Raw genomic sequence first — 230,686 nt, 5'->3', positions numbered from 1 at the left:
TCCATAGAGTTTCTCATTGCCTTAGGGCTCATTGGTGTTTTCTTGGTACTGACCGCCTGCATTAATTTTATTAACCTGGCCACGGCCCAGGCTGCCAACAGAGCAAAGGAGATTGGGATTAGAAAAGCCATTGGTAGCATGAGCAGCCAGCTGGTCTTTCAGTTTCTGGCAGAAATAGCCCTGATTACGGGTTTTGCCCTCATGTTGGCGTTGGCTGTTGCTGAGATTATGTTTAACCTCCTCCGAGAAATCATTGGCCAGGAGCTAACTGTAGGCCTCTTGCAGTCTCCCGACTCCCTGCTTTTCCTTTTAGTTCTTTTTGTAGTTGTCACTTTTCTGTCGGGGCTCTATCCATCCATGCTCCTTTCCAGAATGAACACTGTGGATGCCCTCAAGAAAAAAATCACGAATGGCCAGCATTCGGGGGGGCTCTCCCTCAGAAAAGGCCTGGTAACGCTTCAGTTTGCCATTTCGCAATTCCTGATTATCGGTACGCTCATTGTATCCTCACAAACGGATTTTTTCCTCAACAAAGACCTGGGTTTTCAAACCAAAACCATCCTCTCCTCTTATGTTCCTGAGCGCGATGCGGTGAAGCTGGAGCGTTTCAGACAAATGATGCTAAGCTCCCCCGCCATCGAATCAGTCACTTTTTCACTGAGTGAGCCCACAGGAAATTCCAATTCGAAAAGCAGCTTCAACTATGCCCCTTTGGAGTCTCCCAAGGCTTATCACGGCAATTTCAAAGCAGTAGACCCTTATTATATTTCATTGTTTGAAATAGAGCTTTTGGCGGGTAGGGATATTCGGGAAGGGGACAGCACCAATGTGGTCATCAACCAGAAGGTGGCAGATCTGATGGGCTTCAAGGACCGATATGATCAGGCCGTGGGGGAGACCCTGAGTACCGGCTGGAACGGCGATAAAAAAGTGGTCGGGGTGGTGAAAGACTTCCATGCTTACTCACTGGCAGAGGACCTGGACTACATTCTATTTATCCATGCCCCACGTTTGTTTTACACGCTTTCTTTTAAAACCACCTCCCCAGCTGCCATCACAGAGGCAAAAGCTCATTTTGAACAAACCTGGGAGCAGATTTTTCCAAAGTATGTAATGGAGTATGATTTTTATGACAAAACTCTGGCCCAAGAGTATGAAGATGTGATGAAAATCACTGCGTTGATGAAAGTATTTGCCGTGATCTCCATCCTCATAGGATGTCTGGGACTTTATGGCCTCATCTCCTTTATCGCCATGAATAAAACCAAGGAAATAGGCGTTCGGAAAGTTTTGGGAGCATCGATCTTCAGTATCCTCAGCATGTTTTCCAGAGAAGTGATCATCCTGATGACCATTGCTTTTTCCATCACCACGCCATTGGCGTTCTATTTTCTCAGTCAGTGGCTGGATACCTTTGCGTTTAGCATTAGCATTGGCCCGGAATTCTTTCTCCTCTCATTTGGGGTGACCATGCTCATCGCCATTGTGACCATCAGTCACAAAACCATTAGCACAGCACTCATCAACCCGGCCGAGACCCTTAAGGATGATTAATCGTGTAAAATTTCTGAAACGTTTCGCTTGATCTTGAGGGCGATCTCATTCAGTGGCAGGTCATTGATGTCTGTGCCAAAGGGATCTTCTATTTCTTCTGAGATAAGCTCTATGCTCACCAGAAAGTAGAAGGCCAGCATGACGATGAATACTGTCCAATAGCCAAAGTCCCACATAAAACTCACTGGCAATGTAATGGCATAAATGAACAGAAATTTCTTGATGAACATGCTGTAAGAATAAGGGATAGGGGTTGACTTGATTCGCTCACAGGCCCCTACAATATCTGTAAATCCTTTGAGTTCTTTATCCAGTATGAAGAGCTGCTCGGCGGTGATCGTCCCTTCCTTCATGCATTTCATCACCCGATCATAGAGCAGTCGGTTGACCATGTTGGGGCGGTGTTTACTCTTGATGATCCTGTTCTTGATTTCATCATTGATGGTGTCCATCTCCCCAATGAGAATACTGTCTCTCAGGTGCTCTTTGATGGCAAAAGCCGCATTAGGGATCATTCTCCTGAAATACTCCCGATCCTCAGTAGCTTCCTTAGGCAAAAATGCATCTACCTTAATCGCTATTTGACGACTGTCGTTCACCAGCTGTCCCCAGAGCTTACGCCCCTCCCACCATCGGTCATAGGCGGTGTTGGTACGGAGTACCAGAAAAAGGCCCAAAATCACCCCCAGAATGGAGTGAAAGGCAATAGTGCCGCCATAATGAAGATTGAACACATCGATGACCAGAAAGCACAGCAACAGGGTGAAAACGCCCACGAAAAGGAGCAGGGGAAATAATAACTTAATGACATATCGGCTGTAAACATCAAAGATGAGAGAGAACCAGGACCTTGGATTGTATTGAATCATTTACCTATTTGACTTGATGTTTATATCTGTTTTAGTGCTTACTAAGCCCCATTTCTGCTTTCAAAATCATAATTCGCTTGTATGATTTGGCAATTTGCTCCTCACTAATATCTCCATTTTTAACGAATTTCTTAATAATAGCGTGAATTTGCTCTGCTGTCACCAGGTCATAATCGGGGACATTATTGGCGAATAAGAGTATGTCCACACCTGCATTGATAGCCATTTTGATGGCTTCTTCCAGTCCGTACTGAGCACTGATGGCACGCATCTGCATGTCGTCTGAGATGACCACACCTTCATATTCCAAAAATCCCCTGAGCACATCCGATATCACTTTGTCAGACAGGGTGGCTGGAAGTTTTCGGTCGTCCAGGACCTCATTCACAATGTGGGCGGTCATCACCGCGCGTACTTTCCCGGAGTCCAATAAGGCTTTATAGGGCAATAATTCCTCAAACCGCCAGGTATCCGAGACATCCGCCAGACCGAGGTGTGAATCGTCTCGTGAGCTGCCATGGCCGGGGAAATGCTTAAGCACTGTAGCTATTCCAAAAAGATCATGTGCTTCCACCACCAGCTGTGCATGTCTGGCCACCAGTGCCGGATCCTGAGAATAAGACCGGCCAATTTTGCCAATAACCGGATTAGAGGGGTTAACATTCACATCAACAGATGGCGCGAAATTCATGTTGATACCCAATTGATACAAAATAGAAGCGGTTTGTCTGGCATAGAAACTTGTGGAATCCGGATGGTCAAGATTACCCAGGTACTGGGCCGTCACCGTCCTCGGAAAACCATATTTGGTTTTGAGCCTGTTTACCCTTCCTCCTTCCTCATCTATGCTCACCAACAAAGGTATCTCTGTCTGGGCCTGCGCATAGCTGAGGATTTCCTGTATATTCTCCTCCGTATTTATACTGTTCAGGTTTTTTTCAAAAAGAATCACTCCCCCCACTTTTCCTGTTCTGATCGCCTCAAAAACCGGTGCTCGCTTGTCCAGCTTGTTAAAATCGCCCAATCCCGTCAGAATCATCTGCCCGATCATCAGGTCCAGAGAGTCTGTAACAGGTAAATTCTCTTGCGCACTGAGGTTTTGGGATGCGCCAAAGAGGAGCATTCCGACAATCAACGCTTTTCTCATAAAGTAGCTTTGTTTAATTTTTCTATTCGCTGGCCGGCCAAAGATACATAGTAACCCTGAAGGTCAGCGGCCATACAGCTGTGTACAGGCAAAATCCCTACCAGATCCCCAATTCTGACCGAATTAATAAAATCAGACGACCCCCGAATGATCCCATGCTCCTGCGAAAGCCGATCCACGGTAGCCAGCGGCGTGGTTTCCCAACCCATGCCATCCGTAGAAACCACGGTACCAAATACCCTCCGATCACTCACTTGAATGAAATCCTTGGAAAAATGAACACCTCCTCCATACACGACCACCTCCCCCCGGTCTGGATGAATGGATACTACCGGGCAGGCCATACATACAGCTATGTCCTCCAATGCGCAGGATCCAAAATGATGCTGCATGACATCATAAAATGCGAAATTGCCCGGACGAAGCTCCTGCACTGCGGAGAAGTCATCCACGAGCGAGCAAGATGGAGTATCTCCATACGAATAAATCAAATCTTTCCTGCCGATGGCCCGGCTCACCTGGTCAAAAGCAGCCAATGATTGATGGTAGATCTTACTGGCTTCCTCCCGGGTCAATGGTTGATAGGTATGTCCCGCATGAGCCAGCAACCCTTTCAGTACATGGTGTGGTTGATTGCTTTTTGCCATGGCCTGGATCTCCGTAAAATTATCCGGCATCACCCCTGTCCGATGGGTACCCACATCCAGTTTGATGAAATACCCCACAGGAGCATCCACATGATTGTTCAGGTGCTCCAGAGCCTCTTTCGATACGATCAAAACATTCAGCCGAATTTCACTGGCCAGCTTTTGTATGGCTTCTGCCTCCAACGGGTTATAAGGGAAAGCAATGGTGAGGTCTTTCCACCCTGCATCCGCAAAATACCTGGCCATATCCACCGAAGAAACGGTAGCGCATGTGATCCCCTCCTCAGCAAACCAGCGGCCTATGGTGGCTGATTGATGTGTTTTAAAATGAGGGCGCAGGATCGCATCACTTTTACGGGCCTTTTCGGCCATTATCCGGATGTTCTTCCTGACTTTGGTCTCATCTATCAGGAGTGTTGGTTTGGTTATTTTCATCTATGGTACTAATTATTCGATTGATTATCTCCGTAAAGTACTGACCGGCATACGGGCCATACCAGCTCATGGTACGGGCTTCATATTTGGGAAGATCATACCATTCATCTTTGATTACATAGCCGGCATAGTCGCCGTTGAATGAGGTAATAACAAGCTGGTAACCCAGGGCCCTCGCTTTCTCATAAAGGGGCACCGCCAGCTCGCCAGAAAAATCACAAGGCATTCCGATAAGGAGCGTTTCACCCAAAACCATCACCGACACATAATGGGGGTAGTTGCCAAAGGCCCATTTGAACAAGTAAGGCCTCAAGGCCAGGTGTTTTGATATTTTGAAGGCCGGATCCGGTAAGGGTACGCTCAGTCGAAACGACGTGAGGGCAGACACCTGCCTGTGCCCCGCGCCAAGAAGGCTGAAGAGTACGGCCTGCTGCCTCAGTTCTTCAGCTATTTTTTCAACATTGCCTGCTGGGTGGGCTCCAGGCACATCCGGACCCATACTCCCCACGGCACTGGCGCCATATGCAGAGAAGGTGATGGCACTGTCAGCCTCCATCAGGAGGTTGAACCTGGCCGGAAAATCTCCAGACAGCTGGTTGAAATCCGAACCAAAGCAGGTGGCATGAGCGCTATAAAAGACGAGAAACCCTTTGGCCACCCCTTTGCGAAGCTGTATCACTTTCATCCAGGGATCCTCAATTCCTTTGTCTTTGGCCAGCCTGTTCTTCACCAGATCATCTACTGCCAGCTCACCCACCGCTATTTCACCAGGCTCAAGAGCATCACTCGCTTCCTGAATGGATTGGAGGATTTTGGAAGTGAGAAAATCCACCCGGGAGGCATCAAAATCTCCGGCAAATAAACGCCCCACCGTCCCGGGAGCCCACCCGCCCTGACCAGAATGGGTGTGTGATGCCGTGAAATAGATTTGATCAGATGACCAGCCCGCGGGTAGGCCTCTCCACACAGCTCTCGATAGTTCCGGATGAATAATGAGCAGATCAGCCGTGACCACTGCTACTTTTTGAGACCCCTTCTGAAAGACCACCGTACGGACAAAACTCGAATCATGAATTCCCGTCATTTCCTTGGGGTCGCGAGCTCCATATCCCGCTAGGGGGACTTTTTCTGTTGGGGTGATATTTACCCTGGACCAACCAATGTGCAAAGAATCCTGATTTGGCTGAAGGGCAAAAGCCTCGGCGAGAGAGTCCAGCCTGAGGTCCATTTCCCGATAAAAAGGCCTCTTCTCATAATGGTTTCTATCCACCACAGTCAGGGTGGCAATGGCCAAAGCGCCAATCAGCACGAGTAAAATTGCGAATAGTTTGAGGGTCATCCGGATCATGAACCAATATTAGCTTCAGGAAGTAATGGCCAATTTAAGGAATATCTTAGGACTAACTTATTTAGTTTCGCCTCTCCAAACGTTTTAACCAATTTCTCACCAACAATAAAAGCTATTGGAAAAGGTCACATTTGAGCTCTTTGGTCTCACGCTCCTGGAGCCGCTCAGCACGCTAATGAATTGGGTTCTGGCTTCCCTTTGCGGAATACTTTATACCCGCCTCAAGGGATCAGAAGAGCCCTTCAAAAAATACTGGTCGTGGTTTTTCCTGGCCTATTCGATTTCGCTTGTTTTCGGTGGGTTTTCTCACCTGCTCTTTGAATATGTGGACATGCCCGGTAAAATCCCAGGATGGTCAATCGCCATTTTGGGAGGGGTAGCGGCGGAGTATGCCATGACTTTGGATGTCTCTGATAGCAAAAAAAGGCAAATGCTCATCAACGTTATCCGTAGCAAGTTTTTCGCCACATTGATCCTGCTGATCCTGGACTTTTCATTCAAATGGGTAATGGTGCATACCGCCGGATTTTTTGTCTTTGTGGGAGTACTTTCCTATCAGCGCATGAAAGCCGGTGCAACGAACTATAAGTATTTTCTACAGGGAATGGCCTTTCTTTTTGTGATGGCAGGTGTGAAAGTGGCTGGCCTGGATATCCACCCATCGTGGTTTACGCGCGATGATATTGCCCACTTTTTGATGCTGGCGATGTACTGGCTGTTTTACAAAGGGGTGAAAAACTATCAGACGCAGAGTTAAAACAGTCCACGGGATCAATGCCATGGACTGTTTTCTGGTTGTTTACATAGCCATTGCTTCGTGGAGCTCAATGTCGCAACCACTCTGCAGGTGCGGGTGTCCCGCCAAAAGCAATTGAGCCGCCGCCAGGTCCTTTGCCTGAATCATGGAATAGCCCGTCACTTCCTTTTTTGAAGCCTCTGTTGATCCATTAGGCTTGATTTTCACTCCCCCTGAAAGGGGTGCCCCCAGGTCGAGCATTTTATCTCCCAGGGCTTCTTTCCAGGCCATCCAGGGTTTCATCGCTTCCCCTCTTTGCTCGGGTGTCGCCTGTGACATTGCAGCCATTGCTTCAGCCGATGCGTGATAGATTACTAAGAACTTTTTCATGTCATTCAAATTTTAAGGTTTCTATGATTTCTGACCTTAAGACGAATGAGGAAGTGAGGAATGGACAAGCTCCATAAAAAATAACCTGCTCTACCCGGCCCAACCCTCCCGGTCCAGGCTGCGGTACTGAATGGCTTCTGCCAGGTGCTCTATCTTGATGTCTTCGCTGGCTGCCAGGTCGGCAATGGTTCGGGACACTTTCAGAATCCGGTCATAGGCCCGGGCGGAGAGCCCGAGTTTCTCCATCGCCGTTTTCAGCAGCACTTTTCCGCCCTCATTGATTTTGCAAAGCTCCTTGGTGGTGCTGGAGCCCATCATGGCATTGTTGAAAACTTCTGGCGAGTCCTTAAATCTGTCTTTTTGAATCTCTCGAGCCCTGATCACCCGGGCCCTGATCTCCAGGCTGGATTCCGCTTTTCGGTCGGCGGTCATTTGATCAAAAGAAACCGGAGTGACCTCCACATGCAGGTCGATGCGATCCAGCAGGGGTCCGCTTACCTTATTGAGATAGCGCTGCACCACACCTGGTCCACACACACATTCTTTTTCCGGATGATTATAATACCCGCATGGGCATGGATTCATACTGGCCACCAGCATGAAGTTGGCCGGGTAGTCAATGGAAATCTTGGCTCTGGAAATGGTCACCCGTCGCTCTTCCAGCGGCTGACGCATCACCTCGAGTGCGGTTCTTTTAAATTCGGGAAGTTCATCGAGAAAAAGTACGCCATTATTGGCCAGAGAAATCTCCCCTGGCTGCGGAATACCTCCACCGCCTACCAGTGCCACATCAGAAATGGTGTGGTGAGGTGAGCGAAAGGGTCGATTGGCAATCAGCTTGCCATTGCCACCCAGCTTTCCGGCTACAGAATGAATCTTGGTGGTCTCCAGGGCTTCATGTAGCGACAAAGGCGGCAAAATGGAGGAGAGTCTTTTCGCCAGCATGGTCTTGCCTGCGCCGGGAGGCCCGATCATGATGACATTGTGTCCTCCGGCAGCCGCTATTTCCATGGCCCGCTTGATGTTTTCCTGACCTTGCACGTCTGCAAAGTCTGCATCCACCTGATCCAGGTCATAAAAGAAAACGTCGCGGGTGTCATGATGCAGTGGCTCTATTGGCGCGGTGCCATCCAGGTGCTCAATGGCTTCCTTGATGGTCTCAACACCTATTACCTCTATGTCGTCCACGATGGCCGCCTCAGAAGCATTTTCTTTGGGTAAAATAAATCCCTTGAATCCTTTTTTTCGAGCCTCAATGGCAATGGGAAGCGCCCCTTTGATGGGACGAAGCATACCATCCAGTGATAGCTCTCCCATGATCACGTACTTTTCCAGATCGGGGAAGGTGACCTGCTCCGAACCCTGTAAAATTCCCAGCGCAATAGGCAGATCATAAGCGGAACCCTCTTTTTTGATATCCGCAGGAGCCAGGTTCACCACCACCTTTTGACGGGGCATGCGATAGCCATGGTATTTGATGGAGGATTCTACACGTTGTTCACTCTCCTTCACGGCAGAGTCCGGGAGACCCACCATATAAAATCGGGTTCCCTGTCCAACGTTCACTTCTATAGTAATGGTGTAGGCATTGACGCCATATACGGCACTTCCATACGTCTTTGCGAGCATGGTTCTAATATACCGTATTCTCGATTAACTGTGCAAGAGGCACTTTCCTTTTTAATGATTCAAATCAGACATCATCATCATCGTCATCACCCAGGTCTATTTTGAATGACTCACTTTCTTCTTCGTCATCACCCGCTTCCTGTGATTGATCATACAGTTTAGCCTTGTATTTCAACACCTCTTCTTCGGCTTTTTTCACCCTGCTTTTCAGGTCTAGTATCTGCACATTTTCAGCAATCAGTTCCACAAGCATCAATACCCCCAGTAGGATAAATGCGCTCATCAGGTAGACCGGAAGTTTTCTAAGGGCAAAAGTCATATCAATCTTTTCCTTATAATTATCCATATGGGCCAGGATGTCCATACTGAAGTAAAGCACCAAAAAAATGGCGATCAAATAGACGGGGTAAAAAAACAACTTGAACTTTCTCATCTGGTTTCTTAGAGTGTACCTGAAAATTAGATAAATAATCCGTTACCCCCCACGGTCAATTCGTTGAAATGGGTCAAAAAGACTGCAGTTGGGTGAGTTGTTGGTATAGACCGGATGTCGCCCTCAACTGATCATGAGTTCCTCGTTCCGTGATCCGCCCTTTGTTAATAACGAGAATCTCGTCAGCATGTTGAATGGTGCTTAGTCTATGAGCAATCACCAGCGTGGTACGATCTTTCATCAACGTAAACAAAGCTTGCTGCACCTGCTCTTCAGATTGGGCATCCAATGATGAGGTGGCTTCATCCAAAATAAGTATCGGTGGGTCTTGCAGGATGGCCCGGGCTATGGTCAGCCGCTGTCTTTCTCCACCCGAGAGCTTATTGCCCATTTCTCCTATGATGGTCTCATACCCCTGTGGGAGTTTTTCAATAAATGCATCTGCGTTGGCAGCTTTCGCAGCTTTTTGGATTTGGGCGAAGGAGACTTCCTTCCGACCAAACGTGATGTTATTGGCAATGGTGTCATGGAAAAGAAGCGGCTGTTGTGAAACCAGCCCGATTAATCCTCTCCACTGGTTCAGTGCAAGTGATCTCAGGTCCACGCCATCTACTGTGATACTGCCATGAGTAGGGTCATAAAACCGGCACAAAAGATCCGCTATGGTGGATTTACCTCCGCCTGAAGGGCCCACCAATGCAACGATTTTGCCTTTTGGGATGGTCATGTTTAGCTGTGTAATGACTTCTTGCTCTTCATAAGCAAAACTCACGCCCTCAAAAACAATGTCACGATCGAGCGTGAGGATCGGGCGGGTGTCATTGGATTCTATAATCTCCGGACGACTATCCACCAGATCAAAGACACGGCTTGCTGAAATAATGCCTCTGTTGATCTCACTGAAAACAACCGAAATGGCTTTTGCAGGAACAAGCACTTGTGAGAAAATAACCAAAAACCCAATGAACTCTGCAGGGCTCAACTCCGGTACAGGTGAAAGCACCATCTTTCCCCCGATGATCAACACCACACTGAGCACTGCTACGCCCATCACCTCTGATATGGGAGAGGCCAGGTTAGCCTTCTTAGAGATATTGAAAGACTGGGCTGCATATGCTTTCACTTCTTTGACAAATCGTTGGCGGATGTATGACTGGACAGCAAGCGCCTTAATAATTCTAATTCCGGTGATGGTTTCGTCCAGCGTACTATTCATCTGACCCAAAGACTCCTGCGTTTGCCTGGCCCATTTGCGAATTCTACGGGCGACTACCGATACGGCCATTCCGGCCAGAGGCACCAGTGTGAGGGTATATAGGGTAAGTTCGGCTGAAATAGTAAAAAGTACTGCGAAATAGCCAATGATGAGGAAGGGCTCTTTGACCATGATTTTGAGTGCGCTGACCGCAGACTGCTCCACCTCCTGCACATCCGAACTAACCCTTGAAATAAGATCTCCTTTTTTTCGTGACGAGAAAAAGCCCACATCCGAATTGGTGATGGCCAAAAAGGCTGCATTTCTCAGGTTTTGAATCACCCTTACTCTCACCCTGGCCAGAATAAGTTGGGACAGGTACCGAAAAAGGTTGGCCAGCAATACCGAAGCCACCATGAGTAAACAAATGTAATAAAGAGCTGAAAACCTGCCACTGGTGGCTACAGTTTCATGGAGGTGATAATAGAATAGATTTTTGAGGTAACCAATGGTCCAGGAAAACGATGGCTGGACCACCATCTGGCCGCTCTCCACTTCGTTAAAAAGAACCTGCAATAAAGGAATGAGCGCGGTGAGGTTGATCACACTGAATACCGTAGCCAGTGAGATCAGCACCAGATATTGCGGTACCACCAGCCCCAACGGACGCGCATAACCCAGTATTCTCCAGAAAATACGCATTAGAAAAGGTAACTTCTAGACGGGAAATTCCACCTAAAGGTGGTGGCCACTATGGTAGTCTCCTGCTTATCCATATCTGAAGTCTCTCTGCGCCAGATAAGGTCCAGGTCCAACAGCATGTTGTGATAGATCTGGTACGAAACTTTGGCCTGCCCCATTAATAGTCTGGTATCTACGCCCTGGTACATCTGGTTGTCATAATCACCCGGTCTGCTGGCAGGGAGGTAAGTCTTCAGGACATCTCTTCCATAATTCAGGTTTCCCTGATCATCGCCATACCGCGCAGTGAGCAGGTCTCCCTGCACTTTAAGTTTTGGCAAAGGGCGAAAGTTCAGAGAGAATAACACCTCCTGAAAATTGGCGCCCAAGGGATGCGCCAGAGCCATGTTATAATGACTGTACGAAGTAAAGTTGGTCTCGTGACCATATACATACGGCCTCACACGGTTGAGCTCCACCTGCCCATTGAGGTCTTCTATCCCAAAAACATCAAAATACTTGGCCCCAAGTTGAAAACCCTGCTTGTTGCCCCACCAGCCACTTTTGCTGAAAGCTTCACCAAGGATGAGTTCGTCCACCACAAGCTGGCCATACAATGAGATGCACTGCCAAAGGTTCCATTTAAAATCCAGCCCCAATAGCACATTGTCTGAGCTACCATCCTGCTGTTCCAGAGCCCTGTAGAATATGAGCGGGTTTAGATAGTCTAATTTTAGTGTGCCGGATGAGTCCCCATAAATGACCGACTCGAAAAGTCCCACCGTGAGGTTGGGTGCGGCATTGATGCTCAGATGGTGGCTGGCCAGGTGTTTTTTCGAAAAAGAGCCAATCCCATCCAGCCCATAAGTACCGCCAGTGGTCTCCCCTATGAGCTGCGCAAAAATATTGGTGTATTGGACCTTCCACACTCGGGTGTTAATTCTCAGGTATGGATAGTTGTTGCCCACATCTGAGAGAATGAGCGATCTGCGACCATCCCCTATGAAGTGCTTTCCGTATCCAAACTGGGCGCTTATGTGCTTCGATACATTAAAGTCTATATAAGCCTGAGCCCTCAAAAAATCCACTCCTGTATTGTTATATGCCTTCCAAAACCCTTCATAGGGTACCGCCAGCGTAGAGTCAGTCACCTGCTGTACATAGTTTGGATACCGGGCCTGGTTTTCTGTGAGCAAAGTGTAAAAGCTTACTTTGTTGTCGACTCTCCCTCTGAGTTCCAGTCCACGATAGTTCTCAAAAATCGGCTTATCAAAGCGAGAATCGGTCTCTCTCCCCAATCCCAAGACTATCACGGGGTTTACATGCAGATCAAAATCCTCCTGACCAACCGAGAAGACATCCGCCGGGTATTGGAAAAAGCGACCAAAAAGGGGCTTTTCGTTTTCTTCAACACTGTCTTGATATGCTCTGGTCTCCCGCTCCAGATATGCTTTATCCCAAACATCCGCACGGGAACTCCCCGCGGCTCCTGCTTCAATGCTCTCCGCAAAATATCTCCTCGAAATGGGCTTTAATGTGGTGAAAACGCTCTTTTCAGCCTTCACATCCCACTCGTCCAATATGTGATAGGCAGGTGCATTTAAGGGGATATCGGTACTCTGGGCACCTAAGTAACTGATGCTCAGGGTTAGTAAAACAGAAATGGTATATCTCACGTGGTAAAAATATTAAAAAAGTAGCTTTTGATTCTCGTGGAATTTACTCTATCTTTGCAATCCTTTTTAAGAAAAGCATCAGAAAAGAATTATGAAAAAGGACATCCATCCAGAATACAAAGAAGTAGTCTTTTTAGATACCACTAGTGAATTCAAATTCATCACAAGGTCTACAATGACTAGTAACGAAACCATCAAATGGGAAGACGGAAACGAATACCCATTGGTGAAGATAGAGGTTAGTTCTGCTTCTCACCCGTTTTACACAGGTAAGAAAATCTTCTTGGATACTGCCGGTAGAGTTGAGAAATTCAATAAGAAGTACAAGAAAAGCAAGTAATTTCTTATAGACATAAGTAATTGAAGTCTTCGGGCATTTGTCCTGAAGACTTTTTTATTTTTGCCCCTATGAGCATACTTTTTGCTGAGCACCCGGAAGCCCATCAGCAGCTTCTTCCTCTTACCTATACCCGACCCATCGCTGATTTGCGCGTGGGAATCCTTACCATCGCTGAAAAATGGGCCAGAAGACTCGATGCTGCACCCTTTGGGTTTGAAACCCTCCCCTATCTTCAAGAGAAATTTACCACGCTGACCGCTGAGGAGAATACCCTCTGGATTGTTAACGGCCTTTTGCCCGATGACTCCCTCATACAAGCCGTCAAAACATTGAAACCTGGCCAGGTGCTCCGGCACGGAGAGCACCCCCTTGCAGCTCGGGGCAAACACAATCCCCTTTTACATACCGACTATCAGCCGGTTTCCTTTGAGGAATCTTATGACCAGATTTCCTATACCTGGCACATCTTTCAGCTCAATGGAGCAGAGATCAGAAAAGATTTTGAACTCATCACCAAAGGAAGAACGAGCCAGCCCATCACAGATGCGCATACCATGACTTACGGGTCAGATATCTTTCTGGAGGAAGGTGCCCAGGTCCGAGCGGCTATTCTCAATGCAGAAAATGGCCCTATTTACCTGGGTCGAAACAGTGAGGTACAGGAAGGGGCTATCATTCGGGGACCTTTTGGAATGGGGGAAGGCAGCATAGTGGCCATGGGCAGCAAACTGCGGGGGGATACCTCCGCCGGACCCCAGTGCAAAATGGGCGGTGAAATTTCCAACAGCGTCTTCTGGGGCCGAAGCAATAAAGGGCATGACGGCTTTCTTGGCAACTCCGTGCTGGGTGAGTGGTGTAATCTGGGAGCTGCCACCAACAACTCCAACCTCAAAAATAACTATGATCCTGTGCGCATGTGGGACTTTGCCTCCGGGCGGTTCGTTCACACTGACCTCCAGTTTTGTGGGTTGATCATGGGTGACCACAGTAAAACGGCCATTGGCACCCTATTCAACACCGGCACTACAGTAGGTGTAGCGGCCAACATTTTTGGTGAGGGGTTCCCGCGTAACATCATCCCTTCTTTCTCCTGGGGCGGAGCAAAAGGTTTTGTGACCCACCAGCCACGCAAAGCTTTCATCACTGCGCAAGTGGTAATGAAAAGAAGAAATTTAGAACTAACCGAACAGGATAAAAACATCCTAAATCATATCTTTGAGGCCTCTGCTCAGTATCGGGTTTGGGAAAAAAATTAATTGCATATGCGGTTTGCGGATATCCCGGGTTTGGAAAGTTTGAAAGAGTCACTCGTGGCCTCCTACAAAAACAATCACATTGCGCACGCCCAGCTTTTCAATGGTCCGGTGGGCGGCGGTGGCCTCTCCATGGCATTGGCCTTTGCTTCCTACCTCCTATGTGAAAATAAGCAGGAGCAGGATGCCTGTGGGGCATGTCCCAACTGCCACAAAATGGAGCGGCTGATTCACCCGGATGTTCATTATATCTACCCCAAACCTTCGGCATCCAAGGCCACAGAATATGACAAACTGCAAAGCGACACCCTGAAAAAATGGCGAACCTTTGCACACGAGCAACCCTACGGGGACATTGAGGACTGGGTCACCTATAATGGGTATGAGAATAAAAACGTCCTCATTTCTAAAGAAGACAGCCGCAATATCATCAAGACAGTGAGCATGAAGTCTTTTGAGGGGGACTTTAAGATCCTGATCATCTGGTATCCGGAATACATGCACCCGGCAGCTGCCAATGGCATCCTGAAGGTACTGGAAGAGCCTCCCACCCAAACGATCTATCTACTGGTGAGCTACGCTTACGATACATTGCTCGCCACCATCAAATCCCGAACGCAGATTTTTAATGTAGCCCCTTTTCAGGAGTCAGTCATTGCTGAGCACCTCATCAGCCAGCGTGGAGCAGACCCGCAGGTGGCCGAGAAGATCGCCCGCCTGGCATCCGGCAGTATGGGCAAGGCTTTCTATGAGCTGGAGCACGCCGGCTCCATCGCCTACGAATCATTCAGAAACTGGATGCAAATCTGTCTGAAAGGAGACTACACAGCCATGGTCCAAAATACGGAATCGTTTCTGCAAAGCTCCAAGCCTCAGCAGCGAAATCAGCTGGAGTTTGCCATCGCGCTGATCAGAGATGCCATCCTATCCAAAGCCGACAATGACCAGCTCCTCCAGCGCGAGGGAGCCGAAGGGGAGTTCATTAAAAAATTTGGAGGCTTTGCCACGCTAGAAGTTTTAGAAAACATCTATATAAACATTAGCAACAGCCTCAACCATTTGCAGAGAAACGCAAGTCCGCGCATTACGTATATGAACCTTTCATTGCAATGCAGTAAACTGCTTAGGTCCTAGTGAAAACAAAAAAAACCATTGGAAGAGCGGATATAGTGGATTTTCCTGATCTTGGAATTGAAGGGGTAAAAGCCAAAATTGATACCGGAGCATTTACTTCCTCTATTCATTGTAAAAAAATTTCGGTGAAAGAGGGTGTGCTTAGTTTTCATGTATCCATTGATCAGGATGGCACCACCATCAGCAAGCGGTTCGAAACCACAGACTATACACAAAAGAAGATCAGAAGCTCCAACGGAGTAGCTCAGCTGAGATATGTAATCAAAACAAAAATTGTTCTTTTCGGCAAGGCCTATCCTGCGCAGTTTTCACTCACCGACAGGAGCCGCATGAAAAACCCCGTACTACTCGGAAGAAAGCTTTTGAAAGGTCGCTTTCTCGTAGATGTATCCGAAAAAAACCTTTCCTTTGACTTAAAGAAAACTCAAAAATGAAATTAGCGATACTTTCCAGAAAATCGGATCTGTATTCCACCCGCAGACTGAAGGAAGCTGGAGAAGAAAGAGGTCACGAAGTACACGTCATCGACCATTTGCAGTGTGACATCATGATCGAGCAAAATGCACTGGCCATGTATTATCAGGGGCAGAAGCTCACCGATTATGATGCCGTCATCCCCCGAATTGGAGCGTCAGTCACCTTTTACGGAACCGCCGTGCTCCGTCAGTTCGAAATGATGGATGTCTTCAGTGCGAACCGGTCGATAGCGATCACGCGCTCTAGAGACAAACTCCGGAGCCTGCAAATGCTCGCTGCGGCGGGGTTAGATCTGCCAAAGACCGCCTTTACCAACTACTCCAAAGAAGAGAAACAAATCATCCAAAACCTGGGAGGAGCGCCTCTCATCGTCAAGTTGCTGGAAGGCACGCAGGGTCTTGGTGTGGTACTGGCCGAAACCATCAAAGCCGCCAAGTCAGTGATTGAGGCCTTTCATGGTCTCAAAGCTCGTATTATCGTTCAGGAATTTATCAAAGAAGCCAAAGCTTCGGATATCCGGGCATTTATCGTAGATGGGGAGGTTGTAGGGGCCATGAAGCGCACCGGCAAAGAAGGAGAATTCAGGTCCAACCTCCACAGAGGTGGGTCAGCCGAGCTCATCCGACTGAAAAGGTCTGAAAAAGCCGCCGCCATCAAAGCTGCGGCTGCTATGGGGCTTCACATAGCCGGAGTAGATATGCTCCAGTCTGATAGAGGACCGCTTATTCTGGAAGTGAATAGCTCTCCCGGTCTGGAAGGAATTGAAACCGCCACAGAAAAGGACATTGCCGGCAAAATCATAGAGTTTGTGGAGCGCAACTATCAAAACAAACGCGGAAGAAAGAAAAACGCCTAGTGGAAATCATCAGGATAGGAACCCGAAAAAGTAAGCTTGCCCTCTGGCAGGCAGAATATGTGGCCCGACAACTACAGCAGGCCGGGCACCCCACAGAGCTGGTACTTCGAGAAACCAAAGGTGACAAAGTACTGGATGTCTCCATTGCCAAAATAGGGAGCAAGGGTGTTTTTACAGAAGAGCTGGAAGAGCAGCTCGCATCAGGAGAAGTGGACATAGCTGTACACAGTGCGAAGGACATGCAGTCCCGATTGCCGGCAGGATTTGAGATCATCGCGTTCAGTGAGCGCGAAAAGATCAACGACGTGATTGTCTCCGAAAAACCCATTGACCTAAAGAACGAGCAACTCATTTTGGGTACCTCCTCCACCCGCAGGGTAGCCCTTTTCAGGCATTTTTATCCAAATGTGCAAACTGTGGATGTCCGGGGAAATCTCCAGACCCGACTGGAAAAAATGAGAGCAGGGCTCTGTGATGGACTTGTGCTGGCCTATGCCGGAGTGCACAGAATGGGTTACGACCCTATGATCAGGCATGAACTGTCTCAGGATGAATTTATACCGGCAGTGGGTCAGGGCAGCATTGCCATAGAGGCCCATTCATCTCTTTCGGCGGAGAAAAAGGAAGCCATCCGATCTGTCCTCAACCATCAGCCAACTGAAAGCCGGTTGTTGGCAGAACGAGCTTATCTGGCACGACTGGAGGGCGGGTGTAGCATCCCCGTATTTGCTCTGGCCAACTGGGCAGGTGACGAACTGGTCATCTCAGGGGGCATTGTAAGTCTGGATGGCGGTCAGAGAATTGTGAAAACCCTCCGCGGGGCCAACCCCATGACTCTGGGCAATCAGCTCGCCGAAGAAATCCTAAAAGCCGGAGGAGATAAAATTCTCGCGGAAATACGTAAACAACTTTGATTTTTTATCTTTGAAACTGATCTAAACTCCCGATTATGAAAAAATTACTTCTGGCGTTCGTTGTTCTGGCCATAGCACTTTCTGCCTGTGACAAAAACAAAGATTACCTGATTACCATTCATACAGAATATGGCGATATGAAGGCCATTCTCTACGACGAGACACCCTTGCACAAGAAAAACTTTATTGAACTCGCCAAAGCCGGAAGGTATGACAGCACCATTTGGCACCGGGTCATCGAAGGTTTTATGATTCAGGGAGGAGACGTACAAACCAAAGAGGGCATCAGAGAAACCGAAGACCAGCGGATTCCTGCTGAAATAGTGAAAGGCTTCCAACATACCAAAGGGGCCATAGCAGCGGCTCGCCAAGGAGACCAGGTGAACCCAAAGAAAATGTCCTCCAGCTCGCAGTTTTACATCGTGGATGGTCGTAAATACTCTGAGGCGGAGCTCACCACCGATCAGATGAAACTCAACCAGGGTGTGAGCCAAATGCTTCGCGACGATCAATATGATAGCCTCCGACAGCTATTTACAGAGCTGCAGCTAAAAGGTGATTTCGAAGGAATGAATCAACTTGCGCTGGACTGCAAAGACTATGTGTCCAAAGAATTGGGGATCAGTATGGACAGAGATGTAGACCCTGAAACAGTCGCCACCTATACGGTCACAGATGGTGCACCACACCTGGACAACGAATACACCATTTTCGGTCGGGTGGTAGAAGGCCTGGAAGTAATAGACAAAATAGCCGCAGTGAAAACCGCCCGTGGCGACAAACCCGAAAAAGACACCTATCTGACCATAGAACTGGAGATGGTGCCCAAAAAAGAGATCACCAAAAAATACGGGTACGAATACCCGAAAGAAAAATAACATGCGCGTGCTCATCACCGGTGCCAATGGACTCCTGGGCCAGAAACTCGTGAGTCTATTATCCGGCATGCATGAAATCACCACGATAGCTACCGGGCGGGGACCAAATAGAAACCCCGCCGGTAGCTATTCTTATTTATCAGCAGACCTCACCCACCCAGAGGAAGTCAATCAACTCATCAGAGACTCCCGGCCAGATGTCCTCATTCATTGTGGAGCCATGACCCAGGTGGATGAATGTGAGCTCCACCCAGACCAGTGCTGGCAAGCCAACGTGAACGCCACAGAATACCTGCTGGCCGCTGCCAAAACTGTCAACGCCTATTTCCTATACGTTTCTACGGATTTCGTCTTTGATGGTGAAAATGGCCCTTACGAGGAAAATGACCTTCCCAACCCCATCAGCCACTATGGCCGTAGTAAGCTGGAAGCTGAATCGCTGGTTTTGAACAGTGGTTTGAAGGCTTCAATCGTGCGGACGGTTCTGGTCTATGGTGTGGCACATGACCCGAGCAGGTCCAATATTGTGTTGTGGGTCAAAAACAGCCTTGAACAGCATAAACCCATCCAGGTTGTGAATGACCAGTGGCGCACGCCCACGCTGGCCGAGGATTTGGCTTTCGGTTGCTGGTTAGTAGCCAAAAACCGACATCAGGGAATCTTTCACCTTTCCGGAGAAGAGATGGTCTCTCCCTATTCTCTGGCCATCATGGTGGCTGATTGCTTTCAGCTGGACCGATCGCTGATCAGTGCAGTGGATGCCTCTACTTTTACCCAGCCCGGCAAGCGCCCACCCAGAACAGGCTTTATCATTGAAAAGGCAAAAGGCATGGGCTTTCGTCCCAAATCAATTGCTGAAGGTCTGGCCATTGTCGAAAGTCAGCTTTCCTGACTGCTGATAATACTCACTTTTCGATTCAAAATTCTTACCTTTTGTCCAGTTTAAGCAACGCCACTCGTCTAAACCGAAAACGCTCATGAAAAACCTACTCTTTTCTTCCCTTTTCTTTCTCTCCTTTCTGGCCTATGGCCAAAGCACTCCGAATTTCTCCTGGCTCACCGGTACCTGGACGGGCCCGGGATTTGGTGGCACCTTCGAAGAAGTATGGTCAGACCCAGCCGAGGATGGAACCATAATGGGTATGTTTCGCCATTTTGGGGAGGACGGCACAGTCAGCTTTTATGAGTTTTGGGTACTGGATAGCACCGGCATGAAACTCCGACATTTCAATGAAGATTTTACCGGGTGGGAGACCCGTGAAGAATATGTTTCTTTCGAAAAGGTGGAATTCTCCCCTGGTAAAGTGATCTTGAAGGGGCTGACTTACGAACAAACCGGGCCCGATAAAATGGTCATTTCTCTGAAACTCACGCATGAGGGCGTGACCAGAACGGAAGTTTTCAATATGACGAGAAATCAATAAGATCCGGCGCGGGTAGCGGCGATTGCTGAGAAAGTGCGCAAAGACCGTGAAGGTATTGCGAACTTTCTTAAATTTGATAGACGCCATAATCAATCGCCAGTGAAATATTTGAAATTCAGCAATGGAGATGAAATGCCCATGATCGGGCTTGGAACTGCCGGTATCCCTGCCGATCAGGCTTACGATGTAATTCGGAAAGCCATCCAAATCGGGTATCGACATTTTGATTGCGCTCCTATCTATAAAAATCAGGCTGAAATAGGTCAGGCACTCCATGATGCCATGGCAGATGGAGAAGTGACCCGCGAAGAGCTCTGGGTTACCTCCAAACTCTGGAATTCGGACCATCGGTACAACGACGTGGAGCCCGCCTGTGAAAAAACACTGGCAGAATTACAACTGGACTATCTGGACCTATACCTGATCCACTGGCCGGTGGCCAGCGAAAGAGGGGTGGAGTACCCACAAGCCGAGGAAGATTATCTGGCTGAAGAAGAAGCCCCCCTGGAAGATACCTGGACAGGGATGGAAGACTGCCAGGATTCTGAGCTCGCCAAACACATCGGCGTAAGTAATTTCAACATTGAAAAACTCAAGCTGGTACTGGAGGACTGTATGATGCCTCCGGAGGTTAATCAATGCGAACTGCACCCGTACCTCCCCCAGCAGACACTTTATGACTATTGCAGGAGTAATAAAATCCATATGGTGGCCTATGCCCCGCTGGGTTCTCCGGGCAGGCCTGAAAATCAGACCCTGGACAATGAGCCCTTTCTCCTTACTGAGCCTGCCATTACAGAAATTGCGCAAAAACAGGGCTGCACGGAAGCACAAGCACTCCTCGCTTATGGCATTAAGCGCAAGACAGCCGTAATCCCGCGATCCACCAACCCAGACAGACTCAAAGAAAACCTTGAGTCCATCAATTTCTCTGTGGACCGGGAAGACCTTCGATCACTCATCGTACTCACCAAATACCGGTATTTCAAAGGGGAAGAATATACCATCCACGGCTCGCCATACAAGCTCACGGACATCTGGGAATACTAACAAGCGATGACTGTTAACCCCCATGCATAATACGGTAAAGATTCCAACTGAAGAAAAAGCATTCAGGGACCTCTTTGAGGAATATTATGCCCCCTTGGTGCTATTCGCCTTCAATTATGTAAAAGATCAGGATGAAGCCGAAGAAATGGTGCAAGAAGTAATGACCAATGTGTGGATCAAAGCCGAAACCATAACAATCACCAGTTCTGTGAAGTCCTACCTGTATGGCTGTGTCCGAAATGCCTGCCTGAATCATCTCAAACATCAAAAAATAGTTAACCAGTATCAAACTCATCAACTGGCGACTGCACCGGCATCCTTCGATGAGACCCCGCTCGAGCTGGAAGAATTGCAGGAGAAGCTCAGGACAGCACTGGACAAAATCCCAGCCAGGTGTCGTGAGGTCTTCGAGCTCAACCGGTTTGAGGGCCTCCGGTATAAAGAAATCGCAGCTCAACTGAACCTCTCCCTCAAGACGGTGGAGAATCAAATGGGAAAAGCTCTCAAAATCCTACGCGAAGAGCTGGGCGATTATCTGTATTTGATCATTTGGAGTAGCAGTGGCATGGGGGTAATTTTTGAATTAATTGTCAGATAAGCAGACATGGAGAAAAAACAACCATATCATCCCGATCACGAAGCGCTGGCCCGGTACTTCTCTGAGGAAATCAGTGCCGAAGAGCGGCGGACCATTGAGGAATGGCGTGACTCCTCTCCTGAACATTTAGACTCCTTTGTGACCTACCAAACCATTTGGGCAGATCTGGGAACACTCTCAGGCGCCAGGGATCTTACCATCGATACCAGCATGGCCTGGCAGAAAGTGAAAGCCAAAAAAGTGGAACACGACAACCATAACAATGTTACCATACAATGGTGGTGGAAGGTGGCCGCTGCACTGGTCCTCATCTCGAGTATGGCATTTCTCTACCAGAGCCTCTTCTCGCAAACCGAAGAAATCACTTACTCTGCCAAACAGATAGAGACCCTTCGACTTCCTGACGGATCGGACATTACCCTAAATGCCAACGCCACACTCACCTATCCTGAGCACATGGATAAGTCACGAGTATTGACTCTGGAGGGAGAGGCGTTTTTTGAGGTAACTCATAACCCCAAAAACCCATTTGTGATTACCACCGGTGGTGCCACGATCACGGTATTGGGTACCTCTTTCAATGTAAAATCGATGAGTGATCGGGTAGAAGTGCAGGTAGAGACCGGTCGGGTATCCTTAGCGAGTCCGGGACAGGAGGCCCTCCTCATAGCTGGAATGAAAGGTGTTTACCTGACCAAGGATCAACAAATCTCCAGTGACACCTCTGATCCAACCGGGCAGGGGCTCTTTTGGAAAACCAGGAAACTCACGTTTGAGGGAGAAGCACTCGAAAGTGTGATTCAAACCTTGAAGACGGCTTATGGCATCACCATCACCCTGGAAAATGACTACCTCAACACATGTCGGCTAAATGCCGTTTTTGAAGAGGAAGACCTCCATACCGTCTTACAGGTCATCTCGTTGAGCCTGAATCTGGAGGTGATCGAAACAGAAGATGGATACTTAATCAAAGGAGCCGGGTGCGACATGTAATTTTTCTGCTTGCCTTCATGCTGGTGTTTTCAGCCAGTGGTCAGTCAAACGATGCTGTGTCATTGAATTTGGAAAATGCCTCCTATCAAAGTGTTTTCCAGACATTGACCACCCTTACCGGGAAAAAATTTGCCTACAACAGCGACTTGATCCCAGACAAGCCAGTGAACGTGAAAGCAGAGCAGGAACCTTTGGCCCTGGTTTTAAAAAAAATCCTGGGCAGTGAACTCTCTTATGTGGAGCGGGGCCACTATATCATCATCGTTTCGGCAGAAAAGCCTAAAAAACAGGTTTCCGTTACTACTCAGGGAGAAATTCTGGACGCCGATACACATGAGGAGCTCGCAGAAGTAAGTGTCTATGAAGTGAACCGCCTCACTTCAGCCATGACTGACCATTTTGGCAAGTACACGCTGACAGCCACTGTACCCGACGAAGTGGCATTCATCGCCATCAGCAAAGCCAATTATCAGGACACCGTGATCCAGGTGAGTGCAAAAGATCGTTTCTTCACCGTATTGCTCAAGCCCATAAAAGAAATCCAGCAGCAGAACCCAACTGACACCTTGAAATTGGTACAGTTCTTTGCGCGCAATAAAGTAAGAAAACACGCCAATAACGTAAGCCTGACAGAACGCAGACTAGCACAGGTGTCTCTGACCCCAGGGCTGAGTACCAATGGTTTTATCTCAGGCAAAATCTCAAATGTGGTTTCGTTCAATATCATTGCCGGATATGCGCACTCGCTGCACGGAGTGGAGCTGGGTGGGTTTATCAACATGGAGCGTATGGAAGGTTCCGGTCTCCAGATGGCGGGAGCTATCAACATTGTGGGGAGCCACTTCCACGGCAATCAATGGGCTGGGGCTTCCAACATCACCTTGCAAGACATGGCGGGGTTCCAGGCTGCGGGGTTCTCCAACCATACGAAGAAGGTCGTCGGCTTTCAGATGGCGGGAGTTCTCAATACAGCATCTGAAACTCGTGGGTTACAGATGTCCGGCTTTGCCAACCATACATCGGGCACTTTAAAGGGCATCCAATTAGCTGGTTTTATCAACCGCACCGGCACTTTGAAAGGCATGCAAATCGGGATTGTCAACCTGGTCAAAGAAGTGGAAAGTGGGTTTTCTATCGGGCTGATCAACCTTTTTAAGGACGAACTCCATCAGCTGGAAGCGAGTGCAAACGACATTACGCCGTATAATCTCTCTTTCAAATCAGGGCTTCATCATTTCTACAGCATCATTTCTGCGGGCATAGACCCTCACGCCGGGCAGCTATGGAGCTATGGGTTGGGTTTTGGCACTCAGCGGGCACTCAATCAAGTGCTGCTAGCCTCCACAGAATTGTCCATAAATACACTACAGCCGCTAAACAGTGCCTTTATGGATGGGTTCAACAGTGACCTCCGTTGGGCTCTACGCATCGGAGGCCAGCTCACTAAGAAGATCTCAATCCACGGAGGGCCAGTCCTGCATTACTATTTCTTTGGCAGGCATGGCCAAAACCCGGAGTTCTCCGATCGATTTGGGACCAATACCCTCTATCAAAAAACGGATGGAAATGCCCTTACCAAGGCTTGGGTAGGCTATGAAGCTGCCATTCGGTTTTAATTTTTACACCACGTGGGGGTAAAATCCACTTTGGTTTTCATCAGTGTGTAATCGTCAAAAAACGCACTTATGAAAACTAAATTTTTAATGCTCACTATCCTTTTTCTCATTGTCTCCAATGCCTATAGCCAAACACAGGTGATCCGGGGTAAACTGATTGACACAGATTCCAAGAGCCCGCTGATCGGGGCCACCATCAGAGTACTGGGAAGTGATCCTGTTTTGGGAAATGTAACCGACATCAATGGAGAGTTCAGAATAGACCGGGTGCCGCTCGGAAGAGTAAACCTGATGGTGACCTACATTGGCTACGAAGACCGGGTGATCCCAAACGTGCTGGTAACGGCAGCCAAGGAAGTCATTGTCAATGTATCAATGATCGAGTCGGTGGAAAAGCTGGCAGAAGTAGTGGTCACTGCAGACCGCAACAAGGGAGAAGTCCGCAATGAAATGGCACTGGTAAGCGCACGTTCCTTTTCTGTAGAAGAAACGCAGCGGTATGCAGGGGCCTTTAGTGATCCTGCCCGCATGGTCTCCACCTTCGCTGGTGTGGCCGGTGACGCAGAGGGAGACAATAACATTGTGGTGAGAGGAAACTCCCCAAAAGGGCTACTGTGGAAACTGGAAGGGGTAGAAATCCCAAACCCCAATCATTTTGCAAGCGAAGGCTCTACTGGGGGGCCAGTAAATGCTCTGAATAGCAATATGCTGGACAATTCGGACTTTTACTCCGGAGCATTTGCGCCTGAATATGGCAACGCCCTATCTGGCATAATGGACATTCGCTTCAAAAAGGGTAATAACCAAACAAGAGAATACACGGCAGGAGCCAGCACGCTCGGCCTGGAATTCACAGCTGAGGGCCCCTTCAAAAAAGGCTACAATGGTTCGTACATCGCCAATTATCGATATAGCTCCCTCCAGCTACTTTCAGACCTGGGTATTCTCGATTTTGGGGGAATCCCAAAATACCAGGATGCCTCCTTCAATGTGAACCTGCCCATCAACCGGAAACATACACTGGCGCTATTTGGGCTGGGTGGTAAAAGTAAAATTCAAAGCGAAGAAGAACTGGACAATGGTGATCCGGCATACAAAGGAGAATTCAATTCTGACCTGGGCATTTTGGGTCTCTCCCATGTCTATTTCATATCTGATAAAGCCTACCTGAAAAATATAGCTACCCTCTCCGCTACTAGTCTCTACTCCGTGGATGACCTGGTGGATGATAACAAGGAGTTTTACAATGCTTACAACTCGGATATCTCTAAAACCACTCTAAGAACGGTATCAACCTTCAATTACAAAATCAGTGCTCAGCATAAGGTAGAAACAGGAGTAATATTTAGTGATCTGAGCTATGACGCCACGGCCAATGAATATAACTATGATCATCAGACCCTTGAAAATGTGCTCTCTGACCAGGGAGGGTCGCAAACCATTCAGGCCTTTACCAGCTGGAAATACAGAGTGAATGAAGACTGGACCATCACCTCGGGCATTCATTATCTTTATTTTGACCTCAGCAATGCCCACTCTGTAGAACCACGGGCAGCACTCAAATGGCAAATGACTCCTCGCCAATCATTAAATGCGGGCTACGGTCTTCACAGCAAGGTGGAGAGCATTTCCACCTATCTGGCCAAAACCTCCAATGACCAGGGACAACTGATACAGCCTAATAAAAACCTGACACCCTCCAAAGCACACCATTGGGTGCTGGGCTATGACCTCACCCTCAGCCCGCAAGCGCACCTCAAAGCGGAAGTCTATTATCAGCATCTGTTTGACATTCCAATCGAAAATCTCCCTGCCAGCACTTTTTCATTGCTAAATGCGTCCGACTCCTATATCAACCGCCCGTTGGTCAACGATGGGACAGGAAGGAATTATGGTCTGGAACTCACCTATGAGCGATTCTTTCACCAGGGCCTCTACTACATGGGTACCTTGTCACTGTTCCAGTCGCTCTACACTGCCATGGATGGTGCAGAGCGGTCTACCGCCTACAATGGCAACTACATGGCCAATTTTATTGGAGGAAAAGAGTTCAACATCGGTGGGCCGGAAAAGAACAAAGTATTTTTTGTGAATGCAAAAGTGGCCTTACTGGGAGGTGGCAGATATACTCCTTTGGATCTGGAGCGCTCCCGCGAACAAGGGCATGCGGTGTATCACGAAGACAAACCCTTCTCACAAAAAGGAGATGATGTGTTTTTTGTGAATCTGACCGTGGGAACGAGAAAAAACAAGAAAAACACCACCCGTGAATTCAAAATAGATGTGCAAAACGTGACCAACAACCAGGCGGTGATCAGGGAATACTACCTGGAGCCCACCGGAGAGATAGAACGAGGCACGCAGCTATCACTGATTCCCAACATTGTCTATTCGATCAAGTTCTAACAAAAAAGGGGCTGTGTTGCACAGCCCCTTTAAGTTTCTCCTGGTTTCAGGGATTACCTGCCCCCATCTCCTTTTTTCTTCTTACCAAAAATATCCTTCACTGCATCTTTGGCTTTATCTTTTACCTCCTCCTTGGTCTCTTCGACTTCTTTCTTTACCTCCTCTTTGGCCGCATCCACTTTTTCCTTTACTTCGGTGGTTACCGAATCCTTTTTGGCCTCAAGCTCCTGCTTGATTTCTTCTTTCTTAGCGTCCACCTTTTCTTTGGCCTGCGCCTGCAATGCCGCCTTCACACTGGAGCTGCCTCCACTGGTTCCTGGCTGTGCGCTGAGCAGGTTCACCTTAGGGTCATCATAAGTCCCCTTAATTCCCAGGTTCAGGGTGATGTCTTTTCCAATGGCATTATCCAAGCCGGCGAAAGAAGAAATCGCACTATTAAGCGCCTGACCTACCTGCCCCGAAGGCACATCCATGGACATCAGGTAATCCAGACTTCCGTCCACACCTGTACTACCTCCAACAGTCGCCTTTCTGCCACCAATGGTCAGGTCAAATGGTTCAACATATAAGCGCCCATTTTTTATTTCTGTTGCCAGCAAAACATCTTTCAGTGACACTTCTCCGTCCTGCTGATTCAGCTTGCTCACATTGGACACGGCAGACAATAGCTTCACATCTTTCAGCGTGGCCTGAGCTATTTCCATGAGCCCAGCTCCTTGCATCTCTTCATAAATTGGCATCATATCAGCGCCCAGGCTTCCCCCAATTTTGAAGTCTGTTGAAAACTTACCCGTCATTTTTTCAGCGACCGGAGCCAGTTTCTGCACCGTCACAAACGACTCGAAAGCAGAAGCAATGGACAAGTCTTTGATTTTGAAGTCAAAATCATACAGTGGTTTGTCAAGCGCCATTGCAGATTCGTATGCACCATTCAACTCAAAATAACCATCCAGGAGGTTGAATCCGGCTTTTTCCAGTCGAAGCGCACCGTCTCGTATAATCACCTTTCCACCAAAATCCTTTAGTTCCAGGTTGTCATACTTAATCAGGTCAATTTTTGAAGTCAGCACAAAATCAATATTTTCAGGAATACGCACCATTTCCATAGCCGCCGTATCCACAGTCTCTTCGGTGGTGGTCTCTTCGGTCATCCACTCGTTGGCATCCACCAGCGCTGAGCTAAAGTTCAGTTTGCCATAAAGTTTGGCACTATCGGCAAGGGCATATTGCAAATAGTTGGTAATCTCACCATCCATATTGAGGTCTGTTTTTCCGGCGTTCCCTTTGAAATTGGTCAGGGCAATACGAGCGGGATCAAAGGTCATTCGGGTATTGGCAATGCCAAAGCCCTGTGGCAAATCAGGACTTTCAAAATAAAAGTTATCCATTCCCAAACTGCCCGAAGTAGGCAAGGAAGCATACCGTCCGGCATCCAGATCAGACATCCGTCCCTTGGTACTCAGGTCTGCACTCACGAGTCCTTTCAGGGTCATATCCTCCAGCTTCACTACTTTGGTTAATTTCTCCAGATCCAGGTTGCCTTTCATGTTAAAATCCCAGAAATAATCCTCCAGGTCCTTAAAATACAGATAGGCTGAAACTTCCTCTCCATCCAGCTTCATGTGAAACTTGTCCATGACAAAACTGGTCTCCCGCAAATCCGCTGACGGATAATCAAATTTGGCACTGACCACAATCTCCTCCATTGGGATGGGATACTCCGCATAAGATATTTTACCCTCTGCGATTGCAAAACTGGCAGTAACCTTGGGCATTGACTCCTCATTGTAGACACCCGTAACCGCTCCATTAAAGTTAACAGAGCCGGTTGCAGTTACTCCATCCATATACTCCTGATAAACCCCCGGGATCAGGGATAAGACGCTCAGCAGATTGATGTCCTTCCCTCCATAGGTGATATCCATCTCAATGTCATCACCAGGCATACTCACATAGCCATCAAAACCAAACCCAAAGTCATTCAGACTGGCTTTATTTTCCTTGAAGGTAAACTTCATGTTAGCCAGATCCATCGCCATCACGATATCCGCCACCAATTGTTTGTTGCTAATGTACTCTACCCCATCATAAGTGAGTGAAAATGATTCAACAGTTGTGGAGGTAGACATGTCAAAAACATCCTGAGAAAAATCACCCGAACCACTGTGCTTTAAGCCGCCAATACTGGCCACCATAGGAAGTGTGGCATCATCATAAATCAACTCGGCGTTGGTAATCTCCCAGCCCTGAATCTGAATACTGATGGGTTCAGATGCTATCGACTCCTCCTCGGTGGTCTCATCGGATGGCTTGGCTATGTCATAGTTGGCCGTGCCATCTTCCAGCACAATCACCTTGATGTTAGGATCCACCAGTGACACATTCACAATTTTGATTTGATCCCCACTAATCACGGACATGATGTCCAGGGTAATCCCAAACTCCCCTACAGATACCAGCGTATCCTGCTCGAACGGGGCTAATCCTACGATTCCGAAGTTTCCGACAGTAACGGAAAGGTCCGGAAAACTCTTGAAAAGGGAGAGGCTGAAAGCCTCGGTATCATAAAATATTTTAGCATTTAAGCTATTGTCTAGCTCCTTGTCAATGGCCGCCCGAATGTCATCCTTAAAAATGATGGGAACGGCGATAGCCGTAATCAAAACAAGGCCGATAAGCACGGCAAGAATGATGAGAACTTTTTTCATAATCCGAAAATTTAAATATCACTACCAAATTACGGATTAAACCAATAGATGCCATAGCTGTTCAGAGAATTAACTAATCCTTCACCTGAAGCTGTGAATCGGTATTGGAAAGGCTTACTTCTCGAGCGTAAGGAAAATGTCCTCCATCAACTGAAGGCGGATGAGATCCGTCGTTTTTTCCTTGATCTGATAGACCATGCCGGGGGTGTCTTCATCATTGATCAGAATAAGGGAATCATTACTCACTCTCCATCTCAAAGAATGATCGAGGGTGTCTTTGCTAAAAACGCAACCCTCAAACCCATAGGCCTTGATATTGACCATCTCCGGTCCAAAAATGACCATGCCAGGCATGGTGTAATCCGAAATACCCTCTATCCCTTCGAAAGATGCCGGGTCTGTTTCCCAGGTAGCTGTCCATTCTCCCTCCCATCCAGAAGGTTTTTCACCTCCACCGGAACAAGCTACCAAAAATCCTAAAAGTGTAATTGCCAAAACTCTTTTCATAACGCGCTAAAATAATGCTAAAAATACTTAAGCATCAATTCTATGAGTTTCTTTTTGAAAGAAGTATAGGGTGGGTACACGGTACGTGCCACTGTAAAGCCTACTCTTTGCTTCAATACAGCCTTGCCATGGCTGAAAGCTAAAAATCCGGCCTTGCCATGAGATTTGCCCAGTCCGCTGTTGTTCACCCCACCCATAGGAAGATGCGGATGCCCAAATTGCAACACACTGTCATTGATCACCACCGACCCTGAGCTGGTCTGCTTCAAAACCTTCTCCTTATTGGCCCGGCTCCCACTGTAATGGTAAAGGGCAAGAGGCTTAGGCCGATCGTTGATGTACCGGATCACTTCATCCAGGTCATCATAGGCCATCACGGGTAGTATGGGGCCAAAAATCTCCTCTTGCATCAGGTGCATCTGGTCTGTGACCTGAGTCACTATCGTTGGCTGAATGTACAGGCCACCGGCATCCACATTTCCACCAAACTCAAGGAGGGCACCTTGCTCCAAAGCATCTTTTAAAGCACCGGATAATCGTTCGTGATGTCGTGTATTAATAATGGAAGCATAGTTCTGCTTATCCCGATAGCGCTTTTCCGCCTCTGATCGTAACCCCGCCAACAAGGCCTCCAGTCGGGACCTGTGAACAAAAACATAATCCGGAGCCACGCAGGTCTGGCCAGCATTGGTCCATTTACCCCAGGTGATTTTTCTTGCAGCATCAGCAATGTCAGCGGTTTCATCTACGATGGTTGGTGACTTCCCTCCCAGCTCCAGTGTCACCGAGGTTAGATTTTTTGCCGCGGCAGTCATTACCACCTTTCCTACAGCGGGGCTTCCTGTAAAGAAAATGTGGTCATAGGGAAGGCTTAGTAGCTCAGAAGCCACCGCAGCATCCCCCTCCAGCGTGGCCACCTGATCACTGGGAAAAAGCGATTCGATCATCTCCCTGATTACCCGGTTAGTTGCCGGAGTAAACTCTGACGGCTTGAGCACTACGGTATTACCAGCCGCAATGGACGAAACAACAGGGCCGATGGCCAATAGAATCGGGTAGTTCCAGGGTGAAATGATCAATGAGGTTCCTTTAGGCTCATACTGAACGTAAGCTGAAGTCCCCAGAAAAGAAAGACTTCCATTTATGGGCTCAGGAGACATCCATTTCCGGAGGTTACTTATGGCGTGACGACACTCTGACAGGACCGGGTATACCTCGGTAATGTCCACTTCGGAGGCGGGTTTCGCAAGGTCCTTAAACACTGCATGGTGTATTTGATCACGGTGCTCAAGTATCCATTTTTCCAACTGGTGGAGTTTCCTACGTCGATCTTTCCAATGTCCTGCTCGGTTGAGCAGAGCCGCTTTCTTTTGACTTTCAAAAAGGGCTGTTGCATTCAGGTCACCTGTATTGGGGTTCATGGGCTGTGTCGTTTATTAATAATTTGTTAACCTGTTATCATTTTGTTAACTTTCACGTAACATTAAGGTAAACCTAGGCTAACAACTCCAACCACAGGTGCGACATCATAAGGTTACGAATGAAAAGTTTTATCGGCATATTGTTCATCTTATTTCTGGCATCGGGCATGGCCCATGGTCAGGAAGCGCCGCTGTTTCATTCCTCTTTTGAAGAACAAGCATTCGCCTCAGGTGATCCCATCCAGATTCTGCTTGCCTCCGACGATCAGGTTGATCACAATAAATATAGCGCTTATAGGGATGAAATAGAGCAGCTGGTGCTCAAGCTGAAGAATAAACATCGGGGTGACAAAAGTATCGCCCTGATAGAAAAGGCCTTCTACTACACACACCGAAAAAGTTTAGACTGGTACGAAAACTATGTGACTTTGAGTGACCTGCTCCAGGATGGAAAATACGATTGTCTCACTGGCACGGCTCTTTATGCCATTATTTTATCCGAATTGGGCGTAGACTACTCCATTTATGAGTTTGACTTCCACGTTTTTCTGGTTGCGAGTGTCAATGGGGACAGTGTGCTATTGGAATCCACCGACCCTTACTATGGTTTTGTGAACCGCTCTGACGAAATATCCGAACACATCAACCAGTACCTTACCGGAGAGGTGTCTCCACAAAACTCAAACGTGCCGGTGGGAAGCAATGGCCATCAATATTCCAGTCATATCAATAACAGAATTACCTTGAATGAACTTGCCGGCCTACAATATTTCAACCTGGCCATCAATGCATTCAACCAGGGTGAGGTTGAGTTGGCTTCCAGCCTCCTGAATAAAGCAAATCTCCTCTACCCAAGTCAAAGGATAAAGGAGATTCAAAAAGTCTTTGCAAATCGTTAAGGCTTATTCTGCAATCTTAAATTCCACCCTTCTGTTCTTTTGCCTTCCCGCGCTCGTGTCATTAGTATCTATAGGTTGTGCTTCACCATATCCCATTGTCACGATTCGATCAGCCGTGATCCCATTTTGTCTGAGGTAGTTTGTAACCGCCTGCGCCCTTCGCTGTGACAATCTCTGGTTATAGTCTGCGTCTCCTCTGGAGTCAGTATGCCCAGATACCTCCACCTTCTTGATCTCACCGCTCTGCATATATTCCAGCAATCTGCTTAGCTCCGGATAAGATGAAGTTTTAAGTACAGCCTGGTCAAAGTCGAAGAAAATGTTCTTAAGCACGATGCTCGCTCCCTTTTTAATCTGCGACAGATAGATATCCACCACGATGGAGTCATTGGAGGCCAGTTTATTCAGATCAAAGTTTTCATTAGTAGAGATATAACCCGGATGCTTGGCCAACAGGCCATAGCGGGCTCCACCACGCACAGTCATCTCAAAAATTCCATTTTCATCAGACCTCACCTGACCAATATCAACACCATCTGGTAAGCGCTCCAACACCATGTGCACGCCCGGCATCAGCATGTTCGTGCCTTGCTCCATCACACGTCCTTTGATGGTGGCAAAATAAGCATCTGGCTTGTCTGTGGTGAGGTGTCCCACGGTTTCCATAAGAGGACTGCCTTTATCCAAAAAAATATCATCGGCCTTAAACCTGAAGATATCCGTATCATCATCTATGGTTCCTCTTGAGAAATAGATGTGCTTTCCAGAAGAAGGAATACTAAAATACTGATCATCTCCTTTGGAGTTGACACTGGATCCAAGATTTTCCGGGTCAGACCAGCGTTCCCAGGTCTTATCCAAGCGAATGGTTACATAGATATCAGACCCTCCATATCCGCTCAGTCCTGAAGTAGAATAATAGAGCGTCTTCTCATCAATGCCCAAAAATGGTGAAAAATCATCCGCTGCTGTATTGATCTCATCTCCAAGGTTCTTGGGTTCCGACCAGGTGCCGCCCTGATCGAAAGAAACGTATAGATCACGTCCACCATAAGAATCATCTCTTTCTGCCGCTATGACCATCGCCTTACCCGAAGCAGAGAGAAAATAGTCCACCTTTGGCGAATAGTTGTAATCATTGGTGACCTCCACTGCAACTGGGTCGTCGAATTTGTCTCCCTTTCGCCTGGACACGGACACTCCCGTGTACATCCGGCCCTTTTTTCCGTATCTGTTGCCCAATACCAGCACCTCTTCTCCATCCACCATGGTAATAGAGGAAATAAAATTTGGCCCTTCCGTATTCAGCGGTGGCCCAATATTCTTTGCTGGTAACCATTCGCCCGTTTTCGGGTCAAGATCCGAAACCCAGATATCCTCCACATCATCCACTCCGCCTACATTGTCGGGGTGGTACCTTCTACTAAAATAAAGGTGCTTCCCATCTGGGGAAATGATAGGGCTGTGCTCGATGTACGGACTATTTACGTTTGTCGAGAGTTTATCTGCCTCTTTATTCTGGGCCATGCCCGGGACCAAATTAATAAGTACCGAAATCGGCAAATTGGACGCTGAGATACCTATCGCATCGATGGCATTGTAGCCTGGTACCGCTTCTCCATCTATAAATACCTTGATGGCATAGATTTCGTAGGGGGTATCGTCAAAGAAAAGGTTCAGCAACCGGCTGTCTATAGGAATAGCACGGGGAGTAAGTTCAAACAGCGTGTACTCATTGTATTCATTGTCATAAGCGTAGACCCTCGTCACTGCACCCGGATTTTCTGATTCAGCAATGGCCACCTGCTTGGCTCTGATGGGCTTGTCGAATGAAACCATGATGAATTCCTCCCCATTCTCAGACTTTGGTCTCCAGGCGTTAGGGTTGTCCCCACCTGATGGCATCACATTCGGCTTGTGTAGCGCCTGAATAGCAGAATATTCCAATGGCGAATACTCACTTGAGACATCCACCACTTGCGATCCCCAAACCACAGTTTCCTGCGCGAAGGTTGAAAGTGTAACAAAATAGGCAAAAAGGTAAACGGCGACTGATTTTTTCATAAGGCTTGGTATTATCTACTGATGACACGAACTTCTACCCGGCGATTCTTGGTTTTCGCTTCATCGGTCCTTTCAGTATAAAGTGGTTGGCTACCACCAAAGGCTTTGGTTAAAACCCTGTTCTTTTTTACACCCTTGCTCACAAGGTATTCTTTTACAGCCACAACCCTGGCTTCCGAGAGTGACATATTGGCCTCTGGGTTTCCTGCAAAATCGGTATGCCCTTCCAGCTGGATAATGAGGGAAGGTCTACTATCGAGGTACTCTACCAGGTTGTCCAGTTCTTCAAAAGAACTCTCGGTGATCACGTCACTCCCCCTGGCAAAGATCAGGTTATTCAGGGTGATCAGCTCAGGCTCTTCTTCTGGCTCTAGATAAAAATCGAAATTCATAGACCCGTCGCCATTTGCGTTGGTGACTGTTAATTCACGGGTCAGTTCTAAAAACCCATTGAGCGTAATTCGAAAATTATACTTGTCTCCATTGATCAAATAGAATTCATAGTTGCCCTGAGGACCACTCTTTGCAGTACCCATATCATCATAGTACGGCAGCTTTTCATAGTAAATGGATGCTGAGATGCCTGAGGAATCCTTTTGGCTGAGTACTTTCCCATTAAACCTTACATATTTATCTATGGCCTGACCTTGGGATATGAGTGCGGCAGTGATCAAAATCAGACTCAGTAAAGTTCTGTACATGATTTTAGGTTTGGTTTTGAACCAAATTAACGGAAATAAATCTAAATATTAAAATCCTGTACCTGTATTGCTTACTTCTGAGAAAGCGGTATCTGAGCAAGCATTGGCTTTGCAGAGTCTTCCTTGATCTTCATTAATTTGTTGATCATCACATTTTTTACGTGCAGGAAGTCCTTCAATTTTTTAGGGTCAATAGGCTCTGAGGGTGGTAAATCTACTTTCAAGGCATCTACCTGAATCCCATTTTTCCAGAACCTGAAACACAAGTGAGGCCCATTGGCTAGCCCAGTACTACCCACATATCCGATGGTTTGACCCTGTTTTACAGTCACTCCGGGCCGTATCCCTTTGGCTATTTTGGACATGTGCAGGTACTGTGTAGTATAGTTACTGTTATGCTTCACTTTGACATAGTTTCCGTTGTACTGACCGTACTTGGCCTCCAAAATCACCCCATCTCCAACACTTCGAATTTCTGTCCCCACAGGTGCAGCATAATCTGTTCCCAGATGTGCCTTGTAGCGCTTCTGCACAGGGTGGTACCTGCGTGGGCTGTATCGTGAGCTGATCCTGGAGTAATTGAGTGGCGCTCTTAGAAAAGTCTTTCTGAGGCTGTTACCGTCTTCATCAAAATAGTCCTCCTGTCCTTCTTGATTATAGTATACCGCGAAGTACTCTTTATCAAAATGCTTAAAGTAAGCACCCAATATTCTATCAACGCTCACCACTTCACCATCTACACTTCTCTGGTCATAAATGACCCTGAACTCATCTCCCTTCTGGATTCGGAAAAAATCCACCTGCCAGGCAAAAATATCTACCAGCTTATTCACCAAAAGAGGAGAAGCACCTTCAGCCAACACGGCTTCATAAACACTCGATTCGATTTTTGCCGTGAGTACGCGCTCCTCGCGGACCACGGGCTTGGCCACACTCTGCACATAGATGGAGTCTGAGAGATTAAAAATGACGTACTGGGTCGGATCCGGCTCAAAGATGAACTGACGTGCTGTTTTCAGCTCATCCCGCTCATGAATAATGGTAAATGGATATCCGGCTTTGAGCTTTCGCACATCAAAAACTCCTTTTGAGGCATTTGCCAGGGCGTAGATATCTTCCCTGGATATATTAAAGCTGGAAAGAATTTCAGAAATGTTCTGGCTCCATTTTACTTTCCCTTCAAACACATCAAAAGAGTCGATGGCGATCCCGTATAGGAGGGTTGGCTCTGGCAGGATTTCCTGAAATAAAGAATCGGGCTCCTCTATGGAAATAGTTTCAATCTCAAGGCCTTCATTTGTACTTCCGTAGAAGTAAACCAACATGACGGCCAACACCACACCAATTCCAAATACAATTTTCTTCGACATATCCGCTCAAACGCTCAGTTTCACATTGCAGTCTTTCCCTGCTCCAAAAACAATACAAAGTTATCAACATTTAAATCATAAGCCTTGGGTTCCGTAAGAATCGTCCCGTCAGGCGAAAGAATGAGATAATAGGGCTGGGCATTGTTGCCATACCTGGTGATCTGAAAATCCGCATTCTGCTTACCAATGGTTTTCTTGATCTTGCCATCATACTCAGACGTATACCACTGGTCTTCTGAAAGCTCTGTCTTGTCATCTACATAAAGGGCCAACAAGACAAAATCCTCTCTGAGTCGATTCAGCACCGCCGGTTCTGACCAGACCCGTGCCTCCATTTCACGGCAGTTCACGCACCCATGACCAGTGAAGTCTACGAATACGGGTTTATTCACTTTCTGCGCACAGGCCAGTGCCTGATCGTAATCAAAATACCCTCTGAGACCATGAGGCCAATGTAGAAAATCAGCGTATAGTGGTTCCTCGCACCCTTTTGGGGTATCCAGGGGCAAACCAGAATCCCTGATCTCGCTAACCAAATCAAAATCGTGCGTGGACACCGGAGGCAGATAACCTGCAAGCGCTTTCAGGGGTGCGCCAAACATGCCCGGGATAAGATAGGCCACAAACGCAAAAGTGGCCATGCTCAGCATGAGTCTGGACACTGATACGGTCTTTAACTCACTGTCTCCTGGGAGCTTTATTTTTCCTAACAGATAAAACGCCAGCATCGTGAAGATGACAATCCAGATGGCCAGGTAGATCTCTCTGTCCAAAATCCCCCAGTGGTACGCCTGGTCGGCAATGCTCAAAAACTTAAAGGCCAATGCCAGCTCCAGAAATCCCAGCACCACCTTTACAGAATTCAGCCAGCCACCCGACTTGGGGAGCGACTTCAGCCAATTGGGGAAAAGGGCAAATAGTGAAAAAGGAATCGCAAAGGCGGCGGAAAAGGCAAACATCCCAAGTATTGGCTTGAGCGAAAGGCCTCCGGCCGACTCCACCAAAATGCTCCCTACAATAGGGCCCGTACAGGAGAAGGAAACCAAAACGAGCGTGAGTGCCATAAAGAATATGCCTATTAACCCTCCTTTGTCTCCCAGTTGATCCACGTTATTCACCCACCGGTGTGGCAGGGTGATTTCGAACAATCCAAAAAAGGAAAGCGCAAAAACCACAAACACGATAAAAAACAACACATTGGGTAGCCAACCTGTGGCCAGGTCGTTGGCGGTTTCCGGTCCCATAAAGGGAGACAGCACCGCCCCAATGAGGGAATAAATCAAAATAATGCAGAATCCATAAAAGAAGCTATTGATGAGACGCCCCTTTTTGTGATTGTCCTTGCCGGTGAAGTACGTGACCGTCATGGGAATCATGGGAAAGACGCAGGGTGTGAGCAATGCCGCCAACCCGGCCAAAAAGGCCACCAGCATAAACGAAAGCAGCGAATAGGGATCCGTAGAGTCACGCTTCTGGAGCAACCCCGTAGATTCTTTCGCTCCTGCTGTCCCCGCTTTCCTTCCTCGGAATTCAAACTCACCATCGCCGGGAATACATTTGCCAGTAGCATCGGTACACACCTGAAACTCATAGGTACCCTTGATCACATAATCGGGATCAAGGATTTTGACCTTTTGCGTGAAGCGCGCTTTCTCATAAAAGATGCTCACTTCGCCCTCCCAAAGAGAGTCATATTTACGCTTCGGATTGATAGGGAGTGTTTCCCCCACCAACTCATAGCCGACATGAGGTTCAAAAACAAACTCCGCCAACATCGGCCCCAGATCAGGGTCGAAATCATTAGAATAGAGGTACCATTTTTCATCAATTTTCACATCGAAAGAAATGATCACTTCCTCTCCTGCATTGGGTGTTGATGGTGAAACTGAGACCTTCCAGGTAGCTGGGTGGAGCACCTGTGCCTGAGAAAAACTCCCCCAGAGCACAGCTGTCAAAAACAATATTTTCCTCATTGAGTAGTCATTTTACAAACCGCTTGGGCCTGTCCTATTTTTCTAGTTCACTGAAAAACCGATAAAAATGCGAAATCGTTTCTATGCCCTTGTAAAAATTGAACAAGCCATAGCTTTCGTTGGGTGAATGGATGGCATCTGAATCCAGTCCAAAACCCATTAATATAGGATCGAGTGCCAGTTCTTTTTGAAATAACGCCACAATCGGGATGCTTCCGCCTTCCCGCGTTGGGATTGGCTTTTTACCCCATGCCTCCTCAAAGGCCCTGCTGGCCGCCTGATAGGCTGGAGAGGTAGTAGAAATGACGGCTGGTTCTCCACCGTGGTGTGGTGTCACTTTCACCTTCACGGATTTTGGTGCAATGGATTCAAAGTGTTTGGTGAAAATTTCGGTGATCTCATCACTGTCCTGATGCGGTACCAGCCTCATAGAAATCTTGGCATTGGCCTTGGATGGCAATACTGTCTTTGCGCCTTCACCTATGTATCCTCCCCAAATGCCGTTCACATCCAAAGTAGGTCTGATTCCGGTTCTTTCTATGGTAGAATAGCCCTTTTCTCCTTTCACATCATTGATCTTCAGGTCTTTCTTATAGGCCTCCAGGTCGAAGGGCGCTTTGGCCATTTCGGATCTTTGTTCGGTGCTCAGGTCTTCCACCTTATCATAAAAACCAGGAATGGTGATGTGTCCCTCCTTATCCTGCAAGCTGGCGATCATATCACACAGCACATTGATCGGGTTGGCGACTGCTCCGCCATATACACCGGAGTGCAAATCTCTGTTGGGGCCTGTCACTTCCACTTCCAGATAGCTGAGTCCACGCAGGCCTACGGTAATGGACGGAGTATCATTGCTAATAATAGAGGTGTCGGAGATCAAAATCACATCTGCAGCCAGCTTCTTTTTATTCTCTTTGACGAAAGTCTCCAGATGCGACGAGCCCACTTCCTCCTCTCCTTCTATCATAAACTTGGCATTGCAGGGCAAGGACCCGGACTTCACCAAAGATTCAAACGCCTTCACATGCATGTACATCTGGCCTTTGTCATCACAAGCGCCACGTGCATAAATGCGCTCATTTTTGATCACCGGCTCAAAAGGGGGGGAATCCCAAAGCTCATAGGGGTCTGCGGGCTGCACGTCGTAGTGGCCATATACCAATACCGTGGGTAGCTTTGGATCAATGATTTTTTCGGCGTACACAATGGGGTGGCCCGGGGTTTCCACCAGCTCCACTGTATCTGCGCCAGCTTCTTCAAATTTTGCTTTGATAAATTCCGCGGCCTTTCGTACATCGCCCTTAAACTTGGAGTCTGCACTCACAGAGGGGATCCTGAGGAGGTCGAGCAGTTCTTCTAGGTATCTTTCTTTATTAGATTGAAAATGTTGGATTGCGTCCATTAGGGTTATCTATTTTGTTGATTATTTGAGCTGCAAATATAGGCCTTGTATCAAAAGCCAAAACCATCGTCATCAGACTCTTCTATGGTATCAAAGGTTTCATCGTCCAGATTTACTTCGTCTGGAGATACCAGGTCATAAGGATCGGTGATACCGAAGTATTTTTCACGGAAATCATTAATGAATGATAGGGTCTCATTTTCATCTCCCAGCACCAGCACCAACTCTCCAGGTTTTGATTTTCCATAGTTCGATTTGGCAGTTACCTCATCATTAAACTTACTGTTGGAAGAGTACATCAGCAGGTTGTTGGAAGCGTAGCTGATAAAATACCAGGTACCAGGTGCCGCCTGAATGAAAATGTTCATCGCATCATTGTTAGAATCATCCTTTTTGATCTCAATAAACCCATCCAGTTTGGCGTTCACGTCATTGTCGTAAATATTGGAGATGGCCAACTTGGTGGTATTATAAAAGGACTTGTGCGCCTGAGACCATTTCATTTTCACTCCTGAAATGACCAATGATTTTTCAAGGTTTTCTGCGGAGGTATACAAGGGTTTGTAGTCCTTCAAACTGGCTTTTTCATAAGCCTTCGCCACTTTGTCAGAAGTAAAATTGGCGAGCTTGTAAAGCAACTCCAGGGAAATATCATTGGCCAGCGGAGGACCCAGCCTTTCTATGATGTCCAGAAGGTCTTCAGACATCAGTTCCATAAAAGTCTGGGAATTTTGTAGCGTAATCGCCAGAAATGCATCAATGTTATACTCGTTGGAGGTTGCATTCCCATTTCCCAAAACACTGGCTTCAATCGTCACTTTTTGAGCATATGGACTAAAGAAACTTACCGGTCCTTCAAAAATGATGTTCTTGGTCTTGTCATCATAAATCAGCGTGTGACCATCATAACTTTCTCCCAGGGTCTTGGAGGGTTTCTCAATGCGATAGCTCAACGATGCGGTATCGTAGGTAAGGATTCCCTTCGCCTTGAAGAAGTCTTCATCCGAGTCGTTCTTCTTATCAGCTAAAAAAGTAGAGTACAAACTACCCCTGAGGTCATACTGAAGGCCGGCAACAACCGGGTCTTCATTGTCGTACAGTGCTGTTTCTACGTCTATGGCTATTTCCGGATTGTTATCCTTGCGCTCAAACAGGATCCAATAGTCATACGCTGGATCAGAAAGCATCAGCTTCACTGCGCCATTGAGTTCGAGGGCTTTTTTGTAAGCAAACATCTTTGCAGCCCCCTTATAATAGAAACCCGGGGCAATGATCAGGTTCTCCTTTGCAAGCACTTCTCCGCCAGATGTTGTCATCAGTTTTGGTTTGCCATCCACAAAAACCTCACTCAGCACAAACTGATCAAACTTGATGGCGAAAGTGTCTGCTCCTGACACCAGGCGGTACATGGCTGACCCTATAAATTTATTTCTCGAGATAATCTTTACCTCTCCATTATAGAGATAGTGATACGCATTCAGGGTGTCAATAATCAACTCCGCATTATTGAAGGATTGCAGCTCAAAATTTTCGAGAATCGTTGTTTCATTATTCTCAGGAATGATTTTGGCATCAGCCACGATGATATATGGGATTCCTTTCACGTTCAGCTCCCTGCTGTTGAAATCATAGGTAGCCTGCTCGGCATTGAATGCCAGTGAATCCAGATCCTTTCTGGTTGTATAGAAGTAAGAGCTTGCTATGGGCACATTCTTAGGCTTGGTCATCGTCACGGTAGAATCATCCAGGTTCCAAACGGCATTGGTAATGGAGGTTCTCATTTGGGCATAAGGAAAAGAGAGTGCTGCCACCCCGGCCTTTTCCGGTTGAATAAGGGCAGTGCCGTTTTTCAGATCAAAGTTGAGGCGGATGTCATCTCCCGCCATGGCGGGCTTGTCTGGGTTGTTGGTCAGAATGGCAAACTTGGCATGTCTGGCACTATAGGAAAATTCCTTGAAGGTGAGTTCCTGAGACACGGCTCTGGATCCCCGGGTCAGCATAGTACCCACACCATATACACCCCTTGAAGTGATGTTTACCGCTCCATCCAGTTCTGCTGTTGCATTGTAAAACTTGAAGGGCTTACGGATATTTCTCAGAAACATACTGTCAATACGGGGCTCCCAGTGCATGCGGTAGGGACCTAGTACAGCTTCAGGATAGCTGGAGCCGTTGGCCTCTCCCGGACGGATAACCCCTCCTGTGCCATATGCCGCCACAGAATCGGGATAATAGACAAAGTCCTTGGAATAAATGGTGGAGGTAATGAAATCAATCTTTCCCTTCCCTCGCATCCCCTGATTACTCAGCCGGATATTCTCATAGGTACGCGCTGTGGTCCCATAAAGGGTATATCCCTCTGGTGGGATTTGATGGATAAAGCCTAAGGATTGATCCGGTTGCAGGCTCAGTGTCTCTTCAAAGTTGGGAAAAATCCCACCTGAATTGAATGTTCCATCAAATCGAATGGCCTCCTGGCTACTGAGGCTATCAGAATCAAATGGTGGGATAATAAACTTCACCGACTTGTCATAAGCTCCATTGAGCACCTCGGGCCCATCAAAATATACGATGGCATCTGACTCTGACACAAAATCAGGAAAGGCCGCTGAGGATTTCAATCCTGATTTATTTCTCGGATCATCCAGGTACAGCGTGCCAGAGGTCTCGTTGAGGTGGTTTTGTAAAGACACCTTCTCCTGGCCTGCCTGCTTCAGTGAGTCCGGCAGCTCTACCTGAATCCGAATGGAATCCACCTGCTGGAGGTTGATCAAAAACTGATCATAGTCAAAGAGATAATGTTTTCCTTTGTATTGAAAATCCCCGGCGTTCACCATGCCGTCCATTTCGATATTGCGCCCCTTCAAGAGGGTCATTACCTGATCCTTTGGTTCGGCATATACCTTAAAATCTGAGGTGTAGTAAAAACGACTGACTCCCGTTACTTTCATATCCCCAGAGTCCAGTCTCCAGGTAGCATTGGGTAAGTTCGGCGATAGAGATGGGATCAGCAGGTTATCGTAGTCCACCTTCTGACCTGAGGCATCGTGGTAATGAAAAGCCTTATCGTTCAATTGCACCAGACCTGTCTCAGGATTGTACTTAGCAAAACCAAATTGCTTCAGAAGCTTCATCGCTCCCCTTACCTGCTTGAGGGGCACATTGAAATGATTGGCGATCTCCCGATCCGCAAATTCACGGGTATTAAATTTATTGGCATAAAATACGCTGGTAATCACCGGGTGAAACTGAAAACCAGCACTCAGTCGACTGAAACGCTCCTGACTGAAAAAGTCCCTGGACTCTATGGTGACGGGAATCAGATCTTTCCCATTGAGAATAGAAAAGTTGATGGAATCGGTTTTCATATCCCAATTGATGATCTGAGCATTCACATTCACCTGAAAATAGCTGCTCACGAAAGGAGTAACGTTGTATTCCTTGGTTCGGAGCAAAGCCAGTTTCCTTGTTTTGGTATCGTAGAAAACCTCTACAGAAGGGTGAATAAGGGAATCGCTTCCGTGCTTGATGGTGAGTCTGGCACTGGCAGAAGTGATCACACTGTCGGCTCTAAATTCGAACCGCTCACTGCGGAGTATAGCCTGATTACCCTTGCCATCCAATAGGGTCAGTTTCCCGAGTCTTCTGGAAACGGAAGCTCCGGACAATCTGTTTCCGCTGATTTCGATGCCTCCTCTGTACCTGACATTTGTCATGGGCAGGATCAGGTCAATATTGGATTCATTCGAGGTGAACTTTGGGAAATTACTGAGCTGGTTGGGCTTTCGGGTTTGGCTTTTGAATTCATAAGCCCCACTTACACTACCCTGAAACAGTTTTGGGAACGTTAGTGTGGCGTTGGGCGACCAGAAATCAGCCCGATCGGCACGGATGTAAAATTTACCTAGGTTTACCACGGCTCCCTTGAAATTTTTATTGTCTGCTGGCCAGTTAATCACTGCATTCTCTCCAGCGTATACGCGATTCTTCAATAAAAACGTGCCGTCTGTTTCTTTAATCCTCATAGAATCATAAGGTGTAACGATGAGCATACTATTGTTTTCCAGTTGAATGGCAGGACCTTCCAGAGCAGGATGTCTGTATTTCGCCTGAAGCCCTGCCACATAATCCTGAGCAATGGTTTCCACAAATTGCCGGTCTGCCTTTTCTTCAAATACCTCTCCCGAGTCGTCATAGCCCCAGACATTTTCGCTATCCACCCAGTTGTCATCATAAGAGGACTTCCCATCATCTGCCCAGGGGTCAGCATCATCCGCCCAGGGGTCATCCTTTTGGTCACCCCACGGATCAGCATCATCTGCCCAGGGATCATTCTGTCCGGAATTCCAGTCATCATTCTGTGGTCCACTCCACAGACTTCCTTTATTGTCCGGAGGGTTTAGGGGTTCCTTTTCCTCTATCGGCTCTTCGATCTGCTCCACCGGCTCTATGTATTCGTCCAATAACTTGAACTGGAACGTGCCATTGTCCGTGAGTGCTAAAACATTTTTGGATTTGCCGATAATTCTCCTTGCCATAAACATGTTCAGGCCCAGAAGAAAGTTGCGATATTCCTCCCTGTTCATGGTCTTCACCATCTGGTCATTGATCTTGAGAACCTGAGCAATGTCGCTGGAAGGAAGGTTGGCCTGAGCATTGGCGAACGCCAGGTAACTAAAATAGTACCAGAAAAAAGGATCAAATCCATAGCCCTTTTTGTCCATTTGAAGGGCAATGGAGTGGATCATGTCCTGATTGGCAGAAGTGAAGGCGCCAGTCCAGGCGTTGTTAAAATCGAACGCCACCTTTCGGGCTGGCTCTGTATCCAAAGCCCTTAATCGGGTCATTACCTGATTAAAAAATGTGGCCTTATCATCCGAAAACGATCGCTGTGCCTGAACCTCCGACAGGAGGGCCATTCCAATTAAAACAAACAGGCCTAGGCGCTTCATGATGATAAATTTAGAGAAATGCTTAGAGAATTATTCTTTTTTCAATGCCAACATGGCCCATCTGTTTCGCTCCGTCTGCTCCTGATGCACCAATCCAAATTTTCCGGCCTCCGCCATCAGGTCAGCAATGTCTTCTGTGTAAAAACCACTCAACACCAAAGTGCCCTTGCTTTTCAAGCGCCGACTATATGCCCCAATCTGATCGAGAAGTACATTTTTGTTAATGTTTGCCAGAATGATGTCAAAAGGGTCTTTCTCCTGAACCGTTTCTATTCCCCCCAGTGAGAGCTTCACATGATCGCATCCATTTAACGAGAAATTCTCCTCACTATTTTCAATGCACCACTCATCTATGTCCACCGCGGTAATGTCTGTGGCACCACGTTTATGGGCCATGATGGCCAGAGCTCCCGTACCACAGCCCACATCCAATACCTTTTTTCCCTTGTGATCCAGCTGCAGCTGGTGTTTCAGTACCTGATAAGTCGTGGCATGATGGCCCGTGCCGAAAGACATTTTGGGTGTGATGATTATCTCATATGGAAAGTCCGGTCGTGGCTCATGAAATGTGGCGCGAACGATGCACTGATCTTCAACGATGACGGGATCATAATTTTTTTCCCACTCCTCATTCCAGTTTACCTTCTCCACACGCTCCACCCTGCATTCCACCTCATACCTCGCTAGTACAGCAAAAACAGGCTCCTCCTCCCAGTCGGCCTCCTCGCAGGAAATCAATAACCCGGTCTCGGTCTCTTCGAAAGCATCAAAAGGAAAAAGAGAGAGCTCTGCAATCAGAAGCTCTCTCTTTTCTTCACTACATGTGATATTGAGTGTAATAAAACTCATTAAAATGATTTAATAATGTCAGTAAAATCTCGCGACTTCAAACTGGCCCCGCCTACAAGTCCTCCATCCACATCTGGCTGAGAGAATAGTTCTTTGGCATTGTCCGGCTTCACACTTCCACCATAGAGAATGGAAATACCATCCGCAGTTTCCTGGTCATACTTTTCAGCAATAAGTCCTCGGATGAACTGGTGCATTTCCTGCGCCTGATCGGATGATGCCGTAACTCCAGTGCCAATGGCCCACACAGGCTCATAAGCGATCACCACTTTCCGGATGTCTGCTTTAGACAGGTCAAATAAACCCTCTTCTATTTGCGCTTTGTTGAGGTCAAAATGCTGATTGGCCTCTCTGGTTTCGAGCTTCTCTCCACAGCAATAAATGGGCTTCAGACCCTGCGCCAAAACCGCTTTGGTTTTTGCGGCCAACAGAGCATTGTCTTCTCCAAAGATCTCTCTGCGCTCGCTATGACCTACCACAACATATTCCACTCCCACTGACTGAAGCATTTCGGTAGAGATTTCGCCTGTAAAAGCGCCCCCTTTTTGATCGCTACAGTTCTGTGCTCCCAGGTGCACGCTGGTCGATGACCCAATCAGTTGCTTCACCACCGTGAGGTGGGTAAATGGCGGGATCAAAATCACCTCCGCATCATTCTGAACCTCATCATTGACCATGTTGATGACTTCTGAGGCCAGTTTCTTTCCACTGGCAAGGTCCAAATTCATTTTCCAGTTTCCCGCTGCAATGTTCTTTCTCATTTCAGTTTTAATCTTTTGTTTTTAAATGCTTAAAAAAGTCATCTCTGGGCTGGGGTGCATTTAAGATGTTAGTTTCTCTTTCAGATACCTCGCGGTATGATTTTCGGCTAATTTAACCATATCCTCCGGCAAACCAGCAAAACAGAGGTTTCCTCCGTTTTCACCACCTTCCGGCCCCAGATCTATAATCCAATCAGCATTCTTCACAATTTCCATATTGTGCTCTATGATCAAAACAGAGTTACCATCATTGACCAGGGCATTCAGGGCATCGAGTAGCTTCTTGATATCATGAAAATGCAGACCAGTAGTAGGCTCATCGAAGATGAACATCACATGGTCTTTTTTGATGTTCCCTCCTTTGCCCAGAAAGGAGGCCAGTTTTACCCGCTGAGCTTCCCCGCCGCTGAGGGAGCTGGAGGACTGTCCAAGTTTCACATAACCCAGCCCCACATCAAAAAGGGGCTTGATTTTATTAACAATCCCTGCTTTGTCATCAAAAAATTCAATGGCCTCCTCCACGGTCAGGTCGAGTATTTCTGAGATGTCTTTCTCCTTGTACTTTACTTCGAGGATCTCTTTTTTGAATCGCTTTCCTTTACAGTTTTCACATTCCAGGTTGAGGTCCGCCATAAACTGCATTTCTATTTTCACGGTGCCTTCTCCCTCACAGACCTCACATCGGCCACCATCCACATTAAAGGAAAAGTGCGCCGGCTTGAAGCCATTGTTTTTGGACTGTGGCAGTTCGCTAAACAGCTGACGGATGGCGTCATATGCCTTCACATAAGTGACAGGATTGGATCGGGAGCTCTTCCCTATCGGGTTTTGATCTACAAATTCTATCTGATCTATACGCTTGTAGTCACCCGAGATTTTATCATGCTTGCCTGTTGCTTCGCCGGTCACACCGAGCATTTTGCCAATCGCAGGGTATAAAATTTTCTTAACCAGGGTAGACTTTCCTGAACCACTCACCCCGGTGACCACCGTCATCACTCCGAGCGGAATTTCCACATTTATATTGCGGAGGTTGTTTTCTCGAGCTTTCTCTATGGTCAGTGACTGATTCCATTTTCTCCTTCTGGTCGGCAGCTCTATTTTCTCATCACCTCGCAGATACTTGGCTGTGTACGAATCAGTCTCCCCATTCATCTGATCTATCCGACCCTGATAGACCAGCTCGCCTCCATGTACACCGGCCGCAGGGCCGATATCGATGATTTGGTCTGCCGCCTCCATCACCTTCTCCTCATGCTCCACCACTATGACAGAGTTGCCCAGTTTTTTGAGAGAAAGTAAGACCTCTATAAGTCTGTCTGTATCTCTCGGGTGAAGCCCAATGCTTGGTTCATCCAAAATGTACATGGAGCCAACAAGCGCACTACCCAGTGAAGTAGCCAGTTTGATCCGCTGAAACTCGCCACCCGATAATGTATTGGTAAGTCTGTTGAGCGAGAGGTAACCCAGCCCCACTTTCTCCAGGTAGGAAAGGCGGTTGGTAATCTCACTCAGGATTCTTTTGGCCACCGCTTGTTGATGATCCGTCAGTTGAAGGTTTTGAAAAAAGCCAGACAGTTGGTCTACTGGCTTCAGCACCAGGTCTGTGAGGGAAGCACCATTGATTTTCACATAGCCTGCATCTTTGCGCAGGCGTGTACCCCTGCAATCCGGACACACGGTTCTTCCACGGTATCGGGAAAGCATGACACGATACTGAATTTTATGGGTTTTGGATTCCAGGTGTTTGAAAAACTCATTGAGCCCGTCGAAATATTCATTGCCCGTCCATAGTAACTCATATTCGGCCTCCGTCAGCTCATTGACTGCCCTGTGAATAGGAAAATCAAAACGAATGCCGTTCTTCACCAGGGGCTCGTTCCATTTTTGCATGGTCTCTCCACGCCAGGGAGCGATGGCTCCTTCATAAACAGAAAGGTTCGGATCCGGAATCACCATCTCCGGATCGATACCCAGAATTTTCCCAAACCCTTCGCACCTTCGGCACGCTCCATACGGGTTGTTAAAGGAAAAAAGATTGATCGTGGGCTCTTCAAACCGAATGCCGTCCAGCTCGAAAATATCAGAAAACTCCCTGGTTTCTTTCCCTACAATGTTCACTTTGCAGCGTCCCTCTCCCTCAAAAAAAGCAGTTTGTACAGAATCAGCCAGTCTAAACTGGTTTTCCTCGTCATTCTTCACCACCGCCCGGTCTATCAAGATCTCAAAAGCATGTTTCTTAGTGACCTTGGTCTGGAGTAGGTCCTCAATGAAGGCCGTTTCGTCATCCAGCAAAATCCTGGTGTAGCCTTTGCTGAGCAAAATTTTCAGCTCCTCCTCTACCGTGCGGCCTTTCTTAATATTCATCGGAGCAGAAATGATCAGTTTTTCACCCTCCTCATGGCGGAGCATAAAATCCACCACATCTGTGACACTATCTTTTCTTACTGCCTTACCGCTTACCGGAGAGTAGGTGATCCCGATCCGGGCGAATAGCAGCTTCATGTAGTCATAAATCTCCGTGGTAGTACCCACTGTAGACCTTGGGTTCCGGCTGGACACTTTCTGTTCGATAGCTATGGCCGGAGCCACACCTTTTATGTAATCCACCTCGGGTTTCTCCATACGACCCAGAAACTGGCGGGCATAGGAGCTGAGGCTTTCCACATACTTTCGCTGACCCTCGGCAAAAAGCGTGTCGAAAGCCAGGGAAGATTTGCCTGATCCGGACAGACCGGTAATAACCACCAACTGATCTCTGGGGATGGCCACATCCAGATTTTTAAGGTTGTTTACCCGGGCGCCTTTGATAATGATAAATTTCTTGGGATCGTACTGATCTATAGATTTGGCCATGCTCAATGCTTCGTGTTCGCAGATACAACTAATGTATTTGCGCTTTGATTATAAAAGAATGCAAAATTAGAAATTCGAATGGAGATTTGTTTGTAAAATAATATTCATATAGTTTTGATTGTACACGAGTAAAAAATTTAACCTACACATCAAACCCTGACAATATGTAATAGACCTCTACGTTAACTAAACAGGTGACTTAATGCACAAGACTAAATTGACCGACGGCCAATTGCTGTCTCAGTACAAAAACGGTAACGAAGAGGCGTTTGCAGTTTTACTCGAACGACACAAGGACAGGGTGTTTACCACTATTTATTTGATTGTAAAAGATCGCTATCAGGCAGAAGACCTGATGCAGGATGCTTTTATCAAAGCGATCAAGACGATCAAAGCTGGCAAATACAACGAGGAGGGGAAGTTTCTTCCGTGGATGTTGCGCATTGCTCACAATCTCGCGATTGATCATTTCAGAAAAGCTAAGCGCAATCCTGAAATCGTGATGGAGGATGGTAGCAATGTGTTCAATACGCTGGATTTTTCTGAGGCATCAATCGAGGACGAACATATTAAACGAGATACTTACAATCTGCTAAAGCAGTATATACAGGAGCTCCCTGACGCTCAGAAGGAGGTATTGGTGATGAGGCATTATATGCAAATGAGTTTTCAGGAAATCGCCGATACCACCGGCGTGAGCATCAATACCGCTCTAGGCAGAATGAGGTATGCTTTAATCAATTTGAGGAAAAAGCTACAACATACAAATATTGCCTATGATCAAAACTTTTACAGAAAATGACCTGGTAAGGTTTCTTTATGACGAACTCAATGAAAACGAACGAGAGGTGCTAGAAAAAGCACTTTTGACTGACAGCCACTTGCGCTCCGAACTGGACAAGTTGCAGGCAGTAAAGAAAGATCTTGGTAAGGTGTCTTTCTCTCCTTCGAAAAGCTCCGTTGATAAAATCCTTAATTTCTCTAAGGGATATCACAAACAGTCTGTATAGTTTTAGGTTCGGTTTTTGACTTGCCCGAACTTTAAAATCAAACATGACCAAAAAGGAGCGCTTCGAAGCGTTTGTATCATACTTCAAGGAAGCATTTCCCGAGCCTCAAACAGAGCTCAACTACAACAGCCCTTTCGAATTGGTGGTGGCTGTAGTACTGAGTGCGCAGTGCACGGACGTGCGAATCAATAAAGTAACTCCCGCCCTATTCAAAGCATTTCCCACGCCGGAGCACATGGCCGCTGGCACTTTTGACGAAATCTTTGAGCTCATCAGAAGTGTGTCTTATCCAAATAACAAAAGCAAGCACCTCATGGGGCTGAGTAAGATGATCATGGAGGACTTTGGGGGAGAAGTGCCACACAGACACGAAGACCTTCAAAAACTGCCCGGCGTTGGGCGGAAAACGGCCAATGTCGTGGTGTCGGTGCTTTATAACCAGCCAGCCATGGCCGTAGACACCCATGTGTTTCGTGTTTCGAAACGTTTGGGACTGGTTACTCAAACGGCAAAGACTCCACTGGAAGTAGAGAAGCAGCTGGTCAGGCATATACCCAACGAATATGTACATAAAGCCCACCATTGGTTGATTCTACACGGACGATATGTCTGCCTGGCACGTAAGCCCAAGTGCGAGGAATGCAAAATCACTCACTTTTGTAAGTACTGGGAGAAGAAATCCAACCCAACATAGTTTGACCATAACGGATCGCTGAAAGAAGAAAATAGCCGCTTCAGGCATCATTTGCCCAGACTCGTCGAAGAATTGGCTGGTTTCTCCGAATAATACTATTGTATAACAGATCCATTATATACTGTTGTCTAACCAAACAGCAAAAGTCTATGACAGCATTAGACACATTGATACAAGAAGCGAAGCACTTACCCCTAGACCAAAAGAGCTCGCTCATCAAATATCTCTCACATGCGCTGATCGAAGAGCAAATTTTAGATTTGCAGAAAAGACGCGGAATGGAGCAAATCCGAACAGCGCTGAGACGAGGATATTCTTTCTAATTTCAAGATTTCTTATAAGTGGTTCATTAAGTATTCCCGACAGATTCTCGTCGGGAATACTTTTTTAAGGGCCTTACCAAAAGCTCTTTGCGGAATCACCGTATCCGAACGAAGCCTGCAGGCTCCCGCTTGTAGCTAACCCCTTCTATTCTTAGCATTTCCTTTTGCAGATCCACAATATCTGTTTGGAGGGTGTGGAGGGTAAACCCATGTTTTCTGGCGAGATCAAGGTACTGGGTATTTATGCCTTTCTCCGTATGGCACAATATGATTTTCAGCTGGCCAGTGTGTCTGGCGAGCAACTGCGAATCTCTGGGAAAAGAATAATTGTCCGCAATCATGACCACCTCACCGCCGGGTTTGGCTACTTTTTCCCCGTACACCAGCGCTTCAAAATTATTTTCAGGAAGATCACCTCCTCCTCCCGCCCGCATGGCCTCAAACATTTTCTCTTTCGCCACACTAAAATCATTCGTTTTGACGTGGTAAAGCCCACCGGTTTTCCCTATCACTTTCTGATTGGTCGGCAAATCATTACCATCATTGAAAAAAACAAAGTCCGTCTCCTTTTGGAGTGATGAAAGCTTGATCCACTTCAGCAAGTCAGCCGTGTAAGGATACATGCTACCGGTCACATCCACGATCACCAGATCTGGACTCCAGTGATTTCTGAACAGCGCCTTTGAAACGACTTTCTGATCCACTTTAGGAAAGATATCCACATAGCTGGTGTCGGTTTCATAAGCCACACACTGAGCATACTGCTGTAGCATTTTATATTTCTCCATCAGGTTTTTTGAAATTTCAAAACTGGTAATGTTGACACTTTCCTTTTTGATGGGAAAGCTCACATAGCCTTTAGCACGCACATTATACTGTCTTCGCCCGATCACCAACCCCCGCTTCCATTTCAAAATGTATTTGAGGGCGAATGCCAGCCGCTCCTTACAAGGAAACAAGTTTCCACTCACGGTTACCTCCTGCGGACGCCCATTATAGTCCAGCTCTACCTCAAAAAAGACCCTCCCTTTGTAGGTCTCCGCACAGTCATAGATTTTCTCCAGCTGCTCCCCGAGGTATTCCGGAGAGTAGGCCGACTCTGGATATTCACAATCGATCCGCCGATAGTCTATTTTCAGCAGTTTTCGGAGCTCGCCTATGCGCTGATCCAAAGCCATCAGGTCTGACCTGACACTATCAATCTCTGCCAGAGAGGTCTCTTTGGTGAAATAATCTTCATAGTAGATCACAAAGCCATGAAAAAAATCGAGACATGAAGCAGAAGAAGCACATCCGGTCTGGCCGATGATGTTCCATTCAAAAAACTTATTGACCACTATCTGTGGATTGATCTCGATGAGTTTATCCAGCCGGGCAAGGTCAAGTTGTTTTTGATCAAACTCACTCGACTCGCGAAAAGTGGTATACACCAAGTCTATCTTCAATATTCGACGATCTGTGAAAGGTAGCTTCCTGATATCATCTTTTGAAAAACTGGAGGGCAACACCAAATACTCATACCTGCCATCAAATGAATACTGTGGCTCGGTGGTGTGCCGGGCTGTTTCATAGACGTCCCGGGCTTCCGGGCTCTGTGAATAGAGCCCATGCACAAGGGCCGCCAAAAGAAAAGTGGTGAGATACCTCAAAATCGGGATAATTCTATGAATACGTCGAAAATCATTAACGAAATTATTAAACCTAAAATTCTATTTTCATCTTTATGTAAGAAATGAAGATTCTGTACATCCATCAGTATTTCAAAACACCCGCCGAAGGTGGATGTGTACGGTCCTACCATTTGGCAAAGGGTTTGGTGGATCAGGGTCATGAAGTGACTATGGTCACTACTCATAATATTTGGTCAGGACTTCATCAGATAGACGGACTCCAGGTTCACTATCTACAAGTACCTTACGCCAATCGGTTTGGCTTCATGCGGCGCATTTGGTCTTATCTCAGCTATGTGGTACTGGCCAAAAGAAAAATCGCCAGGCTGAAAACCAAATTTGATCTGGCCTATGTAATGACCACTCCACTTACCACCGGGCTAATTGCCCTTCATCTGAAAGAACGATATAACCTCCCTTACTATTTTGAAGTGGGTGATCTATGGCCAGAAGCTCCTATTAAAATGGGAGCCATCAGAAACGGGTTGTTGAAAAACCTGCTTTATCGGTTTGAAAAAAAGTGTTACTTCGAAGCACAAAAGGTCATTGCCCTCTCCCCGGCGATTAGAAATTATATAGAAGCCAATTCGCCGGAAACCAAGGTACATGTGGTTCCCAACTTTGCAGATGTCTCTTTTTTTGAAGCAAATCACAAAATTCAGCGATTCACTGCTGAAAACCCCCTTAAGGTTGGTTACATAGGCACGTTTGGAGCGGCCAACCACCTGGACTACCTGTTAGATGCCGCCAGGGTGTGCCAGGAGCAAAAACTGCCCGTGGTATTTAACCTGATGGGAGATGGTGCTCATCTGAAAAGAATAAAAAGACTGAGTAGGCAATTGGACAACCTGACGCTGCATCCTTTTGGCTCTGCCGATTCGGTAAAACATCTTCTGGAAAGCCAGGATGCAGTATATGTCTCTTTCAAAAACCTGGAGATTCTCAACACGGGAAGCCCCAACAAGTTCTTCGATGGTCTTGCTGCAGGTAAGCTCATCATGATCAATTTTGGGGGCTGGATCAGACAGATCGTTGAAGAACAAAAATGCGGTTTCTACCACGACCCTCTGGATCCAACAGAGCTGGCAAGAAAACTCTCCGTTTTTCTCAAAGAACCGGAGATGCTTTATCAGTATCAAAAGAATGCCCGTGCCCTTGCAGAGAAGTACTATAGCAAGGAGCTGCAGGTTCAAAAACTGGGTAAAATTCTAACCAACCAAAAACATCTGAGTGTCAGCGACTCTGAGGTTTATATCCTGACAGCCTGAAGATTTTTTCATTATCCGTGTCCGCCAGCAATTCTTCTATGCTCACCTCATTGTTTTTCATGTAGCTCTCCACTATTCTCCAGCCTACCCAGGCGCCTATCCTCCCGGGACACTCCTGGCTGATTTCGTAAACATTGGGTCGCTCTCCGAGAAAGCGTCTTTTGGTGATGTGGTTAGTCTCATAGAGCACTTCGTTCTCCAATAGGTTGGCCCAAATCACCGCCTCATTTTCATCTATCACTTCCATATCTCTGGAGGTATACCCCAACCAGACAGAGTCCTGGGTACACGGCACCAATCTGCTGGCCAGATAATAGGTCTTTCCGAAATCCACCATTTCTGAAAGGAGGCTTGAGCTCTTCCCCTTGTACACCTGATTACCGGCCAGAAATTTCACAACAATGCTGGAAAGATGTTCTTTATTATACCTCTTAAGTACATAGCCGGGTATTTCCAGCGGTTTATAAGTGGCCTTGGGCCCTATGAAAAAATCCAGTCCGATGAGGATAAGTGAGTCAGAAATGAACAGGTCCTTATAAAGGCCTGAAACAGTTGTCTGAATTTTGGGCACGCGTGTTTCAGGAAACAGTGTGGTCATTTTTCCAATGGCCATTTCCAGATCTTCCCTGATCGGGTCGAAATCTGAATATTCGGAGACCGCTTCATTGTACAGGGTATCAATGGATGGATTTTGTATCAACCTGAAAATCTTTGCAGCCAGAATAGAATCTGTAGGATACTGATCTGAATCAAGAAAGAGACGAGAGAATTCGCGATATTCTTCCAGCAAATTCTCTATGCCCTCTGGAGAGTCTTGACTAAAAAATGCGGCCTCCAACCGCTCTACCTCTATACTGACCGGAGTGGATGCAATGGCATTTTCGTTTTTGCACTCGGGTCCGCAGGCGAAAAATAAAAGAAAAGGAATCGTTATGATAACTGTGCGCATACACCTTAATTTTAAGCTGTTAAATTTAGACATTTAAGTACTCCGCATGAGAAAGATTACTCTAATAGTTATACTCCTTACCCTCACTTCTATGAGCACTTTCGCTCAGTCAAAATTAGGCCTGAAGTTTTCTCCTTCAGTATCTTCTAATAGAATTTCTTTGATCGATAGCCTTTACGATGTAGAGCCAGATGGCTCGGTCTTTAAGTTTTCCATGGGGTTGATTTATGATCATGAACTTACGGAGACCTACTACTTCAGTACGGGGCTGATTTTCGTGCCCAAGCAAGTCGCTTTTATGGTGACTGAGGAGCCCGACCAGCCCACTGCCAACTACACTAAAAAGTCGCCATATGAATCCTACCGGCTAAACTACCTTCAAATACCGGTGAGTCTTAAGCTTTTCACCAATGAAGTACAGCCAGATACACGCGTTTTCTTTCAGGTGGGGATGGCTCCAGAAATTAAGGTATTCAGTGAGCCCACAGAGGAAGACTATGATTTGATAGAAGAATTCAAAGGATTTGATGCCACGATACTTTTTGGCGGAGGAGTGGAATACCGGGCCGGTATAAACACAACCCTCTTTGCCAGTGTGACCTACCAAAGAGGGTTGAATAATGTGATCAAAACAGAAACCTGGGGATTTCAGGAGGAATTATACATCCGCAATACCCTGGTCTCGTTTGATTTAGGAATTAAATTTTAAGTCTCTATCGCTTCGCCCCTGTTGTTCAGCACGCTGAACTCGGTGAGGGCCAGTGAAGAATCCTCAATGAGATGTACCCACTTTAGGTATCTCAGAAACCACTTCACTCTTCTGGAGAAAACTCCCCTGGTGAAGTAGGCATGAATGTATGGGTGCAAAGTCACGGTGATCTTCTTCTCGTTCTGAGCCGTAAGGATGTGATCCAGTGTTTTCTCTATCTGATCGGCAATGGAGATCGCTGCAGTGATCTGACCTGTTCCATTGCACGTAGGGCAAACTTCCCTGGTCGCAATGTTGAGCTCAGGTCTCACACGTTGTCTGGTGATCTGCAATAAACCAAACTTGGACAACGGAAGCACTGTGTGCTTAGAGCGGTCGTCTTTCATCACTTCCTTGATCCGATCATAGACCTTCTTTCTATTCTCAGACTTCCGCATATCGATGAAATCCACCACGATGATACCCCCCATGTCTCGCAGCCTGAGCTGACGAGCCACTTCTGAAGCCGCCTCGAGATTGACTTTTAGCGCTGTGGTTTCCTGATTGTCCTCCTGATTGGACTTATTTCCACTGTTCACATCAATGACGTGGAGTGCCTCAGTATGCTCTATGATCAGGTAGCCGCCATTGGCAATGCTAACAGATTTGCCGAAAGAGGTTTTGAGTTGTTTCTCAATGTTGAAAGACTCAAAAACCTTTACACGGTTTTGATAAAGCTTTAGGATTTTCTCTTTGTCCGGAGCAATCTTATTGACATAGCTCCTTACTTCTTCGTAAAGCTCTTTGTCATCTACCACAATGCTATCAAAGGATTCGTTGAGAACATCTCGCAAAATTGAATTTGCGCGATTCATCTCACCGATCACCTTATCTCTAGTGTTGGCTGTTTTGAGATTTTTTACTCCGTCGATCCAGATTTGAAGAAGGTTTTTGAGGTCTTTGTCAAGCTCCTTTACGTCTTTCCCTTCCGCTACTGTTCTGATGATAACGCCAAAGTTCTCTGGTTTTATTGAGCTTATTAGTCTGCTCAACCTTTTCCTTTCGTTGGCGTCTCCTATACGTTTAGATACATTTACCGCATTTGAAAACGGTACTAATACCAGGTATCTCCCGGCTAATGACAACTCGCAAGAAAGTCGAGGCCCTTTTGTGGATATAGGTTCTTTTACGACCTGAACCAATATTTTTTGGTTCTTGGTCAAAACCTGGCTGATTTTACCAAGCTTATTGATGTCCGGCTCATGTTTGAACCCACTCAATTTGGCACTCATGCTATTTTTAGAGAGTGCGAGCTTGGTAAATTTATTGAGAGACTGAACCTGCGGGCCCAAATCAAGGTAATGTAAAAAAGCATCCTTTTCGTACCCAATGTCGATAAATGCGGCATTGAGTCCCTGAACGACCTTTTTTACAGTACCCAGATAAATATCTCCAACGTTGAACCTATTTCCATCAGACTCCTGATGGAATTCAACCAGTTGTTTGTTCTTAAGAAGGGCAATTCGACATCCATTTTGAGTTGAGTTGATGATTAGTTCATTACTCACTATATACTCAATTTAGATGTGTACTAATTACTTCTTCTTATGTCTGTTTTTTCTAAGTCTCTTCTTCCTTTTGTGAGTAGCGATCTTATGTCTTTTTCTTTTCTTACCGCAAGGCATAATCTTTAATTTTTTAGTTACTTAAATATTCTAAAGTTCTTCTATATAAGAAGATGCGGTGGCTTTTAAGGCCGGATCTGCATCAGCTTTATTCAATAGTTTTCCGAAAACGGCTTTCGCTGCTTCCGTGTCTCCGGACTCTGACAGTACCACACCGTAATAAAACAGCGATTCATCATCTGTAGAATCCATTTCCAGGAGCTTTTCAAATCGCTCCTTCGCCCGATCAAACTGGCCAGACCTGATCGCAAGTAAACCAAGGTTAAGAATGGTTTCCCGGTTATCAGGTTCTTGTTCCAGCACTTCCCTGAGCAGTTGCACTCCCGCCATAGGCGTTTCTGTGACCATCAGCGTCATTGCCAGTTTGTTTTTCAAAGTACTGTTTTGCGGGTCTGCTACCAGCAATTCTTCAAATATCTCCTGAGCCTTCTGAGCTAAACCTACTGCCTTATCGGGTTCGGTACTCATCTGAAACGCCTGATAGTAAATCATGGCGGCTTTCAATCTGGAAGTACCAGCCGTATCCAATGAGAGGATGAGTGCAGCATAACTATCCGCACTATCCACCATCTGGTACTTCAGGTACAGCCTGGCCAAAGAGTCCGCAAAGTTAATACTTTTTTTTATTTCTGAAACAGCGTTAAGTTGCTGTCTGAGAGACATAAGCAGGCTTTGATCTTCAGTGGAGATCGAAAAGTCATGAGGCTTCACTTCCACCCCGGTCTCATTTTCCACCACCACTCTTGGAAGTTGATAAATCAGAACAACAGCCAATACCCCCGCCGCAATCAAAAATATTTGCTGTCGGTTCATTTAGTCTTATTTCAACTTTTTGCTGCTCTTGATCTTCTCCGTGAAAATCTTGGAAGGCTTGAAGCTGGGCACATGATGCTCATCGATGACGATGGCTGTGTTTTTGGAAATATTTCTGGCGATCTTCTTCGCCCTTTTCTTATTCACAAAGCTCCCAAAGCCTCTTACGTATATATTTTCCCCTTCTGCCATAGAGTTTTTCACCACGGTGAAAAATGCTTCTACTGTTACCTGAACATCAGCTTTATCAATTCCTGTTTTGTCAGATATTTCGTTTATAACATCGGCTTTAGTCACTATAATTGTCGTTTAATTGATGTTTCGATCATTTTTGAGCGGTCAAATTTAATTTTGGTCCCCGTAAATAAAAAACTAAAATCCATATTTAAACCAAATACTTTATCAACACTCCTCACAGTTTTACCAAATCGCTAATTAGTTGGTACTCAATAGTTAAGCGAGACCTCCCCTGGAGGAGGAGCAATGATCCGTATAAAATTTGGCTATCCGAAATTATCCTTCAACAAACTCGCATAGACCAGGGGCTTCCATACTACAATCGTTTCGTTTCTTTGTTTCCAACAGTGGGTGATCTGGCAGAGGCGCCCAGCCAAACTGTCATGAAAACTTGGGAAGGTCTGGGCTACTACTCCCGCGCTCGTAATCTTCACTCCACCGCTCAAGTGATCCATGAGGAGCTCGGCGGGATCTTCCCCTCCACTTATGGCGAACTGGTGAAGCTGAAGGGAGTGGGGCCATACACCGCGGCGGCCATTGCTTCCATGGCATTTGGCGAAGCTACCCCGGTCATCGATGGAAATGTCTTCCGCTTTGTTTCCAGATACTTCGGAGTGGAAGCAGACATTGCCGATCAAAAAAACCGTAAGTTTTTCATGGAGATCCTCGAGGATCTGATTCCCCAATCTGATCCTGGCACCTTCAACCAGGCCATGATGGAGTACGGAGCTACCGTGTGCAAGCCGAGCCCTGACTGTGCCAATTGTCTTTTTAGGCTTTCGTGCTATGCACACAAGCACCAAAAGCAGCAAGTGCTCCCTGTCAAAACCAAAAAAGTAAAATCCAAAGAAGTGTTTTTCTCTTATCTGATCTTCGAACATGAAGGGACTACACTCATGAGACAGCGAACAGAAAGCATTTGGACCGGCCTTTTTGAGTTTCATAACATCACCCACGAGCAAGGCCTGCAAGAGGAGCAAATCACACACTTCCTCTCTCAGTACCCCCATCTCATCCTTCACCAAAAGTTTGAGCCTGTCCAGCATATTCTTACACACAGAAAGCTGTGGGTCACTTTTTACCACATTGAGGTAACGATGAAAGACACATTCCGTATGCTCAGTAAAGATTTGGGTTTAAATCTGTATAGCTGGGAAGAAGTGTTAACTTTGCCCCGACCAAAAGTGATCGTCAACCACTTGCAACAAGCGGTTTTTTAAGTTATTTTTATTTTATGGCTGGAGTAAATAAAGTAATTCTTGTAGGAAATCTGGGCAAAGACCCTGAGGTACGACATTTGGAAAGTGGCGCTGTAGTGGCGAGCTTTTCCATAGCTACTTCTGAAACCTACAAGGATCGAACTACAGGAGAAAGACGCGAACAAACCGAATGGCACAACATTGTGCTTTGGAGAGGCTTGGCCGAAGTAGCCGAAAAATACCTGAAAAAAGGTGATCAGGTCTACGTAGAAGGCAAGTTAAGAACCCGATCATGGGAAAAAGACGGGGTGACTCGTTACACCACAGAAGTAGTGGGTGATAATATGACGATGCTGGGTAGCAGATCTGGTGGATCTCCTGGAGGAGCGGGTAACACCTCTCAACCGTATGAGGAGCCGTCATCAGCGCCTGCCCAAAGCTCCGGCAGCAGCCCCATGGAAGAGGGTGTTACAGATGACCTCCCCTTCTAATGTTTAACTTAAAGACCTCTCCTTGGAGACTGCATTAGACGACCCTTATCCCTCGGCACTTTTTCTGGCAATCACACAGCTCCCTGTTTCCTTCTTTTTGATCAATGGAATCGGGATATTGCTGCTCCTTTTGCTTTCTGGGCTGATCTCCGGATCTGAGGTGGCATTTTTTTCACTGAGCCACGATCAAATCCAGGATGCCAAGACTTCAGGCAATAAGAACGATAAGTACATTTCCAGCCTGGTGCTGGATCCCAAGCGCCTACTTGCCACCATACTTATCCTGAATAACCTGGCCAACATTTTTATAGTCACCATTTCTACCTTTGCGACCTGGAAGGTAGTGGGTAGCAAAGATGCCGGTGGTATCGTCATCGTGGTACTTACTGTGAGCATCACCGTGATGATCATCTTTTTTGGGGAGATTGTGCCCAAAGTATATGCCAATCACAATAACCTCAGCTTTGCGAGAATGACCGCCCCCATGCTGACATTCGCTGATAAAATACTACGCCCCATCTCCTGGTTTTTGATGGCTTTGAGCAACATTATTGAAAGCCGAATTCAAAAAAAGGGCTATAACCTATCAGTCGACCAAATCAACCAGGCACTGGAAATCACGGCAGATAAAGAAGTAAGTGATGAGGAGAAGGGAATTCTAAAAGGTATCGTAAACTTTAGCACCCTTTCTGTGCGGCAAATCATGAAATCCAGAATTGACATCACGGCGCTGGATGTGGACACAGACTTCCATGACCTCATGGACAAGGTGAATAAAACAGGGTATTCGCGGATTCCCGTCTATGCGGAAACCGTGGATAAGATTGAGGGAATTCTTTACATCAAAGACCTCCTTCCTCATTTAGATAAAAAAGAAGAATTCAAATGGCAAACGCTCCTGAGGCCAGGCTTCTTTGTGCCCGAGAGCAAAAAAATAGATGACCTTTTCCGGGACTTCCAGGAGAAACAGGTCCATATGGCCATCATCGTAGATGAGTATGGCGGGACCTCCGGGCTCATCACCTTGGAAGATGTGATCGAGGAGATCGTGGGCGAGATCAATGACGAGTTTGATGAGGAAAACGAAATTGCCTACAATAAACTTGATGCCAACACGTACATTTTTGAAGGTAAAACGTCACTAAACGACTTTTGTAAGATTACGGGAGTGGACTCTGACGTGTTTGAGAAAGTGAAACGCGAAAGCGAATCACTCGGAGGGCTTCTCCTCGAGCTCAATACCAAGCTGCCACCCGCCGGGGAAAAAATTACGTTTCAGCAGTTTCTGTTTACTGTAGTAGCGGTGGATCAGAGGCGAATCAAGCGGGTGCGGGTATACATCAATCCCGAGCATTCCGATCAGATGAAAGATTTTGAGGACTGAGTATGACGATTAGAATTTCTATTTTATTTCTGATTTCTATTTTGGTACTGTCCTGTGGGCAAAACCCTTACCTACCCAAACCCAAGGGGTATAACCGCATCGACCTGCCTGCGCATGAGTACACAGCGCTTGCAGATAGTTTTCCTTATCAGTTTGAGTATTCGAAACACGCCAGAATCCTGAAGGACAGCTCGTGGATTACTGAACGCTATTGGATCGACATCTTCTATCCTGCCATGGATGCCAATATCCAGCTCACCTACAAGCCCATTAAAAATAAGGCTGAGCTAATGCAGGAGTATTTTAGCGATTCGTATAAGCTCACTTCTCAGCACAATGTAAAGGCCTACGCCATTGACGAAAAAGTGCTCGAACTCCCCAATGGAGACTTTGCCTCCTTTACCGAACTAGAGGGAGAAGTGCCCACGCAGTTGCAGTTTCACGTTTCTGACAGTACCGCACACTTCTTGCGGGGAGCGCTCTATTTCAAAACGGCCACCAAGAACGATTCTCTGGCTCCTGTCATTCGATATTTGAAGGAAGATGCCCTCCACCTGCTGGAGACGCTGGAGTGGAATGACTAATCCGTACCATTTCTTAACCCTTCTTTTATAAATTAGCGGAAACCTCTGCCATGACTTCTTTTTTTGAGCGAAGTATTGAATTTCTAAAAGGCGTGGGCCCCCAAAAGGCCGAGCTGCTCAAAAAAGAACTCGAAATTTTCACCTTTGCTGACCTGCTGCAGTACTATCCGTTTCGGTACGAAGACCGCACCCGGTTTTACAAAATCAATCAGGTCCGGGAAGATCGGGCCTACATTCAGATCATTGGTAAGTTCGTGTCTTTTCAAACGGTCGGTGTGGGCAGTAAGCAACGACTCGTAGGCCAGTTTGCTGACGAAACTGGTGTCATTGAGCTGGTTTGGTTTCAGGGGGTGAAATGGGTAAAATCCCGTGTGGCAGTGGGTGTGCCGTATATCGTTTTCGGAAAACCCTCTCGATTCGGGAGCAAATACAATATCGCTCACCCCGAAGTGGAACCTCTGACTGAAAAAAGCAAGCAGGGGAGCTACCTTCATCCTGTGTACACCACCACAGAAAAACTCAAACGCCGGTTCATAGACAGTAAAGCCATCAGCAAAATGATGAAAATGCTGCTCATAGAAGCCGTGAATCACATCAACGAAACGCTGCCTCCGGCGATCACCCAACAGTATCGGCTGATGGATAAAAAATCGGCGCTCGTACAAATACATTTTCCCAGAAATACCCAGGAGCTTCAGAAAGCCCTATACCGGCTGAAGTTTGAGGAACTCTTTTATATCCAGTTGCGACTCCTCAAGCTCAAGATCACCCGAATTGAAAGCTTTCCGGGCATCCGGTTTGACAACAGCGAATTACTCAACGAGTATTATAATAAGCACCTTCCTTTTGAGCTCACCGGCGCCCAGAAGAAAGTGGTGAAAGAAATCTATCAGGATTTCCGCTCTGGAAAACAAATGAACCGACTGGTGCAAGGTGATGTGGGTAGCGGAAAAACCATGGTGGCATTTCTGAGTATTTTGATTGCGATCAGTAATGGCACACAGACGGCTTTCATGGCGCCCACGGAAATCCTGGCAGAGCAGCATTACAACGGGCTGAAGGAATATGCTGACCTCTTGGGCATTCACATTGGACGCCTGACTGGCTCCAGCAAAAAATCCGAGCGCCGGGTCATAGATGAAATGCTCCAATCCGGGGATCTGCCCATTGTCGTAGGAACTCACGCCTTGCTGGAAGATAAAGTGAAGTTTAAAAACCTCGGGCTGGCAGTGATCGATGAGCAGCATCGCTTTGGGGTGGCGCAGCGTGCTCAACTCTGGAAAAAGGGTCAAAACGCTTACCCTCATGTGCTGGTAATGACTGCCACACCCATCCCTCGTACATTGGCCATGACGCTCTATGGCGATCTGGATATTTCGGTCATCGATGAGCTTCCTGCAGGAAGAAAACCCATCCAGACACACCACATGCGGGATAGTCACCGACTGAAGATGTTCAGTTTCATGGAAAAAGAAATCCAAAAGGGCCGTCAGGTGTATGTGGTATATCCCCTGATAGAGGAGTCCGCCACCCTGGATTATAAAGACCTGATGGACGGATATGAAAGCGTAAGCCGTCGGTTTCCGGACTACCCCATTTCTATCGTGCATGGCAAAATGAAGTCTGACGACAAGGAGTGGGAAATGCAACGCTTCGTAAAAGGAGAAACCAAAATAATGGTGGCCACCACTGTGATCGAAGTAGGTGTAAATGTCCCGAATGCCTCGGTGATGGTGATTGAAAATGCGGAGCGCTTTGGTCTTTCTCAACTTCATCAGCTAAGGGGTCGGGTAGGTCGGGGGGCAGATCAATCCTACTGTATCCTGATGACCGGCAATAAGCTCACCTCTGAAGCCAAGCTGCGTGTACAAACAATGGTAGACACCACCGATGGTTTTAAAATAGCGGAGGTAGATTTGAAAATCCGTGGGCCCGGTGACCTGATGGGCACACAGCAAAGCGGACTCATGGACCTGATGATTGCAGATTTGGGGAAGGACACGGAGATCTTGAAACTAGCCAGGTCCGTGGCCACGGAAGTTCTCAATGCCGACCCGGACCTGAAAGATCCAAAAAACGCGCTGATCAGAAAACAGGTGGCAGCACAGAGAAAAAGCACAGTAAACTGGAGCAGGATTAGTTAAGATCCTGCTGTTGCGTGGTTTACTCAGGAAATCTGTAACTTCCCTATGAAGCCATGAAAGCAAAATACATTCAGTTACTCAAAAGTCAGGTTGAAAAATTGGACGTTTCCGATTTTGATTTGGAAGCGTGGAAAAGTTCTGCAGTATCTGCCTTAGAGCGTGTCTTTGGGAAAGCTGACTCCCGAATCACTCATATCCATGGCCTGAAAATTGACTATAGCAGCTGGGCGCTGCGCGACTCCAATTCTCAGTATAAGCCTGTAGAATCTTGTAAGCGCAAAGGCAGGGAAATTTTTAACTCGGCTATTGAAGAGCTTGAGCTATTCGGGATGGCCACGGGTAAGGAATCTATACTGGAAGCATACTTTGGTCCGGAGGACCTTAAAATCCTCCTCTCTGAGTCCGCTGAAAAAAAGGATGTCATCAAAAAACTCAAAAAGGAGGAGCTATTACAACTAACACTCAAGCTCATTGAGGGCTCCCCTTGAGGTAGCCGAAACATCAGTGCCCCCTCAGTGGGACCTCACTTCTTAAAAATCTCAATATCCCGCTCATAACCGCTGGCGGTTTCGTCCAGAGGTAAATGGATCGAGAGTTCTCCTGCCTGATACTCGGCCATGATTCCGTCAAAGTCTACCTGACTGGTCAGCTTAATGGCTGAAAGTAAATAGGGTAATTCGATATCTGCTGTTGTTTCCTCCGAAATGATATGAAACAAAAACATCTCATAATCGCGAACCTCAATTTTTAGGTGTTCCGCACTTACTCCCGGCACCCTCACTTTCACGATCCATTCGGTTTCCTTCTTATCAATATTGATTACAGGCTCTGTCATTCCACCATTGATGGTATTGACAATCTCCGCCGTATGCGCCAGGTTTTTGATTAACATTCTGTCTTCTACTCGCATAATCTGTCTCCGTTTTGCCCTGGTTTTAGCAATAGCCATACCAAGTGTGTTTCATTCTAATAACTATGTCAGTTTGACTATGTTGTGTATGGAGTGGTCATTTTGTCATCTCTCATGTCAGGGTTCCCTTGAATTTCATCCCCTTTGATTATTTTCCTACTCAAAAAAAGCACTCCTTTGTCTAAACAATTGGCAAAAATGAATTCTCAAAAGCGTCCACTTTTCGGATTGTTCCTGATACTAATCGGGCTGGTTTTATTGCTGAGCAACCTCGGTGTAATCAGTGGCCTCCCTGGTTACATTTTCTCCTGGATCAATATCTTCCTCCTTCTGGCCATTGCCAACCTCTTCTCCGGAAATTATCGTAGCGTACTGCTATTTGCTGCCCTTTGGGGCTTCTTTATACTCCGGCAGTATACAGATATTCAGCTGAGAGACTACTGGCCATTGATCCTGGTGGTTATTGGCCTCTCTATGCTCATGCGCAAACGCCTCCGGTCTCAGGTTACCTCCACTACGGACGATTCCTTTGATGAAATCAACATTTTTGGCGGAAGCACAAAAAAATATACCAGTACTTCCCTGAAAGGGGGGAAAATCACCAACATTTTTGGTGGATCAGAAATCGATCTGCGGGATTGCCAACCTGAAAAAGTGGTGGTCATCGAAGTTTTAACTCTTTTTGGTGGCTGTGAGCTGATCGTGCCCAAAGAGTGGAACATTTCGGTAGATACCACAGCCATCTTTGGTGGATTTGACGACAAACGCGAAGCCTCATCCCACAAAGATCCTGCGGTGGTCTATATCAAAGGAATTACCATTTTTGGTGGCGGTTCTCTGAAAAGCACCAAGTAAATTACTCTGTCACTTCTACCCCTTTCCAGAAAGCTATGTAGCCTTTGATATGCTTTGCCAGCTCACTGGTTTCCGGGTAGTACCAGGCGGCATCCATATTAGTCTTTCCATCTACCTCCAAAGTGTAATAACTGGCAGTGCCCTTCCAGGGGCATACCGTATGAGTGGTGCTTGGCTTGAAATACGCCGACTTAATATCTGATGGTGGGAAATAGTGATTATTCTCGACTACCACTGTTTCGTTGCTCTCAGCAATGAGCTGTCCGTTCCAAAATGCTTTCATCTTCCGTTTTCTTTCCTCACTTAACTCCAGACCTTAAAGTAAGGTTTGCCTGACAACCCGAGATGTCGCCTCATTGACCATTGGGCATTTGGAATAAATCGTCATTGGCACCCATTCCTACGTAGATCTCATCAAATACCAACTCCCTTTCAAAGTCATCTCCTTTGAAATAAACTGCCGTGGGAACAAGGAGTCCGTTGTATTGCTTATACTTCTCTATGGTTTTCAACACACTTATGGGCGTGCCATCAAACTTCGATTCTATTTTCTCATAGTAGAGTCTGAAGTCTTTCTGATCGATATAAAATGTCCGTCGAAAAGAGGCCTCCTCCATGAGATAAGTATAATAAAGTATACCCTCCATATCCGAAAGCCCCAAAAAGGTTAGGTGATCCTTGACCGGATAAAGGGGGCTACCCCTCGAAAAACTGTTTTTTATGACGATCTCTTCCGCAGTACTCATCAGCTGAACTTCGTAGCGTGGCTTCCATGGTGCAATGATCCAGGATAGCTGGCCGTCAGTAGCCTCGGCAAAACGTTTGTTTTGATAAGTCCCCTCTAATCGGATTTTTCCAGGGTATTTATAAGTGAGTTTCATCGGATAGGAGTGATAATCCGCATCCACCCATTTGCCATCCACAATTACACTATTCATTTCCTTCCACAAGTCCTGACCGTGTGCCTTGAAATGCTTTCGCAAAATGTCCTTACCCTCCTGAGCCATTAAAGCCTGAGAAGTAAGTACCAGAATAACGATGAAAAACTGTCTGACCATTTTATTGATTCCTGATTAAAACAAAGGGCAGTCAATCTATGACTACCCTTATGAACGAAATGTTTTAGTAATTATTTAGAGTGACAGTGGTTCGGGGCTCTCAAAGGCACCCTTTGGCACTGACTTCAAAACTTTAATATTCGTGAGGTCTCTGTCTCCACGCTCGCCCGAAAGTAACAGCCCGTTATAATCTTGATAGTCTGTCCACGGCAACACAAAGTTGGGTTCTTCCTGGGTCGCCTCTTTATAATAGGCCCACTGCTCGATCAGTCGGGTGTCAAAGTCTACCCATACGTCATAGGCATTGTCCGGAGTAACTCCCACGTTCTTGAATGTGAGCCTCAACACATCTGCCCGATTGCCCTGTCGAGTAGTGTCTTCACCCACATAGGTGAGGGTCACACCGGAATCCTTCAATTTGAAAGGCATCACCAACCAATAGGAATCATTGATCCACATTTTTCGTCCCTGCTCCAGGTACTTGCTGACAGAGTCTTCCTGAGTATATTTCACCTGATCCTTCCATACGTTTCCGGTCATATCATTCATGTCCAGCGCAATCACCATTTTGCTGGAGGGGATATCAATACGTACTTTGTTATTGGCCTTGTCCCAAAGCAAAGTTCTCACTCCCAGGAAATTCCAGAAAATCACGTTGGTCTGATCCCACTTCTCCCGACCACCCATGGCGTTCATAATCTGATCAGCCATGACAATGGCATGAGGGGTAGACCCTTCAATGTCGAAACCCTCCGACGGAGGGTTATTATACACTACAATCTCTGTCGGCTCGCCACCAGCGTCATCGGCAAATCCTGTCTTATCCGCAGGTTTGCAGGATGCCATCATGGCCAATCCAATGATGGTGGCATGAAAAAGCCAACGTGATGGTTTTTTTTCTGAATTTCTCAACTCGTTCTGGTGCATGGGTTCAAATGAATGATTTATTGATGGTTTCCACATCTTTTGTTTCTTTAAATGGGTCATACTTCAAGCTAACAACTTTTTTGCCTTTAATAAAGCACAATGAGTCCTCTGTTTAGTTCTTCCTCCAAATTTCGGCTAGAATTACTCCATTCCGTCGGTTCCATCCTCAAAGTTCTGTTGCCTGAATCAAGTATTTGCCACGTTAATGGTAGTCTGTGATTGATCATCGAGAAGTGCGCCTATTCAATTATTGGTTTTTTGGGGGGTATCCTACGGTTCAAACTTCCGGCCATGGAAGTATCCAAAATGTCTTCAGGATGCTGGTTATAAATAATTTGATTCGATAATCAGCACAAGAGAGATGCCAGCCACCGCTGCACTAATGACCATTTTCCAATCTCTCCTGCTCACCCCGGCCATACTCACCAGCACAAAGCCGATAACAAGCAGCGAGGCTACGATAATCAATTGACCAACCTCCAAACCAATATTAAATGCAAAAAGTTGGGTGATGATGCTTTCATCCTTTCCCAACAGGGTTTTGAGATAGTTGGAAAAACCCAGGCCATGCACCAGCCCAAAGAAGCCCGCAAAAAAGTAATTTCGAATGCTTACATGTGTATTCTCTGTGCGAGAAAAAAGGTTGAACACTGCCGTAATGAAAATGGTGACCGGAATCAGAAATTCTATAAGATCCGGATCTACCTCCACGATGGAAAATGTGGCTAGCGCAAGTGTAATGGAGTGACCGAGCGTAAAGGATGTCACCAGAGTGAGCACACTCTTCCAATCCTCTGCCTGATAAAGCGCGCATAGGGCAATGACAAAAATGATGTGATCATATCCATTTTTATCTAAAATGTGCTGCAACCCTAAATCGTAATAAATCTGAAATTCTGACATATGAAATGCGAAAATATCGAACACGGCAGATTTCAACTGGTAACTGGTGGAAAATTTGATGAAAAGTCACAGTCCGCCACTTATTGAGTTAATTTGATGATTAGTATTCTGCTTTTAATTGACCGAACGCAAAAATGTATCTCATCCTTTGGCTCTTGCTCCACCCCTATCACGTCAGCGTTTGTGAAATAGTCATCGGTACGGAAGCACCGACCTTACAAATCACACATCGAATGTTCACGGAAGATTTGGAGCTCGCTTTAAGAAGGCATACGGAAGATCCATCCCTCCACGTGATCGAGGACTCATCGGTGGTGATGAGCGCATTGAAATCCTATTTTCAAAAGAATTTTTCTCTCTGGGTGAATGATGAGAACAAAGACTTTGTGTTTCTTCGATTCGAAATAGAAGATGATCTGACCTGGTGCTTTCTGGAGGTGACCGATGTACGTGACCTTAAGCTACTGCATGTGCAGAATAGTCTCCTTCTTGACCTGTTTGATGATCAAAAAAACCTCCTGCATGTCAAATCTGGTATGCTTAAAAAAAGCTACTTACTGGATAAGGAGACTGTTTCCGCTCAATTTGTTCTGGAGTAATCCTGTATTCTTATTTCTTCACCTAAAAAACTACCTCCTCCAATACCGCCCAGTCTTTGCCTGTATGTTTGAGCAAACAAACAGTACCACATTCCCAATTGGCTTCATAGGATCTTTGTCGATATTCTGGCCATGCCTCCTGAAAGGTTGCTTTTTTCAAATCCCTGAATGCAATGGTCATATGTGGGTGAAACGGCAGGTTTTTATAATCGGCGTTTTGAAGTTTCAGGTTCAACCGCATTTGCTTGACCACATTCTTTTTAAGGTTTTCAAGGGGAGCTGTTTTTTCAACATTGACATAAATCACTCGAGGTTCAAAACACCCAAATCCATCGTGCTTGATCCGAATAGAGGGAGTACCAGTCACAGCCTCCTGCAAACAATGAATGATTTGGTCTTCTCGATCCACCCTAAAGGTGAACGGCATGTGCAGAGTGATATGAGCCGGAGACTTCAATGCTGCTTTTGATCCATATTTGCTCTTCACCTCTTCCTTCATTTGCCACACCTCCGATTTGATGGGTTCCGGAGGAATCAATGCTACAAAGTAAAGGCGCTGGATTTTGGTCGTTGGTTCTCCCATTCATCAAAGGTTAGCAAGTCTCGTTAAACAAAAGTGCTTTATCTTCATCAATTGATAAAACCCTGCTCATTGATCAACAAAATTATCATTTCTGGTTTCTTTGTCCTTTTTCTGCTTGTATTCGCTTGCCGGCCCGAACCTGTGCGATCTCAAGCTGGGCAGTGGCACCTGGCCAATCTGACGAATTATACTTCATATCCAGAGCCAGGAAGTCCCGAGTGCCTTGAATACAATGGATGCCAATGGGCCGGGTATTTCGCTTTTGTAGATGGTCAACAGCCGGAAGATTGGGTGAAAAGCCACAATATCATCGCTATCCATTCCAAAGACGCTGAACGATACCGCTTGAAGACTTTTCTGCTGAGACAAGGAAAGCTGGAAATAGAAGCTACCGTGTACGATATGTGTGCAGACTCTGACTGCAACGGCTGCTGTACACAGAACAGCAGCCAAACCGGGTTTCTGATTGATATTGAAAAACACACCATGGAGCGGTTTGGTTCGGGAGCTGGTATCGTGGAGTGGCAGTGTCTCGATTGCGAATAAGAAAAGAAGGTGACGGGTCTGACCACTCAACAATTGAATTCTCCGAAAATGTAACTCTTTGAGAAGCGGGCAGCCAGAGCTGCCCTTTTTCCCAAAATCAACATTAAATTATGAACAATTTTTAGCGTACCATGTCCGGAGCAATCAGCAGATCGAATATCTGTTGACCATCGGAAACATGCACAAAAGCATACTAATTCTACTTTATGAGAACATTGTACTTCACCCTCGCAGCCATGGCTGTTTTTGCGTGCTCGCCAAAGTCTACCCCTTCTACGAGCAGCAGCAGCTACGAAACCACTTTAGCTACCTATAAAAAGTACGAAGGCTTTTTCGATTTTTACTGGGACGCCGACAAGGGAAAGGTCTTTTTAGAAGTGGAAAACCTGGGAGAGGAGTTTCTCTATGTCAACTATCTGGCGGCGGGGCTGGGTTCCAATGACATTGGGCTGGACCGAGGACAGGTAGGTGATAACCGAATCGTGAAGTTTGAGCGAAGTGGACCCAAAATATTACTCATCCAACCCAACTACGGCTATAGGGCCGTCAGCGAAAATAAGGAAGAAGTCCGCTCGGTCAATGAGGCCTTTGCACAGAGTGTCCTCTGGGGTTTCAAAGTGGAAAAAGAACAAAACGGGAAAGTATTGATTGACATCACGGACTTTCTCCTCGCAGATGCTCATGGTGTGAGCGAAACGCTTAAAAAGTCCAAAGAGGGCACTTACACCCTGGACGCCAGCAGGTCCGCACTTTATTTGGAAATGACCAAAAACTTCAAAGACAATTCGGAGTTCGAATCCACGATCACATTCAAGGGTACCCCAACAGGGAGCAACATCAGATCAGTAGCCCCAACTGCGGAATCCATCACCGTGAGAATGCATCACTCCTTTGTGCGCTTACCAGATGATGAGTATGTCCCTCGAAAATTTGACCCCAGAAGTGGTTACTATTCGTCCTCTTATCAGGATTATGCCACACCCATAGAGGAGCCATTGGTCAAACAGCTGATCTTCCGTCATCGGTTGGAAAAGAAAAACCCGGAAGCCGAAATGAGTGAAGCGGTGGAGCCTATCATTTATTATGTGGATAAGGGAGCCCCTGAACCCGTAAAGTCCGCTTTGATAGAAGGTGCCAGCTGGTGGAATCAGGCCTTTGAAAAAGCCGGATTCATTAACGCTTTTCAGGTTTATGTACTTCCTGACAGCATAGATCCTCTGGACATCAATTACAATGTGATTCAATGGGTACACAGATCTACCCGAGGCTGGTCCTATGGCTCATGGATCGCCGACCCCCGAACCGGAGAAATTCTGAAAGGGCATGTTTCATTGGGTTCATTGCGAATTCGTCAGGATTTTCTGATTGCCACTGGTCTGCTACAGCCGTACGAAGAAGGCAAGGAGCCCAGTGATGAAATGCTGGAGATGGCGCTAGCCCGACTCAGACAGCTGGCGGCTCACGAAGTGGGCCACACCCTGGGGCTTTATCACAATTTTGCGGCAAGCGCAGATGGTCGGGCTTCAGTCATGGATTACCCACACCCGAATATTCTATTGGGGGAAAATGGTGAGATAGATCTTTCTGATGCGTATGATACGGGCATTGGGGAGTGGGATGAATTTGCCATACGGTATGGATACTCTGTGTTCAAAGAAAATGAGGATTCCTATTTGCAAGACATCATTGATGAGTGGATCTCTGATGGCTATCACTTCATCATGGATTCGGATGCTCGTCCGAAAGGCGGTGCTCACGCCACGGCACACCTCTGGGACAATGGTGAAAATGCAGCCACTGAATTGGTGCGCCTCTCAGCAATAAGAGCAAAAGTACTTTCTACATTTTCGGAGAAAGCCATCAAAACCGGTCAGCCAATTTCTTCTCTGGAAGAGGTGTTGGTTCCGATGTACTTCCTACACAGGTATCAGATAGAAGCTGCCGCCAAGCTCGTTGGGGGTCAGCATTATACCTATAAAGCCAAAGGCGACGGCCTGCCACTGCCACAGAAGGTGGATGCTACCACTCAACAAGCTGCCATAGACGCTCTCGTCGGCACCCTTTCTCCTACTTTTCTGGGACTGCCGCCACATTTACTCGACCTATTAAGCCCCAAAGTCCCCGGGTATGGCAGAACCCGTGAAAGTTTCAAATCGAACACGGGCGTCACTTTCGATCCAGTAGCAGCAGCGGAGATGTCTGCAGAAATGACCCTGCAAATGCTCTTTCAACCTGAGCGCATTGAACGAATCACTCAGCAAAATCTTCAAAAAAGCACCTTTCCGGGCTGGAAAGAACTCATGAGCAGAGTCAATGATCAGACATGGAATGCCAATTACCCTGACGGGTTGGCCAAAGAAATCAAAATGGTAGTGGAAAAACGCGTGTTATACCACCTGATGAATCTGTCTGTTAGTTCCGCCACAGAGATGACCAAAGCCCTTGCCAACTTTGAACTCGAAAGACTCGTGAAAACGATATCCACCAAAATGAAGGCCACCAGTGATCCACTCATCAGTGCACACTATGCACACAGCATCCGCCTCTATCAGCAGTTTCTGGAAGAGCCAGGTGATTTCAAATTACCATCCACCTTGTCACCACCCGATGGTAGCCCTATAGGGATGGATTGTATGATGGAGTAACTTGATGATTGATCATCGAGTTCACCTAAAGTCCTATTAAATTGTTCTGAAGTGGTTTTATCCGCCCTGATGCTCCGGTTTCAGTAAATCATTTACTGATTTCACGGGGTTAAAGGTAATGGCCGGTACTTCCACAAAGACGGTATTCCAATCTGCCATGGAGCCGTTCCAAAGACCAGGGAGTTCCTGTGCTTTCAAGTCTTTCCCATCTTTGGATTTTTCGGTAATAAACCCGGTGTTCATGTCCCGGTGATCCAGCAGGTTATATTTTCGGCCTGTTTTGTCTTTCACACCACACACCACATCCACTGGGTTGAAATGGGTGGATTGGTTAAATATTTCTTTTTGTTTCTCATTGGTGAGATCGATCTGTGCGGTTTCTACCACCTGCAACGATACTGATCCATCTTCACCGGATACCCAGAAGGGACCGCCTCCGGTATCCCCTTCACTTTTCACCATACCACAGATGCGGAGGGGGCGGTCCAGTTTTTGAGCTAAAAAGTCACACTTTTGAGCGTCAGTCAGATTTCCAAAACTTTGACCTGGCCTATAGCCCAGGTGATTCTGCAATAAGCTCAATGCTTCCTCTATGCCTTCACCTTTGTCAAGGGTCTCCAGTGCAAGTTTGATTCGTTGCTGATAATCCAATAAGATCCCGGCAATTACTTTTTTATAGCGAATGGTTTCAGTTTTGATCTTGTCAGGAACCACATTGTCAATGTTTTTCAGAAAGATGACATCCGCATCAATGTCGTTCAGGTTTTCGAGCAACGCTCCGTGACCCGCCGGTCTGAATAGCAAGGAACCATCACTCTCGCGAAATGGCTCATTGGCCATGTCTACCGCTATGGTGTCAGTAGAGGGTTTTTGTATACTATAACTCACTTCAATCTTCACTCCAAAAAGTGATTCATAGCGCGTCTGGATTTCGGAAACATGCGCCGTGAACTTCTCCATATGGTCCGGCGAAACAGTAAAGTGAATTTTTACATTCCCATTCTTATCCTGAGCATATTGGGCACCTTCCACCATATGCTCTTCCACTGGAGTTCTTGGGCCCTCCGGGTACTGGTGAAATTTTAGTAGGCCTTTGGGAAGTCCTCCATAATTCATCCCGGGCTCATTGAGCAGTACGTCCAGGATTTGGGTGTATTCTCTTTTTAGTTGTGCCTCTTCCAGGCTCGTGCCCGTGGCTTTTTTATAAGCGGCTCTTAAGTCTTCATAAAAAGCAAACTGATCTAGCTTCTTGAAAAATGTGAAAACGGAACCCGAACCCTGGTCCGCAACCATCTTTTCATACTCAGCATCTGTGCCTTTATAGTCCGTCAGAAACGCAAATAGCGACTTGAACATTCGAGAGGCAGCACCGGAGGCGGGCACGAATTTGACAATTTCCAAACCCTCAAGGTTGTTCTCATAAAATGTAATCATGCTTTCCGCTTCCTCTGCAGTGAGCTGTTTCAGCCCATTTCCCTTCTGAATATTCTCGGATAAGTCTGAGGGAGGAAAACCAGATTTAAATTTTTCTATCTGAGCATTGATCCCCTCCTGGGTCAACTGATGATCTGAAATTTGCTTGAGGTCTGATGCGCTAAACATGAATCTTGTTTTTTATGATTAGTGGTGTGGTTACTCCTCCAGAATCCAAGAGGCTACCATTTATAAACTTGTCCTTTTCTCTTTCAATATTAGTGATTAATTTGAAGTGTAAAAACAATTCTATGAATTCAGATTTGACCAATATTTCTCCCACATTTTACGGGATCAGCATGGTGCCAAAAAACAAATGGCGGGAATACGGCTTTGCTTTACTAACCATTGCGGGTTCCGATGGAATTGTTTCTGACCCAGAACTGGAGTGGCTTACCTTGGATATGGCCAAGGAGGTAGGGGTAGATGAGGAAATTGTTGCGGACTGGGAAGAGTTCGATTTTGAAGCTGCAGAACTCGATGAAATCTTTTCTTCTTTCAATTCTTCTGCATTGGCAGGATTCAGTAAACTTCTGATTTATGATGCCATTCGTATGAGCTCAGCAGATGGAGACTATGCTCTGGAGGAAAAAGAACAGGTTTATGATGCGGCCAGAATTCTAAGGGTTCCTCAGGAAGTAGTCATCGCCATAGAGGCGCTGGTGGATTTAGAACAAGCCGCCAACAAACTCCGCCTTACGATCCTTTAGCCATAGATCTCGTTCAAAATGCCAGCAAGCCTAATGCCCGCTTGCAAAAGTCTTTTGTTCAATAATTCCAGGTTTTCATAGTCATACTGATAGCTGATCTTTTTGCTTTCAGGAAGATCATAGATCTGTGGCCGGTAGCTCACGGACTCTGCTGCCCAATCCAATATTCCCGCAGACTGCCATGCGCTGATTTCTTCTGCGGAAGCGTGATCCAACCATTCTACATATTCGGTATAGCTATAGTCCTGTCCGTCTATAATGCCACTATCCCATACTCTGTGGAGATTGGAGGATGACCAGAAATACTCCAGCTTTACGTCATTGCCTCCTTTGTCTTCCCCATTGCCCACGTGAAGTGGCTGATGAATGTCTCCGATCAGATGAACCAGACATTTCAAAGCAAACGCCTCATCCTCATCTGTGAATTGCTTGGCTTTCAACTCAGCAATGAGGCGATTCAAGGTTTGAATAATATCTCCTTCCTCAGGAGTGCCGGCCTCATCATAAGTCATTCCGTCAGGAATAGTGGCATAGTGCCACGGAGACATGTGATCATACGCATCGTTTGATTTGATAAAATCCATGTGGTTGCTCACCTCCGCCAAAGTCTCAGTCTTCAGGATTTTCTCTATGTTCTTCCTGGCTTTTTTGGAGAGGTGCTTTTCTGCAATGAGACCAACTATTCTGTGTCCCGTTTTGCCCCACGGAAGTGCTTGAAAAGAAAATGAAATGAGTAGGAGTAGGAGTATGGTCTTTTTCATGACTCGAATATAATTGATCTCGGTGTTTTGCAGGAAGGTGCGGGATGAAGGAATTGTAAAAAAAAGGCGCCGTGCATCTCTACACCAGCGCCTTTTACCAACCTAACCTAAAAAAGGATTACTCTATGAACGAGTAATTCCGCAATTATTGTACGCAACTAGAACATGTATACTCTCTTAAAAACAAAATGTTTCAATTTTTTCTGGAAATAATGTAATTTATTCAGTGAATACGAATCATTCCGGTTCCTTCGTTGTAAAAAACACTTCATCCTCTTTTTGGTTTCTGCCTCTTGGAGATGGTTGGAGATTATTCAACTATTTTTGCGGTCTAATAAAGCATTGTGGAAGCCAAGGAGATTTTAAATTTTTATACCCGTAGTGAACTGATCAAGAGTATCTCTGAAGCGGTCAGTACTCAAAAAACGATTCGACTAAAAGGAATGGCCGGAAGCTACGATGCCCTCGTTGGTGCAGCTACTTCGTCCATCAATCAGAAAACCAATATTTACATCCTCCATGATAAAGAGGAAGCCGCCTATTTCATCAACGATCTGAGAAATTTTATTGCAGAGGATCACCTACTCCTATTTCCCAGTTCCTATAAAAAGCCCTATCAGTTTGAAGAAACGGAGAATGCGAACATTCTCCAAAGGGCCGAAGTACTGAATCGAATTAATTCCAATAAAAATAAAGGACTACAGATAGTCACCTATCCTGATGCCCTTTATGAAAAGGTGATCAATAAGCGATCACTTTTAGAAAATACCTTCAAAGCATCCGTTGGAGAAAAAGTAGATGTGGAATTTCTGACGGAACTCCTTTCGAGCTACGATTTTGAACGAAGCGACTTTGTATATGAAGCTGGTCAATTCTCTGTTCGTGGGGGTATTATTGATGTCTTTTCCTTTGCCCACGACTACCCCTATCGCCTGGAGCTTTTCGGAGATGAAATAGAAAGTATCCGGGAGTTTGACCCGGAAAGCCAGCTATCGACCCACAGCCTGAAGGAGGTCACGCTGATCCCCAACGTACAAACCAAATTGCTAAAAGAAGAGCGACAACCATTTTTCGACTTCATTCCAAAGGATTCAATCATCTGGATGAAGGACTACCGGGAAACCCTTGATCTGGTGGAAAAGGGATTCAACAAAGCCGTCGAATCATTTCAGGGAATCATGAAATCCGGAGGTTATACCCAGGTGGTTTTCAGCCCGGAGGATCTCTTTGATTCGGAAAAGACTTTCAGCAAACTGTTGGACAATTATAATCGGGTAGAATTCGGCCATCGTTTCTACCTGAAACCCGATAGGGAATTTGACCTTGGAATAAAGCCACAGCCCCACTTTCACAAAAACTTTAACCTGCTGGCCGAGGATCTTTTTTCTTTTCAGCTCAAAAATTATGAAAAGGTCATCACTGCAGAATCACCCAAGCAACTAGAACGGCTGGAAACCATTTTTCTTGAAATTAACAGTGACCTGACGTTTAATGGTGTGGGGGCCTCATTGAAAGAGGGCTTTATTGATGATCACCATGAGTTTGTCTGCTATACAGATCATCAAATCTTTGATCGTTTCCATCAGTATCGGGCGAAGGAAAAGTTTTCTAAAAGCAAATCCCTTACACTCAGAGAGTTGAAGACTCTTCAGGCCGGAGACTATGTGGTCCACATCGACTATGGGGTCGGCCGGTTTGCGGGCCTGGATACTGTGGATGTAGGTGGAAATAAGCAGGAAGTCTTACGACTGGTCTACAGAGATGATGACTTGCTTTATGTGAGTATTCACTCTCTTCACAAAATCTCCAAATACTCCAGCAAAGACAGTACGGCCCCTTCCATTAACAAACTGGGCACTCAGGACTGGGAAAACAAGAAAAAGAAAGTCAAAAAGAAGGTCAAGGATATCGCCAAGGACCTCATTGAACTTTATGCCAAACGAAAAGCCGCTCCCGGGTTTGCTTATCCTGGCGATGATTACCTACAAGCAGAATTAGAATCCTCGTTTTTATACCAGGACACCCCTGATCAGGCCCTTTCCACGGCAGATGTGAAAAAAGACATGGAGCAAAACCACCCCATGGACCGTCTGGTTTGTGGGGACGTTGGGTTCGGAAAAACGGAGATTGCTGTTCGGGCCGCCTTCAAGGCTGTCAATTCCGGAAAACAAGTGGCCGTGCTGGTGCCAACCACCATCCTTGCCATGCAGCACTATCATACCTTTTCCGGTCGGTTGGAAGATTTCCCTGTGACGGTGGATTATATCAATCGATTCAAGAGTACCAAAGAAATCAATGACATCAAGAAAAAACTGAAAGCAGGTCAAATTGATATTCTGATTGGAACCCATCGGATCGTGAATAAAGACATGGACTTCAAAGATCTGGGGCTTATGATTATTGACGAAGAGCAGAAGTTTGGGGTGAAAGTGAAGGAGCGACTAAAAGAGATGCGCGTGAATGTGGATGCACTTACCCTGACAGCCACACCTATTCCCAGAACCCTTCACTTTTCACTGATGGGTGCGCGAGATCTTTCCATTATCTCCACTCCCCCACCCAACAGACGACCTGTTACTACTGAAATCCATGAATTTGATGAAGAAATCATTCGTGATGCGGTGAGTCACGAGCTGCGCAGGGGCGGGCAGGTGTTTCTGGTACACAACCGGGTAAGTGACATTGAACACATTGGCAACATCGTATATCGCCTGGTACCTGAAGCCCGCATTGGGATCGCCCATGGCCAAATGGACGGTAAGCAGCTCGAAAAGGTCATGCTTAAATTCATCAATGCAGAGTATGATGTGCTGGTTTCCACCAATATCATCGAATCGGGATTGGATATCCCCAATGCGAATACCATTATCATCAACCGTGCCCACATGTTCGGCTTATCGGATCTTCATCAGATGCGTGGGCGGGTGGGCCGCTCTAATACGAAAGCTTATTGTTTTTTGCTCACCCCTCCTACCTCCACGCTTTCATCCGATGCGAGAAAGCGCCTGACCACTTTGGAAGAATTTTCAGAATTAGGAGATGGCTTCAAAGTGGCCATGCGGGATCTGGATATCCGAGGGGCAGGAAACCTTCTTGGCAGTGAGCAAAGTGGATTTATCAATGACATGGGGTTTGAGGTTTATCACAAAATACTTGATGAAGCCGTGGCGGAACTGAAGGAAACAGACTTCAAGAGCCTTTTTGAAAATGAACCCGACAGAAAGAAACTACAAGCGATCAAAGAGGACTGCATCATTGAAACCGATTTGGAAATCTTGATTCCAGACCAGTACGTTTCCAACATATCAGAAAGGTTGAATCTCTATTCCAGAGTGGACAGTATTCGGAGCGAAGAGGAGCTTACAGAATTCGTGACCAGCCTGAAAGACAGGTTTGGCCCACTCCCGGAGCAAGTCAAAAACCTCATTACCTCCATTGAGGTACGCTGGAACGCCATTGGTCTCGGTTTTGAGAAAGTCACCGTAAAGAATGAAACCATGAAGTGTGTGGTTTCTGAAAACAAGGACGAATCCTACTTCCAATCAGACCTTTTTGGCCATGTGCTGAGCTTCATCCAGTCCCAACCGCGCAGGTGCAGCATGAAGGATCATAAGAAAAAACTCATCATCAGCATCAAGGATGTGACGGACATAAACGAGGCACTTCAGGTCCTTAATCACATGAAATCTCCTGTGATCGCCTAAATAATGCTGTGTTTTATACAATAAATCCTTAATTTTCCTATTAAATGACTACTATAGGTGTGAAAGATTGTCAATAAAGGGTATTTTTGAAATATTTGTATTTATTACTATTTTGAAGCGTTTCAATTAAAGTAAACAGGTTATGAAAAAGTTTGTGAGTGTTGTTGCTGGCTCAGGTTCTGTGTTAGCAATGGCTATAGTCCTGAGCTCCTGTGGTTCAGGAACCCCCACGAGTACCAATCCCGGGGCTATTAGTAAGACTACAGGATTGGAGTTTAACGAAGAAGGGGGATTTCAGGTCAATGATTTCAGTGGACAGCCAGAAGGACCAAACCTTATTTTTATAGAAGGTGGTAGAACTGTCCTCGGAACCTTCGAGGAAGATGTTCTCAATACCAATGATCATGTGGAAAGAGCCGTTACGGTTGCTTCATTCTATATGGATGAAACTGAGGTGGCGAACATCAACTGGTTGGAGTACGAATTTTACATCAAGCAGGACTCTGACGAGTACTATTGGAAAAACAACCTTCCAGACACTACTGTCTGGGCAAAGGATCTTGCTTACAATGATCCTTATGTGGATCACTATTACAGATACCCAGGTTTCAGGTATTTCCCCGTAGTGGGCGTAAACTGGAGACAGGCTGTGAACTACTGCAAATGGAGAACAACTGTGGTGAACGTATCACTTGCCGAAAGAGCCGGACTCTATGATGATCTTGGTGGAGGTGGCGGAGACGCTGCATTCGCAGGAGCTGAAGGTGAGCCTGCTGCTGCCGGAGCTTTCCCGAGAATTCCTCTGGAATCAGGTGTGGTACTTCCAAACTATCGCCTCCCTACTGAAGCAGAATGGGAATATGCTGCCCAAGCACTCATCGGTACCCAGTGGTTGGATGAAAACCAGACACACAGAAGACTTTATCCTTGGGATGGTCATGCGCTTAGAAATCCATACGGAAAAAGCATGGGTTACTTTCTGGCCAACTTTAAAAGAGGAAAAGGTGATTATGCAGGTATAGCCGGAAAGCTAAACGACGGAGCAATGATTCCTACCTATGTATATGATTATCCTCCAAATGATTTTGGTCTTTACAACATGGCAGGAAACGTAAACGAATGGGTACAGGATGTTTACAGACCGCTATCTTACCAGGACATGGAAGACATGAACCCTGTGAGAAGAGACGGAACATTGGATGCTGAGTCTGGTTATGATGGGGCTTACAATTTCATAGGAAACGAAACCACTTACACTGAGGAAGAGTGGTTAAGCAAAACCGGATTGCAGAAATCATACAATTCTGACAACCCTCCAATGAAGAGACTAAGAGTATATAAAGGTGGATCCTGGGCTGATGTGGCCTACTGGATGTCACCAGGAACACGTCGCTTCTTGTTTGAGGATTCAGCTACCTCTACCATTGGGTTTAGGTGTGCGATGATTCGGGCAGGAACGAATTACTAAGATTATAACCTGTTTTTAATATATAAAGCCGGCCAAATTTGGTCGGCTTTTTTATTTCCCAGCGGCTATGGTAGCGATATAGATCCCAGCTGCTCCGCCTTCCGACAAGGCTACAACCAATTCCCCCAGTGTAGCCCCTGTGGTGAGTACATCATCCACTACCAGCAGATTCTTGCCTTGTAATTCTGCTGAATTCGTCACTCGGTATATTTCATTCACATTTTGCCATCGCTCCACTTTGGATTTGCGCGTCTGACTCATCGTGCTTTTCTTTCGCTCCACCAGGTCCGTTCTTACCGGGATTTCCATACTGCTGGATAAACCTTCCGCAAAGCAATCTGCCTGATTATATCCTCGTTTTCTCAGCTTTGATTTATGTATGGGTACTGGAATGATCATGTCCACTGGCCAATTCGACTTGATCAAATCATATCCATACCACTCTCCCAACATGATGCCCACCTCCTGCTGTCCTCTGTATTTCAGTTCGTGCACAAGTTTCTGTGCCACACCTCCTTTATTGAAATGCAAATAGGCCACCACACCCAATACCTTGGGCTCATAAACAAACTTTGATTTCAAGGGGTTAGCATTTTGCAAGTGATAATCCGTTTTAGGAAGAGAAAGTCTGCATTTGATACAAATGTGTTCTTCCTGATAAACTAATATTGTACTACAGTTAATACATATTCTTGGAAAAATTAGACTTACAAAGTCCTGGAGGTATTCTTTTATAATCCCAACAACATTCATATCACAATATAAGATTTTCGTACAATGGTTTACCAAAAAGATCTGGAGGTTGAAAAAAAATGGAATGCACTCCTCAATACGCTGGAGAAAAATATGGGCAAGCGACCCAAGGATCTCAATGCAGTTTTGTTTTTGATCGGGGTGCAGGAACTAGGTATGGGGGCCAAGACCTATGAAAAAGAGGAAAAGCAAGACCTAATGCACATTGCCATTTGTAAATTGTTATCGTTTTCCGGGTTTTACGAACTAGAGGGGATAGATGCCCAAGGCTGGCCACATTGGAATTTACTCAAGCCTTTACCTCATTTCGACCTGCTGGAGCAAGAAAAATTACTTAAAATGCATGCTTTAGAGTATTTTAATGAAGAGCTTGGACTTAGCCTATGATCACCAAGGTAGAAATTTCGTACTATTGATATGTCTGTAGACCTTCTTAAGAATAATTTAGACAGATTTAAGCGGAAGTATTTTGTGAACAAGATCCTCAAGGGTTCGCTTGTCTCTGGCGTGCTTTTCGGGTCTATCCTTTTGATTATCAGTTTATTAGAGGGGTATTTTTGGTTTAGTGAAACCATCCGCCTCATGCTGTTTTCCCTTTTTGTTCTCTTAATCGGCTACTGTCTTCTGTTTCAGGTTCTTGCACCATTACTTTCACTGGTAAGGCTCCGAAAAGGAATAAGTGATCACCAGGCCGCGCACGAGATTGGAAGGTACTTCCCCGAAATCCAGGATAAACTCGTCAACTACCTCCAGCTCTCAGAGCTTTCCAATTCAGAATCCTCACTACTTGCCGCCGCCCTTCATCAAAAAACCAACGAACTCACTATTTTCTCCTTCAAGGAGGCCATCAACTTCAGAGTCAACCTGAAGTACTTCTACTACTTATCTGCTGTCGCTGTTTTTATTCTGCTCGTGTCGTTTATTAATCCCAACCTCTTCATTGACAGCACTACACGCATTATACATTTCAATCAGCCCTATGAGAAGCCGGCGCCATTCACCTTTCATGTGTTGAGTGATTTGGTTGGTTTCCAAAATGACAATTACGAACTAAAAGTAGCCCTTAAGGGCAATAGCTTACCCGAAGAGGTCTATCTGGTGGAAAATGGGCGCAGGTTTAGAATGTCTGCAAACGGTGAAGAGCTAAAGTTCAATTTTCCTGCTCTTTCGAAGGATAAGCAATTCAGACTAGAGGCCGCAGGGTACTTTTCTCCCCGGTATGAAATAAAAGTATATCCACGGCCGGAAATACGCGACTTGAACATTCAAATCAAGTATCCTAAATACACCGGCCTCAGTGATCAAAAAACCTCCAATGTTGGTAGCCTCATCGTGCCAGAGGGCAGTCAATTGCACTTTACTTTGAAATCATCAGATGCTGATAAGGTATTCTTCATTACTGAAAGTGACTCCACCAGCATGACATCCACTGGCGATCAGACGTATGCGCTTAGCCGCACTGCGCTGAATTCTTTCAATTATGAACTGGCCCTCAGGAATAACCACGCTCGAAATAAATCAAAAATTGCATACGAAATAGCCGTCACCAAAGACCAGGCTCCTGAAATTGAAGCCAATTTCTTTCCCGACACTGTAACCTACCAATCCCTGCTGATCACCGGTAGCATCATGGATGACTATGGTTTCAACCAACTCAATTTGCATTACAAACGTGCAAATGCTGACTCCTATCGCAGAATTCCGATATCCTATGACCGATCATTGAATAGTCAGCAGTTTATTTACCAGTGGAATTTTGACAGTTTACAGCTGGAGGATAGAGAGTATTTAACAGTCTATGTGAGTGTTGGTGACAATGATGCCATTAATGGGACCAAATTTGGTTATTCGGCACGTTTCACCTTGAGAATGCCCAGCAATGAGGAGATCAAGTCACTGATCGAAAGTAAAAGTGAGAATTCGCAAAATGAGCTGGAGAAGTCCCTTCAGAACTCAGAAGCATTGAATAAACAGCTCAAGGAACTGGAATCACGACTGAAAAACAAAAAAGAGATCGGCTGGCAGGATCAAAAAATGCTCGAACAGTTGATCCGGGACAAAAAGAAGCTGGAAAAAGACATTGAAGAGCTCAAACTCAAACATCAACAGCTTCTTGAAAGTCAGAAGGAATTTGGCAAACAAAGTAAGAAACTCCAGGAAAAGTCTGAGCAGCTGCAGAACCTTATCAACGAGGTGCTTGATGAAGAAACCAAGAAGCTCTACGATGAGCTTCAGAAACTCCTGAAAGAGGAAAGCAATTCAGAAGAAGTTCTTAAGCAATTGTCCAAAATTCAAAACAAAGAGCAAAACCTGGAAAAAGAGCTTGAAAGGGCCCTCGAGCTCTTTAAGCGAATGAAACTTGAAACTCAGCTGGAGCAGGCTGCGCAGGAACTCAAGGAACTGGGTGAAAAGCAGGAAAAGCTTGGTGAGAAAACGCAAAGCAAACCCTCAGACGAAAACGCAGAAAGTCTCAATGAGCAAGAGGAGATCAATAAAGCATTTGAGGAAATCCAGAAAGACCTGGAAGAAGCCGAGGAACTCAATGAGGAACTCAAAAGCCCTGAGCCTCTGGATGACCTCAATAAGGATCGGGAAGAGATCTCTGAAAAGCTGGATGAAATCAAGGATCAACTGAGTCCTGATGAACCATCAGAGTCTGAAGAAGAAAATGAACAAGGCGAGCGTCCGGAAAATGAGCAGAACAATAAGGAGAGGATGAACAGCACCGGACAAAAAATGAAGAATGCCGGGCAAAAGATGAAGGCCGCCGCTCAAAAGCTGGAAGATATGCAAGCTGGGGCCGAAATGGTCATGATGCAGGAGAACCTGGACAACCTACGGGACATTCTGGACAACCTGATCAAACTCTCTTTCGAACAGGAACGAATTCTCAAAGATATTCAGGAAGTGGAGCAAGTAGATCCCCGATTCATTGAACTCTCTCAGGAACAACTAAAGCTGATGGCCAATATTGAAGTCATTGAAGACAGTCTGCTTTCGTTGGCCAGCAGGGTCGCGCAAATCAGTAATTTCGTGACACGGGAGGTGAGCGAAATCAATCGAAACCTGGAAACAGCCATGTTTGAGCTTCGCGAAAGAAATAAGGGCAAGGCGACCAGCAATCAACAGTATGCCATGACTTCCATGAACAACCTTGCCCTCCTACTCGACGATGTACTCAGCCAGATGCAGATGTCAATGGCTGAAGCCATGGGAAAACCTCAAAGCAAGGGCCAGCAAAAGCAGTCCATGCCCAGCATGTCCGAAATGCAAAAACAGCTCAGCGAGCAAATTCAACAATTAAAACAAAGCGGGAAATCCGGAAGACAACTATCTGAAGAACTGGCACGACTTGCTGCCGAACAGGAGCAATTGAGGCAAGCCATGGAAGAAATGCAGAAAAACCTCGCCGGTCAACCAGGTAAAGAAGGAGAAGACGGGAAAGATGGAATCGGGAACAAATTGAAAGAAGCCATTCAAAAAATGGAAGAAAACGAAACCGATCTGGTTAATAAAAGAATTACCCAACAATTGATCAATCGACAGCAGGATATCATCACTCGCATGCTCGAAGCAGAGGAGTCCATGAGAGAGCAGCAAAAGTCTCCTGAAAGAGAGGGTGAAACCGCATCTGATATTACACGTAATATCCCTCCTGCCGTAGAAGAGTATTTAAAAGCTCGCAGACAAGAAATAGATTTGTTAAAAACAATTCCTTTAGATTTAAATCCTTTTTATAAAAAGGAAGTAAACGATTACTTTAGACGTTTAAGTGGACAACAGCACGAATGAACAGCATACAGATACAAATTCCATCCTTATCTGAGAACATAAGGATCGTGGAAAGCTTTATTGACAATGCCAAGGAGAAGTTCTCCCTGAACGACGACATCTACGGCAATATTATGATCGCCGTAACGGAATCCGTGAATAATGCCATTGTCCATGGCAACAGGAAAGACTCCAGAAAGAACGTCACATTGCAACTCAAAGTGGACGACAACATACTCAACTTCACCATTACCGATGAAGGCGAAGGGTTCAACTTTAACCAATTGCCAGACCCAACCTCTCCTGAGAATCTGGACAAACCTGGGGGCAGAGGCATTTTCCTCATGAAGCATCTTTGTGACGAAGTGAGCTTTCAGGATGAAGGAAGGGCCGTTATCCTCACCTTCTACCTCAACTGACCCAATGCCCAACATCAACTACTTCTCTGAAGATGTAGACTTCTCCCTTCAGCACGAGGAGAAAATAAGTCAATGGTTAGAGGACATTGCCTCGTCGCATGAATATCGAATAGAGACCATCAACTATATATTTTGCTCTGATGACTATCTACTAGACATTAACAAGACGTATCTGGAGCATGATTACTACACCGATATAATCACCTTTGACAACTCCAGCAACCATCACCTCATCGAATCGGATATCTTCATCAGCATTGATAGGGTAACGGACAATGCCAAAGAGATGGGCATCCCGTTTGAAGAAGAACTTCATCGTGTGCTGGCGCATGGCTTACTACACCTTGTTGGGTTCGACGACAAGGGAGACAATCATAAAATCTTAATGAGGCAAAAAGAAGATGCCTGCTTATCTTTGCTCAAAATATAGTTCCACGTGGAACACCTGAGACTCCTTGTGTGTTGATGATTGAATGTTTCACGTGAAACACTTACCAATATTATGTTTCCAGAATACGATGTAATTGTGGTTGGCGCTGGCCATGCCGGTTGCGAAGCTGCCGCCGCTGCCGCTAACTTAGGTTCCAAGGTGCTCTTAGCCACCATGAACATGAACACTATTGCCCAAATGTCTTGCAACCCTGCAATGGGTGGAGTGGCTAAGGGTCAGATTGTTCGTGAAATTGATGCGCTTGGTGGGTACTCTGGTATCATCACCGACAAGTCCATGATCCAATTTCGCATGCTCAATAAAAGCAAAGGGCCTGCGATGTGGAGTCCGAGGGCTCAATCAGATAGAATGCGCTTTGCAGAAGAGTGGAGAATGGCGCTGGAAAACACCCAAAATGTTGACTTTTGGCAAGAGATGATCTCCGGAATCCTCGTGAAAGACAACAGAGCAATAGGCGTTAGAACCAGTCTTGGAATAGAAATCAGGTCAAAAGCTGTGGTGCTCACCAACGGCACTTTCCTAAATGGACTCATTCATATAGGAGAAAAACAGTTCGGTGGTGGACGTGCAGGAGAGCGCAAAGCCACAGGTATTACCGAGCAACTCGTTTCCTTGGGCTTTGAATCTGGTCGTATGAAAACAGGAACACCGCCAAGAGTAGATGGCCGCAGCCTCGACTATAGCCGCATGGATGAACAAGAGGGTGATGAAGTGCCTGAAAAATTCTCCTATCTGGACAGTACACAACCACTCCAAAAGCAGAGAAGCTGCTACATCACGTACACCAATCCAGACGTGCATGCCTCCCTACAAACAGGTTTTGATAAATCACCTATGTTTAATGGACGCATCCAGGGACTGGGGCCCAGGTATTGCCCGTCTATAGAAGATAAAATCAATCGGTTTGCCGAACGTGACCGCCATCAAATATTCGTGGAGCCCGAAGGCTGGGATACCGTAGAAGTATATGTTAACGGGTTCTCGACCTCTTTACCAGAAGATGTACAATACAAAGCACTGAGACTCATTCCAGGTTTCGAGAACGCCAAAATGTTCAGACCTGGCTATGCCATTGAATACGACTTCTTCCCTCCTACACAGCTCTCACAAACCCTGGAAACCAAGCTGATCAGCAATCTCTTTTTTGCAGGTCAGATCAACGGAACCACAGGTTACGAAGAAGCCGCCTGTCAGGGATTGATGGCAGGTATCAATGCCCACCAGAAAGTCAAAGAAAAGGATCCCTTTATTCTCAGCAGATCACAGGCCTATATAGGAGTGCTCATTGATGACCTCATTAATAAAGGCACCAACGAGCCCTATCGTATGTTTACCTCCAGGGCCGAATACCGGCTGCTACTTAGACAAGACAATGCAGACCTTAGGCTCACTCCCTTGTCTCATCAACTTGGCCTGGCCAGTGACCATAGAAATCAGCTCACCGCCAACAAACTACAAGCGACCAAGCAGCTCATCAATAACCTTAAACAGAAGAAATTCAAGCCACTAGACATTAACCCAACACTTGCTGATCTGAACATGGCACCCATTAAGGACACTTCGTCCTTGTATCAGCTCCTGAAGCGACCGGATATTGAGCTAAGTACCTTCACCGCTTTCAACCAATCCACCAAAGAGTTTGTTGAAAGCCTCGATAAAGACATTGCCGAACAAGCATCTATTCAAATCAAGTATGAAACCTACATTATACGCGAACAGGAGAATGCCGAAAAGATGTCCTCATTGGATGAGAAAAAGATCAATCCTGATTTTGACTACTTAAAAATCAGCTCCCTCTCTTCTGAAGCAAGGGAGAAATTACTTAAAATAAAACCAACTACGCTTGGGCAAGCCTCACGCATCAGTGGAGTCTCCCCATCCGACGTATCAGTATTAATGGTTTACCTCACTAAATAATTATGTATCAAAAACTGGAGGAATGTCCCGCCTGCAAACATACCTTGCTGACCAACTATCTCATATGCGAAGATCACGCTGCGTCCAAAGAGAGTTTCGCACTGGTACAATGCAAGAAATGCAGTCTTGTCATCACCAACCCACGCCCGGATCAAGACCACATAGGCTCCTACTACCAGCACAGCGACTATATATCGCACACCAATAAAGCCAACAATCCAGTCAACTGGCTCTACAAACAAGTCAGGAAAATCACCCTTGCCCATAAGACCTCATTGATCAAATCACATAGTGATCAAAAAAGAATACTTGATTTTGGTTGTGGTACCGGCCTCTTCATTCAACATCTGCAGAAGGACGGTTTCATTGCTACAGGATTCGAACCCTCACCCCAGGCCAGAACCATCGCGGAAAACCTCACCGGTCTTCCCATTCTCGACAACCTCAAACAACTTGACAACAAAACATTTGACATCATTACTGCCTGGCACGTCATAGAGCATGTGCATGAACTCAGACTCACCCTCAAAGCATTACGCAAATCGCTCGTCGATGACGGGCTCTTGTTCATTGCACTACCCAATCATAAATCACATGATGCCCAACATTATGGAAGCCATTGGGCCGCTTATGATGTACCCAGACACCTATCTCATTTCAATCGGGTATCACTAGAGAAACTGGCAAAAGAATGCAAACTCAATCTTATCAAAACATACCCCATGAAGTTTGATGCCTACTACGTGAGTCTCTTAAGTGAGAAATATAAAACTGGTAAAACCAACTACCTCAAGGCATTCCAGGTTGGAATGAAATCGAATCAACAAGCCCGCAAAACATCAGAATATTCAAGCCTCATCTACGTTCTCACCAAATGAAACAGCTGCTATCCGTATTCCTTATCATCATTATCCTGGACCTGTTTCTACACAGTTGTGCGAATCCGATAACTCCCACCGGTGGTCCCAAAGACACCATCCCTCCTTCTTTGATCTCGTCATTGCCTCTTGACCAGTCCTTACGGTTCAAAGAACAGTCCATAGAAATGACATTTGACGAATTCATCAATGCAGATAAACTGAAACAAAATCTTGTCATCACGCCCATTACGGAAGTGAAATATAAAACCCTTGTCAAAAAACAAACGATCTGGATCAACTTCGAAGAGCCGTTCGAAGACAGTACCACCTATACACTCAACTTCTTCGATGGCATTACTGACATCACAGAAAGAAACCCTGCAGAAAATCTGGTCCTTGCTTTTAGTACCGGAGATTACATTGATTCCCTATCCATATTTGGTACAGTTGCGGATCTATTCACCGGTACCATCACGAAGAAAATCACTATTGGCCTTTATAAACTTTCAGATACACTAGACTTCAAATCTATTAAACCGACCTACTTCACTACCTCTACTGATGAGGGCACCTTCAAAATACAAAACATCAAAGCGAATCCATACAGGCTCATGTCCTTTGAAGATGCCAATAAGAACCTTCTATTTGATCCTGCCTCCGAACAATATGGCTTTCTAAGTGACACCCTTCGTCTTACTGAAACCAGTGCAGACAGTCTTCACATTCCCATGGTCAACATTAATGCCGCTAACCTCAAACTCATCTCCGCCAGACCATCGGGTAGATACTTCGAAATCAGATATACCAAACCTATCAACCACTATACCCTATCTACAGCAGACTCCACCTACCTCCCAAGCACTATTGTTGGTGAAAAAGAAACCATAAGAGTTTATAAAACCGAAACAGTAATAGACAGTGTGCAAACGTTCATCTCAGTTACAGATAGTTTAAAAAATGAACGTACGGATACGGTATATGTAAAATTCAGAGAATCAACCAGAAAAGCCGATGAATACAAGGTCACACTTAGCCCCAAATCCAACACCTCTGTATTCCCTCACCAGCGATACACCATAGAATTCAACAAGCCCAGCAAGCTTATAAAGGACAATTTCCTATCTATTCCCATAGACACCATCACCACGCTGGATTTCAAGCCCCAGAAAGTTCAATTCAACCATAACTTCACATCCCTCACATTCAGTCTTGATTTAACCGCTGCGCATTTCAGAGACAGTCTCACACACTATCTTACTAACCACCCGCTGGACAGTACCGCACTGGACTCTGTACAAGCATCCATCAATCAAAAATTAGCATCACTAAGTAAAGATCAGTTCACCCTCTCTATCACCCCACAATCGTTTGTCTCCTGTGAACAAGACACATCCGTGAACATCACGCAGAACTACAAATTTGGAAAAAACGAAAACGTTGGAATCATACGTGTTAAGCTCGCCACCACTGCACCCTCATATTTCGTCCAGATCATCAATAAACAAACTCCAGTCAAAAGTATCCGCTCGTGCACCGAGTGTGTATTTACAGAAATACCACCAGGTAATTACTGGGTAAGAGTATTGGTTGATTCGAACAACGATAGTCAATGGTCACCCGGAAACATACTTACTAACACCGAACCAGAGCCCGTTATCTACTTCAAAGAAGAGACCACACTGAGAGCCAATTGGGACATTGAACTCAATTATTCCTTCTGAATAACCAACAAATAATGTGGACAATTCTGTGTTTAACATTTAACCATTCACACTCATTCACACTCCTTTGGTCAAACACCAATAACTCCCTCAACTACCCTCACAAACCCACAGTTATCAACTCTTCTACCAACACCTGTCCATCATAATCTTTTCAACATCCAACTCATGGTACTTATCTACACATCTTCTATAACCTACTTATATTCAATCGTTTAATACATACACGCACTGTGGAAATCCAAGACCGTTTCTCCCACTTATGCACAAAAACGACTCTCCTAAATAAATCAACTTTTTTTCCCCACATTTCCACAGCCTTAATAATAGAAATAGTCTTTTATTTAAAACTTATATAATACTTATTAAGTACATAACTTAACGTGGATAACTGGTACGTCATCAAATGAAGAAACATACCCTCAAAACTTTTCTACTAATAATACTATTCATTCCGCAACTGAGCGTGCATGCCCAAAGTAGCGATGCGAAATTGGCCAATGAATATTTTCAGCAGGGCGAATTCGATAAGGCCAAATTGATGTATGAAGGCCTGGAAAAAACAAAACAGGCCATTCCGCTAATTCATGCGAATTATATGCAATTGATGCTCGATGCAAATGAATTGAAAGAAGCCGAGCGGTATTTGCAGCGAGTGCTCAAATTTTTCCCGTCCAATCTTCAGTATCAGGTCGATTTGGCTTTTTATTACCAGTATGCTGGTGAATTCGATAAAAAGGAGAAATTTCTGAATGAGCTAATCAAATCATATGCTGACAATCAGTATCAGCTGAGCACCATTGCTCAGAATCTGGCTTCACGCCAGCTTTATCGTGAGGCCATCTTTTTTTATGAAAAAGCAAGAGCGGCCAATGGCAGACCCTCTTCTTTCGCGCTGGATATGGCAGCCATACATCGCCTTACCAACAACAAGCCCGAGATGACCAGCGAATACATCAACTACGCTGAGGGCAACCCCGCGAATTTGACTTATGTGAAAAACCTATTTCAGAATATTCTCACAGAAGAAGAGGATCAGGATTTTCTTGAGCAAACGCTCATTCAAAAAACGCAGCGAAATCCTAATGAGACACTTTATTCGGATCTCCTTATTTGGCTACTTCTTCAGAGAAAAGATTTCTATTCGGCATTTATTCAGGGACGCGCCCTGGACAAGCGAAACCAACAACCCGGAAACGAATGCATGCGGATTGCCCAGATTGCTTATGACAATAAATCATGGCAGGATGCTATCGACATTTATCAGTATGTGATTAATACCTATCCCAATTCATATAACTATCCGCCGGCCCGTCGCTTGTTGATCAGGTCTAAGGAAAACAAAGTAAAAAACGAATTTCCTGTGGATAGACTAGCCATTAGAAATCTGGCGGACGAATATGCAAAACTTTATGAAGAAATGGGCCCTAATCCGACTACCTTGGAGGCCTTACGAAATAAAGCCCTGCTTCATGCTTTCTATCTCAATGAATTACCTCAGGCCATCACCCTTTTGAATGCCATCATCCACAATAATCGCAGCCCGGCTTCACTCATTTCCGAATCGAAACTGGATCTCGGAGATATTTATCTTCTCACGGATCAGCCCTGGGAATCCACCCTGCTCTACTCTCAGGTGGAGAAGGCCCATAAAGAATCTCCATTGGCATATGAAGCGAAACTGAGGAATGCACGCCTGAATTATTTCACAGGAAATTTCTCACTGGCCAAAAGCCATCTGGATATTTTGAAACTGGCCACTACACGTACCATTGCCAATGACGCCATTGCCTTGAGTCTTCTGATTTCTGATAACACCGTCTTTGATACCACCGATCAGGTGATGAAAGATTTTGCATCTGTGGAGCTGATGATTTTCATGAATAAATCTGAGCAGGCAAAAGCAAAATTGAATGAAATTTTGGAGCAGCATCCCGGTCACAGTATTACCGATGAGATCTACTGGCTCCAGGCCAGACTCGAACTGGAGGCCGGAGATTATATGGCAGCTATTCTCCACCTGGATAAAATCATCACGCAATACAGCTATGATATTTTAAGCGATGATGCTTTTTTTCGGAAGGCAACCATCCTGCACGATCATCTTCACAAGGATCAGGAAGCCATGTCCATTTATCAGGAATTTCTGAAAAAATACCCAGGTAGCCGACATGCCGCTGAGGCAAGAACGCGCATAAGAAAACTTCGCGGTGATTTAGCCAATTAAATAAGGACCAGGCGCGGAGTGGGCTCCATTAAGCTTGGATCAGGAGCAAAGTGCTTATTGAAAAAGCCATCCAGTTCATCTCTGGTTTCCGGAGAAAGTAATTCGGAAATTTGATCCAGCACCTGACCGGAAATCATATATGGTGGCATTTGTAAATTGACCTTATTACCGCGACAATAAGCAAAAATCTGAAACTCTTCACATTCAGCTACAGGACGATTGCTCACCAGGCAATGCTCCGTATACGAATCGGGATCAGCTGCAGGTTCCCTCATGGTCATATTTTGGTGCAGATGATCCTGCATAAATTCCTGAATCTTGCGCATTGACTCTGCCGATAGACCTTTTTGTATTTCCATCGCGCAATCCATACAGATGGCATAATCAAAAATGACATCACTTGCCTTGTAGTCCGGATAGTTGCGGATGGCTTTTTCTATCACATAGTCGCAAGACTCATCAAGAAGAAATCGGTCGCACTCCACACAATGCTGAAATGGGCCTTCTTCTTTGAATGAATAAAATGAGCTGGGAATATTAACTAGGTGCTTGTTCTCCTGATCCATGTAATCAAATCTAAATATTGCGGCATCACAATCCTAAAAATAGTATGCATGCATAACATATTTTAGCTATCTTTGGTTATTACCCTTACGAGAATGAAAAGAGAAGATACCGTAGATTATAATATAAAAGTGGCCTGGCATGCGATTTCCAGGATGTACAACCAATACGGAGCCCCTTTTGATGTTACTGCATCTACAGGATTCGTCTTGCTCAATATAGATGTGGAACTCGGAACACCTGCCACGAAAATAGCGCCGCTTATGGGGCTCGAAGCACGCTCGCTCACAAGGATGCTCAAAACCATGGAAGAAAAGAAGTGGATCTATCGCGAACAGGATCCAAACGACGGTCGCTCAGTCAGGATTTTTCTGACGGATCTTGGCAAGGAAAAAAGAGAGTTTTCGAGAAAAGCGGTAAAAGAATTTAATACAAAACTGAGAGAACTGGTACCTGAGCAGGATATCCGCACGTTCATAGAAGTGACCCGCTCAGTCACCCAGCTCATAGACGACAAAAACCTATTTGATAAACTAGCAGAAGCCTTCATTTATGAAACGAACCATTAAGAAAGCAGTAGTATTGGGCTCGGGAATTATGGGATCCCGCATTGCCTGCCATTTTGCCAACATCGGTCTGGAAGTTTTACTTTTGGATATTGCCCCAAAGGAACTTACAGATCAGGAAAAAGCAAAAGGACTTACGCTTGATTCACCCCACGTAAAGAACCGTATCGTCAATACATCTTTACAAACAGCCATCAGCTCAAAGCCTTCACCCCTTTACCATCAGGAGAAAGCGAGCCTTATCACCACCGGAAATTTTGATGACGATTTATCGAAAATCAAAGATTACGACTGGGTGCTTGAAGCCGTGGTGGAAAACCTCGAAATCAAGAAATCTCTGTTTGAAAAAGTAGAGCTGTACAGAAAGCCAGGGACTTTGATTTCTTCCAATACCTCGGGTATTCCTATCAACTTTATGCTGGAAGGGCGAAGTGAAGATTTTCAGAAACACTTCTGTGGAACACACTTTTTCAACCCGCCAAGATATCTCAAGCTGCTTGAGATCATACCCACCAAGAAAACAGATCCGAAAATCGTTGATTTCTTTTTGCACTATGGGGATCTTTTCCTCGGCAAGGAGACGGTACTGTGTAAGGATACTCCAGCATTCATAGCTAACAGAATCGGGATTTATGCCATCATGTCGGGTATGCATACCATACAGAAAATGGGCCTGACTGTAAATGAAGTAGATAAACTCACTGGACCAGTCATCGGTCGGGCCAAGTCGGCCACTTTCAGAACCATGGATGTGGTAGGTCTCGATACGGCCGTGAAAGTTGCCGCAGGATTGTATGAGGGCCTGCCTCATGATGAATCCAGAGAAATGTTCAAACTGCCCAAGATTGTACAGGAACTTTACGATCGAAAATGGTGGGGAGATAAAACGAAACAAGGCTACTATAAGAAAGTAGTAGAGAATGGGAACAAAGAAATTCTGGAACTGAACCTGGAGACTTTTGAATACGAGCAGAAGGCCAAGGTGAAACTAGACGTACTGGATAAAACTAAAAACGAGGAAGACCTCAAGAAAAGACTCAAAATTGTCATCAATGAGGAAGGCCGAGAAGGAGATTTCTACAGAGCCACGTTCTTCGATCTTTTCAGGTATTGTACCGTGCGCATACCCGAGGTTGCAGATGAGCTTTATCGTATTGATCAGGCTGTAGCTGCAGGGTTTGGTTGGGAGCTCGGTCCGTTTGAGTCATGGGATGCCATGGGTCTGAAAGATTGTGTGGATCAGATGAAAAAAAAGAATCTGGCACCTGCTCCCTGGGTAGATGAGTTGCTGGCTGCCGGCCATCAGTCTTTCTACAAGTATGAAAATGGTAAGAAGCATTATTATGACATTCCTTCGAAATCTTATAAAGTAGTTCCGGGTACCGAAGGCTTTATTTATTTGGATGCCTTCAAAGAAAATAACGTCGTTTGGGAAAATGACGGTGCTACTATTTACGACATAGGAGATGGTGTGCTGAATGTGGAATTTCACACCAAAATGAATTCTATTGGTGCGGAAGTCATCGAAGGAATCAACACGGCGATTACCATGGCGGAAAAAGATTTTCGTGGAGTCGTAGTAGGCAATGAGGGCCAGAATTTTTCTGCCGGAGCCAACCTCGCTATGTTGTTCATGTTTGCGGTAGATCAGGAATTTGATGAGATCGACATGATGATTCGTCAGTTTCAGAACACCATGACCCGGGCCAGGTTCTCCACCGTTCCTGTGGTGTCAGCTACTTCCGGTCTGGCGCTGGGCGGAGGTTGTGAGCTTTCGCTTCATTGTGATGCCATTCAGGCCCACGCGGAAACCTATATTGGTTTGGTGGAAGTGGGTGTTGGCTTGATTCCAGGCGGAGGTGGTACCAAGGAGTTGACTCTCCGGGCTTCGGACAAGTTCATGCCTAATGACCCAGAGTTGAACATTTTGCAGGAGTACTTTATGAATATCGCAACCGCCAAGGTGGCTACTTCAGCGCATGAGGCCAGAGCGATGGACATATTGACTGCTGCAGATCGGATTACCCTTAACAGAGCGAGGTTGTTGGCTGATGCCAAAGAGCGAGTACTCGAACTGGCCGATGCGGGCTATACCCAGCCCAAAGAACGAACCGATATCAAAGTTCACGGACGTACCAGCATGGCTATGTTTGAGGCCGGCATCACAGGCATGAAGTATGGAGCTTATATTTCCGAACACGATGCAAAAATTGCGAAAAAACTGGCTTGGGTGATGAGCGGCGGGGACCTTTCGGCGCCTACGCTTGTTTCAGAGAAGTATCTGCTTGATCTGGAGCGTGAAGCATTTCTGAGTTTGTGTGGGGAGCAAAAGACGTTGGAGCGCATTCAGAGTATTTTGTTCAAAGGAAAACCACTTCGCAATTAGAAAACACAACATTATTCAAGACCAAAAACACTAATAAAATGGATGCATATATAGTAGCAGGATATAGATCAGCCGTAGGACGAGCCAAAAAAGGAGGCTTCAGATTTTACAGACCCGATGATCTGGCGGCTGATGTGATCAAACATCTGGTGAATTCGATTGAAGGATTTGATCCTAAAAGGGTAGATGACCTGATTGTGGGCAATGCCATCCCGGAAGCGGAGCAAGGCATGCAGATGGGAAGGATGATTTCTCTGTTGTCACTTCCGGTGGAAGTGCCCGGTATGATCATTAACCGATATTGTGGATCAGGGCTGGAAGCCATTCATCTGGCTTGCGCCAGGGTACACTCAGGTACAGCCGATTGTATTATTGCTGGAGGTACAGAGTCCATGTCTTTGGTGCCCATGCTGGGGTACAAGACCGCTCTCAACTGGAAAATTGCTGAAAACAACCCTGAGTATTATCTGAGTATGGGCCTCACAGCTGAGGAAGTGGCCATAGATTATAATATCTCGAGGGATGATGCCAACGAGTTTGCCATGAAGTCGCATCAGAACGCTGCGAAGGCCATCGCTGACGGAAAGTTCAAGGATGAAATTGTTCCGGTAACTGTGGAAGAAATATACCTGGAAGGAGACAAACGAAAGAAAAGATCCTATGTGGTGGACACCGATGAGTGCGTCCGGGCCGATACCAACATGGATTCGCTCAACGGCTTACGGCCGGCATTTAAACAAGGAGGTCAGGTCACAGCAGGAAACTCTTCGCCTACCTCGGATGGAGCTGCTTTTGTCATGGTCATGTCAGAAAAGATGGTGAGGGAATATAACCTTCAGCCAATTGCAAGAATGGTGAGCTATGCTGCGGCAGGAGTTAACCCACGTATCATGGGCATAGGCCCTGTGGCTGCTGTGCCGAAAGCACTGAAGCAGGCTGGTTTGAAACAGAACGACCTGGATCTGATAGAACTCAACGAAGCATTTGCCGCTCAATCATTAGCGGTGATCCGTGGCCTGGACCTGAATACGGATATTCTGAACGTCAATGGAGGCGCCATAGCATTGGGGCACCCATTAGGATGTACCGGAGCCAAACTATCCATTACTCTATTCAATGAGATGAAAAGACGACAAGGAAAATATGGAATGGTAACGGCCTGTGTGGGAGGTGGCCAGGGAGTCGCTGGTATTTATGAATACCTCAATTAATTGATCACAAAAAAGGGTAGCTGTTTGGCTACCCTTTTTTGTGATATTTTCTTTTGATTTTCTGTATTTCGGATTTGAGTTTCACATTGGCATGAACCTGACTATACAGGTCCATCACCGCCTCCAGCGGGTAGCCTAGTTTCTTGGCCATGTTCATACAGTAGCTAATTTCCTCGTCAAATATCTTTCCGTCCACTTTCATCAGATGAACCAAATTGTAGAGCGTATCGAAAGATTCATCTTCGCTGAGTTTACTGAAGTCAATTTTTTCCAGCGGATGATCAAAATACTCCTGTAGTTCCTCTTCGGACAAACCATGTGCCATGCCAATTCTGGAGATCAACTCTTTTTCTGTGTCATCAATATCTCCGTCCATGGAGGCCAGGTGGATCAATATTGAAATTTGACTCTTATCCTTTTGTTTACTCATTGACCTAAAATAAGAAAGTCTCTCATTATGTGAACCACAAACAAGAGACTTTTCAGTAATCCTCTTCAGATTACGTTTGACCTGCAACAAGGAAAAGACTTTGGTAAGGCTTCCTTATGACTAAGCTTAAGTAACGGTGAAAGTGGAAATGGTTGGAACGCGGAGGAAAATTTTTCAAAAAATAAAAGAAAGAGAGAAAGCTAAAGACCTGAAGAGGTTTGGCATACCAACAGATTAAGCGAAATATCTAGAGCCTCTCTCTTTCTTTCAACCATCAACCTATTGCAGACGAAACTGCGGCACTAAAGTATTTCATTTAACAATAGCAAAATTGGCCAAAATGGAACTGGAGATTCAGAAAGGGCCTTTCAGGACAATGAAAGAGGTTTTTGCCGAGAACAACCTATAGAAAAGGTGTAAAAAAATACCCAAAAAGTGGTAGGTGTTAAAAGCTTACAATTTGCTGTTGGATAGCAAATTTTACCAGCCCGACGGCATTCTTTGCTTCTGTTTTACGCATGAGATTTTTGCGATGCGTGTGGATGGTTTGTTCGCTAATGAATAGTCGATCACCAATTTCTTTCATAGTCAGTTCCTGGCAAATGAGTTCGAGAATTTCTACCTCACGCTTGGTCAGCTGGCTTTTTTCATTGAACAAGGGCTTGTTGATGGCTCCTTTTTGCACTTTTTGGTGGAGTGCTCGGGCTACAAGCTGGTTGTAATAGAAATCATTATTCATGACTGAGCTGATTGCCTTCTGCACTTCTTCCGGTTCTGCGCTTTTGAGGAGGTAGCTATGTACCCCGATCTCGATCAAATCAGAAATCAATTTGAGAGAATCGTGCATGGAAATCATGATGATGTGGGTGTCCGGAAACTTGGTCACCACTTTTTTAGCAGTTTCCCAACCATCGAGCACAGGCATTTCCAGATCCAAAAGAAGGATATCAAATTTCTCAATGGCTAGCAAATCCAATGCTTTTTGACCATTTTCTACATCCTTTACAGAGGTGATCCCCGGGAAAGTTTTGACCATCATGGACATACCTTTTCTAAATAAGGTATGGTCATCTGCCATCAAAATGCTGATTGATTGTTGTTCCATTCTATTCACCGATCTCCCAAATTTAGCTAATAACTTATGGAAACTGAAAACCGTATGAAAATGGATTATAAAGTTGCTTCTAAGGTGCCCAAAGCCCATTATGGGATATGTTTTAGAAATAGGGAACCTTAGAGAAGGGGTATGCTCAGACCAAAATGAGGAAAAAGGCTCATGAAAAGTGACAATATCAACGATGGATACACTAACAGGAGATATGACGTACTTTGACGAGCGGCAGGACCATGTAGAGACAAGCAAAAGACAACTCGCTTGCCAGGGTAGGGAGCGTTCATGCCGTTTTGGACCAAATTGACTTTTGCTACCACAGGAATGGTGCATGAAAACCGCGAATAGTTTGTGCAAACGCATCTTCATCTAGGGTGATTAATTTATATTTTGGTTTAGTTTTGCGTATCTTTTCAAGTCATATTCAATACCGACACTCCAAATGAGTAAATTCCCGCTTAAAACCAGGTTAAACTACAAGTTTGACAACTATTTATCGAAAGGCACGGCGGCCATGATCTATGGCTTGGGGATATTGTCATTGATCATCATCATCGTTTTTGGAGTGCTCCTCTTGATGTTCGGTCTACACCCCGATCACGATAAAGACTTTACTATTTTTGAATCATTGTGGGTGAACCTCACACACGTTTTAGATCCTGGTGTATTGGGCAATCATGAGGACAACTGGCCCTTCAGGGTGTTCATGCTGTTCACAACATTTCTTGGTCTGGTGATCATCTCCACTTTGATAGGTTTGGTTTCCAATGGTATCCTCACCAAGATGGATGAGCTGAGAAAGGGCCGCTCTTTTGTGATAGAAAAAGATCACGTGCTCATTTTGGGATGGTCATCGAAAATATTTACAATCATTTCAGAGATTGTCATTGCCAATGAAAACCAGCGCCGTGGGGTCATTGTGATTCTGGCCGATATGGACAAGGTGCTCATGGAGGACGAGATCCGGGACAAAGTGGGCAGTACAGCCAATACGGTCGTAATCTGTAGAACAGGGAATCCGATCGATGTTCATGATTTGTATATAGCCAACCCTTTTGATACCAAGTCAATCATTATACTGGATAAGGATAACGAGAATTCGGATTCCCAAATCATTAAAACCATTGTGGCAATTGTCACCAACCCCGAGCGGAGAGAGGCCCCATATCACATCACTGCGGAGATGGAGGATAAGAAAAACTTTGAAGTGGCCAAGATGGTGGGTAAAGATGAGGTGGAGCTCATTTTGTCGGATGAGATTATTTCCAGGATCATGGTGCAGACTTCTCGTCAGTCTGGATTGAGTGTGGTCTACATTGAACTGATGGATTTTGGTGGGGATGAAATTTACTTCATGGAAGAAGAGTCACTGATCGGTAAAACCTTTCGGGAGATTCTTTTTGCTTATGAAGACTCAGCAATCATGGGGATTCAGTATGCCGATGGCTCGGTGGAAATCAACCCTACGATGGATACCATCTTTAGAGAAGGAGACAGTGTGATCGGTATTACAGAAGATGACGACACCTTGGTTCCGAACTCCCCTGAGTTTATCGAATTGCTTGAGGACAAGATTGTCTACACAGAGCCGGAAGTAAAAGACGAAGAAAAAATATTGATTTTGGGCTGGAACAACAGAGCGAGACACATCATCCGCGAACTTGACTATTATGTTCCTCCAGGATCCCATGTAAAGGTGATGTCCAAGTTTGATGATGCGGCCAAGGCGATCAATAAGCTTTCGAATCTAGTTGAAAACATTCACCTCAGCTTTGAAGTGACTGACACTACCGACAGAGAAACCCTCCAGAACATGGATTTGGGTCAGTATGATTACATCATGCTGCTCTGTTACCAGAATTATTTCCCGATACAGGAGGCCGATGCACAGACCCTGATCACCCTGCTTCACCTGAGAAACTTCACCGAGAAAAACGGACAGAAATACAAGATCGTGTCTGAGATGCTCGATATCCGAAACCGACAATTGGCGGACATCACGAGTGCTGATGACTTCATCGTAAGCGATAAACTGATCAGCTTGCTAATGAGTCAGGTTTCAGAAAATAAGTTTTTGATGAGAGTATTTGAAGACCTCTTTGATGCGGACGGATCAGAAATTTATATCAAACCAGCCAAAGAGTATGTAAAGGTGGGCGAGCCCATGAACTTCTATACCATCCTGGAATCTGCAGCTCGAAAAAATGAAGTGGCCATTGGCTATCGTGTGATCAAGGAAGCCAAAGAAGCCAACAAAGGATACGGCGTATATGTGAATCCACGCAAGTCAGATATGTTTACACTTACCGATAAGGATATGGTGATTGTTCTTTCTGAGGATTAAAAGACCGATTATTTCTGTCCGCTGAGTGCCTCCCTAATTTGCTTCATAGCCTTTCTCCTGTACATTCTGGTGCTATGACTCATTTTAGGAATTTTTTCCAGGTAGTTGAGCACCGCACTTTTTTGATTTCCGTTGAGTCCCTTCATTTTTGAAATGATCTCCGTTTCAAGTTCTGTATGATACATGATTTTGGTGGTTTGTTTATCTCCCTAATATAACGTGGAGATGTTATCGAGTGTTTAGATCAGCATCATGATATCATTATGATCCGAGAGTTTCCGTTACCCAAGTTTGATGACTGGCTCTATGTTTTTCTGTAAAAAACTTCTATCTTGAATAATCAATTTTCCCAAAAAACACCCGCAAATAATATGGCCAATCATTCGAAAAAAGTTGATGAGTTCATCCAGAGAATAAGTCAGCGTAATCCACATGAAAAGGAATTTATTCAAGCAGTAAAAGAAGTTGCAGAAACCATAGTCCCGTTCATAGAGGATAACCCAAAATATAAGCAGACCAATGTATTGGAAACCATGTGTGAGCCTGAGCGTGTGGTCATGTTCAGGGTGCCCTGGGTAAACGATCAAAATCAGGTTCAAATCAACAGGGGCTATCGAGTACAAATGAACTCGGCCATTGGTCCATACAAAGGGGGCTTGAGATTCCACCCTTCCGTTAACTTATCGATATTGAAGTTTTTGGCTTTCGAACAGGTATTCAAAAACAGCCTCACCACTTTACCACTAGGAGGTGGAAAGGGAGGGAGTGATTTTGACCCCAAAGGCAAATCAAACGGAGAGGTCATGAGGTTTTGTCAAAGTTTTATGACCGAACTATCGAAACATATTGGAGGCTTTACGGACATCCCTGCAGGAGACATTGGCGTGGGTGGTCGTGAAATTGGCTTTTTGTTCGGCCAGTACAAGCGACTCAGAAATGAGTTTACGGGAGTGCTCACGGGAAAAGGTCTTCAGTATGGCGGTAGCCTGATTCGTACCGAAGCCACCGGATATGGTGTGGTTTACTTTAGCAAAGAAGTTTTGGAAAGTCACGGAAATAGTCTTGAAGGTAAAGTTTGTGCGGTGTCCGGAAGTGGGAATGTAGCCCAATATACCATTGAGAAATTATTAGAACTCGGTGCAAAGCCGGTTACGGTCTCCGATTCGGGAGGGTGTATCTACGACAAAGACGGTTTCAATGAGGAGAAGCTTGCATTCATCAAAGAGCTCAAAAATGAAAAAAGGGGCAGGATTAGTGAATACGCAGATCAATTCAAGGGGTCCGAGTTTCACGCCGATGTGACACCATGGAACTTTAAGGTAGATTTGGCGTATCCTTGTGCCACCCAAAACGAGCTTCCGCTGGAAGACGCCCAGTTGTTGGTGAAAAATGGATGTATTGGTGTTTTTGAGGGAGCCAATATGCCCACTACTGATGAGGCGCTGACTTTCATCAGAGAGAAGAAGATTTTCTTCAGCCCAGGCAAAGCATCAAATGCCGGAGGAGTAGCGACATCCGGTCTGGAAATGTCTCAAAATTCACAACGCTTGTATTGGACACGAGATGAAGTAGACTATCGCCTCAAAATGATCATGAAGAGCATCCACAATAACTGTGAAGAATACGGTCGTGAGAGCAAGGACTATGTGGACTATGTGAAGGGGGCCAACATTGCAGGCTTCGTGAAGGTGGCTGATGCCATGATTGCTCAGGGGGTGGTTTAAAGTTTGAATGAATGTTGGTTTAAACCTATGAGTCCGGTTATCTTTACACAAAAAAATAGCGCGTTATGGCCATGTTAGTTTTTATTCTTGTGTTGTTTGTTTTGGCGATCATTTGCCCGACTATCTTACCGAATAGAAAAGTAAGCAAGCACGCAAAGGACGACGTATAATTTCCCCTATTAAGGTTTTGAGAAGTGTGGGAGTTTAGGCTGAGTGTACCTATCAGCCTGAACGGATGCTCTGGGCATATCTCTTATGGCACCAGATGTTTGCATCAGGAAGGGCACCAAGTCAAAAACCAAAGGGTTTCCACACCAGGCGCACTTAACAAGATAATCAGTCTTTCTTCTGACTTTCCTTTCTCATATCTACAAGAGAAAGAGCTGCCCCAAAGGCAACAAGAAAAATAACGATATTCACGAATAGATTTACACCGTCGGTTACTGCAGGGTTAGTAATGTCCATGATTGTAATTTTTATTATGCGAATATAGAAAACGGTCAAGCCAAAATGAAAGAGGAGGTCATATTATTCCAATCCATTTCCGCACTTGATTCAGTGTTGAAGGACCGTAAAATCATTCAAATAAGCTACAACGAGCAAAAGTATGCTTTGACCAGGTTCGGCACCAGGGTATTTGTGTTTGAACCGAAGTGTCCGCACTTTGATTATCCATTGGTGGAAGCCAGCGTAAATGGGGCATGCAGAGTGGTGTGTCCGTGGCATGGCTATCAGTTTGACCTTAGTACAGGACAGGAATTAATAGACCGCTGCCGTCCGCTTTCCGTGCAGGAGGCCACCTGGAACGCTGATGGTCAACTCGTGACCCAGCTCTAAGAAAGACTGAAATGTCTGACGATGGAAACCAACCAATCTGCAATGGCCTGTGCATATTCATTACCAGCACCCCGACCTACAACATATAGGACAAACAGAAAATACAGAGCAAGAAGCAGGCTTGCCTTAAATCGACCTATATATCCTCCCCAGACGAATATAATGAGCACAACGGCCGTTAGTAACCAAAGTAGAAACCGCAGTTCACCGCTCAGGTCTACCATCTCCTGAGACATGGCAATGGGGCCGTGTATCAAAGTGAAGACAAAAAGTGGGAACCCAAGTGCAAAACAGATATCGAAAATATTGCTACCCAGGGCATTGGAGATAGCGTCATCATATTGTCCCCTTTGGGCATCTTTGATAGAAATAATTGTATCAGGGAAACTGGATGCCGCTGATGCCAAAATCAACGCAACAAACATTACCGGAATACCTAACCCTTGAAACTCGCCCAAAAAGGGAACTGTGTAGGTGTCATCACCAATCCACTCACAGGCGAGAACCAAAAGATAGCAAACAGCAGCGATGCACACGGTGGCCGAAACGAGCAGAGACCAGGCATTCAGGTTGTTGATTTTCTTTCTCCCGATAAACACTCGGTGAAGATCCAGTGTGAACAACCCGACCAGGAAAGGCTTTTGTTTTGTCTGATCCATTTCAAAGTCCTCTTCACTGATGTGACTTTCTTCGAGCATTACCTCTCGCTCTTTTTTGTCCATAGACCAAAACATGTAGACGATGTAGACCACATATACGAGCATGAGCAACAAACCATGATACCAATCCAAAGAAGATCCACTGATCAGTATTATGAATAACAATTCTGCGATAAGCAAACTCAGACCATCTCTGAGCATTACTTTTTTGGAAGCTCGTACCTTATTGGTAAGCCCCATACCGATCACTGCCAGCACAGCGACCGCAGGAATGACCATGCTGTTGAAGATGGCAGAACCAGCAGTGGTACCGATCCCTCCTGAAAACCCTTCTTCATCCTGCATGATAAACAAGAAAAAGAATGAAGTGAAAACTTCCGGCATTGAGCTGGCAATGGCGTTGATAGTCGCACCCCTCACACCGTCAGACAGGTTACGGCCTATGTATTCTGATGCAGTCATAAAGCCATCTCCCGCACGCCATATAACTGCGCAACAAATGGCTATAAGAATTAAAGGTATGATGATGCCCATTTTTGACGGTTAACTTGATGGAAAATTGTAATATACAGCTGGAGGAGTGACTAATATAGTAATTTTATTTCTCCCACATGTGCCGTGCAGTGATTAATGACAAAGATATTGAATATGGATTCAAACACCCTTTTTGATCTGACGAGTGCCATTGCAGCGTGTGCATGGGCGCTAATGATTTTTACACCAAGGTGGAAATACACCCAGAGAGCGATTCAAACCATCGCAATACCTGGCGTGTTATCTGTTTTCTACTTAGGCATTGTTATCACTCATTTTTCCACAGGACTACCGGATTTCTCGTCCCTGAGGGAAATAAGGGTTCTTTTTTCCAATGACTACATGCTTTTGGCCGGGTGGATTCATTACTTAAGTTTTGATTTGGTCATTGGCTCATGGATTCTCACCAAGTCTCAGGCACAAGGATTTTCACATTGGTTAGTTGCCCCAGTTTTGCTCCTTACTTTCATGATGGGCCCTGTTGGGTTGTTGGCTTTTTTCATTCTTTATTATTTGAAAATCAGAGAATGGCCGTTGATAACAAATTGACCAATGGAGTCTTAATTTGCTGATGTTTAACTAATTTTCGTACGAATAATTTTAGGGATCAGATATGTACATCAACCTTTCAGGTCTAAATATATTAGTGACAGGCGCGAGTCGGGGTATAGGAAAGGCCGTGGCTACCAAGCTGGCAGAAGCAGGAGCCACCATTGCTATTCATTATAATAAAAACGTCCGTGAGGCAGAGAATCTCGCTCATATTTTGGGCAACGAGTCCAAGGCTTTTCAGGCGGATCTTTCCTTGCCAGATGAGGCCTCCAAGCTTTTCGACCGGATTGCCCTGGAGATGGGGAGCATAGAAATAGTTATCAATAACGCAGGAGTGGCCATTCCGGCACCCATCAATGCATCGGAGGAGGATTGGCAAAAGGCGTGGGATGACACCATGATGGTGAATCTCACTTCTCCGGCGGTCATTTGCAGAAAGGCGATCGACCATTTTCTGAAACGAAAATCTTCTGGGCGAATTATTAACATCAGTTCAAGAGCGGCCTTTCGTGGAGATCAGGCAGAGTATATGGCCTACGCAGCGTCCAAAGCCGGGTTGGTTTCCCTCACCAAGTCCATTGCCCGGGCATATGGCAAAGATGGGATCAAGGCATTTGTGATCGCCCCGGGTTTTGTGCGTACGGATATGGCGAAAGAATTTATGGATATGTATGGGGAAGAGCACACCAAAGGGGATGTTGCTCTGGAGCGATTGACAGAGCCTAAAGATCTGGCCCCGCTCATCACTTTTATTGCCAGCGGTATGGCTGACCATTCTACCGGGTCCACATTTGATATCAACGCCGGCAGCTATATGCATTGAGGTTGTCTTGAGTTGTGAGTTTTAATTTTTATATTTAAAACATAACGAGCCAACTTACTCAGCCATGGATAATTTTAAAAGCCACCTACAATCACTCATTCAGCTAGCCGTATCTGATCAAAACTTTAACGAGGATGAAAAGCAGCTGATTTATAGCATAGGAAAAGCCAATAAAGTAGAGGAATCAGAGATAGATGCTTTGATCCACGAAAACATCTCCAGAAAAGGAGAGGTTGATATCTCCTTCTCTGCATTATCCTTTGATGAAAAGTTCCAGTTTTTGTATAATATCATTCAGCTGATGAAGATAGACAGTAAGGTCTTCCTTAGCGAAATCAAATACTGTGAGGACTTGGCCCAAAGGCTTGGTTTTGATAAAAAAGTAGTCAAAAAATTGTCTTCACAGATCTATTCCAACCCTTCCATCACCGGAAACAGGGACAAACTGATTAAAGAAGCGCGTAAATTTGAATTATAGGAATCCTTGTTTCTAATCGTGCGTAAATCTATCTTTAAAGTTAATTGATAACTGACCTTACTTAATTATGAGTATACAATCCCAACTAAGTACACTTATTCAGCTTGCTAAAATTGATGGAGAGTTTGCAGGAGAGGAAAGAAGCTTGATAATGATGCTGGGTAAAGCAAATGGTGTTTCGGAAGCAGAAATACTGAACCTCGTGGAAAACCCCCAGCCCCTTCCCCCTTTGTCCACGATGACAGATGAGGATAGGTTCGAGTATCTATACAACATTGTCCAGTTGATGAAAATCGACAGTCAGGTATATTTGAGTGAAATCAAATACTGTGAAGAGTTGGCTGAAAAGCTGGGCTTCAAGAAGGGAGTAATCTCCAAGCTTAGTTCCAAAGTGTTTACAGACCCGAGCATTACCTCTAACAGAGAGGCCTTGAAAAGGGAAGTAATGAAATATTTGAATTAAATAATGAAAGGCCTTTAAGGCCTTTTTTGATTTCCGGCCACTACCATCCATGCAAACATTCGAATGGAGATCACTTCAAAAGACAGATCCGGATCATCTTCGTGCGGCCAGAGAACAGCTACATCAGGCCATTCAAAATGTGGCGGCTGTTGGTAGAAAATTCTCCCCGAAATCCAGGTATGATGAATATGCTGTCCTCACTTGGGTGCCTGGTCTTTCGCGGCTGGCTGGCCAGTGGGTGTCAGGGTCCGTAACCTTTAGAAGCTCCCTCAGTCTGGAATCATTTACTATTTATCTGGTGGATCAAAAGGTGAACGTGTTGGGTTCCTATCCTGTGGAAGGTCAGACCCAGCTACAAATGATGATCTGGTTGGAGGAGCAAATAGGTAAACTAGGCCTCAATGCCGCCAATCTCACGATGAACCTCCCTTATGAATTACCGGAATACCCCACTCAGTCAGGAGAGCCATTTCACATGCAATATCCGGCGGCTGCTTTGGAGTTGGCCAAGTACTACCACAACTCCTATGTTTCGTTGCGGGAAATAAAAGTAAGAATGGGGGTTGAGAACAATATTCAGGTATGGCCTCATCACTTTGACCAGGCACTGGAGGTGGTGCTAAAAAACTCAGGTGACCCGGAAACGGATACGCATATTCTGCTGGGGATGTCACCCGGCGATCATCTTTTTGGCAGCCCTTATTTTTACGTGAGCACCTGGCCATTTACCGATACCTCTCAGTGTGGCCGTCTAAGTAACAATGCCATTTGGGTGAGCGAAGAATGGACCGGGGCCGTGCTGTTTTCTAAACATCTTTTTGATGGAGATCAAAAAGCAATTCTGGACTTATTCTATGAAGAGGCTTCTGCTCAGTTAATTGAACTTTTGACGAAGTAGAGACCTCACGTTGATTTTGAAAACTTCCTGCAGCTGCGCTAAGAACTCATCTTCATTTAATATTTCACGCTCCTTCTGCTCTCCATAAAGGGATCGCTTTATTTTACGATCGGTCAATGTTATCCGCCCTTCACTGAAAAGCTGGGTGATCAGCTTTTGCTTGGTGAAGTGTGACTGATCAGATTCCTGATGAAAATTACAGCGGGGAAGGAACTCTATCATTTGGCGAGGTTGTAGTGTGAATACATAAATGGATTCATAGAGGCTGTTATCATTCGATTTTCTTAGCAGCCACTCGCCATCGGGGTTATGTTCAAACCTGAAATAGCGCGTATAGTCCAGCTGAACATTACCGGTCACCAGGCGCTTGGGTTCGGAAAAGAGCTCACCAAAACCAACATCACATAGAAAGTTACCTTCATCCAGGGAAACAAAGACCACCATATGATCAAACTCCGGAGAAATAGACCCGTCCTGAAAAACCCTGGCGGACCCCAGGAAGGCCCGGAATCCAAGACGAGCCAGTAGGTGATAGAGTAGCCCATTCAACTCATAGCAAAACCCCCCTCTGCGGTGGCGGATGATTTTGTCATAGATAGAATTGATGTCCAGAATGATCTTTCTCTGATAATGAATGTCCAGATTCTCAAAAGGGATTTGGAGGAGATGAGCCCGGTGTATTTTCTTAAGAAATGCCAGTGATGGCTCGTCTTTTTGCACCCCGATTCTTTTCAGATACAGATCAGTATCAATGGGTGGTACTTTTGGTCTGGTCTGAAAATAATTGAGGTCGGACATTACCTAAAGGCTTGATTGAGGTTGTAAATGAAGTTTTCAAGCCCCTGCTCCCAACTTACATCTGCATCCCACACTTTGCCGGGATGTATGTCTTTTACGATGGTTTGTTTGATGTAGTATTTTGTCACATTCGCGTTGATGGGAATCCTCTTGAGTGCGGGACGACTTTGAACATCAAAAGTGCTCGTCATGTAGTGTGTTTCAGTAGCGGTGGTCGGGTAGTTAAGTACTTTTTTCACGGAATGGCCAGTGCTGGACAATGGCATCAGAGCATATTGATACCCGGCTTTGTATAAGGCATCCTCATTGGTTTCGGTGACAATGTCGTATTTAAAGGGATATGCGGCCATGATAGCATCCAGGCGCTTGTTTTTCTCTTCTACTTGTTGGTTGTACGCAGCAATTTTCGAAGCTAACTCAGCATCTTCTACATTGTCTGCAGGCACTTTCTGAAAAGCGACTACCGCCAGCTTCAAGCTTTTGAGACGGCTGGGATAATTTTCGAGCCTTGTTCCTTCAAAAATGACCAGATCCTGAAGATATTCTGGCTGCTCAGGTATGAGTAGGTTACTGCGCTCAATTTTCTGTCGGAGAACCTGCCGCCCAAGCCTCACCATCACCTGGTTCAGCTCCGGGTCACTTTCTTTCCAGCCATTCTGGCCATTCTTAATATAATTTTCAGCACTAAAGCCTGTAATGACCATGGTGTAAGTCTCTTCCGGAAACTGACCTACCTGATTGATGATAATCAGATTCTTCACATTGCGCTTCTGAAACAGAGATAAATAGGCGCTATTCACTTCCGGGCCAGCATTCAGATCGTCCAGATATACATAGGCAATGGGATCCACTCCTATTTTTCGGAAAGTCTTATGTGCATTGGCAGCCAATTTTTTCCAGTCACCTCTTATTACAAAACCATCCTTCATTTGGGTAGGGATATCCAGGATCACCACAGATCGCTCGGAAGTGAGGTTTTCAGGCAGTTGATTAGAAATATTAATAATGCTTGCGCCGCCCACGTTGACCATTTCAGGTTGGGTGTAGGCCTGTTGGAAGAGAAAGAAAGAAATGAAAAGAATTATTCCCCGTTTGATTACCATATGCTGCTTATGAAATCTAAATTTATATATTAACCAACAAAGCGCAAGCGTATTATCTATGGACAAGAAAAGATGCAGGTGGGCAGAGGGGACTTTTGACGAATACATCCGATATCATGATGAGGAGTGGGGGGTCCCAAATCACGATGATGCTATTCATTTTGAGTTTTTGGTATTAGAAAGCGCCCAGGCAGGGTTGAGCTGGAGTACCATACTGAAAAGACGGGAAGGTTACAGAAAGGCCTTTGCGAACTTTGAGGTGCATAAGGTAGCGGCCTTTGACTCCAAGAAGATCAATGAACTGGTGGAAAACACCGACATCATCCGAAACAGAGCCAAGATAGAAGCTGCTGTCAATAATGCGCAGAGGTTTTTGGAGGTTCAGCAGGAGTTTGGCTCCTTTGATAAATACATTTGGGGTTTTGTGGGCCATCAGGTCAAAATAGGTCGGTGGGAAGAAAAGGGAAGTATTCCGGCTACGACATCAGAGTCGGATCTTTTAGCCAAAGACCTGAAAAAACGGGGTTTTAAATTTTTGGGATCTACCACCATTTATGCACATATGCAGGCCGTGGGTTTGATCAATGATCATACGGTCGATTGTTTTCGATTTAAAGAACTGACATGAAATTAGCTTTCTTTTTTCTTGCCCTGGCGGCAGGCTGCACCCGTACCTCCGAGGTGTGTATAGATGAAGACAAAATCAATGAGCAAGCCATTTGTACCATGGATTATAATCCTGTGTGCGGCTGTGATGGGCAAACTTACAGCAATGCCTGCCACGCCGAATCGCGCGGCCTGATCAGCTATGACCCAGGTGCCTGCGAATAACTACAACTTACTGACTATTGCTTTTTTGGGAATGATGATGCGCCACATGCCTCTGAAATTCCCCACCTCATAATTGACAGCCTCGTCGTTGGGGTATCGGGATTTGATCAGACTGTAATTCTCTGGTGTAATATCGGAGCCAACTTGCCCATGACAGTTGAGACACAGCGTGGAGCCAATCGTTATGGGCTTGGTGTAAATAAGGCTTTCCGCATCATATTCCTGAATCTGTCCATCCAGATTCTCCGGCACATAGGCATAAGCTTCCCAGATGGCTTTGTCTGATTCCGAAAGCATGTTGCCCGGGTTTCTGGGCTTATCGGTCACACGGCTTATGGTTACTCCCAGGCTATCCTGCAGACCGGCGGCAATGCCCGAAGCACTCAGTTGGCAGAAGTCAATAGCGCCACTGATCCCATTTTCCACAATCGCACGCTTGAGTGTATTGAGGTAGGCATTTGCTGTGGCCGACAATATTTCTTCTCCGAGTTCCTCACCTTTGAGCATCAGATCTGCAGGGACAATCCGTTTTAACTCGCGGGCGGCTTTTTCCTGACGAAAGCCTTCTCTATCCACTGGTTTCTTGGGTGTGCAGGAGTAGATGCAGAGGAAACCAAACACTAGAATCAAGGTGTTTTTAGTAGGTCGCATAAAAGTCTTTTGGCTTTATATAATTTTGCAGACTAAAGTTAACGGAGATGATTGATAAACTTGAAGCAATCAAGAAAAGGTTTGAGGAGGTAAGTCAGCTGATTGTGCAGCCAGATGCGATGGCTGATATGGGTAATTATGCCAAGTTGAATAAAGAATATAGTGACCTGGGGAAGGTGGTGAAGAAATATGACGAGTACACTCATCTGTTGGCTAACCTCAAAAGTGCCAAGGAGGTGCTCGAAACGGAAAAGGATGAGGAGTTTCGGGAAATGGCCAAAATGGAGTTGGATGAGCTGGCGCCCAAAAGGGACGAACTTGAGGAAGAGTTGAAAATGATGCTCATCCCTAAAGATCCGAATGACAGTAAAAATGTGATTTTGGAAATACGTGCCGGTACTGGCGGGGACGAGGCAGCCATCTTTGCCGGAGACCTTTTTAAAATGTACGAGCAGTTTGCGGCGGATCAGGGTTGGAAGTTTTCAGTAATGAGTCTTACCGAGGGCACGGCAGGCGGTTTTAAGGAAATTGTGACCAGTGTGGAGGGAGAAGATGTCTACGCCAAGTTAAAATTCGAATCGGGTGCTCACCGGGTGCAGCGTGTACCTCAGACAGAATCTCAGGGGAGAGTGCATACCTCGGCTGCTACAGTGGCGGTGCTGCCAGAAGCCGAAGAGGTGGATGTGGAGTTGAACATGGGCGACATCAGAAAAGATACCTTTAGGGCTTCGGGAGCAGGAGGTCAGCACATCAACAAAACAGAATCTGCCGTTCGTCTGACGCACGCACCGTCTGGTTTGGTGGTGGAGTGCCAGGACGGCCGCTCTCAGCATGCCAACTATGACAAGGCTTTGAAAGTACTGCGGTCAAGGCTCTATGAAATAGAACTTAAAAAACACAATGACGCCATTAGTTCTCAGCGAAAAACCATGGTGGGCTCCGGAGATCGATCTGATAAAATCAGAACGTATAACTATCCGCAAGGGCGGGTGACAGATCATCGAATCAACCACACGGTCTACAATTTGCCCACAATTATGAGTGGAGAAATAGGTGAGTTTATTGAGAAACTTAGAATAGCGGAAAACTCAGAGTTACTAAAAGCTGAGGGTCAGGAATAAACCCAGCGGTTTTCCGTTGATCTACAAATGAAAAATTTTTTACCTCTCTTATTTATTCTATTGACAGGAATACTGGCTTGCGAACCGGAAGAAGAGAAAATCACTACTTCTTTAGATGTAAAGTTGGCGTTTAGCACAGACACCGTCCTTTTTGACACGCTCCTGACAGAGCGCCTGAGTGTGACCAAGCGCCTGAGAATTTACAACCCCAATGATAAGGCAGTAAAAATTCATGATATCAGGCTGGGAAAAGGTAGGGCCTCTGACTATTCCATGATTGTCAACGGCCAATCAGGGACCACCATCAAAGATCAGGTACTTTTTGGAGGTGATAGCCTGCTGATATTAGTAAGTGTGGAAATAGATCAGCAAAACAAAGACTTGCCTTATCTGGTCAAGGACTCCATCACCGTCTCATGGGGCAAGTACCTGGCTAATGTCAAGCTGGTGGCCTATGGTCAGGACGCCAACTTTGTGAATAGCCGCCTGATTTGTGATGAAGTGTGGACGGCAGACAGGCCTTATGTTATTTACAATTTTGCTTTGCTAGACAGCCTGTGTACCCTCACCGTTCAGCCGGGCACCAAAATTTATCTTGACAATGGGGCTTCATTTTTTGTACAAGGGAGCCTCAAAATTCTTGGAGATTCTGGCAGGCATGTTACCATTAGGAACACCCGGTTCGATCCGGACTATCTGGAAGCCCCCGGTCAATGGGGCGGCATTTACTTTTTGGAGGGTAGCAAAGACAATGAAATCAGGTATGCAGATATAGAAAATGGTGAAATAGGCTTGCGGGTTGGCACTCCAGACGATGACGAAAAGTATGATCTGGAGATTTCCCATACCACCATTCGTCATATGTCGGTGGCTGGTATCCTGGCATTTTCTTCGGATGTTTATGCTTACAATACACTCATTCACAATGCCGGAGGCTTTCTCGTCGGTAATCTGGCGGGAGGAAATTATAAATATGAGCATTGTACATTTACCAATGTGCCTAGTTTTTTCATCTCGGATGATCCCATGATCCAGTTTTCTGATAATGTGATTCTGGCGGATGATGACGTGCTGGTCGGTGACCTGTCTGTAGAAATTACCAACTCCATTTTGTGGGGGGAAGGGGTCAATCAACTTTTTGTAGGAGATGGAGGCGGAGCCACGGTGGTCACCAAGATTCAGTCGAATATTATCAAATCCAAAGAAGATTGGCCAGATAACTACGTGTCTCAGGAGCGAAACTATCCTGGCTTCAAAGATCCATTTACGTTTAATTACCAGTTGGATTCATTGGCTTTTGCCAGAGACAAGGGTGTTAATATTAGTATATCGGATGACATCACGGGTCATCTTCGCGACAGCAAACCAGACATAGGGGCGTTTGAAAGAATTGATCCAAAATGAAGACTTTCCAGCAGACGATTCACTTGCAGCCGTTCAGTCGTGGTTTTCATTTGATAACACGCGATGTATTGAATGCTATACCTGAAATCAGGGAACTGAAAACAGGAATGCTTCAGGTTTTTATTCAGCATACCTCGGCTTCACTCACCATCAATGAAAATGCGGATCCAACAGTGAGAATGGATTTTGAGAGTCATTTCAACCAAATGGTACCGGAAAATGCGCCTTACTATCAACACAACTATGAAGGCCCGGACGACATGCCGGCACACATCAAAGCAAGCCTTTTGGGCCCATCGGTGCTAATCCCCATCACCAATGGAAGACTGAATCTCGGTACCTGGCAGGGAATTTACCTATGTGAGCACAGAGATTATGGTGGCTCGCGTCATTTGGTGCTCACTGCATGGGGTGCATGACTTAGTCGTACTGATACGTGTTTAGCTTGGTTTTGAAGAATTTTCCATGGCGGGTGAGCTCTTTGTATTCCCAGTCACTGAATAAGCTCGGGGCCCAGCGAGCATCAAAAACCCAGACCACATAAGAGATGTCTTTTTCATCGCAGTATCTAGTGATGGCTTCTCCATAGCGCTCATCACTGATTACGGGCACATGAGCGCCTCTTTCTTCTGCTCCCGAAAAGCCGATTTCTGTTAGAATGACAGGATATTTTTCTTTCATCCGGCCCCAGTCCATGGTCCACTGGCTTTCCCAGGGCTGGTTTCGCTTTTGAGGGTAGGGATGACTCACATAGCCGATCCCTACCGCCTCAATGGGACGCTCAAAAGCAGCGGATAAATCGTAAGCCCAGTTAAACCCGGCTACCAGCGGGATGCCCTGACCCCCACAGGCCCTGATGATGGTAATCATTTCTTCGTTGATGGCCTTCCACTCGTCCCATGAGCAGACCCCGAGCTGTCCATTGTTGGTCGTGGGTTCATTGAAGAGCTCATAAAAGGCGACTGTTGGATTGTCCCCATATTTCCTGGCGATGGTTTGCCAAAAGGAAAAGGTTTCTTTAAGCGTGGTTTCATATCCGGGTCTGAAAAAGAGCCCAGACTTGAGATTGCCGATGCTGTGCCAGTCGAGAATCACATACATACTTTGCTCTGCTGCCCATCGGATACCACTATCCAGCAATGTTAGGTATGCAGACTCACCTCTTTCCCTCCATGCTCTTGGGTGTATGGGGAAGCGCACTACATTGGAGCCCCATGCTTTCATTTCCTGAAAATAGGCTCGTCCCCATTGTCCTTGTTTTATCAGGTTATCCGGGTCGCTGGCATTATACCCTCGAAGGACTACCTTTTTGCCGGACTCATTGACAAATTGATTTCCATTGACCGTAATTCTTTCCAGGGGTTGTTGTGCCAAGGCGCTGTTAACCACCAAAAACAATGTGCAAATCAAAAGTCTCATATCATTGCAGAATTTATGAGACCAAAAGTAAATCAGGCCAAAATGCAGTTAGGTACTTAAATGTTCAGCATATAGGGCCGAAAAGGATAATTCGGGATACCGTTTTACTTATTGAGTTTTTTGAGGGGGAGTTTCTTAATCATACCACCCCGAATGTCCTTTACTTTGGACATCACCAAAAAGGCCCCCGGGTCTATTTTTTCTATCTCACCCTCTAGCTTGGAGACCTCCAGGCGAGTGATTACGGTATAGAGAATGTTGGTTTTGGCTTCTTCTTTCTGCTGCAGACTGAAGCCCTTACTTCCATGATAAATGGTAGCACCCCGTCTGAGCTTGGTCAAAATCATTTCGCGGACCTCCGCATGCTGATCCGAGATGATCGTTACACCAATGTATTCATCAAAGCCCTCCAGCACAAAATCCACCGTGCGAGATGCGGCGAAATAGGTGATAATGGAATAGAGGGCGGTATCCATTGACAAGAGGTAGGCGGCCACTGAGAAAATCACAATGTTGAAGATCAGAATGAGCTCCCCCACGGAGAAGCCGATTTTTTTGCCCAGGTAAATCGCTAACACCTCCGTACCATCTATGATCGCACCCCCTCGGATAGAGAATCCTATGCCCAGGCCCAGAAAGAAACCGCCAAATATGGCAATGAGCAATGGATCGTCTGTAATGACGGGAAAGTCAAAGAAATAGAGGATCAGTGCGAGAAGTGAGATACTGGCAAAACTCTTGATGGCAAAGCCCCGGCCTATCTGGATCCAACCCAGGGCCAGAAAAGGAATGTTGATTAAAAAGATAAATAATGATGGCCGACCATCAGTGACTATGGCGAGTAAAAGCGAGATGCCGGTGACTCCCCCATCGAGCACATCATTTGGGAGCAGGAAACTTTCCAGTCCAAAAACAGCACACATAACACCTATAAATATGAGGAATGCTTGTCTGAGGTAATGACGTACAGTTATATTGAGAGAGGAATGGTTTTCGGGCATACCCGTCAAAATTAAGCCCAAACCCTGACATATGCAGGAGAAACAATTTTCCATTTTAGCTGCGCCCAATATTTTGTAAGGATTTCCATCTGGAATACGAGCCATGGTAATTAGGGCGTCCATCAATGGCGGTTATTTCATACATTTGCGAAATGGGGACTAGGAAAATCAGTCTGAAAAGTAAAATACTCACCATGATGCTGGTTGTTCTCATTTTTCATGAAGGGCACCACTTCACGGAACTTTCCAGCAAAGGGATTGATTTTTCGAATCACCCGGTGGAATCATTGGCTGGAATAGTGTGGTCTTTTATTACCGGCGACTATGACGAACATTCCCCGGCAGAACCACTCACCGACAACAGTCCTGAGCAGAATGAAGAATCTCAGGAAGAATCATCAGAGCAGGATGAGACTAAGAAATTATTTGAATCTGGCGCCGAAGGAATTCTGGGGGGTTTACAGATGATCAAGGACAAGGATTACTACCATATTTTGGAACTCACCAATCACCCACGGCAGATTCCGACCCCACCTCCCGAGGGATAAATCACCTCTTTTCCCACCCTGTTGATTGACACAGGGAAATTATTCGAATTTCTAGATCCGTGTTATAGCCTATCAGGAGAGGTACGCTTTGTAAGTGTACCATGTCCGGGCTATAGAAGGGTTCATTTTTACCAACATTCATGAATATTAAACAAGATCTATTTAAAGACCTGGAAAGAGACATGCTGTCCGGCGTGGTGGTTTTTCTGGTAGCGTTACCCCTTTGCCTTGGAATTGCGCTTGCTTCAGGAGCACCATTGTTTTCAGGAATCATATCAGGTGTTATTGGGGGGCTGGTAGTCAGCCTTCTTAGTAAATCCCAACTGAGTGTAAGTGGCCCGGCTGCTGGCCTGGTGGTGATTGTGCTTGGTGCCATTGAGACATTGGGAAGTTATGAAGCATTCTTAACGGCCATTGTGCTGGCCGGAGTTTTTCAGTTCCTACTCGGTCAGATGAAGGCTGGCATTGTAGGAATGTATTTTCCTTCGTCAATTATCAAAGGGATGCTCGCCGCGATTGGGCTCATACTGATTCTAAAACAGATACCACATTTGGTGGGATTTGATTCGGATGCTTTTGGTGAGATGGAGTTTATCCAAAAGGACGGCAGCAACACCATCAGTTCACTCTTTACTTCTTTTGAGCATTTGGTTCCGGGGAGTGTGACCATCGGTCTTTTTTCCTTGATTCTACTGGTGCTCTGGGAGCGTCCTCTTATCAAGCAAAACAAACTGCTCAAACATATACCCAGTGGATTGCTGGTGGTTTTATGCGGGATTGCGATCAATCAATTCTTCAAGTTTTCCGGATCAGATCTGGTTGTCAATAGTAGCCATATGGTGAATATTCCCATTATTGAGGGCTTAAGTTCTTTGAGTACTGTATTCAGGACGCCTGATCTGGGGGTGCTCGGTGATGTGAATGTCTATATCACCGCCGCTACTCTGGCTATTGTGGCCAGCCTGGAAACACTACTCAGCATAGAAGCGATAGATAAGCTGGATCCTCAGAAGCGACGGACGCCGCATAATGCGGAGTTGAAAGCGCAGGGAGTTGGGAATATGCTGTGTGGATTGGTGGGAGGATTGCCGATCACAGCAGTTATTGTGCGGGGTTCTGCCAATGTTGATGCGGGGGCCAGGTCCAAAAAGTCAGCGTTTATTCATGGACTGCTCCTCCTGATCTTTGTGGCGTTTCTGCCCCATGTGATCAACGAAATACCTCTTGCTTCTCTGGCCGCCATTTTGATCATGGTAGGATTCAAACTGACCAAACCGGCGCTGTACAGGCAGCAATACGGGTTGGGGCGCGAGCAGTTCATACCCTTTATAGTGACCATCATTGCCATTCTTTTCACGGACTTGTTGATCGGTATTCTCATCGGCATGGGTGTAGGTGTGTTTTACATACTCAGGGCAAACTATAGGGTGGCCTATCACTATGAGGAAAAGGAGCAAGATGGCCGGTCGGAAATTCACCTAAGGTTGAGTGAGCATGTATCTTTTCTCAACAAGGTGGGGCTGCAACTGTCACTGGATTACCTACCGGAGAACAGTCAGGTGATCATAGATGGCTCACAGTCTAAACAGATAGATCATGATGCCCTGGAGCTGATTCACAATTTCAAAAAAACTGCGCTGGAGCGCAACATCAATTTTACACTTAAGAATGTCCCGGAGTTGAACTCTGGATATTAACTAAATAAAAAAATCATGGAACAATACTATAGGAGTTTATTAGAGAATAATAAGAAATGGGTAGCCTCGAAACTTCAGGAAGACGCGGCGTTTTTTGACAAATTGGCCAAAGGTCAGAAGCCACCGGTGTTGTGGATAGGGTGTGCAGACAGCCGGGTGCCAGCCAATGAAATCACAGGCACGGCGCCCGGGGAAGTTTTTGTACACAGAAACATTGCCAACATGGTAGTACACACAGATATGAATATGCTAAGTGTGCTGGATTATGCCGTGAATGTGCTGGAAGTAAAGCACGTGATTGTGTGTGGTCACTATGGGTGTGGAGGTGTGATGGCAGCCATGGGCACGGAGGAGTATGGAATTATTGACAACTGGATTCGCCACATAAAGGATGTATACAGACTCCATAAAAAAGAACTGGACCAGATCACCGACAACAAAACCAGGACCAACCGATTTGTGGAGTTGAATGTGCTCGAGCAGGTAAAAGATTTACATGAAACATCCATCGTAAGAAATGCCATTAAATCTGGTAAGGAGTTGCAGGTGCATGGCTGGGTATATGACATAGCCAATGGGCTGGTGAAGGATTTGGAATATGATTCAGCCGAAAATCAGGCACTATTGTTTCAATAGTAGAGAATCAGGAGTGTGGGGGCTGGGAGGTTCATCCATAGGATGAACTTTTCGCTTCCGGATTTCTTTGTATGGATATGACCAAACATAGATTCCTATGAGCACTATCTTTTCAGAAATTGAGCATTGGGGCGATGCCCACCGGGCCAACTGGCTGGTTGTTTTGCGGGTGGCATTGGGTGGTTTTATCGTTTTCAAAGGGGCATACTTTGCACTGCACATTGATCAGCTGCAGGAGATGTCATTGAGTGTGGCTTACCTTTCCGTGGGGCTGGCACATTACGTACTTTTTGCACACCTCATCGGTGGGCCATTGATCCTGCTGGGGTACTACACCCGCACAGCCAGTATCCTTCAGTTGCCGGTTTTGCTGGGAGCGGTCATTTTTGTGAATGCTCCTCAGGGGCTGGCCACAGTGGGGGGTAATTCTGAGCTGTGGGTATCAGTGATCACCCTTTTTCTATTGATTGCTTTTAGCATCTTTGGAGCGGGCAAGTACTCGCTGGATGAGATGCGGAGAAAAGAGGAAATGCGACACTGAAAATTTCCAGTCACCACAGAAATTAGAAACCCGGCCATTGGCCGGGTTTTTTTGATTGTGATGACCTGTGCTTTGGGTGTTCAATTGTCCTGTTAAATCACCCGCTATCTTTTTTTATTCGTCCATGTAACCTTCCCTCTCTTTTCAGGTAACTTATCCGAATCAACAAAACCTAAACCGATCGATCTTGAGTAAGGAAAGTGATGAGCAGCTAATGTTGGCGGTGCAGACCGGGGCGCTGGAGAAGCTCAATGTGCTATGCGAGCGCTATCAAAAGCGGATATATAACTACTGCCTCAAGTCGGTATTGGATGCGGACGACAGTGCCGATCTCACGCAAAACATTTTCATCCGGGTATTGAAGTACAGAAAGTCTTATAAGGCCGGAAGCAATTTCGAATTCTGGCTTTTTCAGATCGCCCGCAACCAGGTGAAGGATCATTTCAGGAAAATGAAAGTTCACCGGGATCAGTTTCAGGCGGCAGATGTGCTGCCAGATCGAGCCGACGATTCGGATGAGGAGCAGCGGGAGAGAGAACAGCGGTTGATGCAGGCTTTGAGCCTACTGCCTGAAGAGAAGAGAGAATTACTGGTGTTGAGCAAATTTGAAGGCATGAAATACGAACAAATCGCGGCCCTGAAATCTATCTCAGTATCAGCGGTGAAAGTGCAGGTGCATCGCACCATCAAGCAATTGAAGGAATTATATTTTGAGATTAAAAGCTGAAGCTATGACACATTTGACAGACGAAGACCTGGTGGCTTATTTGGAAGGTGACCGATCACCTGAAAGGGAAGACCACCTAAGAAAGTGCGATACGTGTCAGAGTCGCATAAAGGAAATGGAAGAGCTCCTGTTTTTAATGGAGACTACAAGGGAGTTAGACCCTCCTGCGTCCATTGCCTGGAATGTGGCAGAGGCCATTCGGGAAGAAAGAAACGAGGGATCACCGTCACGGAACATTCCTTTTTGGCAGATCGCCGCGGCGGTGGCACTGTTGGTTGTGGGTTTTGCGGTGGGACAGTGGTCTGTGACTGATCACAGAGATGAAGTGATTGCCTTGCGTTCGCAGGTGGATCTTTTGAAGGAAGTCTCCATGATCAATGCGCTTCAGACTTCCACAGCGAGTCAGCGCCTACAGGTGGTCAGCCGGATAGAGGAGGAAAAATCCGAAGCGAGTGACCAGTTGGTAGCTACGTTGATGAAAACCCTGAATACCGATGAGAGTCCCAATGTGCGCTATGCGGCGGCACAGGCTCTGGCCCGGTTTACTGATCAGGAGCAGGTACGTCTCGAGTTGTCAAAATCGCTGGAGTATCAGTCGGACCCGCTCATACAGATTGCGCTTATCAGCATTCTCATGGAGGCACAGGAAAGAAATGCTGTCCGGCCACTCAAGAAACTCCTGGACGCCGAGGGGACATCTCCGGAAGTGAAACAACAAGCCAAAGTAGCATTGGAAATACTAAGTTGAGCACCTTCAGGTGCATATAGAAGAGCATTCAAAATGGCCAATTGAATATAGATTATCATAAAAACAAATTGGAAACTAAACATTGAAAAAGAAATGAAACGAGTTTATACACTTACCCTGCTGATGAGCCTGGTGGCTCTGGCGGCACATGCCCAGCAGTACAAGTACACCCCCAAAGGGAATATTGCGGAAACCATTGTGGTGATACAGAATCTTTATGCAGACATTTCTATAGAGGGTGTGTCCGGCAATGAAATCACCATAGAGACAGATGAGTACGAAGGAATACCTGAGAAAGCCAAAGGCTTGAAACCACTTTCTGCCACGGGCCCTGAAAATACGGGAATTGGTCTGAGCGTGGTGCAGGAGGGAAATAAGATCACCATAAGTGGCGCCAGCAGGAAAGCGGACGGAGAGTACAGGATCAAACTACCTAAAAACATGATGCTCAGGGCTGATCTGAATAGCTGGCAGTCAGGGGATTTTTATGCCAGAGGGTTAACCAACGAGGTGGAGGTAAAAAGTCAAAATGGGGATTTGATCTTTGAGGACATCACAGGCCCGCTGGTTGCCTACTCTTTGAGTTCCGATATTTCAGTACGCTTTTCCTCGCTCAATCAGACCACACCTACATCTATCTCATCTACCAGCGGTGATTTGGACATCACCTTGCCGGCAAGCTCCAAGGGCAACTTCAAACTATCCTCAGTGTCGGGTGAAATATACACGGATGTGGACTTCAAGTTTGGAGATGAAAAAGACCTCAAAAGATGGGGCGGGGGGATGTCTGCCAATGCTACCCTAAATGGTGGTGGAGTAGAGGTTTCTCTCAAGAGCATCAGTGGGGATGTCTACATTCGAAAAGCCAAGTAAACCACTCAGACTTTAACCATACGGACATGAAAACATTAATAACCGTGCTGCTCCTCGCAGCTACCTGGGTGGGCTATGCCCAGACCCAGGTGACCGAATCAGCGAATGTAGGAAAACAAGAGCTCCTGCAACTCAATTTTGATTTTGCAGATGACATCACCATCCAAACATGGGATAAAAATGAAGTCTATGTAGAAGTGAGTGTTTCCATCAACGATGGAGAATATGATCACATTTTCACACTGGATAAAATGGTCACCGAGCGAGCGATCACCATTTCCATGGACAAAGACATGTGGAAGAAAGTGGACCGAAAAGGAGAGAATTGTAACTTTCAGACGGAAATAGTCTATCGGGTTTTTTTACCCAGTCAGCTTCGCCTTAAAGCCAATACAATCAACGGTAATTTCATCATTACTCCCATGACCAGGGAAGTGGAGTTGAAAACCATTTCAGGGGATATTGACATCACTGTCGCTCGAGAAGAAGGGCTTGACTTCAAAGCCAAAACCATCTCCGGCGAGATCTTCTCCGACCTGGAAATCGATTTCCCGGAAGGAAAGGAAGGCCTACGGCAGGTGGTAGGGATGAATGTGCGAGGAAAAGTGAATAGTGGAGGATCCCCAATGGAGCTGGAAACGATCAGTGGGAATATCTACCTGAGGAAAGGTTGAGAACATAGCATCACAAAGACTTAAGAAACCCGACCTGAAGAGGCCGGGTTTTTTTGTAATCATCGCTCCCAGACTATCAGCTCATCGTCCATCACATTGCCTATGAAAACCAGGTTATTGAAGGGAACAGCTACCGTAGAGGCAGAAATAATGGATCCGTCATCCAAAAAGACGGAGTTGACATCATAATCACCAGTGCCGCGATAGGTTAGTTGAATCACTTCCGAAGGGGCTATTTCTGATTGGCCTGAGGCGTAGCTGGCAAACTTCATCAGATTCGGATGCGCACCGATCCAAAGGGTTCCCAATTCGTCAAACTCAATGTTATCCACTCCTGTGCCTACATCTATATCCTCGATAAGGGACAGCTCTCCACCCGGATTGGTCGTATAGACTTTCACCAGAAAGTCCCTGGGGGAAGCAACGAAAAGGAGATTTCTGTTCTCATCATAGTTGATGCCGTTGGCATAGGCAATGCCGTGCGCCACTTCGCGATAGGAGCTTCCATCTGAGTAAACCACATTGGACTGACGGAGGCCCAGATAATCTTCCATTAACCGCCAGGTGCCCGTGGTATGTCGGTGGTCATTGGTGAAATAGAAAGTATTGGCGGAGGTGGCTACTACATCATTGGGGCTAACCATTGATTCGTCGGAGAGGGTTTTTTCATGTACCAGCCGATCACCAGAGAGTAGAAATTTTTCTATCGTGTGCTTTTCATTCACGTGGTTGATGGCCAAAACCTGATAGCGCCCGGAGTCCAGGCGAAGAAGAGAAATGCCATGTGGGAAAAAGGGCTGCTCAAAACGCTCAGTGAGTAGTTTTGGCGAGAGGGGCTCCTCCCGGAGGTCTACGAGATAGAGGCCTCCTTGCTCTGGTTGACCGTCTCTTCTGGCAGCTCTGTTGTCGGACGAAACGATCAAAAAATGACCGTCCCGGCTAATGGCGATATCTTCTGCTCCCGGCAGTTTGATTTTTTGAATGATGTTCCCTTCAAAACCAGGAGCAACTTTTCTGAAGAAACCACCCGAGTGGAGGATTTGCAAAACAATGGCTGTCAATAAAACGAGCAGAATCAGGAGGCTGTATAGGAGTCTTTTCATGGTAGGCGAAAGATATGAGAAATATAATTCTTTCCCAGCAATAAGGACTTTAAGAAGTAGTGATAGATCATCAATGATTCATCATAAATTGCATGGGGCAAGAGGCTTATTTTTATGAAAATTGAAGATGAAATCAAAGGAGAGGGTTTTATGTCTGTTCAGCATAAGTTGCGGGTAAACCTCAGTTTTACTCATGGCTGGACTTACGAGCGAATGCAGCAGTTTTTTGCCGGGTATGACCTTACCGCGCAGCAGTACACCGTACTGAGGATACTGCGTGGCGCTTTTCCTCTCTCTTATACCACCTCTCAGATTCTGGATCGCATGGCGGAGAAGAACGCCGGGGTCTCCAGGATGGTGGACCGATTACAGAAAAAGGAACTCGTGATCAAAGAGGTATCCTCCAAAGACAAAAGGCTGGTGGATGTGACCATCTCATACAAAGGCCACGCCCTCTGTGAGCGCATCGATGAAGAAATCAAGGAGTTAGACAATATATATAACAACCTGAGTCTTGAGGAGATGGATCAACTCAATGATTTATTGGATAAACTTAGGGGATAATCAAGCGGGTCGTGTTCGTAGAATAAAAAACCCAACCCGGGGATTGAATGTCTGGAGAAACTGCCAGACAAGACCATTCCGGATTGGGTTTTTCTGTCTTAGAGCGTTATAGCATTACTGGGCGAGCAGACTCACTGCAAACCCACCAGCGGCAACCATGTTCACAGGGATTTCATCCCCCTTTTTCACCTCCAGCTCCACAATATCAATGGCTGTAGGGTTGGTGACATAGTCTGTTTCTTCAGCATCCCTATATACCCTGGCGGTGTAAGTCTTTCCTTCTTCCAGAAAATCCAGCTTCAGGGTATAAGGTTTTGGGTTTTCATCTGTAAGACCACCTACAAACCAGTTGTCTGTGCCTTTCGCCTGTCGGGCGGTCACCACAAAATCTCCTACCTCACCATCGAGAACTTTGCTCTGCTCCCAGTCTACCGCTACATCCCGGATAAACTGAAACGCAGGGTTGCCCTGGTAGTATTCGATAAGGTCTGCTGCCATCTGGATAGGGCTGTAGATGACCACATACAGGGAAAGCTGCTGTGCCAGTGTGGATTTGATTGGGTGGTCTTCTTTGTAGGGTTTGAGCGTGAGGTTGAAGATACCCGGGGTATAATCAATCGGTCCGGCCAGCATTCGGGTGAAAGCTACGATGGGCAGGTGCTCTGGAGGATTTGCTCCTTCTGCTGCCCAGGCATTGTACTCTTGTCCTCTGAGTCCTTCACGTGCGATCTCATTTGGGAAAGTTCGTCGCTTTCCGGTTGCCTTGATTGGCTCGTGCATGTTGATGGCTACCTGATATTTGGCGCCAGTCTCCACGGTCTTTTGATAGTGGTTGACCATCCATTGTCCGTGGTGATACTCACCGTCCGGGATGATCGTACCCACATAGCCGGTTTTCACAGAGTGGATTCCCAGTCTGTTCATGAGGTCATAGGCAGGCTGCATGCGTTCTTCATACCTGGCCACGGCCCCACTGGTTTCGTGGTGCATGATGATTTGCACTCCTTTTTCTTTGCCATACCTGGCCAGCTCTGCCAGGTCATAATCTGGGTATGGCGTGGTAAAGTCGAAGATGGTATCGCGCATATTTGGGTCTGTCCAGGTTTCCCAGCCGGTATTCCAGCCTTCTACCAGCACCCCACCAATGCCATTCTCCGCGGCAAAGTCCATGAGTTCTTTGGTGTATTCGGTGGTGGCTCCATGATTGCCACTGGCGTAATCCCAGGTTTTTCTGCCCAGGTGCATATCCCACCAGATTCCTACATATTTCATTGGCGTAAACCACGACACATCTCCCACCTGATTGGGATCATTGAGGTTGACGATCATCTTGGATTCTATCAGATCCCCGGCACGATCAGCGATTTGGACCGTTCTCCAGGGAGTAATAAAGGGAGCTTTTACCCTGGCTTTGATCCCACTTTTGTTACCTACCAGCTCGCTGACCATGCTGAGGTTAGTGGTATCTACTTTGAGGGTCATCCCCGGGTAGTTGGTCAAATCAGCCTCGTGAAAGCTGAGGTATACTCCCGCGTCGCTTTTCATTGTTACCGGAGTATTCACGGCGTTGCTATGCAAGTATACCTGGCCCAGGTGATCACCCGGGATGAATACTGAGTAGGCGTTGATCTCTGAAAACCGGGTGGTGTTGTACAGGTACTCATAGATGTCCCAATCACCAGGGATCCACCATACCTGATGATCTCCGGTAAGGTTAAACTCTGTGAGTTCTTCTAAAATGATGGTTTCTCCATCCAGGGCAGGCTGCTTGGGAAATTCATATCTGAATCCCACACCATCGTTGAACGCCCTGAAAACCACATCAAATTTGCGGTTGGGGGGAGTTGTCTCTTCCAGAGATAGTTTCAGCTCATTGTAGCTGTTCTCTACTTCTCTTTGCTCTCCCCAGGGCATTTCCCAGGTTTCGCTAAAAGAGCTGGTGATGCCTGAAGTTACTTTGAGGTTACCCTGGAGTGCTGGCTGATCCTGAAACATAAAGCCGAGGAACGAGGTGTCGATTTGACTTTGGCCTTTATAGGACACCGCATAGGCTGGCTGGCCGCCTTGGGTAAAAAATTTCACCTCGATCTGTTTGTCTGGTGAGCTTACCATCCAGGCTTTTTCTGATTTGCCTCCACAGCCGACCATCATCAGACTGATCAGTGAGAGGCCAAAAAACTTTTTCATACTTACTTCTTTATACTTACAAAATGATTTTACGTGCCACTAAGCTAATAAAACCTGTATCAATTCAGACTTGATAAGAAAGCATGAAAACCCATATTTATACCTGACGGGTATAAAATTTTCTTTTCAGACGGAACCTCAGGCTGATAGGCTATGTGAGTATTGGAAAACTAACTACCGGCACTTTTACGTGATTGACAACCGTCTCCGTGAGACTACCCAGAAATGCTCTTGACAGCCCTTTGCGATGGTGTGTGGCAATTGCCAGGAGGCCAGTTTGGTTCATCTCACAATACTTCTCCAACCCTTCACCAAAGGAATGGCTGTCTATAATTTCAACGTTTCCCAGATTACCTGAGGCCAGCGCAATGAACCCCTCCATTCGCTCTTTTATGATCCATGAGCGTTGAAATTCCGAAGGAGTATTCACATAGAGCAAATTGATTTTTGCCCCGAGCAATTCTGCAAAATCTACCACATCTTCAAAGGGACGAATCATTTCATCTTCGAAATCAGAGACAAACAGAATATTTGGAAAAGCCACACTTTTCAACTTTTGCTTGACAATGAGCACAGGGACCTCCGCATGGCGGACTACAGTTTGAGCATTGGAGCCTATAAAGAATTCTTTGACCCCCCGGGCACCATGCGAACCCATCACGATCATAGAGATGTTGTTGGATCTTGCGTACCTGGTGACAGCATCAGTGCTGTTGTCAAAGTCCATATAGGCAACACTTTGCAGACCATCAGCTTCTGCATTTTTTACAGCGGCATCCAGCTGGTTCTGTACCCGTTTAACCTCCTCTGTCACATCCGGGTATATGGTATGCTGGGCAAAATCAAGGTGCACCCAATCTACGGGCACGGATACGAAGTGATAAAAATGTAGTTCTGCATGATATCGCCTGGCAATTTCTTTAGCCACCTCGGTTGCATTCTGTGCGCAATCCGAAAAATCTGTAGGAACAAGAATCTTTTTCATTTGGGTAGTATTTAAAGGGTGTAGCATAAAACATAAAACGTAATGCTGCTCCTGAAAGCCCAAAGTCACCACATGATTTTGATCACCTCGCGGAGATCTCTTGCTGAAACCTTAGGTGATGGGGATGCTCACAACGGGTATTTCCATATGATTCACCACCTGCTCTGTGATACTTCCCATGAACATACGAGGCAAACCCTTTCGGTGATGAGTGGCCATGGCGAGGAGTTCAATTTCGTTTTCCTCACAATAGTTTTGCAGCCCCTCTTCCAAAAACAAACAATCGACAATTTCTGCTTTGGCAAGACTATCCGATCCTATGTCAATGAATTGATCCATGCGATCCCGGATCACCCAGGATCTTTTGAACTCTGCCGGAGTATTGAGATACACCAGGTGTATCTTCGAGCCTATTTTTTTGGCGTATTTCGCTACTAGTCTGAAAGCGTTAAGTGCCTCGGTGTGAAAATCGGAAGCAAATAGGACAGTCGGTGAGTCGCGAATTACAGGTTTATTCTTGATGATGAGCACGGGGATGTTGGCATGTTTCACCACGTTTTGAGCATTAGACCCGATGAAGAACTCCTTGATGCCTTTGGCACCATGCGACCCCATCACTATGAGTGAAATGTCCTGTGCAGTTGCATACCTGGTGATGGACTCCGAGCTCGTGTCGTAGTCCATGTGAGTGACACATTTTATTCCCTGACTAAAGGCCTCGCTTTCCAGATTTTTTAATTGTTCTAATACGCCTTTTTCCTCTTCCGAGATGTCTGGCAGGGAGCTACCATGACCAAAGTCTACCACCACCCAGTCTACCGGAACGAAAATGTGGTGGTAAAAATGCAACTCCGCGCCAGCTCGCTTGGCTATTTGCATGGCTGTATCGGTAGCGTATCTGGCGCAATCCGAAAAATCAGTGGGAACAAGTATTTTTTTCATGACATTTGAAGCTTTTCAGGTAGAAAGCTACGACATGTCAGGGGTAGAAAGATTGACCCTACTCAACCCAAAGCATGATTTTGGTCAGGACTGCCCCTGGGAGTTTTTTTTCTTCCAATACCTGATGAGCCCGGCCACACTCATCCAGCTGGGATTGGCGGCTTCATATTGCTTTGCACCATGGGCCGATACCCCTAATCCGCTCAGTTGGTCAGCGGTATACTTCGAAAACAAAGGGGTCATTTCGTCTGCAGCCATACCAGATTCCCATTTCGGTTTTATCCAATTGGCCCAATCTGTAAGCATGGCCCTGAGCTCCTGAATATGAGAATCGATCTGAGTGATCTGCCCGTAGTGGGTCAGGTACAAGGTTTTGGCTTTTCGTTCCAGTAGGATGTCCAGTGATTGATTCCAATCCTCGAGGTTGATATCAGGAGGAGGACACGGTGGCACCACCGGGCCAGCCCCTATTTTTACTCCTGCCACATCTCCGGTGAAAATGACCTCCCCCAGCTCCCAGGCAATGTGATGCTGAGCGTGACCCGGGGTGTGCAGGGCTGTGAACGTTTGGTCACCGATGGTGAGCTGTTCGGAATGCCCGAGCGTAATCAATTGGTCGCCAGGAATTTTTTCCATAGCCCCCCATAGAGGGCCCATCTGGTCTCCATAGATTCTGGATGCGGATTCGTACAGTCTGGTAGGGTCTTCCATATGGGAGGCACCGAATGGGTGCAAGTATATTTTGGCACCGCTTTTGGCAAAAGCCCAGGCAGCTCCGGCATGATCAAAGTGGATATGCGTGAGCAGCACATGCTGAATGTCAGATGTTTTGTAACCATGCTGACGGAGGGCGCTTTCCATGGCAGGAAAGGTGGAGTATGGTCCGGATTCTATAAGCACAGGGCCAGCACTGGTCTCAATGAGGAATGAAGCAATGGCGTGATCTATGCCCTGAAACTCAAGATCTAAAATATGAATCATATGGAGTCAAATTTGATAAAAAGGAGATCGTCAGAAAATCTAAAGTGATATTTTAATGGTTAAATTTAACGCATCGAAAACGAGCAGACATCTTGAAATTCAGATAAATGAAAAAAGACTATTTCCAACAGCACATGCCGGAAAACGTTTGCTTCGGCTGTGGGGAGAGCAATGAGGAGGGCTTGCATGTGCAGAGTTATTGGGAAGGGGAGGAAGCGGTTTGCACCTGGAACTCTCAGGAGAAGTACCATGGATGGGCCAATTTGCTGAATGGGGGTATTCTTGCCACCCTCATTGATTGTCACTGCATGGGGACAGCCATGGCTGATGCATATAGAAGAGAGGGCCGATCCCTGGACTCTGCGCCTACTTACCGATACGCTACGGGCACCATCACTGTCAAGTATATCAAGCCCACGCCCAATGATCACCCGATAGAGCTGCGTGCTCAGGTGGCTGAGGTGAAAGGAAAGAAGACGGTGATGACCTGCACGGCTCAGGTGAATGGTGAAGTGACGGCTACTGCTGAGGTCATAGCCATTCGTGTGTATGATAGCAGTACGCATCATGGAGCCAACCCCTTCAAATAACAAAACAACTACCTATTTTATCCAACTACCGATATGTACCCAGAACTATTTACCATTGGCGGCTTTACCATTCACACTTACGGCTTCATGATTATGTTGGGGGCTGTTGCCGGCTACTTTTATGTGTCCACAGTGGTGAAGCGTGAGCTTGGCATTTCGCCGGAAAAGATTCAAAACCTGGCTATTCTTATTATTGTAGCCGCATTTGTGGGGGGTAAGTTTTTCTTTTATCTGGAGAAACCAGATTACTACTTCCACCCGATTTCCAATATGTTCAAAGGATTCAGAACTGGTTTTGTGTTTTATGGATCCTTGCTCTTTGTCATTCCTGTCACGGTTTGGTATTTCAGAAAGCAAAAGTGGCCGGTCTGGCCTTTGATGGATCGAATGGCTATCGCGGGCTGTATTATCCACTTATTTGGCCGGATGGGATGCTTTTTTGCGGGTTGTTGTCACGGCCTGCCTACAGAGAGTATTTTGGGGATCACTTTTACGGACCCGGAAAGCCAGGCAGAACCGCTAAACACCGCCCTGCACCCCACCCAGCTTTATGAGGTGGCCTGGATTGGTAGTACCCTGGTTATTCTGTGGATGTTTAAGCGATATAAGCGTTTTGAAGGAAGGCTGTTTCTGGTCTACATCGTCCTATATGCAATTGGTCGGTCTGTGATTGAGATCTTTCGGGGAGACATCCGTCGAGGGTTCATCATCGACGGGGTACTCTCACACTCTCAATTCATTTCACTATTGATCATCGCCGGGGCGGTGGGCATCTATTTCTACCTGCGGAAAACACAAAAAGGATAGTCTTACTATTTCAGCATTCGGATTCTCAAGGCATTGGGGAGTACCCCAAATTCGAATGGGGGATGCCCAAAATATTCGCCATCGATGTGGGCTTCCAGGTGTGGATTTTCGTCTACCGTGAGGTGTTTGCAGCGGGATAGTTTGACCTCTGGGAGCCGATCGTGGGTTCCTTCTTTTAGTCGGTGGATATTCAAAAACCTTCGTAGGCCACTGATTTTCCCGATTTCACAGACATCCAGGATGGTGTCGTTGATCTCTGCATCCGGAGTAAGCTTAAAGCTTCCGCCAAAGGTGGTGCCATTGGCTACGCACAGGAGGATAAGATTTTTTTCGTAGGTGGATTTATCCTGGACAAACTTATACCGCCGAGCTTTGTAGCTAGCCAATATACGCAGTACGTAGTAGTAATATTTGGTAGGACCTTTAAGAAAACTTTTTTTGCGAAGCATGTCTGCAACAATCTGGCCGTCAAAGCCGATACCTACCCCGTTTACAAACTTTCTTCCATTGCACAAGCCCAGGTCTATCGTGTGTATGGCTCCTTTGTCCAGCACCTTCAGGTAATCATAGATGGATTTGCCCACCGGGTAATTTTTCACAAAATCGTTGCCCGTACCATTGGGAATAATACTCACAGGCACGTCATATTTGAGTCCATTGATCGCTTCATTGATGGTACCATCCCCACCAATAATGAGGAGGTCAGTAAATGAAGGGTCGAAATTCTTCTCTACGGTCTTCCAGGCGTTGTGTTTTTTGGAGGTAAGGAATACCTCGTATTTGTACTTTTTATCATTCAGAAAATCGATGACATCATTGAGAATATCCTCGAGCCTGGTGCTCCCGGAAGCCGGGTTGGCCACCACGAAAAATAGTCGCTTCACATCCTAAGGTTAGTAGTTTTTAAATATAGGCTTAGAAAGGCAGATTCCCTAAGTCCACGTTTCCGCCGGTAAGGATAATGCCCACTTTCTTCCCGGCAAACTCATCTTTCCTTTTTAGCAGGGCGGCAAAAGGTACCGCACAGGAAGGCTCCACGATGATTTTCATGCGCTCCCAGATGATCCGCATAGCATTGATGATTTCTGCTTCGGAGACTGTGATTACTTCTTTTACTTCCTTCTGAATGATTTCAAAATTACGCTCACCCACGGTTACCTTGAGTCCATCCGCAATGGTATCAGGATTTTTCACCGGCATAATCTTACCGGCCTTCATGGATTTGTATGTGTCGTCCGCTTTCTCGGGCTCTCCGAGAATCACCTCTATGTTTGGATCCAGGTATTTGGCTGCCAGTGCTGTACCTGCTGCCAGTCCACCACCGCCTACTGGGGTCATGATGACCTCCAGTGACTCTTCGGCTTCTATGAATTCTTTGGCCACTGTAGCCTGGCCGGCTATTACCCGATAGTCATCAAAAGGGGGCACAAAAATGGCACCTGTTTTGGCGATAATTTCATTACAGGTTTTGATCCTGGATTTTTCATTTGCTTCACAAAGGATCACCTCAGCCCCATATTCTTTGGTGGCTTTTATTTTCACCTCCGCGCTGTTTTCGGGCATTACCACGTAGGCCTTTGTTCCGGACAGCTTCGCTGCGAGGGCCACGGCCTGAGCGTGGTTACCTGAGGAGTGTGTAGCAAAGCCATTGACTCGCTCTTCCGGACGAAAGCCAAGAATCATATTGGCCGCTCCGCGCATTTTAAATGCCCCGACTTTCTGAAAATTTTCACACTTGAAGAATACCGTGCAACCAGTCATCTCATCGATGGAGTTGGAGGTCATTACGGGTGTTTCCAGTATGATTTTGGAGATGCGCTGATGCGCTCTCTTAATATCGCTTAAGCTTGGTATGCTTTCCATGTATCTGTGTTGGGATTAATTAATGTGCCTCCAGCCAGTTATTGCCTCTGCCAAGACCTATTTCCATAGGAACTTCCAGCTGGATGGCAGTTTTCATAAACTCATCTACCTTGGTAGTGAGTAGGTCAATTTCACTTTTATGGACGTCAAATACCAGTTCATCATGCACCTGCATGATCATTTTGGATTTGAGTTTTTCTTTTTTCATCCAGTTGTGTACGTTGATCATGGCCACTTTGATCATATCTGCCGCACTGCCCTGAATGGGCGCGTTGATGGCATTGCGTTCTGCAAAGCCTCTCATCGTGAAATTTTTGGTGTTGATATTCCTCAAATATCGCCTTCTGCCCAGGATGGTTTCTACATATTCCTGCTTGCGCGCCTTTTCGATGACATCATCCATATAGGCTTTTACCTTAGGGAATTCCGTGAAGTAGGCTTCTATGATCTCTCCGGCTTCTGATCTGGATATATTCAGGTTTTGTGACAGACCAAATGCCGAAATGCCATAGATGATTCCAAAGTTGACTTCTTTGGCTTTTCGGCGCATGCTCGACTCCACCTGATCCAATGGCACTTTGAACACTTTGCTGGCAGTATTGGCATGGATGTCCACCCCCTCTTTGAACGCCTGGGTCATACTTTCATCTCCAGAGAAGGAGGCCATGATGCGCAACTCTATCTGGGAGTAATCTGCAGAGAGTATTTCATACTCTTCACTTCTTGGGATAAATGCCCTTCTGATCTCCCTGCCCTTTGCGGTCCGGATTGGAATATTTTGAAGGTTGGGGTTGTTGGAACTCAACCGGCCGGTGGCAGCAATGGTCTGACGGTAGTCCGTATGTACCCTCCCGTCAATTTTGCTCACCATTTTTGGAAGTGCATCCACATAGGTGGATTTCAACTTTTGGTACTCCCTGAACTCCAGAATTTTGGAAGCGATTTCGTGTTCGTTGGCCAGCCGCGAAAGAATGTCTTCGCCAGTGGCGTATTGTCCGGTCTTTGTTTTTTTCGGGTCGTCTATGAGCTTCAGTTTGTCGAAGAGAATCTCACCAAGCTGTTTGGGAGATCCGATATTAAACTCCTGACCGGCGATTTCGAAGATTTCAGTTTGGGCCCTGAGGCTCTCCTGCTCCAATTCTTTGGACATTGCAGCCAGGGCTTGTTCATCGATTTTCACCCCTTCGTATTCCATGTCGGCCAGCACATAAGACAGAGGTTCTTCTACCTCATGCAGGAGTTTGCCCAGGTTAAACTCCTTGATTTCGGGTTCCAGTTTTTCTTTCAGCTGAAAGGTGATGTCTGCATCCTCACAGGCGTAGTCCTTCACCAGGTTGATGTCTATGTCGCGAATGTTTTTTTCTTTCTTGCCTTTACCTACCAGCTCGGAAAACGATATGGGTGTGTAGTTGAGGTAATTCTCAGCCAAGACGTCCATGTTGTGGGCCGTCTCTGGATCTATCAGGTAGTGGGCGAGCATAGTATCGAAAATAGCTCCTTTCAGCATGACGCCATAGTTGCGAAGGATCTGCATGTCGTACTTCAGGTTCTGCCCTATTTTGGTGGTTTTCTCATTTTCAAAAAGCACCTTGAATTCCTCCACAATCGCTTGTGCCGCCTTTTGATCTTCTGGAATCGTCACATAATAGGCCTCCCCTTTTTTGAAGCAAAACGAAATACCCACAAGCTCTGCCTCGATGGACTCCAGGCTGGTAGTTTCTGTGTCAAAACAAAAAGCATCAAGCTTACTTAGTTGTGACAACAGTGATTTTCTGTCTTCGACACTATCCACCAGCTGGTAGGATACTTTTTTCTCCTCAAAATTTTCTTTGCTGGAAGCAGGAGGCGCGCTCATGGCACCTCCAAAAAGGCCGAGCTGCCCGGACTCTTTCTCGGCAGTAGTGTCTCCAAATACCCGCTTGGCAATGGTGCGGAATTCAAGTTCCTCGAAAAGCGGTTTAAGGACTTCTGGGTTAGGGTCAGAAAGTACCAGGCCTTCCTCATCGAACTCAATGGGGGAGTCAATATTAATGGTGGCCAGCTTTTTGGAAAAAATCCCCTGTTCTCCGTGTGTTTCTATTTTGGTCTTGAGTGCGCCTTTGAGCTGATCCACATTAGCTACTATATTTTCCACAGTGCCAAACTCCCGCAAAAGTTTAGAGGCAGTTTTATCTCCGATACCCGGTACACCAGGTATATTGTCCACAGAATCTCCCTTGAGGCCCAATACATCACGGACCTGATCCACATTGTCTATGTCAAATTTTTGCAATACCTCGGGGATACCCAGCACGTCTACGGCATTGCCCATATAGGCTGGTTTGTATAGGAAGATGTGATCCTCGACCAGCTGCGCAAAGTCTTTATCGGGGGTCATCATATACACCTCAAAGTTTTCGCGAGCGGCTTTTTTGGCCAGTGTGCCTATGAGGTCGTCTGCTTCGAATCCGTCCAGTTCCAGAATGGGGATGTTGAAGCCGGCGATGATTTTTTTGCAATAAGGGATGGCCACACCAATTTCTTCCGGCTGAGATTGGCGAGTGGCTTTGTATTCGGCGAATTCTACATGTCGAAAGGTGGGGGCATGGGTATCAAACGCAACAGCAATATGACTTGGTTTTTCCTTGGTGATGATCTCCAGAAGGGAATTGGTAAAGCCCAAAATAGCCCCGGTATCAACGCCTTTGGAGTTGACAATGGGGTTTTTACTAAGGGCAAAGTGAGCGCGATAAATGAGCGCCATGGCATCCAGTAGAAACAGTTTTTTCTTTTCACTCATGCGAGTAAAGGTAGTTCAAGCGTCACTGAAATGAAATGTGTTTTCTACCGGCGGGCTGTTATAAAATCAACCATACGCTTGAAGTTATTAGTGGGGAGATTCTAAAACATAAGGGCCACCTGCGAGTCAGGTAATAATTTTTGTTCAGGATTCCTGAAAAGAAGGGAAAGAAACCTTGAAGCAGGTGCCGGGATCGAGAGCGGAGTACTCGATTTTACCGCCATGTTTTTTGATAATGCCATGGGAGATATACAAACCCAGCCCGGTGCCTTTGCCTTCTTCTTTGGTGGTAAAGAAGGGCTCAAAGATTTTAGAAAGATTGGCAGCCGGAATCCCCGAGCCATTGTCTTTTATATTCACAATGCTCTGATCGTTTTCCCAGTAAACCTCCACGATGATTTTCCCCTTTTTACAATCCTGAACTGCGTCAATGGCATTCTTTAGGAGGTTCAGTAGGACCTGATTAATCTCCGTAGGATTACCAAGGATCACCAGTTTTTCATTGCGGGCAATCCAGAAGTGGATCTCAGGATGGGCATTTTGTAACAAAACGCAAGTACGTCCAACGAGCTCGTTGAGGGAAATTTTTGCCACCTGATTTTCAACGGCCTTGGGCGATATTTTGAGGAGGTTATCGATCACGTCTGAGGCGCGCTGCGATCCCTCGATGATGTTGAAGAGTAAGTTGTGGATTTCGGTAAAGGTCTGTTGGGTCTGGGCCAACTGCCTGTAGGTCATGGCTTGTTTGATGTCTTCAAGGTCCTGGATGATGGGTTGTACGTTTCCGCCGATGTAGTTCAGCGGGTTGTTCAGCTCATGGGCCAGGCCGGCAGTAAGCCGCCCGATGGAAGCCATTTTTTCAGACTCAATCAGACGGTCCCTGGTTTGGCCGAGCTCATTGATGTATTGCTCCTTCTGGCTAATGGTTTCTACCAGTTTTTCATTTAGTGCCTGCAATCTGATGTTTTGCTTCACTGCTTTGCGTCGCTCCTTATCAAACTCCGACTTGACCATATAGGTAATGATCAAAATGGCCATGGAGAAGATGATGTAATTAATGGGGAACACAGATTTGTCTATGGTACTGTCAATCCAGTTGGTTTGTAGCTGCACGATGACCAGTGTGATGATAAAAGCTGCCGAGAACAGAAAGAAGAATATTTTCTTACGGGCAGGAGAAATGACAATAGCGACCAACCCCACAGAAATACCGGCGGTGGCCGTGGTACCATAAAAGCCACCCAGCCGGTACCAAAAGAAGACCGACGCGGCAAAAAGAAATCCAATCAGGGGAATTCGGAGAAGGTTGAAATATCCTTTGTATTTGGAAAGCAGGTAAAAGAGGAGTCCGATCAGCGCCACAACGAGATCCATCAATGCCAGAGCGGTCCATCCAAAATTGAGCAATGCCCGGCTCATCAGGTAAGTCATGATGACAAACTGGATCAGACAGATATACTCGAAAAGGCGCTTTTCGAGCGCATTGGACTTAGGAAGATGGTCTAGCAAGGTTGAACGGTATTTCCCGGTCAGAAAGAAAAACAAAAAAACCGGACTAAGCCGGTTTTTGTTTAAAAATTAAATTCCTACCATCACGAAGGCCCCCCAATAATAGGGAGACTTCCATTTGGCCTTGAGCCTTTTCTGAGCAATGATGAATGCTTCTTGTTTGGTTTTTCCTCCAAGCCACTCTTCGTAAAAGATGGTCATGAGTTCCTGTGTAGCATCATCATCCACTGTCCACATAGACATGATGATGGCATCTGCACCGGCTACCTGGAAGGCTCGCTGAAGACCATATACCCCTTCACCATTTTTGATTTCTCCAAGACCAGTTTCGCAGGCCGAAAGCACGACCAACTCGGTTTGGTCAAGGTTGAGGTTCATGGCCTCAAAGGCAGTAAGGATTCCATCTTCATGATGATACACTTCGTCTGAAATTTTACCTTCACTGATATAACTGTTAGCTCCTGCCAGGATCAGCCCGGATCGAAGCAGTGGGTTTTGTACGTATTTGTCCTGACCCTCCATTTCTTCCTCTTCACTTTCCAGGAAGAATCCGTGTGTGGCAATGTGAAGGGTGCGAGGGCTCTTCATGTTTTTAATGCTGTCTTCCAGGGCATCATTGCTGAGATAGGTGGTTACACTGGCGTTTTTCAGTTGATACAGGCTATCGATCAGGTTAACCTCCTTTTTAGTACCCGGTAGCAAGGCCAGCATCTGGTTGGAGCGCATGTATCTGAGCATGTTACCTCTGATTCCTCTGGGTAGAGACCCACCCCTACTCAAGGAGGCAATGTCTGTATCGTCTGCACCGCGGCTTCCTCTTACACCGCGGCTCATTCCCCGTCCTTCACTGGCCGCATCCACAATACCTTTAGCTGCAGATCCACCCTCTTCCTTTTTACTGTCGAGCACACCCATGTTGTAGTTGGGGTAGCCAAATAGGTAGGATTTATTCTCGGAATTAGGGCTAGCATTTAGCGCTACGAGATCCTTGGTGTTGGTCACCAGCTGAATTTCTAATTCATCCAGCGTGAAATTGCCGGTGGCGGGGTTTCGAAGGGTGTAAATACTGATTTGATTGAATACTCCGTCCGGAGAAAAATACACTTTTTTGATCCCTTCCAGCTTATTGGCTATTGGTCTCCAAAACAGTTTGTAAGAAAAGTCTTCGTCTATCTTGTACTTGATGGCGTTGCGGTAGTTGGAGAGGTATTTGGTCTCCATGAGCTTACCATTTCTCATCAGCACCATTTCCGGATAATCCTTAGTTTGGTCTGTGATGATCAGTGCTGCATAATACACCTCGTCGGTAAACACTCCGGCAGAATCTGGTGTGAAATCTCTAAATCGGATGACTTCAACGGCTGCTTCGCCAGGTTTTAGTTTGGTTTGGATGTCTTTCCAGGTGAGGTTACGACTGGCTACCGTCTGCGCAAAAACAGAAGAGGCTTTGCTGAGCTCTTTTTCCAATGCATTGGAAGAAGCATTCAAAGAGTCAATCTTCTGATTACGGACGTTGGCCGGAATCTCGGAGGCACTAAAGAGTTTGGCCAGCTGCTCTTTTTGCTCAATCCACATTTCGTATTTGCTGATGAGTGCCGGGTCATTGCTATTGACGATGGCATCTTTCACCTTGTTGGTAGCATAAAGGATCAAACCTTTGGTGGCGAGCTGGTAGTTATACATCTCGCTGATCAGCTCTTTTTCTTCTCGGCTGGTCTCTACGATGAATGAGTTGTACTGCTCAAAGGCGGGTTTCAGGTTGTTGTAATAAAACTTTGACTTCTCGTCTTCACTCAGGATGGGGAAGATCATGTTGATCTGGTCAAAGTAGTTTTTGAAGGTTTCTTTGTAAAACCCAAGGGCCACATCCAATTTGTTTTTGTTCCAGTTGAGGATGGCCATTTTGTTGGTGCTTTTGGCATAATCTGAGTGGCCGGTTCCCACTCCTTTTTTTCTCAACTCCAGCGCTTGCGCATGGTATTTTTCAGCCAATGGGATGTTGCCATCCGTGAAGTAAGCATCACCCAGGTTATAGTAGGCAAATGAAATCTGATACAGGTTGTCTCCCGCGGCCTTTTCCACAAGGTCAATCGCCTTAAGGCCATTTTCTTTGGCTTTGTCCAGTTGGCGTGTCTGAGTATAGAGATAAGTCAGGTTTTGCAATACCCGGGCATAGTAGAGATTCTCCTGTCCCATATCCGCTTTGAAAACATCCGCGGCGATCATAAAGTACTTCTCAGCCTTGGCATATTTTTGGGCATACATGTAGTTGGAGGCAAGGTTATAGGCTTCCATGCCATATACAAAAGACTCGGTTCCGTAAAATTCTTCGTCGGCAGTGAGATTTTCCAGGTAAATCTCTTCAGCCTCGTCGTAGTTGCCCAGAAGCTGGAGAATAAGCGCGAGGTTGCCTTTGAGTGCCAGCTCATAGTCTGAGTAATCTCCCTGTAGTCTGTCCATGATAGAGAGGGCTTCCTGATAGACTTCTTCTGCTACGGGGATTTTGCCGATGATGGTGTAGAGACCTCCCATACTGTTGAGGACGGAGACGTATTCTACGGAGGCGTAAAGCCCATTTTCCTTTAAGATTTCCAATGATTCGAGCAGGGCTTTTTCGCTTTTTCTATTAGCACCTGACATTTGATAGAAATCACCCGTAAACTTCAAAAGCATAGCTTCTTCAAAGCTTTTTCGGTCTACATTCTTTTTCAGGTCTTTGATGAGGTCCAGGCCTTTATTGAATTCTTCTGTAAACACATAGTGATCCAAAAGTGAGGTGGCCGAGATGAAATAGTCTTCACTTTTTACTCCGGAGGCGGCTTCTTCCAGCTGGAGGAGCTCCAGGTAAAGACTTTCTGTCTTGCCATAAAAGCCAAGCTCATCCTGGATGTAACCCAAATTAAAAATAAGGTTCTTGATGTCGCCACCTTCTTTGCCGAGTGCAGATCGCAACTCATATTCTTTCTGGTAGAACCCTAAACTCTTGTTCAGGTCATTTTCCCAATAAAGATAAGCCTCTCCCAAAAAGCCGTTCATCAGGGCCCCAAGGGTGTCTTGTTTGCTCAGAAAGAGCTCTTTGATTTGGCCTTCGTTTTTTAAAATTCCCTCATAGTCACCCTCAGCATAATACAGCTCGAGTTTTTCGTAGAGTTTTTCAGCCTTCTTATTTTCAAACTGATACTGTGCTAGGGCAGACCCGAAAGAGGTCAGCACCAATAAAGCGAAAATGTATAATCGAGTCATGGCGGAATTAAATTTTTTTTATAAGAAATATAAAATAACTAATATTTTTTGAAGCAAACAAATATTGACACATCAGTAAAAATAAATAATAGGAACGGTTTTGAGGAGGAAATATTTTTATCCCGGTCAAGACCATGTTGATCGAAAGTTATTAGCAATTCAGCAGAGATGAGGTATCCTTTGGTAGTTATTTGATTATGTATACTGTGATTGACGGGAGGTTTTTCCGAGGAAAGGGTTATTTTTCCGTTTTTCACCCAACGCCGCGCCATGATGACCACACGCTCAATTGCCCATAGATCTGGAGCAATCCCCTTCAGATTGATTTTTCCATTGGCTTTTTTCAATGTTTTCGGACGGAGCAAAAACTTTCAAGTCAAGAGTAGGCTATTCCCAACAGTTCTAAGAGCGCTCGCTCTGGTTTTTTTCTTCTCCGTTTCATTTTTGGGTTTTGGTCAGAACTATTCCCTCAACTATTCAGGAGACGAAACAGTCTTTACGGATGGAAATGTTCCTGATTCTGTGGTTGCATCAAATGCCAGGACAATCGAGTTTTGGATCAAACCAGCCCTCGATAACGCTAGCTATAAATATATTTTTAATATTGGGCCCACTTCAGCGACCAACTTCTTTGCTGTTTATTATCGAAACGGCAATGTGATTTTTAATAATTATCAAACGGATATAACCATAGGTGCCGTGGCAACTTCCACATGGCATCACGTTGCAATTGTTTTTGATGGGGCATCAACAATTTCTACTTATTTAGATGGAGTAGCTGGTGGGTCAGGCGGAGCAGCAATCAACACCACTCAGACAGTACTGAGTATTGGGGCGCTGAACTACAATGGAACAGCCGAACAATGGTTCATTGGTCAGATTGATGAATTTAGGATATGGGATGTAGCCAGAGATATCACAGCAATCAACACTACAAAAGACGTTTCATTAGTTGGGGATGAAAGCAATCTGGTGGCTTACTATGATTTTAATGATGGTACTGGATCGAGCTCTCTAACAGACCTGGCAGGCGGTAACAATGTGACCACAATTTCTGGGATCAACACCAGTACCGACTGGATGACAGGCGCACCGATTGATCTTAGTATTATTTATTGGTCAGAAAGCGCCGGGGGTTTAATCAAAGAATTTGATGGTAATAGTTCTTCAACACTGTTGTCTGCACTCACTAGTCCTAGCGGAGTAGCTTTTGGAGCCGGTACTATTTATTGGTCTGAATTAACAAGCATAAAGAAAAATGATGGAGCCACTAGTACACTTGTAACCGGGCTGGGGAGTGCACGAGATATTGGTTTGGATCTTGGCGCTAATAAAATATATTGGACTGATTTTTCTAATGGAAATGTCGGTAGGTCAAACCTGGATGGATCCGGCGTTGAAAATATCCTAACGAGTCAGACAAGTCCGTTTGGATTAGACATAGATCTCACTAACGGAAAAATATACTTTGTAGAATTAGGGACAAGCATAAAAAGAGCCAACCTTGATGGTAGTGGTTTGGAGACTTTAGTGACCGGAGCAAATGCCAACGATGTAAGAGATGTGGCCGTTAGTCCAGCGACGAATAAAATGTTTTGGAGTTCCGGGTCTGATACCAGAATCCGACAATCTGCTCTTGATGGCACTTCACAGGTAGATTTTATCACTGGAATAGCCTCTCCCTACGGACTCGCAGTTGATGAAGAATATGGAAAAATTTACTGGTCTCAGGGAGGAACAAGCATTCATAGTGCCAATTTGGATGGTTCGGGTCAGATGACTTATGTAAGTGGCCTATCTAGCAATTCTTGGATCAGTTTGGCAAGCCCTAATGTGCCGGATGTGACCGCTCCGACTCCATCAATTTCAAGTACTACAACGGAAATAACCGGATTGAGCACTTTTGAAATCACCATTGATTTTGGAGAAACCGTCCAAAATTTTGAGTTGGGAGACATTTCTGTTGGGATGGGTACCGCATCCAACCTGCAAACAAGTGACAGCATTTCATTCACAGCTGACATTACACCTGCTACAGCATTAGGTGTAAAAGTGGAGATAATCGAAGGTGTTTTGACGGATTTAGCGTCAAATGCAAACAATACTTCCAATCAACTGATTGTGCCCTTTACTGTTAACACGGTTTCTGTAGTGGGCCTACCTGGTGGAACGGAGTATTTAACTTTCCAGCAGAACCTTAACGCCTGGGAAGTTGTGTTGGAAGCGTCCAATGGAAATAATTTCGCTTTTAGGATCAATGATGATGCAGCCTTGGATTTTGGAGATGATCCTGGGTATGACGGTGTCCCCGATTTAGGGGGCCAAAACCTGTATCTCGGAGCAGATGGGCTCTACGTATTAAATCTTGGTGATTCTCTGGCCTGGTATGGAGCGACACTGATCAATTCTCTTGGAATGATAGGAGATGCGCTTCCGGAGGGATATGGAGGGCCAGATACAGACATGACCTATCAGGGTTCAGGGGTTTATAGCCTGAGCAGCATTGATTTATTGACTGGCACATGGACGGTTCGTGCAAATAACGATAACTCAAGAAATTGGGGAGATATTGGACCAAATGGTGTTTTGGATCAGCAAGGGCCGGCAATATCAGCTACGGCTGGTGTATATAATGTGACTGTTGACCTTATCACCCGTACGTATTCCGTTACGGCACCACCCAATTACGTCCTCTCCTTTGATGGGGCCAATGATCGAGTTGAACTCACCCGCACTCAGGTGACAGGAGGGTTGACCTATGAAGCCTGGGTTAAACCGGCTGCTTCAGTGGGGGTTTCTGGGTATGATGGGAGCTCTGGGATGACCATTATTGGAGATATGAACAATGATGTGGGTTTCAGTTTTGGACTCACAAATAGCCAACTAGAAATGCATCATTTCAACGGGTCATGGCAAAGCGTTATTGGATCGACCACATTAGCAACCGATGGCACCTGGTATCATGTGGCGCTCACCCACGATCAGTCTTCGGGTGATGTCGTGCTTTATCTGAATGGAGCTGTGGAACAAACAGGTAACATCCCCTGGAATGCCAATGCTACCTATCATAGTTTTAACCGGATCGGTTCCAGTCATTCGACAGGAGGTATTGAAGGAGATTTCTTTCAGGGAGAAATTGACGAAGTGAGGATTTGGGATGACGTAAGAACTGCCACTGAGATTTCTGCTAATTATTTGAATGAAGTAACCGGCTCTGAACCTAATTTAATTTCCTACTATGATTTTTCAGACGGTTCCGGACCAACCCTCACTGACAAGTCAATCACCGGGAACGATGGTATTATTTCCGGGGCTGTTTGGAATACAACTGGTCCTCCTTTGGGGCCACCGATTTTAGATATGACAGCTCCATTTTTCACCAACTCCACACCAACCATAACAGGTGTAGACGACAATGACGCCACGCTTACAGTTCGATTAAATGAAACCGGGCAGGTGCATTGGGGAGTATATACCCAGGCGAATACCCTATCGGCCGAGGATGTAAAAAATGGGATAGGTACAGGTGGAGTTATTTTCGGAGCATTGAATGTCCCTACGGCCAATTTGGATGCGGTTCAGCTTATCAATTCCTTAGCACCAAGTACAAGCTACTATCTATACATAGCGCCTGAAGATAGTTCTGGAAATTTTGGGGCGCTTATAGAAGCTCAATTTACCACAGATCCTGCTCCGGAAAATGCCATGGCATTTGATGGATCGAGTGGTTATATAGCCCTCCCATCGGGTTTTGAGTCAATCATTACCCAGAATTTCACTGTAGAGGCATGGATTAATCCAAATAGTATCGACAGATATGCAGCGATAGTGGATCATATGGAGTGGACAGGAGGTTCATTGTCGGGCTATATGCTTACCCTACATGAAACAGGGGAGCTGGTAGCCCGGGTATATACGGGGACTGATGTAGTTAACGATATCAGAACTCCTATATCCGCAGGTTCATGGCAGCATGTGGCCATGACCTATGATGGTGTACAATTGAAACTCTATTTGAATGGAAACTTAGAAGAAAGTACATCAGCCAGCGGATTAATTGATTATAGCCCTGTGCCATCAAGCCACAATATTGGCCGATTCCATGACTCCAATGAGGAATACTTTTTCAATGGGCAAATAGATGAAGTGCGAATATGGGATGTTGCCAGGACCCAGGGCCAGATACAGTCTGCCTTTTCCACCTCCCTTACTTCTGGGTCAGGGTTGATTGCCTCATATGTTTTTAACCAGTCTTCCTATACGTTACTTGATCAGACCATTAATGGACATAATGGCGGCCTTAATGGCGGAGTATCTTACGTACCCTCCACAGCCTTAAGCACTGATATTACTGGGCCTGTTCTTAACAATCTTGCTTTTGCCAATATTGGCAGCACAAATGTTGATCTGCTATTTGAGTCAGATGAAGAGGCGGATCTTTATTACGTCTTTACCCAATCAGCCACACCGCCATCGGCACAGCAGATCATTGACGGGGAGAACGAATTGGGCGCTACCGCAACGGATCACGCCGGTACTTTCGAGTCGGCGAGTGCCGGGAGTCATGATTTTGGGATTGGTGATAACCCGGCGAGTCTGCCAGAACTTATCCCGAATACTCAATACTATGCATACATCGTAGCTGAAGATTCTTCCGGAAACCGTTCTGCTATTTTGACAGGAGATTTTACAACGAATCCCCTGCCTGTTGACCTGACTTTTACAACACTTAGCGTTGCAGGAACCACTTTGGAGCAAGGATCATCGGATAATTTGATCTATAAAGTACAAATGGATGTTTCTGGCGGTACGGCCACAATGATCGGGATGTTTTTCAGCCCGACAGGAACCTACATACCATCAGATATTACCCAGTTTAATTATTATCACTCCATTGGTGTGGATGATTTTGAAAATGCCGTTCACTTGCTGTCCAGAGGTTTTTTCAGTGGAGAGGCACCTGCACCTGATGGTGCTTTGGGCCTTTTCTTCGACAGTGTCTATACGGATACTACTGTATACTGGTACGTTACAGTAGACATCTCAGCCACTGCCACTGGGGGCAATACGCTCGGCATAGCAGCACCTTCTGTGGGCGGCAATTTTGGAATCAACGAATCCAGCAATAAAATAGATGGTGGGTTAGCTGCCTCTGGTACCTATACGATTACTACCCCACCAGAGAACGCGCTTCATTTCGATGGCTCGGATGATTATATTGATGGGGGTGATTTGTCAAGCCAAATGACAAGTACTGGTAATTTTACCATTGAAGCCTGGGTCAAGTCTTCAACCGGAGGCAATATGAATATTGTACATTTTGGAGGAAATGCCGGAGGAGACACAAACATTAGTCTTAAATCAAGCACTGGGAGCGTTTTCACCATTAACTCATCAGGTCACCCGGGCCCAATTGCCGGTTCACCCTCTACGAATGATGGAATATGGCATCATGTAGCAGCTGTATATGATGGCACAGATCTCACACTATATGTTGATGGTGTACCAGAAACACCCGATAACACTTTCGATTTTGACATTGATTACAGTATTTTCCATATTGGAAATAACTCTGCTCTAAATACCCCTTGGAATGGTGAAATAGATGATGTTAGAATCTGGAATGTGGCTCGCTCAGCCACAGATATCCTTGGAAACTTAACGACTAAGATTTCATCTGCACCAGGTCTTGTGGCCTCTTACGATTTCAATCTGGATGCCGGTACCGCGCTTACGGATCTGACGGGAAACGGTCATGACGGAACGCTTACCAACTTTGATTTTCTCGGGACTTCATCCGATTGGATAGCATCTACAGTACCTTCATGTGCACCCAATGGCAAATTCATTGGAGCAACGGATAGTAATTGGAATGATCCCAGCAACTGGTGTGGAGGTGTAGTACCTGCAGCCAACAACGTGTCAGAGAACATTGTGGTCTCCATTAATTCTGACATCACTGAAAATCAAGATTTAGTGCTGAATGCGAACGATTTTCAGGTAGCTTCAGGCGCAAGTCTGGTGCTCAATTTGAATAGCAATTCTGTACAACTGACAAACAATGCCACCTTCACTAACAATGGCACAGTGAGTGTTTCGAATGGTACAGGAGTCAATGCCACGGCCGGTTCATTTATAAACAATGGGGTATTTTTCTTCGAAGCAGGCACGCAACTGGCATCTCCTACAGGAACATTTGTTAACAATGGTATCCTGAAAGGCTTTTTTACGGTGACCAATGATTTCACCAACCCAGTAGCTGGCACCGTGGCCCCGGGAGCTTCTCCCGGTTGCGCGAACTTTGTGTCTGATTTCACCAATGCCGGTACCCTGGAAGTGGAGATAGACGGCACCAATCCCTGCTCACAATATGATCAAATCACAGTGGGCGGCACCGCCAATTTGGCTGGTACACTTAATGTGACCCTTGGCTTCACGCCGATTAGCGGAAACGAATTTGTGATCATTGATGCCGCTGCCATTTCCGGCACCTTTACCACGGTGAACTTACCGGATGCCAACTGGTCAATTGCCTATGATTTTCCGGGAACTGGTCAGGTAAGTCTTACCTATATAGACCCTTCTGAAATGATTGGATCCACCGGACCTGGTGGTGTGGGTTCTACTGATGGCATTTCACCATTGCAGCTTTGGGTAAAGGCAGATGCTGGCACAAACACCACTGTAGATGCCGGAGCCATTACCACCTGGAGTGACCAATCAGGTTATGGACGAACCATGACAAATGGTACCTCTCCCACTTATCAAGGAAATGTGATCAATGGGCAGCCAGTGGTCCGCTTCAGTTACGGTCAGTATGTGGAAGCACTCGGGTTTACGGATAACTTTACTTCTTCAGGGTTTACTGTGTTTACGGTGGCTCAATGGACTGGGACTGGGACTCAAGGTTATATTGGGTTCAAGAGTCAGACTGGTGCTGGTTTTAATGGAGGAACCACGTTCTTTCTTGATGATTCGAATGGATCGCCCACTGATTTGAGGATTTCTTCCCCATCAAGTGGAGTACTCGGGAACAATCAGTGGTCAGCAGATAATCGGTCTCCCAGGTTACTCTCTTTTACCAGGTCTACCTCCTTGCTGAACGGATATGACGGGGGTACCAATGTAGTCAGTAATGTGAATGAAGGAGCTATATATGACGGTACTCAGCCTTGGATGATCGGCCGATACAACAACGACAACCTCCTCTATTTTACAGGAGATGTTGCAGAATTCATATTATTTGAAGGCGTACTAAATACGGCCTCACGAACTGTGGTGGAGAATCACCTTTCTGCCAAGTATGACATTGCACATACAGTGGATTTGTATGCCGGAGACACTGGCCCCAATGGTGATTTTGATTTTGATGTCATCGGGATCGGAAAGGAAGCTGATGGATCGGATCCCGAAGGAAGTGCGCAAGGCCTGACCCTAACCAATGCCGGATTCCTACAAGATAATGGAGACTATATATTCGCAGGTCATGATGGTACGGCACATGCGATTGTACAATCAGATCTTCCCGTTGGGTATGCGAATAGGTGGGCACGAAGCTGGTATGTGGATGTGACAGACAGTATGACAATAGGTACAGGTGGCTTAGCTACACTTACGTTTGATTTTGATGAAGCAGGGTTGGGATTACCCAATGCCAATCTTGCACTGATCACCAGACCAGGGACTACTGGTAGTTACGCTGTGGCATCAACTGACTTTTTGATTGCTGGAAACAAAGTGTCTTTCACACTGGATGCATCGGCGATCATAGATGGACATACTTATACCATAGCAGATGATTATGTGCCGAATAATGCCCTTCTCTTTGACGGAGTAGCTGGAAACTATGTTCAAGGCCCTAGCTTGGCCGGCCAAATCACCAATGATTTTACCTTTGAAACATGGTTCAGGACTACTGCCAGCGATCATCGCATGATGATAGCGCTAGGTGATCACCTTGGTGGTGCCGGAGCGCAGGCACAGCTTAAAGTGAACTCTAATTCAGTACTTTTTGGAGTGAATGCTGTGTCAAGCGTCGTTTCACCATCAGCAACTTATACTGACGGGAGTTGGCACCACGCTGCGGGAGTCTATTCCGGTACGTTACTTACACTCTATCTGGATGGTGAGTTAATTGATACGACAAGCGCCGCACTCAGCATGGATTTATCGGCTTTCAAAATTGGCGACCACTCAGGAGGAAACCTGGTTTGGGATGGCGAGCTTGATAATATGCGGATTTGGAATGTCGCGCGTACACAATCTGAGATTATAGCAAATGCTTACAACACCTTGTTGTCCGATACAACCCTGGTTGTTTCCTATGATTTTAATTCATCTTCTGGGACCACTTTGTTTGACGGGACGGTCAATGGTTTGGATGGAACATTGGTAGGTACACCTCCTGCCTGGGTCAGTTCTACAGCATGGGATATCGATATATTCGCCCCAATATTCGAAGCGGGCTATCCAACAATTACCAACATCAACGAGAATGATTTTGACTTAACTGTTCAGCTCAATGAAGAGGGCACAGTTTACTATGTGGTGCTACCAGACAGTGCCACAGTGCCATCAAATGACGACATAAAAGCAGGTACGGATGGACTGGGTGGTGCCGCAGTGGTGGCTTCCAGTTTCCCTGTCAATCTTATTGGTTCTGAAGTCATCGCCAATATTACTGGCTTATCGGAAGGAACAAGTTATGATGTATACATAGTGGCCGAGGATGATGAAGGAGCGCCAAATACGCAAAAAATGGCAACGGCATTTGACATCACTACCTTAGTTTTTCCTGAAAACGCACTTTCTTTTGATGGAACCGATGATTACGTGGAAGTAGCTGCTAATGCTGCTTTCGAATTTTCTTCGGGGACCATTGAAGCATGGATCAAACCCGCATCGAATACAGAGAACAAGGTCATCGCTGGAGTCAGAAGTTCAGATACACAAACTAGGTGGAGTATTCATGTCAATGCAGGAAATGATTATTTCTTAATTTGGAATGGGTCAGGCTCTGCAACAGTGCCCGTCCCAATCGAACCGGGTACCTGGTACCATGTAGCTTTCAATATCTCCGGATCCGATACAGAAGTATTTGTTAATGGAGTTTCATATGGTTTTGCCGGGATCGGAATGTCTGCTTTAACTGGAGAGCCGCTTTTGATTGGATCCCCTGGAAGTACCCAGCCATCAGAGTTCTTTGAAGGAGAAATGGATGAGTTGCGAATCTGGAATACCCACCGTACTCAATCAGAAATATTCAATAACATGAACCTTAGCCTGGCCACTGGTTCCGGTCTGGTTGCTTCTTATGATTTTAACACGGGTCTTCCTGGAGGAAACAATACAGGATTAAATACGCTGATGGATATTTCCGGAAACGGATATGATGGCACCTTAAATGCCTTTGACCTGGTGGGAGACACTTCCAACTGGGTGGCTTCCGAAGCCTTTGCTCCAATCATTTATCAGGTGTCTGCCGCTAACCTTAATAACCTCAGTGTAAACTGGCAACCAACGAACAGGGGACAAGTTTATGTAGACATTAACGACGCCTCCAATTTTGCCGGGGTCCCTTACGCAACAGGGCATCAAATTGGTAATGGTTCGAATTCAACTAGCATCGTTACCGGATTGTCCCTGTCTCCAAATACCCGTTATTTTGCACGTATCTACTATCAGGATGGCGGGTTCACGAGTCCATACTCGGACACAGTGGAGTTTATGATCAATGCGGGTAGTGCCCTGAATTTTGATGGAACTAATGATTTTGTTGTAGCAAACGAAACAGAAGGGACCTTTAGTAATTTAACTATTTCAGCATGGGTAAGACCTACAAGTTTAGCTGCAAGCCAATGGATTTACTGGAGAGGAAATACAGGGTCTCTCGATGGTGCTGAGTTATACATTACCAATACAGGTCAGCTTGTCTATGGAGAAAGTGATGGCACCTACGAGGCAGCCACAAGTGCCGGAAGTTTGCCAGTTAGTCAATGGTCTCACGTCGCAGCCACTAAAAGTGGAACCAATGTTCAACTCTATATTAACGGTGTTCCTGATGGCAATAATGCAGCTGTCTCCGGAGTTCCCCCTTCTGGTCATTTTGCAATAGGTGCAAGACATAGAACAACCACGGCTAATTATTTTGTAGGAGATATTGATGAAGTGAGCATTTGGAATATAGCACGATCACAAGCTGAAATCCAAGCCACGATCAACAACACCCTGAGTGGAAATGAAAATGGGCTGGTTGCTTACTACCGGTTTGATGAGGGAGACACTGCTGCAGTAAACACCGGTATCGGTGCACCGGAGATTATTGATCTTTCGGGAAATGGGAATGTTGGAACCATGTCTGGGTTTGCCAAAACGGGAGCCACTTCTAACTGGGTGGCATCAGGAGCATTTACTCTGGATAATAATACAGCGCCTCTGGCTCCTACGGAGGTAATTGCCTTTTCAAGTTCACTCAACAATATTACCCTCCAATGGAAAGACAACTCTTACAATGAGACCGGTTACCTCATTGAAAATGCAGATGACTATGATTTCACACTGAATGTAGACACGATCGTTGCAAATCTGGGAGTGAATGCTACCTCTTTTGTGCATTCAGCCGGAGCAGACCAGGGCTATTTTTATCGGGTTACTCCCGTTAATGGGTCTGAAACAGGAGCCAGCACTTCGGAGGTGGAGTTTGCTACAACAAAATCATTCCCTGGCTATGCGCTGAGTTTTGATGGGATAGCGGATTCTGTGGATATGGGATCTACCGGAGATCTCCAGATTTCAGGAGCGTTGACTTATGAGGTTTGGATTAAAACCACGCAGACCCAGGGGTTCATTTTGGGGAAAAGAAATGGTAATGATTTGGGAGACCTGGCGTCGAGCATTGAGCTGGATGGAACAGGGAAAGTCCAGGGTTCGATTTATGATGGAAGCGCTGGTTTTCCTGATGTGATTCAGAGTAACACTGCCGTGAATGACGGAGAATGGCACCATGTGGCTTTTGTGTTTGAGCCGGCAGTTGCCTTAAGACTTTACATTGACGGTGCGTTGGACAAAACCTTTGGGATCAGTTCTACCAATATCAATGGCGCATCTTACCCCTTCAGGGTTGGAAAGTATCCTACTTCTTCTTCTGCCTTTTTTGATGGAGAAATGGATGAGATTAGGGTGTGGAATGACGTGAGGTCTGACGCCGAAATTTCTGACAATTTATATCACGACCTGAAAGGAAATGAATCGAACCTGGTTGCATACTATCCTATGGATGAGAACTCAGGCACTAAGTTGGTCGACAGAAGTGTGAATACAAATAATGGAGATATTGGTGGAGCTGGATTCATTGTTTCTGATGTTCCGTTAGGTCCTCCGATGAATCTTTTATCTAGTACTCCATCGGTCAACGAGACCAACATAGCAAGAGGCGCCAACATTCAAATGACTTTTGACGCTAATGTAGATGCAGCAACTTTGACCGGGAATATTGTAGTGATGGGCAGTCACTCAGGGATCACTGCAGGAGCATTTACTGGAGGAGGTACTTCTGTTATCACGTTTGATCCTGATGAGGACTTCCTGGCTGGTGAGTATATATCTGCCACTATTACGGAAAATGTAAGGGGACTTGATGGGGAGGTAGCTGTTCCATACAACCTGCAATTTGCCGTTGCCACTGGACCATTTCAGGGAGCTTTTGTTGAGCAAACTACTGGTCTGGAAGGCGTGGTAGATGGTGCTGCTGCCTGGGCAGATTATGATGGTGATGGTGACTTAGATATTGTTGTTAGCGGTTGGGATTTTGATTATACGCTTGTCATTACCAAAATATTTAATAATTCAGCAGGCTCATTCATATTTGGAGATTCTCTTACGGGAGTTTACGAGGGTAGTTTAGACTGGGGAGACTATGACAGTGATGGTGACCTTGATTTGTTTGTAACAGGGTTTGACGATGGAGGTAGTCGTACCGCGATGTTATATCAGAATAATGCTGGAACATTTACTGATGTTGGAGGCCCTTTTCAAGGGGTGGCATTCTCTGAGGCTGATTGGGGAGACTTTGACAATGATGGAGATTTAGACCTCATTGTTCAGGGCCAGTATGACCCGTCCAATAATGCATCTACTATTTTGTATCGAAATGATGCTGGCACTTTTGTAAATCATACTGCAGGTCTGGTTGGTGTTTATAAGGGAGATGTGGCATGGGGAGATTATGATAATGATGGAGACTTAGACATAGTGAGCAGTGGGTATACAAGTAATAATGATTCCATCAGAACAATCATCTATGAAAATGAAGGCGGACTATTCACAGATATAGGCGCTGTACTAGAAGGGAAGGTATTAGGAAGTGTCGGCTGGGGAGATTATGATAATGATGGAGATTTAGACTTAATGGTTTCTGGGTCTAACACAGACAGCACACCAATTATTTATCGGAACGATGCTGGTTCTTTTGTGGACATAGCGGCAGGCCTCTTGGAGAATTCAGAAGGAGAAATGGCATGGGGAGATTATGATGGAGACGGAGATCTTGATTTGGTGATTAATGGTTCAGGGACTACCAATGGCCCTACCACCACCCTCTATACCAATAATGCCGGAACTTTTGTGATCACTGATTTGGGCCTCAGAGATTACCTCTATTCGACGGTAGATTGGGGAGACTACGACAATGATGGAGATTTAGACTTGCTGCTAACCGGTACGGATGATTTCAATGGAGGTAGGATTGCACTATTTAGTAATGCCCTGGCTCCCCCCACGGTTCTAAACCCCACAAATGTATCTACAGCAGGGTTCACACCCAATTTAATTGCCCCTTCCGGAGCGGTCGATTTGATAGTGGATGTATCTTCTGATTCGACATTTGGCTCGTTTGTGTCTCAAGGTGTGAGTGTGGGCACCTCGGGAGGTGTAGACATCACAGTAGCATTGACGGCTGGCACCGAATATTTCTATCGTGCAAAAACAGATTTTGGAGGTGGGGAGGAGAGCTCATATTATCAATCCAATGGTTTCATGGTGCAACCGGGTAATGCCTTACCATTTACTGGAAATGATTATGTAGAGGTTTTTGACAATCTTGTACTCGAGCCAACAGGAGATTTTACCATTGAGTTTTGGTTCAATACGGATGTGATCGGGAATGTAGTCTTCTTAGAAAAAGGAGTAAGTGATGCTGAATATTCGGTGCAACAGTCATCTGGAGATAAGTTGGGAATATACGTGAATGGAGGCTGGATGGAAACCAACTTGTCATACAATGACAGTACATGGCATCATGCAGCATTTGTATATAGAGGACCAGGTGATGGTACTATTTATGTGGATGGAGTCGAAGATGTTAATGCTGGTTCAGTGGCTGCGCTTGGCACACCAGTTTATTCTTTTGGAAGATTAACCATCGGAGATCGAAGGACTGGGGGCAGCTTTAATATAGAAGGTCTAATGGATGAGGTGAGAATCTGGGATGATGAAAGGACCTTCTCGGAAATCAATGATAATCGATTTTATACGCTGGCAGGTGATGAGCAGGGCTTGATTGCTTATTATCAATTTGATGAAATTGTTAACTCCACCAATCTTAGTAACCTCTCCACCAATAAATTTCTTGACGGAGAACTTTGGAATATGGATGGAAGTGAGTGGATTTCATCCGGAGCATTGGGTGCGGTTGGCACGGTGGTCAGCATTACTGCAGATGAGGCGAACCCAGCTGGGAGTGCTATTGCTTCAGAATTAGACTGGAATATTCAATTTACCTCACCAGTTACGGGACTTACTCCTGGCAATTTTACGTTGAATAGCTCAGGAATAGGTGGAGGGTCATCTATATCATCGGTAACTGACGTTGATGGATTCAACTGGACGGTCACAGCGACAGTAGATACTGGGGATGGAACCATTGGTGTGGATTTCACGAATGACACAGGTCTTAGTGCAACCATGACTAATACCCCGTTTGTGGGTGAGGTATATACTGTAGATAGAACTGCACCTGCAGCTACGCTTACAAGTTCAGAGCCAGATCCAAGTAATTCAGGGAGTTTCACAGTGGACATCACCTTTAGTGAAGGAGTCACCGGCCTGGGGCTTGGGTCTGTCAGCGTTGGTAATGGTATCGCAAGCAATTTAATTGACATAGATGGCATCAGCTATACGGTGGATATTGCGCCGAGTACGGATGGTGTGGTATCCGTGGACTTGGTCGCGGGTGCTGCGCAGGATATTGCCGGCAATGATAATTCAGCGGCAAGCACTTTCTATATCAATTATGATGCTACTAGCCCGACTCCTGTAATTTCGAGTTTGGAACCGGATCCTACCAACAGCTCACCTTTCATTGTCAATATTGATTTTAGCGAGCCTGTTACTGGCTTTGATCTTACGGATGTGAATGTGACCAATGGCGCTAAAGCGAACCTGGTGGAGACACTGAATTATGCCTATGATTCTCAGTTTGGATCGGCGGGATCAGCGGATGGTCAGTTCAATGATCCATATGGAATTGTTGAAGATGGTTCTGGTGATATCTGGGTGGCAGATCGCCTGAACAACCGAATTCAGGAGTTTGATCCTGCTGGAAATTTCATGCAGTCAATAAGTTTTAGTGCCCCTATTGGATTGGCTGTAGATGGATCAGATAACCTTTATGTAACCAGAACGAATAACCTTGTCTATAAAATAGATCAGTCCGGGGCTGCGTTGTTGACAATCGGAACATCGGGCTCAGGAGCTGGACAGTTTGCCAATCCTTCAGATGTGGCCATAGACCACGCTACCGGAGATATTTATGTGACGGATTATAATAACGCCAAATTTCTGAAGTATAATTCAGCGGGAGACTTCCAGTGGGAGGTCGGGAGCAATGGTTCAGGAAATGGTCAATTCAACTACCCTACCGGAATTGTGGTTTCCGGATCTACCGTTTATGTAACGGATGATAATAACAATAGGGTGCAGGCATTTGATACCAGTGGTAACTTCCAGTTCGTTTTGGGAAGCCCGGGAACAGGAGATGGTCAACTACAGGGAGTTGATAAAATTGATGTAGATGGAGCTGGAAATGTCTACGTGTTGGATAGAAACAACCACCGCTTTCAGGTATTCACTTCAGGAGGTAATTATTTGAGCCAGTTTGGAAGTGGAATAGGCTCCGCTGATGGCCAGTTTAACTTCCCAAGGGGTATTTCCTTTTCCGCAAGTGGAGATGTGTTGATTTCTGACGGAGGAAACAACAGAATTCAAAGGATTAAAGGAGGTCCCTCGGGTAATTTTAGCTTCGAACTTACACCGAGTGCGGATGGATCAATTACTGTCGATGTAGGAGGAGGAGCGGCTACAGACCTGGCCGGAAACGTAAACAACTCTGCAACCCAGTTTAGTATCACGGCAGATTCTCAGGGACCTGATGTCACAATTAATCAGTCAGGTGCTCAGTCCGATCCTACCAACGGAACAATTGTCTACGATGTGATTTTCTCTGAACCGATTTCAGGGTTTACAGATGATACCAATGTGGACTTTGCTTCAAGTACGGTGGGTGGCTCATTATCTGGCTCCGTTTCTGAAGTGGCTCCGTTTGATGGTACTACATATACACTCACAGTTTCGGGCATGACCGGAACTGGCGATGTAGTTGTTAACATCCAAGGGGGCGCTGCCACCGATTTGGCTGGTAATTTCAACTCAGTGAGTACCAGCACTGACAATACAGTGACCTATGATGACGTGCCGCCTGGTTTGACCATCACCACACCAATCGCATCTGATAACTACGTGAATTCTGCCGAGGCATCCTCGGTGATTATAAGTGGAACCAGTGATGCGGAAGATGGACGAACAGTGACTTTGACCATTTTTGATGGTTCTACGACCTTAAATCCAACTTCGGTAGTTAGCGGCAGTTCATGGAGCGTTCCTGTTGACTTTTCTTCTTTGGCTGATGGTAACGTAACCATCACCGCGGATGTGACAGATCTGGCGGGCAATGCAGCCACCTCGGTGAATGCGAATGTTACGCTGGACCGTACGGCCCCTGCATTGACATTGAGTAACCCAATTTCGGGAGATGACCAAATCAATAACTCTGAGGTGTCTTCTGTGACCTTGAGTGGAACTAGCGGAGCGGAAGATGGGCAGACGGTCAATTTGACAATCTTCGATGGAAGCACCACATTGTCGCCAGGAGCAACGATGAGTGGAGGCGCTTGGAGTATCGTGGTGGACTTCAGCTCTCTTGCTGAAGGGAACGTCAGTATTACAGCCGATGTGGATGATTTGGCAGGTAATTCCGCCACATCAGCTAGTGTCAATGTCACCGTAGATCGAACGGTTCCAACACTTACTATCAATAGTCCCATCGCTGGTGATGATATCATCAATATATCAGAAGTTTCCTCAGTGACTGTCAGTGGAACCAGTGATGCGGAAGATGGAAGGACAGTGACGTTGACCATTTTTGATGGCTCCACCACCTTAAATCCGAGTGCGGTAGTTAGTGGTAGTTCATGGAGTGTTCCCGTGGACTTTTCTTCATTGGCCGATGGAAATGTAACCATCACCGCCGATGTGTCGGACTTGGCAGGAAATCCAGCTACATCAGTGAATACCAATGTAACTTTGGATCAGACCGCTCCCTCGGTTCTTGTTTTCAGTTCCGAACCCAACCCCACGAATTCTTCGACCTTCACAATAGATGTTTCGTTTGACGAACCCGTGACGGGATTTGATATTTCAGACATCTTAGTTGTTAATGCCAGTTTGGGAAATTTTGTTGACCTTGACGGATTGAACTATACAGTGGATGTTAGCCCGGATGCTGACGGTGTGGTGACAATAGATGTGGCTGGATCAGTGGCTCAGGATGCTTCTGCCAACGACAATAGTGCAGCTACTCAGTTTACCATCACTTCAGATAGAACTGCTCCGACGGTAGTTCTGAGTACAACCGAACCTGATCCAACGAATTCAGGTATTATTCCCGTCAGTATTGCCTTTAGTGAAGGAATGAGTGGGTTTGATTTGACGGACTTGACTGTAGGCAATGGTGCGGCAAGCAACTTTGTAGACATAGATGGGACTAATTATTCGGTAGATGTATATCCTTCTTCTGATGGTTTGGTTACAGTAGACATTAGTGCAGGCTCTGCATTTGATGCTGCGTTTAATGGAAATGTTTCTGCTTCACCACTTTCTATCACTTACGACTCTAGCTCACCAACTTTGGATTTTGTGGGAATCTATTCCTCCAACTCTAACTACATCTGGGCGATGGTCGGAGATGACGTATTTGTTGATTTTACTTCTTCGGAGGACATTGAGAATGTAACCGTGTACATAGCCGGAAACTTGGCCGTTATTGATGACCTGTCTGACGCAGATGATAAAACCTGGAGCGCCTCTTATACGATGCAGACCGGTGATACAGAGAGTTCCATTCCTTTTACGATTGATTTCCAGGACTTGTCTGGGAATGCGGGCGTTCAGGTCACTTCTACCACCGATGCCAGTGATGTAACTTTTGACAAAACAGATCCGGGGATAACAGGAAATGGCACCCAGAACATTATTGAGAATACTTCAGCTATTGGGGCCTATTCTTCTGGAGAAATTGTTATTTGGAGTCTTTCTGGAGATGATGCAAGTACCATGACTATAGATGGGTCGGGTAACCTGAACTTCGTTAGTCCACGTGATTTTGAGACGCCAGGAGATTTTGATGGAGATAACGTTTATGATGTTGTATTGGAGGCTACTGATGAGGCAGGCAACATCGGCACACTGGCTGTTTCAGTAACGGTAACAGATCTGGATGAAATCAACCCTGTGATCAGTGGCAATGGGACACCATCAGTACAGGAGAACACGACATCTGTTGGAACCTATACTGCGGATGAAAGTGTGACCTGGAGTTTGAGTGGCACTGACGCCTCTGCGTTCAGCATTAGCTCAGGCGTGTTGACATTCTTGAGCGCCCCTGATTTTGAAAGCCCGTCAGACGGTGGATCGAACAATGTTTATGACGTTATAGTGACAGGTACCGATGGAGCCGGGAATGTTGGTACATTGGCTGTTTCGGTAACGGTGACAGATGCTGATGAAATCAATCCAGTGATTAGTGGCAATGGGACACCATCAGTACAGGAGAACACGACTTCTGTTGGAACCTATACGGCAGATGAGAGTGTGACCTGGAGTTTAAGTGGCACTGACGCTTCTGCGTTCAGCATTACCTCGGGCGTGTTGACATTCTTGAGCTCCCCTGATTTTGAAAGTCCAGGCGACGGTGGATCGAACAATGTTTATGACGTGATAGTAACGGGTACCGATGGAGCCGGGAATGTTGGCACACTGGCTGTTTCTGTGACGGTGACAGACGTTGATGAAATCAATCCAGTGATCAGCGGAAATAGTAGCCCGTCGATTCAGGAGAACACGACTTCTGTTGGAACCTATACGGCAGATGAGAGTGTGACCTGGAGTTTGAGTGGCACTGACGCTTCTGCGTTCAGCATTACCTCCGGCGTGTTGACATTCTTGAGCTCCCCTGATTTTGAAAGTCCAGGGGACGGTGGATCGAACAATGTTTATGACGTGATAGTAACGGGTACCGATGGAGCCGGGAATGTTGGCACACTGGCTGTTTCTGTGACGGTGACAGACGTTGATGAAATCAATCCAGTGATCAGCGGAAACCATAAGTCTTATCAGCCAATGCCTCAAAAGTGATGGCTTGAGAAGCCTTTTCAATGGTCAAAGTTTGCTGTACATCCAATGCCGCACTATAGTTGTCATTACCTGCCTGGCTGGCAGTAATGGTGACTGTACCTGCTCCCACGATCGTCACGGTACTTCCTGAAATAGATGCTACAGTTTCATCCGAACTGGTGAAGGTCACCGCATGGCCACTCGCACCGCCTGTAGCAGTCAGATCAAAATCTGCATCACCGTAAGTCTTATCAGCCAATGCCTCAAAAGTGATGGCTTGAGAAGCCTTTTCAATGGTTAAACTTTGTGTCACATCCAATGCCTCGCCGAAGTTGTCATTACCTGCCTGACTGGCGGTAATGGTGGCTGTACCGACTCCCAGGATCGTCACGGTACTTCCTGAAATAGAAGCTACGGTTTCATCCGAGCTGGTGAAGGTCACCGCGTTGCCACTCGCACCGCCTGTACCAGTCAGATCGAAAGCAGCATCTCCATAAGTCTTATTGGCCAGTGCCTCAAAAGTGATGGCTTGAGAGGCCTTTTCAATGGTTAGACTTTGTGTCACATCCAATGCCGCACTATAGTTGTCATTGCCTGCCTGACTGGCGGTAATGGTGGCTGTACCCGCTCCCACTATTGTTACAGTACTACCGGAAACCGATGCTACAGTTTCATCCGAACTGGCATAAGTCACCTCCAAATCGGAACTTGCCGTAGCGGTCAGGTCAAAAGCAGCATCCCCATAAGTCTTATCAGTCAGTGCCTCAAAAGTGATGGCTTGTTCTGCTTTATTAACTGTGAGTGTAAATGTTTCAGAACTGCTTACAACTCCATCCGAAACCGTCACGGTGGCCATGTTAGAAGACCCATATGCATTCAGTTGTGGAACCCAGCTGATCAGACCTCCATCCTCAGTAATACTTATCCCCATGTCCAAAGAGGTTTGGTCCAGGCTATACGTAAGGGCCTGTGCCGGAAGGTCCGTATCTGTAGCCACTACCTGCAAGCTCAGTCCGGTAATCTCAACCACCTGATCTGAAATCTCTTCAATAGAGGGAGCCAGGTTTACTTCATTTACGGTTATGCTGAAAGTGACACTGTCGCTACTAACCTGACCAGATTCCTCATCATAGTAATCAATGGCCCATACAGTGACTGAATATACTCCCTCCTGATTTTCAGTCGGCGTCCAGGTCAATGCGCCAGTTTGCAGGTCAATGCTCATTCCCAGCCCTTCAGACTCATCATCCAGATAATATTCCAGTGCTTCTAAGGGAATAAAGTCATCGGTTGCCTCCACTGTCAAATTTAATTCAGTCAATTCATCCATTTCGATATCGTCTATCTGCGATACTGTGGGTGGCAAATTGGTTTCCAAAATGATAGAAAAAGTACCTGCGTCTGAGGGGGAGTTCCAAGCCTGAATAAGGTAGTCTGTATTCGGGGACAGTTCAAGGTACAGTTCACCCCCTACATCAGGAATACATGCCGGATAAAGCTCCCCTCCTTCTAAAGCAAAAGGCATCATATAAACCTCTGATCCACAGCTTTCATATAAAGCCCCGGCAAGGAAACCCGCTGTGCCAAGTTCGGATTTGAGTATTAGGAGACCCCAGGGTCCCGAGTTAAAGCTATACCAAACATCATTGATCTGCGAGCTTTCATCACAAGGGACTGTGCCACCAAAGTATTCTGCATTGAGGGTAGTTCCATGGGTAGGTATGCCCACTCCTATCTGATAAAGCGGGAGTATGGCAGCATTAGCACAGTTGTCATTGGCAGGATTGTCATGAAAATCAATCCCCAGACCGCTACTAGCCGGACCTGTGGCATTCAATACGTAGGTAGCTTCCGTATTGACAAAGGCATCGTTAGAGAAATCAAAAGTTATATCGGAAAGATCATTGGTATTCTGATGCTCAGAGGCATTACCGGAAAGTATTAACTCGGCCAATCCGGTACTCTCAACACTTTGTATCAACCATGAGTCATTATCACTGGTAAATCCATAAAAAGTTCCATTGGCATAGATTGCATCCTTTAGGACAATTCCTGCTACACTCTCCACGCCCGTCCAATCTATCCCATTTCTTGATCTTAATATAGAGGGGCTTTCCGAGTTATCTCCTTCTCCTACAATCAGAAACTGACCATCACCATAGATAATAGAGCGCCAATTACCGTAATCTATTGATTGATGGGTCCAAACCACTCCGTCTTCGGACATTTGTACATAGTCCTCACCCATTGCCACAAATAATCCGTTGCCAAAGACCACATCTTCAAATCCATACTCAGCATCCGGTATCTCTGACCAATTGATACCATCCTCGGAGGTCATTAAATAATAACCATAAGGAGATACTGCTACGAACTTACCGTTCCCATAGGCTACCGAATACCATTCAGTATTAGGGATTTCTCCCAACGCCGTCCAATTCTCTCCATCTGGAGAAGTCATGGCTTCATCGTCACCTACTACAACGAAAAGTCCTGCACCATAGATAACTCCTTCCCAGTACCCTTCCACTGCCTGGTAGTTCCAATCAATACCATTCGTAGAGGTCATGACATAACCATACTCATCGTCTGCTGCGCCCACGGCTACAAACAATCCATTGGCATATGTCATATCCCACCAGCCATTGTAATCAAGCTCACCTTCGGTCCAGTTCATTCCATCTGTAGAATAGACAAAACTTGTGCTTTCATTGTCAATAGCTACGTAAGTACCATCGCCATAGGCTGTAATGGACCAGGTTCCCGTGATAGATTCATCGGTAGCATCCACCCAATCTTCTCCTTGCGTATTTTGCTCAATGATCGAAAACGTCGCTGACAGACCATCGGGAATATTACCCAGATAAACCTCATTGTCGAGTTCCAATTTGTCATCTTCATCGTCATCCTTGAAATTATCTCCTGTCAATAGGATCATGATGGAGCCAGTCACAGAGCCATCACTACTGGCAGCTTCACTAAAACCATCCCCTGAATAAATAATGGATGGATTGTCAAGGAAATCAATTCCTATCCCGCTTGGGTAGTTGGCAGCATTGGTCACATCACTTGCGGCCATATTGGCAAAGGCCGCATCAGTAAAATCAAAAACTATATCGGAGATGTTACCACTACTTTGATGGCTTGATGCGTTGCCAGAAAGTGTAAGTGTGGCTACGGAAGATGTCGAGCTGACAAACACATCATCATCACTGTCCACATGCTCTCCGAAACCGACAAAGATTCCGTTGCCATAATTCAAGGTACGCACTTCATATACTCCATTGTCGAAAGTACTCCAGTTCTCTCCATCACTGGATATCATAGATATCCCATCATTAAAACCGTCGCCCGTTACAATAAAATTACCACCACCATAGGTCACCAACTCCCAGTCTCTGCTTACAGAGATCGATTGTTCGGTCCAGTTGACACCATTCGTCGACGACCATATTTTTCCATATAATTCCTCACCGCTATCATCAGAACATACAACATACTTACCATTGCCATAGGCCAGGCCATTGACGCTACTGGATTCCATAGCATCAGTATATAACAGCCAGTCTTGACCATCGGATGAAACCATGACATTGCCGTACTCGCTCACTGCTAAAAACTGACCTCCACCATAGGTAATAGATACCCAGTAATCATTAATCAATGTACCAGGAACCGTCCAGTTTTCACCATCCTCGGACACCATGACTGCATAATCATCATAGTAACTTGCAATCACCACAAATAACCCATTGCCAAAGGCAACATCCTTCCAGTCTGAATCTTCTAAGAAAGCCGGACTTGACCAATTAATACCATTTTCAGAATAAGAAGCATAGCCATCTGTAGTCACAGCTACATATCTACCATTACCATAAGCCACAGAAGACCAATCCTGATGCTCCAAATCACCTACGACCCAATTGACTCCATCTGCAGATGACATCACGCTAGTTTCATAGCTATTGGCTAATACCACAAATAGTCCATTTCCAAAAGTCGAGACGGCCCATGTTTGGTAAGACAGATCACCCTTTAACTCCAGGGATGTCCAGTCTTGTGCGATCAGAGAATTTTCTTCTACAGTCAATGTAGAAGTAAGACCCGAAGGTAAGGAAATACTAACCTCCGATGTGCCCAAATCATCTGAGCTAAATCGACCCCCAAGTAATGATATTTTAGCAGACCCGATAACAGAACCTGTATTGTCTCCTGACTCATAAAAAGCCCCTGTATAAGTTAGTCTTGTGATGCCTTCCCCAAGGACTATGGAGGCTTCTTCCTCTTTACCTTCATCATCCGTAATAATGACCGAATAGGTGCCAGCAGTCAGGTTGGAAATTACCTGACTATCAGCTCCATTGCTCCATAAATAGGTATAGGGTTCCTCACCGTACAATCCAAATGCAGATAGTTCACCGTATGAACCTCCTCCTGACACCTCAGTCACCACCTGAATATTGGCTTCAAATGGTTTGGGCTGAGTCACGATCACTGACCCTGAGGAAGTAGCACCATTTGCATCAGTCACGGTCAATTCATATTCACCGGCAATCAGGCTGGAGATGGAAGCCGTTGTTTCATCATTGTTCCACAAATAAGAATAGGGTTCTACCCCTCCTGTAACTGATGCCGTGATCGCTCCATCATTGCCCCCTACCGTTGATACATGGGCGTCCACTGTTAAGGTAATGCTGAGCTCATCGGGCTGTGTAATGGAAGCCGACCTCATCACAGAAGCCCCTACATCGTCCGTGACAATAACGGAGTGCTCCCCGATACTCAACCCCGTAGCTGTAGCTGTTGTAGCTCCGTTACTCCAGAGATAGGTATAGGGTGCCGTACCTCCAGATGGGCTCACGGTCAACTGACCATCTGAACCACCATAGATGGAAACATTGGCGTCCACACTCACCGAACCGTCCAAAGTGCTACCAATACCTGATAAATAAATGGTATAAGGATCTTCACAGCTCTCCACATTAGTCAATGAAAAGAACGCCGTTTTTACTCCTTCTGAGGTAGGATGAAAGCTAACCGACAAAGTGGTAGAAGCTCCCACGGCTAATGATCCAGCGGTACCTGTCAGGTCAAGAATGAATTGATCGGCATCTGTTCCAGCCATTTGTGAAATGGGGCTTTCTGTAAAGTCAAGGGTTGTGGCTCCATTATTTGTAATGGTAAATACTTTAACCTCGGAACTCTCATTGGTCATCTGGGTTTCAAAATCGATCGTTGACCCGCTTTTCACTTCTGCACCAGAGCTAACGCCAAACGGGTAGGTAGCTACCCATGCTGAGGATGGAGTCATGGATACCAAAGTGGCTGCACTTCCACTGGCGACCAGATTGGTAGCAGTGGTACTCTCGGTGGCATCATTGAGTGGCCAGTAACCGATCAGGCCGGTTTCATTGCCGATCAGGGTACTGTTCATACTGGAGGATATCTCCGCTTCTGTTCTGGCAACATCCCAGATTCGTATTTCAGCCATGCTTCCCGGCGCAAAGGCGGCGTGCGTCGGTGACCCTCCAAAATAAAGAGTTGGCTCGATACCAAATTTCGAAGTAGTCTGAGTGGAAGTAATAGAATCTCCATCCACGTAAATCGCAATAGTTACATTGCTCCCGTCTTCTGACCAGGTAGCTGCCAAATGGTGCCAGGAATCCGCGGTGTACTGCATGGTGGTAGGGTATGCCGCATAGCCACCGTCGGTATATCCACTTCGGAAATGCAACCCGACCATCGGATGCAGTGAGACATAAAAAGCCTTCTCACTTGGATAAGCATAGGCATTCGAAAAAATCGTAAATTCCTGAGAGCCCGATCCCCAATTGGCTTTTTTCACCCATGCCTCCCAGGTACCCGACCCCTGAGAGCTGATTGGAAATTCATCAATGGTGGTACTGAGATAACCGGCTTCAAAGTTCAATACATTTCTTCCACAATCTCCACCAGAGATGGGCGGCTGGGCAAAAGTGGCTGAAACTGTAAGCAAGAGCAGTACTAAGACTGCCAAGGATCTGGGCACTCCTTTGGTCAAAGGTGCGGTGCGTGATTCCAGGGAATCAAAGGTGGATAGATTGTTCATGTCTTTACTAGGTTTTAAGGGACAATAGACCTCCCTGAGAGGCTTTGCACCGTAATATGATTCCTAATAAAATCTGCTAATTCAATCCGTACATGAACTACTCAGATACGTACATGAACCTATCAACTCTGATCATTAAATTTTTAAGCGCGTCTTAATTTTTACCTTTGAAAACCCCAAACCTAAGCCATCTGATGTGCGAGCTGCAGTAGAAAGGAGATAGAAGTACCCTGGCTGGAGGAAGAGATGTGCAACTGCTGACCATGCAAGCGAATGAATTCCTGACACAATACAAGCCCAAGCCCGGTGCCCTTTTCACCCTGTGAACCGCGGGTGCTTTCTACAGGCTCATTTCCTTGAATTTTACGGATGGTCTCTTCTGGCATACCCTGCCCTGAGTCCGTTACAGTGATCTCAGCATAATCCTCTCGCTCAGAAACTGATAATTTAATCGTGCCCCCTACTGGTGAAAATTTGAGCGCGTTGCTCAGCAGGTTTCTGAGAACGGTACTGATCATATTGTAGTCGGCCTCCACCATCAGGCCGCCTTGCATTTCTACAGATACGGCGATCTCTTTGGCTTTTATGCCCTCGTCAAAAATAGTCATGCACTCCTCTACCAAGCCCTTCGTTTCAAATGCTCCACGCTGAAAATTGAGACCATTGGTTTGCGAGAGGGCCCATTTGAGCAGATTGTCCAGCAGATGATTCACCGATGCAGAGGACTGATCTACCTGCTCGATGAGTTGATCGATGCGCTCCTCATCTCCCTTTTTTCGATAAAACGAAAGCATTCGGCCAATGCCTTGCATAGAAGTAACCGGCCCCCTGAGATCATGGGCCACGAGTGCAAAAAACTTGTCTTTGGTCTTATTGGCTGCAAGGAGTTCATCCTGTGACTTGTTGAGTGCTTTGTTGATTTTGGTGACCAGTTTGTTTTGCTTGTCAATCTGATTTTTCGACTTCTTCAGTTGGAAATAGCCAAAAATCATGGCACCACTGAGTAGCAGAAATAAAACAGAAGCACCTCCGAAGAGCAACTTCTGACTCCTCTCTTTGTCCAAAATCAATCTGTTCAGCTCACTTTCTCTTTGCAAAGTCAAAATTTCGTTGGCCTTCTTCTCAGATTCATATTTTTCATTGAGCTCATTGATCGTCGCCAAGTCTTGTGAATTTTTAATGGAATCAACCGCAGCTACATGTTTTCGATAGTATTCGTATGCTTTAGCCACTTCACCTGTGGTTTCATACAATTTCACAAACTCCTGGGATAGATTTCGCTGACTGATAAGGTCTCCTGACAACTCAGGCATGGACTCTGCTTTTACAAAATATTGCTCAGCCATTGACAGGTTCCCCATTTGTTTTTCTAATGACCCAAGAGCGATGTAAGATTGGAGCATTCCTACTCTGTTGCCCAGCTGTTCTTCTATTTGAAGAGATTTCAATTGATACGCTCTGGCTTCAGCATACATTCCTTTCTTTAGATACGCCTCCCCCAGGCCACTATAGCCCCAAGCCTGATTCAACACCATTTTAGACTTTATGGCATAGTCAATGCAGTTTTTAAAGCAATAAATAGCCGAGTCATAGTTGGCTTCATCCTGAAAGACAGCCCCGAGGTATTGATAGGCCGTTGAGAGACCGTTCAGGTAATTATTTCGTTTATAGACCTCAAAGACTTTGTAAAAAAGGGGTTTAGATTTTGCTCCTTCGCCCATGGTCATATAGATCAGGGCAATATTGAGCTGCGCGTCGGCTTTGTCAGTTTCACTCCCCAGCTTATCAAAAATCTCTGCAGCCCGGACATAGCATTCCATCGCTTTGATGAAATCCGACTGGTACCAGTAATACCCTCCGAAATTGAGGGTGTTGCTGGCAATCAATACCGAATCCTGAAGCTCCTCTGCCAGCGCTTTGGCCTGCTGGCCATAGTAAAGGGCAGAGTCCATATCAATCGACATGTATAACCCAAAGAGTGAGTTGACCCAGCGGGTTTCCACTGAATCATTGGGCGGATTTTTCAGCATCGATTTCAAGCTATCTACCAGAGACAATCCCTGAGCTCCCGCAAATAGGGAACTAATGTAGAATGACAAACACAGGGAGAAACGAATGACTCTATTCATGGCGATAAGTAAGGTTGGTTGAGAGTAATATTAGTAAATCATAACAATCTGAGTCTGTTCATCAAATTGTTTTTATAAGCTCCCCCAAGGGGTAGTGATTTTTCGCCTACTTCTACCACCATATCAACATCATCCACCCCGTCCACTTTTTCGATATTCACGATATGTGATCTGTGAATCCTCACAAACACTGCCGGGTTCAATTTCTCCTCTAACTGGTTCATGGATGAGCGAATCTGAAAACTGCGCTTTTCTGAGACGATCTCACAGTACCGGTCCTGGCTTACCTCTATCCATCGAATATCAGCCCAGGCAACCTTCACCAACTTGCTGCCAGATTTAATAAAAAAGCTTTCGTTCAGAACAAGGTCTTCAGACCAGCCCGAAAATTTGCCAGCACTCCCCTCCTGATCTTTCTTACCCAACTTAAATACTGCCAGTTCAATAGCCGCCTGCAAAGAGGGCTTTTCTATGGGCTTGATCAGGTATGCATATGGATCGGTCTGCAGCGCCCTGGAAATGGTCTCTTTGTCTACAAATGACGTGGCAAAAATGATAGGAGTAGGCCGTATGTTATTGATTTTAGAAGCAATGGACACACCATCGTCACTATCTTTCAGATCAATGTCCAGGATCACCAGGTCCGGCAGAGTGGCATTGAACATGCGCATCACCTCTGCTTCATTATTGAAAATACCAATCAGATCATATCCTAGCTCTTCCAGTATCATCTCCATTTTGCTGGCGTGAACCAGGTTATCCTCAGCTACTAGTATCCTCAATTTTGCCATAAATCTACTTTAACCCTTATTTGCCACCTATAGGAGTATTAGGTATCCCGAATTTAAGCCAATTCACCCAAAACAGACAACTGCGATAAGCGCTAGCTGCTGAAGGCACAAAAAAAGCCAGCTCCCTGGGAGCTGGCTAGTGACCAATCTAATGATCAGTCCGCCTTAGTATGGTCTTTAATTCTAGTGCTTAACTATTCTGTGGTGACTGACCAATTGACCAGAAGCATCCAGCACCCGAATCAAATAGACTCCCGAGCTAAGCGCCCCAATTTGAATAGTCCTGTTGGTTTCGCTCTCCATCTGTAGCACACCCATCAGATTATATATTTTGACCAGCTGACCAGCTGCTCCTTCTACCATGACCCTCTCAGAGGCCGGGTTGGGGTAGACTTGCACCTCATTCCTCACGGGTGCCTCCAGTGTGAATGCCTTGGTTAATACAAAGTTTCCTGAAGCCGACCCTTCATAGTTGGTCTCATCAATGGTGACCTCCACCACATAGGTACCGTCTTCAGAAGGCACCTCACTGCTACCGTCAAAAGTAATCTCATAAGACAGATCAGCAGGATCGGTGGTTACCGTAGGCATCTTGGATTCTCCATCTGCCACCTGCTCCATGTTGCTCAGGCTCACAACAGCCACTGCCTTGCCAATGGTGAGCGTACCCTCGATATAACTAAAAGTATAATTCTGAGCAGCTCCACCGGAAACGGTGATCGCATAAGTCCCCGCATCACTTGTCTCAGTGGCAGTGGTGGAGGCAGCTGGAACCGCTTCCAAATCTGCCTCCGAATCACTACCAATGAAACCCTGAATACTGGCGGTGAACTCAGGATTCTCTTCCCCGTAAATTCGGGTTTTGTCATCCGCTGTTACTATGAGGCTCGCTTTGCCGGCCACAAAACTCATACTCACTGAGGGTGCAGGGTTGAAGGACTCATCTCCATCCTGTGAGGCCAGTACGGTCACTTCCCCTACTCCGGTAACGGTCAGTTCCGAACCTGAAATACTGGCAGGACCTGAAGTCACAGCGTACACCACACTGAGGGCTGAACTTGCCGTTGCCCCAAGCGTAAATACATCTCCATATTTCTTTTCAGGAATCGCTTCGAAAGTGATCGTCTGCATCGCTTTAGATGGATCTGTCACACTAAAACTCAGACTCGTAGTTATCGCTGCATGATAGTTCTGATTACCTGCCTGACTGGCTGTGATCACAACGGTACCCGTACTGCCGCTGAGCGTGATGGTCGTGCCCGAGAGGCTGGCCGGTCCGGTAAGTTCATAGGTGAGTGGTAGATCAGAACTCGCAATCCCAATGATCTCAAAAGGAGCATCAGTGACTAATTTATCCGCAATCCCTTCCAGCGCTATCGCCTGATCTGCTTTTTCTATGGTCAGAGTAGCAGACACATACGCGAAAGTATAATTAACCGCTTCTCCACCAGACGCGATGATCTCATAGGTGCCGGCATCACTCTCTACCGAAGCGTTGCTGCTGATGGTAGGTATGGACGTCAGCACCCCCTCTTCTTCACCATTCACAAAGCCTCCCAACTCATAAGTAAACTCCGGAAGATCATCTCCATAAGTGATTATCTCCCCTTGCACAGTAACCGTGAGGGTGGCCGGAGCAACGGTAAACGACTGAGCGAGAGTGGCAGGATTGAAGGTCTCATTCCCGGCCTGACTGGCTGTGACCGTCACTTCACCCACTCCGGTGATCGTGAGTGTTGAGCCGTCAAGAATCGCAGGTCCCTCCACATCAAATGTGAGATTCAATCCTGAATCAGAAGTAGCTTCCAGTGTAATAGGAGTGGCCCCGTAAGTCTGATCCGAAATCTCTGTAAACGAAATAGTTTGATTGGTTTTACTCGCATCGGTCACTGTAAAGCTTACGGTCTCCGTTGCCGCAGCATGATAATTAATATTGCCCAACTGGCTTACTGCCACTTCCACCTCCCCGGTGACACCTGTCAGCGTGATGATGTTACCCTCGACAGTGGCAGGGCCGGTCACTTCATAGCTTAGTTCCAGACCGGAAGTGGCGCTGGCCAGTATCGCAAATGGTTCCGCTGTTACGTCCTTGTCATCTATCGCTTCTATACTGATGACCTGATCAGCTTTGACCACTGTGAGAGCGCCTATCTCATAACTGAAGGAATAATTTGTCGCTTCTCCGCCAGAGCCGGTAATCTCATAGCTCCCTACATCACTTGAAGCGGTAGCGTCGCTGGAGAAGGCTGGTGCTGTGGCGATCACGGTGGCATCTTCTTCATTGACAAAGCCCGAATACTCAAATGTAAAACCCGGATTTTCCTCTCCATATACTTTCTGCTGATCGTCAGGTGTCACGGTCAGCGTGGCCTTTTCTACTGACATACTTCCGTTTGCCAGGGTAATGGTGTAATTGTTTGCCAATCCACCTGACAGGGTAATGGGATAGCTACCCACCTCACTCAGTTCATCCGCAATCACCTCGGCTGATGGCTCTGTTATGACAGACTCCGTCTCTCCATTGACAAAGCCGGCATAGCTAATCGTCAATGCCGGATTCACTTCACCATAAATCCTGCTCTTAGATTCGGCCGTGGCAGTAAGTGGGGCCTTGTCTATTTCAAAAGTCATCTTGAGGGAAGCTGCATTGTACTCCTCATCCCCTGCCTGTCGGGCAACAATACTCGCCGTGCCTACCCCACTAATGGTGATGAGTTCGTCCTCAATAGCTATTGGGCCTTCTGTCGTAAAGGTCAGCTCCAACCCCGAACTGGTGGAAGCCGAAAAGGAAAAAGGTGCTGCTCCATATACCTTATCAGAAATAGACGCTATGGTGATCTCCTGCTTCATTCTGGTGGTATCCAGCACATCAAAGAGGATGGACTGTGTTTCAGCCGCCAGGTAATTGTTGTCTCCCTCCTGATCGGCATAGATCACCACAGTACCAGGTGCGCCGCTCAGGGTCACTGTATTGCCTGACAAGGTAGCCGGACCATCTATACTGAATGCTATCTCCAGCCCAGAAGTAGCTGTAGCAGTCACCTGGAATGGCTCATCTATGATCTTCTTCTCCGGGATTTCCTCGATGGAAATCTCCTGACTGGCCTGGTTAATGGTCAGCTCCCCGTTTACCAGGGTAACCGCATAATTGATCCCTGTCCCGTTTGATAGTTCAATGGGATAAGTACCGGCATCTGATTCCAGGGTGGCAGTTGTGGTAATAGTGGGTAACTCTTCCAGATCGTCGGTATCATCCCCATTTTCAAAACCCGAGTAAGTGATGGTCAACTCTGGATTCTCCTCACCGTAGGTTTTGGATTGATCATCGGCAATCACCGTTAGCTCCTTTTGAGATACTGTGAGGAGACCATCCTCAAGAGTCAGCACATAATTATCCGCAGATCCGTCTGTCAAGGTAATATCGTAAGTGCCCACACCGCTCAGTTCCGTGGCGCTAGTGGTGGCCGTTGGCTCCACGATATCCGTAGGGCCATCTGCATTCATAAATCCGGAATAGGTGATGGTAAATTGTGGATTTGTAGCTCCATAAACCTTGGTCTTCTCATCTGCAGAAGCGGTCAGTGGCGCCTTCTCAACGGTCAACTCACCATCAACATAAACGAAATCATAGTTGTCATCATTGCCATCTTCTTCAATTGATAAAATGTATAAGCCAGCATCTCCTGGCATTTCCGAAACAAAAACTCCAGACGGCTCTTCATTGATCACATCTGCTGTTTCATCCAGCACAAAGCCACTATAAGTAAATGTGTAGGCTGGTTCTGCTCCGCCATAGGTCATGACCTTATCTTCAGCGGTGACTGTAAGCGTCGCCTTGTTTACCGTAAGTGTTCCTGGTTCGTATTCGAAAGTGTAGTTATTATCTTCAGCACCCGACAGGGATATATCATATTCTCCAACCGCACTGCCCACAGAGGCATCAGTATTAGCAGTAGGGGGAGTATCAATCACAGAAGCATCCTCCTCATGGACAAATCCCGAATAGAGAGGTGTAAATTCTGGCAGTTCGGCACCATAGACCTTGCTTTTTGGTGCTGGACTTGCTGTGAGTAAGGCCTTATTGATGGTGAGAGGCTGGATGATCTCGGCTGCCTCATAGTAGTCATTCCCGTCAAAATAAGCCCTAATGTCAGCCTGGCCCGCTCCTTCTATCGACACTGAAGACCCATCTATTCCTATCTTGTCTATGTCTTCGGTATCATAAAGTACCTGTAGCCCTTCGTGGATGGCAGCATTCAGTTCAAAACTTTCGTCACCATAGGTCACACTTTCCAATTCCGAAAAAACAAGCTCAGGATCAAGCTTGGTAAAAGTCCATCCCGGATTATTTCCCAAATCTAAAGTGGCCACTCCAATGAAATCAGCATCACCCTTGGCTTCAATACCATAAAGCTCACCCCATTTCAGTTCAATGGTCTCAGCATCGGAGTAAATACTGGAAGGTACCGGATGCTCATCCCCTCTCGACAAGGTAATAGGATCTTCCTGAGAGCCACCTTCTGCAATGAGTGTATCAAAAGATAAATGACTTTTATACAGTACAGTCAGGTCTGCGCCCCCATCCAGGATGAGTTCATTGATATGAAAATAAGTACCAACCTCTACCTCTCCGCTCAAAGTAACCTGCCCGACACTACCCCAGGCGCTACCTCCAAAAGTACCACCAGAGGGCATCGAAATGGAACAATCTGTACCAAGGACGGCTTCATCCGAAACCACATAGAAAGACTCACCAATCTCAAAGCTCGCGCCAGAAAGATCCACGGTGGAAGTCATATTATCCAGGTGTAAATCCCCTATGGTAAAGTCATCAGCTCCAAAGTCTATCCCTCCTCCGTATACCTCAAGGGATTCCAGGTTCAGACCTTCCGGAATGCTCAGGACATTATCGTCACCGCTTTCAGCATATACAGTGAGCGGCTTATTGAAGGTGGCACCATTCACATCAAAAGTGTGTACATCATAGAGGTAGATTTCTTGTATCTCAAATTGAGCTTTATCGCTGAGCACAGCAGATTCGAAAATCTTTAGCTTCAGGACGTCTGAAGATGAATAGGACATAAACCTGACAGGAGAATCCATGCCACTCATATCCAGATTGGCCACCTCATGCCCATTTGGATGAACTATTACTCCCAATAGGCCTTCACTATCAAAGGACTCTGCATCAAAATATACATTGTCATAACGGCCTGGAGCCCTTGTATGGAGCTCCGACCCACCCGATGTAGTAGCCCAACTGGCAGGGTTACCCCACTGAGCTCCATTGGTTGGTGCCACCCAGTAAAAATCCAGGGGTTCTATGCTATTGATGGTCCAGCCGGTATTATTACCTGCATCCTCACTTGCATTGGCGGTGAAAGTTGCACCTCCAGTGGCCTCAGAATCGGACAAGATCAGACCATTGGCACTGACACTTCCGTAAGACGCCATGGAGAAGGTATACTGGGTTCCCGGGATGCTGCTCTTGATCACACTGGGGTTTGTAGTCACACTGTACATCGAAATATTTTGAAGAATGTCGATGGTGGAGCCTGCCAAAAAGGTAATTTCACTTCCAGAAGTAATACTCAGCGTCCTTGCTGTAACATCCGACTCCACGTTTACCTCACCATTGAACTTGAGGGTATAGACACCCTGATTCCTCCGATCAGAATATCTGTTAGTAACCTCGATCAGAGCATTCCCTTCGGTGAGCGTACCCGATGAATACCAGGACAATAGGAAGTTCTCGGCTATAATATTCGCCTTACCCAAATCAACTGTGGTATTATTATAAGTGTAGTATTCTTTGAGGACTATGTCAGTCCATTCGGCTCCATCATTGAACACAATTCCTCCCCGCTGATGGTCTATATTCACGTCTGGAGCATTCAGGTCCCCGACGATCTCCACCGTACCAGCTTCTTTGTATATGTACCATTCATGCTCCCCAAACTGAGCCCCATCTGCCGTGAGTGTCTGATTAGAGTCCGATTCAAAATACATTTTGAGATCGATGAGGGCCTTTGGATCAAAATCCAGTGACCTCACAGGATGCAGATGCCCTTTTTGCCCTTCTCCTTTTAGGGTCATGGTATTGGATAATGAAACCATGGACAGGTCACTGATTTTCACTATCGAAGAAAGAGTGACCACACTATTATCCTCACTGAATGAGTTGGTATCAAAAATGACATTGTCGTAACGAGAAGGTAAGCGCATCAGAAAATCTTCACCTCCCGAAGATGCCGCCCAGTGATGTTCATAATCATCCCAATCACCTGAACCTCCAACCCAATAAAAATCTGTGGGAACGAATGCTCCATCGAAAATCCAACCAGCATTGCCACCCAAATCAAGAGAGTTGGTGGCTGTAAAATCCGCTCCGCCGGTGGCATTGATGTTCTTCACAATCACGCTCTCGGCTGACACGGAGCCAGAAGCCTTCACCATATTAATGCCTGCTTCTCCAAAAATAGAAATCGGCTGCAATGATCCGTCGGCCATGAATTCATTGACGGTAATATCACGGGAGGCATAGTTATCAAAAAGAACACTGGATCCCGGCTTGAACTCTAAAGTATCAAAAAACATATCGTCCACGTTCACCACCCTCACATCTCCGTTAAATATTAAGTGATTGATCGCCGGATCATCATAGTTCAGATAACCATCCAGTGTCCCTCCTAATCCCGTATTGTATATTTCCACAGATGACTGATCATTATCAATGAGTTTTGATCCGTCATATACTTTCAAGTAGCTCGCTTTTACCGCTGAATTGGAGATATCCAAATAGCCAGACTCAGAATTAAGTTGTAACCGCTCTGTTTCGAGAGAAAATCCGTCAAGGGTCATCAAGCCTTGATCGTCCGTTCTTCCCCAAGAAAAATCTTTCAAGACAAGATCTGACAACAAACCATAGGTACCAATCCCCTCTATGAAAACTTCATAAGAATCCTGCAAGTCACCATTTGCATGGATGGTCTGATCACCAGCACCCAAAAAGAGAAGATCGGTGAGGTTAGTTTCAAACAATGGATCCGACTGGAAGGATCCATTGATATATAGTGCTCCGTGCTGGCTGGAGGATGAAAACTCATGGGTGGTATAGAGCTGTAGATGGTCTGTCAGATCGCTGATCATTAAACTCCCCATGGACAGCTCCGCAGAGTCCGTATAGACTACGGTCTCTCCCGCAGTAGACTGCTCGTCAAAATAGACATTGTCATAAAGGCCAGGAGCGGAGGTATGAAAGGTCGTACCTCCTGATGAGGTGGCCCAGTGGTTTTCATAGTCCTCCCACGCTCCGGATCCACCCACCCAGTAGTAGTCATCAAACTCTGGAGCAATAATGTTCCAGCCGGAATTATTCCCTCCATCGATGGAGTTGGTGGCTTCATAGGCTTGTTCGCCCGTAATCTTTATGTCCGTAAGCTGAGCCCAATCGGCCGAGACTTCCGCTCCATCGGCCATGATTAATGATACCTGTGAGCCAGGATACCAACTTCTTAATTTAACAGGATTCTCCACGGTGCCATTCAGAGCCAAATTTCCGGTAATCGTCAAAGCATCACCTGCAGAAAAGAGGAAAGTCAAATTACTTCCTGCTTCAATTATCAAGTTTTGAAAGACGGCCTCACCCAAACCTTGTGGAGGTACGTCTGAGTATATAACGAAAGTATGGTACTCCGCACCAATACCACTACCATCAAACTTTAAGTTAAGCAAACTGGAAGCAGTAGTTATTACGCTGGTGCCCGCCACAAACTCAAAGCCCGATGTGGCATCAAAGAAATAGGTCGACTGAATGTTAATGTTTGCATCGGCCAGATCCAGCTTATCACCTTCACCTCCTTTCTCAAATAGGCTATGGAGTGTCAAAGTAAGCCCATCATCCAGGTATAGACGGCCGGATTCGTGTTGTAACCTACCTGTAGTCATATCAGAAATAATGATATAGGCCCCCTCTCCTGCAAAGAAAATATCCTCCTTCATGTTGGCTCCATTGAAACCGACAGTAACAGAGTCGCTCGCTGAAGTCAGGATATAGACATCCTCGAAACTAACATGGCTATTCAGGGATATATTTCCATAGATATTCAGAAAATCCTGAGAATAATGAGTATTGTCAAACACAATGTCCAGTGCAGTGGCACTGGTGGTGATATCCCTCACATTATAGGGGTCATCTATGGTCACGGTAAAGTCTTCCGTTCCTGAGTTATCGTCAAAGATGACGTTGATGGTCTCATCCGGGAGGCTATTGACTGCTTCTCCCCCACTGGTAGCTGACCAGTGGGCACCGTCATTCCAGTTGCCTGTTCCACCAATCCAATAGTAGGTTTCTACTACCAGCAGTTCGGTGGCGGCAACTTCCCGCCCCAGTAATAGGGTGACAATTAGAATAAAATAGAAATGTACTTTCATGATGTTAGCGGTTTGGTGTGATTCAAAACTGACCCGACCTCAGGCCGGATAGTAACACCCAAATGTATCATGAGGGTCACCCCCCATGCCCGACATATTACCCCGAAGAATCGGACAAAAGCACGCCAGGGGAATGAAATCAGCCTTTGAGAAGATCTGAAGGGCGCTTACCGAAGCGCTGTGTAAACTGAGAGGAGAAATATTCCGTCTTGTCAAAGCCTACCAAATTGGCAGCCTCAGCAACGGTGTGCACACGCTTTGCCATCAGCATTGCCCTGGACTTTTGAAGTCGCACTTCCTTGATCAGCTGCTGAGGGCTCAGACCGGAAATGGCTTTGATTTTGCGCTGGAGCTGTCGCTCACTCATGGCCAGCTCAGAGGCCAGATAACTCACAGAGAGTAACCCACTTTTCAGCTCGGCTGAAACGATGCCTTGGAGACGGTTCATGAACTCCTGATCCACTGAAAGTGGCTGATTGACACTTTCCTTATCCTTCCTGGCCATTCTATTTTGCAGTATGTTTTTCACCCTGGCCAGCAGTTCCCACTTATTGAATGGCTTGGTCAGATAATCATCTACGCCCGCAGTAAGGGCCTGGAGTTTATCTTCCTCCGATGATCGGGCCGTAAGCATCACTATAGAGAGGCCACTGAGTTCAGGCGTTTCTTTAATCTTATTCATCAGCTCAAAGCCATCCAGTCTGGGCATCATCCAATCTGAAACAAGGATATCAAATCTTCCCGACTCCAGATGATCCCAGGCTTCCTGGCCATCGCTGGCATTGGTCACGTCAAAATACGGCTGAAAAATGCCATGAATAAAGGAGCGCATTTCGTCGTTATCCTCGGCTATGAGCACAGCAGGCATATCCACCTGAAAGTACTCTGAATACACGCGCGTACTTTGGACTAAGCCCTGGAGAATTTCCTTTTTGTAAGTCTCATCCTCGGAAACCTCCTCTATCAAACTGTATTCAGATAGTTCGGCCGGAAAATCAAAAACGAACTCAGTGCCTTCGCCCTGCACACTACTCACGGATAATTGCCCTCCAAATAAATGCGCCAGCTCCCTGGAAAGCGCCAGGCCTATCCCTGTGCCTCCCCGGGCCTTGTTGTCTTTCTCTGCCTGATAAAAACGATCAAAGACGAATGGAAGATCATCAGGATGGATACCACTGCCTGTATCAGAAACAGAGATATGCATAGTGCCATCCTGGCTTTGGTATCTCGCCAATAGATGAATTTTACCACCTGCGGATGTGAACTTTGATGCATTAGAAAGGAGGTTGTTGATGATCTTGCTAAATTTTTTCTCATCGATCATCAGTGTGAGGCCTTCCGGTATATCGAGTGTGATTTCACCCGCTATTTTTTTCTGAGCAAACCCGAAAGCATATGGAGCAAAAAGCTGATCAATAAGTTCGCCTATCAGAACGGGGTTTTTAATCAACCTCAGCTTCCCCGCTTCCAGCTTTGCCAGATCCAGAATTTCTTCAACCAGCACCAGCAAATTCCCTCCATTGGACCGGGCTGTCTCCAGCGCCTTCAACATTTTAGGGTCCACAGGACCAAAGTCACCATCCAGCATGGCCTCCAGTGGAGCATTGATCAAAGTCAAAGGAGTCCTCAGCTCGTGCGAGATATTGGCAAAGAATTTTGACTTTACTTGATCGAGCTCCTGAAGCTTAACTGCTTGTTTTTCAATCACCCTTTTGTCAGATTCTGCCTTATCCCGCTCTGCTTTGAGCTCGCTAGTTCGCTCCGCCACGATGTGCTCCAGTGCGATCTTTTGCTTCTGGATTCTCCTGACCCGATAAACAAATACACTCCCCAGCAAGATCATTACCCCAAGGAAAAACAAGAGCCTGAACCACCACGTCTGCCACCACGGAGGTAAAATCTCTAAGAACACTGATGATGCGCCACCTGGAAAGCCGTCATTATTAGTAGCACGTACCTGCAGATGGTACTTCCCCGGCGAGAGCTTCGGAAGATTCAAATTGCGCCTGCTTCCCAGATCTCTCCAGTCTTCCTTTTCGGAGAGGCGATACCCATAGCGCACTTTATTGGCATGAAGAAAAGCAGGAGCGACAAACGAAAATGATAAATCATTCTCATCATAAGAGAGACTAACTGGACCCTGAGAGGCAAGCCTGAGACGTTCGGGATCGCTCACCTCATTGATCATGAAATCCTCAAAAAAGACCTTGAGTCTGATCGGGTTCAGGATTACTTCATCCGGATTAAATGCATTGATTCCATTCACACCACCAAAGTAAAACGCACCGCTCCGGCCTTGATGGGATACCTGATTGAACACCCTACTCTGCAGACCATCCTCTATGGTAAACTCATGAAACTGGCCTGTTTCTATATCAAATCTCCCCATGCCATTCTTAGAGGTCAGCCAGATATATTTTCCATTCTCCTCAGCAATCAGGGCGGTGATTTCATTGGTCAATGTACCCTCAGACACCAGAGCCTCATACGACCCATCATGTGTATTGAATTTAATAAGCCCTTCATTCTGAGTACCTAACCACAAAACACTGTCAGAAGTCGCTACTATAGAGGTGATGGTTGGTTCAAAGAAGTCCTTTGTGTGATAGAAAAATTGTTTGATCTCGTCCGTCACTGTATTCATCCGAAAAAGACCACTGCGAACTGATGAGACCCAAAGTTCAGACTGATTTCTGCTCAGCAGCGCCTTGATGGACCTGGAATCCTGATACAAACTGGTGCTCCCATTTGAAAAAAAAGATTTCGTCTCGCCGGATTTTAGATTGAGCTGATGCAAACCCGCGCTTAGAGTTCCAATCCAGAGAATTTCCCCTTCCAACGCCAGCGCTGTAGGATGTTTTTCAGCTACTCCATCTCCATATTTATAAGTTTTCTTTGGGCTCAGTAATGAATCCATTAACACCACCTCATCACCCGACACCACCAGAGCTTCACCCTCTCTATACAACAAGCGCACCATGGGCTCAAGCGACCATTCCTCCAGAAACTCCACAAATTGATCCCTCTGATCAAATGCAAAAAAGCCCTGTGTAGAAACCACCAGAAGGATGTCTGAAGTCAACTCCAACACATCTTTTACAACATGCTTGCTTTCATTTGGCTGTACCCCGAGGTAATGTCTCATCTTTTGGGCTAAGGGATTCCAGTAGTTGAGGCCGCCCTGTCCATCCGTGCCTACCCATATGCCTCCATCCTGATCCTGAAACAATGTCCAGATCATCTCACTAGAGAGGCTCCCGGGTGTATCCTCATTCAGATGGGCCACAAATTGCCCCAGTTTCTTATCAAAAAGACTGATCCCGCCTCTGTAAGTACTTACCCAAATGAGGCCATCCTGATCCTCCAAAATCCCCCAGACAAACTGGTTAGACAAGCCTTCAGGCCCATTCTCTGTATAAAAGTCAAACTGCTGGGTTTCCACCTGAAAGTAAGCCAGCCCTCCATCCGTACCAATCCAAAAATCTCCTGCCGTATCCTGATAAATCTTTCGGATAATTTGACGTTTCACATCTTCCCCGGGAATAAAAAACTCCTCAAACTCCTCTCCCCCCGATCTGTATATTTTAATCCCTCCGCCATCAGTACCAACCCAAATAGCCCCATCATTATCTTCAAATACAGTGTTAATTCTATTGTAAGAATGGATTCTTCTCCGATTTGCGTCATCAAACTCACGCTGCTCCGGGTATCTGAAAAAATCACCCGACACAGGCTGATAGCGGTTTAGCCCATTTTGAGTACCTACCCACACCCGATGCCTGGAATCCACAAAAACGCACCTCACGTAGTTATCACTCAGGCTGTTTTCATCAAGAGAGTCATAGAAGAAATGCTGAACCTCCTCTGATTCGGGGTTCAATAGATTCAAGCCATAATCACTACCCACCCACACCATACCAGAAGCATCGATTCCAAGCCCGAAAAGTGAATTGTGGGACAAGCCTGAAGAATCACCAGGCACGCTGAAATAGTGCTTAAACTGTAACCCATCAAACCGATTAAGGCCATGCTCAGTGGCTAGCCACAAATAGCCAGCGGAATCCTGCGCTATATTGCGAATAATGGAGTTAGAGAGGCCGTCTTCAACATTCCATTTCTGAAATGTTATCACTTCAGACTGTCCAAATACTGCCGACCATGAGCACATGGCCAGAATACAAAAAAGGCTTTTGAATTTCAATCGATCAAGTAAACTAAGGCACCACAAGAAAACCAAAAAAAGCACAATTACATAGAATGAGGAAATTTAAAACTCAAGGCATCAAACTTGCTCCGAAATAACTTTTTTCTATGAAGACTTTCGACAGAAAGGAGGTTTACCCGGTTCAACTGCTGATACAAAGCCCCTGTTCGATAAATATTAGTTGCTTCATCATTGACAATAAAACCTTTAAATTTGGGTAGAGTCAGATCAGAGTACTCACAAAAGTCAGAGTGACTCTTATTACCTCAAATTCTATCGCCAAAAGAATGATCAGCACCATAGAAATAGAAGAATTGATCAAAGCAATGATCTCCAAAGAAACAGGCACCAGACTGTCCGACATTAACAGTCAATCAACCTTTCATCAGTTGGGATTGGACTCTGTCAATTCACTGTTTTTACTTGGAGATTTGGAGGAGACTTTAAACCTGGATATAGATCCTTTAAGCCTCTACGACAACCCGACCATCGAGTCATTTTCTGCCTATATCAATGAGCTACAAAATGACCGCACCTGACATCTGGCAACCTTCTCATGCGGATTTTATTGCCGACCCTTACTCTCGGTATTCGAAACTATTGGACCGATCACCGGTCTTTCAGGCAATTACGGGTGATTATGTTGTTTTGAGCTATGAGGATGTCAAACAGGTGCTGCTGGACAAGACCTGTCGGTCCGGAGCCCGGGCAGAATGGACCGAAAAAATGAGGGAATATGGTGCTACCCGCGGAATGGATTACAGCAAAAGTGCAGCTGGAATGGCCGGTATGCTCATTCAGATGAATCCCCCGGTACACACTGCTCTGAGAGCTGCCCTGAGCAAACACTGGCCGGATAAGGAAAGCCTTAGTGCCATGGCTTCTGTCATCTGTGCCGACATAGTGGGTTCCCTCCCAACCGGATCATTTGACCTTGTGCCAGAAGTCTCTAAAAAACTCCCACTTTTCATGATCTGTGATCTGATGGGTATCCCAAGAGAAGATGGAAAGAATCTCATAGATGATGGTTTTCAAATGGTCCAGCTATTGGACCCGTACCTTTCGATCAAAGACCTGAAAAAAATTGAAAACGCTGCCAGTCACTTGCATCGATATTTTCATCAATTCCTTGAGAAAGTAGACCCTCAGGCAGATGCTCTTTCGGGTGCCATCAAAACATTGTATCCAGATCGCGAGGACGCCATAGGTCCGATGATCTTTTTATTCATCGCTGGTTTCGAAACCACCTCCGCGCTGATCAGCTATTGCTTAAAGCAACTCATCGAAGAAAAATCGCTGGCCTCACAACTTCGAGCCGATCATGACCTGATAGAACGTTTCGTTCTGGAGATGCTCAGGCTCTATACACCCGTCCAGCTCACAGGACGGACCAACACACAGGCCATGGTGCTTTCTGGAGTAGAAATTCCCGAAAACAGCACGCTCACATTGTGCATAGGGTCTGCCAATCGTGATCCTGCACACTTTCCAAATCCGAATCAACTGGATCTAAATCGCAATAAATATGATCATTTGGCCTTTGGATACGGAATACACCACTGCCTGGGTAGGCAAATGGCACAGATTGAAGCGATAGAACTCATTAAAAGTATGCTACCTTTTGTAGACCAACTCTCTATTGCCGTGCCTCCTCCTGCCAAAACAAAACTAACTATCCAGAGCGTTACCTCCCTGATGGTATCGAGATCTTAATAACTGATTATGGAACAACTGACCTTTGAAAATGTATGGGGAGAGAAGTCCCCTGCCCTCATCGAAGAAATTAGCAACAAGTGGAAATCCCTGGGGGTGATACCGCCCAATGAATCTCCGGAAAAACGAGCCAGACAAGTCGTTTTCCTAATCAGAAATGAGAAAAGGGGCATAGTGGGCATTTCTACTGCTTATAACCTCCGAGTGGAGCAGCTGGGCAATCATTTGTTAGCGTTCAGGAGTTTGCTGGACCCACAGTATCGAATACCCGGACTCTTTATCAAACTGGTTCATAGTTCTTTTGACTACCTGGAATCCATCCACCATACGCTGGAGCCAAAACCCATTGGGCTCATTGCTGAAATAGAGAGCCCAAACCTCCTGAAGCTGCGTGATGCTGTGACCAGTACAGGCTTTGTCTTTATAGGATACTCTGCGAGAAAACTCCCACTAAGAGTCAGGTACTTCAAAGGTGCGAAATTTTAAAAGTCAACTACCCCCGAAGGGGGCAGTTGCTAAATGAGCTCTAGATGAGCCTGTATGGACCTCAGCGACTCATCCGTCACCAATTGATAAAAAGGCTCAGGGTTGTTGTCTTCCTGAATAGACTGCAAAGCACGATAATACTGCATACGGCTTTCAGTGCTGCCTTTGATGTTGGCCCTTGTATATCCATTTCTCAGCAGAATGAGATTCATGACCAACCTGGCCGTACGCCCGTTACCATCTATGAACGGATGGATACTTACCAGGCGCTCGTGCATCTCCGCTGCCAAAATCACGGGATGAAGACGCAATCTGTGTACTTCGTAGTACTCAAAATAGTCCTCCATCAACTTATCCAACATATAAGGCTGAGGTAGTTCTGTTTCACTCCCTGAAATCCTGACAGGCACCTGCCTGTACCTTCCGGCATTGGCAGTATCCACCTCCTTCAGTATCAGTCGGTGAATCTCCATGAGAGACCTCCTCCCTAAATCCTCCCTTCGCTCCACGATCCCTCTTACGAACGCAATGGCTTCCGAATGATTGATCACCTCCAAATGCTCACGCATGGACTTACCCCCGATCGTCAACCCCTCATTCACCACCAGGGCAGTCTCCTGCAGGGAGAGGGTATTTCCCTCTATCCGATTGCTTTCATAGGTGTACTCCACATCAAAGAAAGCGTGCATTCGTTGAAGCTGAGATGGGCTGAGCACCGGACGGGCGGCCCATTGAGCCTTCAGTGCATCCAGTTTTTCAAGTTTGAGAGCCAGACCCTCAGACAGGCTTGGTGAGTCAAGAACCTTTTTGCTGGTCAGATACTCCACTCTGGATTCTGCCACTCGAAGGGCCTCCATTGCTTCTGGATGATACTGTAGCATTCCCACCAACTTGTCGGCCATCCACTCCACCCGAGCTGCTCTCATATCCAGCCCAAGAATCTCCCCCAGAACATTAAGCTGTTTTTCTGTGGGCATACGGCTTCCCTTTTCGAACCTGCTGAGTAGTGTTTGATCAATATCAGCCTGGGCTGCCAGCTCCTTTAGCTTCAGGTTTTTCTCTACACGCCCATTTCTCAGCAGATTCTTAATCATGACAATAAAAATATTGACAAATATAGTCAATATTCTAAACAAAAAAACACAACTCCCCAAAACAAAAAAAGAGAGCCGGACATGCTGTCCGGCTCTCTGTATCATATTACAATGTTCTGACTATTTAAATGTGAATCACCTCATCGTATGCAGCGGCTGCTGCCTCCATGATGGCTTCACTCATGGTAGGGTGTGGGTGCACAGACTTCACTATCTCATGACCTGTTGTTTCCAACTTTCTGGCCACCACTGCCTCTGCAATCATCTCCGTCACATTAGCTCCGATCATATGGCATCCCAGCCATTCGCCATATTTAGCGTCAAAAATCACTTTTACAAAACCATCCTTGTGTCCTGCTGCACTTGCCTTACCAGAGGCTGAAAATGGGAATTTACCCACTTTGATCTCATATCCGGCATCCTTGGCTTGCTTCTCGGTCATCCCTACGGATGCTATCTCGGGCGAACAGTAAGTACAGCCCGGTATGTTTCCATAATTCAATGGCTGTGGGTTTTCACCGGCTATTTTCTCTACGCAGATAATACCCTCAGCCGAAGCTACGTGCGCCAAGGCAGGACCATGTACGATATCACCAATGGCATAAACGCCATCTACATTGGTTTTATAAAAATCGTCAACTACAACCTTACCGCGTTCGGTTTTCACACCAGTCTCTTCAAGTCCAATGCCTTCCACGTTGGTAGATACACCAACTGCTGACAGTACCACATCGCACTCCAGTATTTCTTCTCCCTTTTTGGTCTTTACGGTCACTTTACAGCCCTTGCCTTTGGTATCCACCTTGGTTACCTCACTGCTGGTCATGATGTTGATGCCACTCTTTTTGAAATTTCTTTCAAGTGCCTTGCTCACTTCTTCATCCTCTACCGGCACCACTCTGTCCATAAACTCCACTATGGTCACTTCCGTACCGATGGACTTATAGAAATACGCAAACTCTACCCCAATGGCCCCTGAGCCTACTACGATCATTTTTTTAGGCTGCTTATCCATCACCATGGCCTTGCGGTAGCCGATGATTTTCTCATTATCGATAGGCATAGATGGTAACTCGCGTGATCGTCCTCCTGTCGCCAGGATAATGCTGGTAGCTTCATACACAGTTTTCTTTCCAGCCTCATCTGTCACCTCTACCTTTTTACCCTTCTGAAGCTTACCGAAACCGTTAATTACCTCAATTTTGTTTTTCTTAAACAAAAACTGAATACCCTTGCTCATGCCTCCGGCTACCTCGCGGCTCCTCTTCACCATTCCTCCAAAGTCTACCGACGCATCTTTCACATCTATGCCATAGTCTTTCGCATGTGATATGTATTCAAATACCTGAGCACTCTTCAGTAATGCTTTGGTAGGAATACACCCCCAGTTGAGACAGATACCACCGAGCTCAGCTTTTTCTACAACAGCCACTTTCAGGCCAAGTTGTGATGCTCTAATGGCCGCCACATATCCACCGGGTCCACTACCGATTACTATCAAGTCATATTTTGATGCCATGTTTTTTATATTTTAATAGTTTTGGTTGGCAAATTTAAGTCGTAAGAAGTTAACGAGAATGCCTTCTTTGAAAAGACCTCATTAGATTTACCTTTGACGCACGAAATTTAACGTTGTGAATATAAATCAATACCTATGAAATTACTCGAAGGAAAAACTGCATTGATCACCGGAGCCTCCAAGGGAATTGGCCGGGCTGTGGCTATGAAATATGCCGAACAGGGTGCCAATGTGGCTTTCACTTACCTATCCAGTGTAGAAAAGGGGGAGGCCCTCACCAAAGAACTGGAAGCATTTGGCGTTAAAGCCAAAGGTTATAGATCTGATGCCTCGGACTTTAAGGCAGCCGAAGAATTGATCAACGCAGTAGTCGCGGATTTTGGGTCGTTGGATATTCTCATCAACAACGCTGGTATTACCAGAGACAATCTGCTCATGAGAATGTCGGAAGAGCAATGGGATGAAATCATGAGTATTAACCTGAAGTCATGCTTCAATACCGTAAAAGCATCTGCAAGAACATTCATGAAGCAGCGGTCAGGATCCATCATCAACATGTCTTCTGTGGTGGGCGTAAAAGGAAATCCCGGGCAAACCAACTATGCAGCATCAAAAGCCGGGATCATTGGGTTCACCAAATCGGTGGCACTTGAGCTTGGCTCCAGAAACATCAGATGCAATGCCATCGCTCCGGGATTTATAGAAACTGAAATGACAGATGCGCTGGATGAAAAAACGGTGCAGAGCTGGAGAGATGCCATACCACTGAAAAGAGGTGGACAGCCCGAAGATGTAGCTGATGCCTGTGTTTATCTGGGATCAGACATGTCATCTTATGTGACCGGCCAGGTGCTGCAGGTAGATGGTGGCATGCTTACCTGATCAAATCAATCAAACACGATACAATTAAGCCGTTTTAGCTTGCACGCGGGTGACAAACGGCTTTCTTCTTTTCTATGGACAATAGCTGGTATTCCTTTGATGTTTCCCCTGTTTGGGTGTTTGCCTCGCTCATCACAGCGCTGGGTGTAGCAGTTTTGTTGTATGCCAGAAAAACGGCACCCTGGAGTAAATCCTGGAACATTTTCCTGGGTTTCCTTCGGCTAAGTGCTGTTTTCCTGATCCTTCTTCTGTTGATCAACCCGCTCCTTCAATTCAATGTAAACAAGACGGACACACCTCTGGTCATTATTGCAGTGGACAACTCCGAATCAATTGGCTTACGATCAGAAGCAGCGACTCCTTCAGAAGTGGTGAACTGGATAAACAATGTCCAACGGGAGCTTGAAAATAGCTACACCCCGATGGCAGAAACACTTTCCGGTAGGCAAGACACCATCCTTTTCGACCAAAAGACAACCAATCTCGGTGCCCTCCTCAAAAAGGTTGAGAATGTTTATAAAGAGCAAAACATAGGCGCCGTGGTACTGCTTTCAGACGGAATCATCAATGAGGGCCGGTCTCCGGCCTATCAGACTTATGGCTTTCCGGTCTTTACCATTGGTTTGGGAGACACCATCCCACCTAAGGACATTGCCATTCGCAATGTCAGAAACAATCAGGTGGCCTACCAGGGAAACCAATTTCCCATCAGCATTTTGCTTTCGCAAAAAGGCTATGATGGCCTGCCACTGCCAGTTGAAATAATCGAAAATGGAAGAAAGATAGCGGCTCAGGAAATCACACTTCAACCGAACGCTCAGGAGGTTAACTTTCAGCTGGATGCCAACTCACCAGGAATCCGCCGGCTCACCATCGCTGTTGGAGAAAAAGAGGGGGAATCCTCGTATGTCAACAACCAGCAAGACGTATACATAGACATCATAGAAGGGAAAGACAAAATACTGATCCTGGCTCCTGCCCCCCACCCGGACATCAACGCCATCAGATCCGTTCTCAATGCAACCACCAACTACGAGTCTGTTCTCTTCATACCTGGGATTCATGAGCGTCCCAAAGAGAAAAAATTTGATGCCATCGTAGAACATCAGGCCTTCTCTGGCCACCAATACGGAGACTTTGAGGCCACAGGCAAATGGTACATCATGGGCAACTCCTCTAATGTGAGAAACATGGCTCAGACCATCACCTACCTCAGCATCAACCTGAAGGGAAACGGTAAGGACAAGGTAAGGGGTGCTTACAACCAGAACTTTACCAAATTCAAAATCTCTGAAGACTTAACAGACCGGATTCAGAATTACCCACCCATTGAAGTACCATTCGGCGAGTATCAGCTGGTGGGGCCAACAGAAGTCCTTTTATACCAGAAGATCGGCAGCATCAACACTGAGCGACCACTTTTGGTGTTTTTCGATGATGGTGCCCAGAAATCTGCTGTCACTCCGGGTGCCGGCATCTGGCAGTGGAGGCTTCAGGAAGCGGGGAGTGAAGAAAACTCTCAATTATTTGAAGAGTTGATCCTGAAGACCGTGCAGTATCTGAGTATAAAGGTGAACAAAGATCGTTTTGTGGTGAAGCCAAGAGAATCCAACTACCACATCGGTGAGCGGGTATTCATGGATGCCGAGGTATACAATGAAATCTACGAGAGGGCCTATGGAAATACCATCCAGCTGGTAATTACCGATGAAAGTGGAAATCAAACCTCTTATGAAATGGTGGATAGCCCGGTCAACAGCAGCTTTAACCTGGGAGCCCTGGAAGCGGGAGTTTACCAATTCAAGGCAACCACTACTTTGGGAGGCAAAGGTTTTTCAGAGACCGGGTCTTTTGCCATACGTGATATCCAACTAGAAGGGATCAACCTTACTGCAGACCACAACATGCTCCGGGCTGTAGCAGAAAAGAATGATGGCCGTTTTTACCCCTTCTCACAAGCCAGCCAGGTGAGTGAGGACCTTATCGGAAAAGGCTATAAAAACATCATCAAGACCAGCAAAGAAACCTTTCCACTGATCAACAGCATATGGGTAGTTCTACTCATTACGGGTCTATTGGGCACCGAGTGGTTTCTAAGAAAATATCTAGGCGCTTTTTAGTAAAAAACCAACCAAAAGGCCGGTTTTAGATGAGTAGCGCTATTTCTTTTCTAATTTCATTTCAAAAAACTGCCTCCAGGTCTCACCATCCTGCGACATTTCGCCTATTTCCACCCATACATTATTTTCAATTTTCAGGGTATATCGAATGGTGCCAGCAGGTCCCGCTTCAAACCACCACTTGAGCCTGCCCTCACCCAGCAATTCTACATTGGCATCCGTATGCATTCCTTTAGAGATCCAGGAGCTCATTCCGAACTGCTGCCGAAATGGATCAAAATACAAAACACCCAGCGCATCGTGTACCTTGACTTCCACCCCGTCCTTGTCTGCGGTACCTACTCCCCGTAGCCTGAGAACCGTATTGTCAAGGTCATAAGAAATGGTCTCCTTCACACGACTGGTCTCCATGCCTTCAGGGGTCATTACCCATCCCTCACCTTGCCACTCCCCTGTCATAAAGCTCATTTTCTTCATCTCTTTCTGAGTGATGGCCTTAAAATCCTGAGTAAAAGCCACCAGACTGATCACTATTCCCAATAGGATCAGTAAAAATCTTCTTATTTCTTTCATGATAAACTACTTTATTTTATAAACTAAATACCTAAAAAAATTATTCTATATAGCCCTTCAGCGCATTGACGTACCTTTCGAATGCTTCCACTCCCTGCTCAGTGATTTGGCAGGTGGTCACCGGCTTTTTTCCTCTAAAAGCTTTCTCCACCCGGATATAACCAGCCTCTGAAAGCTTATCCAGTTGCACACTCAAATTACCGGCTGTAGCCTGAGTTTTTTCCTTAATAAAGGTGAATTCGGCAGATTCGACACTAAGCAAAAGGCTCATCACGGCTAGTCGAAGCTGAGAATGCAATAAAGGATCTAATGGCTTGAAATCATTCATTTTTCCTTGCTCTTGAGAAGGTATCCAGGAACAATGTATCCCAGAAATATACCAATGGCGCTTACCAGATACTGATCTGTCACCGAAACATTGAAGCAAACCACTGCTGCAACCGCAAGGGCTAGTCCTCCGAGGATTAACGGCTTAAACCTCAACATTTGACCAGAAAGATAAGTACCCATAGCAGCAAACAAAAGGATCATAGCACCGTGATTGAAGGAAAGGTTTCGCATGAATATCAAGGTAATCACTATGCCCACTCCTGCTGCGATCCAGACCTGACCATACAAACGATCCAAATGGCTCACTACCGTTGCCTGCTTACTCTGACGAGCACCATACAAGCCAGAGATGATCCCGGCGGGAAAAGTGATCACCCAAACCAGATAGGGGTGAGGATAGTCCGTAAACCCTTCCAAATAATAGTGGCCTAAGTTGGCAAGCATCACCACCCATCCCCAGAGCAGAAAATGAAAACTTCCACCCTTCCGGTAGTTCTTTTTGGCCTGTCCGATCATCTCTGTGATCAGCGCCAGGCTTTCTTTGTTTGTTAATGTTTGTTCAGACATGACAGATCTTTTTGTTGTAAAGATAATTAAGTTTATAATATAAACTAGTTTATCACAAAAAGGTTGCGTTACGCTGGTGGAATTGCTCCTCCTGAGGGAAATAACGACTCACACGGGATTCCTGTGGGGAGTTTGTAGAAGATAGTGATCCGTGATCTGATATCTCATATGACTCTATCCAACTGATTGGCTACTTACCCTTCATTTTCTTTGCTTGCCCAAAGAAAACGAAGCAAAAGAAAAGGCACCAACGCAAAAAATCATTTTGACTCATGGTGTTTAGGTTTTTTAGGAATTGTTAGAGTCAAAATGATTCACGCTTGCCTTGGATGCCCCGCCCTCCTTTGCGCCCTCCATTTCTGAATCCGCAGTGAATTAATTCGGCTTTACAAAATATAACTATATAGTGATGCCCCACAACTTTATTGCTTGATGCTGGAATTGCTCCTCCTGAGGGAAATAACGACTCAGTCAATGACAGGCGTGCATAAAAAAAGGGCCTCATGGGCCCTTCAATTACTCTTTTTCTTTGTCTTCCTGCTTCACCTTCTTCTTCTTGAGTTTCAGGTGCAGTACTTCAGCTTTTCCATCCCAGTCAGCTACCAAAGTGTCTCCCTCCTGGATTTCTCCTTTGAGGATCTCTTCAGCCACAGGATCTTCCAGATATTTCTGAATAGCCCTATTGAGTGGCCGGGCACCATACTGAGGATCGTATCCTTTGTCTGAGATAAAATCCTTCGCCTTTTTGGTAAGCTCCACATGATATCCAAGATCAACTACACGCTTGAAGAGCTTACCCAAAGTGATGTCTATGATCAAATGGATGTGCTCACGCTCCAGGGTATTGAACACTATCACGTCATCCAGTCTATTCAAAAACTCAGGGCTAAACGCTTTCTTCAACGCGCTCTGGATGGTAGACTTCATTACATCCTCAGCATTGTCACGCTTAGAGGAAGTAGAAAAACCAATGCCCGCGCCGAAATCCTTCAAATCCCTCACACCAATATTTGACGTCATGATGATGATGGTATTTCTGAAATCCACCCTGCGGCCAAGGCCGTCTGTAAGGATTCCATCGTCCAACACCTGCAGCAGGATATTGAATACATCCGGATGCGCCTTTTCTATCTCATCCAACAACACCACGGAGTATGGCTTTCTGCGGACTTTTTCAGTCAGCTGGCCGCCTTCTTCATATCCCACATATCCGGGAGGTGCTCCTACTAGTCGGGATACAGAAAATTTCTCCATGTATTCACTCATATCTATTCTGATGAGCGAATCGTCTTTATCAAACAGGAACGTGGAGAGCACTTTGGCCATCTCGGTTTTTCCTACCCCGGTAGGGCCCAGAAAAATAAATGATCCAATTGGCTTTTTAGGGTCTTTCAGTCCTACTCGTGTTCGCTGGATGGATTTGGTCAACTTCATGATCGCATCCTCCTGGCCAATCACTTTTTTCTTCAACTCCTCCTTCATATTAAGAAGTTTGGCGCTTTCGTTCTGTGCAATCCTTTTGGTAGGAATACCAGTCATCATGGCGATCACCTCTGCCACATTTTCCTCATCCACCTCGTAGCGCTTGGTACGCGTCTCCTCTTCCCACTTGTTCTTTTCCTCATCCAACTGAGCCAGCAGTTTCTTCTCTCTGTCGCGCAACTGAGCCGCCTCTTCGTACTTCTGGCTTTTCACTACACGATTTTTCTCCTTTTTGATATCTTCTATCTGCTCTTCCAGCTCGATCACCTGCTTCGGCACACTGATGTTATTGATGTGCACCCTGGCACCCGCCTCATCCATTACATCAATGGCTTTGTCCGGAAGGTACCTGTCGCTAATGTATCTGTCAGAAAGGGTCACACACGCCTTTATTGCCTCAGGGGTATAGTTCACGTGATGGTGATCCTGATATTTATCCTTGATGTTGTCGAGTATCTGAATGGTCTCATCTGCGGTAGTGGCATCCACCATTACCATCTGGAAACGTCGGGCCAAAGCCCCATCCTTCTCGATGTACTGTCTGTACTCATCCAACGTAGTGGCGCCGATGCATTGTATCTCGCCACGGGCCAGGGCCGGTTTGAACATATTGGACGCATCCAATGAACCGGAAGCTCCGCCAGCACCTACGATGGTATGAAGCTCATCTATAAAGAGAATAACGTCCGGCGACTTTTCGATTTCGTTCATCACCGCCTTCATCCGCTCTTCAAACTGCCCTCTGTACTTGGTGCCTGCCACCAAAGATGCCAGGTCGAGCGTAACCACACGTTTTCCAAATAAGATTCTGGAAACTTTTTTCTGAATAATTCTGAGTGCCAGCCCTTCAGCGATGGCCGTTTTACCGACCCCAGGCTCACCAATCAGGATTGGGTTGTTCTTCTTTCTTCTACTCAGGATTTGAGCTACACGCTCTATTTCTTTCTCCCGACCTACGATCGGATCCAGCTTGTCGTCCTCCGCCAATTTGGTCAGGTCTCTGCCAAAGTTATCCAACACAGGGGTTCGTGACTTCTCGCCACCTGCCTTGCCGGACTCGCGGCTACCCGAGCCTCCTGATGAAGAGGATCCTCCAAAGATCTTTCCGGTATCTTCATCTCCATCGTCAGTGTCAGACTGAGCCAAAGGATTCTCTGTCTGGTATTCCAGCAGCTCCTTCACCACGTCGTAGCTCACGTCAAATTTATCCAGAATCTGAGTAGCCAGATTGTCTTCATCTCTCAGGATAGAGAGGAGCAAATGCTCTGTGCCTATCAACTGGCTTTTGAAAATCTTGGCCTCCAGATAGGTTATTTTTAGTACTTTCTCCGATTGTCTGGTCAAAGGTATATTGGCAAGGTTCTTCACATTGCTCGTGGCAGTGCCCTTGGTGGCCTGCTCTATGGCGGACCTTAGCTCCTCCAGAGATACCCCAAGTTTTTTCAGCAAACTGACGGCAACACCTTCTCCCTCGCGGATCATGCCCAAAAGCAAGTGCTCGGTGCCGATATAATCATGCCCAAGTCGCAAAGCTTCTTCACGGCTGAGAGAGATTACCTCCTTTACTCTGTTTGAAAATTTAGCTTCCATAAAATGGATTTATGATAGTGCGTTAGTAAGTAAATTTAAAACTTCTGTGAGTCAAAACCTCACAAAGAATGAGTTTTAGAAACACATTGATTTTCAGATTTGTTCACCTGTCGGATAAGAAGATTTTTTTAAAACCTCTAAAGCATTGCTGCCTTCGCTCACCAGAAGATCAATAATGCTCAGGTTAGGGACAAATTTGCTGCCAAATATCTGAGTATACGGGGAAGGTATATATAAATGTCGTTCTTCAAAAGGCTTTTTGGGCACAATATGCTCCCTGAGGTCGATAAGAGGGGTATTTATTTTTTTTTGATAGCTTTCGGTAATTTCTATCGGTATGTCAATTTGTAAGATTTTAAGACACAATGTCATCATTTCGAAGTTGAGATCCAGAAGAAACCGATGCTTTCTGTCCCAGATGTCCTTAAAATGATCCGCTAAAAATTCGAAGAAAGGAGCCTTCCCATAGGCAGAATAAAAAGCACCCCAATGCGCTCTTTTCCAGCTCTGATCATGCGCTATCTGCACCTCTTTGAAGGGTGTTCGATTGGTAAATTTCCCAGGCACGGTCAACGGCATGGCTCCTCTGGTGCTGAGCAAATAGCACCTGTTCTTAAACGTTTGTTTGGAGAAATGCTGGTGCACCTCCAGAAAGACACGCTCGCTATTTATCAGCTGAGTAAAATACTCCAGACTGCCCAGGTAATGGGGTTCAATAATCAGTTCTGCCATCTACAAATACTGCGCAATATCACCCATACCATGACGTATCACCACCGGCGCGGCACCCGTACAATCGATCACCGTACTTGGCTGATTGCCTCCGGGGCCTCCATCTATGATCACATCAACAAGCCCCTCGAACTCCTCATAGATCAAGCTGGGATCAGTGGAATACTCCACAATCTCATCCTCGTCGTGAATGGAAGTGGTAATGATGGGATTGCCTAAAATCTTCACAATGTCCCTTGGAATGTTATTATCCGGCACCCTGATCCCCACGGTTTTCTTCTTGGCATTCAGAATCTTGGGCACCTTACTGGACGACTCCAGAATAAATGTATAGGGGCCGGGGAAACACTTTTTCATCAGCTTGAAAACGGGGGTTTCTACATGTCTGGCGTATTCTGATAACTGGCTCAGATCATAACAGATAAAGGAAAGATTCAGGTCTTTCCCTTTGATCCCCTTCAGCATCTTCAGCCTATCAAGCGCCCGACTATTGAAAATATCGCACCCGATACCGTAGACAGTATCTGTGGGATAAATGACCAGTCCTCCATTGCGCAAGACATCCACAATGTGTCGGACTTTCTTTTCCTCGGGGTTTTCCGGGTAGAGTTTTATCAGTTCTGCAGACATATTTTTATGGGGTTATGATGAAGAAATCAACAGATCTCACACTATCAGTCAAACGAGTAGAAAACTTAGTTATTTTTGCCAGACTTTTCACTTTGGGAATCCATTTTAATTGATGAAGAAGAAAAATTTTATTGCCGCTTTCATGATCGTTTTTGCCGTAATGCTATCGTCTTTCGCATTTTACGGCTATCAGGTACTTTATACCCCAAATATACTGGTAGATCAGGAAGATCGGATGTTTGCCATTGAAGATGGTACTACTTTCAAGGAGCTCCAAAATAAGCTATATGATCAGCGCATTGTCAATGACCTGGTCTCTTTCAGTTTTCTGGCTAAGGTCAAAGGATTCGACAGGGAAATAAAACCCGGCATGTATCTGTTCAAAAAAGACATGAGCAATACAGAAGCCATCAATATGCTAAGGGCCGGGATACAGACCCCCGTAAAGCTGACTTTCAACAACGCCCGAAAAATAGACGAGCTGGCAAGCAAGCTCACTTTTCCCCTCCAGATAGACTCTGCGGATATAGCACCTCTCCTGATGTCTGACAGTGTGGCTCAGGCCTATGGACTAAACGCCAATACCTTCATCTGCATGTTCCTGCCTAACACCTATGAAGTCTATTGGACAGCCAGCCCTAAGGATATATTGGACCGGATGAAAAAAGAATACGACCGGTACTGGAATGACACCAGGATAGCCCAGGCAGCAGCATTGGGTCTCACGCCTACAGAGGCCTCCACCCTGGCCTCCATAGTGGATGCCGAAACCAATAAAATGGACGAAGCGGCGACCATTGCCGGTGTGTATCTCAACCGACTGAAAAAAGGGTATAAACTCCAGGCCGACCCCACGCTTGTTTTTGCGATCGGTGACTTCTCCATTCGACGAATTCTCAACAAAGACAAGGATTTCGAATCGCCCTATAACACCTACAAGTATCGGGGATTACCCCCCGGCCCGATCAACATGCCGTCTATTGCTGCTCTGGAGGCGGTTTTGAATGCGGAAGAACATCGTTATCTTTATTTTTGTGCAAAAGACGATTTTTCGGGTTATCATGCATTCGCAAAAACCCTGGAAGAGCACAACGTCAACGCTGCGAGATTTCAGCGGGCACTTAATATGGAGCGGATTTACAGATAGAGATGTACCAGCAAGAAGTAAAGATCAGGGTGCGGTATGCTGAAACAGACCAAATGGGGTATGTATACTACGGCAACTATGCCACCTACTATGAGGTAGCCAGGGTAGAAGCCTTTCGTTCGCTGGGTTTCCCTTATAAAAAACTGGAGGAAATGGGGATCGGGATGCCGGTGCTTTCGCTGAACGTGAATTACCACCAGCCAGCCAAATACGATGACCTCCTCACCATCCTGGTGAGTATCCCTGAGCGACCAAGGGCGAGAATAAAATTTCACTACGAGGTTACTAATGAGGCGGGAAAACTAATTAATACGGGAGCGACCGAGCTGGTTTTCATCAAAATGGATACCGGACGACCGGTAAGACTGCCCGAGGTTATGGATAAACTTATACAACCCCACTTCCATTGAGAAAGCGAACGATCATTCATCGGCACCTGAGCTATACAGGCTGGTATGTGAGAATGATTAGCTTCCTGAAGAGCATCAGAATATCCGGTGGAAAAACCTCACTATACCGCGCACTCATCATTTTCATTGACAAAGTAGGGGACAATCAGCTTTTCGAAAAGGCATACGGTGTGGCCTTTAATTTTACTCTGTCGCTGTTCCCCTCCATCATTTTTCTCTTTGCCCTGATTCCATTCATTCACGAGTATATCCCCTCCATCAGCCAGGGGGAAATTCTTCACTTTTTACAGGATATTTTACCCCGAAGTGTCTTTGAGATTACGGCCGAAACCATCTACGACACCTTACAGATAAGACGAGAGGGACTGATCTCCTTTGGAGTACTATTTGCACTATTTCTGGCGACCAATGGAGTCAACTCCCTGATGCAAACTTTCAACATGAGCTACAAGACAGTTGAAAACCGGAGCTTTATCAAAACCAGGCTTATTGCGCTCTTTCTTACTGTTTTGCTGGCCTTTGCCCTGATTTTCTCGATCCTGTTTATCATCATAGGACAAGTGGTGCTGGACTGGCTGCTGGAGGCCGGACTCCTCTCCGAAGACTTCCTGTACTATATCATCCTGCTCCTCCGGTTTATTGTGGTGTACATAGCCTTCTATCTGGCCATCGCCTCTATCTATTATTGGGGTCCGGCCATTCACGACCGGTGGAAATTTTTCTCCTACGGATCGTCCCTGGCTACCATATTATGTATCCTGGTATCGGTGGGCTTCTCTTTCTATGTCGCCAATTTTGGCACCTACAATAAGGTATATGGCTCCATTGGAGCCATCATCGCCCTGATGGTATGGCAGTGGCTGATGTCCTTTATCCTACTGCTTGGTTTTGAGTTCAACGCTAGTGTGTCCAGGGCCGCAAGTGGAGAAGTATACGATTTGGAAAAGGACTAAATCTACTCCAATCTCACACTCACTATGGCCAGCGCCTGTGGCTTTTCCACCTCCTGAATCCCCGGACCAACAGAAATCTGCAGCACCTCGGCTTTACGAATATCAAATGCGGCTCTTGAAGCTCCCTCAAAATAGTAAGGCAGAAAGGATGGATAAGGCCTTGGTAAGGTGACCATTTTCACTTCTTTCAGCTCATCAAGGGACAACCTGTAATCCGCCAATTTCGGACCGAGCTCCAGTAAACCTCCGTAGGTCTTGCCGTCCGCAGCGACCAGCGCCAGCTGCACTATAGTAGGTTCATCTGTCAATGACCTCCCTGTCAAAACCAATTCCCTTTTGCCTACCAAATCTGCCGCTCTGCCACTCACCTTTTCTTTAAAGGCATACCGCATGCTGTAATCAGCTACCTGTTCGCCATTGGGATTTTCAGCGTCCACCTCCTTGAGTCTGGCTACCTTGATTCTGATCTCGGCCTTTCCTGCCTCAGCCAGCGGAACAAAAGATGATTGAGGGCTCCATGTCCGAGATAGTTTATCATTGTCTGCAAGGGCATCAAAAAGATAAACAGGGGAATCATTCGATAGCACCTTCACCACATAAGCATTGTTATCTTCAAAATCCCAATCACCGGGCAAACCGGTGACCGCTCCGGGATAGGTTTGAGTACCCAACTGCCCCTTCACGGTAATGAAGTAGCTAAAGAATCCTGCTTTGATGTCTTCCGCAGGAATTGTGGCCATATATGAATACCCGTTATTTTCCATCACATAGGTTTTGGGTCGCCATCCGATATAGGCCAAAACCTCAACCCTCTCTGGCTGAGATGGAGCCAAAATAGTAGCGCTGATTTCATAGGGTGAACCTTGTGAGATTTGCGCAGCGGGTTCATGAAGCACATACTGTTTTTCCAATGTACTCATTGGTGCCGAAAATTCATTCAGGGTGATGTTTTTCCATTTCTCAACACCTTGTAGCTTCGTTTTCACCCCACTGCGAGCGATCAGATAGGTGCCCGGTTTGATGATAAATCGCTTTCCGGCTACTGCCGGCCTCCAGCCATTCCCTTCATTGATAGGCTTCAGGACAAAGTCCGCTCCAAGATCCGGAAGATCTATGGTCATGGGCCACTCCCCCCAACGAATTTCTCCAAGCTTTCTCTGGAGGCTATTTTTACCAAAAGGATCCTCCACCCAAACAGCATCCGGCATCACTTCCAGTCTCCACACCCCTTTTTCAAGTTGATCCAGAAAATAGGCTCCGGCTCCTGCATACTCAACCACACTTGAATTTCCATACCCCGCCACTTCATTTAACCTGGTCGGTGAAGGAGGTATCGATTTAGTCGTGTTGGTATAAATGAATTTCTTCTCTGTCAACAGCTCTGCCAGGTCCTCCTCATAGCTTACCCTAAACCCATCAAACTGTGTGTTTTCCGGATACGCGCCAAAGTCTTTGTATACCGGCACTCTGTGAAACACTTCCCCTGCCAACTTCAGGCTCAGTGCCTTTTGTGGGGTAAATGCCAGGTTCATATAGTGGGTATTGTACTCGGTATTGGCATAAGCCAAATAGGTAGGGTCGTAGGCAAAATGCGTCGCCCACTGAATGCCCGCAGTCCGAAAACTCCGGGCCATAGCCGGGTAGATGTAAGAACGCCCGACATCTGCAGCATCAAATTCATACACCACTTTAGCCGCTTTTTTGAATTTTGAATTTTTGGCAAAGGGAATTTCATAAAGATCTACATTGGGCAGAAAATTACCTTCCAACTCCTCTCCTGCACCCAAACCTGTCGGGTACCACTGGAAAGTGCCCCCCTGTACTCCGGCATCAAAATACGCGTTGACCAGGTGAATACTATGGCTAATGTTGTAGAAAATGGGTTTCTCACATCCCGTGTTGCGCATGGAAGTCACCATCTTTTTGATATAGCGTGTGACAGAGTCGGCCTCCTGCCTATGATGTGGTTCATTACTAATCTCAAATGCTACAACTGCCGGATCATTTTTGTAAGCCAGGCCTGTGTAGGGATTTGTATGGTTCAAAAACTGATAAAGATAGTTCTCCTGTGCGGCGATGGCGTCCTCGTTAGTCAGGCAGGCATTTTTGCCGTACTTATTGGAAAAACCCGGAGTATCCTCGCCTGGCTCAGGCCAGCCGTTATCCCAAAAAGCAATGGGAGTGATTAACATCTTCATCCCCCGATCTTCCATCTTCTTGACCATATAATCAAACAAATCCAGGTGGTCATTCTCCAAAAGATTGCCCAGAGAATCGCTGATCTCAGTATCCCAAACATGGATCCGATAGCCATCAAATCCCAGCCGGGCAAAATGATAAACGTCGTTATCTATCGCTTCCTTCTTATCCACGCCGAGTTTTTCTGCTGACCGGTAAGCATGGGCAAATGGCACTGTATAGTTCACCCCGAAGCCCTGAACTTCTTTATCACTATCTCCCCAGCGCATGATCCCCGAATCATCCACATACACATTCTTGTTCTGCGCATTGGACGCACTTATCCCAAGGCCCAGGGTTAGGGCCAGACTTAATACCACAGATTTGATCATCGCTTACCTAGTAAATTGTTGTTAGTTTTGACTAATTGAATTGAGACGGTGGCAGACTTAAGGCCTGCAGATGTGGCATTGACCATCACCTTACCGGGATCATTTCCCGCCTGTAGGATCATCTGACATTTCCCATTGAAGAGTGACCGTCTGTAATCTCCCACGCCCATTTTGTCGGGTTCGTGAGAAGAGGGGTCTCCATTGCCAACCCCAATGATCGAGGCATCGCCCTCCAGTGAGAAGGCAACCAAATGATTTGCGGTAGGCACCTCTCTGCCTTTATTATCCAACACAGTCACATTCACCACCGTAGCATCTTTACCATCTGCGGTGACGATATTCCGATCGGGAGTGAGTACAATCTGATGAGCCTCACCCGTTGTTTCCATCACAGTCTCATACGTCCGTCCGTTCTTGGTTGCTATGGCCTTCAGGCTTCCGGGCTCATAGGCTACCTGCCACTGCAGATGACTATTTCGGGGCATCACTTTCTTTCCAAGGGTTTTCCCATTGAGGAAAAGTTCCACTTCATCCGCGTTGGAATTCACCCATACATCTATGATTTCTCCCTCTTTTCCAGCCCAGTTCCAGTGAGGAGAAATGTGAAGTACATCTTTGTCTGTCCACCAGGACTGATAGTAGTAGTAAATGTTTTTGGGAAAGCCGCATACATCCATGATCCCAAAATGGGAGTTAATATTGGGCCACTGAAACGGGGTAGGTTCCCCCCTGTAATCAAAACCGGTCCAGACGAAACCACCCAGCAGCCAGTCATTATCTGCAGCTATGGGCCACCAGTCTTCTGCCAAAGACGCCCACCACGGGTGGGTAATATCCTGATCCGGAACATAGCCCTTCACACTGTCCACTTCATAAATACCCCGTGTGGTCACCGTACTCCCCATCTCCGTGCCAATCACAGGCTGAGTCGGATGGTCATTATGATAGGGAACCATGCCCTTTTCCCGATAGTTGAATCCCCTGACCGGGATCACTTCATTGATTCCCTTAAACACATTGGCTAAATCAGCGGCATAAGTGCTTGTCCTCGTAGGGTCCAGCTCACGCTGCTTGGCCAGCATGGTGAGCGCCAGCCTTTTTCCCACGCTCGTTGTCTGCACATACCCTTCCTCATTTCCTATACACCAGAGGAAAACGGACGGGTAGTTTCTGTCTCGTTTGATCAGTCGCTCAAATTGATCCATATGTTCGGGACTTGAATTGAGCAATCGGGTCTCATCCAATACGAGCATGCCCAGACTATCACACGCCTCCAGTAATTCTGGTGTTGGTGGGTTATGACTGGCACGGTAGGCATTCACACCCATTTCTTTTAATAACTGAATCCTGTAATACTGCAGGTAGTCAGGCAGGGCGCTCCCCACTCCCGCATGATCCTGGTGGCAATTCACTCCCTGTACTTTGATGAACTTTCCATTGATGGAGAGCCCTTTCTTATCATCGATCAGAATGGTGCGTACCCCAAATCTGGTGGTGAGATGGTCCAAAACCGTGGAGCCATTGCTCACCTGTGAGGTGACTCTGTAGAGGTAAGGATCCTCCAGAGACCATAGCCTGGGATCGGTCAGTACAATCTCCTGCTTCACCGTAGCTTGCCCATTGAGTGCCAGGGTCACTTCTGCCGATTTTGTTGAACCCACTTTCTTCCCAGCCCTGTCGGTAATGAATGCCGACACCTGCCCGGAAGCGTTTGCTAAAGTTTGATTTTCTACTGTTGTTTCAATAAATATTTTGGCAATATTTCCCTTTACCTCAGCATATACAAACTGGCCTCCTTCTGCAATGTGCAAGTTGTCATATTTCTGAAGCCATACATGCCGATAAATTCCGGCGCCTTCATAAAACCACCCTTCCGCCTGTGTGGCGTCTACCCGAACAACTAATGTATTGTTCCCGTCAAAATTCACATAGTCTGAAATATCATAGGTGACCCCCATATAGCCACTCTCGTTGTTCCCCAGATAAAATCCATTGATCCAAACCATGGCATCCCGGAAAACACCATCGAAAGTAACTGCTAATCTTCGGCCGGAATCTGCTTTAGTGAGTTCAAGATTCCTTCTGTACCAACCCACACTGTTTTCTGGAAACAGCCCCCCTACAGGCCGGTAGCCATGCGCCATCAGGTCAAAATTGTCCACATTCTCAAACGGCAGCTCCACCGCCCAGTCATGTGGCAGATCCAACTGACGCCAGGTACTATCATTGAATTTGGGACTGATGGGAGTGTCCTCGGCCTTTCCGGTTTTAGAGAAAATATTGGCGACTTTAAAATTAAAATCCTGTGCCGGGTCGGCCGCATGGCCAAGTGCAAACCGCCAGTCAGTATCAATATTAATTCGCTCCCGTGACGACCTCTGAGCCAGGAGCTCAGAAGATATCGTCAACAGAAATATGAAGAAGTATATTTTAGTACACCCTTTAGTCATTAGTGTCATATTCGTAGTTCATATAGTCGATGGTCGGTATGGTATTGCCATCGAAATCAAAAAAAGCATTGTTTTCCCATGAAGAGCCTGTACCCCATTTATCTTTCATATCAGAGCTTATCCATGCTGGCTCCCAATAAATGACTCCCGATGCACCGGCGCTTACTAACTTTTGAGTGATTGCTTTCATCAGGCTCAGCTGTCCATCTTGCGTATAAGGGTAGCCAGGCAGGGGCGACTCTCCTCCGAACAGGTTGTTATAATTGTCATTACCCTGTACCGTCCATGGGTAGGCGGTTTCCAGTATGACCACTTCACGTTTGAATTTTGTCACAAACCCAGCCACGGTTTCCTGAAGGCGGTCGAGCGAGATGCCCGTATGCCATATGGGGTAATAGGAAAATCCGATAAATTCAAAATCAGTAACTCCTCCTTCGGAAGTAGCCTGTTCGAACCACCAGTCCACATTGACCGGATCGGCCACATGCAGCATCACTTTGGTTTTGATGTCCGAATCGACAGACACAGCACGCACGGCCCGTATACCACTGTTGAGCACTGCGCCCATATTGGCCCAGTTGCCATCACATACATTGCATGCGGGGAAGCCATCCACACCACCCGTGAGCATCATCCCACAGTTGGTCTCATTCCCAATCTGAACCAACTCGGGCATGAGCCCTTTTTGATTCAGATAGTTCAGGGTTTTTAGCGTGTAGTCATACACAGAGTCAGCCAGCACATCAATATCCGTAATCCCCCGCCAGGCAGCAGGTACCCGCTGGCTTCCCGGATCGGCCCAGGTATCTGAGTAATGAAAATCAAGCAACACTTCCATGCCCTGTGCTTTGGCCTGACGAATTGATTTTTCTACATCGTAAAGGTCATTGTACAGCTGCGTGCCTGCATCTCCATAGACCTCCCGAGTCCATTGTGGATTGTGCCAAAGGCGAAATCTGGCCAGATTAGCGCCGTGATCTTTGAAGATTTTGTATGGATCGCGCACCTCACCTACATCACGGTATTGGCCTCCATGGTCCAATATTTGGTTAACATATGAGAGGTCAGCTCCAAAATAAAACTGTTCAACGATCACCGAATCCTTGTTTTCCGGATCGGGATCAACGCCACGCCGTGGGTCATCGGTATTGCAACTGACCAATGCGATGAAAGAGAAGATAATACTGAGCATGGCTAATCTGTTTGTATTCATACTAATTTAATCTCATGATTACCGAGCCACTCCGGAGTGGCTCGGTAATTCTTTACTGTGATAATTGAACTGATTTGGTGGTGAGGTCTACTGTGATATTGAAAGCCCCGTCTGTCCCAATAAATTTGAAGTTATCATCATTATCGCCTGCTGCTTCCAGATCCGATGACACCTCTGTGAAGTAGGCATACCTGAAATCATCACTCCAATTATCCAGCTCCTCAAAAAACCTGAAAGTAGACCCGTTCGTGAAAGTCACGCCAGTCGCTTCGAATACACCTGGAGTAGATGAGCTAAATACGGGTGAATTGGCAAAGGTCCAGCTCTGGTCATCGCCCACCAGATAGAGTGAAGAAGGATAAGCAGAATAAGGCTCTACCACAATGCTCATATCACTTAAAGAGACCGTAATCGTGTATAGACCACTTTCTCCTACGAACGAGAAGTTGTCATCATTATCGCCAACTGCCGCGAGTTCATCATCTATCCCACCTGTGAAGAATCCTGCACCAAAATCATCTGACCAGTTGTCAGCTTCTTCAAAAAATCTGAAAGTAGATTCCTTGGTAAAGTTTACGCCCTCAGCTTCGTACACACCACCACCCAAATTGGTGAAAGTAGGCGAATTAGCAAATGACCACCCCTGATCATCACCTACCAGATATAGGGCCGCTGGATACTGTGTAGCGACTTCCAGGCTAATCTCTTTACTATTCAAATCCACGGAGACAGTGTACTCGCCGGTAGAGCCCGCAAAAATAAAGTTGGAATCGCCATCACCTCCATCGGTGAATTCTGCCGGTATGGTACCCCCATCAAAGTAGCTATACCCATACTGGGTGGCTGCCCAGTCTGCTTTTTCGAAGAAACGGAAATACCCGCCATCCTGAAAAGTACCTGTGCCTTCAAACTTACCACCGCCAAGAAAGGTAAGTTCCAGTGCCGCCTGTAGATTCCAGCCCTGAGCATCTCCTATCACAAAGAGTGTGGGTAATTCACCTTCTTCCAGGGTAATGGTTTTCGCGTTAAGGTTGACCGATATTTTGTAAACACCAGTGGCTCCTCCGAATAGAAAATTTGAGTCCCCATCTTCTCCACTGGCCAACTCACTGGCTACAGTACCCCCTTCAAAAAAGCTCCAGCCCCACTGCTCAGCATCCCAGGAGGGCGTAGCAAAAAATCGAAATTTGCCATCCGCCTGAAATAAACCGACAGCCTCGTATGTGCCGGGACCTGTGCTGGTAACCTCGAGCGCATTACCCAGATTCCATCCCTGGGCATCTCCTATGATATAGATAGGAGGAAACGTGGCCAAATAGGGTGTAACATTTGCTGATACCACATTGGTATAAACAGGAGCCACATTTGGATTGACACTGGACATCACTCTGAACTGAACTTCAGCAGCAACATCCGGATCCAGCCCCATACCCAACAGGGCCGCATTCACGGCATTGACCGTAGGTGATACGGTGAGTGCCTGGGTAGTAGGGAAGCTAAAAGGCTTCGCAAAACTTCCACCTGCGGTATCCATCTGGAGTGTATAAGTGATAGAAGCCTCAAACCCGAAATCGGGTGCTGTCCAGGCAAACTCCTCAAACACTTCACTCCTGGATTCGAAAGTGAGGGTATAGTCTGCCGAAGACATTTCATTGAGCGAATTGGCAGTAATCTCCTGCTTGATCATCGCCTTCTCCATCTCCTCTTCACAAGCAGTGAGGCCCATGAAGACCATGAGAAAAGCGACTAATAATTTAATATTTTTCATGATTTTCTCAGTTTAGATCAGTAGTCATCATTTTGTTCAAGATTCGGATTGGCCCCTAACTCCGCTGATGGGATCGGAAACAAGTCACGGTGTGTCTCAGTGGCTCTGCCTTCCTTTACATTGCCTTTCCATGGCCACAAGTAACTGCCTCCGGTAAATACGCCAAACCGAACCAGATCTGTTCTTCTGTGACCTTCCCAGAACAACTCTCGAGCCCGCTCATCCAGAATAAAATCGAGGGTCAATTCGGCATCAGTGATGTTGCCTGAGGCGTCCCCATAAGCTCTCTCTCTCAACTCATTCACAAGGCTAAGCGCTTCTGCTCTTGAGCCCCCGGTGCCCCCCCGGAGTACTGCTTCAGCATACATCAGGTTGGCATCAGCCAGTCTGAACATAGGCCAGTCAGTATCTACGTGCACATTGTGGTTGGACTCTGAGAGACTGCCATCCAATTTCCGGTTTCGAAATTTGGTAATGGCATACCCATCTGAAAACACTCCTATGTCGTTGATTTCCAGAGATTGGCCATCAGTCCAAAACAGGGCCCGGGTGTCATTGTCCAGATCAAATTTATTGACCAAGGCTGAGGTAGTTCGGAGTCCCGCCCAGGCATCTCCTGTGCCAAACATCTCCGAAGCTGACATAGTCCCACCTATCTGTGCATGTATGAGATAGACCATTCCCCCAAACGACTGGGTGTTATTGCCATCATATGTAATTGGAAAAATGAGCTCCGGGCTCGTATTATTATCCGCCACGAAATTTTGAAGGTATTCTGTGGATATGGAGTAAGGTCCTGCCAGTACTTTATCTAATACCGCGATTGCTTCGGTGTATTTAGGCTGGCCTATGTACACCTCGGCATTGAGGTACAGTTTGGCCAGTAGCATCCAGGCCGCTGCCTTATCGGCACGCCCATATTCAAACTTTGGAGCTCCCAAATCAGACTCTATGGCGATCAGCTCAGACTCTACATAAGCAAACAAATCTGCTCTGGAAATCTGCTCCGGAAAGAAAGCCCCAGGCAAATCTGCTTCGGTAACAAATGAAGGGTTGCCGAACATATCTATCGCATGACTATATGCCAGTGCCCGTAGAAACCTGGCCTCAGCATGAAATTTGCTAATATCAGGATCGGAATTACCATCAGTAGCCCTGATGAACTCATTGCTCAGCGCCACGGTATACATGATTCTGGAATAAATGGCCCCTATGAATACATCAGTGGGAGACCAGGTCTGAGCATGGAAGTCTTTGATCGTGGCATCATTCCAGGAGATCACGGCCTCTTCGGTGGTTAATTCCTGGCAGTTCCAGTACTGACGCAGGTAGTTACCGAATCCCTCGTCAATTCCGGCAATGTCCGGCTGGCCTGCAGGACCCTGCTGACCACTGAGGGCAAACGTTGCATAAAGTTTTGCCAGACCTTTCTTATAGTCAGCAGTGGTCTTGTACACATTGGCAGATGTGATCAGATTGGAATCTATCGGCTCCACTTCCAGATCACCTAAACAGCCCGACATCATGATCGTGAGCAGGGCAAGTATTGATATTTTATGATATGATTTCATCATTTCGTAAATGCTTTAGATTAAAAACTCAGATTTAGACCCAGAAGAAATGTACGTGGGCGCGGATAGATGTTACTGTCTATTCCGCCGCTCACTTCAGGATCCAGACCATCATAGTTGGTAATGATGAATGCGTTTTGTACCGTTAAGCTCACATGCAGCTTAATCGCATCCGTGAAAAGCTTATCCAGGCTGTAGCCAAGGCTTATGTTATCCATTTTGAAAAACGAGGCATTCTCCACAAAGGTGTCTGACCAATACTGCGGATTGGTAAATCCCCGATTCGCCGCAGAGGCAGTGATGTTATTGAAATATCCCCCACCTGAAGTGGTATAAAGCCCGCTCAGCACCCCTCCGGACTGCAGATTGTTATAGACGTAATTATTCAGACTCAATCTGCTGGAGAATGAAAAATCAAATTGCTTGTAAGCCACACGGGAATTGAATCCCATCAGTACCTCAGGAGCCGGGCTGTAATAATGGTATTTGTTGAGCTCATTGCTGGTGACTGCACCTGTTTCCCCTGTTCGGTTCACATAGAGTCCTTCCAACGGCTGTCCATCTGTCCCATATACCTGCTGAAAGACGTAAAAGGAGTTGGCAGGGTAGCCAACGGTGTGGATCTGGATCATATTGCCCACACCCCCACTGATCGCACCTACAGCCACTCCCTGATAATCAGGATCGTCCGTTTTGGTGAGTTTGGTGATCTGGTTGGTATTGTGAGTAAAGTTTACACCTATATTCCATGTAAAATCAGGCTTCAGTACAGGGCGTACATTCAGAGTCACTTCCACTCCTTCGTTTTCCAAATTCCCCACATTGGTAATCAGGAAGTTTGAAAAGTTGCTACCGGCCGCAATCGGAATGTTGTTGATCAGGTCTCTGGTTTCTCTCTTGTAAAGTTCTACCGACCCGTAAACCCGGTCATCAAAGAAGCCATAATCCACACCCACGTTGTAGGTAGTAGTCTCTTCCCATTTGATGTTGGCATCATAAGGATCCGGCCGGAGTGTATTCACGAAAGTGTCCCCAAACTGATAGGAAGCTCCACCAATACTTTCGCGATAAATAGGAAGCGCCGGATACTGATTGGAAGTAACATCCTGCTGGCCGGTAACACCATAGCCCAGGCGCAGTTTCAGATTGGACACTACAGGAACAGCAGACATGAAACCTTCTTCGCTGATTTTCCAGCCAGCTGCCAAAGCAGGAAACAGTCCCCAACGATTTTCTCCTGTGAATCGGGAAGATCCGTCATTTCTCAATGTAGCAGTCAACAGGTATTTATTCTTGAAAATGTAGTTCAACCGACCAAAAAAGGAGATCAGAAAATTTTCATTGATATATCGTGAATCTTCTACCACCTGGGTTTGATCTCCGTTTCTATTAAACGTGGATCCTTCCCGCTGAAAATGCTGGTATGAATATCCACCAGTCAATTCCAGTTGATGATCCGTAAAGTCCTTTTTATACTTCAGGTAAAAATCCAGGAGTTCAGAAGAATTGGTGGCATCATAATCCAACAAGCGCCCATTTTCCCCCGTGTAGTCGCGGTAGGTCCACGTGGAGCCCGGCAGGGCATCATCAATGCCATCTGTATTGGATCTGTCCATCCCGAGGTTCAGGTTGGCACTGAGCCCAGGCAAAAAAGGCAGGGTATAGTCAAACTGAATATTCCCGATCAGTCGGTTGACATCTGCGACATTGTTCCGGAGCTTTAAGAGTGCCACAGGGTTACTGCTGAAGGTATTGGCCGGACCATCAGGATCCATAGTGCCATCGGGCAGGTTTTCTGTAGTCCAGGCGAAGTATCCCCCATATTTGGTATTATCCGCATAGACAGACTGAGTCGGGTCAAAATTGACTGCCGCACCCACAGCACCCTGATCTCCAAATCCCGTGTTGGCCAGTGTTTCCTTCACATTCAGGTTTACTTTCAGTTGGTCGTTGAAAAACGAAGGATTCGTATTCACCGAGATAGAGTGGCGTTTCATGTACGTCGTTTTCAGAATACCCTCCTGATCCGTATACCCATAGGATACCCGAAAAGGGATATCCTTGATTGCTCCTGAAGCATTCACATTCACATCCTGAGAGATCGCAGTTTGATAGATTTCTTTCTGCCAGTTTGTATTTTCTGTGCCTAATCTATTAAGTGCAGCATCGTTGATCCCACTGAAGCCTTCCTCATGAAGATCATTCACCAGTGTGCGATACTCATCTCCATCAAGTACATCCACATAGGCGATAGGTGTGCTGACCGAGGTGCGACTGCTCACACTAAACTTCGGTTTTCCGCTCTGGCCCTTTTTGGTAGTGACGATGATCACCCCGTTGGAAGCCCTGGCCCCGTAGATGGCTGTAGCAGAAGCATCTTTTAGTACAGTAAAGGACTCAATGTCGCTTGGGTTGATGGTGGAGAGCGGATTTGAAAGTCCGCTAATGGTGGTATTATCCACCGGAAACCCATCGATCACGATCAGCGGATCATTGCTGGCGCTCAATGAGGACCCGCCCCTGATCCGGATGGTAGCAGCACTACCCGGTGCTCCGCTGTTGGTAGTCACCTGCACACCTGCGATACGCCCAACAAGCAAATCCTGTGGGGAAGTAAGTACGCCCTTATTGAAGTCTTTGGCTTGCACAGAAGCCACAGCCCCTGTAAGATCAGACTTCTGAACCTGACCGTATCCGATCACCACAATTTCCGAAAGCTCAGTAAGGTCAGTCTCCATATTCACACTAATGTTTGTGCGATTACCTACTGCTACTTCCGGGGTTTGGTACCCCACAAATGAAAAGGTAAGGACGGCACCCTCTGCCACCGTGATTGTATAATAGCCATCAACATCCGTGATCGTTCCATTATTAGTCCCTTTTTCCAGCACTGTCACCCCTGGCAGGCCAAATCCCTCATCGGCATCTTTCACCTGCCCGGAGACTGACTGCTGGGCCCAGAGTGTGGCGCAACTCACCAGTGTAACAATAATTAGAAGTGTATACTTTTTCATAGGCCATCAATTAGGTAAGAATGTTTTCAGTTTTAGATTGATTTCGATTCGATAAATTTAGATGGAGGGCTAGTGACGCAGGAAAAATCATCTTACAAAAACTAGCACTTTCCATACATCCCATTGAATAATCTATAATTAGAGCGATCTGGATAAGTTTCGCCGGTGATACATTGACAATGTATCACTCGAAAACTGGAAAATTCAATTTTGAAATGGTTTAATCATTTTGTCATCTGCAGACCAACTCGGTGTATTCAATAACATGGGCGTAACGAACTAAAAAAAAGCCAGATGAACAATTCACCTGGCTCTTTGAACACTCCAATTTAAGGCACTTACTCTTTAACAACTCTAATGACCTCAGTGCCTGCACCTGTCAGCCGCAGGATATAAATTCCCTTGGGCAAGCCATCCATACTGATCTGATCAGTCCTGCTCAAGGTACCTGAAAGTAAAGTGGCACCACTTAAATTCATAAGACTATACTGCCGATAACTGCTGTTTTCCAAATAGAGAACATCCGCCACCGGATTGGGATATACGCTGAGTTCCTGACCTTCTGATGGAAGCCCAATAGCAGTCACCACTCTGGCTGATGCCTGGTCACAGCTTTCCCACCCAAATGCAAATGTATTGTTGGTACCAGTAATGGTATACTGTCGGTCTGTGCCATAAGCCAAAGCGCATTCTGAAGGGACTGTTTCCCTAAAGCTCCATTTATTTCGTTTGAGGAAGTAATAACCCCCGGTGGCACCCTCTTCCATCGTGGTGGTGTAGGAGTAGATGTTGTTTCCCTCATGGGTCATGCTCAGTATCTGCCAATTGGCACCCGTGAAGTCTCCAGTCACATAGGCACCCTGAGCTCCATTCACTCCCGTCATATCCACCCGAAAAGTAACAGTTCGTTCAGTCATTGGGGTGCAACTTCCCCATGGGAAAGCCAACACATTCTGACCTGCCTGAATGGTATACTCCCGATCAGTCCCCCATTGCAAAGCACACTCAGCAGGTACGGTCTCCCGATCACCCCATGTATTGCTCTTTAAAAAATAATAGGCTCCGGTGGTACCCACTGGTATAGAAGTGGAATAGGTGTAGATATTTCCTCCTTCATTCACCATCGGGATGATCTGCCAGCTGCCACTGCCTGTAAAGTTCCCAGTCACATAAGCGCCATTGGCACCTGTTACTCCGGTCATATCTACTGAGAACGTCACATTGTTCACTCCGGCTCCATAACTCTGCTCCAAAAACTGCACCCCTCCATCGGTTATCAACTCATTATTGAAATTAAAGAACGTGGCATTCTCATAGTGTGATCCTGTACCCCACTCTGTATCGCAGCCAGTGGATACCCACGCCGGCTCCCAGTAGATGACTCCTATTCCACCTCTGTTATGCACTTCAGTGGTGATATCCACCAGCCAATTTCTCTGAGCGGCCGGGCTGGGCACTCCATAGCCACTTGGCATCTGACTCAGTATATTGCCAGCAGCATCGTTAGAAGCATCTGTCCAGGGCAGGCCTACTTCTACCAGCATCACATCCTTGTTGTAAGTGGTGCGCAGGTACTCTACTATGTCTCCCGTCTGTCCGATATTACCACCATGCCATTCCGGATAAAGCGAGAATCCCATAATGTCAAAATCTGTAACACCATTGGCGACTGCTGACCCAAACCAGCCATCACCGTGCACAGGGTTGGCGATGTGGAGTACCACCTTGGGTTGGATTGTAGAATTATTACCGGCAGCACGCACCCCGGCTATCCCGGCATTGATGATGGCACTTTGCCTGTTCCAATCTATAGGATAGATGTTGGCGCCTTCCGGAAACAACATACTCCCATTCGTTTCATTTCCTACCTGCACAAATTCCGGCATGAGACCGAGCTGATCCAGGTCACTCAATACCTGATAAGTATAATCATACATTTTGGTTTCCAGCGCAGGGGTATTGTTGACCAGTGAAGCCCAGGCAGAAGGGATCGCCTGTTTACCCGGATCCACCCAGGTATCGGAATAGTGAAAATCCAGGAGCACGCTCATACCCCTGGACCTGGCTCGGGTGATGGTAGTCACCACGTCGTTATAGCCAGAATATGAGGAAGGAAAAGCTGTCCATGCTTCGGGAGTGTGCCATAAGCGAACTCGGACAATATTCGCTCCATGGTCCGCCATGATCTGAAAGGGATCTCCGGCAGTGCCCCCATCATAGTAGATCGCCCCACAGTCTTCCATTTGATTGACATACGAAAGATCCACACCTTTGTAAAAGGTCTGAGCATTCACACTCAAATAGATCAGGATTGCTAGTAAAGTTGTAAAACTTGTTTTCATGGTCTTTGGTTGTTTGGTTTATAGTATAGAATTGATGGGAATAAAATTATCCTGATCACCTATCACGCCTGGACAACCATCTTGCAAATACCATTAAATTTCGACCATCATTTTAATGTTTTGTCAAAAACGAAGTGCGATAGACTTGTTTATTAAGAGATTTGGAAAATACGACTAAACTCCGGCACCGGATTATGACTCGAAGTAGACCCTTTCTATATGCCTTTCATATTCTGATAAGTATTGCCCTCCTGGCAATTCTTCCAATAAAAGCGCACGGAAAGACCATTTCATTTTTCTCAAACCTTTCCATGCGAGACGGCCTTCCTTCTAACATCATTGCTTCCATCGCACAGGATCAGCACGATTTCATCTGGGTGGCCACCGGATCTGGGTTGGCCAGATATGATGGCTATAAGTTTAGGGTATTCAAAAAAACCGAGCTCAGTAATTCCCTACCCTCAAACGAACTGAGCACTTTGCTGGCAGATGGAGAACATATTTGGGTAGGCACCTGGAGTGGCCTTTGCAAAATCAACATCAAAACCTTTGAGATCACCAGGATCAACCTTGGGGAGCCTGCAGCCATCCGGGCACTCTTCAAGGGTAAAGACAATGCGCTTTGGGTAGGCACAGGCAATGGGCTTATCCGATATGACCCCACCAGCCAGCAGTACCAGGTCTATAACAACCAACAGAATGGACTAAGTCATAATACCGTCCGTACGATCCACGAGGATCATCACGGGACCCTTTGGGTGGGCACTTATGACCAGCTCAACATCCTCCCAAAAGGTAAGGATCAGTTTATCACTATCCCTCTTCCGCAAAAAAATATACCGGGTATAAAAAACCACCTGATCCTGGACATTCAGGTTCAGAAAGCACATCCGGATTCTATGCTATGGGTAGGCACAGAAACCGGTCTTTTTCAGGTGAGCATAGCCAGCAGAAAGGCAGAAAGGTACAACGGGCAGGGCCGGTTCAGCAATGATGTCATCAAGTGCATATTTACTGACCAGAATAATCACCTCTGGCTGGGCACTGATTTTGGCCTGAATATTTTCGACCCTGAGTATGAAACGAATACCGTACATTTTCACAATCCCCAGCTTCCGTACTCCATCGCCAACAATGTGATCTGGCAAATATTTGAAGACCGAAGTGGGGTGCTCTGGCTGGTGACCTCCAATGGCCTCAGCCGGATCAACCAGTACGGTAGCTTCTATGAATACCAGGAAATTTCGCACACAGTAGAGGATCAGCTCATAGGCAATCAGGTGAAAACCATTCTCATAGATTCCAAGGGCATCTATTGGCTGGGCACTCAGGATGGCGTCATTCGCATCAATCCGGAAAGCGGCACCAAAAAAGTGTTTGATACCAATTCCAAACACCGGCTCCTGTTGAATAATGTCTTTGCACTCGAGGAAGATTTGTACGGCCATATATGGATAGGCTCTGCCGGGGGCATCAACATCTGGGATGAGACGAATGAACAAATGCATGCAATCACCGCCAATCAGCACAATGGACTGAGCTCTAACTATATTGGTAAGTTTACCAAAGGTGCCGATGGTACCTTCTGGGTGAGTGCCTGGGAAGGCGGTCTTTACAAGGTTGATGGAAACCTTCAAACCCTTGAGGAATTACTCTTCAGGCCCATACCTGACCTGGAAGCCGGATCAGCCAAGAATGTATTTGGAAATGGTGCCCTATGGGTGATCGAATACGACGAACTCTTTCGTGCAGATACCGCTTCCCTTACCAAAGAGCACATCAGTACATTTAGTGAAGCCTCCGGAAAACAAACCATCTACAGTGTCTATTTTTCAAAAAAAGGACACCTATGGGCAGGAACACTCAACGGACTGGTGCAGTACATACCTGAAGAAAACCGGAGTGTTTTTCATCAGGTAGTGACAGGCAGTGACGAGATCGTGAGCAGCATCATTGAAGACGAAGCAGGTAATATCTGGAGCACCACCAACACCTCCCTGCAGAAGCTTTCACCACCCACAGGGGAGATAGAACACTACCCATTGGACAAAGATTTACCGCTGAAAAGCTTCTACTATGGATGCGCCGCCAGGACCCAAAATGGGGAAATCATATTTGGTGGGGACAATGGTTACATTCGGTTTGCTCCGGGGAAAGCCCATCCCAATCTTTTTGACCCCAAAGTATACATCACCGCCATTGAAATCAACAACCGAAGTGTAGGCATCAATGACCAAATAGACGGGAAAGTGCTGCTACAACGAGATGTGGCGTTTACTCAGGCCCTTACCCTGGAATATGAGCAGCGATCGGTCACTTTTGAGTTTTCATCCCTTCACTTCTGGCAGCCCACGATGAATGTTTTTGCCTATAAGCTGGAAGGGCTTGATGAACAGTGGAACTACGTATCAGGCTTGAAAAACTTTGCCGTGTACTCAAACCTCCCTGCCGGAAAGTACACTTTCAAAGTAAAAGGCTCCAACAACTATGGCGTGGAAAGTACCCACATGGCCAGTCTGGGACTCACCGTAAAGCCTCCACTCCTGCTGAGCACTGGCTTTTTTGTGTTGTATGTTATTCTGGGGAGTTTGGCCATTTTCTATTCGCTGCGGTTCTATTCCAGCAGGGTACATCTGAGGAACGAACTCAGGATCATTCGAATGGAAAAAGAGCACGCGGAGGAAATAGAACAAACTAAAGAGCAGTTTTTTACCAACATCTCTCATGAACTGAGAACACCGATCAGCCTGATTTTGCCACCCATTCATGAGATTCAAAAAAAAGGTCATCTGGATACCCAAAGCACCAAACTCATCGCTCTGGCGGAAAAGAACTCTGTGCGCCTGCTTCGGTTGGTCAATCAAATACTCGATTTCAATAAACTCGAAAATGAAACCCTGCAAATCAAAGTGGCCCCGGTGGATCTGGTCAAGTTTTGCCAGGAGGTGTTCGTGCTCTTCACAGACCAGGCCGAACGACAGCAAATCCACTTTTCTTTCGAAAGCTCACATGACGAGCACCGGGTCTGGGTAGATGCTGAAAAGATTGAGACCGTACTTTTCAACCTCCTCTCCAACGCCTTCAAATTCACCCACGCGGGAGGCTCCATTACGCTCCAGCTGAGGATACTGGAAGACTCACCTCCATTTAAGGAAGGAGCTTTTGAATTCAGAGTGAGTGATACGGGTGTGGGCATTTCAGAAGCCGACAAAACACGAGTATTCGAAAGGTTTTACCAAACCAAGGCAGGGAGAAAAATGGATGCCAGCACGGGCATAGGGCTCACACTGGCCGCAGAGTATGTAGACCTGCACCACGGCACCATCACTGTGGAAAGTGCGCTGGGAGCAGGTACTACCTTCACCGTGCAGCTTCCGCTTGGCAAGACACACTTCCCCATAGATTCTGTGCAGGATGAGGAGATCAACCTGAGGGCCACACGCTCACTCTATGCCCACCAGGAAGGGGCCAAGCCATACCATCTGGACCTGGACTCTGACAAGCCCATGGTGCTAATCATTGAGGACAACACGGACATCATTGATTTCATACGTACAAGCCTGGGACACAAATTCAATTTTGTAGTGGCACAGAATGGGGAAGAAGGACTGCAAAAAGCCAACAACTTCATGCCTGAGGTCATTATCTCAGACATCATGATGCCGGTGATGGATGGACTGACCTTATGCGAAAAAGTGAAGGAAAACCCCAAAACGAGCCACATCACCATCATCTTACTCACTGCCAAGAGTATGCCCTCCAATCGCCTGGAAGGCATCAAAAAAGGCGCAGATGTGTATCTCACCAAGCCCTTCGAAATAGAACTACTGGAGGCACACGTGAACAACCTCATCCACAGAAAAAAGGAACTCACGAGCTACTTTCGCAATGAGCTGGTAGTCAGTCAGGACACGCCCGAAACCAAAGACAATCAGGACAATAAGTTTTTGAAAAAAGTGATGGACCTCATAGAGGCCAACATCAGTGAGCCTGACTTTGGAGTAGAAAACATCAGCAAGGAAATAGGGATGAGTTCCACACATCTTTATCGGAGACTGAAGGCTCTGACCAATCTCTCTGCTCAGGACATTATCAAAAAATACCGCATCAAAAAAGCCTCTCTGCTCCTGGAAAACAATGAAGGGAACGTCTCTGAAACCATGTACAAAGTGGGATTTTCCAGTGCCTCATACTTCTCCAAGTGCTTCAAAGCAGAGTTTGGCATGACCCCCAAGGAGTTTCAGCGCGAGCGGGCAAGTGCATCAGATAAATCTCTGGATATCTGACCCCAAGAAAGGGGCGGGTTAAAAGTCCTATTTGATAAAAAAATCTGAAGCGCCCGAGCACTTCTTTCTAGGGAAGTGCCCGGGCAATTAGCTAAAATAACGGTCAATTGACTAGCTCTTCCTCCAGTTTCTCCAAACTTTTACCTCGCGTTTCGGGCATCATAAAATGTGTGTAAAGCAACTGCAAGACCATAAAGCACCCGAAGAATACAAAAGCGACCCAGGGGGCAAATGAATTGATCAGAACTGATCCGAAAAGGGTAATCAAAGCTGCAAAAACCCAATGGGTTCCACTGCCCCAGGCCTGACCATAAGCCCGCACGCGATTGGGGAAAATCTCAGAAATAAATATCCAGATCACAGCACCCTGGCCTATGGCGTGAGACGCAATAAACGTCAGGATAAATACCAGTTTGAAAATGGCACTGGAGTCTGTGTAAAAACCATAAGCCACCATAAACAAGCTAATGATGTAACCTACAGATCCAATGTACATCAGTTGTTTTCTTCCTGCCCGATCAATCAGGGACATCCCCACAAAAGTGAATATCAAATTGATTACTCCAATGGAAATAGAGCTCAGCAATGAATCCGAAGCTCCGAACCCCGCTTTCACCAATATTTCCGGAGCATAGTAGAGGATGAAATTGATCCCCGAAAGCTGATTGAAGAAGGCAATCAGAAAAGCCAAAATCAGTGGGCGTTTATATTTGGCAGAGAAGACCGAAGAGGTATCATGTGCGGTACGCTGATGATCCTCCTCTATGTCCTTCAGCATAGATTGGGCACGCTCCTCTGATCCTGTCAGTCCCTTCAGGATTTCGAACGCTTCGGTGGTATTGTTTTTATACAAAACCAACCATCTAGGACTTCTGGGTACCCCAAACACCATGATGGTATAGAATAGCGCTGGTAGCGCCTCTATCCCCAGCATCCATCGCCAGTCGTTTTCGCCTCCCACTCCCTGAAGCAGGTAATTGGAAATGAAAGCCACCAGAATCCCCAGCACCAAATTGAACTGATAGAGCGCACCAAGCCTGCCTCTGTTGCTCGCCGAAGAGATCTCCGATATATAAGTAGGTGCTGCAATAGAGGAGATTCCCACACCTAATCCTCCAATAAACCTGAACAGTGAAAATGTATACGGATCAGGAGCTAGACCACTCCCCACGGCAGATACAAAATACAACACGCCTATCCATATCAACGTAGAGCGTCTTCCCAGACGATCAGTAGGAAACCCCGCCAGTAACGCCCCGACCACAGTACCCCACAGCGCCATCGACATGATGAAAGTGCCATGAAACCACTCTGAAGTATTCCAAAGTTCTTTGATAGGAAGATTCGCCCCTGAAATGACCACCGTATCAAATCCAAACAAAAATCCCGACAATGACGCAGCGAGCGCCGCAAATATTAATTTTCCTTTCATGGTTGATAGTTAAAATGATTAACAGTTTTCTTTTCGTAGGCCACAGCCGCGCCTACGACGGGTGCATCTTCGCCAAGGGTGGATAGGTGTATGGGTGTATTGACACCAAGAGATGCAAGCCTATCCTTTACACCAGGGAGAAACAAATTCCCCGCTTTCATAATATTACCCCCCAACACAATAGAATCGGCACGCTCCATTTTGACGAAAATGCCTAAAAAATCACCCAGATTTTGAGCAAACTCCTCAAATACGGTTCTGGAAATGGGATCATCCTGATAACTAAGTGCCAGATCTTTAGCTCCGCCAATATCCGCTCCACCCAACTCCCTGTACCGGGTTTTGAACCAATGAGTGGATAGATAATCTTCTGCAATCCCATTTTTGAAGGGCAACTGCCACAGCGCTGCATCACACCCTATCCCCCCTTGCAGCCTGGCAGTACCACAGCCGGTGCCAAGTATCACACCGATGGAGCTTTGGCTATCCCGGGCTGCTCCCATAGCCATTTCCCCCTGGAGAAAACAAGCCGCATCATTGGTCATTACAACATTTTCATCCGGTATGTCCAAAGTCTGCGACAGGGCCTCGGGAATGTTTAACCCATACAGATTACCGTATTTATTCAGTCCTTTGATCATACAGACACCTGAGTCGTAATCACAAGGCCCAGGCATGGCCATCCCAATATGCCGCTCCAAATCCGGGTATTGACGATAGCAAGTCTGAATTACCTTTTGCCAATCTTCCAAAATGTAATCGGCAGGGCGTTGGGAATCCAGGTCCAATCTGCACTGTGAATCCGGAAGGAAAACATGGTCATCCAGGTCCACCAAAGCGGCTGTCACATGTGATCCGCCTACATCCATTCCCATCACTATACGTGACTTCCTTTCTATCATAGTTGATTGATATTTCCGGCCAGTGAAGCACGGATTTTCTGATCTATTAGTTGAGTATGAAAAATGTGCGATCGTGCACTCAGCATTAAAGGGTTTAAAGAGCTGCCAGATCAGCAGAAGTGACCCGACAGCTCAAACCTACCTAACAATCAAACCAACAGTAAGTCTTCTCTACCCTGAGTCACAAGCTTGAGCACCAACTCCCCAAAGAGGGTATTGGCCCAGGCAAACCATGATCGGGTAAATTTCTCTGGGTTGTCCTTATGAAAGGTCTCATGCATAAATCCGGTATCCGCATCGGTATCACGAAGGGTCCTCAGGCACCACCTGATCTCATCATCCTCTGCACTGGTAAGGGCGCGCATGATGATACTCATAGGCCAGATCATATCATAGCCCACATGTGGTCCACCGATCCCCTCAGCGGCAGTTCCTTTAAAGAAATAAGGATTATCCGTGCTCCAGATCAGTTTCCTTGTATTCTGATAAATGGCATCATCTTTTTCTATCAACCCCAAATACGGCAGTGCCAGCAAACTAGGTACATTGGCATCATCCATAAAAGTGTGATTGCCAAACCCGTCTACTTCAAAAGCATATACTTTCCCATATTTGGGATGATTGACCACCCCATATTCTTTAATGGCTCCTTCCACTTCATCAGCCAAAGCTCTACACTCCTGAGCGAAGGATGCAGCCCCCTTGATGTGGTCATTGATCTCGGCGATTTGTCGCAAAGACACCACCGCAAACAAGTTGGAAGGAATGAGAAAGCCATAAGTAGTGGCATCATCTGACGGTCTGAATGACGAATTAATCAATCCAACAGGCTTCAAAGGACGTCCTAAACCTTCATTGGAGAGGGTATCCAACTGCCGTTCGCTTTTACGAAGGAATCTGTACGGCCCGACACCCGCTTTTCGCTGCTGCTCTTTAAATGTCTTCACGATCAGTTTTGCCGCTTGCTGCCAATCCCCATCGAAAGCAGAATCATCACCAGTCACTTTCCAGTAATGATAAGCCAGACGAACGGTGTAGGCCAGCGAGTCAATTTCCCACTTGCGCTCATGAAGACCTGCTTTCATATCCGTATCATCGCTCATCCAGTGCACTTCGTCTTCCGTCGTTTTGTTGAAAGCATTGGCATATGGATCCAGCAACACACACTGTGTCTGGCGATGAATAACACCCCTCAGCAAATTCTGCAGGTGCTTGTCTTTCCTGGCCAGCGAGAGATAGGGCCAAACCTGTGCCGTGGAATCCCGCAACCACATGGCGTGGATATCTCCGGTGATGACAAACGTATCCGGCTTTCCATCTTTCTCGGCATACTCCACTGTGGTATCCAGTGTGTTGGGAAAACAGTTTTCAAACAACCAGGCCAGCTTAGGGTCTTTGATCTTCTTTTTGGTCTCCGAAATGGTCCTATCCACCATCTTAGAAGTAAAGTTTCTTTCTGCCAAAGGGGGTCGGTTGGTCGTCCATTCCTTAGCCTGAAACATCCCAAACAAGCTGTTAGGAGGCACCATGGCCAATCCAGACATGGCTATGGTGCCCGTCTTTATAAAATCTCTTCTATTACTCATGTATTTGGATTCTAGAATGACTAACCGAATTATTTGTCCAGCACTTTGATGAATGTACCGCCTACTACAGACCGGGCCTGGAAGCCCACCTGATGAGCATTAGGTGTCTCGTACCAGTCACTCATTGGCACACGATCTGGCGTTTCGGTCACATAATCATACACCGGATCGATGAACTTTTGGAAAGTCACCTGATCATTGGCTAGAGTGGCAGTCCAAATCACCCAGTCAGCCTTGGTATAGGTTCTCCTATTGTCTAGCGGCAAGCCGTACTCATTTTGCTTGGTTAAGTAATAGGCAACCTCTTTCTGAGCTACTTCAGCGGGGAAAATGCCCAGATTGAGCAATTTGTCCCAAACCAAATTATACTTCTGGCTCCAGGTTCCTTCCTTGTCAAAAGTCAATTTGAAATGATCCCCATCGTCAGCCATTTTGATCCACTCCTGGGCCATCTGCCTGGCCTGAGCCGTATACTTTTCGGCAATCTCTTCCTTCCCCAGCATTTCGGCCAGTTTTCCATAACCCGCTATGCCCATAATCGCTTTTACCGAAAGGTTGACATTGTGCGCAAAGTGTCCTGCAAAGTCATCCGTACATAGCTGATTTTCCGGATCAAGCCCATTCTCCAGCAGGTAATTAGCCCAGGTGGTCAATACATCCCAATGCTGCTCCGCGTACTTTGCATCCCCTTCAGCATTGGCAATGGCTGTAGCCAAAATGAGCATGTTGCCACTTTCTTCCACTGGCATATCACCACCATAAGTCTGGCCGTTTGCCTGCGGATATGTCCCCACATCATGCGCTGCAAAGGGCTTAGTCCACCTGCCGCTTTCGGAGTAATAGAAAATAGGATTCAACATTCCCTTGAGCAATTCAGGGTTGTATGCCAGGAACAATGGCGCAGATGGGTATGTCACATCCACCGTACCAATAGATCCATTGCTGAAATTCTCTTTGGAAAGAAACAAAATTTCACCTTTAGTATCTTTTACCAGCTTGTGAGCCGCAATGGACTGACGGTAAGAGAGCACACATAGCCTGGCATAGTTTTCACCACCCGCCTGCCTGGCATCCTGATAAATTTTAGCATCCAATTCATCGCAGGTAGTCATCGTTTGATCGTGACCTGTAGCCGCTGAGGTCAACGCCTGATTGAAACTCACCTGACCATCTTTTGTCCACCACGCTTTCAGGTTGTCACCAAAGTACTGGATGGATTCAATGTCGTCATAGGCAAGCATCACATAGCCACTCACGGGGCTGGAGGATACCGATTCCAAATCATCGGTGAAAGCCAATACAGGCATTGATTGCGCCAAGACTGCTTTGGTCTCTGAACCTGAAGGCTGAATTTCTCCTGTTTCGGAGAAGATTTTTTTCACTTCTGAAAAATCACCAAATGCAAATGTTTTACTGGCTGATTGCTCTGACGCGAGATAAAAATGCCCCCAATCGATACGTACATCATCACCCTTCTTACCCAGCACTGATTGCTCTGTTGTTCCGGTTTTCAGGAAGTTTACGTTCCCCACCTTGCCCGAATTGATGGTCACTTCCTGGTTCAGTTCATTCACTGCCCACTCCGGAGTAGCCTCCAGGTATACTTTCACATCGTGAGACTGGCCATCATTGGCCACCACCTGATAGTTGATGTAGTTAACCGGTCGGGAAAGCAAATCCAGATTATCGATCACCAAAGGAGACACAAACTCAACCAAAAGGTCAACTGGCCCGCAAGTGAAACTATATTTAGTTTGTGTGGCAGTCATTTTCACACCCGTCTGCTGAGCTACCTGACCGAAAACCGGCTTCCTCTCACTGTCTTTGAAGATTCCAAAGTCAACATAAGCCAGGCCTCCTCTGTCCAAACAATGAGCAGCAATCACGTTTTTGCCATTGACATTCAACAGACTCTTATCCAGCGCTATTGTGATGTTTTGCTTCGCACGGTTGCCAGTGTTCACCACCTCCTTACCGTTGATGTATAGTTCAAAATCATCGTCGTGTGAATAGTTGAGGTATAGCTTCCCGGAACCTAAATCCGATAGTGTGAATTCCCTACGGACCCAGATTTCTCTGGTGGACCAGTCGGTTTTTACATGGTAGGTATTTGGGGTTCCAAAACCACCCTTTCCAGACTTCCACGAAGCATCATTAAACTCCGGCTGCTCCCACCCAGCCGCAGGTGCCTCGTTCACATAGGTGCCATCCCATGCCTCATATTTGGCATTGGTGAGCACAGGCTGCAAAGGAATCTCCTCTTTGCCGAGGAAGCGATAGGTCTTGCCATCTACACGCACTGCACCGATCAGGGAGTGGTTTTTTCCTGTCCAGTGTTTGACCGGACTGTCAAAAAGCTGATCTGAAGTAGACCAGGCACTGGTGTATGGGTCAATAGTGATCAAAGGATAAGCAGGTGCTCTGAATTCCAGGCCCGCCTCCTCTTTTGGTGGCTCCACCGGCTTTGAACAAGCAGTCAGAACAAGGCCTGTGATTGCAAATACTAATAAACGGTTTAAAAATGTACTGGACATAATTTTAGCTTTTGGTCGATATTTTATCAATAGTGTTTTAATAGTGGTGATCTAACTGGTCACGGAGTGCGTCAAAGTTGTAAAACGGAATGCACGAGGTAGCCGCAGTTAATTCCCGGGTACTCGCTTTCAGAATACCCGGGGAAATAACCATATGAAGAAGTACTACGTGTTTCATTCAATCTTAAACTTAGATTTACCTGTCGTTTGAAAATGAATAAGGAAAATCTTTTTTCTTTGTGCCTCGGCTTTTATTGGGATTCTCACTCATCTCAAAATTGATTTTGGCTCCCTTCAGCAGGTCCTCATGGGTCAGATAATTTTGACTGGAAGTAGCGCCATTCAAAGTGAGTTCATTAATGTACACTTTGTCTTCACCATTGCCTTGAGCACTTATTTCAATCTTTTTGCCATTTTCCAGATATATCACTGCACGATCAAACAGTGGTGACCCTATCACATACTGATCTGATCCGGGGCATACCGGGTAGAATCCGAGTGCCGAAAAAACATACCATGCAGAGGTCTGCCCATTGTCTTCATCGCCACAGTATCCATCAGGCGCAGCACTGTAAAGGTTGCTCATTACCTCGCGTACTCTGGCTTGAGCTTTCCAGGGCTGCCCGGAGTAGTTATAGAGATAGATCATGTGCTGAATCGGCTGATTGCCATGCGCATAGTTACCCATGTTCATGATCTGCATTTCTCTGATCTCATGGATCACTGCGCCATAGTAGCTCTCATCAAAAACCGGGGACAAATTGAACACTGAATCCATCATGCCATTGAAGGAATCATAGCCCCCCATGAGATCGATCAGTCCCTGTGGGTCATGAAAAACTGACCATGTATAATGCCAACTGTTGCCCTCTGTGAAGGCATCTCCCCATTTCAGTGGATTGAAGGGTGCCTGGAAAGTCCCATCCTCATTTTTGCCTCTCATTAGCTTGTGCTCAGGATCAAATACGTTTTTGTAGTTCATGGCCCGCTTAGCGAACACATTTATCTCTGACTTTGGTTTACCCAATGTCTTACCTAGCTGATAGATACACCAGTCGTCATAAGCGTACTCAAGTGTTCTGGCCACATTTTCCCTGATCCCAACATTGTAGGGCACATAGCCCAGTTTGTTATAATAGTCGTAACCCCATCTTCCTGTGGATCCTATCTGTGGATGTCTGGAGTTGGCACCACTCACCACGGCCTGCCACAGTGCCTCTATGTCATGATCTGTCAGTCCTTTCAAGTAGGCATCCGCCACCACAGAAGCGGAGTTGTTGCCTACCATACAATCCCTATGTCCCGGGCTGGCCCACTCTGGCAAGAAGCCGCTTTCGTGATAGGTATTTACCAGACCTTCCTGCATTTTGGCATTCATGGAAGGATACACCAGATTGAGAAATGGAAACAGGGCTCTGAAGGTGTCCCAAAACCCGGTATCGGTAAACATCTCGCCAGCTACCACTTTGCCATTGAATGGGCTGTAATGGATCACCTCACCCTTTGCATTGATCTCTGACAGGGTTCTTGGAAACAATACCGAACGATACAGACATGAGTAGAAAGTCCTGATGTTATCAATGTTGGTATCCGTAATTTCTATTCGGCCAAGGATGTCGTTCCATTCGGCTTTGCCTTCCTGCTTTACCTGGTCAAAAGACTTATCCTCCACCTCTTTCAGATTAAGCAAGGCCTGCTCCGGACTAACAAATGATGATGCAACCCGTGCATGGACTACCTCACCCCGGGTGGTTTTAAAGCCAATCACCGCTCCGGCATGGTCACCGGTCCATTGAGTGGTTCCCTCCCTGATCTTGTTGCTTTCCACGGCTGCCTGGTACTCAAAGGGCTTATCAAACACCATTACAAAGTAGTTTTTGAAGTTAGCCGGTACTCCTCCGGTATTCTTGGTGTTATAGCCCGTGATCATGTTTCTCTCAGGGTGGATCTTAATGGACGATCCATTGTCAAAGGCATCAACCACGACATAGGATTGATCCGTTTCGGGAAACGTAAAACGAAAGACAGATGCCCGCGATGTTGGCGCTATTTCAGTAACCACATCATGCTCAGCCAAATAAACCTTGTAGTAATAAGGATGGGCTGTTTCTGCCTTGTGTGAAAACCAACTCGCACGGTCATCCTGATTGAAAACCAACTTATTGGTCACCGGCATGATCGCAAACTGACCATAATCGTTGATCCAGGGGCTTGGCTGATGTGTCTGCTTGAATCCACGTATCTTATCTTCTGTGTATACATACTGCCAGCCATCACCCATTTTCCCGGTTTGTGGTGTCCAGAAATTCATACCCCATGGCCTGGCAATAATCGGATAGGTATTACCAGTGGATAAAGAATGCTTGGATTGCGTTCCCACCATTGTACTCACATAGCTTACCGGATCATTGATCTGTGCATTCCCTTCCAGTACCAAACTGCATAGAAAAAACGCTCTGATAATCCAAATTTTCATTCTCATTATGATTCACTTAAGTTCTTAATTACTCTTTATTTTCAATTTGTCTAATCGGTGTCACTCACCACTTCACACTCACATGTACCCCTTCAGGATTATTATCAAACCTCAGGAAGCACGTCTTGCTTACCTCATCCCATGAGGACTCCACTTTCATGGCCTCTCCAAAATGATCGATAACCTTGATATCCGCCACTTTTTTCGGGAGTAGAATTCTCATCACATTGGTGGTATTCAATGGGCTTTTCACCAGAAATGCATAGGAGTGCTCCGCTATTTCCTCATCGTAAACTCTGGCAGCCGTGGCTATCACCTGGGGTATATCACGATTCTCCACTCTATCGATATTGAAGAGTAAGGCCTGCTCTCCCGGGTTGATCACCTTGGTAGTCAACACGGGGATTTCCGGATCAAACAAATCGATCAGCATCCCCTCAAGGGTATAAGGAGTCACATCGGCATTTTCATCCACTACCGAAATAATCTCATAAGGTCCGCGGGTAAGCGCGAAATTGTTTTTAAATGCTAACCCCTCACCGGTGGTCTTTCGGTAGAGTGCATCTATGGCACTCACAAAGTCATCATCACTCCCGGCTTCCAGCACAAACTCCTTGGGGTCATTGCGCAATACCCGAACCAGCCCCTCGCCATACTGATATTCCCCTGCCTCCAAAGGCACGTCCAGCCCGAGGTTCTCAAACAGGTGATCTGAGGGCGCTTTGAAATCATTCTCCCCGGTATTCCACCAGTCCTGCACCCGCTGAAAGACATCCTCATCTCTGGCGCTATACACCAAAGTGCCGCCAGCTTTTACCCACTCAGCCAGGTACCCATGAGCGGTCTCTTCCATTGGCTTCATGTTGGAGTAGGACATGATCAATACCCTGATGTCCTTCAGTGTTTCCGGAAAAGAAACATTTTCGATGTGCACGGTCTTCACAGGTACGCCCCTCTTCAGTAAGGGTAATGCCTGACCGTAAAAATTAGAGAGTTGCGGATCTTCGTAGCCCGCGTGTGTAGGAAATCGCTGAAACATCAAAGAGTTGGCCATCAAAATGCCAATGCCCTGAGAGCCGCTCACTTTATTCTCTGATAATGGCATGTGGTTCAGGGCATTGATCATGACCTGCATTTGCGTAGAATAAAATCGCGGAATTCGCTCTTTTTCATCACTATCAGCGCTGGTCCTGTAGAGGCCCTGATAAATCCTGTTGGGCCATGGCATCACCTCATAATTGGCGATCATCGGGTAGAGAAGTTGAGCGGTGAATGTAGCCTGGTAGTTCTTTTTGTAATCCGCCCAATCCCTCGGCCAATCCTCTATTGGATCGGTTAAAAAGAATAACTTTCTGCCGGTAGGGGCGGTCATGGACTCCATGGATCCGTACTCCAGAAAAGCCGTTTCAAAAACCCGTTCTTTCCTTTCTCCCTTGAAATAATTGGGCTCGCGGGACGTACCCGTCCATACCTGAGCAATGTACCCGTCTACACACGGCAATGAAGCCAGACTGGCCTCAGGACTTACAATCATCCATTGAGAATAATTGACAAGGGAGTGTGTGGGCACATAGCAACGAACATCCATACCCTTGCTTTTACCATACGCCTTGGCATAAGTGAAGCACTCATTCAAAGCCCTGTAGTAAAGGTGATACTTGAGCTTATTCGAGAGGTATGTATTTTCGGCAGACTCGTGTTGGGGTCTCCAGTCAAACCCATAGTATTCTTTCCATTCCCGCTTAAATGCTTCGCTATAGCCTGATCGTGACCAAAACTCCGGCTCCTCCAGGTATATCGCATCTATGCCAGCATCTATCACCCGTTTGATGACCGCCTCCTTCATGTACTGGATGAAGTTGGTGGAAGGGACTATGTATGGTACCATGTGACCATGCCAGATCGTATCTCCCTGCTGGGTGACCTGCCCCTCATCCAGGTGCCACTTGCCATCCCACTTACCTGTGAAATAATCCTGATATTCACCCCATGCTATCCCCGACATAAAGTGAGTAGTGTAGCCCCTGTCCCTCCAGGACTGAACACGCTCTTCAAAAGTCATCCCACCGTTCTCATGGTGATCCTTTACACTGTACACAATGGCCACATCCGCCCGCACATCGATCACAGGCTTCCACGGATTTGAGGTTTGAAAAACGGTCTTTTCTTTAGGACGATCTTCCGCCCGTTGGTCCTGGGCATCGCTACAAGAGAGTAAAACGATGATCAGGAAAAGGTTTATCACTGTGGTTATTCGCATTTATCTTAACAATCTTCATTTAGAAAAAGAGCAAACCACCCTCACACAAACGGCTAATTCCATTTGTCATTTGGCAGATAACCTGAGCTATCTAAGACGCCAAAAAGGGAGGATCTGCATTAAAATTGAAAGGCTTAATACCATCATACCGAGAGGGTATTAAGCCTTTGGATATCCTAAGGAATCAAGACCTGTGTGGCCTCATTGTAGTTCCATCTTCGGATTCCACTTCCTCTGGGTGTATCGTAGTTGATACGAGCTGCTGCCCGTACAAACACCGCCCTGCCGGAAGGTATGGTGCCTGTGGACTCGATGGTTATAGTCTCTCCTACCAGACCGTCAAATGAAGCCCCGGAGTATTCGATCGCATTGGACCAGCGAGTGTCCCTGGCTCGGTAGCCAACAGAAGATGAATAGCTCACAAAAAGCTGAACATCAGTCACATTGAAGAAACTATCACTGTAACCACCCATAGGTTCAATTTTGGATTGGAAATCCTCCTCGGAAACACCTCTGGTCACCTTGACCTGCGCCCTTACCTTGCCGTTGACCACTGTAGGTGAACCTACCCACTCCACTTTGAGGAAAGGCTGCACCTCAAACCTTGCTTTCGTTACCCCTTCAATTTCCATTGTCTGGGTTTCGTTGGCAAGAGGAACACCTCGATCATCTTCCCTTAGCAAGGGAATGAATGGGCCATCCACCTGAATGTTGTAGGTACCTTTGAAGAGCCTTGTATTCTGAAAAGTGCCGTCGGGCATACAGAAGAAGTCCGGGTTTGGAGCTACATTATCTCCCCAGCTGAGCTCAGTCAGACGTACCCTGATTCCCTCGCTACCCTGATCGGTGAGCACTGGCTCTCCAGTGGCTACATCTACCACCTCACCCTTTAGGGTTTCGGCGGGTGCGTCATAGTTATCCAACTCAAACAAGCTGCAGGCACTGAGTGAAATCAGCAAAAGCATAGCAGCATAATTCGGGATTCTTATCATTTTCTGAATATTCTTATTTAAGCTCATTTCCTTATCTGTTTGGTTGTTGGTCAATCATCGAGCTTTTGGCCACTTCATTGCCAGGAATGGCGAAATAGTAGTCCACCACATTGTACTCGAAGGTTTTCAGACTTACCCACTGAAACCTCGCATCAAAAAAGTACTGACCGCTCTCTGTAGAAAAGAAGGGATAAAGCCCCCGGAAGCGATAGCGAGAGTTATTACTGAATTGATCCGCATCTCGGGTTTCGCCCCAAAATCCATCTCTGCCTTCGTAGTGCTGTACCCGCCATCTGCGCACATCCCATTTGGTCTTGTGCTCCAGGGCCAGCTCTTTTCGTCGCTCCCTGCGCACGATGTTACGACCTGTAATGTCCGGAGTAATATTGCCTGCCAGCAAAGTGGCTCCTGCCCGTCTTCGGATTTGGTTCACAGCAGAAGTAGCTGTAAGCATCAGATCTGACCCATCAGGTGCGACCTCTCCGGTAAGAGACAGTTCTACAGCCGCTTCGGCGGCATTGAGCAATACCTCTGCATATCGCATAAGGATAAAGTGCTGATCTGACCTGCCCTCGCCCGCATCAAACGAAGGGTCATCATTCAGCCATTTACGTCCGTAAAGCCCTGTAAGACACCCTTCACCATTGTCATAGAATGGCCCGTTGGCGCCTGCGGCGGTCATTTCAGCTCCATTATAATTCACGGTTTCCTGGCCATTTCCTTCTCTGGAGCTAAGAAACAACGACTTTGGTGACTGGGTGTACTCACTCAGCTGCTGGTAGCGAGTCTCGGCTGCCGCAAATGAGTAGTCGTTGAAAAGGGGCTCTACAGGCTCTGATCCCGTATATACTCCAGCTCTGATTTCTATTTCCTTACCCTTGAATACATCCCCCGGGAAGATCACATAGGCGCGCAGACGTGGCTCAGCATTGCTGAAAAAATCCATTGGTGAATCATACATCAGGTAGTCCCCTTCCGTGTTGGAATTGCCTGTGGTTACCTTGAGGGTACCATTCGGATACCGATCAAAACCATCAAACAATTCCACAAAATCAGCGGTAGGACAAACCCCTGATGCCAGTGGTGCCTTAAAGATAAATGGAGCACTATAAGCATCGTATCCATGAGTTACTGTCGGGTAGACATATTCCTTTACATAGATATTTTCGGAGCTCGAGAGGTCACTAAACATATCGACCATATTCTGATATTGAGCTTCAGGATCACCTTCTACCCATTTGTTCATA

Annotated in this window: 167 protein-coding genes (2 of these 167 running past the window's edge); 81 read left to right on the top strand and 86 right to left on the bottom strand. The window is 46.2% G+C overall.

The window, feature by feature from the left end; all coding sequences use genetic code 11:
- Positions 1-1,554, top strand: the 3' portion of a protein-coding gene (locus GV030_RS11965; RefSeq protein ID WP_159582546.1) for an ABC transporter permease. It extends 876 nt beyond the left edge of the window; 1,554 of the gene's 2,430 nt are visible here — the last part of the coding sequence; its start codon lies off the left edge, out of view; the stop codon is at positions 1,552-1,554.
- Here GV030_RS11965 and GV030_RS11960 read toward each other — a convergent pair.
- From GV030_RS11960 to GV030_RS11945, 4 genes are read right to left on the bottom strand one after another with little or no spacing between them, the layout of a single operon-like run.
- Positions 1,551-2,423: a bestrophin family protein gene (locus tag GV030_RS11960; RefSeq protein ID WP_159582545.1), complete on the bottom strand. Its 873-nt coding sequence runs from the start codon at positions 2,421-2,423 to the stop codon at positions 1,551-1,553. The genes GV030_RS11965 and GV030_RS11960 overlap by 4 nt on opposite strands.
- A gap of 31 nt (positions 2,424-2,454) precedes the next feature.
- Positions 2,455-3,570, bottom strand: coding sequence for a glycoside hydrolase family 3 protein (locus GV030_RS11955; RefSeq protein WP_159582544.1), 1,116 nt, complete (start codon positions 3,568-3,570; stop codon positions 2,455-2,457).
- A complete protein-coding gene (locus GV030_RS11950; protein ID WP_159582543.1) occupies positions 3,567-4,652 on the bottom strand; it encodes an alanine racemase in 1,086 nt (361 codons plus the stop codon). The genes GV030_RS11955 and GV030_RS11950 overlap by 4 nt, the downstream gene beginning before the upstream one ends.
- Positions 4,618-6,000 carry a neutral/alkaline non-lysosomal ceramidase N-terminal domain-containing protein gene (locus GV030_RS11945; protein WP_159582542.1) on the bottom strand — a complete coding sequence of 461 codons (1,383 nt, stop codon included), beginning with the start codon at positions 5,998-6,000 and terminating at the stop codon, positions 4,618-4,620. The genes GV030_RS11950 and GV030_RS11945 overlap by 35 nt, the downstream gene beginning before the upstream one ends.
- 115 nt (positions 6,001-6,115) lie before the next feature.
- Between GV030_RS11945 and GV030_RS11940 the strand changes: the two genes are divergently transcribed.
- A complete protein-coding gene (locus tag GV030_RS11940; protein ID WP_159582541.1) occupies positions 6,116-6,757 on the top strand; it encodes a hypothetical protein in 642 nt (213 codons plus the stop codon).
- A gap of 42 nt (positions 6,758-6,799) precedes the next feature.
- Here GV030_RS11940 and GV030_RS11935 read toward each other — a convergent pair whose 3' ends face one another.
- The 5 genes from GV030_RS11935 to GV030_RS11915 form a co-directional block, all read right to left on the bottom strand.
- The gene (locus GV030_RS11935) at positions 6,800-7,126 is read right to left on the bottom strand and encodes a YciI family protein (RefSeq protein WP_159582540.1); all 327 of its coding nucleotides are present in this window, start codon (positions 7,124-7,126) and stop codon (positions 6,800-6,802) included.
- Positions 7,127-7,216: 90 nt separating this feature from the next.
- Positions 7,217-8,755 (bottom strand): YifB family Mg chelatase-like AAA ATPase, encoded by a 1,539-nt coding sequence (locus GV030_RS11930; protein WP_159582539.1) that lies wholly within the window; start codon positions 8,753-8,755, stop codon positions 7,217-7,219.
- Positions 8,756-8,819: 64 nt separating this feature from the next.
- Entirely contained in the window at positions 8,820-9,188 is a 369-nt protein-coding gene (locus GV030_RS11925) for a hypothetical protein (protein ID WP_159582538.1), read from the bottom strand.
- Between the two features lie 73 nt (positions 9,189-9,261).
- Positions 9,262-11,085: an ABC transporter ATP-binding protein gene (locus GV030_RS11920; RefSeq protein ID WP_159582537.1), complete on the bottom strand. Its 1,824-nt coding sequence runs from the start codon at positions 11,083-11,085 to the stop codon at positions 9,262-9,264.
- Positions 11,085-12,740: a hypothetical protein gene (locus GV030_RS11915; RefSeq protein WP_159582536.1), complete on the bottom strand. Its 1,656-nt coding sequence runs from the start codon at positions 12,738-12,740 to the stop codon at positions 11,085-11,087. Before GV030_RS11915 ends, GV030_RS11920 begins: the two co-directional genes overlap by 1 nt.
- Before the next feature lie 91 nt (positions 12,741-12,831).
- Here GV030_RS11915 and GV030_RS11910 point away from each other — a divergent pair, with 91 nt between their 5' ends.
- The 14 genes from GV030_RS11910 to GV030_RS11845 all read left to right on the top strand — a co-directional run bounded on the left by GV030_RS11910 (position 12,832) and on the right by GV030_RS11845 (position 26,679).
- The gene (locus tag GV030_RS11910) at positions 12,832-13,080 is read left to right on the top strand and encodes a type B 50S ribosomal protein L31 (protein WP_159582535.1); all 249 of its coding nucleotides are present in this window, start codon (positions 12,832-12,834) and stop codon (positions 13,078-13,080) included.
- Between the two features lie 68 nt (positions 13,081-13,148).
- Positions 13,149-14,336, top strand: a complete 1,188-nt coding sequence (locus GV030_RS11905; RefSeq protein WP_159582534.1) for a GlmU family protein — start codon at positions 13,149-13,151, stop codon at positions 14,334-14,336.
- A 6-nt stretch (positions 14,337-14,342) separates the two neighbouring features.
- Positions 14,343-15,467 (top strand): DNA polymerase III subunit delta, encoded by a 1,125-nt coding sequence (locus tag GV030_RS11900; protein WP_159582533.1) that lies wholly within the window; start codon positions 14,343-14,345, stop codon positions 15,465-15,467.
- On the top strand, positions 15,467-15,901 hold the full coding sequence (locus tag GV030_RS11895; protein ID WP_159582532.1) for a RimK/LysX family protein: 435 nt from the start codon (positions 15,467-15,469) through the stop codon (positions 15,899-15,901). Before GV030_RS11900 ends, GV030_RS11895 begins: the two co-directional genes overlap by 1 nt.
- Entirely contained in the window at positions 15,898-16,800 is a 903-nt protein-coding gene (gene rimK / locus GV030_RS11890) for a 30S ribosomal protein S6--L-glutamate ligase (RefSeq protein WP_159582531.1), read from the top strand. Before GV030_RS11895 ends, rimK begins: the two co-directional genes overlap by 4 nt.
- A complete protein-coding gene (gene hemC / locus GV030_RS11885) occupies positions 16,800-17,714 on the top strand; it encodes a hydroxymethylbilane synthase (RefSeq protein ID WP_159582530.1) in 915 nt (304 codons plus the stop codon). The genes rimK and hemC overlap by 1 nt, the downstream gene beginning before the upstream one ends.
- Before the next feature lie 35 nt (positions 17,715-17,749).
- Positions 17,750-18,592 (top strand): peptidylprolyl isomerase, encoded by an 843-nt coding sequence (locus GV030_RS11880; protein ID WP_159582529.1) that lies wholly within the window; start codon positions 17,750-17,752, stop codon positions 18,590-18,592.
- 1 nt (position 18,593) lies between these two features.
- Positions 18,594-19,484, top strand: a complete 891-nt coding sequence (gene rfbD, locus GV030_RS11875) for a dTDP-4-dehydrorhamnose reductase (protein WP_159582528.1) — start codon at positions 18,594-18,596, stop codon at positions 19,482-19,484.
- A gap of 85 nt (positions 19,485-19,569) precedes the next feature.
- Positions 19,570-20,016: a DUF6265 family protein gene (locus GV030_RS11870; protein WP_159582527.1), complete on the top strand. Its 447-nt coding sequence runs from the start codon at positions 19,570-19,572 to the stop codon at positions 20,014-20,016.
- 99 nt (positions 20,017-20,115) lie between these two features.
- On the top strand, positions 20,116-21,066 hold the full coding sequence (locus GV030_RS11865) for an aldo/keto reductase (RefSeq protein ID WP_159582526.1): 951 nt from the start codon (positions 20,116-20,118) through the stop codon (positions 21,064-21,066).
- 22 nt (positions 21,067-21,088) lie between these two features.
- Positions 21,089-21,664 carry an RNA polymerase sigma-70 factor gene (locus tag GV030_RS11860; RefSeq protein WP_159582525.1) on the top strand — a complete coding sequence of 192 codons (576 nt, stop codon included), beginning with the start codon at positions 21,089-21,091 and terminating at the stop codon, positions 21,662-21,664.
- 6 nt (positions 21,665-21,670) lie between these two features.
- Positions 21,671-22,657, top strand: coding sequence for a FecR family protein (locus tag GV030_RS11855; RefSeq protein WP_159582524.1), 987 nt, complete (start codon positions 21,671-21,673; stop codon positions 22,655-22,657).
- The gene (locus GV030_RS11850) at positions 22,645-24,273 is read left to right on the top strand and encodes an STN domain-containing protein (protein ID WP_159582523.1); all 1,629 of its coding nucleotides are present in this window, start codon (positions 22,645-22,647) and stop codon (positions 24,271-24,273) included. Before GV030_RS11855 ends, GV030_RS11850 begins: the two co-directional genes overlap by 13 nt.
- Positions 24,274-24,342: 69 nt before the next feature.
- Complete coding sequence (locus GV030_RS11845; protein WP_159582522.1) at positions 24,343-26,679, top strand: TonB-dependent receptor; 2,337 nt, start codon at positions 24,343-24,345, stop codon at positions 26,677-26,679.
- Positions 26,680-26,732: 53 nt separating this feature from the next.
- Here GV030_RS11845 and GV030_RS11840 read toward each other — a convergent pair whose 3' ends face one another.
- From GV030_RS11840 to GV030_RS11830, 3 genes are all read right to left on the bottom strand, one after another.
- On the bottom strand, positions 26,733-29,387 hold the full coding sequence (locus tag GV030_RS11840) for an AsmA-like C-terminal region-containing protein (protein ID WP_159582521.1): 2,655 nt from the start codon (positions 29,385-29,387) through the stop codon (positions 26,733-26,735).
- Between the two features lie 114 nt (positions 29,388-29,501).
- Positions 29,502-29,894, bottom strand: coding sequence for a hypothetical protein (locus tag GV030_RS11835; RefSeq protein WP_159582520.1), 393 nt, complete (start codon positions 29,892-29,894; stop codon positions 29,502-29,504).
- A 17-nt stretch (positions 29,895-29,911) separates the two neighbouring features.
- Positions 29,912-31,315, bottom strand: coding sequence for an aldehyde dehydrogenase family protein (locus GV030_RS11830; RefSeq protein WP_159582519.1), 1,404 nt, complete (start codon positions 31,313-31,315; stop codon positions 29,912-29,914).
- Between the two features lie 119 nt (positions 31,316-31,434).
- On the opposite strand from GV030_RS11830, the gene GV030_RS11825 reads away from it, so the two are divergent.
- Positions 31,435-32,214 (top strand): hypothetical protein, encoded by a 780-nt coding sequence (locus GV030_RS11825; RefSeq protein ID WP_159582518.1) that lies wholly within the window; start codon positions 31,435-31,437, stop codon positions 32,212-32,214.
- A 3-nt stretch (positions 32,215-32,217) separates the two neighbouring features.
- Here the strand turns inward: GV030_RS11825 and GV030_RS11820 are convergent, their stop codons facing one another.
- From GV030_RS11820 to uvrA, 9 genes are all read right to left on the bottom strand, one after another.
- Positions 32,218-34,278, bottom strand: coding sequence for an OmpA family protein (locus GV030_RS11820; protein ID WP_159582517.1), 2,061 nt, complete (start codon positions 34,276-34,278; stop codon positions 32,218-32,220).
- 11 nt (positions 34,279-34,289) lie between these two features.
- Entirely contained in the window at positions 34,290-34,979 is a 690-nt protein-coding gene (locus GV030_RS11815) for an OmpA family protein (protein ID WP_159582516.1), read from the bottom strand.
- Between the two features lie 71 nt (positions 34,980-35,050).
- The gene (locus GV030_RS11810) at positions 35,051-36,349 is read right to left on the bottom strand and encodes a peptidoglycan DD-metalloendopeptidase family protein (protein ID WP_159582515.1); all 1,299 of its coding nucleotides are present in this window, start codon (positions 36,347-36,349) and stop codon (positions 35,051-35,053) included.
- 20 nt (positions 36,350-36,369) lie between these two features.
- Positions 36,370-38,322: a protein-disulfide reductase DsbD gene (locus tag GV030_RS11805; RefSeq protein WP_159582514.1), complete on the bottom strand. Its 1,953-nt coding sequence runs from the start codon at positions 38,320-38,322 to the stop codon at positions 36,370-36,372.
- Positions 38,323-38,356: 34 nt separating this feature from the next.
- On the bottom strand, positions 38,357-39,724 hold the full coding sequence (locus tag GV030_RS11800) for a dipeptidase (protein ID WP_159582513.1): 1,368 nt from the start codon (positions 39,722-39,724) through the stop codon (positions 38,357-38,359).
- 50 nt (positions 39,725-39,774) lie between these two features.
- Positions 39,775-44,676: a hypothetical protein gene (locus GV030_RS11795; protein WP_159582512.1), complete on the bottom strand. Its 4,902-nt coding sequence runs from the start codon at positions 44,674-44,676 to the stop codon at positions 39,775-39,777.
- A gap of 30 nt (positions 44,677-44,706) precedes the next feature.
- Entirely contained in the window at positions 44,707-45,525 is an 819-nt protein-coding gene (gene prmA / locus GV030_RS11790; protein ID WP_159582511.1) for a 50S ribosomal protein L11 methyltransferase, read from the bottom strand.
- Positions 45,525-46,286 carry a triose-phosphate isomerase gene (gene tpiA / locus GV030_RS11785; RefSeq protein WP_159582510.1) on the bottom strand — a complete coding sequence of 254 codons (762 nt, stop codon included), beginning with the start codon at positions 46,284-46,286 and terminating at the stop codon, positions 45,525-45,527. The genes prmA and tpiA overlap by 1 nt, the downstream gene beginning before the upstream one ends.
- 60 nt (positions 46,287-46,346) lie before the next feature.
- A complete protein-coding gene (gene uvrA, locus GV030_RS11780) occupies positions 46,347-49,142 on the bottom strand; it encodes an excinuclease ABC subunit UvrA (protein WP_159582509.1) in 2,796 nt (931 codons plus the stop codon).
- Between the two features lie 202 nt (positions 49,143-49,344).
- Here uvrA and GV030_RS11775 point away from each other — a divergent pair, with 202 nt between their 5' ends.
- From GV030_RS11775 to GV030_RS11760, 4 genes are all read left to right on the top strand, one after another.
- Complete coding sequence (locus tag GV030_RS11775; RefSeq protein WP_159582508.1) at positions 49,345-49,944, top strand: RNA polymerase sigma factor; 600 nt, start codon at positions 49,345-49,347, stop codon at positions 49,942-49,944.
- On the top strand, positions 49,919-50,152 hold the full coding sequence (locus tag GV030_RS11770) for a hypothetical protein (protein ID WP_159582507.1): 234 nt from the start codon (positions 49,919-49,921) through the stop codon (positions 50,150-50,152). The genes GV030_RS11775 and GV030_RS11770 overlap by 26 nt, the downstream gene beginning before the upstream one ends.
- Before the next feature lie 43 nt (positions 50,153-50,195).
- Complete coding sequence (gene nth / locus GV030_RS11765) at positions 50,196-50,846, top strand: endonuclease III (protein WP_159582506.1); 651 nt, start codon at positions 50,196-50,198, stop codon at positions 50,844-50,846.
- 149 nt (positions 50,847-50,995) lie between these two features.
- Positions 50,996-51,169: a hypothetical protein gene (locus tag GV030_RS11760; protein ID WP_159582505.1), complete on the top strand. Its 174-nt coding sequence runs from the start codon at positions 50,996-50,998 to the stop codon at positions 51,167-51,169.
- A 95-nt stretch (positions 51,170-51,264) separates the two neighbouring features.
- Here GV030_RS11760 and GV030_RS11755 read toward each other — a convergent pair whose 3' ends face one another.
- Positions 51,265-52,818, bottom strand: a complete 1,554-nt coding sequence (locus GV030_RS11755; protein WP_159582504.1) for a hypothetical protein — start codon at positions 52,816-52,818, stop codon at positions 51,265-51,267.
- Between the two features lie 83 nt (positions 52,819-52,901).
- Here GV030_RS11755 and GV030_RS11750 point away from each other — a divergent pair, with 83 nt between their 5' ends.
- Complete coding sequence (locus GV030_RS11750) at positions 52,902-54,107, top strand: glycosyltransferase family 4 protein (protein ID WP_159582503.1); 1,206 nt, start codon at positions 52,902-52,904, stop codon at positions 54,105-54,107.
- On the opposite strand, the gene GV030_RS11745 is transcribed toward GV030_RS11750, so the two are convergent.
- Complete coding sequence (locus GV030_RS11745; RefSeq protein ID WP_159582502.1) at positions 54,073-55,056, bottom strand: hypothetical protein; 984 nt, start codon at positions 55,054-55,056, stop codon at positions 54,073-54,075. The genes GV030_RS11750 and GV030_RS11745 overlap by 35 nt on opposite strands.
- 46 nt (positions 55,057-55,102) lie before the next feature.
- Between GV030_RS11745 and GV030_RS11740 the strand changes: the two genes are divergently transcribed.
- Complete coding sequence (locus GV030_RS11740) at positions 55,103-55,765, top strand: outer membrane beta-barrel protein (protein ID WP_159582501.1); 663 nt, start codon at positions 55,103-55,105, stop codon at positions 55,763-55,765.
- On the opposite strand, the gene GV030_RS11735 is transcribed toward GV030_RS11740, so the two are convergent.
- From GV030_RS11735 to GV030_RS11725, 3 genes are all read right to left on the bottom strand, one after another.
- On the bottom strand, positions 55,762-57,312 hold the full coding sequence (locus GV030_RS11735; protein ID WP_159582500.1) for an Rne/Rng family ribonuclease: 1,551 nt from the start codon (positions 57,310-57,312) through the stop codon (positions 55,762-55,764). The two genes, GV030_RS11740 and GV030_RS11735, sit on opposite strands and share 4 nt — an antisense overlap.
- A gap of 147 nt (positions 57,313-57,459) precedes the next feature.
- Positions 57,460-58,242 carry a M48 family metallopeptidase gene (locus tag GV030_RS11730; RefSeq protein WP_159582499.1) on the bottom strand — a complete coding sequence of 261 codons (783 nt, stop codon included), beginning with the start codon at positions 58,240-58,242 and terminating at the stop codon, positions 57,460-57,462.
- Between the two features lie 6 nt (positions 58,243-58,248).
- Positions 58,249-58,539 (bottom strand): HU family DNA-binding protein, encoded by a 291-nt coding sequence (locus GV030_RS11725; protein ID WP_159582498.1) that lies wholly within the window; start codon positions 58,537-58,539, stop codon positions 58,249-58,251.
- A 104-nt stretch (positions 58,540-58,643) separates the two neighbouring features.
- Between GV030_RS11725 and mutY the strand changes: the two genes are divergently transcribed.
- Genes mutY through GV030_RS11695 form a run of 6 tightly spaced genes read left to right on the top strand, consistent with a single transcriptional unit; the run spans position 58,644 to position 64,769 of the window.
- Positions 58,644-59,699: an A/G-specific adenine glycosylase gene (mutY, locus tag GV030_RS11720; protein ID WP_159583782.1), complete on the top strand. Its 1,056-nt coding sequence runs from the start codon at positions 58,644-58,646 to the stop codon at positions 59,697-59,699.
- Positions 59,700-59,713: 14 nt separating this feature from the next.
- Positions 59,714-60,169: a single-stranded DNA-binding protein gene (locus tag GV030_RS11715; RefSeq protein ID WP_159582497.1), complete on the top strand. Its 456-nt coding sequence runs from the start codon at positions 59,714-59,716 to the stop codon at positions 60,167-60,169.
- A gap of 22 nt (positions 60,170-60,191) precedes the next feature.
- Entirely contained in the window at positions 60,192-61,553 is a 1,362-nt protein-coding gene (gldE, locus tag GV030_RS11710) for a gliding motility-associated protein GldE (protein ID WP_159582496.1), read from the top strand.
- Between the two features lie 2 nt (positions 61,554-61,555).
- Complete coding sequence (gldD, locus tag GV030_RS11705; RefSeq protein ID WP_159582495.1) at positions 61,556-62,137, top strand: gliding motility lipoprotein GldD; 582 nt, start codon at positions 61,556-61,558, stop codon at positions 62,135-62,137.
- Between the two features lie 50 nt (positions 62,138-62,187).
- Positions 62,188-64,281, top strand: a complete 2,094-nt coding sequence (gene recG / locus GV030_RS11700; RefSeq protein ID WP_159582494.1) for an ATP-dependent DNA helicase RecG — start codon at positions 62,188-62,190, stop codon at positions 64,279-64,281.
- A 53-nt stretch (positions 64,282-64,334) separates the two neighbouring features.
- Positions 64,335-64,769: a hypothetical protein gene (locus GV030_RS11695; RefSeq protein WP_159582493.1), complete on the top strand. Its 435-nt coding sequence runs from the start codon at positions 64,335-64,337 to the stop codon at positions 64,767-64,769.
- Between the two features lie 35 nt (positions 64,770-64,804).
- Here GV030_RS11695 and GV030_RS11690 read toward each other — a convergent pair whose 3' ends face one another.
- Positions 64,805-65,191 (bottom strand): Hsp20 family protein, encoded by a 387-nt coding sequence (locus GV030_RS11690; RefSeq protein ID WP_159582492.1) that lies wholly within the window; start codon positions 65,189-65,191, stop codon positions 64,805-64,807.
- Between the two features lie 198 nt (positions 65,192-65,389).
- On the opposite strand from GV030_RS11690, the gene GV030_RS11685 reads away from it, so the two are divergent.
- Positions 65,390-66,046, top strand: a complete 657-nt coding sequence (locus GV030_RS11685) for a LiaF domain-containing protein (RefSeq protein ID WP_159582491.1) — start codon at positions 65,390-65,392, stop codon at positions 66,044-66,046.
- 1 nt (position 66,047) lies between these two features.
- On the opposite strand, the gene GV030_RS11680 is transcribed toward GV030_RS11685, so the two are convergent.
- The 4 genes from GV030_RS11680 to GV030_RS11665 form a co-directional block, all read right to left on the bottom strand.
- Positions 66,048-66,329 (bottom strand): DUF427 domain-containing protein, encoded by a 282-nt coding sequence (locus tag GV030_RS11680; protein WP_159582490.1) that lies wholly within the window; start codon positions 66,327-66,329, stop codon positions 66,048-66,050.
- Positions 66,330-66,399: 70 nt separating this feature from the next.
- A complete protein-coding gene (locus GV030_RS11675; protein ID WP_159582489.1) occupies positions 66,400-67,104 on the bottom strand; it encodes a hypothetical protein in 705 nt (234 codons plus the stop codon).
- A 75-nt stretch (positions 67,105-67,179) separates the two neighbouring features.
- A complete protein-coding gene (locus GV030_RS11670) occupies positions 67,180-68,067 on the bottom strand; it encodes a hypothetical protein (protein WP_255465347.1) in 888 nt (295 codons plus the stop codon).
- 288 nt (positions 68,068-68,355) lie between these two features.
- A complete protein-coding gene (locus GV030_RS11665) occupies positions 68,356-68,934 on the bottom strand; it encodes a HupE/UreJ family protein (RefSeq protein ID WP_159582488.1) in 579 nt (192 codons plus the stop codon).
- Positions 68,935-69,068: 134 nt separating this feature from the next.
- Here GV030_RS11665 and GV030_RS11660 point away from each other — a divergent pair, with 134 nt between their 5' ends.
- Positions 69,069-69,533: a DUF6702 family protein gene (locus tag GV030_RS11660; RefSeq protein WP_159582487.1), complete on the top strand. Its 465-nt coding sequence runs from the start codon at positions 69,069-69,071 to the stop codon at positions 69,531-69,533.
- A gap of 22 nt (positions 69,534-69,555) precedes the next feature.
- Here GV030_RS11660 and GV030_RS11655 read toward each other — a convergent pair whose 3' ends face one another.
- The gene (locus tag GV030_RS11655; protein ID WP_159582486.1) at positions 69,556-70,116 is read right to left on the bottom strand and encodes a 2'-5' RNA ligase family protein; all 561 of its coding nucleotides are present in this window, start codon (positions 70,114-70,116) and stop codon (positions 69,556-69,558) included.
- Positions 70,117-70,185: 69 nt separating this feature from the next.
- On the opposite strand from GV030_RS11655, the gene GV030_RS11650 reads away from it, so the two are divergent.
- Positions 70,186-70,662 (top strand): hypothetical protein, encoded by a 477-nt coding sequence (locus tag GV030_RS11650; RefSeq protein ID WP_159582485.1) that lies wholly within the window; start codon positions 70,186-70,188, stop codon positions 70,660-70,662.
- 206 nt (positions 70,663-70,868) lie between these two features.
- Entirely contained in the window at positions 70,869-73,307 is a 2,439-nt protein-coding gene (locus GV030_RS11645) for a zinc-dependent metalloprotease (protein ID WP_159582484.1), read from the top strand.
- 57 nt (positions 73,308-73,364) lie between these two features.
- Here the strand turns inward: GV030_RS11645 and GV030_RS11640 are convergent, their stop codons facing one another.
- On the bottom strand, positions 73,365-74,909 hold the full coding sequence (locus GV030_RS11640) for a DUF4301 family protein (protein ID WP_159582483.1): 1,545 nt from the start codon (positions 74,907-74,909) through the stop codon (positions 73,365-73,367).
- 122 nt (positions 74,910-75,031) lie between these two features.
- Here GV030_RS11640 and GV030_RS11635 point away from each other — a divergent pair, with 122 nt between their 5' ends.
- Positions 75,032-75,490 (top strand): hypothetical protein, encoded by a 459-nt coding sequence (locus tag GV030_RS11635; protein WP_159582482.1) that lies wholly within the window; start codon positions 75,032-75,034, stop codon positions 75,488-75,490.
- On the opposite strand, the gene GV030_RS11630 is transcribed toward GV030_RS11635, so the two are convergent.
- On the bottom strand, positions 75,487-76,251 hold the full coding sequence (locus tag GV030_RS11630; protein WP_159582481.1) for a S1/P1 nuclease: 765 nt from the start codon (positions 76,249-76,251) through the stop codon (positions 75,487-75,489). The genes GV030_RS11635 and GV030_RS11630 overlap by 4 nt on opposite strands.
- Positions 76,252-76,595: 344 nt before the next feature.
- Between GV030_RS11630 and mfd the strand changes: the two genes are divergently transcribed.
- Both mfd and gldJ read left to right on the top strand, forming a co-directional pair.
- Positions 76,596-79,955 (top strand): transcription-repair coupling factor, encoded by a 3,360-nt coding sequence (gene mfd / locus GV030_RS11625; protein WP_255465345.1) that lies wholly within the window; start codon positions 76,596-76,598, stop codon positions 79,953-79,955.
- A 142-nt stretch (positions 79,956-80,097) separates the two neighbouring features.
- Positions 80,098-81,423 carry a gliding motility lipoprotein GldJ gene (gene gldJ, locus GV030_RS11620; RefSeq protein WP_159582480.1) on the top strand — a complete coding sequence of 442 codons (1,326 nt, stop codon included), beginning with the start codon at positions 80,098-80,100 and terminating at the stop codon, positions 81,421-81,423.
- 51 nt (positions 81,424-81,474) lie between these two features.
- On the opposite strand, the gene GV030_RS11615 is transcribed toward gldJ, so the two are convergent.
- Positions 81,475-82,005 carry a ComF family protein gene (locus GV030_RS11615; RefSeq protein WP_159582479.1) on the bottom strand — a complete coding sequence of 177 codons (531 nt, stop codon included), beginning with the start codon at positions 82,003-82,005 and terminating at the stop codon, positions 81,475-81,477.
- 195 nt (positions 82,006-82,200) lie between these two features.
- Here GV030_RS11615 and GV030_RS11610 point away from each other — a divergent pair, with 195 nt between their 5' ends.
- The 8 genes from GV030_RS11610 to GV030_RS11575 all read left to right on the top strand — a co-directional run bounded on the left by GV030_RS11610 (position 82,201) and on the right by GV030_RS11575 (position 93,542).
- Positions 82,201-82,563 (top strand): hypothetical protein, encoded by a 363-nt coding sequence (locus tag GV030_RS11610; RefSeq protein WP_159582478.1) that lies wholly within the window; start codon positions 82,201-82,203, stop codon positions 82,561-82,563.
- A 30-nt stretch (positions 82,564-82,593) separates the two neighbouring features.
- A complete protein-coding gene (locus GV030_RS11605; protein WP_159582477.1) occupies positions 82,594-85,968 on the top strand; it encodes a DUF4175 family protein in 3,375 nt (1,124 codons plus the stop codon).
- The gene (locus GV030_RS11600; protein WP_159582476.1) at positions 85,965-86,366 is read left to right on the top strand and encodes an ATP-binding protein; all 402 of its coding nucleotides are present in this window, start codon (positions 85,965-85,967) and stop codon (positions 86,364-86,366) included. The genes GV030_RS11605 and GV030_RS11600 overlap by 4 nt, the downstream gene beginning before the upstream one ends.
- Before the next feature lie 4 nt (positions 86,367-86,370).
- On the top strand, positions 86,371-86,796 hold the full coding sequence (gene ybeY / locus GV030_RS11595) for an rRNA maturation RNase YbeY (RefSeq protein ID WP_159582475.1): 426 nt from the start codon (positions 86,371-86,373) through the stop codon (positions 86,794-86,796).
- A 72-nt stretch (positions 86,797-86,868) separates the two neighbouring features.
- Positions 86,869-88,734: a tRNA uridine-5-carboxymethylaminomethyl(34) synthesis enzyme MnmG gene (gene mnmG, locus GV030_RS11590; RefSeq protein ID WP_159582474.1), complete on the top strand. Its 1,866-nt coding sequence runs from the start codon at positions 86,869-86,871 to the stop codon at positions 88,732-88,734.
- A 2-nt stretch (positions 88,735-88,736) separates the two neighbouring features.
- Entirely contained in the window at positions 88,737-89,612 is an 876-nt protein-coding gene (locus GV030_RS11585) for a class I SAM-dependent methyltransferase (RefSeq protein WP_159582473.1), read from the top strand.
- Positions 89,609-91,315 (top strand): Ig-like domain-containing protein, encoded by a 1,707-nt coding sequence (locus GV030_RS11580; protein ID WP_159582472.1) that lies wholly within the window; start codon positions 89,609-89,611, stop codon positions 91,313-91,315. Before GV030_RS11585 ends, GV030_RS11580 begins: the two co-directional genes overlap by 4 nt.
- 406 nt (positions 91,316-91,721) lie before the next feature.
- Complete coding sequence (locus tag GV030_RS11575) at positions 91,722-93,542, top strand: tetratricopeptide repeat protein (RefSeq protein WP_159582471.1); 1,821 nt, start codon at positions 91,722-91,724, stop codon at positions 93,540-93,542.
- On the opposite strand, the gene GV030_RS11570 is transcribed toward GV030_RS11575, so the two are convergent.
- Complete coding sequence (locus tag GV030_RS11570; protein ID WP_159582470.1) at positions 93,539-94,108, bottom strand: hypothetical protein; 570 nt, start codon at positions 94,106-94,108, stop codon at positions 93,539-93,541. The two genes, GV030_RS11575 and GV030_RS11570, sit on opposite strands and share 4 nt — an antisense overlap.
- 93 nt (positions 94,109-94,201) lie before the next feature.
- Here GV030_RS11570 and GV030_RS11565 point away from each other — a divergent pair, with 93 nt between their 5' ends.
- The 3 genes from GV030_RS11565 to GV030_RS11555 are packed head-to-tail and all read left to right on the top strand — an operon-like array spanning position 94,202 to position 98,269.
- Positions 94,202-94,675 (top strand): MarR family winged helix-turn-helix transcriptional regulator, encoded by a 474-nt coding sequence (locus GV030_RS11565; RefSeq protein WP_159582469.1) that lies wholly within the window; start codon positions 94,202-94,204, stop codon positions 94,673-94,675.
- Entirely contained in the window at positions 94,659-97,058 is a 2,400-nt protein-coding gene (locus GV030_RS11560; protein WP_159582468.1) for a 3-hydroxyacyl-CoA dehydrogenase/enoyl-CoA hydratase family protein, read from the top strand. Before GV030_RS11565 ends, GV030_RS11560 begins: the two co-directional genes overlap by 17 nt.
- 38 nt (positions 97,059-97,096) lie before the next feature.
- The gene (locus GV030_RS11555; RefSeq protein WP_159582467.1) at positions 97,097-98,269 is read left to right on the top strand and encodes an acetyl-CoA C-acyltransferase; all 1,173 of its coding nucleotides are present in this window, start codon (positions 97,097-97,099) and stop codon (positions 98,267-98,269) included.
- A gap of 28 nt (positions 98,270-98,297) precedes the next feature.
- Here the strand turns inward: GV030_RS11555 and GV030_RS11550 are convergent, their stop codons facing one another.
- Both GV030_RS11550 and GV030_RS11545 read right to left on the bottom strand, forming a co-directional pair.
- A complete protein-coding gene (locus GV030_RS11550) occupies positions 98,298-98,699 on the bottom strand; it encodes a TerB family tellurite resistance protein (RefSeq protein WP_159582466.1) in 402 nt (133 codons plus the stop codon).
- 445 nt (positions 98,700-99,144) lie between these two features.
- Entirely contained in the window at positions 99,145-99,804 is a 660-nt protein-coding gene (locus GV030_RS11545) for a response regulator transcription factor (protein ID WP_159582465.1), read from the bottom strand.
- A gap of 448 nt (positions 99,805-100,252) precedes the next feature.
- Here GV030_RS11545 and GV030_RS11540 point away from each other — a divergent pair, with 448 nt between their 5' ends.
- Positions 100,253-102,154, top strand: coding sequence for an NAD-binding protein (locus tag GV030_RS11540; protein ID WP_159582464.1), 1,902 nt, complete (start codon positions 100,253-100,255; stop codon positions 102,152-102,154).
- Positions 102,155-102,162: 8 nt separating this feature from the next.
- Here the strand turns inward: GV030_RS11540 and GV030_RS11535 are convergent, their stop codons facing one another.
- Positions 102,163-102,339 carry a hypothetical protein gene (locus tag GV030_RS11535; protein WP_159582463.1) on the bottom strand — a complete coding sequence of 59 codons (177 nt, stop codon included), beginning with the start codon at positions 102,337-102,339 and terminating at the stop codon, positions 102,163-102,165.
- 186 nt (positions 102,340-102,525) lie between these two features.
- Between GV030_RS11535 and gdhA the strand changes: the two genes are divergently transcribed.
- Entirely contained in the window at positions 102,526-103,878 is a 1,353-nt protein-coding gene (gene gdhA, locus GV030_RS11530) for an NADP-specific glutamate dehydrogenase (protein WP_159582462.1), read from the top strand.
- A 336-nt stretch (positions 103,879-104,214) separates the two neighbouring features.
- Here gdhA and GV030_RS21610 read toward each other — a convergent pair whose 3' ends face one another.
- Entirely contained in the window at positions 104,215-104,343 is a 129-nt protein-coding gene (locus tag GV030_RS21610; protein WP_255465342.1) for a hypothetical protein, read from the bottom strand.
- A 45-nt stretch (positions 104,344-104,388) separates the two neighbouring features.
- Here GV030_RS21610 and GV030_RS11525 point away from each other — a divergent pair, with 45 nt between their 5' ends.
- Complete coding sequence (locus GV030_RS11525; RefSeq protein ID WP_159582461.1) at positions 104,389-104,715, top strand: Rieske 2Fe-2S domain-containing protein; 327 nt, start codon at positions 104,389-104,391, stop codon at positions 104,713-104,715.
- Here the strand turns inward: GV030_RS11525 and GV030_RS11520 are convergent.
- Positions 104,712-105,908 (bottom strand): sodium:calcium antiporter, encoded by a 1,197-nt coding sequence (locus tag GV030_RS11520; RefSeq protein WP_159582460.1) that lies wholly within the window; start codon positions 105,906-105,908, stop codon positions 104,712-104,714. The genes GV030_RS11525 and GV030_RS11520 overlap by 4 nt on opposite strands.
- Positions 105,909-106,004: 96 nt before the next feature.
- On the opposite strand from GV030_RS11520, the gene GV030_RS21705 reads away from it, so the two are divergent.
- The 5 genes from GV030_RS21705 to GV030_RS11495 all read left to right on the top strand — a co-directional run bounded on the left by GV030_RS21705 (position 106,005) and on the right by GV030_RS11495 (position 109,122).
- Positions 106,005-106,457 carry an ABA4-like family protein gene (locus GV030_RS21705; RefSeq protein ID WP_370519068.1) on the top strand — a complete coding sequence of 151 codons (453 nt, stop codon included), beginning with the start codon at positions 106,005-106,007 and terminating at the stop codon, positions 106,455-106,457.
- A 64-nt stretch (positions 106,458-106,521) separates the two neighbouring features.
- Positions 106,522-107,283 (top strand): SDR family NAD(P)-dependent oxidoreductase, encoded by a 762-nt coding sequence (locus tag GV030_RS11510; protein ID WP_159582458.1) that lies wholly within the window; start codon positions 106,522-106,524, stop codon positions 107,281-107,283.
- Between the two features lie 64 nt (positions 107,284-107,347).
- Positions 107,348-107,761, top strand: a complete 414-nt coding sequence (locus GV030_RS11505) for a TerB family tellurite resistance protein (RefSeq protein WP_159582457.1) — start codon at positions 107,348-107,350, stop codon at positions 107,759-107,761.
- 67 nt (positions 107,762-107,828) lie between these two features.
- Positions 107,829-108,224: a TerB family tellurite resistance protein gene (locus GV030_RS11500; protein ID WP_159582456.1), complete on the top strand. Its 396-nt coding sequence runs from the start codon at positions 107,829-107,831 to the stop codon at positions 108,222-108,224.
- 49 nt (positions 108,225-108,273) lie between these two features.
- On the top strand, positions 108,274-109,122 hold the full coding sequence (locus GV030_RS11495; RefSeq protein ID WP_159582455.1) for a hypothetical protein: 849 nt from the start codon (positions 108,274-108,276) through the stop codon (positions 109,120-109,122).
- On the opposite strand, the gene GV030_RS11490 is transcribed toward GV030_RS11495, so the two are convergent.
- Positions 109,099-109,920 carry an arylamine N-acetyltransferase gene (locus GV030_RS11490; protein WP_159582454.1) on the bottom strand — a complete coding sequence of 274 codons (822 nt, stop codon included), beginning with the start codon at positions 109,918-109,920 and terminating at the stop codon, positions 109,099-109,101. The genes GV030_RS11495 and GV030_RS11490 overlap by 24 nt on opposite strands.
- Positions 109,920-111,023, bottom strand: a complete 1,104-nt coding sequence (locus tag GV030_RS11485) for a hypothetical protein (RefSeq protein ID WP_159582453.1) — start codon at positions 111,021-111,023, stop codon at positions 109,920-109,922. Before GV030_RS11485 ends, GV030_RS11490 begins: the two co-directional genes overlap by 1 nt.
- A gap of 58 nt (positions 111,024-111,081) precedes the next feature.
- On the opposite strand from GV030_RS11485, the gene GV030_RS11480 reads away from it, so the two are divergent.
- Together GV030_RS11480 and GV030_RS11475 are read left to right on the top strand one after the other, a co-directional pair.
- Complete coding sequence (locus GV030_RS11480; protein ID WP_159582452.1) at positions 111,082-111,651, top strand: DNA-3-methyladenine glycosylase I; 570 nt, start codon at positions 111,082-111,084, stop codon at positions 111,649-111,651.
- Entirely contained in the window at positions 111,648-111,854 is a 207-nt protein-coding gene (locus GV030_RS11475; RefSeq protein ID WP_159582451.1) for a Kazal-type serine protease inhibitor domain-containing protein, read from the top strand. The genes GV030_RS11480 and GV030_RS11475 overlap by 4 nt, the downstream gene beginning before the upstream one ends.
- On the opposite strand, the gene GV030_RS11470 is transcribed toward GV030_RS11475, so the two are convergent.
- Positions 111,855-112,505 (bottom strand): DUF3365 domain-containing protein, encoded by a 651-nt coding sequence (locus tag GV030_RS11470; protein WP_159582450.1) that lies wholly within the window; start codon positions 112,503-112,505, stop codon positions 111,855-111,857.
- A 47-nt stretch (positions 112,506-112,552) separates the two neighbouring features.
- Here GV030_RS11470 and prfA point away from each other — a divergent pair, with 47 nt between their 5' ends.
- Genes prfA through GV030_RS11455 form a run of 3 tightly spaced genes read left to right on the top strand, consistent with a single transcriptional unit; the run spans position 112,553 to position 115,449 of the window.
- Positions 112,553-113,626 carry a peptide chain release factor 1 gene (gene prfA, locus GV030_RS11465; RefSeq protein ID WP_159582449.1) on the top strand — a complete coding sequence of 358 codons (1,074 nt, stop codon included), beginning with the start codon at positions 112,553-112,555 and terminating at the stop codon, positions 113,624-113,626.
- A 27-nt stretch (positions 113,627-113,653) separates the two neighbouring features.
- Positions 113,654-115,030: a right-handed parallel beta-helix repeat-containing protein gene (locus GV030_RS11460; RefSeq protein WP_159582448.1), complete on the top strand. Its 1,377-nt coding sequence runs from the start codon at positions 113,654-113,656 to the stop codon at positions 115,028-115,030.
- The gene (locus tag GV030_RS11455; protein WP_159582447.1) at positions 115,027-115,449 is read left to right on the top strand and encodes a secondary thiamine-phosphate synthase enzyme YjbQ; all 423 of its coding nucleotides are present in this window, start codon (positions 115,027-115,029) and stop codon (positions 115,447-115,449) included. The genes GV030_RS11460 and GV030_RS11455 overlap by 4 nt, the downstream gene beginning before the upstream one ends.
- Position 115,450: 1 nt before the next feature.
- Here GV030_RS11455 and GV030_RS11450 read toward each other — a convergent pair whose 3' ends face one another.
- Entirely contained in the window at positions 115,451-116,449 is a 999-nt protein-coding gene (locus GV030_RS11450) for a glycoside hydrolase family 5 protein (RefSeq protein WP_159582446.1), read from the bottom strand.
- A gap of 104 nt (positions 116,450-116,553) precedes the next feature.
- On the bottom strand, positions 116,554-117,573 hold the full coding sequence (locus GV030_RS11445; RefSeq protein WP_159582445.1) for a YitT family protein: 1,020 nt from the start codon (positions 117,571-117,573) through the stop codon (positions 116,554-116,556).
- Between the two features lie 29 nt (positions 117,574-117,602).
- Here GV030_RS11445 and GV030_RS11440 point away from each other — a divergent pair, with 29 nt between their 5' ends.
- The 8 genes from GV030_RS11440 to GV030_RS11405 all read left to right on the top strand — a co-directional run bounded on the left by GV030_RS11440 (position 117,603) and on the right by GV030_RS11405 (position 123,894).
- Entirely contained in the window at positions 117,603-117,998 is a 396-nt protein-coding gene (locus GV030_RS11440; protein ID WP_159582444.1) for a hypothetical protein, read from the top strand.
- Positions 117,999-118,138: 140 nt separating this feature from the next.
- On the top strand, positions 118,139-119,695 hold the full coding sequence (locus GV030_RS11435) for a SulP family inorganic anion transporter (RefSeq protein WP_159582443.1): 1,557 nt from the start codon (positions 118,139-118,141) through the stop codon (positions 119,693-119,695).
- A 15-nt stretch (positions 119,696-119,710) separates the two neighbouring features.
- On the top strand, positions 119,711-120,331 hold the full coding sequence (gene can, locus GV030_RS11430) for a carbonate dehydratase (protein ID WP_159582442.1): 621 nt from the start codon (positions 119,711-119,713) through the stop codon (positions 120,329-120,331).
- A 97-nt stretch (positions 120,332-120,428) separates the two neighbouring features.
- Positions 120,429-120,872 (top strand): DoxX family protein, encoded by a 444-nt coding sequence (locus GV030_RS11425; RefSeq protein ID WP_159582441.1) that lies wholly within the window; start codon positions 120,429-120,431, stop codon positions 120,870-120,872.
- A gap of 187 nt (positions 120,873-121,059) precedes the next feature.
- Complete coding sequence (locus GV030_RS11420; RefSeq protein WP_159582440.1) at positions 121,060-121,599, top strand: RNA polymerase sigma factor; 540 nt, start codon at positions 121,060-121,062, stop codon at positions 121,597-121,599.
- Between the two features lie 4 nt (positions 121,600-121,603).
- Entirely contained in the window at positions 121,604-122,347 is a 744-nt protein-coding gene (locus tag GV030_RS11415) for a HEAT repeat domain-containing protein (protein ID WP_159582439.1), read from the top strand.
- Between the two features lie 93 nt (positions 122,348-122,440).
- On the top strand, positions 122,441-123,220 hold the full coding sequence (locus tag GV030_RS11410) for a DUF4097 family beta strand repeat-containing protein (protein ID WP_159582438.1): 780 nt from the start codon (positions 122,441-122,443) through the stop codon (positions 123,218-123,220).
- Between the two features lie 26 nt (positions 123,221-123,246).
- Positions 123,247-123,894, top strand: coding sequence for a DUF4097 family beta strand repeat-containing protein (locus GV030_RS11405; protein ID WP_159582437.1), 648 nt, complete (start codon positions 123,247-123,249; stop codon positions 123,892-123,894).
- A 59-nt stretch (positions 123,895-123,953) separates the two neighbouring features.
- Here GV030_RS11405 and GV030_RS11400 read toward each other — a convergent pair whose 3' ends face one another.
- Positions 123,954-124,997 carry a hypothetical protein gene (locus GV030_RS11400; RefSeq protein WP_159582436.1) on the bottom strand — a complete coding sequence of 348 codons (1,044 nt, stop codon included), beginning with the start codon at positions 124,995-124,997 and terminating at the stop codon, positions 123,954-123,956.
- A 114-nt stretch (positions 124,998-125,111) separates the two neighbouring features.
- On the opposite strand from GV030_RS11400, the gene GV030_RS11395 reads away from it, so the two are divergent.
- Positions 125,112-125,561 carry a MarR family winged helix-turn-helix transcriptional regulator gene (locus GV030_RS11395; RefSeq protein ID WP_159582435.1) on the top strand — a complete coding sequence of 150 codons (450 nt, stop codon included), beginning with the start codon at positions 125,112-125,114 and terminating at the stop codon, positions 125,559-125,561.
- A gap of 114 nt (positions 125,562-125,675) precedes the next feature.
- Here GV030_RS11395 and GV030_RS11390 read toward each other — a convergent pair whose 3' ends face one another.
- From GV030_RS11390 to GV030_RS11375, 4 genes are all read right to left on the bottom strand, one after another.
- Entirely contained in the window at positions 125,676-127,748 is a 2,073-nt protein-coding gene (locus GV030_RS11390) for a glycoside hydrolase family 97 protein (RefSeq protein ID WP_159582434.1), read from the bottom strand.
- A gap of 151 nt (positions 127,749-127,899) precedes the next feature.
- Positions 127,900-128,733, bottom strand: coding sequence for a universal stress protein (locus GV030_RS11385; RefSeq protein WP_159582433.1), 834 nt, complete (start codon positions 128,731-128,733; stop codon positions 127,900-127,902).
- 111 nt (positions 128,734-128,844) lie between these two features.
- Positions 128,845-129,675 carry a universal stress protein gene (locus GV030_RS11380; RefSeq protein WP_159582432.1) on the bottom strand — a complete coding sequence of 277 codons (831 nt, stop codon included), beginning with the start codon at positions 129,673-129,675 and terminating at the stop codon, positions 128,845-128,847.
- An 84-nt stretch (positions 129,676-129,759) separates the two neighbouring features.
- A complete protein-coding gene (locus tag GV030_RS11375) occupies positions 129,760-130,656 on the bottom strand; it encodes an MBL fold metallo-hydrolase (RefSeq protein WP_159582431.1) in 897 nt (298 codons plus the stop codon).
- 107 nt (positions 130,657-130,763) lie between these two features.
- Between GV030_RS11375 and GV030_RS11370 the strand changes: the two genes are divergently transcribed.
- Together GV030_RS11370 and lgt are read left to right on the top strand one after the other, a co-directional pair.
- Positions 130,764-131,246 carry a PaaI family thioesterase gene (locus tag GV030_RS11370; RefSeq protein WP_159582430.1) on the top strand — a complete coding sequence of 161 codons (483 nt, stop codon included), beginning with the start codon at positions 130,764-130,766 and terminating at the stop codon, positions 131,244-131,246.
- Between the two features lie 33 nt (positions 131,247-131,279).
- Entirely contained in the window at positions 131,280-132,053 is a 774-nt protein-coding gene (gene lgt / locus GV030_RS11365) for a prolipoprotein diacylglyceryl transferase (RefSeq protein ID WP_159582429.1), read from the top strand.
- A 5-nt stretch (positions 132,054-132,058) separates the two neighbouring features.
- On the opposite strand, the gene GV030_RS11360 is transcribed toward lgt, so the two are convergent.
- The 6 genes from GV030_RS11360 to GV030_RS11335 form a co-directional block, all read right to left on the bottom strand.
- On the bottom strand, positions 132,059-132,937 hold the full coding sequence (locus tag GV030_RS11360) for a diacylglycerol kinase family protein (protein ID WP_159582428.1): 879 nt from the start codon (positions 132,935-132,937) through the stop codon (positions 132,059-132,061).
- Positions 132,938-132,968: 31 nt separating this feature from the next.
- Positions 132,969-133,916 carry a threonine/serine dehydratase gene (locus tag GV030_RS11355; RefSeq protein ID WP_159582427.1) on the bottom strand — a complete coding sequence of 316 codons (948 nt, stop codon included), beginning with the start codon at positions 133,914-133,916 and terminating at the stop codon, positions 132,969-132,971.
- Between the two features lie 19 nt (positions 133,917-133,935).
- Positions 133,936-136,695 (bottom strand): DNA polymerase I, encoded by a 2,760-nt coding sequence (polA, locus tag GV030_RS11350; protein ID WP_159582426.1) that lies wholly within the window; start codon positions 136,693-136,695, stop codon positions 133,936-133,938.
- Between the two features lie 144 nt (positions 136,696-136,839).
- Positions 136,840-138,204: a sensor histidine kinase gene (locus GV030_RS11345; protein WP_159582425.1), complete on the bottom strand. Its 1,365-nt coding sequence runs from the start codon at positions 138,202-138,204 to the stop codon at positions 136,840-136,842.
- Between the two features lie 69 nt (positions 138,205-138,273).
- Positions 138,274-141,447 (bottom strand): CHAT domain-containing protein, encoded by a 3,174-nt coding sequence (locus tag GV030_RS11340; protein WP_159582424.1) that lies wholly within the window; start codon positions 141,445-141,447, stop codon positions 138,274-138,276.
- 38 nt (positions 141,448-141,485) lie between these two features.
- A complete protein-coding gene (locus GV030_RS11335; protein WP_159582423.1) occupies positions 141,486-141,794 on the bottom strand; it encodes a hypothetical protein in 309 nt (102 codons plus the stop codon).
- Here GV030_RS11335 and GV030_RS11330 point away from each other — a divergent pair.
- Positions 141,781-160,191 carry a LamG-like jellyroll fold domain-containing protein gene (locus GV030_RS11330; RefSeq protein WP_159582422.1) on the top strand — a complete coding sequence of 6,137 codons (18,411 nt, stop codon included), beginning with the start codon at positions 141,781-141,783 and terminating at the stop codon, positions 160,189-160,191. The genes GV030_RS11335 and GV030_RS11330 overlap by 14 nt on opposite strands.
- Here GV030_RS11330 and GV030_RS11325 read toward each other — a convergent pair.
- The 5 genes from GV030_RS11325 to GV030_RS11305 form a co-directional block, all read right to left on the bottom strand.
- Complete coding sequence (locus GV030_RS11325) at positions 160,148-166,258, bottom strand: LamG-like jellyroll fold domain-containing protein (protein WP_159582421.1); 6,111 nt, start codon at positions 166,256-166,258, stop codon at positions 160,148-160,150. The two genes, GV030_RS11330 and GV030_RS11325, sit on opposite strands and share 44 nt — an antisense overlap.
- 182 nt (positions 166,259-166,440) lie before the next feature.
- Positions 166,441-168,387, bottom strand: coding sequence for a tetratricopeptide repeat-containing sensor histidine kinase (locus tag GV030_RS11320; protein WP_159582420.1), 1,947 nt, complete (start codon positions 168,385-168,387; stop codon positions 166,441-166,443).
- A 38-nt stretch (positions 168,388-168,425) separates the two neighbouring features.
- The gene (locus GV030_RS11315; RefSeq protein ID WP_159582419.1) at positions 168,426-169,178 is read right to left on the bottom strand and encodes a LytTR family DNA-binding domain-containing protein; all 753 of its coding nucleotides are present in this window, start codon (positions 169,176-169,178) and stop codon (positions 168,426-168,428) included.
- Positions 169,179-169,361: 183 nt separating this feature from the next.
- Positions 169,362-177,611, bottom strand: a complete 8,250-nt coding sequence (locus GV030_RS11310; RefSeq protein ID WP_159582418.1) for an MBG domain-containing protein — start codon at positions 177,609-177,611, stop codon at positions 169,362-169,364.
- Positions 177,612-177,750: 139 nt separating this feature from the next.
- A complete protein-coding gene (locus tag GV030_RS11305; RefSeq protein WP_159582417.1) occupies positions 177,751-181,812 on the bottom strand; it encodes a two-component regulator propeller domain-containing protein in 4,062 nt (1,353 codons plus the stop codon).
- A gap of 290 nt (positions 181,813-182,102) precedes the next feature.
- Between GV030_RS11305 and GV030_RS11300 the strand changes: the two genes are divergently transcribed.
- From GV030_RS11300 to GV030_RS11290, 3 genes are read left to right on the top strand one after another with little or no spacing between them, the layout of a single operon-like run.
- Positions 182,103-182,354, top strand: coding sequence for an acyl carrier protein (locus tag GV030_RS11300; protein WP_159582416.1), 252 nt, complete (start codon positions 182,103-182,105; stop codon positions 182,352-182,354).
- A complete protein-coding gene (locus GV030_RS11295) occupies positions 182,341-183,528 on the top strand; it encodes a cytochrome P450 (RefSeq protein ID WP_159582415.1) in 1,188 nt (395 codons plus the stop codon). The genes GV030_RS11300 and GV030_RS11295 overlap by 14 nt, the downstream gene beginning before the upstream one ends.
- Before the next feature lie 9 nt (positions 183,529-183,537).
- Entirely contained in the window at positions 183,538-184,014 is a 477-nt protein-coding gene (locus GV030_RS11290) for a hypothetical protein (RefSeq protein WP_159582414.1), read from the top strand.
- Positions 184,015-184,043: 29 nt separating this feature from the next.
- Here the strand turns inward: GV030_RS11290 and GV030_RS11285 are convergent, their stop codons facing one another.
- Together GV030_RS11285 and lpdA are read right to left on the bottom strand one after the other, a co-directional pair.
- Positions 184,044-185,108: a Fic family protein gene (locus tag GV030_RS11285; RefSeq protein WP_159582413.1), complete on the bottom strand. Its 1,065-nt coding sequence runs from the start codon at positions 185,106-185,108 to the stop codon at positions 184,044-184,046.
- A gap of 124 nt (positions 185,109-185,232) precedes the next feature.
- The gene (lpdA, locus tag GV030_RS11280; RefSeq protein ID WP_159582412.1) at positions 185,233-186,627 is read right to left on the bottom strand and encodes a dihydrolipoyl dehydrogenase; all 1,395 of its coding nucleotides are present in this window, start codon (positions 186,625-186,627) and stop codon (positions 185,233-185,235) included.
- Between the two features lie 135 nt (positions 186,628-186,762).
- On the opposite strand from lpdA, the gene fabG reads away from it, so the two are divergent.
- Complete coding sequence (fabG, locus tag GV030_RS11275) at positions 186,763-187,509, top strand: 3-oxoacyl-[acyl-carrier-protein] reductase (protein ID WP_159582411.1); 747 nt, start codon at positions 186,763-186,765, stop codon at positions 187,507-187,509.
- A gap of 74 nt (positions 187,510-187,583) precedes the next feature.
- Entirely contained in the window at positions 187,584-189,629 is a 2,046-nt protein-coding gene (locus GV030_RS11270) for a hypothetical protein (protein WP_159582410.1), read from the top strand.
- A 39-nt stretch (positions 189,630-189,668) separates the two neighbouring features.
- Here GV030_RS11270 and GV030_RS11265 read toward each other — a convergent pair whose 3' ends face one another.
- The 6 genes from GV030_RS11265 to GV030_RS11240 form a co-directional block, all read right to left on the bottom strand.
- On the bottom strand, positions 189,669-190,202 hold the full coding sequence (locus GV030_RS11265) for a hypothetical protein (RefSeq protein WP_159582409.1): 534 nt from the start codon (positions 190,200-190,202) through the stop codon (positions 189,669-189,671).
- A gap of 40 nt (positions 190,203-190,242) precedes the next feature.
- Positions 190,243-190,530: a transcriptional regulator gene (locus tag GV030_RS11260; protein ID WP_159582408.1), complete on the bottom strand. Its 288-nt coding sequence runs from the start codon at positions 190,528-190,530 to the stop codon at positions 190,243-190,245.
- Positions 190,527-191,099: a hypothetical protein gene (locus GV030_RS11255; protein ID WP_159582407.1), complete on the bottom strand. Its 573-nt coding sequence runs from the start codon at positions 191,097-191,099 to the stop codon at positions 190,527-190,529. Before GV030_RS11255 ends, GV030_RS11260 begins: the two co-directional genes overlap by 4 nt.
- 516 nt (positions 191,100-191,615) lie before the next feature.
- Positions 191,616-194,171 carry an ATP-dependent Clp protease ATP-binding subunit gene (locus tag GV030_RS11250; protein ID WP_159582406.1) on the bottom strand — a complete coding sequence of 852 codons (2,556 nt, stop codon included), beginning with the start codon at positions 194,169-194,171 and terminating at the stop codon, positions 191,616-191,618.
- A 93-nt stretch (positions 194,172-194,264) separates the two neighbouring features.
- A complete protein-coding gene (locus GV030_RS11245) occupies positions 194,265-194,903 on the bottom strand; it encodes a WbqC family protein (protein ID WP_159582405.1) in 639 nt (212 codons plus the stop codon).
- Positions 194,904-195,533: an L-threonylcarbamoyladenylate synthase gene (locus GV030_RS11240; RefSeq protein ID WP_159582404.1), complete on the bottom strand. Its 630-nt coding sequence runs from the start codon at positions 195,531-195,533 to the stop codon at positions 194,904-194,906.
- A 112-nt stretch (positions 195,534-195,645) separates the two neighbouring features.
- On the opposite strand from GV030_RS11240, the gene mltG reads away from it, so the two are divergent.
- From mltG to GV030_RS11225, 3 genes are read left to right on the top strand one after another with little or no spacing between them, the layout of a single operon-like run.
- Positions 195,646-196,680, top strand: a complete 1,035-nt coding sequence (gene mltG / locus GV030_RS11235) for an endolytic transglycosylase MltG (protein WP_159582403.1) — start codon at positions 195,646-195,648, stop codon at positions 196,678-196,680.
- 2 nt (positions 196,681-196,682) lie between these two features.
- Positions 196,683-197,090, top strand: coding sequence for a thioesterase family protein (locus tag GV030_RS11230; protein WP_159582402.1), 408 nt, complete (start codon positions 196,683-196,685; stop codon positions 197,088-197,090).
- The gene (locus GV030_RS11225) at positions 197,087-198,043 is read left to right on the top strand and encodes a YihY/virulence factor BrkB family protein (protein ID WP_159582401.1); all 957 of its coding nucleotides are present in this window, start codon (positions 197,087-197,089) and stop codon (positions 198,041-198,043) included. Before GV030_RS11230 ends, GV030_RS11225 begins: the two co-directional genes overlap by 4 nt.
- 2 nt (positions 198,044-198,045) lie before the next feature.
- Here the strand turns inward: GV030_RS11225 and GV030_RS11220 are convergent, their stop codons facing one another.
- The 7 genes from GV030_RS11220 to GV030_RS11190 form a co-directional block, all read right to left on the bottom strand.
- Positions 198,046-200,613: a cellulase family glycosylhydrolase gene (locus GV030_RS11220; RefSeq protein WP_159582400.1), complete on the bottom strand. Its 2,568-nt coding sequence runs from the start codon at positions 200,611-200,613 to the stop codon at positions 198,046-198,048.
- Positions 200,610-203,063: a beta-galactosidase GalA gene (galA, locus tag GV030_RS11215; RefSeq protein ID WP_159582399.1), complete on the bottom strand. Its 2,454-nt coding sequence runs from the start codon at positions 203,061-203,063 to the stop codon at positions 200,610-200,612. The genes GV030_RS11220 and galA overlap by 4 nt, the downstream gene beginning before the upstream one ends.
- Complete coding sequence (locus tag GV030_RS11210; protein ID WP_221413333.1) at positions 203,056-204,255, bottom strand: glycosyl hydrolase 53 family protein; 1,200 nt, start codon at positions 204,253-204,255, stop codon at positions 203,056-203,058. The genes galA and GV030_RS11210 overlap by 8 nt, the downstream gene beginning before the upstream one ends.
- Positions 204,256-204,328: 73 nt before the next feature.
- A complete protein-coding gene (locus GV030_RS11205) occupies positions 204,329-206,044 on the bottom strand; it encodes a SusE domain-containing protein (protein ID WP_159582397.1) in 1,716 nt (571 codons plus the stop codon).
- 17 nt (positions 206,045-206,061) lie between these two features.
- A complete protein-coding gene (locus GV030_RS11200) occupies positions 206,062-207,618 on the bottom strand; it encodes a RagB/SusD family nutrient uptake outer membrane protein (protein ID WP_159582396.1) in 1,557 nt (518 codons plus the stop codon).
- Between the two features lie 17 nt (positions 207,619-207,635).
- On the bottom strand, positions 207,636-210,629 hold the full coding sequence (locus tag GV030_RS11195) for a TonB-dependent receptor (protein ID WP_159582395.1): 2,994 nt from the start codon (positions 210,627-210,629) through the stop codon (positions 207,636-207,638).
- 338 nt (positions 210,630-210,967) lie between these two features.
- Positions 210,968-212,971, bottom strand: a complete 2,004-nt coding sequence (locus tag GV030_RS11190; protein ID WP_159582394.1) for a glycosyl hydrolase 53 family protein — start codon at positions 212,969-212,971, stop codon at positions 210,968-210,970.
- Positions 212,972-213,165: 194 nt separating this feature from the next.
- On the opposite strand from GV030_RS11190, the gene GV030_RS11185 reads away from it, so the two are divergent.
- Positions 213,166-217,257, top strand: a complete 4,092-nt coding sequence (locus tag GV030_RS11185) for a hybrid sensor histidine kinase/response regulator transcription factor (protein WP_159582393.1) — start codon at positions 213,166-213,168, stop codon at positions 217,255-217,257.
- Between the two features lie 103 nt (positions 217,258-217,360).
- Here the strand turns inward: GV030_RS11185 and GV030_RS11180 are convergent, their stop codons facing one another.
- The 9 genes from GV030_RS11180 to GV030_RS11140 all read right to left on the bottom strand — a co-directional run.
- Complete coding sequence (locus GV030_RS11180) at positions 217,361-218,689, bottom strand: sugar porter family MFS transporter (RefSeq protein ID WP_159582392.1); 1,329 nt, start codon at positions 218,687-218,689, stop codon at positions 217,361-217,363.
- Positions 218,686-219,591, bottom strand: coding sequence for an ROK family protein (locus GV030_RS11175; protein WP_159582391.1), 906 nt, complete (start codon positions 219,589-219,591; stop codon positions 218,686-218,688). Before GV030_RS11175 ends, GV030_RS11180 begins: the two co-directional genes overlap by 4 nt.
- Positions 219,592-219,740: 149 nt before the next feature.
- Positions 219,741-221,120, bottom strand: a complete 1,380-nt coding sequence (locus tag GV030_RS11170; protein ID WP_305054992.1) for a glycoside hydrolase family 125 protein — start codon at positions 221,118-221,120, stop codon at positions 219,741-219,743.
- Positions 221,121-221,206: 86 nt separating this feature from the next.
- Complete coding sequence (locus GV030_RS11165; RefSeq protein ID WP_159582389.1) at positions 221,207-223,711, bottom strand: glutaminase domain-containing protein; 2,505 nt, start codon at positions 223,709-223,711, stop codon at positions 221,207-221,209.
- A gap of 37 nt (positions 223,712-223,748) precedes the next feature.
- The gene (locus tag GV030_RS11160) at positions 223,749-223,889 is read right to left on the bottom strand and encodes a hypothetical protein (RefSeq protein WP_159582388.1); all 141 of its coding nucleotides are present in this window, start codon (positions 223,887-223,889) and stop codon (positions 223,749-223,751) included.
- A gap of 18 nt (positions 223,890-223,907) precedes the next feature.
- On the bottom strand, positions 223,908-226,187 hold the full coding sequence (locus tag GV030_RS11155) for a GH92 family glycosyl hydrolase (protein WP_159582387.1): 2,280 nt from the start codon (positions 226,185-226,187) through the stop codon (positions 223,908-223,910).
- Between the two features lie 64 nt (positions 226,188-226,251).
- A complete protein-coding gene (locus tag GV030_RS11150; RefSeq protein WP_159582386.1) occupies positions 226,252-228,447 on the bottom strand; it encodes a hypothetical protein in 2,196 nt (731 codons plus the stop codon).
- A gap of 176 nt (positions 228,448-228,623) precedes the next feature.
- Positions 228,624-229,466: a DUF3823 domain-containing protein gene (locus tag GV030_RS11145; protein WP_255465334.1), complete on the bottom strand. Its 843-nt coding sequence runs from the start codon at positions 229,464-229,466 to the stop codon at positions 228,624-228,626.
- A gap of 4 nt (positions 229,467-229,470) precedes the next feature.
- Positions 229,471-230,686: the 3' portion of a RagB/SusD family nutrient uptake outer membrane protein gene (locus GV030_RS11140; RefSeq protein WP_159582385.1), read on the bottom strand. It continues 842 nt past the right edge of the window; the window shows 1,216 of its 2,058 coding nt (coding positions 843-2,058); its start codon lies beyond the right edge, outside the window; the stop codon is at positions 229,471-229,473.

This window comes from Marinoscillum sp. 108 (assembly GCF_902506655.1).
GTDB classification, from domain to species: domain Bacteria; phylum Bacteroidota; class Bacteroidia; order Cytophagales; family Cyclobacteriaceae; genus Marinoscillum; species Marinoscillum luteum.
Note: the sequence above shows the minus strand (reverse complement) of the source record. Positions and strands in the feature narration are given on the sequence as shown.

What these genes read in the sequence shown, in the direction of transcription:
- lgt (WP_159582429.1), top strand. Translation starts at nt 131,280, where the DNA reads ATGTACCCAGAACTATTTACCATTGGCGGCTTTACCATTCACACTTAC.
- GV030_RS11565 (WP_159582469.1), top strand. Translation starts at nt 94,202, where the DNA reads ATGAAAAGAGAAGATACCGTAGATTATAATATAAAAGTGGCCTGGCAT.
- GV030_RS11680 (WP_159582490.1), bottom strand. Translation starts at nt 66,329, where the DNA reads ATGAAAGCATTTTGGAACGGACAGCTCATTGCTGAGAGCAACGAAACA.
- GV030_RS11255 (WP_159582407.1), bottom strand. Translation starts at nt 191,099, where the DNA reads ATGTCTGAACAAACATTAACAAACAAAGAAAGCCTGGCGCTGATCACA.
- GV030_RS11800 (WP_159582513.1), bottom strand. Translation starts at nt 39,724, where the DNA reads ATGGACGCAATCCAACATTTTCAATCTAATAAAGAAAGATACCTAGAA.
- GV030_RS11745 (WP_159582502.1), bottom strand. Translation starts at nt 55,056, where the DNA reads ATGCGCACAGTTATCATAACGATTCCTTTTCTTTTATTTTTCGCCTGC.
- GV030_RS11960 (WP_159582545.1), bottom strand. Translation starts at nt 2,423, where the DNA reads ATGATTCAATACAATCCAAGGTCCTGGTTCTCTCTCATCTTTGATGTT.
- GV030_RS11400 (WP_159582436.1), bottom strand. Translation starts at nt 124,997, where the DNA reads ATGAAAAGACTCCTATACAGCCTCCTGATTCTGCTCGTTTTATTGACA.
- fabG (WP_159582411.1), top strand. Translation starts at nt 186,763, where the DNA reads ATGAAATTACTCGAAGGAAAAACTGCATTGATCACCGGAGCCTCCAAG.
- GV030_RS11490 (WP_159582454.1), bottom strand. Translation starts at nt 109,920, where the DNA reads ATGTCCGACCTCAATTATTTTCAGACCAGACCAAAAGTACCACCCATT.
- GV030_RS11415 (WP_159582439.1), top strand. Translation starts at nt 121,604, where the DNA reads ATGACACATTTGACAGACGAAGACCTGGTGGCTTATTTGGAAGGTGAC.
- GV030_RS11870 (WP_159582527.1), top strand. Translation starts at nt 19,570, where the DNA reads ATGAAAAACCTACTCTTTTCTTCCCTTTTCTTTCTCTCCTTTCTGGCC.
- GV030_RS11715 (WP_159582497.1), top strand. Translation starts at nt 59,714, where the DNA reads ATGGCTGGAGTAAATAAAGTAATTCTTGTAGGAAATCTGGGCAAAGAC.
- GV030_RS11945 (WP_159582542.1), bottom strand. Translation starts at nt 6,000, where the DNA reads ATGATCCGGATGACCCTCAAACTATTCGCAATTTTACTCGTGCTGATT.
- GV030_RS11860 (WP_159582525.1), top strand. Translation starts at nt 21,089, where the DNA reads ATGCATAATACGGTAAAGATTCCAACTGAAGAAAAAGCATTCAGGGAC.
- GV030_RS11845 (WP_159582522.1), top strand. Translation starts at nt 24,343, where the DNA reads ATGAAAACTAAATTTTTAATGCTCACTATCCTTTTTCTCATTGTCTCC.
- GV030_RS11605 (WP_159582477.1), top strand. Translation starts at nt 82,594, where the DNA reads ATGTCTGTAGACCTTCTTAAGAATAATTTAGACAGATTTAAGCGGAAG.
- GV030_RS11355 (WP_159582427.1), bottom strand. Translation starts at nt 133,916, where the DNA reads ATGGAAAGCATACCAAGCTTAAGCGATATTAAGAGAGCGCATCAGCGC.
- GV030_RS11435 (WP_159582443.1), top strand. Translation starts at nt 118,139, where the DNA reads ATGAATATTAAACAAGATCTATTTAAAGACCTGGAAAGAGACATGCTG.
- GV030_RS21705 (WP_370519068.1), top strand. Translation starts at nt 106,005, where the DNA reads ATGACAAAGATATTGAATATGGATTCAAACACCCTTTTTGATCTGACG.
- nth (WP_159582506.1), top strand. Translation starts at nt 50,196, where the DNA reads ATGACCAAAAAGGAGCGCTTCGAAGCGTTTGTATCATACTTCAAGGAA.
- GV030_RS11310 (WP_159582418.1), bottom strand. Translation starts at nt 177,611, where the DNA reads ATGAAAGTACATTTCTATTTTATTCTAATTGTCACCCTATTACTGGGG.
- GV030_RS11270 (WP_159582410.1), top strand. Translation starts at nt 187,584, where the DNA reads ATGGACAATAGCTGGTATTCCTTTGATGTTTCCCCTGTTTGGGTGTTT.
- GV030_RS11760 (WP_159582505.1), top strand. Translation starts at nt 50,996, where the DNA reads ATGACAGCATTAGACACATTGATACAAGAAGCGAAGCACTTACCCCTA.
- GV030_RS11795 (WP_159582512.1), bottom strand. Translation starts at nt 44,676, where the DNA reads ATGAAGCGCCTAGGCCTGTTTGTTTTAATTGGAATGGCCCTCCTGTCG.
- uvrA (WP_159582509.1), bottom strand. Translation starts at nt 49,142, where the DNA reads ATGGCCAAATCTATAGATCAGTACGATCCCAAGAAATTTATCATTATC.
- GV030_RS11425 (WP_159582441.1), top strand. Translation starts at nt 120,429, where the DNA reads ATGAGCACTATCTTTTCAGAAATTGAGCATTGGGGCGATGCCCACCGG.
- GV030_RS11820 (WP_159582517.1), bottom strand. Translation starts at nt 34,278, where the DNA reads ATGAAAAAATCAGTCGCCGTTTACCTTTTTGCCTATTTTGTTACACTT.
- GV030_RS11315 (WP_159582419.1), bottom strand. Translation starts at nt 169,178, where the DNA reads ATGGCAAAATTGAGGATACTAGTAGCTGAGGATAACCTGGTTCACGCC.
- GV030_RS11660 (WP_159582487.1), top strand. Translation starts at nt 69,069, where the DNA reads ATGTATCTCATCCTTTGGCTCTTGCTCCACCCCTATCACGTCAGCGTT.
- tpiA (WP_159582510.1), bottom strand. Translation starts at nt 46,286, where the DNA reads ATGAGAAAGAACATTGCAGCGGGAAACTGGAAAATGAATTTGGACCTT.
- GV030_RS11730 (WP_159582499.1), bottom strand. Translation starts at nt 58,242, where the DNA reads ATGAACCGACAGCAAATATTTTTGATTGCGGCGGGGGTATTGGCTGTT.
- GV030_RS11670 (WP_255465347.1), bottom strand. Translation starts at nt 68,067, where the DNA reads ATGTGGAAACCATCAATAAATCATTCATTTGAACCCATGCACCAGAAC.
- GV030_RS11775 (WP_159582508.1), top strand. Translation starts at nt 49,345, where the DNA reads ATGCACAAGACTAAATTGACCGACGGCCAATTGCTGTCTCAGTACAAA.
- GV030_RS11190 (WP_159582394.1), bottom strand. Translation starts at nt 212,971, where the DNA reads ATGAAAACAAGTTTTACAACTTTACTAGCAATCCTGATCTATTTGAGT.
- GV030_RS11930 (WP_159582539.1), bottom strand. Translation starts at nt 8,755, where the DNA reads ATGCTCGCAAAGACGTATGGAAGTGCCGTATATGGCGTCAATGCCTAC.
- GV030_RS11835 (WP_159582520.1), bottom strand. Translation starts at nt 29,894, where the DNA reads ATGAAAAGAGTTTTGGCAATTACACTTTTAGGATTTTTGGTAGCTTGT.
- GV030_RS11575 (WP_159582471.1), top strand. Translation starts at nt 91,722, where the DNA reads ATGAAGAAACATACCCTCAAAACTTTTCTACTAATAATACTATTCATT.
- GV030_RS11460 (WP_159582448.1), top strand. Translation starts at nt 113,654, where the DNA reads ATGAAAAATTTTTTACCTCTCTTATTTATTCTATTGACAGGAATACTG.
- GV030_RS11750 (WP_159582503.1), top strand. Translation starts at nt 52,902, where the DNA reads ATGAAGATTCTGTACATCCATCAGTATTTCAAAACACCCGCCGAAGGT.
- GV030_RS11260 (WP_159582408.1), bottom strand. Translation starts at nt 190,530, where the DNA reads ATGAATGATTTCAAGCCATTAGATCCTTTATTGCATTCTCAGCTTCGA.
- GV030_RS11555 (WP_159582467.1), top strand. Translation starts at nt 97,097, where the DNA reads ATGGATGCATATATAGTAGCAGGATATAGATCAGCCGTAGGACGAGCC.
- GV030_RS11500 (WP_159582456.1), top strand. Translation starts at nt 107,829, where the DNA reads ATGAGTATACAATCCCAACTAAGTACACTTATTCAGCTTGCTAAAATT.
- GV030_RS11245 (WP_159582405.1), bottom strand. Translation starts at nt 194,903, where the DNA reads ATGGCAGAACTGATTATTGAACCCCATTACCTGGGCAGTCTGGAGTAT.
- GV030_RS11805 (WP_159582514.1), bottom strand. Translation starts at nt 38,322, where the DNA reads ATGAGGAAAATATTGTTTTTGACAGCTGTGCTCTGGGGGAGTTTTTCT.
- GV030_RS11830 (WP_159582519.1), bottom strand. Translation starts at nt 31,315, where the DNA reads ATGAACCCCAATACAGGTGACCTGAATGCAACAGCCCTTTTTGAAAGT.
- GV030_RS11535 (WP_159582463.1), bottom strand. Translation starts at nt 102,339, where the DNA reads ATGTATCATACAGAACTTGAAACGGAGATCATTTCAAAAATGAAGGGA.
- GV030_RS11630 (WP_159582481.1), bottom strand. Translation starts at nt 76,251, where the DNA reads ATGAAAAAGACCATACTCCTACTCCTACTCATTTCATTTTCTTTTCAA.
- GV030_RS11540 (WP_159582464.1), top strand. Translation starts at nt 100,253, where the DNA reads ATGAGTAAATTCCCGCTTAAAACCAGGTTAAACTACAAGTTTGACAAC.
- GV030_RS11910 (WP_159582535.1), top strand. Translation starts at nt 12,832, where the DNA reads ATGAAAAAGGACATCCATCCAGAATACAAAGAAGTAGTCTTTTTAGAT.
- GV030_RS11475 (WP_159582451.1), top strand. Translation starts at nt 111,648, where the DNA reads ATGAAATTAGCTTTCTTTTTTCTTGCCCTGGCGGCAGGCTGCACCCGT.
- GV030_RS11810 (WP_159582515.1), bottom strand. Translation starts at nt 36,349, where the DNA reads ATGTCGAAGAAAATTGTATTTGGAATTGGTGTGGTGTTGGCCGTCATG.
- GV030_RS11300 (WP_159582416.1), top strand. Translation starts at nt 182,103, where the DNA reads ATGATCAGCACCATAGAAATAGAAGAATTGATCAAAGCAATGATCTCC.
- GV030_RS11495 (WP_159582455.1), top strand. Translation starts at nt 108,274, where the DNA reads ATGCAAACATTCGAATGGAGATCACTTCAAAAGACAGATCCGGATCAT.
- GV030_RS11955 (WP_159582544.1), bottom strand. Translation starts at nt 3,570, where the DNA reads ATGAGAAAAGCGTTGATTGTCGGAATGCTCCTCTTTGGCGCATCCCAA.
- GV030_RS11180 (WP_159582392.1), bottom strand. Translation starts at nt 218,689, where the DNA reads ATGAAAGGAAAATTAATATTTGCGGCGCTCGCTGCGTCATTGTCGGGA.
- GV030_RS11685 (WP_159582491.1), top strand. Translation starts at nt 65,390, where the DNA reads ATGAATTCTCAAAAGCGTCCACTTTTCGGATTGTTCCTGATACTAATC.
- GV030_RS11510 (WP_159582458.1), top strand. Translation starts at nt 106,522, where the DNA reads ATGTACATCAACCTTTCAGGTCTAAATATATTAGTGACAGGCGCGAGT.
- GV030_RS11470 (WP_159582450.1), bottom strand. Translation starts at nt 112,505, where the DNA reads ATGCGACCTACTAAAAACACCTTGATTCTAGTGTTTGGTTTCCTCTGC.
- GV030_RS11585 (WP_159582473.1), top strand. Translation starts at nt 88,737, where the DNA reads ATGTATCAAAAACTGGAGGAATGTCCCGCCTGCAAACATACCTTGCTG.
- GV030_RS11905 (WP_159582534.1), top strand. Translation starts at nt 13,149, where the DNA reads ATGAGCATACTTTTTGCTGAGCACCCGGAAGCCCATCAGCAGCTTCTT.
- mnmG (WP_159582474.1), top strand. Translation starts at nt 86,869, where the DNA reads ATGTTTCCAGAATACGATGTAATTGTGGTTGGCGCTGGCCATGCCGGT.
- GV030_RS11695 (WP_159582493.1), top strand. Translation starts at nt 64,335, where the DNA reads ATGAAAGCAAAATACATTCAGTTACTCAAAAGTCAGGTTGAAAAATTG.
- GV030_RS11655 (WP_159582486.1), bottom strand. Translation starts at nt 70,116, where the DNA reads ATGGGAGAACCAACGACCAAAATCCAGCGCCTTTACTTTGTAGCATTG.
- GV030_RS11900 (WP_159582533.1), top strand. Translation starts at nt 14,343, where the DNA reads ATGCGGTTTGCGGATATCCCGGGTTTGGAAAGTTTGAAAGAGTCACTC.
- GV030_RS11185 (WP_159582393.1), top strand. Translation starts at nt 213,166, where the DNA reads ATGACTCGAAGTAGACCCTTTCTATATGCCTTTCATATTCTGATAAGT.
- GV030_RS11920 (WP_159582537.1), bottom strand. Translation starts at nt 11,085, where the DNA reads ATGCGTATTTTCTGGAGAATACTGGGTTATGCGCGTCCGTTGGGGCTG.
- GV030_RS11155 (WP_159582387.1), bottom strand. Translation starts at nt 226,187, where the DNA reads ATGAAAATTTGGATTATCAGAGCGTTTTTTCTATGCAGTTTGGTACTG.
- GV030_RS11340 (WP_159582424.1), bottom strand. Translation starts at nt 141,447, where the DNA reads ATGACTCGATTATACATTTTCGCTTTATTGGTGCTGACCTCTTTCGGG.
- GV030_RS11195 (WP_159582395.1), bottom strand. Translation starts at nt 210,629, where the DNA reads ATGAAAAAGTATACACTTCTAATTATTGTTACACTGGTGAGTTGCGCC.
- GV030_RS11480 (WP_159582452.1), top strand. Translation starts at nt 111,082, where the DNA reads ATGGACAAGAAAAGATGCAGGTGGGCAGAGGGGACTTTTGACGAATAC.
- GV030_RS11265 (WP_159582409.1), bottom strand. Translation starts at nt 190,202, where the DNA reads ATGAAAGAAATAAGAAGATTTTTACTGATCCTATTGGGAATAGTGATC.
- GV030_RS11380 (WP_159582432.1), bottom strand. Translation starts at nt 129,675, where the DNA reads ATGAAAAAAATACTTGTTCCCACTGATTTTTCGGATTGCGCCAGATAC.
- GV030_RS11950 (WP_159582543.1), bottom strand. Translation starts at nt 4,652, where the DNA reads ATGAAAATAACCAAACCAACACTCCTGATAGATGAGACCAAAGTCAGG.
- gldJ (WP_159582480.1), top strand. Translation starts at nt 80,098, where the DNA reads ATGAAAAAGTTTGTGAGTGTTGTTGCTGGCTCAGGTTCTGTGTTAGCA.
- GV030_RS11485 (WP_159582453.1), bottom strand. Translation starts at nt 111,023, where the DNA reads ATGGTAATCAAACGGGGAATAATTCTTTTCATTTCTTTCTTTCTCTTC.
- GV030_RS11370 (WP_159582430.1), top strand. Translation starts at nt 130,764, where the DNA reads ATGAAAAAAGACTATTTCCAACAGCACATGCCGGAAAACGTTTGCTTC.
- GV030_RS11205 (WP_159582397.1), bottom strand. Translation starts at nt 206,044, where the DNA reads ATGAAAAATATTAAATTATTAGTCGCTTTTCTCATGGTCTTCATGGGC.
- galA (WP_159582399.1), bottom strand. Translation starts at nt 203,063, where the DNA reads ATGACTAAAGGGTGTACTAAAATATACTTCTTCATATTTCTGTTGACG.
- GV030_RS11405 (WP_159582437.1), top strand. Translation starts at nt 123,247, where the DNA reads ATGAAAACATTAATAACCGTGCTGCTCCTCGCAGCTACCTGGGTGGGC.
- GV030_RS11440 (WP_159582444.1), top strand. Translation starts at nt 117,603, where the DNA reads ATGGGGACTAGGAAAATCAGTCTGAAAAGTAAAATACTCACCATGATG.
- GV030_RS11210 (WP_221413333.1), bottom strand. Translation starts at nt 204,255, where the DNA reads ATGCTCAGTATTATCTTCTCTTTCATCGCATTGGTCAGTTGCAATACC.
- GV030_RS11295 (WP_159582415.1), top strand. Translation starts at nt 182,341, where the DNA reads ATGACCGCACCTGACATCTGGCAACCTTCTCATGCGGATTTTATTGCC.
- gdhA (WP_159582462.1), top strand. Translation starts at nt 102,526, where the DNA reads ATGGCCAATCATTCGAAAAAAGTTGATGAGTTCATCCAGAGAATAAGT.
- prfA (WP_159582449.1), top strand. Translation starts at nt 112,553, where the DNA reads ATGATTGATAAACTTGAAGCAATCAAGAAAAGGTTTGAGGAGGTAAGT.
- GV030_RS11385 (WP_159582433.1), bottom strand. Translation starts at nt 128,733, where the DNA reads ATGAAAAAGATTCTTGTTCCTACAGATTTTTCGGATTGCGCACAGAAT.
- GV030_RS11165 (WP_159582389.1), bottom strand. Translation starts at nt 223,711, where the DNA reads ATGTCCAGTACATTTTTAAACCGTTTATTAGTATTTGCAATCACAGGC.
- GV030_RS11825 (WP_159582518.1), top strand. Translation starts at nt 31,435, where the DNA reads ATGAAAAGTTTTATCGGCATATTGTTCATCTTATTTCTGGCATCGGGC.
- GV030_RS11600 (WP_159582476.1), top strand. Translation starts at nt 85,965, where the DNA reads ATGAACAGCATACAGATACAAATTCCATCCTTATCTGAGAACATAAGG.
- GV030_RS11525 (WP_159582461.1), top strand. Translation starts at nt 104,389, where the DNA reads ATGAAAGAGGAGGTCATATTATTCCAATCCATTTCCGCACTTGATTCA.
- GV030_RS11560 (WP_159582468.1), top strand. Translation starts at nt 94,659, where the DNA reads ATGAAACGAACCATTAAGAAAGCAGTAGTATTGGGCTCGGGAATTATG.
- GV030_RS11455 (WP_159582447.1), top strand. Translation starts at nt 115,027, where the DNA reads ATGAAGACTTTCCAGCAGACGATTCACTTGCAGCCGTTCAGTCGTGGT.
- GV030_RS11445 (WP_159582445.1), bottom strand. Translation starts at nt 117,573, where the DNA reads ATGGACGCCCTAATTACCATGGCTCGTATTCCAGATGGAAATCCTTAC.
- GV030_RS11675 (WP_159582489.1), bottom strand. Translation starts at nt 67,104, where the DNA reads ATGGTCAGACAGTTTTTCATCGTTATTCTGGTACTTACTTCTCAGGCT.
- GV030_RS11505 (WP_159582457.1), top strand. Translation starts at nt 107,348, where the DNA reads ATGGATAATTTTAAAAGCCACCTACAATCACTCATTCAGCTAGCCGTA.
- GV030_RS11925 (WP_159582538.1), bottom strand. Translation starts at nt 9,188, where the DNA reads ATGAGAAAGTTCAAGTTGTTTTTTTACCCCGTCTATTTGATCGCCATT.
- GV030_RS11665 (WP_159582488.1), bottom strand. Translation starts at nt 68,934, where the DNA reads ATGTCAGAATTTCAGATTTATTACGATTTAGGGTTGCAGCACATTTTA.
- GV030_RS11240 (WP_159582404.1), bottom strand. Translation starts at nt 195,533, where the DNA reads ATGTCTGCAGAACTGATAAAACTCTACCCGGAAAACCCCGAGGAAAAG.
- rimK (WP_159582531.1), top strand. Translation starts at nt 15,898, where the DNA reads ATGAAATTAGCGATACTTTCCAGAAAATCGGATCTGTATTCCACCCGC.
- GV030_RS11250 (WP_159582406.1), bottom strand. Translation starts at nt 194,171, where the DNA reads ATGGAAGCTAAATTTTCAAACAGAGTAAAGGAGGTAATCTCTCTCAGC.
- prmA (WP_159582511.1), bottom strand. Translation starts at nt 45,525, where the DNA reads ATGAGTTTTATTACACTCAATATCACATGTAGTGAAGAAAAGAGAGAG.
- GV030_RS11160 (WP_159582388.1), bottom strand. Translation starts at nt 223,889, where the DNA reads ATGAAACACGTAGTACTTCTTCATATGGTTATTTCCCCGGGTATTCTG.
- GV030_RS11550 (WP_159582466.1), bottom strand. Translation starts at nt 98,699, where the DNA reads ATGAGTAAACAAAAGGATAAGAGTCAAATTTCAATATTGATCCACCTG.
- ybeY (WP_159582475.1), top strand. Translation starts at nt 86,371, where the DNA reads ATGCCCAACATCAACTACTTCTCTGAAGATGTAGACTTCTCCCTTCAG.
- GV030_RS11815 (WP_159582516.1), bottom strand. Translation starts at nt 34,979, where the DNA reads ATGTACAGAACTTTACTGAGTCTGATTTTGATCACTGCCGCACTCATA.
- rfbD (WP_159582528.1), top strand. Translation starts at nt 18,594, where the DNA reads ATGCGCGTGCTCATCACCGGTGCCAATGGACTCCTGGGCCAGAAACTC.
- GV030_RS11290 (WP_159582414.1), top strand. Translation starts at nt 183,538, where the DNA reads ATGGAACAACTGACCTTTGAAAATGTATGGGGAGAGAAGTCCCCTGCC.
- GV030_RS21610 (WP_255465342.1), bottom strand. Translation starts at nt 104,343, where the DNA reads ATGGACATTACTAACCCTGCAGTAACCGACGGTGTAAATCTATTCGTG.
- GV030_RS11325 (WP_159582421.1), bottom strand. Translation starts at nt 166,258, where the DNA reads ATGAACAATCTATCCACCTTTGATTCCCTGGAATCACGCACCGCACCT.
- GV030_RS11580 (WP_159582472.1), top strand. Translation starts at nt 89,609, where the DNA reads ATGAAACAGCTGCTATCCGTATTCCTTATCATCATTATCCTGGACCTG.
- GV030_RS11150 (WP_159582386.1), bottom strand. Translation starts at nt 228,447, where the DNA reads ATGCGAATAACCACAGTGATAAACCTTTTCCTGATCATCGTTTTACTC.
- GV030_RS11145 (WP_255465334.1), bottom strand. Translation starts at nt 229,466, where the DNA reads ATGAGCTTAAATAAGAATATTCAGAAAATGATAAGAATCCCGAATTAT.
- GV030_RS11375 (WP_159582431.1), bottom strand. Translation starts at nt 130,656, where the DNA reads ATGATTCATATTTTAGATCTTGAGTTTCAGGGCATAGATCACGCCATT.
- gldD (WP_159582495.1), top strand. Translation starts at nt 61,556, where the DNA reads ATGACGATTAGAATTTCTATTTTATTTCTGATTTCTATTTTGGTACTG.
- GV030_RS11285 (WP_159582413.1), bottom strand. Translation starts at nt 185,108, where the DNA reads ATGATTAAGAATCTGCTGAGAAATGGGCGTGTAGAGAAAAACCTGAAG.
- GV030_RS11570 (WP_159582470.1), bottom strand. Translation starts at nt 94,108, where the DNA reads ATGGATCAGGAGAACAAGCACCTAGTTAATATTCCCAGCTCATTTTAT.
- polA (WP_159582426.1), bottom strand. Translation starts at nt 136,695, where the DNA reads ATGAGTGAAAAGAAAAAACTGTTTCTACTGGATGCCATGGCGCTCATT.
- GV030_RS11690 (WP_159582492.1), bottom strand. Translation starts at nt 65,191, where the DNA reads ATGCGAGTAGAAGACAGAATGTTAATCAAAAACCTGGCGCATACGGCG.
- recG (WP_159582494.1), top strand. Translation starts at nt 62,188, where the DNA reads ATGACTTCTTTTTTTGAGCGAAGTATTGAATTTCTAAAAGGCGTGGGC.
- GV030_RS11610 (WP_159582478.1), top strand. Translation starts at nt 82,201, where the DNA reads ATGGTTTACCAAAAAGATCTGGAGGTTGAAAAAAAATGGAATGCACTC.
- lpdA (WP_159582412.1), bottom strand. Translation starts at nt 186,627, where the DNA reads ATGGCATCAAAATATGACTTGATAGTAATCGGTAGTGGACCCGGTGGA.
- GV030_RS11770 (WP_159582507.1), top strand. Translation starts at nt 49,919, where the DNA reads ATGATCAAAACTTTTACAGAAAATGACCTGGTAAGGTTTCTTTATGAC.
- GV030_RS11520 (WP_159582460.1), bottom strand. Translation starts at nt 105,908, where the DNA reads ATGGGCATCATCATACCTTTAATTCTTATAGCCATTTGTTGCGCAGTT.
- GV030_RS11410 (WP_159582438.1), top strand. Translation starts at nt 122,441, where the DNA reads ATGAAACGAGTTTATACACTTACCCTGCTGATGAGCCTGGTGGCTCTG.
- GV030_RS11740 (WP_159582501.1), top strand. Translation starts at nt 55,103, where the DNA reads ATGAGAAAGATTACTCTAATAGTTATACTCCTTACCCTCACTTCTATG.
- GV030_RS11935 (WP_159582540.1), bottom strand. Translation starts at nt 7,126, where the DNA reads ATGAAAAAGTTCTTAGTAATCTATCACGCATCGGCTGAAGCAATGGCT.
- mltG (WP_159582403.1), top strand. Translation starts at nt 195,646, where the DNA reads ATGAAGAAGAAAAATTTTATTGCCGCTTTCATGATCGTTTTTGCCGTA.
- GV030_RS11545 (WP_159582465.1), bottom strand. Translation starts at nt 99,804, where the DNA reads ATGGAACAACAATCAATCAGCATTTTGATGGCAGATGACCATACCTTA.
- can (WP_159582442.1), top strand. Translation starts at nt 119,711, where the DNA reads ATGGAACAATACTATAGGAGTTTATTAGAGAATAATAAGAAATGGGTA.
- GV030_RS11450 (WP_159582446.1), bottom strand. Translation starts at nt 116,449, where the DNA reads ATGAGACTTTTGATTTGCACATTGTTTTTGGTGGTTAACAGCGCCTTG.
- GV030_RS11320 (WP_159582420.1), bottom strand. Translation starts at nt 168,387, where the DNA reads ATGAATAGAGTCATTCGTTTCTCCCTGTGTTTGTCATTCTACATTAGT.
- GV030_RS11395 (WP_159582435.1), top strand. Translation starts at nt 125,112, where the DNA reads ATGAAAATTGAAGATGAAATCAAAGGAGAGGGTTTTATGTCTGTTCAG.
- GV030_RS11220 (WP_159582400.1), bottom strand. Translation starts at nt 200,613, where the DNA reads ATGATCAAATCTGTGGTATTAAGTCTGGCCCTAACCCTGGGCCTTGGG.
- GV030_RS11640 (WP_159582483.1), bottom strand. Translation starts at nt 74,909, where the DNA reads ATGTTTAGCGCATCAGACCTCAAGCAAATTTCAGATCATCAGTTGACC.
- GV030_RS11855 (WP_159582524.1), top strand. Translation starts at nt 21,671, where the DNA reads ATGGAGAAAAAACAACCATATCATCCCGATCACGAAGCGCTGGCCCGG.
- GV030_RS11880 (WP_159582529.1), top strand. Translation starts at nt 17,750, where the DNA reads ATGAAAAAATTACTTCTGGCGTTCGTTGTTCTGGCCATAGCACTTTCT.
- GV030_RS11175 (WP_159582391.1), bottom strand. Translation starts at nt 219,591, where the DNA reads ATGATAGAAAGGAAGTCACGTATAGTGATGGGAATGGATGTAGGCGGA.
- GV030_RS11230 (WP_159582402.1), top strand. Translation starts at nt 196,683, where the DNA reads ATGTACCAGCAAGAAGTAAAGATCAGGGTGCGGTATGCTGAAACAGAC.
- GV030_RS11200 (WP_159582396.1), bottom strand. Translation starts at nt 207,618, where the DNA reads ATGATGAAATCATATCATAAAATATCAATACTTGCCCTGCTCACGATC.
- GV030_RS11645 (WP_159582484.1), top strand. Translation starts at nt 70,869, where the DNA reads ATGAGAACATTGTACTTCACCCTCGCAGCCATGGCTGTTTTTGCGTGC.
- GV030_RS11390 (WP_159582434.1), bottom strand. Translation starts at nt 127,748, where the DNA reads ATGAAAAAGTTTTTTGGCCTCTCACTGATCAGTCTGATGATGGTCGGC.
- GV030_RS11840 (WP_159582521.1), bottom strand. Translation starts at nt 29,387, where the DNA reads ATGAAAAAAGTTCTCATCATTCTTGCCGTGCTTATCGGCCTTGTTTTG.
- GV030_RS11170 (WP_305054992.1), bottom strand. Translation starts at nt 221,120, where the DNA reads ATGGTGCCTCCTAACAGCTTGTTTGGGATGTTTCAGGCTAAGGAATGG.
- GV030_RS11635 (WP_159582482.1), top strand. Translation starts at nt 75,032, where the DNA reads ATGAATTCAGATTTGACCAATATTTCTCCCACATTTTACGGGATCAGC.